The organism is Agaribacillus sp. DX54 (assembly GCF_056858335.1).
Genome location: NZ_JBXEQE010000003.1, coordinates 57,672 through 288,357, shown reverse-complemented (window position 1 = coordinate 288,357; position 230,686 = coordinate 57,672). Strand labels below are relative to the sequence as shown.

The following is a 230,686-nucleotide window of genomic DNA, read 5'->3' as shown; positions in this document are numbered from 1 at the left end:
ATTCCTCAAAATTCCGATTCATGGGATGATAATTATGCCATGATCCGCGCCACTTCCCGGCTTACGGAAAATTATGAAAATGCTGTGGATATACAGGGTGAAACGGCCCGCTATGCGGGAGAAGCGCGCTTTTTCAGAGCCAGGGCATACTTTAGTTTGATCAGTACTTTCGGTGATGTTCCACTCATTACCCGGGTATTGAACCTGGATGCGGAAGAATTGGATGCGCCAAGGTCTCCCAGGGCAGATGTGGTAGCTTACATCCTGGAAGACCTGGGCTGGGCAACGGACCGCCTGCCCCTGGAAAGCGAATTACCTGCCGAAGAAAAAGGTAGGGTAACCCGGGGAGCGGCATTGGCTTTGAAAGCAAGGGTAGCGCTTTTTGAAGGTACCTGGTCAAAGTATCATCTCGGTGGAGCCCAGGCCAACGAATACTTTGGAGAATCCATTGAAGCCGCCGAAGCATTGATCGCTTCAGGAGAGTATGGTCTGTATACGGATATGGGAACTGCGGAAAGCTATCGTAACCTTTTCCTGGAAGCCGGAGTGAACAGTAAAGAAAATATCCTGGGACGCAGGTATAATGAAAGTCTCAATATATTTCATAATACCACGAGATTTGTTGAAACCGCGTTCAATTCACCAACTAAACAGTTGGTAGATATGTATATATGTACCGATGGCTTGCCTATCGATAAATCGCCCTTGTTCCAGGGGTATGACCTGATGGCCTCTGAATTCCAGGAAAGAGATCCAAGGTTAGCCCAGACAGTATTTGTCCCGGGCACCGTTTTCAATTATCTGGGAACTGACGTTACAGTGATACCCTTAATCGGCGGAGGTAATAATGGCCCTACCAAAAGCGGTTATAGAGCACGTAAATTCTTGTCAGACAATCTGAATTCACAATTAGGGCAATGTTTTTATGATTACCTGGAATACCGGTACGGTGAGGTACTGTTAAACCTTGCAGAGGCCCTTTTTGAAAGGGATGGAAGCATTTCAGACGCAGATCTTGACAGGACTATTAACCTACTCAGGGACAGGGTAGGTTTGTCTCACCTAACCAATGCGCTTGTGACTGCGAATGGTTTGGATATGTTAACAGAAATTCGGCGTGAAAGAACCGTTGAACTGGCCTATGAAGGTTTTAGGTTAAGCGACCTCAGGAGATGGAAAGAAGCCGAAAACGCACTGCCGGTGAGTTTAAGAGGGGTAAAATATGTCGGGAGTGAGTTCGAAACAACTCCGCCCAACGCAGATCTCACACCAGGGATTGATATTCAAGTTGATCAAGATGGGTTCATCATTGCGGATCCTGTAAATGGCAGAACGTTTGATCCAAAGCAATATTTATTTCCGTTGCCATTGGATCAGATCCAACTTAATGATAATTTAAACCAAAACCCGGGTTGGTTGTAGAAAAGGCAATTTAAATTATTTGGCAAAAAATTAGATAAGGCTGCCTCAAAAACAATTGAGGCAGCCTTTATTATATTATGGAAATAAAAATCTATGAAAAGCCACTTCTTTCATCAAAAACACCTGCGACTGTGATGAAAGTTGCCCTTGCCTGGGCTTTTGGCGTTTTGTGCTGTCTTCTTTTTAGATTTATCAGCAGATTTTGTTAAATTGTAAAACAATTTAAGGAAGAGCTCTGCCTGTGTTCTTTATTTAATATAGTTGAATGATATACTTTGATGTATAAAGGAGGTTAATTTATTGTTTTTAGGAAAATAGGAAAGAAGTGATGGGCTTCTGTGGCATATTATGAAAGGTCCGCTCAAGGGACAAAATGAAAAAGAACTTTGGATCTCTTTCAAGAAAGGAGATAGACAGGCTATTTCAACCATCTATGAAAATTTCTACCCCAGGCTTTATAAGTACGGTATAAAGCTTTCTCTGGATCCGGATTTAACCAAGGATTGTATACACGAAATGTTCTGCAATCTTTGGGAAAAGAGATCTTTACTCTGTGACGTTACCCATGTAAATTCCTACCTTCACGAATACCTCAGAAGATCACTGTACACACAGCTCAAAAAGAAAAGCAGAAACGGGCAGGCTGCTACTCAAAGTGAGCGGCAGACAGCACTTATTTTTTCCTTTGAACAGGAGCTTATTCGTAGCGAGTCATTAAGAGAGGACCAAAGAAAGTTACGAGTCGCCATGCAAAAACTTACTAATAGGCAAAGGCAGATTCTGGAGCTAAAATATTATGAAGGATTGGGTTACGATGAAATCATAAAACTGACCTCACTAAAATATAAATCTGTTAGAAACATCGTGCATGAAGCCCTGAAAGTTTTGAAAGAGTCGATGGCAGCCATTGTTTTTTTTCTTTTTAACTAAAATCAAATCCCTTCCCACCTAATGTAATAATACATTCATTTCGTCAATAAAATACTTTTGAGTACTGACGCCTGCTCTTTAGAGGAGATTTTTTATCAGTACAAAAAAAATCAAAAAAATCCGGGACAAACCTCCTTCAAACTATACATACTATTAAATAGTTATTGTGAAGGAAGATTATTCAAAAATATTCGATCTTGTTAACAACGATTCTTTCAGAGAGTTTGTGTTAAACCCTGGGGCAGCAAACCGAATGTATTGGGAACACTGGATAAAAGATCACCCTGATAAATTGAAAGAGGTTCAGTTTGCCATTGATTTTATAAGATCCCGGCATGCAGAAAATATCGAATTAAAATCCGGAGAAATGCATGCCGAACTGGAAAGATTCATCGCTTATATTGATGAGAGCCCCAAATTAACAAATTCCAATGTAGATCACACTAAAAAATCAGGCGTACCCATGCGTGTGAAAAGGGCCATGGTTGCTGCCTCGGTCTTGCTGATATCAGTCTTATTTACTTACCTATATGTTTTTAAGGAGCCATATAGAGAACCATTCCCTGCTGAGCCGATAGTTACACAGATTGAAAAGGAAAGCCCCAAAGGGTTAAAAACGACTTTCAAATTACCTGATGGGTCTATCGCTAAGTTAAATGCAGACAGTAAGTTAACTTTTCCAAATGAGTTTTCTTCCGCGAGTCGTGAAGTTGTACTAGAAGGGGAGGCTTTTTTTGAAGTAAGAAAAGATACCTTAAAACCATTTATTGTAAAAACAAATGGATTAAGCATGCATGTGCTGGGCACTTCATTTAACGTAAAAGCTTACGTTGGCGAGGATATTGAAGTAGCGCTACTTACCGGAAAGGTCAGGGTATCGGGAAATTCGCCTGCCTCAGAAAGTATATTATTACTTCCGACAGAAATGGTCATATACAACAGCACAGATGGAAGTATTGAAAAGACCACATTTGATCCTGTGGAGAAACTCGCCTGGAGAGAGAATACACTCTATTTTAACAATAGCAATTTTGACGATATTATTAAGACCCTTGAAAGATGGTATGGGGTAAGTTTCGATGTGCAACGTCCCGGTCAAATTCAGGAACGCTTTACCGGGGTTTACAAAGACCCGTCGTTGAAAACGGTCTTAGAAGGAATAAGCTTTTCACTTGACTTCAAATTTGAGATACAGCATAAAACAGTAATTATTAAATAAAAGATAAATCATGAATGATACAAGTTGAAAAAATAAAGCCAGTTGACCAGGTCAACTAGCTTTAAGGTTCACTTTAGAAAATCGTATTCAACTGTTTGGCCACAGAAAAAGACTTTCTAAAGTATCAAAATCCGATGACAATAATTTATCACCAAACTATACAAAGATATGAAGTTAAGACTTTTACAACAAGCTTATATCGTGACCAAATATTCATTTTACGGTATCATACTGCAATGTTTATTTGCAAGCATGTTGATTGCAAGCAGTAGTTACAGTCAGCAGGCAAGCTGGGAAGATATTCATGTATCCGTAGCATTAAAAAATATCACCATAAAAGAAGCACTTCAAGAGATTGAAAAATTAACTGATTTTAGTTTTGCCTATCCGAATGGCATTATCAAAGATTCCAAACGGGTTTCCTTAAATGTTTCCAATGAATCATTGGCTAATCTGTTGAGACAAATGTCCGAAAAAGCCAGATTGGGTTTCAAAAGAGTGAACAACGTTATTCATATAGTAAAAAGAACCAAGAAAGATCCATTGGTTGAGGAGATAATCATTTTTGAGAAAGAGATTTCGGGTAAGGTGACCGATGAAAATGGGGAAGGACTGCCAGGGGTCAATGTGTTAGTCAAAAATACTAATGCGGGAACTATCACCGATACTGATGGAAATTATAAAATAAGTACTCCTGACGATGCAACAACATTGGTATTTTCTTATGTAGGGTATTTAATCGAAGAAGTTGAAATTGGAACCCAAACGGTGATAAACATAAGTTTAAACCCTGATATCTCCGCATTATCGGAAGTCGTAATAGTGGGATACGGGGAGCAGAAAAAGGCCAGTCTTACCTCGGCCGTAGCCTCTGTAGATGCCGAAGAGATCCAATCCATACCGACATCTCAGCTATCGAACAGCCTGGCGGGAAGGCTTCCCGGCGTTCAGATTATTCAAAATTCCGGTCTGGTGGGCGCTAATTCCTCCATTAACATTAGAGGTACAGGTGTTGACCCGCTTTATGTGATTGATAACGTGATCAGCGACAAAGCGCAATTCGATGTACTTGATCCCAACGAAGTGGAGACAGTAACTGTTTTGAAAGATGCCGCCGCTGCCGCCATTTATGGAGCCAGGGCGTCGGGGGGAGTAATTGTAATAACGACTAAAAGTGGAGAACCGGGCAAAGTTGTATTTAACTATAGTAATATTTTTACGACGAATTCTCTGACTAAACCACTGCAAGATTATTCCGCCGAAGAAGAAATTATCTTTATGAATAATGTGGCCACGCATAGAAACCTTGCCAGCCCAAATCCGGATCCCAACTTTACACCTCCTTTTGGCAATGATGTTCTGGACTTTGCCAGAACCATAGATTACCGTACAGTAAATGATGAGATTTGGCAAAGCCCCACCTCACAGCAACATAATTTGAGTGTAGGTGGGGGATCTGATAAAGTAACCTATTTTTTTTCGACAGGATTCAACCAAGCGCAAGGGTCGTACGAAAATACGAATTTTAACAGGTATAATATTCGGGCTAAGGTAGATGCCAAGATTACTGATAATGTCACTTTATCTACTAATATAAGCGGAAACAGACGGGAGACCGATCGGTTTTACTGGCCTTTTGATGGGGATAATGGAGAAGGGTTTGAAGTATCTGACTTTTACAGGGCTACTTTTAATTTGTCAAGATTGTATCCCTTTTACTCCAGGCTCGATGGGACTCCAAGCTCATCTGATGATCCGGAAGCTGTGTCTGTCATTCAGCCCGGGTGGGGATTTAATCCGGCAGAAATAGTAAACAATGACGCATATAGAAGGATTATTTACAATACCTTCAATGGTATTATAAACCTCAACATAGATATCCCTCAGGTTAAAGGACTATCTGCCAATATTCAGGGAAATTACCGTCAGGATACCAGAAACCAAAAGAATTTTGTGCTGTTCAACCGGAGCTTGCTTTTACAAACTGTGGGAAATACCGGGGTAGACCGTTTTAGATTAGCGCCGTTGGTTACCGATGGCAGCCAGGATGTGGTAAACAATCTCGGCAGGTCATTTGAAGGTATAGATGAATTTTTTAGCCTTACGGAAAGCTATCAAATAAATGGCTTTATAAGATACAATAATACTTTTGGTGATCATAGCATCAACTCATTACTGGGATTTGAGCAGGCGGAGTCTGATTTTAAAGGAGTTAACGGGACGGCAAGCGAGCTGCTGTCGACAAGTATAGATCAGATCCTCTCGGCCAGTAATAGTGCGGAACGCAGAACATTTAATGGAGGCGAAAGCATGACAGGGAGATTTTCTTATTTGGGACGCCTGAACTATGCTTATGCAGACAAGTACATAGCCGAGTTTTCCTTCAGGTACGATGGTTCATTTAAATTTCCGGAAGGTAACAGGTTTGGGTTTTTCCCCTCGGTATCAGCAGCCTGGAGAATTTCTGAAGAAGAATTTTTTAGTGTTCAAACCATTAGTAACTTAAAATTAAGAGGATCTTTTGGCCAGACCGGCTTTGACGGGGATGACAATCGTCCGATTGCGCCATTTCAGTTTCAAAATAATTTTGTGAGGGCGTCTTCTTATGTATTTGAGGGTGGTTTAAGGGATGGTATAGGCCCGCAGATTGCTACCCCAAACCCGAATATTACCTGGGAAACCCATACTACCTGGAATGCCGGACTTGATGTGGGTTTATTCGATAATAAGTTGGATTTTACTTTCGATATCTTTAGAAACAACATCACTGATATACTTGCCCCGCCGACACTGACAGTACCCGGAACTTTTGGCTCAAGTCTTCCTTCTACCAATGTTGCAGAGCGAAAAATCAATGGTTTTGAAATTGCTGTTAATTATCGAAAGAAAGCAGGAGATTTTGATTACTCCGTGGGCGCCAATATGGGGTATGCAAGGGATGAGTGGATAGCCTGGCCCGAAGCAGAGGGTATTGCTGATTTTCAAAGCAGAATCGGGAGGCCGGATGATAGGAATATTGGCTATTTGTCAAGAGGCATTATCAGGGACCAATCGGTAATTGAGGATCTTCCGGAGAATTTCACCCAGTTTGGAAGAGTACCTCAACCGGGCGAAATATTATTCGAAGATATAAGAGGACCCAACTTTTCGGAGGGCCCGGATGGTGTGGTCGATGAAAATGATCAAACTATACTTTCTGAAAATACTGCGCCCAGAATAAATTACGGGATAATTGGGAATGTTCGCTGGAAAGGCCTTAGTGTCGATGTTTTCTTCCAGGGTGTAGGCGCTTATGACAAATATGTTTCTACGCGGAACACGAGATCCGGAGGAGTTTTCCAGCAGGCCAGACCGTACTTTGAACTATGGACAGATTCGTGGTCGGCCGATAACCCCGATGGTCGATACCCCAGGGCAGAAAACAACTGGGGCCAAATTGAAAATGGACATGGACCTTCTACTTTCTGGGAAAGAAACGGAGCATACATCAGGTTGAAAAATGTTAATATCAGCTATGTAATTCCTAAATCCTTAACAACCAGAATAGGCATTGAACGATTCACAGTGTTTGTGAATGGTACCAATCTCTTTGTTATCTCCGGATTTGATGAATACGACCCGGAACAGGAAGCTTTGGATTCCTATCCCATCTTCAAGTCCTTCTCCGGAGGGATTAATTTCTCATTTTAAAACCCTGGTAAAATGAACAATATTTTAAGAATTATATTATTATCAATAACAATCGTGTTTTGGTCAGGTTGTTCTGATGTGTTAGATGTGCAAAATCTTGGAGCATTTGACCCTAACGCTACCTGGAATGATCCTCAGTTGGCCAATGCCTACCTGACCAATCTGTACAATGACGTTATGCCAGCCGCATGGCCTGCGGGCAGTAGCGCTATTGAAAGCGGACATCCTGCCGATGAAACTATTGGCGTTTTTGGCCCGAATGCAATAACAGAAATCGGTCATGCATGGAGTGGTGCATTCGACAATCAATACCAGGATATTAGAAGTATCAATATTTTGCTCAACGAAATTGATGGTGGCTCCCTGGAAAGCGATACAAGAAACACCATTGTTGGTCAGGCTTTGTTTTTGAGGGCCTGGAGTTATTTCAATCTGGTGAGGGTCTATGGCGGTGTCCCGTTGTTGCTTGAATATCAGGGATTAGATGATGATCTTTTAGTGCCAAGAGCCGCTACGCCTGAGGTATTCAATGCTATATTATCTGATCTCGATGAGGCAATAATATTGCTGGATGGACAAAAATTTGCTGAAAATGACAAGGGGCGAATTGGTTTGGCCAGCGCATTGGCTTTCAAAGGAAGAGTGGCCTTATATATGGCCAGCCCTCTTTTCAATCCGGTAGCGCCTTTTTCTAATCAATACTGGGCAGCGGCCTTGACCGCCACCGAGACAGCCAGGACACAATTGGAAAGTATGGGGTTTAGCCTGAACAATACTTATGCAGACATATGGTCGGTTGGTAATGAAGGAAATACGGAGGCAGTCCTGACTGTTAAGTTTACAGATCCCGACCGGTCTAACGGCAGAAGGGAAGATTTGGTACGCCCACTTAGCCAATCGAGGAATGCAACCGGAGGCGACCAGCCGGTATGGAAACACGTGGAGGCTTACCCGATGGCGGATGGTTACGCGCCCGGAAGCTCGCCAACCTATCCTTATGATCTACAAACCTACTGGCAGAACAGGGATCCGAGATTTTATACGAATGTAGTATACAATGGAGCCATTTTCGAGTTAAGTGGTATCAACGGCAGAAGGCAGTATACTGACGCTGTTCTAGCGGATCCGTTTGATGGATTTGATGAATCATTCGAATTTGCAAGAACAGGATTTTACACAAGAAAAGGACTTCAGGAAGAGCTTATTGTAGAGCAGGTAGCATTGAATGATGTCGATTGGGTTGAAATCCGGTATGCGGAAGTGCTCCTGAATTTTGCAGAAGCGGCCAATGAAATGGGAAGAGGCGCTGATGCCCTCGATGTGCTTAAACAAATCCGGGAAAGGGCTGGAATAGAACCGGGCGCCGGTAATGATTACGGGCTTGCCGGTGTCACCTCTCAGGAGGCTATCAGAGAGGCAATATACAATGAACGATACATTGAATTTGCTTATGAAGGAAAAAGATTTTGGGATTTGAAAAGGTGGAGAAGGTTGACAGATTTAAACGGGGAAACAGAAACCGGATTAAGATCGACTTTGAAATCCGGCATTGATCCGGCTACGGATCCCAGAGGTCCGTTTGATTACCTGCCCACCGATTTTGATTACGAAGTTGTACCAATCCTGAATGCTGCATTTGTCCGGCATGAAATTCCGGAAAGTTATTATTTCGCTCCGATCCCACTGAATCAGCTACAAAGAAATGGGAACCTGGAGCAAAATGTGGATTGGGGTGGTACGTTCGATCCAACGTTCTAGTTTTTCATTTTAAAGGTCGCCTTACGTGTAAGTGAAGGTGACCTTAATGGCATGACCAACCCTCGTGTGGATTTGGATAAATGTGAACCTTAGGACAATACCTTTCTTAAATTCGATATAGAAATTCAATTTTTTTATATTTAACCTATCGTTGCTCAAAGAATTAATGAAAGAAAATATGCAAGTTAAAAGTGAAAAAAGGTATACGAATTTTAATCTTCAGACAGCGCTGCTCCTGTTGGCGCTAACATTTTTCTACCGTCATTTGGCCGGCGCCCAAACCCATAGGGATAAGCTTCAGGCTTTGCCCGTGGTGGAAGGGCCTTATCTGGAAGGAATCCAAAAAGATTGGCTGGTAGACAAGCCAAATATCAAGGCAGGTGTTTTCAGGAACCGGGCAGGCAATGCATTGATCATTTCAAATGGCATCATCTCCAGAACTTTCAGACTGACCCCGAATGCAGCAACGGTCGGGCTGGACAATTTGACGACAGGCGAGTCCTTGCTCAGAGGAGTAAAGCCTGAAGCCATCGTGAAAATTAATGGTATTAATTATGAAGTAGGAGGGCTTAAAGGACAACCTAATTACGCATTTCTTAAACCTGAATGGCTCGATGAAATGCAAACGGACCCTTCGGCGATGCAATTTACAGGCTATGAGGTGAGTAACCCCAAGGCCCCTTTTGCGTGGAAACGGCTTAGAGCACATGCCAATGACGTAGTATGGCCACCTAAAGGCATACACCTGCGTATGGACTATAACATGCCCGATCCTTTGGCCCTGCTAAAGGGAGACGGCCTGTTGCCAAGCGACTACCGCAGAGAGATACTTTACAAGACCTCATTCAGTAGTTTAGACAAGGGTTGGAAAGTTACCTATTCCCGGGCCCATGAACGTTCCTCTTTTGAGAACGAAGGGAAGATAGGAGAAATTTATACCCCGGGAAATACCAGTGTTTATGTTGAAAGGCCCTTTAATGAAACCGCTAAAATTATAGAAGCCACTTTCGATGCAGGTACGGATAAAAGTAAAGCTTATGGCCCTGGTATAACCCTTGTATGGCCGGAAAAAACGGTAAAATTTTATGTAAGACCCGGAGGCAATGCATATGATGACGGGATACCCATGTTTGGCCTTTGGGATGGAAAAAAAGAAAACAAAGCTGCGGGTGGGAGACAGGAGCTGGATATGAGTACCCCCTGGACGCTCCGTTTTCGCATGACTAAAACAGAAGTTTTTTGTGAAGCCCGTCCACAAGGAGGCGATTGGATCACTGTAGAAAAACTTAAACCCTTTGAATCTTTGCCTGTTTCGGTCAGAGTTGGTAAAACCAACGCACGAGGGGAAGGAGTAGATGCTAAGGATGAAGTAGGCGAACTGATCCGGATGAATATATTGGATTATGCGGAGTACGGTAACCTCGATACCGAAAAAACAGAAGGATTGGATTTGAAGGGGATCATGGTTTCTGTGCATTATGAACTTTACGATGGAATACCGGTCATGGCTAAATGGATTACCATAGAAAATAATGGTGAAGCAGCGATTACGATAGATAAGTTTACAAGTGAAATCATAGCCGCTGTAGAATATGGCTCATCTGTGGAAGCCAGGGAGTTTAACGTGCCTAAACCCAATATTCATGTTGAAACAGATTATGCATTTGCGAGTTTTAATGTAGATGATGCCAATCATCATGTAGTACGCTGGGAACCCGACCCGGAGTACCATACCCAGGTCAATTATTTACGCCTGACTCCCTGCTTGTTACGGGTCGGGCCTGAGATAGGTCCTGCACAAACGCTGGAAAAGGGAGCATCTTTTAAATCTTTCAGGACTTTTTTATTGCCTTACGATAGTTATGACAGGGGGCGGCAGGGCTTGGCGCTGCGCAGGATGTACCGCACCCTTGCTCCCTGGACTACTGAAAACCCACTGATGATGCATGCCCGTTTTGCCGATTGGGAGCGTGTAAAAGCTGCGATCGATCAGGCTGCGGAAGTAGGATTCGAAATGGTCATCCTTACCTTTGGAAGTGGTTTCAATATTGAAAACGACAGTGAAGAATACATAGCCAAAATGAAGCAATATGCAGATTATGCAAAAAGTAAGGGAGTGGAGATCGGTGGATATTCATTGCTCGCATCCAGGAGAGTAGGAGGGGGAAATGACGTGGTTATGCCTCCGGGTCAGCGGCCTGCTTTTGGAAATTCTCCCTGTATCGAAAGTGTGTGGGGACAATCGTATTTTAAAAAACTCTATGACTTCTATGAAAAAACCGGTTTTACATTGCTGGAACACGATGGTTCATATCCCGGGGATGTGTGCACTGCAACGCATCATCCCGGTCACAACGGATTAGAGGACTCCAGATGGAATCAATACCAAACCATCTCACAGTTTTATCAGTGGTGCAGGGAGAAGGGTATATACCTCAATGTTCCTGATTACTATTATATGATTGGATCCAACAAATGTGGCATGGGTTATAGAGAGGTCAACTGGAGTTTGCCAAGAGCGCAGCAGGTGCTTCATACGAGGCAGAACATTTATGATGGTAGCTGGCAAAAAACCCCTGCCATGGGATGGATGTTTGTACCACTTACAGAATATCATGGAGGGGGGCCGGCAGCGACTGTGGAACCATTGCATGAACATCTTGATCATTATGAAATGATGATGGTCAGTAACCTCGGGGCTGGTGTACAGGCTTGCTACCGGGGCCCGCGATTATATGACTCCGACAAAACTAAAAAGATGGTAAAACGTGTGGTGGAATGGTACAAAAAACACCGGGAAGTACTGGAAGGTGATCTGATTCATCTGCGCAGGGCTGATGGAAAAGATCTGGATTACTGGCTTAGTGTAAATCCGAATGGCGAAGAAAAAGGATTGTTGATGGTATATAACCCATTGAAAAATGATGTTTCAAAGACTATTAAAATCCCCCTTTATTATACCGGGCTAAAAGACAAAGCCATGGTAAGTACGGAAAACGGCCTTCAAAAACCATATAAACTTGACAGGCATTATAACATAACACTTGAAATAAAAGTAGCTGGCGGTGGTTATACATGGGCTGTCATCCAATGAAAGATAAATGATTGTACTATGAATTAGTTAGTGAACGCGGTATTTGACAATCCAATCAGATTTATAGACCCGGACGGAATGATGCCGGAGGAAATAAACTGCTGCGATGAAGACCCATCAGAAGAGTTGGCAAATGTGATTGCAGCTACTGTAAGTGATGGATTAGCTGGTCTTTATAATTTAACCATTGGAAGAATAAATAATACTGTTTACTGTTGCGGATAACTCTGCTGATGGCATAACGATAATAATAAGGGAGCGTAAAGCTCCTGAAACCTTGGTTGAAGCAGTAACTGGGCCTTTAGTTGATGGGTTGAACACTAGTTCGCTGGTCACCGGGGGTAGCAGTGGTGCCACTGGAAACCTGCTTGCTAAAACGGGGGCGGGAGCAAAAAACGCAGCAGAAACGGCTCAACAAGCAGCTCAACAAATGAAGAAAGCTTTTCCACTTTTTAATTTCTATGGAGATTTATATGAATAATAAACTATAAACAGATAACGAATACAAAAAACTGATCAATGAATGGTCAGGTTTTTTTTACTGCAAGAGCGAGTCCATTTTATACTTAGCGAAGAAAGCGTCCATCAGGGCGTATATATGTTCTTTGTCTTCAGGGTTGAGCTTTTTCAACAGCTTTAACCTTTTAAGCGCATCCTTATCGATATTCTGATACTCTCCATCTTTTACCAGAAAATCAATCGTAACGTTCAGTGCATCGGCAATTTTAGCGCCCGTGTCGATAGAAGGTTTGATCTCGTCCCTTTTATACTTTCCAATAATGGAATAATAAGAGTCAATTTGCTTGGCAAGGTCGGCTTGAGAAAGATTTTTTTCTTTTCTTAGGTCACTGATTTTTTACCGATTCCCGCTAATAGAGAAGTTTAAAGAACAACTATTTAAATAAAGTCGTTGCACATTTTGAATTGGAAGGGCTTGCGTCCAGACCTGCCAGGCGTGGTAGAAGTGCGACAGGTGGAAACCGTCCGGCTATAGCTCAGGCAGCTGGAGAAGCAGCAGCCATTGCAAGAGGGCAATCTACATGTTCTGGAAGCCATACGTACTTTGCTGCAAAAGACCAGACTAAATCCTGTTCTTAAAGATAAACTTACCAGTAGAGCTATGAGATCAGATGAGGATATCAAAGCTGGGCGCATTCTTACCAAAGAGGAGGTAATCAGGCGCACTAACAAATGAAGTTGGTTTATACTGAAGAAGCTTTAGCAGGGTTGCAAGAAGCATTGGATTTTATCGCAGCTAAGGTTACTGATGAAAAGCTAGCGGAAATTAGAGATCGCATAGTCAATAAAGCAGATATTTTATTAGATAACCCATTTATTGGGCAAGAAGAAGAGTACCTGGATCACAATAATGGCTATGGATGTGCCTTATTTTTGTCATATTATTCCGGTATTTATTTTATTTTTATTAGTATATTAGAAGAACGCTTATATTTTTAAAACAGGAGTAAGCAGCTACCGAGACTACAGCTTTGGAGGGTAAGGTGAAAGTTTGAGAACAAAGGGCTTAAACAAACGAAAATTTTTATGAAAATGTCACGGATCAAGGTAATTTCCCTTTCCCTCGCCTTTCTGATGGGTTCACTGTCAATGAATCGATGCACTGAAAGCGAAGATCCGTCAATGCCTGAAACCGTGGATTTCAACTTCCATATACGACCGGTACTTGTAAAAAACTGTTACCTTTGCCACGGGCCTGACCCGAGTAGCCGAAAAAGTGAATTAAGGCTCGATACCTTTGAAGGAGCAACCGGTACCGGTGAAAGCGGACTTGCAGCGATAGTCCCCGGACGCCCTGGAAAGAGTGAGGTCATTCGTCGCATTATGCATCATAATCTTGATGAAGTAATGCCACCACCCGAATCGAAACTTACTTTAAGCGAAAGGGAAAAACGATTAATAGAAAAATGGATTGATGACGGCGCCGTCTGGAAGCCGCACTGGTCTTTCATCTCCCCTGTCGAACCGACAGTACCGGAAGTTTCCGGTACAAAGCAAATAAATAATGAAATCGATGCTTTTGTCCTCAAAAAAATAGAAGAAAACGGACTGGAACCTGTTGGTACCGCTGGAAAGAACACTTTGATCCGAAGACTCTCATACCTGCTTACGGGACTTCCCCCAAAGGTAGAGGAAGTAAAACGATTTGTGGCTGACAATACCCCTGATGTCTATGAAAAACTGGTGGATTATTACTTATCTTCTCCGCATTTCGGTGAACACTGGGCCCGGCATTGGATGGATATCGTCAGATACGCGGAAACCAAAGGTCATGAGTTTGACTATCAGATAACCGGTGCATGGAGATACCGTGACTATCTGATCAGGGCCCTGAATAGTGATGTGTCCTATGATCAGTTGGTCAGGGAACACCTGGCCGGTGATCTTTTAACGAATCCCCGATGGAACAAAGAAACCGGCATTAATGAATCGGTATTGGGAACGGCATTTTTCGCCTTAGGTGAAGGTACTCATAGCCCGGTCGATATCAGAAAGGATGAAGCCGATCGGATTGACAACATGATCGATGTTACCAGCAAAGCTTTTCAGGCACTCACCGTATCGTGTTCACGATGCCATGATCATAAGTTCGATCCAATACCTACGGCAGACTATTACGCGATGTATGGAGTGATGGAAAGCAGCCGGTTTTCCCCCCGCATGGCTAATCTTACTTTCCAACAGACAGAAGACATACGGGAATTTCAGAAAACAAAAGAATACATCCGGAAAAAGCTGGCTGCAAATTGGATAGGTAAAGAAACGGATCATACTGTTGAAACTCCGGCCACAGAACAAATCACCGCACATCATCACGGGGAAGAGAGCCGGGTGCTCGGTGATTTCAGGGGAAGCGGTTTAGACAGCTGGAAAAGTGATGGCTTGGCTTTTGGAAATCATTCTGCCCTGGGCGAGCCGATATTTGATCAGAAGGGAGAAAAAATAACCGGGTTATCTGAAGGCAAGGCCTCCAGTCTGATATTGGGGGCAGGGATACCCGGTGCGCTGAGGTCGCCTGATTTTGTGATTGATCATGATTTCATAGGTATCAGGGCGTTGGGTAAAAACGGAACCATCAGGATAATCATTGATAATTTTCAATTGATTCAGGATCCCATCTATGGTGCTCTGATGAAGGAGGTTAACAGTGACACATGGCATAACTACAAAATTGATGTTTCCAAATGGAAAGGCCGTAAGGCCTATGTGGAAATCCTTCCGGGGGTTTTCAAAAAGCATGAGTACAACCTGCCGGAAGGTGCTTTTATCGAAGCAGCTTATGTGCTGGTTTTTGACGGAGCTTGGCGGGAAATTCCGGAACCCGGCGAACCTGAAGTACCATCATTGTCGGGTGCCATAGCGGGCTGGGCCGCTAACAAGGGATCGACCGAACAGATTCGGCTGATTAATCAAAAAATCACACAAGGTACTTTAGACGCTCGTTTACCCGGGATAAAAGAACTGTTTACAAAGCGCGAGGCACTTGAAAAGAGCTTTGAAGGTGCTGCCTATTTCATAGGAATGACTGATGGTTTTGGAATTAACAGCCCCGTATTTATCAGGGGCAGTCACCAACATGTTTCGGAGCACCGCATTCCAAGGGCTTTTCTTTCAGCCCTGACATTCGGGGACACTACTTTTCAATCCTCGGGAAGTGGTAGGGAAGAGTTGACCGAGGCTATCCTGAATCCAAAAAACCCGCTGACTTCGCGGGTAATGGTCAATAGAATATGGCACCACCTGTTTGGAAGAGGCATTGTTGAAACAGTAGATAACTTTGGTGTACAGGGAAAAATTCCCACACATCCCGCGTTGTTGGATTACCTTGCTATCAAGTTGCAGCGGGAGCGATGGTCTATCAAAAACATGATAAAATACATCGTCATGTCCCGGACTTTCCAGCGCGGGTTAGTAGGTGATGATGACCTTCAAAAAAAAGATCCGCAAAATCTCTGGCTGGCACATTATCCTATCAGACGGCTCCAGGCCGAAAGTATCAGGGATGCTATACTTGCAATTTCCGGAAACCTCGATCCCCGGATGTATGGGGAGCCCGTTCCCATTCATCTTACCGACTTTATGACCGGCCCCGGGCGGCCTGCTGAGTCTGGCCCTCCGGATGGTCATGGCAGGCGCAGTATTTATATAGCTGTGCGCAGAAACTTTCTGTCACCCATGATGTTGGCCTTTGACCGGCCCATTCCTTTTTCGACTTTCGGGAAAAGGAATGTAACCAATGTGCCTGCACAATCCTTGTTTTTGATGAACGATCCTTTTGTGATGCACGAGGCCGGATCGATGGCTGCCGAAGTAGTCGAACAAGACCTGGGCTTTGAGGAGCGCATTCAATGGATTTATATGCGGGCGTTATCAAGGCCGGCCAGTGAAAAGGAGGTGATGCACGCCAGGAATTTTGTGAATCAGCAGGCAGCATCTTACAAGATTAGTCCTGATAAAGCGCTCAAAGAAATAAAAGTCTGGAATGATTACTGTCATGCGATATTTAACCTGAAAGAATTTATTTATTTAATTTAACATGGAAAAAGCAAATCACCATATTTATCGACCCATTAGCCGGAGAGAAATGCTGGGTATCTGTAAATCGGGGTTTGGCTCTTTGGCTTTCCTCAGTTTGTTTGGCAGCATGCCCCAGTCAAAAGCAGGGGAATTCAAAAGGTTGATGCAGCCAATCCGCCATCATATACCTAAAGTAAAGCATGTAATTTTCCTTTACATGGATGGCGGGGTATCACAGGTTGACTCCTTCGACCCAAAGTCCAGGCTCGATCAGGAAAACGGCGAAGATCCCAATAAAAAGTTCAAAGTGGATGACACGCAGTTTGGCAATGTCGGAAAAATATTAAAAAGCCCCTGGAAATTCAGACAATACGGAGAATGCGGTATGCCTGTCAGCGAATTGTTTCCACACATTGGCAGTTGTGCCGATGATATTGCTTTGATACGGTCCATGGTTTCAGATTTTCCCGAACATACCAATGCCAACTACTTTTTACACACCGGCAGCGGCATCCAGGGCAGGCCCAGTATGGGTGCCTGGGTAACGTATGGTTTGGGAAGTGAGAACCAAAACCTTCCGGGCTATGTAGTGCTGGACGGAGGCCTGGATAATTTTAACAGTGGCTTCCTGCCTGCCTCTTATCAAGCCTCTATCCTTAAAGCCAGTGCGTCACCGCTGGCCAACATTCAGCCACAGGAAGAAAGCCAGGCGCTGCAGGATCAGAAACTTGCCCTGATCAGCCGTATGGATAAGAGCCTGATAGGAAACCTGGGACACGCTGATGCGGTGGAATCTGCCATTTCCAATTATGAGCTTGCCTACCGCATGCAGTCTTCCGTGCCGGAATTAACCGAATTTTCAAGAGAAAGCAAAGAAACGCAAAAACTGTACGGGCTGATGTCCGATGATCCATATACGCGTAATTATGGTGCACAATGCCTTTTGGCCAGAAGACTTGTAGAAAGAGGGGTCAGATTTATAGAGTTAACCTGTCCGAAGGTGAAGGCCGACCGTTGGGATCAGCACAGCGGGCTAAAAGATGGCCATGAGCGAAATGCCTATGCAGTGGATCAACCGATTGCCGGTTTGATTAAAGATTTGAAAAGGCGGGGGCTGCTCGATGAAACACTGGTGGTATGGACAGGAGAATTCGGACGAACACCCTTTGCCCAGGGCACCGATGGACGGGACCACAACCCTTCCGCATTCAGCATGTGGATGGCTGGCGGCGGTATCAAAGGAGGCACCATTTATGGCCATACAGATGACTATGGCTACAGAGTTGTTGAGAATAAAACGACTATCCATGATATCCATGCAACCATGTTACACCTGCTAGGTGTTGACCACGAAAGACTTACCTTTCATTTTGGCGGAAGGGATGTCAGGTTGACAGATGTGCATGGCCATATCATTGAAGGAATTTTAACCTGATTGATTTTAATATATCTGGTAATAACAAACCTGAATCAGCAGGGGTTGACTGGCCCACCGTAAATTCAAAATGCCTGCTTTTGATTCCGACAATTTTTTTTACAGCAGAAAACCATGCCTTGGCCATCATTCCCGCACCGGCCCAACTGGAAATGTGTGTACCGTCCGGGATCTATGTGGATGAGGTGACCGTGTACCGATAGGCTAAGCCTACGGCAACCCTTTGGTCATAGCTTTTGGATCAAATTTTTTTTATCTTTATTCAAATCCTTATCTTATGCAAGACGCAATGCTATCCCTGTTAGGAGTGCAGGAAAGTACGCTAACGGCTTCTGAAAAAGCTTTTCTGGATGAAAATGGTTATCTGAATTTAGGCCAACTCCTGAATGATCGGCAGCTTGAAGCAATCAGAAACAGGTTGAACCGATTACTGGAGTCGGAAGGGGAACAGGCAGGGTCGGAATTGATGGATTCTCCCTACATACGACATCCCAAAGAGGCCGGTGCCGATCGTTTGGCTGACCTTGTAAATAAAGGCGTATTATTCGACATCTTTTATACCCATCCCCGTGTGCTTGCCGGTATGGCCCATGTACTGGGCCATGAAATTAAGCTTTCTTCACTCAATTACCGTGCTGCCAGGGCCGGACAAGGTCTTCAAAAATTACATGCAGATTGGCACGAGGCGGTTTCACCTCATGATTACAAAGTATGCAATTCCATCTGGCTCCTGGATGATTTTTCCAAAGAAAACGGGGCGACAAGGATCGTACCCGGAACCCACCGCAACAGCTCGTTGCCGCAAGATGTTTTACAGGACCCCTTTGCCACCCACCCCGACGAGGTGCTCATAGAAGCACCGGCAGGTTCGGTAGTAATTTTTAATTCACATGCCTGGCACGGGGGCACCGACAACACTACCAGTCATCCCCGAAGGGCTGTTCACAGCTATTTTTGCAGAAAAGACCAGCCTCAGCAGGTTGACCAAAAGAAATACATTCTGCAGGAAACCTTAAGCCGGCTTCCTTCTTCGGCTGTTGCTCTTCTTGGACTTACCTGAAAGTATCTGTGGTCGAACATTGGCCGAAAACGTTGTGCAACACCCGCGAGACGCTGGCGCCAGATTAAGAATTAAGTTATATAGTAGTTTCCCACAGCGTTGCTCCCATCCGCAAAAAATAACAGAACTTTAGTGATATGAAAGTGAATATAATAAAAAACGATTGTAACTTACCGCCCACCTCCAGGCCATCTGAAAAGTGCTTAAAGAGGTTTTTGAAGCAAAGCTACCGATTCACCAAGCAAACATGCTGAGATAAAAAAAAATAAAATGTAAAGTTTTAGGGGAATTGTCTGTATTTAACGGTTACATTACTACAAACCATTACGACTTAATACAAAAACCAACAATGAACTATCGAAAGTTAAAAATTTCTACCCTGGTTTTGACCATACTAACTATGAGTATTTTGTCATGCAGTGATGACGACATATCACCCAACCAGGTAAATAACAATGGGATTGATTCAAGCGGAACAGCAAACAACGGTTCAACGGCTATTTGCGCTGACTTTGAGTATTCAGATACCATATTCTACTTGAGAGAGCAAATCACGGACTATATCGAATCACCCCTTATTGCGCAAACAGGTACTTACGGGGCTTTCCCCGGAGGATTAGTTATCGACAGCGCCACCGGAGCGATCAATGTAAGTCAAAGTGAAACCGGGCTTGCCTATGAAGTCTTTTTTATTCCACAAGGCACAACAGATAGCTGTAAGATTTCCATTGTAATTTCAGGAATAGATTACGAAGATCATATTTACGAAATCAATACCGCCGATACGCTGGCCATTCCGTTTTACAACGCCCAAAAAGGCCTGCTTCCGCCATGTTCAGATGACGATGACGACGATGATGATGATCATGATGATGATCATGATGATGACGACGATGATGGATGCGAATTTGATGACGGTCCCGATGATGACGACGGAGATGGTACAGGAGACGAGCCTTTGCCAGGACAAGAAGTAATACCTCAGGGAGTAGACATTAATAAAGCTACCGGTGTTATTAACGTAAAAAATACCTTCGCCAATGGCGTATTTGGGCCTAATCCTGTGAATGGAACTGAAAAAGACTTCAGAATCAATTACCGCCTTAACGACGCCAGTAACCACACCCTCAACGGCATTGATGTTCGTTTCTTCTATTTTGAAACCCGCGGTGATATCCCTGCTTCCCTGCTTGATGAAATTAACGAAAGGAATAGCCTTTCAGCAGCGCCGGGAAGTGGCAGCAGGAGGTCAAACGTTTCGAGGACAGCGACCGATAGACCGGGTATGAGAAGACCCAGATACATCCTGATTGTCGGAAAAGTCCAATAGAGCTATTGAATACCCTTGCTTCCTCCTGCCTTTCGAGGTGGGCAAGGAGCATTGTGTTCTTCAAAAGGTTGGTGTCGGCCTGCTGTCTGTTGAGCACCTGGACCTCCGACCGGATTTGTTGAATTAATCCACTTAGCAAGACTTTTTCAAGGTACACCACCATAAGCAGGAGTCACCGATTCTTAAGTATTGCAGAAAAATATAATTCCTGACGGTAATAATGTAATTTTGTTTAAAATCATTCAACGCATGACTCGGATTTCCTTTTGCTTTACCCTGTTCCACCTCTTTTCTTTCTTCGACTGTGTTGCACAGGAAGAAAATGCCCGGCAACTTTATCACGAAGCCGAGGAATACTTTAATACCTATCCACCCACTGCTTATTCAGATTCTCTTGCTACCACAAGATATCTTCAGGTAGCCTCTATGTTGTCACATACACAAGAAAATGCGCTCATGCTTTTTGACTGTTATGAAAGGGCAGGAATTCTGAAACAAGACCATGGGCTAAACAATGAAGCATTGGAGCTGTTTAAAAAAGCGATAAGCCTTTGTCAGAAATTTGAATTAGCGGACTCATTGCTATATACCCCTTATGTTTACTCCGGTAATTCCCACTATTACCTCCATAACTTTGATTCCTCCAAATACTATCTCGAAAAGGCAGAAAAAAGTCTTTACAAAAATCAGGACCCTCATTTGTATAATTCATTTGGCGTACTGCACTTTGAGGCAGGTAATTATGCCCAAAGCATCAACTATTTCGGTAAAGCCCTGGAAATAGCCCGGCAGGAGAATTACATCGACAGAGGTCTTTACACTTTCAAAAGTAATATCGCTACCGCTTTGGGACGCCTGGAGCTTTATGATTCTGCGATAGTGTTATACAAGGAGATCCTGGACCTTAATGTTCGTAATGATGAGATTTATATTAATCTGGGCATGACTTTTCTTAAAAAATATGAGCCTGACAGTGCACTACTATACTTGACCAACGTGAAAGACAGTGTCAGAAGGCATAGTGTAGTCTATCATAATAAAATCGGCCACACCTATTTCCAGCAGGGCCGGTACGATTTAGCGGAAGAACATTTCCAAAAATCATTGTCAATGTGGAAAAGAGAGGGGAAATACGATAGAATAGGGTTTACCTACAAGCTGCTGGGCGATATCTATTATCAAAAAAAGGATTATCTGAAAGCACTTGACTATTATCAACAGTCTATTATCCAGTTGGATTATGATTTTGATGATAACAATATTTTATTGAACCCCAAAAACTTTGCCACCGGCTTTAGCAGTTTTTCATTGTTTGAAAGTCTTGTGGCCAAAGCTATCTGTTTGTATGGCTTGTACAATCAAGAAAAGGATGATCGCTATCTAAACGCGTCATTAAATACCTACAACGCTGCTTTCAGGATGGCTGATTTTATCAACAAATCATTTGATAATGAAGATGCACGGCTTTTTATCGGGCAAAAAGTATTTAAGGCGTATCAGCAAGGTGTGCAATTGCTTATAAATACTTATGAGACCACCCATGACAAGAAATATGTGGAACATGCCCTTTACTGGGCAGAAAAGAGTAAAGCCACCGCATTAGCAATAAGTTTAAAAGAGAATCAGATTAAACCCTACTCTGACTTGCCGGACTCATTGCTGGAAAAAGAACAAAACCTGAAATTTAATCTGTCCAGGCTTTTTCTTAAAATTGATAATACGGAAGATGAAGAAGCAATTGCTTCGTTGAAAACTGAAATCAGGGATATACAACTGGATTTGTCCAGACTCCAGGCTACACTGCATGAATACCCTGAATACTACCGGAAAAAGTTTAGTAATGATAGTGTGGAGTTGTCTTATATTCAACACAAAATACTCGATGACGGGTCCGCCCTGCTGTCGTATTTTTATTGTGACACTAGCATAGTCCTTTTCGTGCTGACCAATGCTGACCTGAAATATTATCAGATACCCATAGACGATGGCTATCGCCGGGCCTTGCAACAACTTGAAAAGGAACTGCGCCAATTTGTGCCCGGTAAAGTTTATGCTGGCAGTTCATTTGCAAAAACGCTCTATCAAAAACTGATACTTCCGGCAAAAGAAGATTTGAGAGGCAAAAGTTCAATGATAATCATTCCCCACCAAAGACTTAATAACCTGCCTTTTGAAGCGCTGGAAGATGAATCGGGCGAATATCTCATCAAAAATTATGGGGTGACTTACCAATATGCGGCCTCCTTTCTGAGCCATGCAGGTCAGGAGGCCCTGGATTTACAAAATGCCCTCATTGTTACCCCCTTTTCCGGACCGCCGGAACAATCCAAGGAAAGGGTAGCTGAGTTTTTGCCGCTTCATTACACAGAACAGGAGGCCAGCCAACTGGATGGTAAATGGCTCACCGGTGCCGAAGCCACCAAATCAAATTTCCTGAAATATAAAGACAGTGTGGCCATCATCCATCTGGCAACACACAGTATCGCTAATAGCGAAGATCCTTCCCGTTCGTTTATTGTTTTTTACCCGGATTTGGCCGGCGACAACAGCTATAAACTATTTGCCCATGAGTTGTACAACATTTCCCTGAACCAGACGCACCTGGCTTTTCTCAGCGCCTGTGAAACCGCCCATGGCAAACTGGTAAGCGGGGAAGGGATCATGAGTCTTTCAAGGGCTTTTGCCATCGCCGGCTGTCCGAATATGGTAACCTCCCTTTGGAAAGCCGAGGATCATGCCACTGCTTTTATAAGCCAGAAGTTTTATGAATATCTCAGAAAAGGGCTGGGATTCTCCCAGTCCCTGAAACTGGCTAAAATCGATTTGATGAAAAATCCGGATTACGCGCAATTCCATTCCCCCTCCTATTGGTCACACCTGATTTTTGTCGGAGACCCCCAGACCTCTGACGCTTCTGGAAATATATGGTACTATATGATGATCGCTCTTTTGATAACCGGCATTGCCGCACTGGCGTGGAGAAACTTTTTCAGGACCTCTGTGTAAGAAGAAAAGAAGTGAAAGTTTGCGGGTTGTGAGGTTACAGGTCACAGGTTTCTAGTTCCGGGTTCCGGGTTTTCAGTTTTCAGGTTTAAAAGTAGGGCGCATGCGGGACGTGGGTGTTGCACAACTCATTATAGGTGCTGCATTTATTTTCGTTTTAGTCATAGTATGACTTAGAGTCATACTATGACTGGTGATCTCCGGAGTGCCCTACACCCCCCTAAAAATCCCCAAAAAAGATCCTCCCCCAGATTACATATTAACCACCAGCATCGACTAAGCAGTACAACCTCGAATTCAACGCAAGTTTAACAACCAAATACGATAACCATGATTAAGACAAAAGCAGCCGCATCGATATTTAGTGTGATAATGATCATGGCCATATTATGGCCGGTACGGCAAAACTGGGTAGAAAACCCTCAGGATGAGTTTCCTTTTTCCTATTACCCCATGTTTTCACACAAGCGAAAAGCAACGCATTCGCTACCTTACTTTGTGGGTTATGACATTTCCGGGAAGCGACATTATATCCCCTACAAGTACGCAGGACCAGGTGGCTTCAACCAGGTAAGAAGGCAAATTAATAAGCGGGCGAGGCAGGGTGATGTAGAGGAACTCACTAAAAAGGTAGCCACAAGGTTAGCCCGGACTAACAAGGCTCCATACAATGAATTGGTAAGGGTTGAAATGGTAAGAGGCAGGTATAATCTGGATGATTTTTTTATGTCCGAAAACAAGCTTCCAATCAAAGAAACAGTTTACAGCTATCAAAATATTGAAAAGAAATGAAGACCTTATTGACAAAACTCAAGAACTTTTGGTTTAGCCCGGCACCGGCTGAACGACTGGCCATACTGCGCATAGCATCGGGTGGTTTTTCACTGTGGTATTTGCTCACCAGATTTGATATGATGCAAAGAATAGCACGCTCCGACAGCGCCATGTTCGAGGCCGTTGGGTTATCCAACCTACTTAACGGCCCTTTGCCTCCTGATTTGTTTACATTAATATTTTCATTAGGTATTGCACTGAACATTGCTTACATAATGGGATGGAAGTTCACGTGGACAGGCCCTCTTTTTGCCATTTTGCTTTTATTCCTGTTGAGCTACAGAAACTCATGGTCCATGATCTATCATGGCCGCATAGCTTTGGTACTGCATGTGCTGGTAATAGGTTTTGTGGCTGCCGCAGATGCTTACTCCTGGGATGCCTGGTGGAAAAAAAGAAAAGGAATGATCAGTAGTACCGTCAGCCATTGGCGTTATGGCTGGCCGATAAAACTGGTATGTGCCGCCACAGTATTTACCTACTTCCTGGCAGGCTTGGCAAAAGTGTTTGGTGAACTAGCCTGGGATTGGGTATCAGGAAGCGCCATGCGCTCGCAGGTGGCGATCGATACACTGAGAAAGATGGTGTTAGGTGAGAACTTTTCCCCGCTTTTCGAATGGATATATCCGCATACGGAATTATTCCTATTCATGGGTATTCTCACCTTTGTGCTTGAGCTGGGCGGACCGCTGGTGCTCGGTAATAAACGGGCAGGCATGATCTGGGCTTTCCTGACCTGGACTATGCATTGGGGAATCTTTTTTGTCATGGGTATCCGATTCCGGTACCAGATGAGCGGCTTGATTTTTTTGCCCTTTTTCGATACGGAAAAAGCTATACCCTATCTGAAAAGACTGTTTGGCAAAAAGCAAAAACCTGATACCCTTAATGTGGAATCCGGGCAAACCGAGTCGGTCGTTTTGTTTGATGGTGTCTGTAATTTTTGCGATAGAACAGTGCGATTCATTCTTGACCATGATCACCGTAAACATTTTCATTTTGCCTCACAACAGTCAGAGACAGGACAGAAGCTGTTAAAGAAGTATAAGGCCCCGGCTGACACTTCAACGATTGTATTGATAGAAAATAAAAAAGTATATACACGCAGTACAGCCATACTGCAGATAGCCGGAAAACTCAAAGCCCCCTGGAATTGGATGTACCTATTTATCCTGATCCCTAAACCCATCAGAGAGGCTGCTTACCGGTTATTTGCAAAGTATCGCTACCGATGGTTCGGAATGAAAAATGTGTGTGAAATCCCTGACCCGGGCATTCAGGCCAGGTTTTTATAGAGACTCAATATTTTTTTAAAAAGATGATTACATAGCGTCGACCTGCTTCGACTTATAGTAAATATCCGATACATCGAATGTCTGAAAATTGTAACAAGCCTGAAGTTTTTTTTTGGCTAAGTGTGATAGTAAAACCATTATGAAAAATAATAAAACTATATTAATTGCCTTCATCACTTTCTTTTTCCATAGCATAGCATTAGCACAGGATGGTATGAGAATTTGGTATGGACATGGTGCTGAAGCGAGGCTTACCAAGGAATGGCGCGTATCGGCAAGGCAACTATTCATGTTTAGCGGGAACCCCCGTGAACTAAGCCGCATTCAAAACAGTCTGAACGTCAGCTACCGGTACAACAAGCGGGTGAGACTGGGATTTGGTTATCAACTATCTGTCGATCCGCGTGATCTTGGTAAGCAGGCAAGAAACCGGCTTACGGGCCGCGTCAGCTACTACACCAAGTGGAAGGGTTTCAGGGTTATGAATACTTTCCGCGCCGAGTGGCATCTTCCGGAGAGAAGCAAATTCGAATACCGCCTCCGCTATGCAATGAGAATACATCCGAGAAATCTGGATTTACCATTGAGGGCAAGACCTTTCATGACCAATGAGTTTCACTATTACTTGTCAGGAGACCCGCTGTGGTACCGTGATGCCGAAGGGGAAAGGGTGGTGGAGCAATCACCCAATGGTCTTCATGCCCACAGATTCACGCTGGGGCTAAGGATCACCCCCTTAAAGCGAACCAATCTTACCATGCGATTTATGCGGCAAACCGAATTTAACCTCGGCAGCAAATACCGCAGAATCAATGTGGAAGACCCGAGGAACGGAAGGATAAGAAGGAGATTTAACAACTTTTCAGTCTTTATCGTGACCGTTTCGCATCGATTGAAATTGAAATAAATTTAAAATTACCTAAATAACATCATCTAATTGTCTATTGATATAACAAACCAGACAAAAAAAGTTTAAATATTATAACTATGAAAAGTATTAAAAAATCTATTATCTGTAAAAATATCAATGATTACCACATCGATGAATCTATCATCAAAAAACACCAACCTAAGGCGGGAGATGTGGCGATTTTTGAAGTACTGGAACTTGGTACGCTAACGGCTATACAGGATGAAGATGGTAGAAACTGCCATATTTTCCCAGGGGATAAAATCATGGCTACCTTTGGTAACAGATACGCCAGCAACCAATTTGAAGGTTATGTGCCGGTGGGATATCACGAAGTGTATGACCTCATGGGGAAAGGTGGCGTAGCTGGCGTTGTAAAATCTATGTACTATAAGCTGGCGTTGCGTGGTGCCACAAAGTTAAGGTTGGTGGGCTATGCAACCAATGGCAATGGAAAAGTAGTCAATTCCATTTACCACCATACCCAACCCGTTAAATTTGCCCCTGAAAAGGCCCGGAGCTACAAAACAGTTCTTTCCATCGGTTCCAGCATGGATAGTGGCAAAACCACTTCCGCCGCATATCTTTGTCGCGGGCTGAAGGCTGCCGGATACAGGGTAGCTTTTATGAAGCTCACCGGTACAGTCTTCAATAAGGACAGGATGCTGGCCTTTGATTGTGGCGCTGATGTAGCGGTTGATTTTTCAGAGCTGGGTTTCCCATCCACTTATCTGTGTTCACTGGACTGCATCATAGACCTTTATGAGGGCTTGTTGACCAGCGTAGCCCCTATTAATCCGGAGTACATCGTTATTGAGATTGCCGACGGTCTGTTGCAACGCGAAACGGAAATGTTGATCGACAATAAAGCGTTCATGTCCACCATTGATCATGTATTGTTTTCAAGTGGTGATAGTCTCAGCGCTTTGCAAGGTGTAGCGACGTTGCGCAGTAAAGGAATTGAACCTTTTGCCGTCAGTGGTATGATCAACACTTGTCCTTTGCTGGTAGATGAGGTCAATTGTAAATTGAAATTGCCTTTATTGAATCTGCAACACCTGGCTTCTTCAAACGTCGTTCATTCACTAATAAGAACCACTGTTAGCCCTGCAGTCAAATCACACATAGGTGCCGACAGGTTGGTACTGGATGTTGCATGAAATGTTGACAAAAAATAAAATTTTAGCGAATTTCTTTATTGGAAATAAGCTTATCATTTTGGTCACCTTTTTGGTAAGCTTACTTTCCAATATTTTTACGATCATCATCCCTGTAAGCATCGGCAGGTTTTACAACCTTGTTTTCGGTTTGAATACCCACAGGTCACAGGCGCTTGGTTTTCTTCCTGATTGGTTTTGGGACACTACACCGAGCTTCTTGACCTTTTTTATGGTGCTGGTGCTGTTAAAGATCATTTTTGATTTTTTACAGCGTTACCAGTTGGGTAGGGTAGGAGAGAAAATGTTGTTATTCATAAGGAACAAACTTTTCCTTTCCCAACTACAGATGCCGATGCAAATCTATGATGAAAAGGGCATAGGCAAATACCTCCTGCGTCATAGTGGTGATCTTAAAAGCACCCAAAACTATGTAACCAAGGGACTTATCGGCTTTATGGTGGATGCCCTTTTATTATCGCTGGTATTGGTGACTATTGGAATTTTAGACAAGGGGTTACTGCTTATTATTTTGGGGTTTTTACCGGTATTTGGCGGTTTGATGTTCATATTAAACCGGGCGTTACATGACCGGAGCCTGGTGCAACGGAATTATAAAGCGGGCCTGCTGTCATATGTCAACGCTACCTTACGGAGTATACTTTCACTCAAAGCATTTAACCGGCTTGGACCTGAAATGAACAGATATTGTAAAAGATCTGAAAAAGTATACAAGGCCGGTATCCGTTATCACCGGGTTAACGGCATTATTATGGCCATTATCCCCGGCCTGCTGTATGTCATGCTGTTTGCTATTTTATACTATACCTATTATCAATATGAATATGGCAACGCCAACATTGACGCCGGGGCTTTGCTGGCCTCTATTTTACTGCTCATAACAGGTATGCCTGTATTCCGCCGTACGCTCAGGGTCAATACAGTCTGGGAATTAGGAAATATATCTTTCAGAAAGCTGCTTATCGTACTAAATCATACACCGGTAAGTGAAGAACCTTTACCTCCATTTCGGTTTAAGCAGGGGAAAATAGTTTTTCAAAGCGTAACATTCCAGTATCCCGGTGCGGAAAAAAAATTCCTTTTCAGCGACTTCACAATTCCAGCGGGCCGGATCACCTGCATACAAGGCCGCACCGGATCAGGAAAAACCACCTTGCTGAAACTGCTGGCCGGACTTTACCTGCCAACAAAGGGAAAAATTCTTTTTGACGGCCAGCATACTAAACTGGTAGACAAAAAATCGCTGAGAAAGGCTATTACCATCGTTCCCGAAGACTGGCCATTTTTTGGGAGAACAGTCTTTGAAGCTATCAGCTATAGCCGGAAAGCAACAAAGAGAGCCAAAGCACAGGAAACTTTGGATTTCATTCAAAAAAATTGTCCAGGGAAGCTGAAACTTTCCCTGGATACTAAAATAGGGGATTTGGGATCTAATCTATCCAAAGGGCAAAAAAAGCTGTTGGCGTACACCCGCGCCTTGCTTACCGGCAAACCAGTTGTAGTCATTGATGAGCCGTTCAGTGGCCTCGACGAAGCCTCTCGCCGTCATATGGCTGACCTTATCAATAGTTTAAAAGGCGAGAAAACCGTCATAATTTTAGACCAGTGTGTGCCTGATGATTATATCGATGTTGATCATAGCTTTACCCTGGATAACACAATCGACCACTCACTAAGCATCAAATAATAAACTCACAAGTCATAGTATGACTCAAAGTCATACTATGACTAAAACAGTATCATAGCCTTACCATCCCATCCACCAACCAGTCAGCGCCAGCTTGCATGGCTGTTACACTACGTTTTTTTCAAAAATAATGAAATCTGGCACCCGTCACCTGCGCTGAACGCGCGCCAGCTTCTTTTGTTATACGTTGTGCAACAGCCACTTCTGCACGTGCCTCCCCACTATTGATGGCAGCCACCACACCCCGCAACCCTACTCCTTCTCAAGAATTTCCAGCATCCATATATCCTTACGGGTGACGTTTTTATGATAAAGGTGTTTTGGATTAGCTTTCATTTTGACGAATAGCTCTTTGCATTTTGAAAATTCACCTACTTTCAGGTAGGCAAGGGAAAGGTAAAAATCCGTTTCCTGCTCAAAAAACTTTTCACCCTCCGGGGCATTGTTTTTATCGACAATATGTTGAAACAAATCTATTGCCTCTTTGAATTTATCAATGTGCAAATAAGACATAGCGGTCAAAAAGTAATCCCTGATATTCCTTTGAGTTAATGAATTAAAATATTCAATGACCTTACCATAGCTGCCGGAAAGGTATAAAGAGTCAATTTTTGTCATCTCGTCACCATTGCTCCTGGTAACGGGCAACTCATAAGAAAGAAATTGTTGTGCATATAGTTTATCAGCACTAACGTTTGAATACTGATAAACGATAAAGCTGCCTGCCACAATGATAATGCTGGCGGCAACCCCCATAGCCAGTTTGATATATTTGTTTTTCTTGCTGATGGGGATTACCTTGGTTTTGTCAGCCCTTATTTCGGGCACGAGTGTTCGATGCAACTTTTTTACCTCTTCCTTCAGGGCTTTGGTCCTGATGGCATCCCTTGAAATCCGTAAAATTTCCAGATCATTTTTAAGCCTCTGATCTTCACTAATCCTGCGCTCCAAATCTCTCTGCTCAGCAGTATCCAGTTCTCCATCCAGATATCTGTCGAGGAGCTCGAGATCTTTGTAATTGTTTTCATTTTCCATTTTGTAAAGCAGTTTTTAGATTTTCCATAATTGCTGGTGAACTGTTAACCATATTAATTAACCCCTTGAGACATTTGTATTTTTTATTTCTGAGCACCTGCTCATTACCATAACTCACCTTTTCCAATATCTCCTTCATGGAATAATTATTGTAATAAAAGTAAGTAAGTATCTGGTTACATTTTTCACCTAACTTCTCAAATAATGTCATTATCAACTTTTGACTTTCGTGATACACAAGGTAATCCGAAATGTCCTTTTCTATCAGTTCCCTGGAATCCTCATAGGTGGTGTTCCTTTTTTGGGCGCTGCTACGTTTTCTTATTTCACTGATCCACAGGTTTCTCGTCAGTGTATACAAGAACGATTTTATACTTGCCTCGGCTCGATATTTATCTTTGGTAACCATTTCTATAAAAACTACCAACACTTCTTGAATGACATCTTCGGCGTCGGCTTTATTACCATTGTTGGAAAGCACAATGTTTTCCAGCAGACCGTAATAATTTTTATATATAAAACTTATCGCTTCATCGATGTTTTTTCCCGATTTGATGGCCAAAATCAAATCTTTGTTAGTTAATTTACCGGAAACCTGCATGCAGCATCAATTATAAGTCGTAATGAATTAAAGATTTGTAACCTTAAAGTTGAAGTAAAATTATCTTTTTTTGTTTTTTCGCGTGGCTATTTACTTAGAAAAATGACCTAAGAGTAGCTTCGCTGCAGGGATGACGCAACAAGGTGTATGTGCCTGAAAATCAATTAATTTTGATTAACCAGGCGATTTCTGATCCCCAATGGCCCCTTTACGCCTTACCAGGCAGATAATGATGGGGGAATTTTTACTTACTTACATTTAAAATTACCACAATTGCCTGAAAAATTGAATAGCCCTTAATTTTACCAAAAAATATCTGTTTATCCTAAATTTGTATATCCTTCAAAAGTCACCAAATATTTTAAACTGGGGGCTGGCTGAATAACTTTTTACAAAAGTAGCTTATAACAAGGGGGTATGGTCAAATACTGATGGCGCTTTGTCAGCAGTTTTTCAGGTATATCAAACGCTTTGCATAAAAAAGAGCAGATAAAACGGTTGTATCAAAAATTCCTGGATAATTCAATTACCCGGGAAGATTTTGATATTTTGCTCGACCTGGTTAAAAAAATGGGCGATAAAGATGAAAGATCACGTTTAACCTATGAGATATGGAAAATAGAACGTGCCAGGAGCGGCGCTCAAAAATCTTCGCTACCTAAACGCCGGGATAAAACATCCGGACAGTTAACAGACGAACCTGCCCGCGATAAACAGACCTATGTTTTTACTGGCAACAGGAGAAATTATTTGTGGAAAAAGGCAGTTGTGTTTTTACTCATAGTGGCAGCGGCCTTTTTGGTTTACCATTTCCAACACCCCGGATGGTGGAGAGGCGGGAATGTGACACTCCTGGAAAAAGTGACATTACCGGGTCAGAAAGCAACGATTTTACTTGCCGATGGTTCTACAGTACATCTTAATTCTGCCAGCAAACTGGTATTTCCTGAAAAATTTGAACCACGTACAAGAAAACTTACGCTGGAGGGAGAAGCCTTTTTCGAAGTCTCACAGCAAGCTCAAAAACCTTTTACGGTCTTTTCGGGAAAACTTAAGGCCACAGTACTTGGTACCTCTTTTAATATCAAGGCGTATCCTGAAGACCAAAAAATTGAAATTGCCGTCGCCGAAGGAAGGGTTGCCGTAAGCGGAACTCAAGACAGCGAGACCAGCCAACATATCCTGACCACCAATAAGCTTGCTATCTACCATCCGGTGGATGATGAAATTAAAATCGATTCAGCCAATGTTGAAGGGCTTATTGCCTGGAAAGAGGGGGTGGTAAAATTTGATGGAACCAGATTCGATGAAGTGGCCAGGACACTTGAAAAATGGTATGGGGTGAAGTTTATCATCGGGAATGAGCGAATTGGAAATTGTGTTTTATTCGGTGAATTTGAAAACGCGAGCTTAAATAGTGTGCTAAAATTGATTCAGGTGGCCATAAATATAGAATACGAATTCACAGTCAAGACAGTCAAAATAAGTGGCCATGGATGTGACCCGGCAAAGGACAAATTTTGATTTTTTCCGGACAAGTCATGCCTGCCTTTGGGCCATCTTCCAAAGACTATCAAAGCACGATGCCGGCTGACAAAGCAATTTTTTAGTTACTAAATAGCACTAAAATGATGTAAAATATAAAACAAACAAGAGCAAAAGAGACAGGTAAACCATACGAATTTTTATCCGTTAACTTACTTACAGGCTTTCAACCGGCCTCGCCCGCCGAAGCTTCAGCGCAGACGGGCCGAGTATGTCAAGAAGCTTTACTGAGGGCAGGCTGACAATACCTGGAAGCTACAGTGAAAGCGGGCTAACAATTCCAAAAAGCTATAGGGAAAAAAATCATACAACATTTACCAAAAATTACCAGGTCATGGAAAATGAAATTAACAACCCTTACGAAGGTGATCTTCAGAATTCATCCGGAAAAGTTCGTTTTTCGGATACAGAGCTCGCTATCATTCGTATGATATGTGAGGAAAAGACCACAGAAGAAATTGCCAGGCAACTCAATCTCAGTAAAAGGTCGGTAGTCAGTTACAGGCAAAAACTGCTGGTAAAAACAGGCAGCAGGGGCAGTATCGGTATATTGACGTATGCTGTAGCGCATGGAATTTATACGGATATTTGAATTCTCTTCTCATCGCCTAAAACGGCTGTGTCTCTTTGTGTCTTGGTGTCTTCGTGGTGAAAAATGGTTAACCACGAAGACACCAAGACACAAAGAGACACCAAGAATTTTGTCGAAAACGTTGTGCAACAGCCACAGGACGCAGCTTCGTTGGCCCTGTCAGACATCCACACTCATACTAAGCGGTGGTACGCAGATTCATGAGGCGTTGCGTGCCCTGAGATTCCCAATTTAATTCAAACAGTACGGACTCTTCTGTTATTAATTTCATTTAATTCATCAATCTTCATTATTTTGGAAAGACAGTTAACAAGATATTGTAAAAAGAGCCTTTTACTATTTGAAAAAGAAACAGTATCCATGATCATCAGAGAAATAGCCCTGAATGAAACCTGGTTTTTGAAGGAAATGCTCTACGAAGCATTATTTGTTCCGGAGGGCCACCCAAAATTGCCAAGAACCATTCTCGATGCCCCTGCTTTGTCTAAATACATTGAAAACTGGGGTAAAGATGACCTGGATGTGGGAATTGTGGCTAAACACCATGGCGATTTGATTGGTGCCATCTGGGGGAGGCTGTTCTCAACTGACAATAAGGGATACGGATTTATCGATGAAAAAACGCCCGAGCTGAGTATGGCAGTAAAGGAAAATCATAGGGGTAAAGGAATCGGTACAAAACTCCTTGATGCTGTCTCCGAAGCCTACAAACACAAAGGGGTTAAAGCGCTGTCTCTGAGTGTGGACAAACAAAACCTCGCCTTCAAGCTTTATAAACGAGCAGGCTTCGAGACTGTTTGGGAAAATGAAACGTCGGCGACCATGAAAAAGGCAGATAAATTAAGAAGTTGAATTGTAAAACCTATGTTGTCTGAAAACCGGCAATTACTGAAAAAACGTATTTTATGAATAAAATATACGATCAATTGCTATCACCTAAAATTAAGTTTCAAAGCGAAAGGCTTATCCTGGCAATTGCCATATCCAGCTATCTATTGCATTTAGTATTAATCCTTCTTACGGCCTGCGGCGTACTCCAAATAGAATCAAAATTCTTTAAAAACCCTATTGCCGCGATATATACGCCTTTTTCATTCATTTTAGTTTACGAGGTATTTTTACTTATCTTCTTCTTACCAAAATCAATTTCCTATTATATCGGGAAACAATATGAAATTATTACCCTCATTGTTATCAGAAGAATTTTTAAGGACATTGCCAACTTAGAACTTTCATCAGAATGGTTTCAAATTAAAAGCGACTTACAATTCACATACGATGTGCTGACATCGTTAATCCTCTTTATTTTGATCTATTTCTTTTACCAAAAAATTTTTAAAAGAGATGATCCCGATATGGAAAGATCAGGCGATAAGGACATAAGAATACAGAAATTCATCAATTTGAAAAAGGCTATTGCTACATTACTAGTGCCGGTATTAATTGTGCTTGCAGTATATACTTTTTTCAATTGGGCAAATGCAGCTATAAGTGATCATGAAAATGGGACAGCCGCTTTTGCAAATATTAATAAAATATTTTTTGATGAATTTTTTACAATTTTAATTATTGTAGACGTGCTGCTTTTACTGGCATCATTTTTTTACTCTGATAAATTTCATAAGATAATAAGAAATTCGGGTTTTGTAATTTCAACCATTCTGATCAAAATTTCTTTTTCAGTAGACGGCATAGTAAATAATGCACTAATTATCGGAGCTGTATTATTTGGGTTTCTCATCCTGTTAATTCACAACATGTTCGAGAAAAATGCTGAGCTTAGTGAAGGCTAAAGCACCAATAGCTTATATTCGGTGGCTAACGTGTTAATTATACCCGGGCCGCTTGAGGTTAATAGACTTTATTTCGATATACCGTCTTCTGTTCACATCGATTACTGAAATATGCTTTTTTAAATAAATTTATACCCTTAGAAACCAGATTACTTTTTAAAAACTCATTTTAAGGTTCTTTAAAGTTTATTAGAGAGGACAGTGGAAAATAATCCACTGACCTCCTATCTGAAAATTACTGTGAATACCCGGGATTTTGTTTCAAATTGGGATTGGCAGCGATTTGCGTGTGGGGAATAGGGTAGATCTCCCACGTAGCATCTTTACGCAGATCGTTTGAAGCATAAGCATCGAATGCAGATGGTATTGTAACAAAAGCATTCCAACCACTGTAGCTTACATCCAAGGCCTCACTCATATCCAGGATATCCCATAAAAAAACCGCCCCAGCCAAAGGTAAATCCTGCCTTTCTGCTAAAAGCAAACTGAAATAGGTTTTCTGCAGCATTTTTATTTGTGTTGGCAAATGTTTCCAACAGATCACCGGATAATACCGGTACTCCATTCAATTATTTTATGACTTACTTGAATGAGTGTTACGCGGCAGGATGGCAAAATCGGTTGAAAAGATGACTATCTTAATCTTTTACAAAAACTATTGATTCAATAGCTATTTACGCTTTTTTACAAGTTGAAAAAGCGGTGATGGCCATTCGAACCTAAATTTGATTTCCTATCCCTTCGCATATCATGTTATGATATTATTTCGATAAGAGGTATTCTATTCTTTCCTCATTGATCACCGGAATACCCCCAAATCTACCTTGCAAATATCCTTTCCGAATATCTGCATCATAACGTGGTTTAAACGCTTCCAATGAATAAAGGGATGACTCTTCATTTTTATTTTTGTCTACGAACCATATTTCGTCCCTTCTTAAAAGCTCGAAATCCAATAAATAATCTTCGTGGCTGGTAAATATAATTTGTGACCTGAATAAGTTTTCATTTGAAAGAATTAATTTGACGAGTTTATAAGACAACTCCGGATGAAGACTTCTTGCTATTTCATCTATAAAAATAGTGCTTGAACTATTTTTCATAATAAAAAGCGAAGGAACCAGGTCCATGAGGCGTTGTATGCCCTGAGATTCCCAATTTAATTCAAAAAGTACACACTCTTCCATGGTCTCAAATAATCCTTCTTTCGCCCTGATTCTCTTTTTGTGCTTAGTCATCAGTTTATAGCAAGAAATCTCGCCGGCTTTATTCTTTATTATGGCAAATCTTCTGTCGTCTGGCATGGGCAATAACACCTTGGATTGTGGTTCGATATCTTCTATTGTTTCACGCAAATCTGTTACATAGGGGTAGGCTTTTTGGTGTTAGTACGTTAATTGAACCAACCATTAAAAGTTTCGCCAAACCTTTCATTTTTTACGCTAAGATGGCTCTCTACATTGGGTTGAGTATTTCGGTAATTAGAATTATTAATATTGGCATTGAAAAAAGAGTAATTATTTATGCATCGATTAATCTTTTGGTGCTGATTGCTTTATATTTGTTTGAAAGAAGCTACTCGAAAAGAAAATTAAGCATCATCAAACCCTGAATATGTCAATTCTCAGCACCCTATATAATCAGTATAAGTCGCTCAAACTAAATGAGATCCAAAACTATGATCGCTATAATGAGTTATTACTGATTCATTCAAGTAGTGTGATGGAGGGTTCAACCCTCACATTGGATGAGACTGAAATGCTTATTGAGGAAGATACTACGCCAAAAGGTAAGCCCTTGGAACATTCATTAATGATCAAAGACCATTATGAAGCATTAAAGTATGTCATTGAACAGTCGAAAAAAATTAAACACATTTCGGAACCGGTAATAAAGAAAATCGGTGCCCTGGTTATGTGTTCTACCGGAGGTGCGTACAGTTCTGCTTTAGGAACGGTTGACTCCCGGTCCGGTGATTTCAGGCTATCAGCTTCGCGGGCTGCCGGAGGAAGCTATTATGTAAGTCATGATAAAATTTTGCCTATGATGAATGATCTCTATCGGAATGTCAATAAAAGTATTCATGAGGTTTCATCTGTAGATGATATAATGACCCTATCTTCTTATGCACACCTCCAACTATTGACTATTCACCCTTTTGTTGATGGGAATGGTAGATCGGCAAGGCTTCTTCAAAACCTAATATTGCTAAAACATAGCCTACCGCTATTGATCATACGCCATGAAAACAAATCAGACTACATAGCTGCTATTAAAAATGCCCGGGCTAAAGAGGATGTTCAACCATTTCAGAAGTTTCTAGAGCATGAATACACTTACCATCTAAAACTTGAAATTGATAAGGCACAAGCTATGAAAAAAGGTAAATCCGGGGGAATGTCTTTTACTATCAACTTGTAGGTTCAATCAGAACAAGAAAGTAAAACTATAAAGTATCCCAAGTGTGAGGGAACCTCTGATTATAAACTACACGAAAATTGAGTCTCACAAAACGCTGTAATTTTGTGGATGGTAGTGTTTGAAGCAAATTTGAATAATAGAAAACGATTAACATCATACGTTATTTAGTAATCATAGAAGAAACAGAAACAGGTTTTAGCGCTTATTTTCCCGATCTTCCAGGCTATGCCTCCGTAGGTGATACACGTGAAGAGATTGAAACAAATATCCATGAAGCTATTCTGTTTCACATAGAAGGAATGAAAGAAGACGGATTAGAAATTCCTTCGCAGAAAACTTATGGATTAAGCTTAATAGTGCCCAAAGTTGCATGAAGGTTAAAGAGATCATGAAGTTGATTGAAAAAGATGGATGGTGTTTGGTGGCACAAAGGGGATTTCCACCTTGGCTTTAGGGATTTTGATTTTCATAGCTTAATGATGTTTATTTTGATTCTTTTTAATTATATCCTATTTATTTGGTATTAAATCTCTATTCTGGGAAAGAGATCTCTCATCCAAAACCAAATACTCCAGCAACTTATAAACTGCCTTTAGATCGTTGATCAGTTCCCGGCTACAATCATCAACTTCAATATTCCTTAGTACTCCAAGGATTCCTTTTTTGTAGTTATGTAATTCCTGATAAATTTGTTTTGAACGCGTAATCGGCTTTTGGTGGTATTCGCTAAACTGGGTATCCCTTTCCTTTCAAGTTAGGAACTTTAAAGATTGTGGCAAGATTGCCTATTATTGGAAGGGATCCAAAAATTTTGTTTTTGTTTGGTACAATAAGGTTTACCTTCAGAATTTGTCCCAATTTTGTCCCACTAAAAATCAAAAATCCTTGATAACCAACTCGTTATCAAGGATTTCCGTACCCAGGGCCGGAATCGAACCGGCACGGCCTTGCGGCCATTGGTGTTTGAGACCAACGCGTCTACCAATTCCGCCACCTGGGCATATCTCTAAACGGGAGGTAAATATGTGTAATCATTTAATATTTTACAAATTTTTATTTTACCGGTGCACAGCAAATGCATCTGAAATTTTGGCAAAGTTTAGGTAAATGCTAACACACTTTTCCAAAAAGACCGGTGAAAAACCCGCTGCAATTTTTTTCGGGGCTAGAAGATCCCCGTGAGAACTATATTTTTGTAGATAAGCAGAAATGCTAAAGGATCATGTCGGCTAATGATCAGATATCCTCCCAAATCATAATTCTTGTTATTATGGAGTGACAGCAAATAAATAATATATAAGCTTCCGTTTCACCAATTTTTACCCGAACCGTTGATTTTGTAGTACCCCTTTCCCTATTCGCATAAGATTTAGGGAAAATCGGCTCAAGATTTTCTGCACGATCACCAACTTCGATTTCTCCATAATCAAATTGAAAGCTGTTATCTCTGATATCGAAGCTTGTAAATACACCATTAGATATGTAGAAACTGGAATTGAGGTATACATATTCATAAAACGTTGTACCTTCAAATTCATCGATATGAGAAATTATAGAATCAGGTTGTCCTAGCATACTTAAAAATGTATTCTTTTCCGTATCAATCGATAGGCCGGAAATACCTAGTTTCTCCGGTGATAGGACATCCGGTTCAACCTGCCCGAATGAATAATGACTACCTCTCAAATTCAGGCAAAGAAACAGGCACAGGTAAAGCAGGGCCCATAAGATTTTGCTCATTATTTAAATTATTTGTAAAGTTTCCCTCTATTTTTATGCTAAACTTGTCCCTTTGAAGTTTACAATGTTTCCATACTATATTTTTGAACCAAATTTTTTCTGATTTCGTATAAATCATTTCTGTAAACCGCACCCCAGGTAGCTATTATATATATATAATTTTTTTTCACTAGAACTACTTTAGGCGGTTTTTCATAGTATGTATCATATATTACTCCACTTATTGTTTTATGTATGTCAGCTAAAGATTTATTATCCCCGACCACCCATTTTTCAATTACGAAGTCATAAACCCGACCTTTACGCGCCCTTTTATTTGTTTTCACCAAGGTCATGTAGCTAACAATAATACCTTCTTCCTCAAGGATTCCATCCCTGACCAGTTCCTTAAATAAGGAATATGGTTTCGAATCTTCGGAAGTTTCGTTGCCTGCTAAAGCATTGCTTTCTTTCATATAGCTTATCATGTCCTCATCACCGTTTACTTGTGAATAAGTCAAAGAACAGCTAGCAATCGAAATATTTGCTATGCAAAATAGTAATTTACAATAACTCATAAATCATCCGGTGTTTTAGATTTTATCTTCTTAATTTCATTCCTGTAATAATACTGCCATATTGAATGAATTGTTTTGGTATCCACTTTAAAGCCCAACACATGTATGGTTGACTTCACCATAGATTGATGGGCTATTTTATAATTATACCAAAAAATCCGTTTTTACACCACCAGAAACCGCTTGAAAGAAAACGCCTGCGGTTTTTCTTCAAAAAATATTTTAGTGGCGGCCCAACTTTCCTTGAACAGGGTGGAGGAGCGGTAGTTGTTGAGCGCTTCTTCGTCTTCCCAGTAGCTGTAGGTGACAAAGATGTTTTCCTGGTTGTAATCGCGTAGGAGCTCCAGGTGATTACAACCTTTGAAACTGCGGATGTTGGGACTGATACGTTGGAACAATTTCAGAAAATCATCCATATGCTGCCTTTTAAAGGTCATCCTAACGATTCTTACTAACATAGTTGCTTTTTCAGGGTTTGTTTTATGGTTTTGTCATTAATGCTGATCTTCAAATATAATGTGTACCGGGCTGTCGTAGCCCAGGCCCAGCAGCTCCGAGCCGTTGCCCATGTTAATGCCGATTTCCAGCAGCCCAAGACTGTTAAATATATGGAAAGACTCGCCTTGCACCACGCTGGCGATGCTTGGGTGGATCTGGTCGGCAAATGTGCGGCCGTAGTTGATTTTATACTTTTTATCTTTACTCAAAATTTCAAAGTCCTTGTATTGAATGTTGGTAATCAGGTTGCCGTAGTGATCCACATGAATCACCGATCCGGATATTTTTTGCTTTGTAGCCCTTGCTTGTTTGTTGATCATCCTTTTCATTTGCCCGTAAGGTTCCCCGATTTCATCCAGGGATTTCCCGACAGCCAACTTTGCGGCAGCCTGCGCCAAGATGTCGCGCTCGGGAAAATACGAGATCCCGTTGGTGGCCGGCCTGGGTAATAATACCACTGCACCGGCTTCCTGGTCGCTTATGAGGCTCAACAATCCGTTGTCCGGCCCTACAAAGTAATGTTTTTCCACTTCCAGCCCAACAAACCTGGGCTGAATATCGTAGTTGGAATTGACAGCCACTAGGTGGACGGTCCCTTCAGGGAAGGATTTAAAAACTGATTTTAATACAAAAGACCCGTGTGCAATATTAAAACGGGCGATGCCATGGCTGATATCCAGCATCCGGGCGTCAGGATTAATACTGTAAATTTTAGCTTTTACGGCAGCTACATAATGATCGCAGTCCCCGAAATCCGACATAAATGTAATGAGGGCCATTTAAGCTATTAAATTTATTGTGTATTTTTGTGTAGTAAAATTAATTTTTTTAACCTTATAAAGTAAATTCGATTCAATAAAATAAAATTATAGCTTGGTAGAAAAAATAATTACCCTTGAAAATATATCCTTAATTGACTTTCTGGGGGTTCAAAACAAAAATATCAAAGAGGTTGCGCAGGCATTTCCCAAAAGTAAAATTGTGTCCAGGGGCAATGAAATAAAAATACAGGGAAGCAGTCCGGAAATCATTAAAATTAACGACATTCTCAATTCCCTGATCAACCATTACCACAAGTATGGCAAAGTATCGGAAGAGAACGTGCATTCTTATTTAAAGGATAATCGTGAAAGCGATAGCTTTGAGCAGGAAAAACAGCATGTATTGGTATATGGTACCAAGGGGTTTGTTATTAAGCCCAAAACCAATAATCAAAAAAAGCTGGTTCATGCAGCCACCAGTAACGATCTGGTATTTGCCCTGGGACCGGCAGGGACCGGCAAAACCTATATATCGGTGGCACTGGCTGTGAAGGCATTGAAAAATAAGGAGGTCAAGAAAATCATCATCACCAGGCCTGCTGTGGAGGCGGGTGAAAACCTGGGATTCCTGCCCGGTGACCTGAAAGAGAAGATCGATCCTTTTTTAAGGCCTATCTACGATGCGTTGGATGACATGGTGCCCTATGAAAAACTGAAATATTATCTTGAGAACAGGGTCATAGAAATTGCCCCATTGGCCTATATGCGTGGGAGAACGCTCAACAAGGCTTTTATCTTGCTGGATGAAGCACAGAATACCACGCCCATGCAAATCAAGATGTTCCTCACCAGGATGGGCCCCGAATCAAAAGTGATTATTACGGGAGATTTGTCACAAATCGACCTTCCTAAGAAACAGAAGTCAGGCCTGTCTGATGCGGTAAATACCCTGAAGGGTGTAGAAGGCATTGGCTTCGTGGAACTAGGGCCCGAAGATGTAATCCGCCATAAAATCGTGAAAAACATTATTGAAGCTTACGAAAAGGCGGCAACTGCTATGCAGACTTCAGAGACTGCACAGGATTAACCATCGCCGTTTTTAAAGCCTGATAACTTGCCGTCGGCAAGGCAATAACCGGAGCAGTGAAACCAGCGATAACAAATACCCGGAGAGAAAAATCTACGCTGTAGGCAAAGTTTTGGAGCCATAACCTTTCGCACGGCTACTTCCCTGGCCCTGTCTGCCGGTCTTGCAGTGGCCGGATTCATACAATTGATGCTGGCAATAACCAATATCACCGTTTTACCTTTCAGTACAGTGTTGTTCTTTCCAGTGTTTGGGCAAAAAGCTTAAATATGAAACTCTTCGTTAATATTTTCTGTAACAATCTGACCGTCAAACAGGTTGATGATGCGATGTGAGAACTTGGCGTCGTAGGGAGAGTGTGTCACCATTACGATGGTAGTTCCGCCCTGGTTCAGCTCTGTCAACAGTTTCATAACTTCTTCGCCATTGGCAGAGTCGAGGTTACCTGTGGGCTCATCCGCAAGGATTAATTTTGGTTCTGCCACTACTGCCCGGGCTATGGCTACACGTTGTTGTTGTCCTCCCGACAGTTGCTGAGGGAAATGATTGCGCCTGTGCATTATATTCATGTGCTCCAAAACCTTCTCAACCTTTTGTTTGCGTTCTGCGGAGTTTACCTTCAGGTACAAGAGTGGCAGCTCGACATTTTCAAACACGGTCAATTCGTCGATCAGGTTAAAGCTCTGGAAAATAAATCCGATGGAGCCTTTTCTGAGGCCGGCCCGTTGCCTTTCCGAATGGTTAGAAACTTCATGTTCGAGAAAATAATATTTGCCGCCGGTAGGATTATCGAGCAATCCCATGATATTTAACAAGGTTGACTTTCCACAGCCCGAAGGACCCATCACCGCTACAAATTCACCTTCCTTAATTTCAAGGTTTACAGCGTCGAGGGCGGTAGTTTCCACTTCGTCCGTAGTGTAAACTTTGCTAAGGTTTTCTGCTTTTATCATAAATAATGCATTTAAAGGTTAATGTATTTTTTCTTGCGTATTAGCTAATTTATAAAAATCTTTTTTAATCCTTCAGTATCAGCACCTCGTTGTCTCCAAAATTATCATAGCTTGATGTGATTACCCAGTCGCCGGGTATCAGACCTTCCAGTACTTCATAATTCTCCGAATTTTTGCGACCCACCCGAATGGATTGTTTTACAGCTCTTCCGCCTGATTCCTCCAAAACATAAACCCAGTTGCCGCCTGTAGACTGGAAAAAGCCGCCTGTAGGCAATAACAACGCTTGTCCCGGATTACCTAACTCAATTCTTATCCGTAGCGATTGCCCTCTTTTAACACCCGGAGGGGCGCCGCTTTCAAATTCCATATCCACCTCAAAATTACCATTGGTAATGGTAGGGTACACTTTTGTAACATCCAGCCTGTAGACTTTTCCGCCCGGATCGGTATAGGTAGCTATCTGTCCTACACTAATCCTGGGAAGATATATTTCATCGATATCCACCCTCAATTTGTAATCATCGATAATATCGATTTGCCCCAACCTTTCTCCGGAGGCAATGGATTGTCCGATTTCCAGTTGAGGAGAGGCAAACAGCCCATCCCTCGGTGCCTTTATAATCAGGTTATCCAAAATGTTTCCTACAGCATCCAGGCTTTTCCACATTCTTCGCTCAGAGTCGTTGAGCTGTTTTAACTGCACAAGTTTCAATACGGAATCCCTCTGATAGGCTTCATAAGTCAGTGCTTTTCTTCTTAGATTATACCTGTAATTCTCAATTACATCCTCATATTCCTGCTGTGAAATCGCCTTCTCTTTCAACAGATATTCCTGCCTTTGCTTTTGAGGGGTCAGTAATTTAATCTGATAATCGATTTCTGCAAGTTGCGTTTCTAAGTTTTGTGTATTTTGGTCCAGGAGTAGTCTTGAAGTTCTGAGATTGTTGATTTGTTCATATAGCTGGGCTTCGCGCTGGAGTACCTCTAATTGTAAATTTGAGTTGGTAAGTGTAACAAGGGAAGCGCCCTGAGTGACCATGGTTCCGGTTTCTACATTAAGGTTTTGAATGATTCCTCCCTCTATGGCATCGAGGTAAAAAGTCTTAATAGGTTGAACGGTGCCTGTTTCCGGAATCCACTCCTGAAAGTCGCCTTGTGTAATGGTTGAAATAGTTATTTTATTAGCGTCTACGTTTAGTTTTGATCGGTTGTCTGCAAATAATAGGGTATAGAGAATGACCGAGAATAAGGCTGTGGCCCCTCCAATGGTCATGATCCGCTTGACGGTCCACTTTTTCTTCTTTATTTTTCTATCCATTCCCATAAGTAAAAGTTTTGATCATTTAATACGGTTTAAGTGCATACCCTAAACTTGCCAACAAATGTGCCAAAATGTTTTTTCGGTTATTTGGCATTTTTCACACTATTTTTTAATAATAATTGATCGAATACGTACGATTCTGTTCATTTTTGAACATTACCATTTATGTTTGATTTTGCCCATCGATGGAGGATTTAAACCATTAAATTCGTTTTAGGCCCTCAATATCGCCAAAGGATTAGTATATTAACAGACTTAAAATATTTCGATGGCGGTCGACGCTATTGATTGCCGGACTTGGCATATTTATTGGCTTTCCTCAATCAAATTTTAACATTATGTTTAAACTCAGCGATATTGACAAATATGTGGATTCCAAATACCAGCGGGTGTTCATTCTAAAAGGAGTGGATTTAGAGGTGCAGCAGGGGGAGTTTTTAACGATCATGGGGCCCAGCGGAGCCGGTAAATCTACATTGCTAAATATTATCGGAATGCTGGATCAGCCTTCGGCCGGTGAGTATTTTTTTATGGATGAACCGGTACACAGGCTCAGGGAAAGAATGAAGACGGAGCTGCATAAACACCATATCGGGTTTATTTTTCAGGCTTATCATTTGATAGACGAACTAACCGTTTATGAAAACATCGAAACCCCATTGTTGTACAAAGGCATCAAATCTAAAGAAAGGAAAAGTATGGTGGCTGAAATGCTCGACCGCTTTAACATGGTTGCCAAAAAGGATCTGTTTCCCGAGCAGCTCTCGGGAGGGCAGCAACAACTGGTAGGGGTGGCCAGGGCTATTGTGGGCAGCCCAAAACTTTTGTTGGCTGATGAGCCGACAGGTAACCTTCACTCCGAACAAGGGGAAGAAATCATGGGTATATTTAAAAAACTCAATGAGGAGGGTATGACCATTATTCAGGTGACCCATTCACGGAAAAATGCCCGGTATGGTAAAAGAATTGTCAGGATTGAAGATGGTGCGATTGTAAAAGACGATCAGGTAATTCCTGCCTGACCATACAAAAAAAAGCCGCGGCAGAAGGATGCCACGGCTTGAATCAGCAATTGATCAGAAAGGATTCACGGCGTGGAGCCGTGATGAGAGATTTCCTTTTTCACAAAGAGAGTTGCAATTCAATGTTGCTTGGTTCACTTTCGTGAACCAAAATTATTTTTTCTTTCGTGGCCTCGGCGATGTTCCATTCCAGTGCAATCCTGCTGATCACTTCGCTATTTTCCGTATGGTTATTTTCCGCCTCGATATCGATTTTTTTACAATCGTCTTTTAGTGCCCAGGTGCCATTGGTTTTTACATTACCTTCATTGATAATCAATGAATTATCTTTGCTGAACAATATATTCACACCTGCCAGCCTTTCTATCAGATTTTCATTATTTACCATGTATGAAGTGACATGCCAGGTAAGATTATCTTCATACATGCGATCTAAAGATTCGCACAAACTCACAGCGCCCGGGTCTCTGACAAATTGGACTTCCTTTTTGCTGTTTTCGCCCTCTGCTGCTAATTTGATAAGCGCATTGGAAACAACCACCAACTGCCAGCTTCCGTTTATCTTATCCAAAACATAGTTCCCCTCAAGGGTCAATGGCATTTGCCTGCACCCGTCAACCAATGACCAGTTACCGGTATATTCTGCATCATTATTAAAAGCCAACAGTTTTCCTTCCTCTTTAAACTGGAAAAAGTAACCTGTAAAATCATTTTCATGGCTATCATTACCCGATATGAACTTTGAAATGGTCCAGCTTCCTCCCATCAGGGTAGATTCAGCCTCATCACAAAGGTTGTCAAAACCGCTGGGGCCGGTAATCAGGTGCATTTCCCAGTTTAACCCTTCCCGTTTCATGACCAGTCTGATGGTACTTTCAGTAAAATAAGATAGCTGCCATAACCCTGAAATTTCATTTAACTCTGTGTAATGGTAAAATCCAAGATGAAACTTATTGCACCTGATTCCGGCATGCCAACTGCCTTCCAGTCCAACATTTGCTGCCGTTGCGACAGCCCGCGCGGAGGAATCGAAGGTAAACTCAAATTTTTCATAATCAGTAGTTTTTATACTGTTGGCAACTACCAGATGTTGAATACGCCATTTTTTATCCATTATCAGATTCGTAATATCTGTGCATACATTAGGGACTTCCTCGTCAGCAGCCACATTGAATTCGAACTCTTCCGTACCTTTGGGATCCCTTTCCTGTATTCTGATGTTATCATCTTCTGCATTCAGGATAATCCATTCATTTTCAACCTCTTTATAGGGCTCGGGAATCTTGCCATCAGACCGGATCACCAGCAAATCTTTGGAAGAAGATAAAGCCCATTGTCCTGTGTAAACCTCCTTGTGCCTGTTGATCAGATCAAAGGTATTATTGGTGTTAAACGCCAGAAAGGCTCCGCTGAATGCTGCCACTCCGCTTCCCGGTTTTCTGTTAAAATATTCCATCTTCCAAATCTGTGATGTCAATAATGCTTCCTCTATAGTACTTCCGACGCGTACATCGTCAGAATCTTGCAGGATATCATTGCACGACGAAAAAAAACTTAAAAGCAGCAGTATAAAAAAAAGATTTTTCATTTTCCCGTGTCGAATCCCACCATTTGACCACATGACGTGCCCTTGGGAGATTGCGTTGCCTTATATTATCTTAAAGTTACTTTTATCATTTAAAACCATTAAATTTAATAGCTTGTTAGGGTAAATGGCAACTGTGGATGTAACATTTACGTCTTGTTTACACAAAAATTCCAGGATTGGATTTTGATAATAAAAATATCATCAATGCACTTATAACCGGGTGCAAAAAAGGGGATAGAAAAGCACAAAAAAAGCTTTACATACTTTTATATCCCTATACGATGAGCATTTGCCTGAGGTATTCAGGAGGAGAGGACGAGGCAAAAGAGATCCTCAACGACGGTTTCCTCAAGATTTTCACTAAAATCGAACAGCATTCGCCCAGCCAGTCTTTTAAAGCCTGGGTGCGAAGGATTATGGTAAACACCGCGATCGATCATTATAGAAAGAATAACCACTTCCGACATATGCTGGAAATAACCAAAGCTGATGAGGAGTACATCAATCCCGAAATTGTCGAGCAGTTTTCGGTTGATGAAATCCTTAAAATGGTGCAACAATTACCTCCGGCTTACCAGATGATATTCAATCTTTTTGTGGTGGAAGGATACAATCATCGGGAAATAAGTGAAAAGCTGGGCATTAGTGAGGGGACATCGAAGTCTAATCTTGCTAAAGCCAGGATGAAGTTGAAGAAGATGATGGAAGTAAACAATACAGAAGGGGTAAGCATTTATGGGTCATAAGGATTTTGATGATCGTATCAGGAAAAAGTTGTCCGGCCTAAGCCCTAAGTTTAATCCGGATCAATGGGATGATATGGTGGATATGCTGCGTTTTTCCACATTGAGGCCGTGGTATGTGCGGTGGGAGAAAGCGCTCTGGGGTTCCGGATTACTGTTGTTTTCGCTGCTTAATTTTTATTTACTGTGGCAGGTAAGGTCTGAAAAAGGTGCCAGGGAAGATCTAAACGCCACTTTACAGGAAAAAGTGGTAGTAATCGATACCATCGAGGTAGTTGATACCGTATTTGTAACCAAAACAATATATTCCGACAATTCCGTTGATCCGGCCGCTATTCACTCCCATAAGGCGAAAGTGGCCAAAACTTACTCATATCCACGCAGCTTGTCAGTTTCATCCGGTAAAAAATCTCCATTAAACCCTTCCCCGGCTAACCTGCGTGCCGCGTACCTTTCATTTCCTGCCTACAATCCGTATCCTGCCAACAATCAGTCGTTTCTGATTTACAATCAGTCCTTTTTCGATGATAACCGTTCATTGTCTGATGACAACAAAGGTGCGGGAACACAAACAGAAGCCGTTCCCTTCATCGTAGCAGAAACAACCGACCCGGAGAAATGGCTGGAAGATTACGCGGATGGTTTTAAGGTACAAGGAGTAGTTTTAACCGGGGAAAAACCCCGCAGAAAATACCGGGCCCACCCATTCGAAGCCAGGGTCGGATTAACCGCCGGTTTATTGATCCCCAACCCCGATATTGGTGAAAGATATATTAGCCAAAGCCTGGGGTTGATTGGAGAATTTTCTTTGAAAAGAAATCTCAGGTTTATAACGGGGGTGCATTTCAATGATATCACCTATAAACTGGATGAAGTAGACAACGACAACTTTGATGCCGTTGACCTGGCCCGTTACCCGGGCTACACAGAATTGACGACTATCCCTGACGAAATCATCATTGAGAATGAAATCATCCAGTTGCCTCTGCACCTCAGGTTGTACAAAAACCTTAATTACAACTGGTCAGTATTTATCTCAGGTGGACCAACCATTGATTTTTTACTAAATCAATCCTTTAAGTACAAATACATAGAAATTGAAAATGATCAGCTCATTGAGTTTAATGAAGTGACCTGGGAGAAGGATTTAAGAATTTATTTAGGTAACTTTACAGGGTCGGTGGGTATCGAGCATAATTTCAGCAGGAAACTGGCCGGCCAAATGAATGTAAATTATCAATACGGATTGAGCAGGCTGGGTGTGGAAAGAAGGTCTGTACATGCATTGAGTTTAAACCTGGCAGCTTTTTACAAATTAAATTAACCGGATGGATTTTTCTAAACAATTACCTAGGTTCCTCCTGGTAATCATTATGTGTATGGATGGTATATTAATGGGCGTTATCTATTCAAACTTTGCGCTGAATTTTGAGCCCACAGGAATGGGTTGGGATAAGTTAAGTAATTTCCTCGGTTATGTATTCATCGGATTCCTCGGCGGCCTTACCATTGGCGTTATTACCGCCCTTACCCTTAACCGCTCTCAACTCCGCAGCATTTTCAGCCTGTCGTTAGGTTTTATCGTAATAATGCTGATTGTGATCGGCGTGACCTATATGTAAATCATCAACTATTTAAAATTCACCATTTCTTTATCGGATCGAACTTATTGGACAGCCCCAGAGTTGTCTTTCTACTACTTTGAGGTGTCTTTCTGCTACTTTACCTCAGTTTTTTTACTGCCTGAGCAAAATCGCGGTTTATCTTGTCCATGGCCACATGTTGGTTCCTTTTAACAACCCATTGGCCGTTAATGATGGTTCCGAGATTGAAAGTGGCATCACCGGCGTAGAGGATAGTATCGATTAAATGATCAAAACCAGTGGATGCCAGGAGGGGATTGGCGGCATCGAGCACGAGGGCATTAAAGGAGGAACCTGCCTGGAAAAAGGCTTTTTGGTGATTACCCATAGCCTTTCTGCCATAACCGATGCACGGTTCCATGGCCGCTATCCCGCCACTTCTTTGTGCAGAAGACCGGTAGGTAATCCTGTTGTGCGTACTCAGGCGCTGACCATAATCCAGCCATCTCAACTCATCAAAAGGATTCAAACCAATATGACTGTCTGTACCTATGGACCATTTGCCTTTATGCTGCTGAAATTTTTCGAAAGCAAACAGGCCATCACCCAGGTTGCCTTCAGTGGAAGGGCATAGTATTACCTGGGCCCCGGCATCTGTTATGCTTTCTATCTCCCTGCTAGTCAGATGGGTGGCATGAACCAGGTGGAAGTTTTCATTGAGCCCTGCTTCTCCGGCCAGCCATTCCACTGGCCTTTGTCCAAGAAACTGCAGGGACTGTTCTACTTCCAGCCGTTGCTCTGCCACGTGGATGTGAATGGGCAGGTTTGGCCTGGCTTCATGTAGGGTCGCAAGAATTTCGTCAGGTTCTACGGCCCTCAGCGAATGAATCCCTAATGCAATGTTCGCATGGCTGTGTTGGTTACACAGTGCTTCTGTCGTTTGCCAAAGCTCGTAATAAGTAAACCTGTCGCGGCAGATAAATCTCTTTTGTCGGTCTCCGGGCGCGGTGCCGAATCCACCTTTTTGATAAAAAATGGGGATGATGGTAATATTAATTCCCGCAGTCCGGGCTGCTGAAAGTAGTTTTTCAGCTAATTCCGCTTTGTTATTGTAAGGCTTTCCATCCGGGGTATGGTGGAGGTAGTGAAATTCAGCGACGTGGCTATACCCAAGGCGCACCATTTCGGCATATAGTCTTGTGGCAATGGCTTCCAACTGGTCCGGTTCGATGGTTAGTGCCACCTGGTACATGGCTTCTCTCCATGACCAGAAGTTGTCTTTTGAGGCTGAAGTACCGGTATCGTTTTCGGCCAATCCGGCCATGGCATATTGAAAGGCGTGGGAATGAGCGTTCTGGAACCCGGGCAGGGCAAAGCCTTCTATGGATTCTACCGGGTTTTCCGCCGGCCGGGTATCACTAATGGTTGCTATGATTCCCTGGTCGTTACAACTGACGTAGGCAGGTTGCAGCCATCCTTCATTTTGTAGCAGTCCTTTAAATCCGAATGTCTTCATGTGAACTTAAATTAGGTCGATAAGTGCCTTAAAAACCTGCATTAATGTTTCTTTCATCTTCATAGCGCGTTGGGGATGATAGGAAGTTTCATCTTCATTCATGTAGTTTATTTTGGTCATTTCAAGCTGCAGGGCGTGGATGTTTTCTTTTGGTTGTCCGAAATTTCTTGTTATGTAGCCGCCTTTAAAGAGAAAATTATGTCTGATCCCATAGGGGCTTTGTTTTAATGGATGAAGCGCGGCCTTCGTAAATCTGTTGCCGGCACTCATCCCCTCATTATCTCCCAGGATCAGGTCGGGGAGCTTTTCCTTGGAGATGGTTGGCACATGTTGCCTGATCGAGTGGGCATCGAAAAGTAGTGCTGAACCGAATTCTTCCCTTAAACCCTGCAAAAGGTCCGCCAAAGCCTTATGATATGGGTTGTAGTATAATCGGGTCCTTCTGGTTATTTCCTTTTCATCGGGAGGAGCGTCCTGATATAGGTCATTGCCAAGAAAGTCGGTAGTGGGTACGAGGTCTGTAATGATGCGGCCGTCCTTGTAAAGGGGCTGATTACCAGGGGGGCGGTTTAAATCTATTACCCAACGGCTGTAAATAGCGTGGATCATGGTAATGCCCATTTCCGGTACAAAGTCATAAAGTCTGTTTACAAACCAGTCAGTATCGTCCATAAAAGCAATGGCGGCAGGTTTAAATGAGGATTTGATTTCAGGTGGTATAACAGTTCCGCAATGGGGGACACTTACGATGACGGGCACTTTATTTTTAGCTGCCGGAATGATCTGAAAGGAATCCATCATAGATGATTAAGGGATGAATTTCGGACTAAAATAGATAATCGTCTCATAAAAAGAAAAAATCTCATCCAAGGGCTTGGACAAGATTTTAACTAAACTATCACTTATGAAGAAGATTCTGTGTATTTCAATTAATTATGTAGTATCGTGTGTTGTTATTTTCCATTAAAAAATTACATTTCGAAAATAATTTTTTCAGGCTATCAGATTGTATGTCCCCAATACAGGCCACGTTATCTTCATAGACGAGAATATCGTTGGCATTGTAGATTTTTATCTTCGGTTCCGAATCAAAGTCAAAGTCCAAAGTGGCAGAAGAGAAAACCTGATCATAAGTTAATTCTTTGATTTCTTCCTTTTTTTCATCATCTGTCACTTCCGTATGGACAGTATCAGGTGTGAAGCTGACTAAAATGAGGAGACAAAATAAGGCTGAAGTGAACTTTAAGAAGGTTTTGACGCTTTTCATTGTTGTTGAGAGTTATTTGGAGTTTTTAAATTGAGTTTTGACCTTTGCCTGATGATAGCCAATCAGTGTGCCAGAATTTATAAATTATTAATAATCAGCTATTTACAAAGAAGTAATGGTTCAAATTTTTATAATATGTATTAAATTCGGACACCAATCCGCTCGAATTTGTACAGTTTTTGCAAAAAATATGTCATTAGCAATCAATCAAAATATCTTTAAATATTTTTGAACCCCTTATTCACTAATTTTAGGCTATTATAGTTATATAGTAAATACTTTACAAATGAAGTATCTATACATTTTATTATTAGCAACAGTTTATCATATTGGCGTTCTCGCCCAGGTGCCTAGAAAGGTACTTCCCAGAAGCGTTAATATTATGAATAAAGACAATTTTGCCCCTAGTTTGAGCGCTGATGGCAAAACCATGATCTACTTATCCACCTATTCGGCAAGTGGTGCACCCGAGTTGAAATATACCCGCAGAAGCGGTCCGGAAAAATGGGCGCAGCCAGAGGAGGTGGAAGAAGTCAACACTTTTCCGGAATTAAATTTCATTGGTGGGTTTTGTCTTAGTGCCGATGGAAACACGATCTATTTTACCTCTACCCGGGGACAGGGAATTGGTCAATATGACATCATGTATACTGAAAAGAAAGGGAATCGCTGGATGCCGGCAAAAAACCTGGGAAAACCGGTAAACTCTCCGGGCCATGACGCTGCCCCGTCGATTTCACCTGACGGCCAGTACCTGTATTTTATGCGCTGTGACCGGATGAACAGGGATGAAGCTTCGGGATGCGAAATATGGGTCAGCAAAAGGAGAAACAAGGAATTGTGGAATCCACCGGTCAAGTTGCCCGCACCGGTAAACCTGGGTGACGACCAGTTTCCCAAAATATTTCCGGATAACAGGACCCTGGTCTTTTCGTCTCGCCGGAGTGGTGGCAAAGGCGGACTGGATTTTTATTTTACCAAAAACCTCGGCGACCACTGGTCCAAACCGGAACCCATGTCTTTTTTGAATTCATCCAGGGATGAGATGTTTGCAAGCTTGACGGCCAAAGGGAATGAAATATATTTTTCAACAGATTACCGTGGAAAGGAAAATATTATACTTTCAAAGTTACCGGTGGCATATCAGGGTGATAAGGTGGTTTTGATGGATGGACAAGTCGTTGATGACCGCACCGAAGATCCGGTGAAAGCCTTTATCCAGGTATATGATACTGAAACGAAAAAAAGGGTTCTATATGCCCGGACAGATGACGCGAATGGCAAGTTTCACACTGTTTTCCCTGTGGGAAGGGCTTATGACTTTTCAATTCAATCATTGGACAAAAAGTATCTTTACAGCGCCAAATTGTATTTTGCGGATTCCCTGGCCGGTTCTGCGCGGGAAAATCACGTATTCAGGCTTCAGGAAGTCAGGGATGGCCTGTCGTTCATTGATGAAAACATCAGGTTCAGGCCCCGTTCTGCGGAATTAGAGGAGGCTTCACACTTTGAATTGAAAAGAATCATGAAGGTGCTCAAAGACCACCCGGATCTGAATATTGAAATTGGCATTCACACTGACCGGGTAATTACCGATTCCATCCAAAGTAGTGAAGATCTGACCGAAACCCGGATTGACACCATATACGCATTTGAGGAATATGACGCTCTATGGGCCGATAACTCGGGCCGGGAAGGCAAACAGGGAAGAATCGACGTCGAATACCTCGATAAGAATGTGGATCTGGACAGTCTGAACAACAGCATCCCCCAACCTGCTATCCGGGAAATCAGGTATACCTTTCATAATGACCGCACCATCAGACAGGCAGAAACGTTGCTGCATACCTTTTTGGAACTAGGTGTTCCCGCAGAGAGGATCGAGGTAGAAGGTCATGGCGACCGGTATCCTTTACCGGGCGGTACGGCTTCCCCGGGTAATCCTGGAAACAGAAGGGTGGAATTACAGTTTAGCCGGTATTAGAAATTATTTTGAAACCTTTTTAATGATTTCAACGAGTTTGTCCATATCGTTTTCGTCATTAAAGACATTAAAGGCTACCCGGATAGCGTTTCCACGGATTGAGATATATACTTCGTTTTTTTTGAACCGGTCGGCAAGGGCTTCCATATCCATGTTGGGTGGTGTTCTAAGACCAAACAGGTGAGCACCCCGGTAACGTTCATCCTCGATACTGATTCCAAGGGATTGCAATTCTCTGACAGGATCATCTGTCATACGGGCGCAATAATTTTGAATATTGGACACTCCCCATTCGTTCAGTTGCTCTATGGCCTTTTGTAGCATGGGTGTCAGGATGAAATTGCTTTGCTCACCCATGGCGTATCGCAGGGCTTTATCCCTGTATTCATGAACATAGCTGACCAATCCCGCAAAGTGCTCACTGTTGCGCCTGTTTATCCAATTTTCTTCGAGTGGATCACCTTCGTCAAAGCAAGGGCCCAGATAAGCCAAGGTGATCGCATAGGGGCCCAGTAACCATTTATACCCCGCACAGATCAGGGCGTCGGGTTGGATGTCTTCCATGTCAAAAGGCAACGCGCCTACCGATTGTGTTCCATCCACCACCAAAAGTGCCCCTGCTTCCCGCGTTTTAGTACGAATGGCCCTGAGATCAAACCTGGTGCCATCTGTCCAATGAACATTGCCGAGTGCCACTATCTTTGTTTTTTCATTGATGTTTTCCAGTATGCTCTCATTCCACCCTTGTCCTCTGTCATTGCCCTCGGGTGCCTTGACAATATTTAGCTGCGCTTGTTTTCTGACCGATAACTTATGCCAAGGGTAAAAATTACTCGGAAACTGCTCCGCTGCCACTAAAATCTGATCTCCGGGCTTCAAATCTACATTGTTGGTGACAATGCTTATCCCGTATGATACTGAAGGAATGATGGCAATCCGGTCCGGTTCGGCATTGTTAATGAGTTTTGAAAAAGTCCGGCGCAGCAATTCAGGCGTGTCAAAGAAATCCCGCGGGGCGATCTCGTAAGGCAAATTCTTCCTTCCCATGGCTTTTACTCCGGTCTCCATGACTACTTTTAGCTGGGGGGACATGTAGGCACAGTTTAAATAAGTAACATGGTCGGGAAGGTAAAATCGGTCTTTCTGACAGTGCATTTTTTCTACACCATCTATTGGCTTTGTTGTCATTCCGAATCCTTTTTTATTCCGTAAACGCATTTTATCGGATAATGATCCGAATAATTAGCTTTTCTGGAGGTTTTATATTTTAACACTTCCAGGCCACTGCTGAAAAATTGATTGTCAATGCGCAGGAAAGGGATTTTTCCATTATAACTAAATCCAAATCCCTTACCACCTTTTTCAAATGAATTGGCCAGTTTTTTTTTGATGTGACCATAGACATAGCTGTAGGGTAATTCATTCAGGTCACAGCATAATATGACATGATACGGTGAGTTTTCTATATGCCTCATCAGGTCATTCACCTGGTTGGCCCTGACGGTCATTCCTTCCCTCAACCTCTCCATCAGGTTGTCCAATTCATTGCTAAGCCCGGCTCTGCTGAGAATGCTGTTCTCATTGATGCTCATAGACTCGAGGTGTGCGTTGTATATTCTTATGGTGTCATGACCGTAGACCACGTCTGCATAAATAGCACTGTTATTACTATCCGATTGTTCAAATACCACCATGCCTTTGTTGATTACAGGATATTTGCTGAAAATAGCCAGGCCAAATTCGTCTCCTTTGTGATTGATAACCTGGGGTTTGACATAAGATTCATATTCTCCTCCATTGCTGATAATATCGACTGTATTGAATATGGGTGAATTTTTCTGATTATGAAATTCCTGAAAACACTTTATCGCCGAAGTATCCTGCCTCACCCAATCGATCATTTTTTTTGAAGACGCAAAGTTATTGTTTAAATGCTTATAAACATTAAATACCCGCACGTTATAGCTTAATACACTGATTCCCTGTGGGTTTTGCTCCTGAGGGTGCCATGAAACCGTCAATAGGAGATAGGGTATACTCATGATGAAGCCAATCGTAAGATAAATGCTGAATTTTCCCCTTATCAGTGTCCAGAAAATAAAAGAAACCACATGGATAAAGAGCAGCACCGGTATCAGAAAAGATGATAACCCCAAAAACCAAATCCAACCAGGTGAGAAAAAGGTGCTTAGGTAGATCAGGGCTGTTAAAAACAGAAATAGTTTATACAATAGTTTAAACATCCGGTGGCTATTTCAGGGGCTATGGACGTAAATTTATTAAGTGAGATAATAAAATAAAATAAGAGAAAGCCAATTTCCCTAAAACTCTCTCTTTAGCTTGATGGTAGCTGACAGACTTTTGGATTGATGCCCTGCTTCATCTTTAAAAGCCACAAAAAGGATTTTTATACCATCTTCCCCCGGAAGTTCAAAGCCTGGTAGCTCGGTTTGGTACTCCCGCCAGCCGGCCCCGTTAAATTCAGGATTGTCAGAGATGATCATCTGCGAAGCCCCTTCCGCACGGATGTTAAGGGTCACTTCCTTGTCGACCTGGTTGGTCCATTCTTCTCCATTGTTGATTTTGAAGGAAACCGGCCTCGGAGGATAACGGTCGAGGATAATCTTATCACTGGCTGCCGGTGATATGTTGCCTGCGTCGTCCCGGAACTTTATAAATAGCTCTTTTTCACCATCCTGTCCCGGCAGTGTGAATTTTCTTTGTTGATTATATCTTTCCCACTGGCTGTCTTTGAACCCGGGGTCGGTTGAAATCATCATATAAGTGGCATCCTCGGCGCTGATTTCCAGGTTTACCATTTTATCCATACGACTGGTGTAAAGTGAATCACCATTGATACTAATTGACGGATATAGCGGTGGCTGCGTATCAAGAATGATCCTGGCTGCAATAATTTCTGAAATATTTCCAGCCTTATCCCTGTAACGTGCAAAAATTCTTTTCTCACCGTCTTCCCCATCCAGTATCCAGTTGTCAATGCTGGCGCTGACCGTTTCCCATTTCACATTGTTAAAATTGGGATCGTCATTGACCTGCATTTCATAAGTGTCGCGATCATAGGTCATGGTTACCTTGACAGCCTTTGAGGCATCATTGGTATACCTGGCCCCCTTGTTGATACTGATTTTTCCGGCAGGTGACCGGGTATCTTTATGGATGAAATCAGAAATTGTCTCCGAAACATTGCCCGCTTTATCTTTAAATCTGGCATAAATGTTAATTTTGCCATCCCTGGCCGGCAACATCCAATTGCCACGGCCATTTTCATAGGCTTCCCATGCATTTGGCTGTGAAAATTTTGGGCTGTTGCTGATCTCCATGTAGTCTGCATCAGCGGCCTCGATGGTGAGGTTGGCGTAGTTTTTATTCACCCACTCATTGCCATGATCAATAACAATTTTTTTGGCCACCGGCGGCTGACGGTCCAGCATCACCCTCGCCATCGCAGTTTTAGATACGTTGCCCGCCTTGTCGATAAAACGCAGATACACATTTTTTAACCCATCCTCTGCGGTATCTAACGGCCAGTTGTCAATTTTGGGTGCATATGCCCTGGGTTTGGCATTGGTAAAAGCCTGATCATTACTGATATACATATCGAATGATGTTAAATCTTCACGCGTGCCAATTTTCAAAGTTACCTTGCCATTGGGGTTGGTACAATATTTTTCGCCCTGATTAATCCGGAACAGCCCTATTTCCGGCGCTTTCGTGTCCAGTACTATGTCGTCAACCGCAGGCTGTTTGTTGATGTTTCCCGCATTATCCCTGAAAAATACTTTGATAAACTTCTGCCCGTCCAAAGAATCCAGTTCCATTGTCCGGATCATGCTACCGTCTTCTTCAGTTGGCTGATATGGGATGTTTTTAATGCCGTGGCCAATGATCCTTACCACAGCCGCATCTTTTGAATGGATTTTTATCGTAACCTGGCGATTGTCGGTAAATGTGGCACCCCGGTTGATCTCTACGGTTCCCTGAGGTGGTGTCAGATCCACCAGAATAGAGGCCTGTATGGGTTCGCTGATATTGGTGGCCTTATCGGCAAAACGAACGTAAACGGTCTTTTTCCCTTCTTTTCTGGGCCCGATCATCCAGTTTTTTTCAGGCACATAATCTTCCCAGTCAGCATCGTTAAACTGCCCTGTATTACTTATTTGCATTTTATAGGCATCTGTAGCCAGGATAGACAGACGCACCTGCATTTCGGGGTTATTGGTAACCTCGGCGCCTTTATTGATAATAAGACTGGCGCCGGTGGGAGGGGTAGTATCCACAATGATCTTTGCCTTTTCAACCGGAGAAACATTTCCTGCCTTGTCTTGTAAAACCGCGTAAACCACTAACTCGCCCTCCGAATCGGGAATGTTGACAGATTTACTGTTTGCAAAAACTTCCCATTCTGCATCGCTCAGGTCGGGTTGAAAACCGATTTTCATTTTGGAAATGAGTGTGGCACTTAGCTTGATAGGTCTTATTTCAACCTCGATTTCTCCTTTATTGGTAAATTTCCTACCCCGGTTTATTCTTATTTTTAATTCTTTATCATTGTCAGTAGGGGAAAAATTATCCTGATGAAAATCTTTTTCAAAAACATTGTCCGATAGCCTGAAAGGTACTAAAGGGGGGCCGGCTTTCGGTGATTTAATTGAAAAAATTCCCTTGTTTTCCATTGCCAAAAGGTTTTGTGACACCAAAACCATCAAAACCATAAAAACTGCCCGCATCGATTTCATTGCTATTTTAACTTCTAGATTGTTACATACGGCCTTCTTCTGCCGGAATTAAACCTGTCTCAATTTAGCCAAATTGGTACTGAAAATAAACGATAAACAAGCTGTGATTGAATGATGTAATATTTCTATAAAAAATTGACTTTTGCAAGGGTTGAGGGAACCTGTGATAGTGGCTAACGGTATGAGGGAATTTTGAAAAATCAATTTTCTTGAGATAATTCCATTTTTTTGATTATTTGCGTCTACTTTAGAGAAAATTTTAGACGAAACCAAATCATACAAGATTTAATCTTTGCTTTATTCATGAAGATAACTACCATCGTTTTCATAGTATGTGGGCTGATTTCGCGCCCGCTGTTTGCCCAGGAACCACAATCTGATGATGCCAAGCCAACTTCCACTTCGACTTTAAGCCGTTTATTGCCCTATAGCGTGGAGGAAGATGAGCTATACCTGAAAGATGACTTGCTTCTAAACGCTAACTTTGGCCTTTCCCATGGTAAGGACGAAATAGATATCACACCCACGGTACAAGAAGAAGAAACCACGTTAGACCTATGGGGTACAGCTCAGGGGGGGTATTTTATCGCCGACCGGTTTGCTATTGGATTGGGAGTCACGGTGGATGTAAGCTTTGTACAAGAGGAAAATGGTAACGAAACTACGATCGGAGAGTTTTTTGGTGGCCCGTTCGTCCGTTGGTATTTTGTGGATCAACTGTTTTTACAAGTATTGGGAGGTTATGGGCTCAACAACAGGAAGGAGCAGACCGGGAATACCATCCGAAAGACCAACTTCAATGGTTTCTACGCTACAGGTGGGCTTGGATACGATATCTTTTTGAACGAATCAAGGGATGTAGCTCTGCAACTGGGCGCGGACTATGTCTATCGAAATCTCACCAATACAGATAACGAAGATATCAAATTTACCAGTGGAAAGTTTCGTTACAGGGTGGGTATTGTATTTTATTTCTTTTAATTTTAGGAAAGCTGGCACCATAGTTAGCCTTATTTTGTTAACTCCGTGAAATGAATTACATAATTCCTGAGACCGAAAAGTTTATGATGAAAAGAATAAAAATAGGATTATGTCTGGTCTTGTGTGTTATTATGAATAATTCATGCGGGCAAAAATCAAATACTTTGGAACAAACAGAAGAACATCTTTATACAAACAGGCTGGTTAATGAAAGCAGCCCCTATCTATTGCAACATGCCCATAATCCTGTAGACTGGTATCCCTGGGGTGAAGAGGCATTGAACAAGGCAAAAGAAGAAAACAAGTTAATGATCGTCAGTATTGGCTATGCGGCCTGTCACTGGTGTCATGTGATGGAAAAAGAGTCATTCGAGGATTCTGCCGTGGCAAGAATTATGAACAGGGATTTCGTGTCGATTAAGGTAGACCGTGAAGAGCGGCCCGATGTGGATCAGATTTATATGGATGCGGCCCAATTGCTGACCGGCAGGGGAGGCTGGCCGTTAAATGCCATAACCTTGCCGGATGGGAGACCCATTTTTGCAGGCACTTATTTTCCAAAAGATAACTGGCTGAATTTGCTAAGCAAAATTCAGGAGGTATACAAAAGTGAACCCGATAAGGCCTTCCGGCAAGCGGAGAAGATTACCGAAGGTATCAATGCCATTGGCCTGGTCCCCCTCATTGAAGAAGAAAAAACGCATACGCCGGAAGACCTGGAGCAGATTTTTTCAAATTGGGAACCGATTATTGATTATGAATTGGGGGGACAAAAAAAGGCGCCGAAATTTCCAATGCCCATAGGTCAGGAATTTTTGTTGAAATATGCCTTCTTAACCGGCAACGAGTCGGCTCAAAAGGCGGCCCTGCTTACGCTGGATAAAATGGCATATGGGGGAATCTATGACCAGCTTGGCGGAGGTTTTGCCCGGTATTCCACTGATATCTACTGGAAAGTTCCTCATTTTGAAAAAATGCTTTATGACAATGCGCAGTTGGTCAGCCTGTATTCCCACGCTTATCAGCTCAATAAAAAACCGCTGTATAAGCAGATAGTCTTTGAAACGCTGGAATTCGTAGAGCGCGAATTGTCTTCACCCTCCGGAGCATTCTATTCTTCGCTGGATGCTGACAGCGAAGGGGAAGAGGGGAAGTTTTATATCTGGGAAAAATCAGAAATAGACAGCCTGCTTGGGGAAGATGCCGGGGTTTTTAACCATTATTACGCCATTACCAGGGAAGGCAATTGGGAGGAAGGCCATAATATTTTATTGAGGGAAACCCCCGAAAGTGAAGTAGCTGAAAAGTTTGGTATCAGTACGGAAGAGTTAGCCAGGCAAATTTCCGGCTCAAAGGAAAAGCTGTTCAAGGCCAGGGAAGCAAGGGTGAGGCCAGGATTAGATGACAAGGCTTTAACCGGATGGAATGCCCTCATGCTCAAAGGATATGTGGATGCTTACAGGGCTTTTAATGAAAAGGCATTTCTGGATAGGGCCAGGTTAAACGCTTCCTTTATCCTTGAAAATGTTTTAAAAGAAGATTACCGGTTGACAAGAAATTTCAAAGACGGCAAGTCCGTCATCAACGCTTTTTTAGATGACTATGCGTTTACCATCGATGCCTTTATAAGCTTGTATCAGGCCACTTTTGAGGAAGAATGGCTTTTTAAAGCCGGGAAAATTCTGGATTATACCATGGCTCATTTTTACAACGAGGACAACGGCATGTTTTATTACACATCTGACCTCGATCCTGCCTTGCTGGCCAGGAAAACAGAGGTTCCGGACAATGTCATCCCCTCGTCCAACTCAGCCATGGCCAAAAACCTGTACGTGCTTGGCCAGTACTTGTACAAGCCAGCATGGGTAGACATGGCCACACAAATGCTTAATAACGTAAAGGAGAACCTGGCCGAAGGTGGCCCCTACTATGCCAATTGGGCTATTTTGATGAGCTGGATGATAAAACCACCTTATGAGGTGGCAATTGTCGGAAATGATTACGAAAGTATCAGAAAAGAGTTTGACCGGCACTATTTGCCTAACGTGTTTTTCATGGGAGGTGCCCGGGAAGGGCAATTGCCCTTGCTTGAAAACAAACTGGTAAATGGTAAAACCACCATCTACGTTTGTCAAAATAAGTCCTGCCGGCTGCCAGTCACTGAGACGGAACTGGCCCTGAAACAAATCCTGAAACCATAAAAACAAAAAACCGGGTAGGGGGTCCGGGGGAATTTTCCGTCTTAATTTTTAGGTAAATTGCAGCATGGAGATCGAATCGTTAAGGGAGAGGCAATAACCATCTGTTAACACAGATAAGAAAGAAAAACCAGAACCATAACATATGTCCTTAGATTTACAAGCCATGCTGGCAATTCTCCCCATTCTTGGCGTGGCAATAATGCTTGTTGGCTTCCGGTGGCCTGCGAGCCGTACCATGCCACTTGCCTACATAAGCACAGTAGTCATTGCCATTTTAGCGTGGGGTGTAAGTACAACCCGGGTCGTGGCCTCTACCATACAGGGTTTATTTATAACTTTTGATATTCTGTACATAATTTTTGGGGCCATATTATTGCTGAATGCACTGAAATACTCCGGGGCTATTCAGGTAATCCGCACAGGTTTTTCTATGATAAGTACCGACCGCCGTGTACAGGTTGTTATTGCCATATGGCTGTTTGGGGCCTTTATAGAAGGGGCTGCGGGATTCGGTACACCTGCTGCCATTACGGCACCACTGATGGTAGCACTGGGCTTCCCTGCCGTGGCGGCTGTCATGCTGGGTATGATGGTTCAAAGCACGCCTGTAACCTTTGGCGCAGTGGGTACACCGGTACTGGTAGGCATTAAAGGCGGACTGGAGCACCCGGAACTTAATACCCGGTTGGCCTCCGTGGGCCTGGAATTCAGTGATTACCTGCAATTGATTACCGTTCACGTAGTTGTGCTGCATGCCATCGCAGGTACGATCATGCCACTTTTCATGTGTGCGATGATGACCCGCTATTTTGGTAAAAATAAGTCTTGGAAAGAGGGACTGGCTATATTTCCATTTGCGCTCATCGGTGGGCTGGCATTTACAATCCCTTACCTGCTTACAGGCATCTTCCTCGGCCCGGAGTTTCCTTCATTACTGGGCGCTTTGGCCGGGATGATCCTGGTCACTTTTCTGGCCAGGAAAAAAATCTTTACCCCAAAAGAAAACTGGGATTTTGCACCGCAGGAAACCTGGGCAGATACCTGGATGGGAAAAATACAGATCAAAACAGATGAATTAACCACCAACACCGGCATGACCATAGCCAGGGCCTGGATACCCTATCTGCTGTTAGCACTGCTGCTTGTCATTTCCCGTCTGCCACAGCTACCCTTCAAGGCTTTTCTAACCAGTATAAAAGTTAGCTGGCCGGATATTTTGGATACAGGGGTGGATGGTGTAAGCACCCCCCTCTATCTGCCGGGAACTATCCTGATTTTGGTGGTGGCCATCACGTACTTTCTGCATCACATGGATTTAAATCAACTGGGAAGGGCCTTGCGTGATTCCTCAAAAATGGTTTTTGGAGCGGGCTATGTACTGATCTTTACAGTGCCGATGGTAAGGATATATATTAATTCGGGTGAAAATGAACTGGGTATATCGGGTATGCCCATTGCCATGGCAGCATGGGTGGCGGCACATGTGGGCGTGATCTGGCCTTTGTTTGCCCCGTCAATAGGCGCCCTGGGGGCATTCATAGCAGGAAGTAATACCGTGAGTAATTTAATGTTCAGCTTGTTTCAGTTTGGTGTGGCAAAAAACCTGACGATTCCCATGTCGATGGTGGTAGCCCTTCAGGCTGTTGGTGCTGCTGCCGGCAATATGATTGCCATTCATAATGTGGTGGCCGCATCGGCTACGGTCGGACTGTTGGGGCAGGAGGGGAGCACGCTTCGTAAAACGATCATTCCTACGGTGTATTATGTTTTAATTGTGGGGGTATTGGGGTTGATAGCTGTGAATTTTTTGGAGGTAAGCGATCCCCTGGTGGGGGATTGATGGGGATAGCTCGGTAATGGGGAAAGGATATTGCTCTGTAAGGTAGTGGCGTTGTGGAATTTTGGAATGATGGAATCTTGGAGTATTTGGTCGGAATGGTGGTGTGTTGGGATATTGGGGAAATTTTGAACGGAGTGTATTCTCGGGGGTCGATGAAAAAATAATAAAGGGATTTGGCAACTGGATAGGGCTTGAAATAGATAAAGTTTTTAATTTTGCCGGCACACCGAGAAATAAACTACAAAAATATATATGTCATACCGAGATCCTTTAAACACCAACACAAGAATCCTGATGGGCCCGGGGCCTTCCAATGTTCACCCCCGTGTATTAAAAGCCATGTCTACACCCCTGGTAGGGCACCTTGACCCCCAGTTTCTGGAGGTAATGGACGATATTAAGGTCATGCTTCAAAAAACGTTGCAAACCAAAAACCATCTGACCTTTGCAGTTTCGGCTCCGGGAAGCGCAGGGATGGAGACGTGCCTGGTAAATCTTCTGGAGCCGGGAGATGAAGCCTTGGTATGTGTAAATGGGGTGTTTGGGAACCGGATAAGTGATATTGTTGAACGCTGTGGGGCGAAAGTGGTAAGGGTGGATGCACCCTGGGGAGAGCCCGTTGATCCGGAGCAGGTGAAAGAAGCATTACGGAATCGTTCTCCCAAATTAGTGGCGGTGGTTCATGCGGAGACATCTACCGGGGTTTTGCAACCTTTGGAACCATTAAGCGAATTGGCGCACCGGGCCGGGGCACTTTTTGTGGTAGATGCGGTGACTTCATTCTGTGGTACGGAAATAAAAATGGATGAATGGCAAATCGATGCCCTTTACTCAGGAACGCAGAAATGCCTCAGCGCCCCTCCGGGCTTATCGCCTGTCTCATTTAGTGAAAGGGCTATCAAAGTGCTGGAAGAAAGAAAGACCAGGGTTCAAAGTTGGTTTCTGGATCTGACGATGGTCAAGAACTACTGGCAGGGTGCCAAAAGAGCCTATCATCACACTGCCCCGGTATCTGCCATGTTTGCCCTCAGGGAAGCACTGCAACTGGTGATGGAAGAAGGCCTTGAAAAGCGGTTTATGCGTCACAAGCAAAATCATGAGTTGTTACGGGATGGATTGCAGGCGCTCGGCTTTGGCTTCCTGGTTAAACCGGAATTCAGACTTCCTGTGTTAAACTCGGTGGTGCTTCCTTCATGGCTCGAAGAAGTGGAGGTTAGAAAGAGACTTTTGGAAGCGTATGATATTGAAATTGGCGGAGGTCTGGGTGACCTTGCAGGAAAAATCTGGCGAATCGGTCTTATGGGGGAAAGCAGTACCAAAAATCATGTAAACATGTTGTTATCTGCTTTGAAAACCATGATTGAGGATTCGCCTTCGGCGATTACAAAATCCCTAAAACATGCATGATAATTAATACAGCGACCACGATTACCAGTGAAATAAATACCTCGAAAGATGTAGTGTCACCGACATGACCGGATCGCTTTTTCCGGTACAGTTTGGCATGGCCCGGTTTGGATGATTTTGTTTTAACCCTCAAATCTATGCTTGTTCTTCCCGCGTCAAAGCATTTACAATGCCTTTTAACCCTTTATTAATGTTTTCCATTTGCAACAACACCTGGCCCACCTGGTTTTGTCCGCCTAGTGTGCTGAGCTTTTGCTTACGCAGGAAGGCCTCTTTGATGGCTTCCCATCTTTTTTTATCTTCTTTGCCCAACTTATTTTGAAGCTCCCTGTATTTCAACAAATTGGCTTCGGCGCCTGTGGTCAGGGTCTGGGCCTCATTTTCATAGTGGGTATTGATCAGGGTGGCCAGTTCTTTGTCATTCATGACTGGCATCACTTTTTCAGCGATTTTGTTCATGTCACGGTAAGAACCCTGTAACTTAAAAGGGGGCTCAGTCCTGTATTCATCTGCCTGTGCAGCCGAATAAATGTATGCCAGGTTTATTTTTAAGATAACATCCCGGACTTTAAACAGCTTTTTTAACACGTTGGTGTATTCATCGATCTCAGCCGCAGCATAGTCAAATTCAAAATCGAGCCCCTCCCTGTTACCGGTTTCGGCGATTTTGATCAGGGTGTACAGGTCTCGATGACTTTTACCTGCCAGCTTACTCATCACCGGATTGGAAGTGAGACTGTTTTCCTGGTAGCTTAGCTTAAAGACTGCGGCGTTATCACCAATAATATCGCCCAGGTTGTAGATGTCAGCCCGGTTGGCCAGCATGTCGGGGATCCTGAACTTCTCGCCGCTTTCAGTGTAGGGATTGCCTGCCATTACCACGCATACCTTTTTACCACGAAAGTCATAGGTCTTACTTTTTCCTTTATAAATACCCTCGATCTTCCTTTGCCCATCGCAAAGTGAAATGAATTTTTGCAGGAATTCCGGGTTACAATGCTGGATGTCATCCACATAGATCATCACATTATCGCCCATTTCGAACGCGAGGTTAAGCTTTTCCAACTCTTCCCTTGTGGCAGCATTGGTAGCTTCGGCCGGATCGACAGAGGTGATGTTATGACCGATGGCAGGACCGTTAACCTTCATAAACACCAGCCCCAGTCTGCTGGCCATGTACTCCATCAAAGTAGTTTTCCCGTAACCGGGAGGGGAGATCAGGAGCAACAGGCCCATTAGATCGGTTCTTTTGTTTTCTCCCACGGTCCCGATTTGCTTGGCGAGATTGGCGCCTATGAGGGGCAAATACACCTGGTCGATCAGTTGATTTCTGACAAAAGAAGACAAGATTTCCGGCTTAAACTCCCGCAACCTCAAAGTATCACCATATGCCTCGGTCATTTTTTTCTTCCATTGTACAAATTGATTGAATAGCGGCACAACATGGTTTTCAAAATGCCCTAGTTTGAGCATAAATGTATGGTAGTCCAGTGCATACTTTTTGTCCTGTATGACAGGGTGTGTGCCCAGCAAACCTTCGACCGGCTCTTTTAAGGCTACATGAACTATGTGAGCTGTTTTAAATGCGTCGGCTAAAATCAACGTCGCAGTTTCATTGATATATGCTTCCCCTGAAATACTGGCGTCAGCATTCAGGTAAGCCTGTAACCAATGTTTAATCAACCGGTATTTGGCCAAAGGACCGTTGGCAATTTGCCCGATGGAGTGATCAAATTCTTTTTTCGCCTTCTTTTTATCGAGATATGAAAAGAATTGCTCGTATATTTTGGCGGATTCCATATCAATCACAAAGTGGTCTCCCCGGTTGACCTCGTGAAAAAGGTATTCGGCTGCCTGCGCTGTAACAGACGGATCGAATAACCCCGTGTTGCTAACAAATGCCTCCAGCATGTTTCGCAATTCCATTTTAATATCATCGAATTCATGTGTTTTGGGGAATACTTTCAGAATAGTGCCCACCCCTTTCAACTGATGATTGAGATGGTTTTTGTTTTCTTCCGAAATGAAGATTTTCCAGAACAACATGGCACAAGCCCTCGCTTCCGATGAATACCTCAAGAGATCCGCAGTATTCAGAAATTTTAGCAAAACACTTAAAATCCTGGTAGCGTCGTGATCATGTACGCCTTTAATATAGCCTTCATTGTACCTCACGGCCATAAACTGCCTCATATAATTGCCCAGCTTTTTGTCATCTGATTTTATGAGATCTCCAAGGGAAAGCACCGCCATTTCGCTGTTGTTGTGGGCATTGACAGAAGCAGATTGTATAATTTTATAGGCCAGGTATTCAGCTTTGTAGACCGAGGCGTTTTCTGAAACATAGGTTTGATCCCACACCAACCGGCAATTATGAAAGTCCTGATCCCGGATTTTTTCAAAAAAACCGGTCCCTGTAAGGTGGGAATACATGTCATCCTGTTTAGGTACAATGGTGGGATCCAGGGGTTGCGTATTGACCGAAAACCGGTAATTTCCCAATTGAATGACATTTTCTCCGGCAACATACAGTTCCTGCTTGTCTTTGAGTTGTCTCATAGCTTCTTCCCGGTTCTTCTTTTTCAACCCCTTCACTTCATACCTGTGCATTTCTTCTTCAAACTTACTGATAGGGTCTTTCATGTTAATTTTTGTGATTGAGCTTTCTAAATACATTTTCTATTAAATTCAGGTAAACGATATTCAGTGCAACCAAACCCAGGATAGCCATAAAAAAAGCAATCCAGGTCGAAACGCTATAATGGTCTGCATTGGTCAATAGTATCAACAGCATGCCCGTGATAAAAATGCTGATGATCAGGCCACTTATTTTACAAGCTAGTTTTTCGTTTGAACTATTCATTGAGTCGAGCGTTAAGTATGACAACGCATACCTCTTCCATACAAATCCGACAAGACTGTCTTTCTATTTTTAGTTATCAGTGTTAGGTGATGGCCATGATGGAATTCAGGCTAAAACCCGGATTTTCCGGGAGAGCGAACGGTACGGCTACACACCAATGCTCAGTGCGGGCTTGTCGGCAATTCCCAGTGCTTCTGAAACGCCGGACAATTGGCTGATTATGCCTTTGGTGCTATCATCTTCGGCCTTGTTCATCATTTTCAACAGCAGGGCGGAAAGGCTCAGGTTTTTGACGTCTTCGGTGCTGATGCCAAATTGGTCTATGAAATGTCTGAGCCTGGTTTTGAAGTTGCCGCTTGTGTCGGAATTAAAGAAGGTGTCTTTAATGCTTCCAATCACCTGACTGTTATTCACCATTCTGTCGAGGGATTTACCCTTTGTTACGGCGTTTACTATCTGGTTAAAGAACATGGTTTCACCACCTACAATATCGATATTTGCTGCTTTCAGGGCTTCGGAAATCACTTTGGCCTGGGCTTCGGCGATGTCTTTCTGGATATGAATAGTCGCTAGTTCGACTTCCTTCTCTTTCCCCAGTTTTAACTTAAATTCTTCATGCTCTTTTCCAACGCCATCCAGTTGCTTCATGGCACCGGCTTTTTGCTCAATGCCTTTGGCGTCTACCGCAAATTTTTCAGCCATGACGGTTGCTTCAGCCAAACCTTTCTTTTCTTCAGCTTCGGCGGTTGCCTCAATGACCCTGGCCCTGGCCAGACCGATCTTTTGATTGGCCAATGCCTGTGCCTCAGATTTGGCCCGAATGCCTTTGGCTTCTGCCAGGGCCTGATCTTCGATGACACTGGCCTCCGCTTCTCCCTGCTTAATACGGGCATCTGCCTTGGCTTCCATTACCTTTGCTTCAGACATACCCAAGGCTGCTGCCTCGGCGGCTTTGGCCTCGGCCAGGATTTTGATGGCATCTGCCCGCTGCCCTGCTGAAGCCTGCTCTGCCTCGGCATCGATCAGCTTTTGTTTGGCCAGGTGCTCCGCAGCCTGTTTCCTGGCTTCTGCACTCTTTATTTCCTTTACAAGCGCTTCCTCAGCGTCTTTTTCAGCTTGTGTAATAGCGACCTTTTTCAACCGGTCTGCTTCCGCATAGGCCTTTGTATCCTTGATTTTTTCCTCTTCCTCTACCACCGCCTTTTCTACTGCGACCCTTTCACGAATAACATCCTGTATATTTTTTCGCTCTTCTTCTACGGCTTTTTCCTTTTCAATCTGCGCTAGTGTCACTATCCTTTCCCTTTCCGTAGCTTCCAGCGACCGTGCCTGTGCGACTCTTTCATGCTCCACAGCCTCCGTTTTTTCCTTGTTTTTTTGTGCCACAATTATTTCGCGCATTTTGTTTTCTTCGGCCACCTGTACCTCTTCGTCAGTGGCAATACGGGCTTTTTCTGATTTCAGCCTTTCCTGCTCTTGTATTGTTTTGGTTTCGGCTTCTTCACAGGCTTTTATGGTAGCTATTTCCTTTCGTTGTTTTTCTTCAGATGCTGCTAATTGTTTTTCCAGCTCTAATACTGTCTCCCTCGCTTCCACATTTTGTTTTGTAATTGTTTTCTCCTTCTCTTTTTCAATTAAATTGGCCTTTATTTTTTCCCGTGAAGTGATATCTATGATCTTTTTGATACCTTCCGCATCCAGAATATTATTTTCGTTCAAGGACTCCAGGGGTGTCTGCTCCAGGTAATCGATGGCGCAGTCGTCGAGGATATAGCCGTTTAGATTGGTCCCTATTTCTTCAATGATTTTATCCCTGAAATCTGCCCGGGAATTATAAAGCGCTACAAAGTCAAACTGCTTACCAACAGTTTTCAAGGCTTCTGAAAACTTGGCATCAAAGAGCAGCTCAAGTTGCTCCTCGTCGGAAGCCCGCTGACAACCTATCGATTGGGCTACATGTTTTACGTCGTCCCCGGTTTTGTTCACCCTTATGAAAAAGGTAATCTGGATATCAGCCCTCATGTTATCTTTACAAATCAGGCCGTCTTTTCCCGTTCTTGACACCACCATGGTTTTTAGCGTGATATCCATAATCTCCAGTTTGTGGATTACCGGAAAAGAAAGTATCCCGTTAAACGATATTTTAGTGCCTCCCGCCCCTGTCCTCACCAGAGCTTCTCCCTGCACCGCCTTGCGATACATTCTCGCAATGAGTATCGCGACGGCCATTAAAATAAATGCTGTAATTAAAGCTACAGTCCAAAGCAATGATGTTCCCATGTGTTATTATTTATAATTGACAATTTAGTATTGATATTTGGGTTTTGTATGTGGTGATAGGTGCAGGTTTTAAGGTGTCGGTTATAGGGTTAAACTCAATTGTTATCTCCACCTGACTGCCAATTACCTATTACAGGCTTTCCGCTATTAATTTTGCGTTCACCAATTATCAATTGTCAATTGTCCATTTTAACTAAAAGGTTCTACAAGGTACAGATGTCTGTCCTTTAAATACTCGACGACAAGTGCCGAGTCACCACTTTTAAGTGCATGTCCCGTGCTGGTAATTACATTGAGTAAAAGCGGTGAGCCACTGGTTGCTACCTGTGCCTGGCCGATTTTTGTATCCGTAATTAAGGTAGATGCAACGCAGATTTTTCCGATAGCCGTTTTTGATTCACTGTCCTCCTTTTGCATGTGTGCAAACAGCTTTACAAAGGGCAAGGTCAGCAATTTTGCAAAAAACAGGCTTAGCATAAATGCCGGGACCAATACGATTAATCCGCCCAGAAACGAGTCAATGCCCAGGTAATGGTTTGTCATGATAGCAATCACCCACAGAGGCAAAACCAGCGAGGTTAAAAACAGCATGAACGGGACTTTGCTCATATTAAAGAATACAAGGATTGAATTGAACCAGGACAACGATACGCCACCATCCGCATTTACATCCGCCACATTTACCTCAGCATCTGTTACCGGACCCACCTCCGCATTCACCTCAGTATCGATATCCGTATCGACATCAAAATCCAGTGCATCAAAGTCCAACGCCCCTATTACTACGGTTAACCAATATAGCAGCGCCAGCCCCAACAAGGCAGTTGGTATAATGTTGGGCGATGAAATCGCGCAGCATTAAAAAGTTCTTTCATGGACGTTGTTACCTATTAATTCTTCACCTCGTCACTATCGTCATCTTCGTTATTACTCATTCCTAATTTTTTCTTAAGCGCTTGCAGATCTTCCCCGGCTTTGTTCTGGCCGGTACCGGTCAGGGCTTTATCGATTTCCTCATCAATCGAACGGCTTTCATTGGCTATTTCACCGTATGATTCTGCCAGGGCCTCTTCCTGCGAGACTTTGTCTTTCATTTTTTCCAGCATTGACAAGGTACCGGATGAGTCGATTCGAGCTAATTGCTTGTTCAGGGTTTTAGTCGCAGCACTTACTTTTACCCTGGCTTTCAGGGTTTTCAGATCATTTTCCCATTTACTGATGTTACCTCTGATAGTTTTGATATTCGCATCCAGACTGGCCAAGTTGTTTTCAAACCTTTGCTGTTCTGCCCGGGCCCTTGTCACTTGTTGCTGGCACTGTTCCTTTTTTTCCAATGCCTGGGTAGCCAGCCTGTCAGCTTCGGCCATTTCCATCTCGCCTGATTGTGCCCTTTTTAAAAGTAGCACGGCTTTGTTTTCGTAATCTTTGGCCTTGTTTTTATTGGTTTCCACTTCATCCCGTGCCCTGATGGCTAAAGCTTTTACTTCTGCCAGGGCTTTCAGGCTTTTATCCAGGTTTTGTCTCATATCCCTGATGCCCTGCTCCGTCATCTTGATGGGATCCTCCAGGGTGTCGACGGCAGCGTGTACCTCAGCCTGGCCGATTTTAAAGATTCTCTTGAAAATGTTCATAATTGTACGGACTTTTAGTTTTTGGAAAATTTTATTAATTCTTCGGAATACTCGCTCAGTAACAGCCCCAAAGCATTTAATGTGCCCTCTATTTCATTTAAATTGAGGTTTTCTAATTCGTGTGTATTTCTGAAAATGATCTTTTTGCCGCTTTCGTCCAATACAAAGGCACCGTGTATGATATCGCGGTTTTTTTGTAAAAGACGCTTATAAATTTCAAAGCGTGTGTTGCTGATTTGCAAAATGAATTGCTCCACGATCAGCAAAGGGTCGGCTATTCCTAATACCAAATTTTTAATACCTTCCGTTTCTTTTTCGATGACAATCAGGCCGTCTTCTTCATTTTCTATGGTTATCAAATAATTTAGCTCTAGAATGTAATTTTTTACTTTCTGAAAATTGTTGTCCATGGTTTAAGTTTTAGTGAGTTCTGTTCGAAATAAAATTGGTTTAAATTGATTTATCCGATTAATTTGAACCGGGTTGGCTTCAGGTCATGGACATTTAATATCGATCCAGGCTTTTTTTCATGCGTGTGTAAGTTGGTTTTAGATTTTATGACAATGATTCAATATTGCTAATTTTATTTACTTTGATAATAAAATTAGATACTATTTGATTAAATTAGACTGAATATATTTTCTTTTACGAAATAAATATACTAAAATTTTTAGATAAGCTCAAAAAATTAGCATAAAAATTTTTATCAATATGTCGTTTATAGGGAAGAATATTAAGAAGATCAGAACGGTAAAAAAGCTTAGTCAGGCCAGTTTTGCTGAATTATTTAATCTTGCCCGGCCAAGTGTCGGGGCCTATGAAGAGGGTAGGGCAGAGCCAAAAATTGATACAATTGTTCAAATTGCTCACTATTTTGGACTTTCGATTGACTTGCTATTAAATAAAGAGTTGACTATAAACGATCTTTATAAATTTGACGTAATTGTAGGAGACCGGGCCGGTACCAAATTGGCTGATAAGGATGAGGAAGCCAATCCCATGCCACCGGGAGGCATTGCCTTGGTGTTACTGGATAAATACCTGGAGTATATTGTCAATTACCAAAACAAGGATTTTATTTCCAAGTTGAGAAAAATCTACCTACCGGTAACGCGGAAGGAAAAATCACGGGCTTTTCAGCTCAGTGGCAGTGAAATGGAATATAATCATAACGGACTTCATCATGGTGACATTTTGCTTTGTTATAAGATCGAAAGCCTGACCAAAAAAAACATTAAAAAGGGAAAGGTTTTTGTTGTGGTTAAAAGGGAAAATATCATTATCCGGAGGGTTACGGCCGTTAGCAAGCAGATTGAATTTTCTTCCGATGATCCTAATTATTCATCCATGTACCTCGATACTGACGAAATCCTTGAATTATGGGAGGTTTATGGCGTTTACAGTACTTATTTAAACCCGCCCTCTACGGTAGAAGCAAAGATCCTGGAGATTGAAAATGATATAAGAGAAATTAAAAAGAAGCTAAAATAAGCAGAAAGGGCAATTTTGAGCCTATTTGGGCGTATTATAGAGATGGAATTAAGAGCATTGCCGGAGATATTTTATGCATGTGAGGTATTACCCATATTTAAGCCGTTTTAAAGCACTATGATGGTTATATTTGGATTTGGTTAAAGATGTAAACAAACATAGCAGACTATGGGAGCTAAAATACCTAGAAAAGTCGTAGCCTTCAAAACCTGGCAAGAGGGGATCACTATTCCTTCAGGGTATTCTGTATTTGTGCATTACAAAGAGGGTTTATGGAATATAAATCCACGGAAGCACGGACCCGATAAATATGGCCCCGAAGGAGGGCCTGTGATAGCGGAAAAGCCTGAATACCCTGTGCCGGGTAGAAACGAAGGTTGCCTCATAGGCAGGGTGTTGTACTCCAGTGAAATCAGATCAAACGGGCATTTTGTGATGGAGTTTCCCGAGCTGGAAAATGGCGGGGAAAAAAATAAGGAAACGGTGTTTGCTATCGGCAGGGATGGTATCTTAATCCCTAAAACCGACTATCCTAAATTGTTACAGTTAAGGTGCAATGATATCGATAGCGGTATTTTTGACAATGAAGGTGAACTCTATCTGGAGTTGGAAATATGGTAATTTAGTCTATCGAAAATCTGGAAACTGATCCACTATATCAACAATTAACAGAAATTATTGCGGTTGATTTTGTGTTGTTACCATCAGATGAGCACATGGAAGATATTGTCCGTTTAAACAGGTGTCTGTTTCAACCTGAAGACCGGCAAATTATTCTTTCCCAAACCGGTAATCTGCCGCATTTATCGTTATTGATGTGCGGGTTGCCGGTCAAAAGGCTTGAGACGGTGAAGGCGAAACTACGGGCGTTAGCAGCGTCTTTCTGCCAGTTTTATCTGAACATCGATAAAATTGTTTATCGAAACGAATGTACAAGTCTGAATATTGAAAATATGAAGGATCTGCGGCACCTTCATGAAACCCTCATCTATGCATATGGTGACTATATGGAGATGACAGTAACCGGTGGCATGTTTAATCATGACACCGTAATTAGCGAGGCAAGTATTAATTATGTCAATTCATATGGGGATCAGGGCACAAGGGAACATTATTGGCCGCATATTACGCTTGGATACGGAAAACTGCCTGTCGATACCCGGTTTCCCCAGGTGATAGGTTTTGATAAGATCGGCCTGTACCATCTCGGAAATCACTGCACATGCAGTAAAAATATTTTTACAACAACCCTTTTATCCGGATAAATTCGGATTATTTTTTGTTTTAAGGTACTATATTACCATACGTAGTTGGCACTTGAAATTCCGGCGATGCTGTGATTATTTAGACTGATTGTCTTATTTTTACTAATAAGTCCTGTTTTTTGAGTAATAAAAAAACAAATATTAAACAAAAAAAAGCCATAAGGCCTGGCAGGACCAGGAGAAGACTTTTAAGAGTATCGCTGTCCCTTTTTGGTATTCTGGTGATATTTCAAGTGATCCTTTTTTACTTTTCCGATCCTTTCATCAGGCAGCTATTGCAACGGCAACTGATGGAACAAAGTGGTGGCATATACAAAATCAAGTTTGAAAAAATCCATATCAACCTCGCTGGACGCGGCTTTAAAGTGAAGGATTTAACCATCAGGCCCAACCGAGCCTTCAGGGATAAAATCAAATCCGATACGATTAATACCTACTATCACATTCATTTTCCTGAACTCAAGGTGGGTGGCATAGGTTTGCTCAAGCTTTATTACAGCCGCGTTTTGGATATAGCCAATGTGGAAATCCGGGAACCTAAGATTGATTTTTTAGGAACGACCCATTTCAGCAACGGGGGTAACAGGCATAATAAGATATACAACGACATATATCCGTTTCTCAGAAAATATGTTAAATCACTCACGATTGAAACGCTGAAATTCTCCAATGGCTCTATGATCCTGGACAACAGCCAGTATGGGAAAACCGCGCTGTCGACAGCAGGGGATATATTTATCACTTTAAACGGATTTTGCATTGACTCCACTTTTTCACGCGAAAACCACAGGCTTTTATTTGCTGACCACATTGATCTCGATATTGAAGATTACCGGCTCAAATTAAGTGACGGTGTGCATGTTCTTGAGGCTGAGGAAGTGAAGGTTTCGACTTCGGAATCTTTAATTACCGGCAGGAAATTGTGGTTGTTGCCAAGTATGGCTCCGGATAGCATTAAAAATGATAAAAATGAGGAATTCTATGATATTTATATTCCTGAGATGGAAATCCGGGGTGCGGATATTTACGAAGCTTATTTCGAAAAGATTTTCAATATAGAGGAGGTCAGCCTGGAGAAACCGGAAATCCGGTTTATTACCAGAAAAAAATTTACAGACATCGACTCGGACTCTGTTTCCAGAAACCTGTATTCTCTGAGTTCAGCTTACCTGGACAGGATCAGCGTGGATTCATTTAAAATCAAAGAGGGGAAGTTTGTCATTACCCAAAGGATAGATCAGCGTAAACCTCACATCCTTGCCAACGATATTTCTGTGGCCATAGGAAAGTTTTTGGTGGACTCTACTTCTTCGAGGGACGCGGATAAAATATTTTATGCCGATGATCTGGATGTAAATATCGGAAATTATACTATGGAACTGGCCGATAGCATTCACTTGTTAACCGCCGAAAAAGTCGAGTTTTCGACCCTTGACAAAACAGCAATTGCCGCATCGGTTTCATTAAAACCTATTCCGGGTAAGCAGGCCTTAGCGAGGCAACAAGAGCAGGAATTATATGATATCTCGGTTCCGCAACTGGATTTGCAGGGCGTTGAATTCCGGAAAGTTTACAATCGCAGGGAACTGGAATTTTCAAGACTATTGGTTGAGAATCCTATTGTAAAGCTTTCTGACTACAGCCGCCGAAAGCCCGGCAACAGCTATATGGATGAAGCTTCGCTATACCGGCTTATCAAAAACTATATAAAGTCTGTAAATGTAAAGCAGATAGAGCTCAGTGACGGAAGCCTTGAATACGCCCATTACAAAGGAGCCAAAAAGGACACACTGAGAGCCGGTAAAATTGCCTTTACCCTGGATAACTTCAAACTCGACTCAGTGGGGCAATATACCTCAAACCGTATTTTCTTTGCTGACAATATCACTTTTACCCTTGATAATTACCTGATGAAATTATCAGATGACCTGCACGTATTGAAAGCCAGAAAAATTGGCATATCCACCGACCGGTCAAGAATTTACGCCCATGGTATCGAGTTGTTTCCTATTCCTGTCAGAAATATAGATGTGTTTTTACGAAGGTCAAACAAGTCGGTACTGTACAACATCGATATTCCCTCTCTGGTTATTAACGGTGCTGATATCCGTAAAGCTTATTTCAGGCGTCTTCTGAATATCAACACCATTACCATCGACAGGCCCAGTGTAGAACTGAACCGGTATTCTTACATGGCGAGGCAAAGGAGAAATGCTACTTTTAAAAAGGATGATCTGTACGCGTTATTCGAAGACTATTTAAAGTCCGTCAATATTACCAAAATGCGTCTGAATAATGGTTTTTTTAACGTTGTCACCAATACGTCCAAAGATGCCAATACGTTATCGCAGAATAACGTATCGATAGAAGCCACTAATTTTATACTCGACAGCCGATCGAGCCGGAATAAAGACAGAATATTTTATTCTGATGACATAGAAGTAAAACTCAACAACTATCTTATCAACCTGCCGGACAGTGTACATGTTTTAAAGACCCGGGAAGTGGGCATTTCCACGGCAAAATCCGAAATCTACCTAAAATCATCGCGGTTATACCCTAAAAGCAACCGGCTCGATACTGTCGACCTGCCGGCTTTTTACAATGTTGCCGTACCTGACATTGTGATGCAGGGTGTGGATATCAATAAATTATACTATCGTAATATGCTCGAAATCAATGATATAGAGTTGAGTAAGCCTACTTTCGAGATCATCAACCAAGTTGATATAAAAGGGAAAAACAAATTTATTACCCGCACACACCAGGCCAGAATGCCGGCGTTGCTGAAAGGTGTTAAAATTAAAGATGTAAAATTAACTGATGGGAAAATGGTGTTAGGTAATCTGCTGGGCAACAAAAAGCAGATCTTTTCTACCACCGGATTTTCCATGAAGCTGGATGATTTTTTGCTGGATTCTGTCATTTTGAACAACAATAAAAAAATTCTGTTTGCAGATGACATTGACGTCGATATGACAGATTATGAGATTAGGTTGCCAGACAGTATCCATAATATAACAGCTAAAAACATTCATATTTCCTCCGGCAAAAAACTTTTATCGGCCGAAAACTTTATGTTAAAGCCAAGGAAAAACAGGAATTACAATAAATTGCTCAGGAATCAGAAAAACAAACTTTTATTTGACATCACCTTTCCATCGATCGAGCTTACGGGCATCGATCTTGAAAGGGCTTATTTGCAAAAGAATTATACAGTCAAAAATGCTTTCATCCAAAACCCGGATGTCAGCCTGATCAGCTATAAGGAGCCTGTCAGAGAGGAAAAAAGGATTGATCCGAAAGATATCCTGGATCAGTTGATATCCAAGAACCTGAAATTTCTGAATGTTCAAAGGCTTGACTTCAGCAATGCTACCTTTTCCCTGAAAAAAGTAAATAATCCCAACAGTAAAGACATGGTGCTGGAGAGGATTTCAGGAAAAGTTAAAAACTTTAATTTGAATCGGAAATCCAGAAAAATAGACTCCAGGTTGTTTTATGCCGATGATATTGACCTGAGGATTAAAGATTATACTTATCTGTTACCGGATAGTTTATACGCTATCAAGGCAGATGAAATCGGGGTCAGTCTTGCCAAATCCGGGATATTTCTGGACTCTGTAAGGTTGATTCCGAAGTATGGAAAATACCAGTTTGCCAACCGTCTGGGCCATGAAAAAGACAGGGTGGAATTTAATGCGAGGTCGATAGAGTTCAATAATTTTAATTTTGAGGATTATTTGCTTTTGGGAAAGGTGAAGGCGCAAGTGGTGAACGTGAACGATTTCCGGGCAAGAAATTTCAGGGATAAACGGCTGCCGTTTCCTGAAAGTCAAATGCCTGTTATGCCACAGCAGTGGATAAGGGATTTTGGCCACTACTTAAAACTGGATTTGGTGAAATTAAAAAATGGCTATGTGTCATACGAAGAGTTTACCGAAGATGGCCAAAGGCCTGGCAAAATCGAATTTACCCATCTGAATGCGGAAATAAGAAATATAACCAATTCTCCCCAGGCCTGGAAAAGAAATGATGTGCTGACCATCAATGCGCAGGCGAGGTTAATGGGCGAGGGCAAAATTGAGGCTTATTTTAAAGGTAATATATCCAACATTCAAAACAAATTCAGTCTTTCCGGAACTATCGATAAAATGGATTTGAGAAACATTAATCCAATGCTGGAAAATGTGGCTAATGTTTCGGTTAAAAGCGGTCAGAATGATAGGCTGGATTTTTCTTTTGATGGTAACAATAATTTTTCCGTCGGTAAAATGCACTTCAGGTATAATGATTTGAAGATCACAGTAATGAAAAAGAAAACGGGTGATAAGGGAGGTTTTGCCTCATTTCTGGCCAATACTTTTGTGATCAACAACAAAAATCCCAACGGCAAAAACATGAGGGTAGGGGAAATCTATTTTGAAAGGGATAAACAGAAATCGATTTTTAACTTTTTATGGAAATCGTTGCTGAGTGGCATCAAACCCTCTTTAGGAATTAACGAAAAAAATAAAAAAGATAAGGATGAAAAGGCCTCCATCCATTAAGGGCTTGACACAGAAACATCACCACACAAAAAAGTTCCGGCAACCATTTTATGAGCGTAGTTTTTACCGCTTTTCTGCTTTTAACTGAAATCTTTTATCTTAGGGAATTGTTTTTACTCGTCAACGTTAATCTCGGGTCTATTGAAAATTCTTGAAACGCTTATTGTAGATTTCAGCAATTGGCTATGGGGAACACCCCTGTTGTTTTTATTATTAGGTGGAGGTGTTTATTTTGTGGTTTATTCAAATTTTATTCCTTTCAAATATTTTCGTCATGCCATCGATGTTTTAAGGGGTAAATATGATGACCCTAATGACCCCGGACAGATCAATCACTACGAAGCCTTGTCAACTGCGCTGGCTGCTACAGTTGGGATGGGTAACATAAGTGGTGTCGCGGTAGCTATTACCACCGGTGGACCGGGGGCCATATTCTGGATGTGGGTCAGCGCTGTTGTAGGCATTGCTACCAAATTTTTCACATGTACGTTGGCTATCATGTACCGGGGTAAAGATAGCTATGGGGAGGTGCAGGGTGGCCCGATGTATGTGATTACCGAGGGCCTGGGCAACCAATGGAGACCTTTGGCTGTTTTTTTTTCAGTAGCCGGGTTGATTGGCATGTTGCCTATATTTCAGGCCAATCAGTTTACGCAGATTTTAAGGGATGTATTGTTGGTACCCCATGGCATTGAAGGCAGTTTTAAAACCAATCTAATCACCGGCCTGATCATTACATTCGTAGTATCATTAGTTATATTCGGAGGAATTAAAAGAATCGGCAAGGTGGCCGGAAGGATGGTGCCGATGATGGTTGTGCTGTATTTTGCCTCTGTGATCTATATTATTATGACGAATTTTGGCGCAGTACCGGAGGCATTTTTACTCATTTTAAAAGATGCTTTCACCGGTGATGCCGTACTCGGAGGCGCTCTGGGGGCAGTGATCATTGCCGGTGCCCGCCGGGCGGCTTTTTCCAACGAAGCAGGAATCGGTACAGCGCCAATGGCCCACGGGGCAGCAAAAACAACGGAACCGGTAAGGGAAGGGCTGGTAGCTATGTTAGGCCCTTTTATTGACACCATTGTGGTGTGTACTTTAACAGCCTTGTCCATTCTGATCACCGGTTCATGGCAAGACAGTGAGAGTAATGGTGTAACGGTTACTGTCAATGCTTTTGATAAGGCTATTCCTGGCATCGGCATTTATATACTGGTGCTTTGCGTGACTATATTTGCCACTACCTCGTTATTTTCCTATTCCTATTACGGCACCAAATGTTTGTCATTTATCGCGGGAGCGAAATACAAAAAGCTCTATAATTATTTTTATGTAGGCACGATAGTTTTTGGGTCCACGGCTTCTCTGGCCGCTATCATCAGTCTTATCGATGCCTCTTATGCGTTGATGTCAATTCCCACCATGATTTCTGCCATCCTGCTGTCACCGAACGTTAAAAAAGAGGCGAAGAAATATTTTATGAGGTTGGAGGAGGAAAAAAAGCAACGTGTTTAAAGCACAACCGTACAGGATTAGGTTAGCGGGGTGTTCTTTTGGGTATTCGGAGCCAGTGGAATGAATGGGCTGATGATCAAACCGGCCGGTTATGATGGTGGTCAAAAGACTTGATTTCGTGATCGTAAGACAGATTGATCAGGGGAGAGCTAAACATAAAATCTGCCGAGGAGCGGTTGCAGGCGATGGGTATATTCCATACTGCGCATATCCGCAGCAATGCCTTCACATCCGGATCATGCGGTTGGGATTCCAGCGGATCCCAGAAAAAAACGAGAAGATCAATCTTTCCTTCAGTGATAAGTGCCCCTATCTGCAGATCACCCCCTAACGGACCACTTTGAAGTTTTCTGATCTTCAAATCACATTTATCCTGCAGCAGTTTGCCGGTAGTTCCTGTAGCGTAGAGGGAGTGTTTTTGTAGTTTTTCTTTGTTTTCAAGGGCCCAAGACAACAAGGCTTCTTTTTCATTGTCATGGGCCACCAATGCAATAGTTTTTTTTGCCTTCATCGACTAACTTTATTAAGGGTTGATGTTGATACAGTTTAAGTCGTCAAAGGCCTGTTTCAATCTTTCAACAAGACTTTTTTCGCCTTCTCTCAACCAGGTCCTGGGGTCGTAATATTTTTTGTTAGGGCTGTCGTCACCTAAAGGACTACCTATCTGACTTTGCAGGAAATCTTTCTTTTCCCCATAGTATTTTTTCACACCTGCCCAGAATGCCCATTGCATATCTGTGTCGATATTCATTTTAATGGCTCCGTATTCGATGGCCTCTTTAATCTGGTGTTTCGGTGAGCCAGAACCACCGTGGAAAACAAAATTCACAGGGTTTTCTCCGGTGTGGAATTTTTCCTTGATATACTGCTGGGTGTTTTTCAGGATGATAGGCTTGAGTTCAACATTCCCGGGTTTATACACACCATGGACATTTCCAAAGGCTGCTGCTACCGTAAACCGGTCACTTACCTTACCCAACTCTTCATAGGCATAGGCTACCTCTTCGGGCTGTGTGTACAGTCTGGAACTGTCGATATCCGTATTGTCCACACCATCTTCTTCACCTCCCGTAACCCCTAGTTCGATCTCCAAAGTCATTTCCAGCTTGTTCATTCGTTCCAGATATCTTTTACAGATTTCTATATTTTCTTCCAAGGGTTCTTCTGACAGGTCCAGCATGTGTGAACTAAAGAGAGGCCGGCCGTTTTGCTGATAATATTTTTCCCCTGCGTCCAGCAGACCGTCTATCCAGGGTAAAAGTTTTTTAGCGGCATGATCAGTGTGAAGAATTACCGGCACTTCATATTGTTCTGCCAGAATGTGTACATGGTTGGCCCCGGCAATAGCCCCGGCAATGGATGCCCGTTGGTCGGTATTGTCAAGACCTTTTCCCGCTATAAAAGCAGCCCCTCCATTTGAAAATTGAATGATGACCGGTGAGTTCACTGATTTTGCCGTTTCCAGGGTGGCATTGATGGAATTGCTGCCGATAGCGTTTACGGCTGGCAAAGCAAAGTTATTTTCATTGGCATAATTCAATAAATTTCGAACGTCATCTCCGGATAAAACACCGGGCTTAAAACTTGATTTAATTTCAGTTATGGTCATAACAATACGCCTAATTATAAGTGATTAAGATTTCTGTACTAAACTCATACGTGAATTTAATTTGTTTTTAACTGTTTTAAAATTATTCATCTTAAATTGTTAATAAAAAGTCAGGATGTGTCGTGGAAATGTAAGGCTGACACAAATTTTGTTGCATAATGGTTTTCTTTGGAACTTCGAAAGCCCGGATTTAAGCTAGTGACTGTCTCTTGAGAGGATGAATTAAACCGAATTTAGGCGACGCTGACTTTCGACCATAATTTACTGAGAAAATAGCCGGAGAGCAGCGCTACCAGGGTCAATATCGAGGCACTGGCGATCTGGCCATAGAGCCAATAGCCCGTAGCGAACAGGGTACTGTATACAAAAAAACAACCGGCAAACATCGCAGCTATGCCATTAGGCACGTTCCATTTGCCGATTTCACCCTCATTCAGGTCCAGCCCCTCTTTCTGGGCATCTTTGATAACCTTTTTCCACCCGGGCCCACCCGGTTTGGTTTTCCGGTAAAAATCCCGCAGTTTTTCTTCATTATCAGGTGCGGTAAGGAAGGTTGCAATCAGCCAGATGGCAGTTGTGATGCCCACGCCTAATGGTAACTTTAGCCATGCATAGCTTTCCATGGAAGCAGTAATCGTATCGAGACTTAATATCCATGCCACGATCCCCGAAGATGTCATGGCCGCGATCTCACTCCAGGCATTGATTCGCCACCAGAACCATCGCAGGATGAATATTAACCCGGTACCTGCCCCAAAAAGCAGGATGAAGTCGAATAATACTTTCGCATTGGTCAGGAACAGGGCAATTATTGCCGCCATTGCCATCATGAGCACCGTGGAGACCCGGCCTATATTGACCAGCTCCTTTTCAGAAGCCTCCGGGTTGACAAATCTTTTATAAAAGTCATAAACCACGTAGGAAGATCCCCAATTCAGATGGGTAGATATGGTGGACATATAGGCAGCGATGAGCGATGCCAGTACCAGACCTAATAACCCGGCGGGTAAATACGTTAACATGGCGGGGTAGGCGAGGTCATGTCCCAGCTTATCAGGAGAAATATTTGGAAAGGCGGCTTTGATGCTTTCCAGATCCGGAAAAACGATCATCGATGCCAGTGCAACGATAATCCACGGCCAGGGCCTGACCGCGTAGTGGGCCACGTTAAAAAACAGGGTGGCACCAATGGCGTGTTTCTCATTTTTTGCCGCCAGCATTCTTTGGGCGACATAACCCCCGCCTCCCGGTTCTGATCCCGGGTACCAGGAGCTCCACCATTGTATGGCTATCGGAATGATCAGGATAGAGATAAATGTTTCCTTATCCTCAAAATCAGGGATCATTGATAATTTGTCTGAAACTATCTCATGCGACAATAATCCTTTTAACCCGCCTACTTCCGGCAGGCTGACCGAATAAAAGGCAGCCGCAATGGCCCCGATCAAAGCCGTGAAAAATAAAATAAAATCTGTCAGGATAACTCCCCTGAATCCACCCAGTGTGCTGAATATAACTGTAACCAATGATGCAATCCCTATGGTTTCAATGGGGGTCAAATCCAGCATAATTTCACCGATTTTAATGGCTGCCAGTGTGACACCCGACATACTTAACACATTAAAAGCAATACCCAGATATAATGATCTGAAACCCCTGAGAAAGGAAGCCGATTTTCCGCTATACCTTAACTCATAGAATTCAATGTCTGTAGATACTTCCGATTTTCTCCACAACCTTGCATAAACAAAAACGGTGAGCATCCCCGTGATCAAAAAGGCCCACCAGGCCCAGTTTCCGGAAACGCCGTTTTGTCTGACTATATCTGTAACCAGGTTAGGGGTGTCTGTCGAAAAGGTAGTTGCAACCATGGACATACCCAATAACCACCATGGCATGGTCCTGCCTGAAAGAAAGAATTCCGATGAGTTTTTTCCGGCCCTTTTACTGACCGCCAGACCGATAATTAACGAAAGCAGCAGGAATCCGGATATGATAACCCAATCAATAGTTTGTAATAACATAGAAGGGAATTTAAAAAATCTGACGGCAATAAATGAAGAATTTATCTGAATTAAAAATTTTTATCCCTAAAAAAATCTCTCCAAACCCCAACAAGTTCTCGAGCACAAACGGGGGGAAGTGAAAATAAAAATGAAAATGATGGTTGGCAGTCCCATTTAATCCCCTTTTAATTTTTATTTCCATTTTCGTTATCTCATAATTTGTACCCATCCGTTGCAGGGTGTGCCGTCGGGGAATAGGGTTTCGTAGTAGTATACACCGGCTGAGATGTCTTTGGAGGGCCAATCGTTCTGATAGTTGCCGGACTCAAAAAGTTTTCTTCCCCAGCGATTAAATATTGTGACAGACATTGGCTCTCCGGTTGATATTTGGAATTTTTCATTCTTGCCATCATCATTTAAAGTAACAATATTGGGGATAAAAAGATTTGATAGCGACACAACTGTTTTTTCCCGGTGCAAACATCCTTGGGAGAAGGCGGTGAGTGTCACTTCAAAATCACCAAAACCCTGGAATTCGTAATGGGGACTATCCTCATCGGAAGTATTGCCATCACCGAAGTCCCAGAGAAAAGTATCGGCGTTAACAGAGGTATTTTCAAAGCTTACCAGGGGAATGGACTCACAATTAAATAGTTTATTCACGTCAAAATTGGCAGTAATCCGGGGAACTACCGAAACTGTTAAGGAATCTTCAAAGATGCAGCCGTTGCTGTCAATGACGTTAACCTTGTACACACTTGTGGTATCGGGGCTTACGACAGGATTGGGTATATCACTGACGAAGGCATTCCGGTCATCGGTCCAAATGTAACCGACGCCCCCTGAAGCAGACAATTGTGCGCTTTCACCACCGCAAATTTCCACATCCTCTGAAATGGTAAAGTCGTCATCATATACGGTAATAATGGTAGAAGCGATGTCTTCCACGGTGCAGGTATTGACATCCCTGATTTTCAGGGTCACAAAATAAGAGCCGGGATTTTGAAACACATTGATAACACTGTCTTCCTGAGTGGAAGTATTACCATCACCAAAATTCCAGAAAAATTCCACACCACCGACACTTTGGTTTAAGAACATTATTTCAAGTGGGGCGCAACCATCCTTCACGCCTAAATCATTGCCGATAAGATTATTGGTTTCCAGATGGGCTTCCAGAGAGGCCAGATCAAACTTAAAGGCGGCGTTGTTGCACCTTTCCTGACCGCCACGTACACCGCGGTTGATGTTGGACCAGGCGCCGGGTGTAGTAGGAAAATTGTCAGTACTTCCACCGCAGGTACAGACTGATTGATAAATAATACCCCTTTTGTCAAACCTGCTGGTGCCGCCGTCTACATGATCGCCGGAGGAGTTGGTGGAGCCGAAAAACGTTCCATATAACAAATCTTTTCCGTCTGCCGAGAGGGCCATTAAATAAAAATCCGATCCGTCGGTGGTGGGAAAGATGGCATCATCCGTGACGGGTAAGCCACTGGTAGAACCTCTGTTAGGGCTGAAAAGGAAATTTGTATTGCCTCCCCAGCCGCTGAGGAATATGTTTTCGCATTCATTGACAAGGAATGCAGTGGGTGAAATATTTGGTTCCCGGGTGCCTGCCCCAAAAACAAGGGAAAACAACGTTGAGTCCATTTCGTTGGTAAGTTTGTGAATGAACTGGCCGCTGTTAGGATTGTGGTAAACCCCGGAGGTTACAGGGTAATTGCCCTTGGTTTGGCCCATTGCGTAAATGTTTTCCGATCCATCGAGGTCAATGAAATAAACCTGGTCATAGGCATCTGTGCCCAGGTAAGTACTGTAAACAATGGAGTCATTGTCAACGTCGATTTTGGTAATGAAACCATCGATATTTCCGGGAGGACTTTCGTTAATAGCGCCGGCGGTGGTGTAAAAATCACTGCTGGTGGTGCCTCCGCCAACGTAGACAAAGTTGGAGGAGTCAATTTTGATTGAATAAGCCGCGTCATCAGCCACTCCCCCCAGGTAAGTGCTCCATAGCAGGTTGCCCAGGTCGCTGCTCATCTTGAAAACCACGGCATCGGAATTACCCCCTGAATAGACAGGTTGAATGGCACTGGTTACCGGAAATCCATCGACGTCTGTACTGCTTGCAACATAAACATTGTCGTCTTTGTCTACAATGATATCTCCACGAATGTAATCACCATAATTACGTATTAAGGCGTTCTCATACGCACCAACGGTATTCATTTTCAGGATCCCGTCATTTCCATTACTGCCGATAAAAGTAGATGCTATCAGTTCACCGTTGGTGTTTAATTTAGTCAGTACGATATCGGAACCGACTTTCAGGGAATCAAAAATAACAAAAGGAGTTCCACCGTTGAAGGTTTGGTCATAAGGGTTGCCCGCGACCGGATAGTCGGATGATCCTGTAGTGCCGAGGATCAGCAGTTCGTTCCGGTTATTCACAATCAGACTGTGTGGGTTTTCCTGCGAAGCTCCCCCAATATACGTGGCGTATAACAACTGTCGTCCTGAGGAGTCATATTTAAGGATTCCGATATCGTACGAACCGCCCTGGAAATCGGAATGGTCTGTGGAAGGGAAACCATTGCCAAAAACAATACCACCACTGTAAAGGTTTCCCGCATCATCAAAACAGGCAGTATAACCGAAGTTATCAGCAACAGAGCCAGAAAAGGTGGAAAAAATTAATTGAGGATCGATAACCAGGCTTTTTTGGGGATCATAGCCGTCGGGAAAATGAAAAGAAACTTCATTGTCTTTTAACCGGAACTCACAACTCAGCTCCTGTTTTTTTCCTTTCGCGTCTATCTGGTACGCGTAAGGGATGTTTTCTATGATGGTATTTATTTTAGTTTCACAATAAAGCTGCCTGTTCCTTACAGATATTTTTTCCAACCCCTGATAACTGAATTTGATTTGTTCCGGATCTGCCCCTTTTTGTAACACCAGATCGTATTTTAGAAAATCATGTTGCGAGTACAACCGCAGGTCAATGCCGGGATACAATTCCGAATAAATTACTTCTTCGTAGGCCCTGCAACCTGAAGCCCATGTATCAGGGTCTTTGGTCAGGTAATAATTGTAAATTTCCCCACCGTGTTTTTTTACCTTAAAACCGGGATAGTCGTTTGCGCCTTTGAATTCAACCTGTATCTGCTCCATCGGGATTTCTTCAAAACCGACACCTCCCGATGATCTCGCGTTGTCGCCTGCTCCGGTGTGAGGATGGTGTTGCCTGGCCAGGGCCCTGGTATCATAGAATGTGTAGTGAAGTCGATCCCTTTTTAAACTAAGTTTTCCCCCCGGGATATCGGCTGCATATTTGATGGAAGCATCCCACTGGCCTTTGTTTTCGATAAATTTTAATCCTGTAAAGGCCGGGGCCGGATGCTGACCGTAAACCCAGCAGGCATGGCCTATAGAGATAAGGGTAAAAAATAAGGTAAAAATCCGGATCATGTACAGCAATTAGGCATTTCTTAAAAGGTCACATTTTTTTATAATTTATGCTTTTCACCAGTAAATTCCCGACTTTCTCTTCCCACTTAGCCTGTTCCTCAGGAATACTGCCATGTCGTGTATCCTCGTCATAGGCAGTCTGGTAGCTTTGATATTCTGTGAAGTTTTTGTTGAAAATAGCCTTGGATTTGCTTTGATAATCGGCTATTGTGAAGGTATTTTTTTTGAATTCCTTTCTTAACTTTCTTGCAAAATACTCAGCAATATCAAAGTGTATTTGCTCATGCTTTAGAAGGGCGTCGGTTTTTTTATCGGGCTTCACCCAACTGTCCTTCTTTTCAAAATAACAGTCTACTGTAAATGAGTAATTTGTAACTCCCCCTTCTTGGCTGATCTTCAGTCCATAGGAGATTTGTAGGCTTGATTCGGCACTGAATTGACTGCTCTCCCGTGGGTTGCCCTTAAAATCCTGCCATGACAACTTACGGCTGTTATTCCAGTGAATCTTATCCTCCGCAGGAGCCTTTTGTCCAATACTGGCAAGGAATAAGGAAAGTGCAACCGGAAGATAGATTAAGTAATTGTACACCATAATTCAACTATTATTTTTAATTAACGGCTTTTACAGGCAAAATTGTTCATCAGCCCCCTGTAAATCCATAATTTATTGTAAAGACGCTTTAAATTTAGTATTCGTTGTAAGTAACTTTTGTGAAAATCCGGCATATTTAAGACACCAGACTTTTTTGGAAGAATAATGCAAAAAATTGATCTATATTGTAATATCCGGCACCTTGTAATACAAGTAACCCCGATTAAGTTGCAGGTTGCCTGTATTCTCATCTCCCCAGCAAAAACGGCTGTGTCTCTTGGTGTCTTTGTGGTTCACCATTTTTCACCACGGAGGCACAAAGACACCAAGAGACACAAAGGATTTTGTCAAAAACGTAGTGCAACACCCTTGTCCCGCTTGTGCCTTCAGACGCCGTAGGAGCACAAGCGAGCCGCTCACCCTATCCGATAGCCTTAATCATCAGAGGCTGCAATGATTCCATAATCGCAGCCCCAAGGGTGCTACCCTAAAATAATTGCCCATTATCCATTGTCAATTTCACCGCATTGCTGAACGCTTATTAATCAAACTTTCTTCTGATGAACCATACGTCCCTGATAACAACGTCAAAGTTAATCTGGCTAGCAGTTTCTTCTATAAGGCCGTTTTCAGTAGTTCCCCGTTGGTGATAAGTGTAGTTAAGATTTATACTCGTCTTATTACCTTGTACCGGAATGCCAACACCGATATTGAATCCCCATTCGCTAAAGGTGCCGTTGCTGAGATCCAGGTAATTGTCCTTATAAAATACACCTGATCTGAGGTTGACCAGATTAAAGTTGTGGTCGCTATTGAAGTTTGTTTTATACTCATAACCCAGCGCATAGTGAAAGGTATCGCGGAAGCCGTGGTCATCGCTAAAAGAAGCAGAAGACCAGTTTTGATATTTTACGTCGGCGGAAATGGTAGATCGGGAAGTGTTAAAGGACATGCCAAATCCTGCGGATAAGGGAAGTAAATAATTATCTTCGGTGGTTGTTTCACCACTAATGGTATTTAGTCTGGATTCGAACAAGGTTGTTTCGTTGGTAACACTAAACTCGCTTTCATAAGCAAATGTAGCTCCTAAGGTGAGGGTGGACTTTGCCAGAAATATGCTGTATTGGGTACCGAAATCAAAGTAGATCTTATTCATGTACAGTTGATTTTCCACCCAAAAGTTGTTGGCCAGCTCCAGTGACTCGATGAGCTCGGTCTTGAGGATAGACCCAAAAATCAAAGTGCTGTTAACACCTACAGACCAGTTTTTCGTGACCTGAAATGCATTACCGAGGTATACCTGGTTGAATCCGCCACTGCCCTGGTAGTTGATGATGCTCTGGTTTGTCAGTGCCCCCAGGTTCCGTTGCGTGGTAATATCATAATCCACCTTACTGTAAGGCGCAAAGCCAACGGTTGTGGCCCATTTGGATGAAAGTCTGAACCAAAGGTTGATATTGCCGATACCACCGCTTGCGCTTGATTCTTCCGAACTTGTGGTTCTGAACCGATCAAATTCCACCAGGGCCCCCATTTCAAACAATTGGGTGACCGGACTGCTGATCGCTGTGTAAGAAGCCGGATTTTGTAAATTGATAAAAAAATCGCTTCTCAACCCTATGCCACTCCCTCCCAGACCTTTGTTTACGGCCGATTGCCGCGGTAATAAATCGCCTATCCCAAATACCGTGTAGGCAGATCCGGCGATGCTCTGCGCCCCGCAACGCCTGTGGCCGAAAATGATCAATGGCATAGATACCAGGATCAGTAGCCTGAAGAACCTGAAATATTTCATTGTATGACCAGATGTTGATCATGCTAATGTAGGAGCTATTCGATGGCTCACAATTATATTAGATGAACACGCTGGTTTTCGGGTTCAAACCGGAAAGTTTACCTGCCAAAACGGTTTCACCTGCCAAGACCTGGGTTTTCTATAAAGTCCGTATCCAGGTAGATAAACCAGTTAATCTGGTATATAATATTTTAAGGGTTAAACCGTCAATAACTAGTTTCGGATATGGATAAACCCCGGATTTTGGTAAAAAGCTTATTGCTATCGATCATCATGGCCCTGGTATTAATGGCTTGCATTGAAGATCCGAATACGATAAATACTGATTTTTTTAATGATGAGTCATTTGAGATTACCTATGTAGACACGATGGAACTGGTAACCTCGACCATTCAGTTCGACTGTTTACAAACCAGCCGCACAGGCAGAATACTATTTGGCTATGCCGAAGATGAAACACTGGGAAAACTGAAATCAACCGGCTTTTTCGAGGTGGGGCTGGACGCTACCTATGCGCTGGATGAGGACGTGGCTGTATATGATTCAATCACCTTGTACCTGGAGTTCGACGGCTATTATTATTACGATACTTTACAGGAACAGGTATACACACTTTATAGTTTAACTGACGAATTGGAGTATGATGATGAAACAGAGTTTCTTTACAACACCACTTTCCGCGAGTTGTCTCCTGATCGTTATCTTGAAAGTGAGCCACTGGGTAGTTATAACATCTCTCCGAGACCCTTCAGGGATGAAGAAGTCGAGTTTAGAATTTCTGATGCATTAGGGCGGGAGTTGATCCAACTGGCTTATGACGGTAGTGAAATTCTGTCCAATGCCATTGAGTTTTCAGAGTATCTTAAAGGCTTTGCCCTGGTTCCGGATTCCCTTCAAAGCAACAGCATCATTGGTTTTTCTACAAATTCCCAGTTGAGAATATATTACCAGGACAAATCTGTTATCCCTACCGATCAAAAATACCTGACTTTTTCCATTGGTGACGAGCCCTATTTCAGTCAGATAATTTATGACCGGTCCGATACCAGGCTATCGGAATTGTTGACCCTTGAAGAAGATTTGAATTCAACAGTCACAGACAACGAGGTATACATGCAGGCCGGCGCCGGGTTGGGCATCAAGATACGGATTCCGCATATCAGCGCATTGATTTTTGCCGGTGATGATTTTTTTATCAACGATGCGGTGCTTACCCTGAGACCAATCGATAATTCTTACGGTACAGGCACCCCTTTGCCTGAAAATCTCATTGTTTATGTAATCGATGAGGAAAACGAGATCATCGGGGGACTGGAAAACCCGGTTAGGCTTTTGGAAGATATCGTACTGGACAGGGAAACCCGCTACGAAATCAATGTTACATCATTTATTAACAGTCAATTAGATATTGATGAATTCAACGAAAATGCCTTGTTAATCATGCCGCCTGACAGTCTTTTTAACAGCACCGTTAACAGGCTTTTTATTGGGGATTCAAGCCATGAATACGTGATGGAACTCACGGTTTTATATATATCACTTGTGGAAGATTGATGTTTTTGAAATGAACCTTAATTTAATTACAAAAATGAAATTTATTGTACGTTGGCCGGTTTACTTTTTGTTGATTGTTACTTCAGTTTTCAGCTTCACAGCTTGTGAAGATTCCGATGAAGATGAAGATGACGGAAACTGGATAGAAACCCTTCCCTTCAGAGGAAGACCCCGGGGCGGCGCCATGGCTTTTGTGGCCAATGAAAGGGCCTATGTGGGATTAGGTTACGATGGAGATGATTACCTGGCGGACTTTTATGAGTTCGACCTGGAAAGCGGTATCTGGCAGCAAAAAGATTCTTTCCCCGGAGTTTTGCGTGAAAGGTCAGTAGCTTTTAGTATCGACGGTATCGGCTATGTGGGGTTAGGCTATAACCGCGATGAGGATATCGAGGAGCTGAGGGATTTCTGGAAATATGACCCTGCCAAAGACCAATGGACCCAGTTGAGGGATTTTGCAGGAACCAGAAGATACAACGCAGTGGGGTTTGCCATAAACGGTAGGGGGTATGTCGGAACAGGTTTTGATGGGGATAATTTTAATAACGACTTTTGGGAATATAATCCCGGAACTGACAGTTGGACAGAAATCAGAAGTTTGCCTGGCCCAAAAAGGGAAGAAGCTGTGTCTTTTATTGTGAATGACCTGGTATATGTAGGCACCGGAAGAAACAATGGCTTATATGAAAGTGACCTGTGGGAGTTCAATCCTGCTGACAATACATGGATTGACCGTTCTTTGGATGATGAAGACGATTATTATGATGAATTCCTGCTTGCAGTAAACCGTCATGATGCTATTGCTTTTGGTTTAGATGGCAGGGGATACATTGTTGGAGGATCAAACGGCACCGTTCAAAGTTCAGTCTGGGAGTTTAATCCTGGCAACGATGTGTGGGAAGATAAAACTGACTTTGAAGGGGCCTCCAGGATAGTGGCGGTGCACTATATGCTGCAGGGCAGGGTGTTTGTCACAACAGGCCAAAATGGTACGAGAAGGTTTGACGATACTTATGAATTCAGGCCGGATGAGGTCTATGAAGAAGATGACTAGAATCTGATCACCAATCACCATGGAAAACAGCATGGCTAAAGTGCACATTAAAAAATACCGCTTAGCATTCCATATTTTGGTTTTGGTGGTAATGATGTCATTACCCTGGCTCGTGCTACCCTTGCGTTCAAATTCCGAGTTTGCCAAATTGTTTACCATCCGGGGTTCGCTGTTTGTCCCATTTTATTTACTTAATGTTTTTGTTTTTATCCCAAAGTTTCTCAATGGCCAGCGTTATGTGTGGTATATCGGTGCTATTGTCCTGTCTTTTTTGGTGATTTTATTGATAAATACCCAAATCGAAACCCTTTCTCTCTTTGCAGAGATTCTGGAGGCAAAAGCCGTCGGGTTGGAAGGGGTCAGGCCAAGATCTTTTACCATTCCCCTGCAGTTGATTTTTCCTTTCATCCTTACCTTTTCTATTGGAACCAGTTTTGAAATGATCTTAAAATCCGAAGAGCAGCGCCGTGAGAAGGAAGAGATAAAAAAAGAAAAACTATACTCGGAGCTTTCTTTTTTAAAGTCACAGATCAACCCTCACTTTCTCTTTAATTCATTGAATAATATTTATTCCCTTACCCAAAGAAACTCCAAAAATGCCAGCCAGGCCATACTGTTGCTTTCCGACCTGATGCGGTATATTCTGTATGATTCCGTTCAAAAAAAGATTAAACTAACACAAGAGATTCAATGCCTGAAAAACTACATCGCACTTCAGCGTTTAAGAATATCACGAAAGGAGTCTGTAAAGATAGATTTTACCGAAAGTGGCAATTTTTCCACCATATACATCGAGCCTTTAATCCTGATCCCTTTTTTAGAAAATGCTTTTAAACATGGGGTCTCCTACAACCGGGTCTCGCTGGTTTCTATTAACCTGAAGGTGGAGGCAAGTGTCATCAAATTTGACGTATATAATACTAAAAAACAAGCCAATACCTCTACACTGGATTCCGCCAACGGACATTCCGGAATTGGACTTTCCAATACAATCAGACGATTAAACCTGTGTTATCCTGACCGCTATGAGCTCAGGATTAATGAGTCACCCGATTATTACGAAACCAAGTTAACCATTTTAGTATGATCATTCACTGCATTATCATCGACGATGAACCCCTGGCGATTGAATTATTGGAGGAATATGTAGCAAAAATACCTTATTTGAAATTGCTGGCAAGTTTTGAGAATTCGTTTAAAGCCCTTAATTTTTTAAAGGAGCATGAGGTAGATCTGGTTTTTCTCGACATCCATATGCCGGATTTTTCCGGTATTGATTTTTTTAAAAGCCTGCAGCGTCCGCCAAGGGTTATTATGACCACGGCCTATGCCCAATATGCGGTTGAAGGTTTTGAACTAAACGCCGTAGATTATTTGTTAAAGCCCTTCTCGTTTAACAGGCTCCTGAGGGCTACCGACAAGTTATACGACATGATGCACAAAGGCCCTGTAACCATTACAGAAAAAGACACCCCTCAGGTGGATGATTACATTTTCCTGAAATCAACCCACAACATTATCAAGGTGAATTTAAGCGATATTGAATACATCGAAGGGTATAAAGATTATTTGAAAGTGTATATTGGGGAACAGCAACCGATTTTGACGATTAAAAGCTTAAAAGCCCTGGAAACTGCGTTGCCACAGAATGCTTTTGTAAGAATTCACAAGTCCTATATTGTGTCAATTAATAAGATAAAATCCTACCGGAAAGGCAAAGTAAAAATCAAAGACAAATATCTGCCTATCGGGGACTCCTACAAATCGATATTCAATAAAATGGTGCTGGAGGGGAGGATGTAAAAATTAATGCCCATAGTTGTACCATACTTTGTTATATTTATCATAACAGAAACAAGAAATATGGTCAGCTTAGATGAAATATAATTTTTATATCGATCCTGACATTACCAAAGCTGAAACGCTTCCCGGCATTTTTTACAGGGACAGGAATATTTTTGAGCGGTTGAAAGAAAAAGTATTTATGCAAACCTGGCAATGGGCAGGCGATGAAGACCGTATTCCGCATGGCGCCTTTGCGTATCCGTTTACCCTGTTAGAGGGCTTTCTGGAGGAGCCCATGGTTTTAGTCCGGGATGAGGCCGGTCATTTAAGATGTTTGAGCAACGTATGTACCCACCGGGCTAATCTGGTTGTGCAGCGCCCCGGGAAGCTTCAAAAGCTTGTCTGTATGTATCATGGCAGGCGGTTTGATCTGGCGGGGCGGTTTGAGTTTATGCCGGAATTCGGCGAGGCTATGGATTTTCCACGGCCTTGCGAGGATTTGCATGAATTTATGCTTGCACAATGGGGGCCGTTTATTTTTACCGGGCCTGAACCTGCATTTCGATTAGATAAAATTATCGCCAAAATAAACGAAAGAGTTGGGTTTCTGCCCCTGGGAACATTCAGGTATGATGCTGAAAGATCAAAGGATTACACGGTCGATGCCCATTGGGCATTGTATTGTGACAATTACCTTGAAGGATTTCATATTCCTTATGTACACAAGCGTTTAAATGATGTACTGCACTATGGCAACTATGCGACACTAATTGACGATTACTTCGTTCTGCAAATTGGCTATTCAGATGGTCATGACGAAGTGTTCGACCTGCCGGAGGGACACGTGGACATCGGCCAAAAGGTGGCTGCATATTACTATTGGATTTTTCCTAATTTGATGTTCAATTTTTATCCTTGGGGATTATCGGTTAACATTGTAAAGCCGCAATCCATCGACCGAACCAGGGTTTCCTTCCTTACCTATGTCTACGACCAGTCAAAGCTGGACAAGGGTGCCGGTGCATCGCTTGACCGTGTTGAACAGGAAGATGAATTAGTTGTAGAAAGTGTTCAGACCGGTGTTGGCTCCAGGTATTATGGCACAGGAAGGTTTTCGCCTGAAAGAGAACAGGGGGTACACCATTTTCACCGGTTGCTGGCCCGTTTTTTAACAGCAGATCAAGTCCCACGTCACTGATGGCTTAGGGCAGGTAATCGTATCGATGCATTTTCATCTACTTGCCATACCAAAGTTTGCAAGTTGGTGTGCAATGAAACTTGTCATTCAGGTTTAGCGGTTTAGTTACAGGCTCATTAGGTTAGCTGACGAATCTTTAAAAATTTGTTCGCTTCAAAAAATCGTCCGGCTTAGTCTTTCTGCAACCAAACCGGTTTCGTTTCCGATTGATGTGCCCCGCCGATTATATCCCTGTAGAGTTCCGGTCTTCGCGCGTTTTTGTAGCGAAACCCGCCTGCCAGGCTTAACTTATCATGCGTAATAGTAGCGATGGTCAGGGCGTTGTCAAAATCCCTGATCTCAGTTAAAATTTCCCCGTAGGGATCAAGTATTAACGAATTCCCGTTTTTTAAATGTTCACCGTCATATCCGACAGGGTTGGAGAAAACGTAATATACCCCATTGTCGTAGGCCCTGGCAGGGAGCCATCTCAGGAGCCACTCCCGGCCTTTGGGGCCGTCAAATTCCATTCTAAGTGGAACAGGGTCTTTTTTTCTGTTCTGCCAGAGCCTGTCATCTACATAACCTCTTCCGGGCATCGATGATGGGGTGCAGCCTGTAACATGCGGGGCAAAAATAATTTCCGCGCCCAGCAACGCGGTCGCCCGGACATTTTCAATGACATTGTTGTCATAACAAATCAATATGCCACACTGCCATCCCTTCAGGTCAAATACTACATACTCATCACCCGCTGACATGTATGGACTGATAAAAGGGTGGAGTTTACGATATCTGGCGATTACTTCGCCTTCATTTACGCAAATATAGGTATTAAAAATCCGGTCCCCATCCACTTCGACCAGCCCTGCTAAAATGGCTATTTCATGTTCCTCGGAAATGCTGATCAATTGCCGGCAACTTTCCCCTGCCGGCACTTCCTCTGCCAAATCCAGCACCTGATTCCTGTCCAGGTTTTTAAAAAATGTATAAGCGGTTATCGACATCTCATGGAAACTAATGACATCCGCGCCTTTCCGGCTGGCCTGCCGGGCAAGTTCATGAATTACCGATAAATTATAGGCTTTGTTTCCGTTCTTTGGTTCAAATTGAGCGACGGCAATAGTAAGGTCTTCCATGTTTTGTCAAAAGCTTTGCGAGCTCCTTTGCGGAGTAAAAATAACAGTATTCTTTTAATTTAAGAAATACATTAAGACGATTATTTTAAACCTCTCCGGTACGGAGTCGAAGGGATATTATAGTTTTTTATTAAATTTCCGCGGCCTTTGGTTGGAAACTACATTGGGTAAAGGGTATTTAGTCAAATGTTATGTAGTCAGGCCAGTGCTTTGCCAATGTATGTTTGTTGTGAACGTTAAACTAACAATGAAATATCAAAAGATAATACTGGTAACTTTATTACTTCCTCATTTAGGATGCTCAGTGACCAAATTACAGGAAAGAGGAAATGTCAAACCCAAATATTTTTATTCTAAAATTGAGTTTGAAACCTATCAATCAGTAATAGCCTTTGATGTCGATATCGATGGACAAACTAAAAAATTCCTTTTAGATACCGGTGCGGATTTAAGTTTGGTGCAAAGAGATACAGTGAAAGGGCGGGCATCAAAATATTCAGGCGCTTCAAAAAGGAAAATGAAGTTAGGGCGGGAGGTAGTGCCATTGATCCGGATTGGAAACACAAAATTCACCGACACTTACGCACTCAACGGTGATTTGGTTGGACTCAAAGAACAAATCCCCAACTTTGGAGGATTAATTGGGCAACCCATTATTAAAAAATCGAATTGGCTTATTAATTACCCCGGCAAAAAAATTGAAATATCAAATGCAAACCTGGTGGGTGAATCTTTTAAAGAGATCGAAATAATAAGGAAAGATGGATCACCCTTTACTTTTATTGAGATGAGTGGCGAGAAATATCAGGTGATGATTGATTTTGGAAGTTCATCGACCCTCAATTTACCGGAAGGCTCGAAGTTTGCGGAAGATGTGGCTAAAATCGTTGAACTTTCTGAAAATACAAGGGACAGATACACCCTGGGCGGATTGCAAAAAACGCAAGAAAAAGTTGGGGTAATACCCGAAATTCGATTGGGGGAATTTGTATTTGAAAATGTCGATGTGAATATTAACCCTTCAAGTCAACCGCGAATTGGAATAAGTTTTTTTAAGGATTATTTTATATATATCGATAATGCCAATGGCGGCGTCTTCAAATTAAAGAAAAGTGCTGCTCAATAGTGAGGTTAGGGATACCGGCTGTAGCTATATCACAATTCGCAATATAATGAAAATCAGCGATATAATTATCATTTAAGGAAAACCTGGATCATTTTTGCCTTAAATTTTAGCCCGGAATCCACCCTTGCTTTTTAATCGAAGTATTTGAAATGTAATGGGCGTTTTCTTTGAAATCTAAAAAAGAGAACATGTGCCTTTTAACGCCATCTGATGGTAACAGCAGGAACCAAGGCAGGTATACAGTTGTGTTTGTCCGTTTATATTTGTAAGTTGTCATATGCCGTTAAACATAAGGTAGCGCCACTATGAAACCAGTAATCATTCGTTTTTGTGTTTCCCTGCTTTTTTCTTTTCTTTTTTATGCCTGCAAGGTTACAACCAATGTCAAAGTAGATGAACTCTTTGCCGCCTGGAATAGTAACAAAACACCAGGAGCAGCAATAGCGGTGGTAAAAGACGGATCGATTGTATACAAAAAAGGATATGGCAGCGCTAACCTGGAATACAATATTCCTGTCACACCGTCCACCATATTTCATATCGCTTCGGTTTCAAAACAGTTTACTGCTTTTTCAATCCTGTTGTTAGAGAAAGAAGGTAAACTTTCTTTAGAAGATGATGTCAGAAAATATATCCCGGAAGTACCCGACTTTGGAAAGGTCATCACGCTAAAACACCTCGCTTCCCATACAAGCGGCCTTAGGGATCAATGGAATTTGCTGGCTTTGGCCGGCTGGCGGCTCGACGATGTAATCACCAAAGAACATATCCTGAAACTTGTGAGCCGGCAAAAGGAGTTGAATTTTGACCCTGGCGATGAATTTTTATATTGCAATACAGGATTTACCTTACTGGCAGAAGTAGTATCGAGGGTATCCGGTCAATCCTTTTCAGCATTCACTGATCAAAACATTTTCAAACCTTTGAAAATGTCCAATACGCTTTTTTACGATGATCATGAAAAAATTGTAAAAAACAGGGCTTATTCCTATTATTCAGATAATAATGGATACAAAAAAAGAGTGCTGAGCTATGCCAACGTCGGGGCCACCAGCCTGTTTACCACCGTGGAGGACCTAAGCCTTTGGGCCATGAATTTTTCTTCCTTAAAAGTCGGAGACGCTAAAATGATAGATAAAATGAATGCCATGGCTGTATTAAACAATGGGGAAACATTTGGCGGAGCACTGGGCCAGTTTGTCGGTAAGTACAAAGGTCTGAATGAAATACAGCATGGTGGTGCAGATGCGGGTTATCGCAGCTATCTGGGACGTTTCCCCGATCAGAATTTTGCCGTAATTGTTTTTAGCAATGATGCCTCTTTCAGGGCAGGCATCCTGGCCCATAAACTTGCTGATATTTATCTTGAAACCGAATTTGTCTCCGAGCCAACCGATGATGCAAAAACCGGTGAGACTTCCAATGAAAACGTTTCCGTTGATCCGGAGACGTTAAATACCTATGTTGGAGCATATGAATTACAGCCCGGTTTTACCATTAATATTACAGCAAATAATGGTGAATTATTTGGCCAGGCTACCAATCAACAAAAGGTTTTGCTAAAACCTTTATCCACCACTAGATTCTCTGTTGAAGGCATCGGGGCAATCATCGCATTTTTTCCGGATAGCAGTGGAAAAGTTACCTCACTAAAACTTCATCAAAACGGACAGATCATGGATGCGACAAGAGCCATACCATTTGATAAGTCTACCGTAAATTTAGCTGAATTCACCGGCCAGTTTTATAGCCCGGAGCTGTCCACAACGTACAGCTTTACTCATGTCGGTGATAAACTGATGGCACAACATGATCGTTTGAGCAATATCCAATTAAACCCCATCAAAAAAGACATGTTTTCCGGAAGCGTGTGGTTTTTCGGCCAAGCTGAATTTACAAGAGATTCGGCTGGTATCATTAACGGTTGCCAAGTTTCTTCAGGCCGGGTTAGAAACCTGTGGTTTCAAAAGGTGGATTCTCTGAACACACCATCCCGGATCACAGACTGACAATTACAACCGGTCAAACCAGTATACCTTTTGAGTTCAGGGAAAACGGCCGGTGGCCATACACATTATACCGGATAGCTTGGTGAAGGCTCATTGAAAAAGTAAAACAACTCTGGCCCAAAAACTACCCTATCCCATTGCATCTTTACCACCCACGGTCAGGAGTATTCCGTTATCACAACGATTGAATCCGTTGTGCCTATGGGTATAGGTCGCTCACGCATGATTAGCAACAAACAGGATGTTAATCTTGAGGAATTCACCACGGAACGAAAAGCTGGAACAGACACGGAACAGGGCCGGGTCAAAAGGCGGAATTTGAAAATTGACAACATTGAAGAAACCAAAATGCTTAATTTTTTCAGTGCCACTGGTATTAATTTCCAAAATGTGGCATCTAATGATGCTATAATTTCATCCAAACTCAGTCAAATGGCTGCTAATGGCTGGGAGTTGGTGTTTGTGGTGAGTGGCGTAGAAAGTGACGGAGGAGAGACCGACCTCCAGGGGATTTTTATTACCCGGTATATTTTTAGGCGTTAAGTTTTGTTCTGACTACTGCTTTTTAGATAGCTCCCTGCCGCTCGTCTGGTAATGACCGGTTGACTTGGTAATCCATCCTGGCGACTGGGGATTAAAGTTTTTCATGATTTTATTATCCGGAGAAGGCCAATTTAGTTGAGCAAAACTAACTAAAGAAACTGCAAAGCTGCTTAAGTTATCAGGTAAGCAGAAACAAGAAATCGATTGGCAGGGAGATGGAGGGGAGGAACCAAAAGGTGGTTAAGGAAGAATACCTTTTAACTCAACCTACTTGATAATCTTAATTTTATTCATGTTAATAACCGCTTCTTCGATACCATGCGGAGTAAGGGGATACATAGGAATGATTGCAGCCAGCACACCGACTGTGTATGAGTAGCCCCAGCTTCCAATAGGATCGGGATTGAGCCAGGCGACCTTTTTGAACTTTTCCCGGAGGTCATGCCAATGGCGTAGTGATGCATCACTCAATTCGTAGGGGGCCATCGCGGCATCGCCTATAATAAAAACCGAATACTCCGGGTCTTTGGCCAAAAGCCGGTCAATGGGGAGACGCTCGGTCCTTCTTTCGTTGCCGTAGACGTAATTATAAATGGTGTTGTGATAGTAAAACACTTCCAGATCGTGGGCAAAGCGGGTCTTCATTTTTTTGAATAGTCCGGTCACCTTTTTAATGTGTATATCCATGGAAAACCCGCCGTTATCGATCATCAGGATGATACGCATTTTTTCGGAAATGACATCCTTTTCTTCGGGCAGGAACAAGCCACCCCGCTTTAACCCGTTTTTTATGGTATTTGGAATGTCCAGCGTTTTTGTAGCACTTTCCTCCACCACACCTTTTAAAGCTGCCAATGCAGCATCCACATTGTTGTCACTCAGTGGCTGATCCATAGCTACAGGGAAATACCTCGGATCATCCATCACCATCCGGGCCATCCTGCCTCCACCTTGTCCACCTACCCTTACCCCCCCAACACCTGCACCGCTATGACCATAGGGAGAAATGCCACCTGTTCCAATCCAATGGCTGCCTCCGGTGTGGCGGTCCCGCTGCTGCCGTGCTACTTTATCCATCCTTTTCAAAAGCTCTTCCAGGCTGATATTTCTGTAATCGGCGGCCCGGTCCAACGCACGTGATCCTTCGTTGCCCGACTGTGAAGCCCTATCGGCCATGTTAGGATTATCATTGGCCAAAATGTCCTGACCATCTATAATTTCTTTGATAGCATAACCGGTAAGATGTACCTCATCCAAAAACCGGTTTACCAATCCCCTGATGTCGTTTGCATCTGCCTGCTTTTCTACCTTTAAAAACTCGTCTTTCCATTCCTCAAAGGCCCTGGACCTGGCTACCGCTTCTTCCGGACGCTCCCCGGGCCGGAAATCAACGCTTAGGAAATAGTCATAATAAGCTATGGTAAATGGGCCAATCATACTGGGATCTTTTACGACAATCCCTTTCAACACCAGATAAATGTCACCGAGGGTATGCACAAGCCCGTTTTCCATGCTTTTCCGCAGCAGGAGCAAGGTATTTACATCGGCTGGCACCCGGTGCGATTTAAAAATATGGGGCAGACTGGGAAACAATTCAGTTGAAGTTTGATAAACGGCCGCGGTCAGTGATAAAGTTCCTTTCTACACGCGCCATGTCTTCCTGGGTTTTAACCAGCGCACCAATGCCGGATAGTTTTTTAATCATTTTCAAAGACTCACCTTTGGCAAATGTTTGTAAATACCTGAGCCAATTTAATAACTCCCGGGTGGATGGCGCTCTTTCCAGTTTAAGCCTTCTTAACTGGTAAAACAAGTCGATGGCCAATTGTACCAGTTCTTTATTGGCCCCGGGGTAATGTTTATTGACAATAGCCTGCATGGTTTCGGGGTCGGGGAATTGGATATAATGATAAATGCACCTTCCCTTGAAAGCAGTAGGCAGTTCCTGTTCCCGGTTACTGGTAATCACAATGGCGGGCATGTCCTCCTCGTTCACCTCGATTACCTTGCCTGACTCAGGCATCACAAACTTTCTGTGGCTCAACGCATACAACAGATCGTTAGGGAATTCCCTGGGGGCTTTGTCGATCTCATCGATCAGCAACACAGAATCGGGCGATGTATAAGCCCTGGCGGCTGGTCCGGTCAGCACATAATCATCCAGGTTTTCTGTGCTCCGGTTGCCGGTACTTAGCTTGCTTTTGAGACCTTTTTCCTCCCTTTGGCTGTTGAGCACTTCAATTTGCGAATCCCTGAGGTATTTGACATGATCAAATTTGGCTACAAATTGTTCTACATTACTTTTTGAGCCTACAGGATACACAAAAAGATCCAATTTCTGGCTTGCGGCATATTGCAGTGGTAGCTCGGTTTTACCGGTACCGGGTTCACCCTCTACCAGCAAAGGCATTCCCAGTGTACGCGCCATATGAAAAGCCTGTGCCAATTCCGGATCACAAATGTATTTATCCGATCCTTTCCAATAAGATTTTTCCGCCATTGCAGTATTGTTTTGATGATTTGCAGGAGATGGAACGTTGTTCCCGAATTGCAATTATACAAATCAATTGGGAATTTTTGGTTGGAATCGGGCTCTTGTTTCGGGTTGCGCCAGCTCACCTTTATTTCACCACCAATTCCACATACACCGGTAAATGATCCGAAGCATATCTCAGATTTTTAGAATCGCTCAGAACCGCATACTTTTGGACTTCGATACCGGATTTACTGGTAAAAATGTAATCGATTCGTCTGGTCACCGGTTTATTGAATTGAAAGCCATTAAAAGTCCCTTCCGGTCCGAAAACCACTTCTTTGCTGACCTTTTTGGTGTCATCGAGGTGTTGAGACAGGTACTGAATTGGCTCAGTGCCGGGCTCCAGGTTAAGATCCCCCATTAAAATGTATGGGTGATTATCTTTGTTGAGGCTGCCGATGCGATCATAAATCAGTGTGACGCTGTTTTTTCTGGCCTCTTTACCAACATGGTCAAAGTGTGTGTTAAAAACCCATATTTTTTGTCCGGTTTCCAAATGTTCAAACAGGGCGTAGGTACAAATTCTTTCCAGGGCTGCATCCCAGCCCACTGATATCTTTTCCGGGGTATCCGATAGCCAAAATGTAGAGGATTCAATGGTTTTGAACTTGCTGGCGTTGAAGAATATAGCGCTGAATTCTCCCTTCTTCTTGCCGTCATCACGCCCTACACCTACATATTTGTAACCTGCGAGTTCTTTGTTTATGTAATTCACCTGGTGTGCCAAACCTTCCTGAATTCCAAAAATATCCGGGGCATGGAATTTGATCTGTGCGATCAAAAAATCTTTTCTGGCTTCCCAGCGGTTTTCACCGTCGTTGGGGTTGTCATAGCGGATGTTGTACGTCATCACACTTAGGTGTTGGCTTAGTGCCGGAGTCGAAATATTCAGTATCATAAATACAATGAGCCGATGCATTTTCATTCTATCGATATATTTATTTGATGATCGATTATTTGTAACTGTTTCCCTATCTCAATACCTGCTGATCCCCTTCAAATGATGGATTATTGGTAATATTTTTGGCCTGCTTCGATTTCAGGTCGTACTTATAGATTTCCCAATTTCCATCTTGATTGCTGCTGTAATAAATGTATTTTCCTTTTTTACTCCAGGTGGATAAAAGCTCCCATTTATGACTTTGAGTGATGTTTTCCAAGTCCCCTGATTGCAAATTGTGCAGGTAGATTTCCCGGTTTCCATTGCCGTCCCTGTCGCTGCTATACAGAATTTTCCGGCCGTCAGGAGAAACCTTGGGCGCCGCTTCATTGTGGGGTGAATGGCTGATATTTTTCAGGCCGGTTCCGTCTGTATTGATGGTATAGATTTCAAGGTTTCCGTCGCGGTTGCTGGTAAAAGCAATTTGCTGGCTATCAGGAAACCAATCCGGGCTGAAGTCTCTTGAACTAATGTTTTGTGTTAAATTCCTGGTGTTTTCAAAGGTCATATCTGACAAATAGATATCTCCGTTGCAAACATAGGCCTGCCATTTTCCATTGGGCGAAAGGATACTGTTTTTATCTTTAAGCGTGCATGCCTGTGGCTGCCGGATTTCCTGTCGCTCCCTGGTTTTTAAATGAAGTTTGTAACGCTTAAACTTCCCATTTTCCAGCGCAAGAAAGCTGATTTCATGTTTGTTCATTACCTGTGGTGACCATTGTTTCCATTCGTCACCAGTCAGTTGCTCAATGGTGCTTCCATCATTTTTCATTTTATAAATATTCGAATTGCCATCCCGGTCAGATGAAAAAATGAGGTATTCGGGTCTGGTACATCCTGTTAAGGCTAACAACATGATGATCCGGGAGTACAGTTTTTTCATGGGGTGAGCTTCATTTATTTATCAGGTTACAAAGTCAACGAGGTCTTTCAGCTTTTCTTGTCGTCACAAGATTTGTACCCAAAACCTACTGATCGTTAAAGTTATTGATTTTTAGTCAGGGTCAAAATGATAACAATTGCCAGATGAACTGAAAATAGTACCTTACCTTGTGCCGAACATACTAAATCAATGCAAAACGTTTTTGACAAAATTCTTGGTGTCTTGGTGCCTTTGTGGTTCACCATTTTTCACCAGGGAGGCATCAAGACACGAAGAGGCGCAGAGGTTTTGCCCGATAGAATGAAAATACAACTAAATTCTCAAGTAGTGCAATAGCCACGTCCCGCTTGTGCTCCCTCGTTGTTGAAAGGCATAAGCGTCCCTTGGCTGTAGTGCAACGTTTTTGAAAAATTCTTGGTGTCTTGGTGCCTTTGTGGTTCACCATTTTTCACCAGGGAGGCATCAAGACACGAAGAGGCACAGCCGTTTTCGCCTGTAAAATAAATTATCTTCTCAGGTAAAATGGACACTGGCGAATTTTCGGACGGTAAATGTTGTCAAGATAAGAAAGTAAATAAAGGCAATAAATGCATTGAAAAAAAACGCCTCACCTTCAATAACGTTGTTTAAACCCTGAAAAGCCCAGTGCGTGGGAAGCATCCCGAATAAATGAGAAAAACTGTCAGGCACAAAAAAGGCGATCACCGGTAATACCACCGATATGTTGAAAATCTTGATCCAAACCATGCCGGACATTTTATTGGCCGACAGTGTGGAAATGCCCAGGCAATAAACAGGGACGATGAGTCCGGATAATATTGAAAACAGTAAAGTTAAAAATACAGATAAATCATAAAATGGCTGTAACAGCAATATGCCCCAGGTCAGAACGACCGTAATCAGAAATGGAATCATAAGCCTGAACAGCACAAACCAGATTTTTGATACAGGCAAAACGCCATATACCCTTGCTACCTCCGTTTCCTTTTCCTCAATTAAAACCATACTGTAAATAAACCCGAACATTTGTGTATTTTCAATAGTGGCTACAATCAATACGTAAGGCACATATTCATTGACTGCCTCATATTTGTCGGTTAAGTATGGAAGAAAAACATTGATAACCACAAAAATCAAAGCGGGCAATAACAGGAAAACCCTCAACGACGGATCCCTGAATATCAGTTTGAAATCGGCCATGGATATTTTAATTAATTGTTTCATAGCATCAGACGTTGACAATTTTGGACATAAAGGTGCGGTAAGCCAACCAGTACAGCAACGGGATCCAAAAAACAATGGACGCGTACCCGTAAATGATGGCAGACAGAGACAGGCTGGTATCATGTGAGGCCGCAATCAGGTTCAGGCTGCCTTGCGCAGGCATAATTTTAAAAAGACCGATATCGGTGACTCCGAAGTAGTTGAGAAGTGGTAGGTTGACAAAGATCAACAGAATCGGAATTGATTTCAGCATAAAACGCATAAACGCTGCTGTATAACATACCAGCCAGGCGCCGGCCAGGCAGGAGAGTATGCAAATACCCAAAACGCCGGCAGAAAAATGAATGAAATGAAACGAGGTGCCAACGGCTGCGAAGCCCATTCCCAGTGCGCATACCCAGCCTATAATGGAAAGTGACAACACCCTGGATATCAGATAAAAGTGATAACTGATAGGAGTGACAAACAATGCTGCTACTACCTGCTGGTCTTTTTCCATGATAACAGAAAGGCCGATAAAAAAAAGACCGATGATGGCAGGGTCGTTAAGGATTAACAGGGTCAGTATTTTGTCAGTATTGCCAAGGTCTTTTATCACAAAAAAGAGTAGCGCATAAATGGCGGTTACAACGATACTTATGGTAATGACATTATTTCTTTGCAGAAGGATAAACTGCCATTTAATCTGTTGGATAAGTTCATTCATACTTTTAGTGTTTTACCGGTTACCTGTATAAATACCTGTTCCAGCGTGGCCTCCATGGTGTTAATCCTCAGCAATTGGTTTTCCTGTATGAATTCCAGAAATTGGAGGTTTTTTCCCAGGTTTTCCAGAGAAAATTCGGCTGATTTTCCATCCTTTGATTCAACGCTGACTTTGTTTTCGCCGTGTTGATGTTTTAGTGTGGAGGGGGTCTCGGTAACCCGCAGCCTGCCGTCGACGATAAAAGAGACCCGGTCGCAAATTTCGTCGGCGGTCGCCATGTCATGGGTCGTGATAAAAATGGTCTTTCCCTGGTTTTTTAGGTCGACGATATGTTCCTTTATTTTATGCCCGTTTACCGGATCCAGGCCGGCAGTCGGTTCGTCAAAAAAAAGAATATCCGGATTGTTCATGATCGCACGGATAAAATTCAGTCTCATTTTCATACCCTTTGAATATGCCTCCACTTTCTTGTTCATGCTGTCCTGGAGTCCTACCATTTCAAAAAGATCGGGAATTTTCAGCAGGCGTTCCTTTTTGTAAAAGGAAGAGAATAACTCCAGGTTTTCCTTGCCGCTGAGTTTCAGGTAATGATTGGGAAGCTCAAACCCGACCCCTATGCGCTCAAAATACCCTTTTCCCCATTGATCCAGGGGTTTGTCCTGAATGAAAACTTCCCCACTGAAATTATGCAGTATCTTATAAAGGATTTTTTGTGTGGTGCTCTTACCAGCACCCGATGGTCCCAGAAAGCCGAAGATTTCCCCCTCGCTAATCTCAAAATTTAGCGCCTGTAGTACAGGTTGGGTGCTGCCTGGGTAAGTAAATGAAAGGTTTTTTACTTGTATCATTGGTATTTATTTTTCAAAGGTTTTGCGAAGCAGGTTAATGTAGTCGTCAACAGCACGCATCAGGATTCTGCCTCGCTGTTCTCCGTAGACTGGCTTTCCACTTTTGATATTTTCCTCCAGATTCAGCCCATACATGGTACGCATGTAGTCGCCGATACTGATGCTGACCGTATATAAAAAAAATGCCATGGATTTGACTGGCAAATCATTCCTGAAATGGCCTGTATCCACTTCGTACTGAATCCATGTGCACATGATTTCAATGACCTGATCAAACCATTGCTTTGTCAGTTCTTTCAGCGAAGGCGCATGAATATGCCTGGCGAGGTTGTGCAAAAAATTGCTTTCAAGCGGATGTTCCAGGTCAAACCTGAGGCCCTCCAGGTAAAGGGCCCTGAAATAGGCCCAGAAATCGGGGTAATCATCCCTTTTTATGTGTCCGATATATTTTGCTTTGATAGCGGCACATTCTGATTGCAAAAACAGAAACAAGTCGAGTTTTCCCGCGAAGTACTGGTAAATACTGCCTTTGGCTATGCCCAGGGATTTCACGACTGTGGTAAGGGAAGCATCATCGTAGCTGTTGGTGCTGAATTCCCGAAGGAAGCGGTCTATGATTTTTTTCTTTTTGTCCGGACTGAGTTTGTGAAAGGTTTCTTTTGGCATAGTTTCCATAAAATGACCACCAGGTCACAAATATAAAAAATTTTTAATAAAAGTGACTGGGTGGTCATATTTTGTGAATTAATTATGTTCTTTTTGCGTTTTCGAACCATCACTTCAACGCGTCTAATCAGGTGCTGTCATTTTTTTCCATTTTTCATAGGTTACAATGCCAATCCCTCTATCCATTTATAAACATTTAATTTACATTTGTAAATGGTAACAAATGTTTATTGTACGGTTGGTTGCCTTATTTTTTCTATCTTTAAAGCCATGACCGATATTTTAACCAGATCCCAGCCTGGCCCTCAGGACATACTTAAAAAAGTTTTTGGTTATACCCAATTCCGGGGTCACCAGGAAGCGATTATTGAGAGTATCCATCACAAAAAGGATACATTGGTGTTAATGCCAACAGGCGGGGGCAAATCACTTTGTTACCAAATACCCGCACTGATGGCTTCCGGGATAACCCTGGTCATTTCACCACTCATTGCGCTTATGAAGGACCAGGTGGAGGCACTTAAGCAACATGGCATTGGGGCTGCATTCATCAACTCCACCCAGGACTACCGGGAGCAGGAGGCCATTTTGAGGCAAATTGAACTGGGTGAAATTAAGCTGTTGTACGTCGCTCCGGAGCGGCTATTTTCCGATAACACTTCATTTGTGAGTTTTTTAAAAAGGCAATCTATCTCGTTGGTTGCTATCGATGAAGCCCATTGCATCTCCCAATGGGGCCATGATTTCAGGCCGGAATACCTGAAACTGGGTGAGATGAAAGCATTGTTTCAGCAGGAATTTCCTGTAATGGCCCTTACAGCTACCGCCGATCAGCTTACCAGGCAGGATATTGTGGAAAAATTGCACCTGTCCGATCCAAATGTTTTTGTTTCCAGTTTTAACAGGGAAAATATCCAATACCACATTCTGCCTAAAAACCAACAATATGAACAGCTCCTGCAGTTTCTGAACCAACATAAGGAAGAATCCGGTATCATCTATTGTTTGAGCCGGAAATCCACAGAACAGTTGGCTGAAAGACTGGCTTATGAAGGTTTTTCCGCCAAGCCCTATCATGCTGGTTTGGAAATAAGTGTTAAAAACAAACACCAGGAGGACTTTATAAAGGATGATGTTAAAATCATTGTAGCGACCATTGCCTTTGGTATGGGCATTGATAAATCCAATGTCAGGTATGTTGTTCACATGGATCTGCCCAAAAATATTGAAAGCTATTACCAGGAAACCGGCCGGGCGGGTAGGGACGGATTGTCTAGTCAGGCGGTGTTATTCTACGGTTATGGCGATGTAGCACGTTTACAATATTTTATCTCCATAGAGGGGAACGAGGACCAAACCAGGATCATGACCGAAAAGCTGGAAACCATGGCAAGATTCTGTGAAATAAACACCTGCCGCCGCCAGTTTCTGCTACGGTATTTTGGTGAGGATTTTCCCGATCACTGTGGTGGGTGTGATATCTGTTTGAATACAGTTGAAACTTTCGATGGCACGGTGATTGCCCAAATGGCCCTGTCTGCTGTGGCCCGGCTCAACCAAAGGTATGGTATTAGCTATGTGATTGATTTTTTAAGAGGTTCGCGGTCACAAAAGATCAAAGAAGACGACAGAAAATTAAAAACCTTTGGGAAGGGGGCGCATTTGTCTAAAAACGAATGGAAAAACTATATCGGGGAGTTGGTAAGACAGCATTACCTGGAATTGGAAAAGGGGATGTATCCGGTTTTGAAGCTAAACGATGCCAGTTGGAGGGTATTGAAAAAGGGAGAAAAAGTGAGGCTGGGCCAGATTCAAAACAACTGGTTGGCCGAATCGGTCCCGGAAACTCAGAACTATGAAAAACCCTTATATGATCAGTTATTACAATTAAGGAAAGACTGGGCAAAGGCCCAGGATCTTCCGCCTTACATGATTTTTTCCGATGCTACCCTCAAGGATCTGGCTACTTACCTTCCACTTCATGAATGGCAACTTTATAAAATTAATGGGTTTGGACAGGTGAAGGTAAACAGGTATGGACGGCCTGTAATGGCACTGATTAAAAAGTATTGTGAAGAAAACGGTATTTCAGGGAGTTGGCATCAGCCACCTGTATCGAAACAACCCGGAAAATACACCGGTGGACCATCTGATACACACAGGGATACCTTACAGTGTTTTAGAAATGGGATGAGCATCGCGCGTATTGCGGCGCATCGAATGTTAACAATCAGCACGATCGAGTCGCATATGGCCAGGTTAATTCAGTTTGGTGAAATTAAAATTAACGAGGTCATGGATCAGAAACGGGTTGACATCATTCAACAGAAACTTGCCAATAATCAAAACTTTGGATTAAAGCCCATTAAGGAGAGTCTGCCCAGGGAGATCACCTACGGCCAAATTAGAATGGTCATCGGTTTTGTAGAATATCAGAAAAAACAAAATTCAGTATGATCGTGCCGTAAAACAGGTAAATTACCCTTAAAACCAATCTTTCCAGGGAATGACAAATGGTAACACCGCCACCCAGATCACAAAAAATACAGCCATACCTCTGGGAAAGGGCGAGCCGTTAACAATAGCTGGGGTCGCCACAAATAGTAACCAACCGCCCTTGTAGATCAGTTGAATGAATAAAACCGGAGAAAATATCATGGGTTTCCACAGTCCAAAAGCCGACAACAATGCAATGGCTAACCACAGGCAGCCTACAAGCCTGACGACCTCTGTGGGTTCGTAAGCATTGCTGAAAACGGTGATTATAGCTGTTTTTGGGAGAAACAAGGAATAAATTCCGATCCACCCGGCCACCAGCAGGTTAGCGGCATAAGTTAACTTCAATGCAACCATCATGTTTTCATTTGTTTTAAGAATTCAATCTCAGGTAACAAACAATTCACCTGATTGTTTGAGATCAGAACGCCGTGTTTAGCTTCTTTAGGAGATTGAGGCTGTTTCATTGATTTTCTCCTGATTTATAACGAACTTAATAATAATAAATAATGATAAACCTAGCTTTAGTAATTATGGGAAATACAAAACTGGATTCCAAAGCGCAGCCAGGTAATGCCACAGTATCGTATACTTCCAAATATCATTTCAACACAAGACCGCATCATGAACCGCTGCGTGTGCTTTCAGAGGAGGACTGGAAGTTTTGGAAAAACAATGGTTATGTGGTGGTGAAGCAGGCGGTACCAACCGGGAATATTGAAGCCCTAGTAAATCTTATCTGGGAGTTTGAGGAAAAAGATCCGAAAGACCGTACGACCTGGTACCGGACCACCAACACCAAACGGGCGATAAAAATGACTGAGCTCAGGGGCACCGGTATGGTAGAGGTATACAACCATCAGACCCTCTGGAACAACCGCCAGCATCAAAGGGTATATGACGCCTTTGTGGATATATGGGGAACAGAGTCCCTTTGGGTGTCAATAGACAGAGCCAATTTGAACCTGCCACACCCCCGGCGGCAGGGAACGCCCAGCTTTATACACTGGGATATCGATACTTCACTCGACCCCAAACCGGTGAATGTGCAGGGTGTTTTAGCCCTTAACCAACAGACTGACCCCCAAATGGGTGGTTTTCAGTGTATCCCGGCTTTATACAGGGAATTTGACGCATGGGTAAAAACCCAGCCTGCTGACCGGGATCCTTTTAAACCTGATATCAGTGGGTTTGAAATTGAAAAAGTTGCCCTCGAGGCAGGAGATTTATTGATTTGGGACAGTATGTTGGCTCATGGCATCAGATCTAATTTATCCGATCAGCCCAGATTAGCGCAATACATTGCTATGACACCTGCCCGGCAAGACAATGAAGAACTAAGACAATGGCGTGTCAGATCGTGGCGAGATCGAATCATCCCCGAAGGTTACCCTTTTCCGGGAGATCCGAGAAACTGGGAGCAAACCAGGTATCGACGGGCAAAGCTTAGCGAATTGGGGGAAAAACTGCTAGGTTTACAATTATGGTAAAGCCTGCAAAGGTTTTGCTACGATGGCTGAATGTTTTTATGCAGCAATGCTTAGCAGTACAATCATCGGCACCACCCCGCGCAAAATACGGATTCCCGATATCCGGGCAGAATATACCCTGACGTAAGTAGACACATTGTCGGGAACTTACGAAATCCGGATCTTAAAAGAGCGTTGGCCGTTTTATGAAAAAATTAAGACAGACACGGCTCACCGGACCATTCCGGAAGCCCTGGCCGGAGCCCTTGTAGTAAAACAACTAAGCTGGGACCGGGCTATGGAAAAACTTTACCAGTATTATCACCAAAAAAACGACTTTCAAAATACACTGCGAGTCGCAGAGGCCGTGATTATGGAACACCCGTATGAGGCGTCGTTCTATGCTAAGGCAGGAAGCATTTGTTTACGTCTGAAGGACTTTGAAAAGGGAGCTGTTTACTTTCGGAAGGCCTACAAATACGAACCATCCCCTGCATATGCCCGTTTTGCAGCATTGTGCCTTATTCATCGAAACCGGTTAGTACAATCCCTGGAGTTTTTGAGGGATGCCGCAAAAGACAATCGGGCTGATCGGACCACTTTAAGGTTATTGGCTGTCATTCAAAACATTATGGCATTGGAAGACACCTTAAAAGTGGAAAACGCCAACATTCATCTGCTTAATCAATTAGCCGGAAGTTATTACTTTATTGGGTTAGAAGATAAAGCCAGAACCCTTGTCGACAGGATTCCGGCCATAGAGCCTTCAAACAAAAGGTCGCTAAAACTGCTACAGCAAATGGATCGAAGCAGCAAATAAACCCATCGCCTCTCCCCAAATCATTTTAATCTTTCGAGCATATCCAGGATATCGCCCGGCTCTGCCCGGTTGCGATATTCCGCATCTAAGAAAGCATACCGGATCACCCCCTCATTGTCGATTACGTAAGTTGCTGCCAGCGGAAGTTCATGGCTGTCATCACCATTATAACTTTCCAGATCAAATGCCTCTTTGTATAGGTTGGCCACCGCTTCATTAAGCTTGAAAACAATGCCATATTTTTTGGCCACCTTATTACCTGTATCACTCAATACTTCAAACTGCAACTCGTGCTTTTCACGGGTCGACAGTGAGTTGTCTGCCAATTCAGGTGTCAGGGCAATGAGACTGGCTCCGGCATTTCTAAATTCCTGCAAATGTTGCTGCAGATGCCTCAAAGTTATGTTACAATAAGGACACCAACCACCCCTGTACCAGGTAAGTATCACCGGTCCTTTTTCAAGTACTTCACTTAATCCTACCTCCTTGCCCGTAGCATTGGTTAACCTGAAATCCGGTGCTTTACTCCCCACCTGAAGTGCATGTTCTAAAATACCACTTTCCCGAACTTCCGAAACGCCTTCATTGTAAATGACCTTCGTCGCCTCCGGAGCTGTTGCCTCCCACTCCAAACGTTTCCCCTCAAGCGCTACTCTCAGTACCGATGAGCTATCTTTCATCAAATAATCATTCATTTTTCACATTTAATAATTACAACCCAAACCCAATAACCAAAAATAAAAAGAAGCGTGAGCCCCCCAAACCCACACTCACACTCACACTCACACTCAATTTGGTTACTCAACTATCAAAGTATATTGTGGTGTCGGATTCAAAGGACAGAAATATACATACTCACCTTTTTCCAACGTCACTTCTTTCGATGATGCGGTTTCTCCCGCTTTGATTGTCTTTGACAGATAGGCCTGTTTTATATGGTCATCCATTTCAATATTCGCCTTTTTGGGAGCCAGCACAAAGCCAACTTCGTGGTCTACATCATTGTTGGTAACTTCGAAAACGTAAGTTCCCGGTTTTACTTTTAAGGTTTTAGTTTTAAACTCACCCGGCGTTTGTTCCAGTTTTACTGTTTTAACCTGATCCTGGGCTAAAGTTGCAAAGTTCACCAAGAGCCCTGCAACAGCAAATAAAATTTTAATTCTTTTCATGATTTCAGAGATATTAAATTTAAATAGTTTGTGTTTTTAATTCAGGTGCCACTGGAAAGTCAATAGGAATTTTTGTGGCACCGTGCAGAAAATTGCTGATGATCTTGTCTCCGATTACTACAATGACATCCACCAGATTTTCCTTGGTATAACCGGCATTCAAAAAGCTTTCTAAAACTTCTCCGTCCGGTTTGCCCCGGTTAACTGTAATGTTTTTTACAAACCTGGCCAAGGCATCCAATTTCACGTCGAACGAGGCTTCTCCCGAGCGAATTTCAAGAATTTCATCATCGGTAAAACCATTCATTTTACCAAGGGCTGTGTGAGCGCTTTGGCAGTATCTACAATCATTAACCTGGCTGACCACCAGATTTATTACCTCCCGCTCCTTGGCTTTGAGCGAGCTTTTCCGGTTTTGCAAAGCCAGATAATCACCTAAGGCAGTATCTGAGTAAGCATAAGTGGCATAGAGGTTTGGAACAAAGCCAAGACCTTTTTGCAGATTGTCAAAGATGGCCTGATTATTAGCTGAGACCTCTTGTTTTGTAGGAACTGAAAATTGTGTCATTTTTGTATCTGTTAAAGTTTTAAAATTGTTTATTTAACTTTTGATACAATTTTACGGCACATAGCAGTCCGGGTAATAGGTCACATTTCCCTAAGCATTGTCAATTTTTCCCTAATTCACTACTTTTTGAGATCTTTTAAAATCAGATGGGGTGAAAGCCATGATTTTTTTAAACATTTTGTTGAAAAGTGTCACATCCTCGAAGCCTAGCTCATAGGCAATTTCCTTGGATGTCATGTCAGTGTATACCAGTAAACGCCTGGCTTCCAATACAATTCTTTCATGGATGATTTGCAATGGTGATTTTTTATTGTACAGTAAAAAGTAATTGGAAAGTGTTTTCGGTGATTTGTTCAGCATTTCAGCGTAGTCACTCACCTGTTTTTTGGTTTTATAGTGAATATCCACCAATACATTAAATTGACGGACGATTTCAACCTTTGAATTATGCAGCTCTTTGGTAATTAATTGCTTCTTGGCCATGCGGGTGCACTTGATTATCAAACGCTTCAATAACATTCTCAACATTTCTCCCTGAATGTTGTCCCTCGTTCCGAACTCATCCAGGAAAACCTGGTATAGCGTCTCGAATTTTTCGACTTCGGAGCTCTCCAGCGTAATAATAGGAATATCCTGAGTGCCGAAAAATATGATGCCATTGCAGGAAACTTCATCGTCATGATCCTGAATACAATAGAATTCACGGTTGAACATGAATACCACCAAACCATCGGCCGTACCCTTAAAGGATACTTTTTGCAGGTAGGTACTGGTGGTGATCTGCTGAGGTTTCAGGGTGATTGGGATGTTATCAATGTGGAACGTTATGTCTCCGTTACTCCTGTTCCAAAGGATGTTAATCAGTCCGTTTTGTGAAAAGTAATTATTGTTGACGTGCTCCAATTCATCGGTTAGGTGAAAAATTGCGTCCAGTTTGTTTTCTTTAAATTCCAAATGCATGGGAGTCGAATTCCATGTTGTTTAAAACATATTCGTTATAGCATGATGCAAAGTCAAACTATAACTGAAATAGAATTTCCGAATAACCTTAGGTTAAACAGTGATACTAACACCAAAATTACACCAATAATTCCCTGGGGTTTAAATTAGTAATTTCATTCCGCTGTTGATAAGGCTTCCATCGGTTTTCTGCTTTTTTGAAAACGAATCCAAACGGCTCAACAGCCGTATGCCTCCCAAACGGTTTCTCTTTTGATAGCGCTTTTGATCTTTCCCGTTCCTTTGGCATAGCAGGCCCCCAATACCGCATCATATTTTCCTGTTGGTTTGGCCAGTTGTATCGGTTCCTCCCGCTTCTGTAGCTCGATAGCAAAAACCCGGATATAATCATAGTTTCCTGCTTTTTTTGGGTCGACCTGCTCATCGAACCGGTTGGGGACCAGTGAGGATTTACAGAAGTCCGTCGCGTTTAAAATGAGATTTTTGGCCAAAGGAATGAACCGTAGCTTTTTATGGGTTTTTTCTCTATCCATCTTGTAAAAGCTTTGAATACAATAGGGCTAATGGCATGCTAGCTCATGCACCGGGTTTTCCTTTGAGAAATTCGTCACTGAAATGTTGCCGTTTTTTCTCTTTACTGAATTTTTCAATATTGTAAGCCTGTGATTCACCCTTTGGAATGGATAAACTTTGCCATTCCTTCCGCTTTATCATCTTTCCTATAAAAACTATTTGCCCCACATGATAAGCGTAATGTGCCAGTTGACGGTTAATGGCTTCGAAAACCGTATATCCCATATTCCGGATATAGACGATTTTTTCCAGGTCCTTCTCTTTCAGGTTTTTGATGGCCATAAACAGGCAATCCCAACCTTTGTCCCACTTTTCCTGGAGTTCCGCTCTCGTCCTGATCAGGTCTTCAAATTCCTGGTCTCTTTTGCGCCATGGCTTCTCTCCGTCACTGATGAGAAAGTCAGTCCACCGCGACAACATGTTGCCACTCAGGTGATTGACAATGATGGCAATACTGTTGGCTTCCTCTACCTGTTTAAAAAGCGCCTCTTCATCCAACTGATCGAAGGTTTTTTGACCCAACAGCCGGTAGTAGGCCAATTGTTTGATGATACTGGGTAAATAAGAATTACGCATTTTCTCTCTTTTATACAAAAGCGTTGGGCTGAAATAGTTATTTCCGCCCATGCCTGCAGGATTATGTATTAAAATTAATCGAAATATTCGACAGTGAAAACAATTTATTGATTTATATCGCTTCTTCTGTTAACAGTAACTTAAGGTATTCTTTTTAAATGCTGTGGAGCCACTTTTTTGTATGGCAGTGACTCAAGTTAAATGAGTCATAGTATGACTCCAAGTCATACTATGACTAGTCGCGTTAAAACCACCTTGCTATTTTAAGAACTTCTTCCTACCCATGATCAACGATTACAGGTGTTTTTTAGCCATTGATCTTTAAAATAATGGGATTGAAAGCTTTGGAAATGATCAAAACCCTGTCACCTGTTTTCAAGCCTTTTCTTTCTGCTTCGGAAGCAATTACTTTAATAATTTGATGGCCTATCAGTACGCTTACCACATATACGATGTCATTGGGTTCGATATGCAGTACGGTACCAGTGATTTTATATTTACCACTTATTTCCTGATAAGCAAAAACCTCCTGAGGGGAGCCTTGTCTGACAAATTGGCCCTGATCCAGGATGAATATTTTGCCGGCCAGCTTAAAAATCTCGGCCATATCGTGTGTAACCAGGATGGTGGTAAGGTTGAATTGATGGTGAAGCATTAGGAGGTAATCCTGCATTTTAACCCGCATGCCTTCATCCAGGGCTGAAAGCGGTTCATCGAGCAACAGGATTTCGGGTTGTCTGACCAAGGCCCTGGCAAGTGCCACCCTTTGCTGTTGACCACCGGATAATGTATCTGGTTTCCGGTGCTGCAGTTGGGTTAAGCCGGTAACATCCATGAGCTCGGCTATTATTTTTTCCGGTTGGCCCTTGTCCAGGGCATATCGCAAGTTTTGCCTGACTGTCATATTCGGGAAAAGCGCGTAATCCTGAGACACAAAACCAACTTTCCTGTGCCTGGGTTTGACATCGATGCGTTTTTCACTGTCAAACCAGCAGCTATTATTCACCTCAATTTTGCCACTATCGGGTTTAAACAAACCTGCAAGCATTCGTAAAATCGAAGTTTTTCCCGCTCCTGATACGCCATAAATCACTGTAAGGTCTCCGGGGTGAATCTGGCTATCGACTTCGAGTGTCATTTTGCCATGAGCGCCCTGAAGCTCCTTTTTCAAACGAATATCGATCATATTCTCCTTTTTAAGGCGTAACCATTATTGAGCAGGAAGACCGTAAAAAGAATGACAAAAGTCACAATAAACAATACCAGTGAATAAGTATTGGCAGTAGGATAATCCAGGGCCTCTACCCGGTCATATATGGCGATAGAGGCCACCCTGGTCTCTTCCGACAGGTTTCCTCCGATCATTAAAACCACCCCAAATTCCCCAATGGTATGTGCAAAGCTGAGCACTACCCCTGTCAGCAAAGCCGGTTTCATGTTTGGCAGCAATACACGATATAAGGTGGTCATCCGGGATTTTCCGAGCAGGTGTGAGGCCTCTTTCAGGCTTATCGGCACATTGCGGAATCCGGACTGAACCGGATGAACCATAAACGGTAAACTGTAAATGACCGAAGCCACCACCAGACCTTCGAAGGAAAAAACCAAACTGAAGCCAAACCACTCATCCAACCAACGGCCCAATGCGTTGTTAGGGCTGAAAGCTATGAGCAGGTAGAACCCCAAAACCGTAGGAGGCAGTACCAGTGGCATGCTTACCAGGGCCTCGATGACCGGTTTTAGCCGGAACCTGGAGAATGCCAGCCCATAGGCCATAGGAATGCCGATAACCACCAGGACCAAAGTCGTGGTCAACGCCAGCTTAAAAGTTAATGATATCGGACTCCAGTCCATGAATTTTCAATTTTTTCATTAAATATTTGTCCTTAATAGTTGCTTATCGGGTTTTGGAATGACCCAAACTCTTTCAGTCCATTCCATCCATTTGGCAGATAGTTCCTTTACTTTTTCCGGATATTGACCGGCCAGATGATCGATTTCCGTACGATCTTCTTCCGTGTTATACCGTTCCTATTCTTCTAATAGTAACTGCTCGACACGGTCAATTTTTCTCGTTTCTTTGTAAGGTTTGGCAACCGGTTTCCCTTTGCCGACCCCGATAGTTCTGTTGCTTTCATGCGCTCTGTACAAAGCCTGCCTGTTGAAAGGTTCATTGGCGAATAAGGGAACCAGGCAACATGAAAAATAAATTTTTGGCGACTGTTTTTTTTGAAACGGCGCTTCATGATTAATACGTTTTAAAACGTTCATCACATGACATGTGAAACTACTGATTCTTTTGTGCAAATCAAACAGGTCCATATCCCAGACCCTATGCCAAAATAAAATACCAGCGATTAATAGTTGTTTGTTCTCAAAATAGCTTTCTGTTTCTTTTAAATTTTGTTACTTTAGGCGCTAAATTTATTCAGTTTGAGTACAAGTTCTAATTTCAGGGGTCCTTTTATCACCATTACCTTTTTGTTTTTCATGTGGGGATTCATCACCGTGATGAATGACGTGCTGATACCTCATTTGAAATCAGCGTTTGAACTAAACTACGTTCAGGCCTCATTGGTTCAATCCGCTTTTTTTGGTGCTTTTTTTATCATATCCCTCCTTTACTTCCTGATTTCGGTGTTTAGGGGTGACCCTATTGCCAAATTTGGTTATAAAAACGGGATTATCATAGGCCTGATACTATGCGGTTTAGGGTGTTGTTTGTTTTATCCCGCCGCCGAATTTCAGAAATACGGATTTTTTCTGAGTGCCCTTTTCATTCTGGCTTCCGGGGTTACCATTCTGCAAATTGCTGCCAACCCCTATGCGGCGATTTTGGGAAAACCCGAGACGGCATCCAGCAGATTAAATCTTGCACAAGGATTCAATTCGTTCGGAACCACCCTGGCACCGATTATCGGGGCCATACTGATTTACAGGGTTTTCTCCGATGGTACTATTACAGTGGACTCCCTTAAGGCGCCTTACGTGATTTATGGTTGTCTTTTCTTTTTCCTGGCTATATTGATCAGGTTTGTGAATCTCCCTTCTTTTGTTAATGAAGAAGTGATCGAAAAAGGGGCCCCCGTTTTTAAGTTTCGCCATCTCATGCTGGGTATGATAGCTATTTTTACTTATGTGGGTGGTGAAGTGTCGATAGGCAGCTTTCTCATTAATTTTTTTGCCATGGATAATATAATGGGACTGGAGGAAGTGGAAGGAGGAAGATACCTTTCCTATTATTGGGGAGGCGCTATGATCGGTAGGTTCCTGGGGTCTGTATCCATGGGTAGCCTTACAGATACGGCAAGAAAATATTTTATTATGGCAGGTTTGTCTGTTATCGGTTTTTTGGTAGTGTATTTTGTCACCAGTATCAATAATGATGGCGGAGAGTTTTACATTAGTTTCATCCCCTTCGGTGAAATTTACTTGTTTGTTTTCTTTTTGGTACTGAATTATCTGGCGTTTTTTATTAGTGGATCGAACCCGGCCAAAACATTGTCCTTATTTGCCTTAATTGTGATCAGTTTACTGGTGATGGTCATTTTTACCAACGGTAAGATCGCTTTCTGGAGTGCCATTGCCATCGGGGCATTCAACTCTATTTTATGGTCAAATATTTTTACCCTGGCTATCAAAGATTTAGGCAGGTATACAAGTCAGGCTTCCTCACTCCTTGTCATGATGATTGTAGGAGGCGCCCTTGTACCGCCATTGCAAGGGGCCCTGGCTGATGCGTTAAATAGTATACAGTTATCTTTTTTGGTGCCGCTGTTTTGTTATGTTTATGTGTTATCCTATGGGTTATGGGGACATAGCGTTGTTGAAACAGAAGAATCCATACAACAATTATCGGAACGAGTGACCTAATTTTTTAAAAAAATGTGGAATACCCTTAACTTTTACAATACAATAGCTTTTTGCCTTTTGCTGGCCTGCATGCTTTCCTGCGCACATCAAAACAGACAATCTGCCAGGGTGGAAGAATCGCTCGTACAGTTTGTGGACCCTTTCATCGGTACCGGCGCCCATGGACATACTTATCCAGGGGCGACTGTTCCGTTTGGCATGGTTCAACTCAGCCCGGATAATGGGATTTCAGGCTGGGATTGGTGTTCGGGGTATCATTACTCGGACAGTGTCATCGTTGGATTCAGCCATACCCATTTAAGTGGTACCGGAATTGGCGATCTGGCCGATGTTTTGATCATGCCCGCCACCGGCGACATCGATCTGACTAAGGTGATCAATGACCGCAATGACTATGATTTTAAGTCTCGTTTTGATCATAAATCGGAAAAAGCTTCTCCGGGATATTATGAAGTATATTTAAAAGATCAAGGCATTCATGTTGCGCTTACCGCCACCAAAAGAACGGGAATGCATCGCTATGAATATCCTGAAAACGCAAAAAGGCAAGTCGTGCTTGACCTTTCTTACCATGTGAATTGGGATAAACCTACCATGACACATCTGCAATTTGTCAACGATACATTAATTACCGGCTACAGGTACTCTCAGGGATGGGCCAAAGATCAAAGGGTTTATTTTGCTATGGCCTTTTCACAACCGGTAGTCAGCTACGAAACAGCCGATAGTACCGAGAGGCAACCTATTCATACTGCTTATACCGGAAAAAAATTGAAAACATTATTAAATTTTGAAAAAACACAGGGAGATAAATTCCTGATGGTCAAAACCGGCCTGTCTTCCGCTTCTATCGATGGAGCACTCAAAAGCCTGGATGAGGTAAGCGGGTGGCGTTTTGAGGAAACCAGCGCAGCAGCAGCAAAGCAATGGGAGAAAGCGCTGTCCAAAATCCGTATAACATCAGACGACCTGGCGCTTAAACGCACTTTTTACACAGCCATGTATCATAGTAAGCTGGCCCCTGTTATCTTTTCAGATCACAACCAGGAGTATAAAGGCGCAAATGGACAGGTCATGCGTACTAAAGGCTATACCCGTTATGATATTTTTTCTTTGTGGGATACCTACCGGGCAGCCCATCCCTTATTTACCATTTTACAGCCAGACCTCGTGAATGATATGATTAACTCTATGCTGGCCCATTATGAAGCATATGGATTACTGCCCGTTTGGTCACTTTTAGGTAATGAAACCAATACGATGACCGGGTACCACGCAATTCCTGTGATTACTGATGCGTATCTGAAAGGATTCCGCGGATTTGATATTGAACTGGCTTACAAAGCTATGAAAGCCAGTGCTATGCAGGATATCAGGGGTGTAAAGTACTACAAAGAATACGGTTACATTCCTGCCGACCTTAACGAAGAGTCGGTTACTAAAACATTGGAATATGCCTATGATGACTGGTGCATCGCTCAGGTTGCCAGTGCATTAGGTTATCAGGACGATTACAACTATTATATCGAAAGATCCCAGGGCTTCCGCCATCTGTATGACAGTGTTTCGGGTTTTATGCGGGGCAAGTTGAGTGATGGCAGTTGGAGAGAGCCCTTTGACCCTAAAAGATCGAATCATAGGGTGAATACCGATTATACTGAAGGCAATGCCTGGCAACACACCTGGTATGTTCCTCATGATGTGTCCGGGATGATCGGGATCATGGGGGGTAATGATCGGTTTATAGCCAAACTGGACTCCCTCTTTACCATCAGTTCAGAAATAACAGGTGAAAATGTATCCGTAGACATTTCGGGACTTATCGGCCAATATGCTCATGGCAATGAACCCAGCCATCATGTAGCATATCTGTACAATTATGCCGGGGCCCCCTGGAAAACGCAGGAAAGAGTTACAGAAATATTGAATTCTCAATATTCAGACCGCCCCGACGGCCTGTGCGGAAATGATGACTGTGGTCAAATGTCAGCCTGGTATGTGTTCAGCGCACTCGGGTTTTATCCGGTTAACCCAGCCAATGGCCGTTACATCATCGGCAGGCCCCTGCATGAGCAAGCGGTCATACATCTTCAGGATGGTAAGACTTTTACCGTAAAAGCCGAAAACCTGAGCAAGGACAATAGCTACATTCAGTCAGTCACTTTAAATGGTTTAGACTGGGACAAACCTTATCTTTCACATCAACAAATAACTGATGGTGGCGAAATAGTCTTTGTTATGGGAAATAAGCCCAATAAAGCATGGGGTATTACCACTTCAGAAGACATTTAGCCATTCTGCTTCCTACAAAACCATGACAAAAACACTAACGATAAAAACAGAATCCGGCTATCGGCTTATCAGACTTTATAAGTCTGAAACGGTCATCACCCTGAAACTTTCCAAAATCTGTCCAATTTTCAAACACTAACTGTAAATTGTCAATTCCATAACATTTTTTTATCATGAAACGAAAAATAACCATCTGCCTGCTATTGCTGATTATCTGTCTGACAAGTTTTAATTGTGGCAATCAAACAGACAGGCCTGCTCAAAAACAACCGGGTTTTTCAGTAATTGATGGTCATCTCACTGATTGGGTTAACCCTCTCATGGGAACGGACTCAGAGTTTTTACTATCCAATGGCAATACCTATCCAGCCATCGCTTTGCCCTGGGGCATGAATTTCTGGACACCCCAGACAGCAAAAATGGGAGATGGATGGGCTTACAAGTATGATGATTATACGATAAGGGGTATCAAACAAACCCACCAGCCCAGTCCATGGATCAATGATTATGCTGCTTTTGCATTCATGCCAGTTACGGGCAGGTTAAAATACCAGGAGGACGAAAGGGCTTCGTGGTTTTCTCATAAAACCGAAGTGGTGAAACCGCACTATTACAAAGTCTATCTTGCCGATTACGACGTGGAGGTTGAAGTTACACCGACAGAACGGGCCGCGCAATTCAGGTTTACTTTTCCCGAAAGCGATTCCTCTTACATTTTGTTAGATGCGTTTTTTAAAGGATCAAAGGTGCGGATTATCCCTGAGGAAAGAAAAATAGTGGGTTATTGCCGCAACAATAGTGGTGGGGTCCCTGATAACTTTCATAACTATTTTGTGGCTGAATTTGACAAACCCTTTGTAGCGCAACATACCTGGGGTGATGGTTGGAAGTTACAGAAAAACACTACGGATAATGAAGGTGATCATGTCGGGGCCATTGTAGGTTTTAAAACAAAGGCCGGTGAGCAGATAAATGTGAAGGTAGCTTCTTCATTCATCAGCTATGAACAGGCAGCGTTGAATCTGAAAAATGAGATTGGCAATGACTCCTTTGATGAAACAAAGGCAAAAGGCCTGCAGGTGTGGGAAAATGAATTGGGCAGAATTCAGGTGGAGGCTTTTGATACAGATCACATCAAAACATTTTATTCGTGCCTGTACAGATTGCTGTTATTTCCCCGCCGGTTTTACGAATTTGATGAAAACGGCAAAATGATGCATTACAGCCCTTACAACGGAAAAGTGTTGCCCGGTTACATGTTTACTGACAACGGCTTTTGGGATACTTTCCGGGCCGTATTTCCTTTTTTTACACTGATGTACCCGGAGTTAAACGGGCAAATCATGCAGGGTTTGGTTAATACCTACAAAGAGTCAGGCTGGTTACCTGAGTGGGCCAGTCCCGGACACAGAAATTCCATGATTGGCTCCAATTCCGCCTCGTTGATATCAGATGCCTACTTAAAAGGGATCAGAGGTTTTGATGTGGAGGTATTATTTGAAGCCATGCTTAAAAATGCTACGGTAAATGAAGGGAGGCCGGTTAACTCCGTAGGCAGGGCAGGGGTTGATCATTACAACGAATTAGGTTATGTTCCTTATGATGTGGGTATCAACGAGAATGCCGCCCGTACCCTTGAATACGCCTATGCCGATTTCACCATTGCCAAATTGGCAGATGCGCTGGGTAAAAGTGAAGAAGCGGAACGTTTTTTTCAAAAATCCAAAAATTACGCTAATCTGTTTGACCCCACTACGAAGTTGATGCGGGGAAAAAAACAAAACGGGCAATTCCAATCACCTTTCAACCCTTTTAAGTGGGGCGATGCCTTCACCGAAGGAAACAGTTGGCATTATTCCTGGTCCGTTTTTCATGACATACAGGGTTTAATCAATCTGATGGGAGGAAAAAGGGATTTTATCAGTATGTTAGACTCGGTGTTTAGCCTGCCGCCTGTGTTTGATGAGTCCTACTATGGTTTTGTTATTCACGAAATCAGGGAAATGCAAATTGTGAATATGGGACAGTATGCACATGGTAATCAGCCGATTCAACATATGATTTATTTGTATAACTATGCCAATCAGCCATGGAAGACACAACAGAGGGCTAGGGAAGTGATGGAGAAATTGTATAGCTATGCGCCTGACGGTTACTGCGGCGATGAAGATAACGGCCAGACTTCCGCATGGTATGTTTTTAGCGCATTAGGGTTTTATCCGGTATGCCCGGGCACAGATCAATATGTGTTCGGGAGTCCGCTTTTTAATAAAGTGACACTTACTTTGGAAAACGGAAATAAATTTACCATCAATGCTACCGATAATGGCCCTGACAGTTATTACATCCAATCGGCCCAATTGAATGGGAAAAAATATGATCGCACCTGGATTGATCATGAAACGATTCAGCAAGGTGGTATGTTGAATTTGACGATGGGAAAATCACCCCATGAAAATTGGGCGATATCCGGGGATGCGGTACCTTATTCATTAACTCCGCAAGCGGAACAACCATGAATTGAACGGTCTGCTTTTTGCACCTGAATTTCGAACAATAAGGTAACTGGATATTGGATATTACAGGAATAATCAGGGAAGCCTGCGTGGAGACGGTAGCCCAGGCTTTAAAAGCACAACAGCTTGGCGCAGACAGAGTAGAACTTTGCAGCAGGCTGGATTTGGACGGGCTCACGCCTTCTGAGAAAACAATCACTGAGGCCGTAAATTCGTTACAGATACCGGTAAAAGTCATGATAAGGCCCCGGGAAGGAGATTTTGTCTATAACTCCGATGAAATTGCCACTATGCTTCGAAGTATCGATTATTGTAAAATCAATAAGGTAAGCGGGATAGTGGTAGGGGCGCTGGACCACTCAGGTAACCTGGATTTGGGGGCTATTCGCCGACTGGCTGAGAAGGCAGCGCCCCTGCCTGTTACTATCCACAAAGCCATAGATCAAACCAATGATCCCGTGCAAGCCATCGAGCAATTGAAGTCCTTAAACAACGTCGATGCAGTGCTGACTTCAGGAAAAGCATTAACAGCGGAGGAAGGAAAGGAAATGATTAAAGAGATGATCCGGGCCGCAGGAGATGATTTGAAAGTGGTCGTGGCAGGAAAAGTCAAATATGATAACCTTGCGCATCTGCACAGGGAAATCAATGCCACGGAATATCATGGCAGAAAAATAGTGGGATAGCCCGATAATTGCAATCAATCCGGTGATAACATGACCTCATTGGTTTTTACAAATGCCGACACTTCATGGCCAGGCTGTAGGTGAAGCTGGTCCACAGCATGACTGGTGATAATAGCCGTTACCTCATGGATGCCAAAGGATAATTGTAATTCGCTCAGCAGCTTTCCTTTGTTGATGGCAAGAATTTTGCACAACATCCTGTTTTGAAGGCTGATAGGGTGGGTGGTGCTATGACCGATGATCACTTCTGTTTCTTTAAAGAGGATTTTAACCCGATGACCCATTTTTAAATAAGTGGTGGTTTGAGGGGTTTCCACTACAATTGATTTGAATTCGATATGCGCCACATCAATTTTTACCAAAGAAATGTTGCCTTCGGAAGTGACCTCTTTTATATTTCCCGGCAAAGAATTCATTTTTTAACCGCTGTTTCGTACCCAAAGCCAGCCAGAATCTTACGGCCTTGCGCCGAAAGTAAATATTCGAAAAACTTTTGTGATTTTTCCCTGTCACCTTTCGGATTTTTTAAAACTACCACTCCCTGCCGGATAGGCGGATAACTCATGGGATCAATCTCTACCCACCGGCCTTTTTCCTTTAATTCCGGGGCTAAAACTACTGATTTGGCCGTGAATCCCAGTTGGGCAGCGCCGGTTAACACAAACTGGTTGGTCTGGGCAATGCTTTCGCCGGAAACGATTTTTTCCCTGATCGATTCAAACAGGTTGAAATACTTCAAGGCCGCCACCGCTGCCTGCCCGTAAGGGGCGATTTCGGGATTGGCTACCGCCAAATGCGTAACATTTTCCGAGGATAGTGAATCCAGGCTCAGGGAAACATCATTTCCCAGCGTCCACAACACCAACTTTCCATAAGCGTATACCACCGGCTCAGTTACCGCAAAGTTTTTTTCATAAAGTTTTGCAGGGTATTTCATATCGGCTGATACAAAAATGTCAAAAGGTGCCCCCTGCTGAATTTGTGCAGTAAGTTTGCCCGAAGAGCCTACAATGACTTCTGTTTCAATACCCGTTTTTTCTTCGAAATCCTGTGATAGCGCCTTCATGGCATACTGTACATTGGCAGCAGTGGCAACCCGTAAGGGGGGTGAGCCGCCAGGGCCACAAGCCTGTAAACTTAACAGGGCCAACAGTAACAGAAAGCAGGAATAAAATTTCATGACTTCAATCATTCAGGATCATTCAAGGTTGATAAAAAACCATTGGCAATCATGCTATGAGCATAGGGCTCATACAATTATACCCAAATTTCCTGACAGATAAACTTATCCTACTCAAATTGTCAGGGCTTATTTCTAAATTTGCCAAATGAAACTTATCGAATGTCCGCGGGATGCCATGCAAGGATTACATGGATTTATTCCAACAGATGTAAAGGCCAATTACATCAACCAGCTATTGCAAGTGGGTTTTGATACCATTGATTTCGGGAGTTTTGTCTCGCCTAAAGCCATTCCTCAGCTTCGCGACACCTCAGAAGTGCTGGAAAAGCTTGATTTATCAGTTGGCCGGACCAAACTTTTGGCCATCGTAGCCAACCTCCGGGGTGCCCGTGATGCTGTGCAGTTTGAAAAAATCACCTATCTGGGGTATCCCTTGTCGTTGTCAGAGACATTTCAGCAACTGAACACTAACCGTTCTATCGCCACTGCCATGGCCGATTTGCAGGAAATTCAAAACCTTTGTCAAAACCACAATAGACAGTTGGTTACCTATTTATCTATGGGTTTCGGTAACCCTTATGGTGATCCGTATAATACCTCCTATATCCGGAACTTCGTAGAAAAGCTTGCTAATATGGGCATTGGTACCATCTCCCTGGCCGATACAGTGGGCGTGTCCAATACTGAAAGTATTGACTACATTTTTCAAAACACCATTCCTCAGTTTCCCCATATTGAGTTCGGGGCCCATCTGCATGCCAGTCCAGGGGATATCCGGTCGAAGGTAAAGGCAGCATGGGAAGCAGGTTGCAGACGATTTGACGGGGCGATCAAAGGCTTTGGAGGATGCCCGATGGCTGAAGATGAACTGGTGGGAAATATGGCTACAGAGGAAATGCTGTCATTTTTTGATGAAATCAGTGTCGAAACCGGCCTCGACAAAACTGCTTTTGAGCAGGCCCTTCAAATGGCTCCGTCAGTATTTGGCTAATCAGGTCAAAATGACCATTTTCATTGAAAAGATTGAATATTTTTGAAAACCATACACCCATATGAGGCATTGATTTTTTAAGTGGTTTAAATAGGTGGTTTATCCTTTATTTGGCAAAAAAAACTGTTAAAAATGTGTTTTAAACAATTAATCTGGATGTTTTTTTTGGTGATGACCTTCATGGAGGTCAATGCCCAGGAGGGTCAGCTTTTAGCCAGCGGGATGCAGCATTTTGAAAAAGAGGATTATAAAAATGCACTCTTAAAATTCAATAAGGTCATTGAAGCCGATAAGGCCAATGCAGATGCTTTTTATATGAGGGGACGGGTGAAACAAGTGCTGGAAGACTTTCACGGGGCTATGAAAGATTTTAACCATGCGATCAGTATTGATCAGAAAGTTGCCCACTACTATTTCGACAGGGGAAATATCAAATACGAATTACAGGATTATTACGGGGCTATTTCCGATTATTCACAAGCCATTGCACTGGATGTAACGCATGTAGATGCTTACTTCAAAAGGGGGAAGGCCAAACACCAACTCGAAGCTTACCAGGATGCTATCAACGATTGCACTAAAATACTGGAAATTAATTCCAATAATGTGGATGCTTACTACTTACGTGGTATTTTAAGAATTGAACACGGGCAGTTGGAACAAGGCTGCCTGGATCTCAGCAAGGCAGGTGAGCTGGGCGATTTGAAAGCTTATGAGGTGATTAAGGAAAGGTGCAATTCCAAGCGGTGAAGCCAATAGGGGGGAGTGAAAAATAAAAATAATTATTTGACCGGTGATGTCGGGAATTTAAGTGAAAGTTTGTTTCTTTAAGTATTGATTTAAGGAATACAAATTTTTTACTATGAGTGAAGGAAACGTTCTATTCCCCGCCTTTTTTAAACTTCATCAACTAAGGTTATTGATTGTAGGCGGGGGTTTTGTTGGCCTGGAAAAACTGGAAGCAGTTTTAAAAAACAGCCCGGAAGCGAATGTCACACTGGTGGCAAAAGAGATTTTACAGCCAAAGATCAGACAGTTGGCTGAGGAACACCCTACGGTGAAGCTGGTGGAACGAAAGTTTAAAAAGAAGGATCTGGACAAAATGGACCTGGTTATTCTGGCTACCAACCGAAGGGAACTGCATGAGAAAATTAAAAAAATAACAGCCAAACGCCATCTTCTGACCAATGTGGCCGATACCCCCGACTTATGCGACTTTTATCTGAGCTCTGTTGTGAAAAAAGGGGATCTTAAAATTGCCGTTTCAAGCAATGGTAAATCACCGACACTAACGAAAAGGATCCGGCAATACCTGGAAGAGGCCCTGCCGGATGATGTTCAGCAATTATTGGATAATCTTGAAGAGCTCAGGTCCCGCTTGAAAGGTGATTTTGAATACAAAGTGAAAAAACTGAATGAAGTGACGCAGGACTGGTTGGATAAACCTGAAAAAAATGATTGACGATCAGGATCGTTTTGAAGCGACCATCAAAGCCATTGACAAAGCCAATAGTGATGACCCTCATGTAGTTTTACACCATGGCAAAAATATCAGCCATGAACTGTTGTACAGTCAACGTATGACCGAAATCCTGTTCAAATACGATCAGAATCCGGAAGAAGCCCTTCAACTGGCTGCCAGGGGCCAGCATATCAAACGCTGGGTCATTCCGAGAAACGAATATCCGATGGATCGAAAAGGTTATCTGCAATGGAGAACTAAGTTAAAACTCATGCATGCCAACCTGATGGAAGAAATAATGACCGAAAACGGATATGGAACGGACATCATCAATCAGGTAAAGCTACTGATCAACAAAAACAAACTAAAAACAGACCCTCCTTCACAGCAGTTGGAAGATGTGGTTTGCCTGGTTTTTTTGCAATACTATTTTTCTGATTTTCTTCAAAAGCATGCGGATGAAAAGGTTATTTCCATCCTGCAAAAAACCTGGGGAAAAATGACGGAAAAGGGGAGAAGCATGGCGCTGGAGATAGCATTTGAAGGGAAAGGAAAGGAGTTGATACAAAAGGCTTTGGTAATTGACAATTGACAATGGGATAAAAAATGAACTTTCATCAACTATTTAATGTCCACAGTTAATTGTCAATTGTCAATTACCAATGATGTAATTCACAAATTCTTCATGTTCCTTTGAAGCTCGGAGAACTCTTCCCTTGAGCCGCGTTTCGCTGCCCATTTGGCTATGGCTCCCAGGGCGTACTTGATATCGAAAATCTCCTTGATCTCATCGATCGTCATGGAGTAGACGGTCTATTCTTCCGCTTTTAGCCTATATCGGCTCCTCTGATCCGGATTGGATGATGGCGTTGAAGGAGGAATGAAGCAGTACCAACTTTTTCCTGAGATACAGTGTCCTAGGAGCAGGGACTTAAAAATGTAACCATGAAAAACATTTCATTGATGATCATGTTATTGGCGCTTATGTGGGCCTGCTCACAAAGCGAGGACGCTAACCTGGAACGCGAGAGCAGCATTGACAATAGCTTATCCGGTAAATGGCAATTGACAGAGCAGTTGATGGATCCGGGCGATGGCAGTGGCACTTTCCAGCCTGTCAACAGCGATCATACCATTGAATTTTTTGAAAACGGCACCTTTACGTCAAGCGAATCCTTGTGTTATGCAGATGGTGTAGCCAATCCGGGAACCACAGGCACTGTTGATCAGGAAAGGAAGGCTTTGATGCCGGAAGATTGCCGGGATGATAAAAGCCTGCCTGCGTTTGAACTGGGATACGATCTACAGCCACCTCATCTGATCATTAATTTATTTTGTATCGAGCCTTGTGCTTTGAAATTTAAAAAGGTTAAATAATCGCATCGTAGCAATCCTCGACCACCTCTTTTCCCCAATGGTTGGAGATGACCTGTTTTGTCTTTTTGAATCCAAATCGCTGGTAAAGGTGGGCGGCAGTATCCAGTTCGCTGGCTGTCCATAAATATACCGATCCGTATCCTGCAGATCTGCAAAAATCCATCGCCAGTTGCATCATCCTTTTGCCCAGTCCCATGCCCCTGTAATCAGGATGCAGAATGAAATACCGTAACTGGGCCACATTGCCCGACCGGCCTATAATCAGAATCGACCCCACGATGGTATTTTCATCCTCCACAATCCATAAACGGTCTTTACCGGGGTCGTAATTCTCCATAAATTCGCTGAAGCTGATCGCTGCATAACGTTCAAAATGATAATTATAACTGTATTCCCTATTGTACAATACCCCATGCAGATTGATAGCGGCATCAATGATCCTGTCTTTGGTTTTCATGGGATTTAGTTTTGAATCATACCGTCCGTTTTAGTCCGCATGGACTAATCGACCAAATAAATTTAAATTTTTCATGCGGCAGACCGGAAATACCGGGCTGCTATCGTCTGTATATTGAAAGACTGTCTGGACACTGAGTTGACAAAATGAGTATCTGTTTAAGTCCCTGACTCGCAAAAAGTAATGAATATTTGGTTAACTCACTATTTTGAGCTTAAAAAATAGTCATTTTTGGTGATTGAAATTCCAGTAATATTTTCTGAAATTTCAACCTGTTCAACTATTTTCCTCAACTTGAACCTATGATTAACAAAAGTACGGAAACCGAAATTCTTGAATGCCAGAATCTGAACCTTTTTATTATCGATAAGCTACTGAGCACAGGGGAGTTTGAACTGGAAGAGATTGGGGAATACCTACCGACCTTCTTTCACTTGAACAATGAGGAAGACCTGAGCATTGAATACATAAACCAGTCCGGTTGTGATTGGCTGGCGCTTACCTTAACGGAGATCAATGCAATGGGATATAAGTTTTTGGAAAAGTATATTCATCCTGAAAGCCTGAAATATGTTGCTCCTAAAATCCTGGATTTTTACCGAAGGGGGGATCGCTCAAAGGTGTACTGCGATTTTCAAAAAGTACTGGACAGCCGGAGTCAGGAGTACAGGTTGTTATTTACTGTTACCAAGATATTCAACAAACGTCCGGGATTGCTCACTATTTCTCATCCTGTTGAGCACTCCGAGTCTTTGGTTAAAAAGCTGGAAAGAATGCTGGGCGAGCAGATATTTGCCCGCAAGCATTTCAAACAATTCGCTACCCTGACTAAAAGAGAAGTTGAGATACTTAGCTTATTGGCCAGCGGCCATAGTAATCCCCAGATTGCCGACCAGCTTTTCCTCAGCCGCAGAACGATAGAACAACACAGAAAAAACATCAACCGCAAGTTGGAGATCAAACATTTTGCGGATGTGATGAAATATGCGCTAGCATTCGATCTTGTTTAGTAATTGACAATTTACAGTTGACAATTGACAATGTTTGGTTGGGGATGGATAAAATTGTGGGGTGGGGTAAATGTTAGGTTGCCAGGTGTTTATTTTTAAAATGGGGTAATTATAAGGACTGTACTCAGTTTATTGACTATTTTTAAGATAGTATTTTACCCAATAGCCGTAAAACCTCAGACCTACCACCCAAATAATTGTCAACTGTCAATTATCAATTGTCAATTAATAATCCGTTGTTTGGGGGTTTTGGGGATTTCGCTTCTTATTTTAACCAGCTTGCTAAGTAAATCAAACCAAAAGGGGGCGCCCAGAGAGATGGCCAGGGCCGTGATAAAATAACCCCAGAAATCTGCCCATACTTGTCTGATGAAATAAGCGGTGCGGCGAAACTTAACGCTTATGACTGCTGTTTGGGCCTCTTTTTGTCGATTAAGTTTTACCTTGTAGCATTTTTTTGCCAGTTCAAAATCGAGGTTTTCAGGAAAGTATATAACAATAGCATGATGGGGGGCCACTAGTTGTTGTTTTGATATGGAGGAGTCCCTTTTGGCATTTGAATGGGTAAAATATAAACTTTCTGGCATTTCCCAGCCGTTGCCAAGTAAAGAACCGGCATCATCAATGTCCTGTTGCAGGTTTTTATGAATATCCGGCATCGTATCAATCATCTTTAGTTCACGGGGGTTTTTGAATGATGAATCGGCCTGGATTTTTGTAATGTTGGCCATCAATGAGTCGTTTTCTTTTATATAAGAAGAAGCCATTTGCACCAATTGATTGCGGGCGTCTTTATCTTTGGAAAGCTTTTTGACGATGTCAAAAGTACTCGCGTTAAACAAGGCTGCGAGGCAAAAACCCGTTGCGAGCAATACGACCTGCATGTTTCTTTTATACCATCCGGTAGATTGATCCATCGTATCGTCAAACCACTGCTCGAGGCGGAGCCTAAATTCTTCCGGATTATTTTTAGCTTCTTCCAGAAGAGATAAAATGTGCCTGGCCGTATCTTTCCCCAAAGGACTTTGAAAAACCCTTTTTATTTCTTTGATCTTTTCATCCTCCGACCCGTGGTTGTTTAAAATTTTCCGAATAGCTTCTTCCTTGTTTTCCTGCTGCTGATCAACATTCAGCGCATTTTTTATCTTTTCTACCTCGCCCACACCTTCTCCATCCCTTTTGAGTAGGTCAATGATAGCTTTGGCGAAATTTTCGGGGCTGATGTAGGATGGTTTCGAAAAAAAACTGTTGCTCGAAAGATATTTTATCACAGGCTCATCATAAAACTTTTTAACCAGGCCCTGACGGTTTTTGAAAAAGAAACCTTTCACCATTTGAAAAAGACTTTCAAAAAATGCTACTATCTTATTCCTGTCATCATCATCTTTAGTATGATCATCCAGCATCCTTTTAATGGCCCTCTCCAAATTGCGGGCCCTGAGGCCAAGGCCTGTGGCAATTATTTCGCCAATGATCGTGGCTAGCAGACTGTACAACAAATAAATAAGGATCAATCCAATTACAATATTCAATGCGGTTGAGCCAAACATGACGATTTTTTAATAATGAAAGAAAAAAATAATCTTAAAAACCTAATGGCCTGAATATAATCAGAATGTGTACGTAATCCAATAGCCGGTATGTAGTATCCGCATTATGAGTCTGTTGGTCAAATTTACAATTTACAATTGACAATGGACAATTTGGAATGGACGAAATGTGAAAAAATTGTCAACTGTTAATTGTCAATTGCTAGCTCCTAAAAATGATTTCCTTTCCTGAAAACCTCCGTGGCTCTTTGTGTCTTTGTGTCTTGGTGGTTCACCATTTTTCACCACGGAGGCACCAAGACACAAAGAGACACAAAGCGTTTTGTCGAAAATGTTGTGCAACAGCCTCATTTCGCTTGTGCCATAACATATAGGGCTCACGCCGTTAGTGTATTTTTTGTTTTGAATGTGATATTGTATCCAAAAGTTTTAAACATTAGATTGATACATCTGATTTTTCCTGAATAAGTTTATGATTGATAAATGCTCCGGTTTTGGTACCTGCTGCTACCGCTACTGAAACCGCCCTGAATGGACCCGTATTATCCCCTGCGGCAAATATCCCGGGAATGGTGGTTTGTTGAAAGTCGTTGATTTCAATATAACCCTCCCCGGTCAATTTACATCCTAAACGTTGGGGTATTTCACAATGTTGTACGAAGGAAGGCCTTGCATATAGTGCCTCCAGCTCCACCTTGGTATCATCTTTAAATGTCAGGTTGCTGATCTTTCCCTTTTGGTGCTGTATGGCTGCGATTTCTTTTTCTGAAATCTCAATACCCATATGGCTTATTTTCTGCCTCGATTCTTCGTCTAATGTAGCCTTCCCGTTAGTAAAGAATGTCAATCTCTTTGTCCAATGATTAATAAGTTTGCCAAATTCGAGGGTAGCATCACCATTGGTAAGAATACCGGTGTTCGCACCTTTGACCTCATAGCCATGGCAATAAGGACAATGGATGACAGAAATTCCCCAGCAATCGGCAAATCCGGGGATGCCGGGCATAATGTCTTTTATACCGGTGGCAAATAATATTTTTCGGGCTCCCAACACTTTTCCTGAGTCGGTTTTCGTAATAAAATCATGGTTGGTTCCGGTGATTTCTACCACTGTGTCATGGAGAAAGGTTACCGTTGGGTAGTCGAGGACTTGTTTTTTTGCAATTTTAGCTATGGAGGCGGGTTTTTGTCCGTCCTGTGTGATGAAGTTATGTGAATGAGGCGTTTGCCTGTTGCATGGTTTTCCACTGTCGACGATCGACACGCTCCTGGCAGCCCTTCCTAATGCCATTGCTGCAGATAAGCCTTCATAACTCCCACCTATGATAATTATTTCAAAGTCTTGTTTGGCAAAATTCATAGTATATTTTGTTTTATTTTTATAATAAGAAGTCCGGCAGTTGGCGCGGTATAGAAAGCCCTGGCAACCCCAGCCCACAAGTTTTGACAAATTGCTTCCTGTCGATGGTACAGTTTTACATTTAGCCATACACCCCCATTCCACTTCCCAACCCGCTGAACCATCCATTGTCCACTGTCCATTCAGGCTGTGTAAAAACGAAACGCTGAAAACTTTTCTCAAAATATTATTTTGAGAAAAGTCGATAAAATGAGCTTATGTTACTTGTTTTTCCCTTCAATTAACTAAACCAGAATTTAATTTGGTCATTTTTTGCAACATTGTTGTTTTTACACAACCGCCATTGTCCACTGTTCATTGTTAATTTCAAACAACGATTCTCCTCATGAACATTTTATCAAATGCATGTACCCTATTCTTTCCAAAACTGGCATCATTCAGATTTCTTTTGTAATTTACTATTTCACCAAACTAATCTAAAACGTCATGCCAAAGATGCACATCGAGAAATCAACCGTGATCAACGCCCCGGTTGAAAAAATCTACAATACACTCAATAACTTTAATCATTGGACTCCCTGGTCGCCATGGTTAATTCAGGAACCCGAGGCAAAGGTAGAAGTGGCAGGCGATGCGAAATATTATTCCTGGGAAGGTAGCCGGATCGGTACGGGTAATATGAAAGTGACCGCTGAAAAGTCCAATGAGTCTATTGACTATGACCTGAACTTTGTCAAGCCCTGGAAGTCATCAGCCAAGGTGCGATTTGAAATGAAGTCCCAGGGTGAAGGAACTGAGGTTACGTGGCTGATGGACAGTAGCCTCCCGGTTTTTATGTTTTGGATGAAAAAGATGATGGAAGCCTATGTAGGAATGGATTATGAAAGGGGATTGTCTATGTTAAAAGAGTATGTTGAAGATGGAACCGTGCACTCCAAACTGGATTTTAACGGTTCTTCGACCTATCCGGGATGCACCTATGTTGGGGTCAAAACAGACTGCACCAAGGAAACCATTGGTACACAGATGGAGAAGGATTTTGGAGAAATATGGGCATTCATGTCCGGTCACAAAGATTTGATTAGCGGTCATCCATTTTCCATTTACCACAAATGGGATTTGGTTAAAAACAAAATTTCTTACACCTCCGGGGTTCCGGTTAGCCGTATTCCGGATAATTTACCCGATGGCTTTATTACGGGTAAAATACCTAAAACCCCGATCTATACAGTAAAACATACCGGTCCCTACGGGCACCTTGGGAATGCCTGGAGTACTTTGTATAGCATGGAACGCAATAAGTCTTTTAAAGCAAACAAAAAGATAGACCCTTTTGAAACATACGCCAATGATCCTGGCGAGGTGCCTCATAATGAACTCATTACGGAGGTTCATTTTGCGACCAAATAAAACAAAAGGGGCTGTCCGATAAGTATTCTGTTTCGACTTTTATCAAATTTTATTTGCTTTTGGCGATAGACACACTCCCCTGCCCCTCAAGGGGGGAGCCACGCTCCGGTGCATGGAAACTCCCCCTTGAGGGCATAACCATCAGTTTAAGAAAAAACATCTTATGGCGCGAGCGTCTTTGGGTGTTGCGCAACGTTTTCGCCGATAAAATAAAAATAACAGCCACGTCCCGCTTGTGTTCCCCCTTCGTTGAAAGGCACAAGCGGGACGCTTTCACCATTTTCTGGCCTGAATAAACTTATTGGGCAGCCCCTTTATCGCTTTAAGCTCACAGGGAATGTGCCTAATTTTCATTAGGGTGATCAGGGTTAGGGGGTCTAACGTCAAATATCAGCACACCAAAACCTGGCAAATTTGTGTAGAACTGGGCGTATTTACCGGTAAAACGTCCATCCAGTGATGGATTGTAGGCATAGTACTGGCCAAATTGCGAGAATTCCAAGCCTTCAGTAGTGGTGATTTTATAGGTAAACTGAAATTCATCCTTTCCGCTGCCGTCATCATCAAAGTCGGTGAGGCTTTCATTGAAATATGCATAGGCCTCACTGGCGGTTATGGTAATCCTGGCTGGAAATGTGCTGTAGGTTCCAACAGTAGCTTTTCCGGTACCGTTGCTAATGTAGAGTTCTATTGTTTCGGCAGTGTGCGTGTCAAAGCCATTATAATCCAGGTCAAACTCAATTTCTGCCTGATCCAGTGTACTGGCGTCGAACCAATATTTTCCGGCAGCGATGTCGGCGCTGGCTACCATGCCTACCTCGAAGTCCGGCATCCTGATAGATTCTTCTTCTTCGCAGGCAGTGTTGTTCATCAGTAGTATAAGCAAATTGAACATGACGAAATGATATTTTAATGATAGTATTTTCATGATTGTCAGAGTTTTATTTGTCCCAAAATACAGCTTCAAAAGCATTAGGTGTGTAGTTGGCCAGTTTAGGGTTGGTTTCCAGTTCCGAAACCGGGATGATAAACCGTAAGGGGAAGGGGGGATTACCCATCACCGGGGCGGTTTCTGCAAAATCCGGGTAACCAGTGCGGCGGTAATTGTTGTATGCCTCGATCCCATTGCCCCACAACGCCAACTGGTATTCAGTCATGATGATATTCAAACGTTCGGCATCATCACCGGCGGCATTATATGCGGCTTCTACATTGGCGATATAGGCATCTACGTCTGACTGATTAATCTCAAACACGGAGCCTGCCACTGAGGCGTCCTGCGCTGCGCCAAAAGCTTTCACCTTGTCCATAGACAGTTGGATACCCTCTTTCATCAAGGTCAGGGGATCACCGTCAACACTTGTAGTGAGAACCATCTCAGCATGCAGAAATTTCACCATAAATGTGGTGAGCATGGGAAAAATTCCTTTTCCCGTACCATCTGAGGCGTCTACGGTTTTGGCATTGCCTTTATCGACCAGTCCCCCTACCGGGTAAACACCGAAAGTGGCGATGAGGGCCCCTTCATTGGAAAAAGCAGAAGGGTCACCGGCATCCCTGCCCAGATAGCCGTTACCGAGGAGACCTATGGGGCAGCCTCCCCCCTGGCAGGTGGCCACTGCGCCTCCCGCATCATCGGGGACCTGCCGGAAAATATAATAAGGCAGGCGCGGGTCTTCTACGCTGCGGTAGGAAACCGGTTGGCCGGTGGTGGCGCTTATCATCCCATTATTTAGCAGATTGGCCATGGTCCAATTGTCCATCCAATATTCTGTAGCCTCATTATAATGATTAACATGCAACGGGTGACGGTTTTGAAAGGGGGTTTGCCGGGATCCGTATTGTAGTTGAAAATCATCTTGCAGGCTGGCAATAATATCGGCATTTATCATACTGTTGAAGCCACTTTCCGAATCAATGCCTCCGTCCAGCCGGGTTTGGGCGTAGAGTTTTAGTTTCAGGGTGTTGCCCATTTTTTTCCACCGGGCAAGATTTCCCCCATATATCAAATCACCCTGGATAGTACCTGATGACGCATCGATTTCACCCAGGGCCTGGTCAATTTGTGTTATTAAATCCGTATAGATTTCATGGCCACTATCCAGTCCGGGAAAAGGGATTTCTGCATTCAAAGCCTCAAAATATGGAATATCCCCAAACATATCCACCAACAGGCTAAAAGTGTAGGCTCTAAGAAGACGAGCGATACCCGCATAACCGGATTCGGCTTCTTCTGCGCCATCGATAATCGTTTGCAGATCTGCCAGTGGCCCGGCGTAGACGCTGGTCCAGACTGTGCTATAGGTTCCCTGGTTCTGGTCATAATCCCTGATATCTGTGGTGTACCACATGCGGGTAAATGAGCCCGCATTGGTGTTGAGCTCCTCCATCAGGTTTGATACCAGTGATACCTGGGCAAAACCGAGGGTATTGGAAAGGGTTAAATCGGTGGATGCGTTAGGGTCGTCATTGATATCCAGGAATTCATCCTCACAGGCAGCGGTCGAAAGCAGCAGAAAGATCGCGGCTATAATTGCTTTGAAAGGTAATATATTTATTTTTTTCATGATGATTTTTCTTTTAAAATTCCTTAAAAAGTAACTGACAGGTTCACACTGTAACGGCGGGTAGAAGGCACCCCGATGAAGTCAATGCCGCGTAATCCCGGAAACGAGCTGGTTTCCGGATCCAGGTTCAGTCCCTCGTGAAAGTTGGGGGCGTTGAACCAAAGGTTGCGCCCCGAAAGACCGATGGTAGCTGAGCCGAAGGGTGTTTTTTCCAACATGGCTTTGGAAAATGTATAGTTGAGAGCAACTTCCCTGACCCGGACTACCGTTGCATCAAAAGTATGAAACTCTTCCGCTGCATTCCAGCCGAATCCACCCCGGTTATACCACCAGTTAAAGTTCGAAATGTTAATGGTATTTCTGATTTTATTCCCGTTTTGGTCGGTAGCGGCGAGGTAATTCCCACTTTCATCCCGTGCCAGGCTGCCATCGGGATTTCTGGCGGCTATATAACCGGGCATGATCCGTGACACCATTCTGTCCCCTGCATCATGGGTAAGCCCCCTGCCTACAATTTCCCGGTTCGATTTGGAATAAAGATCCCCTCCCTGTACCCAGTCGAGCAATACGCTCAATTGCCATCCTTTAAAACTGAGGGTATTGGTTAACCCCAGGGTGAAATCCGGATTTGGATCGCCTATGATCTGAAGGTCCGGGTCATCGAGGTATTTACCGAATGTTTGCCCGGGCAGGCCATCGATCAGCAAATCACCATCTGCATCGCGTATGGCTTTTCTTCCGACCAGCACTCCGAAGGGTTGGCCATTGCGATGTACCAATTGCACGATCTCACTACCTGCCGCCCTTTGTGTCAGAACGATCTGGTCTACGCCTTCGCTTAGTTCCAATACTTCGTTGCGGTTTCGGGTAAAGGCGGCATACATGTTCCACATGAATCCACTGCGGGTTTTAACCGGCGTAAAATCCATGCCTAACTCGATGCCCTGGTTTCGTACTTTACCGATATTAACAACCTGAGTGGCTGAACCTGAGGAAGGGGGTACATTGATGGCTGTGATACCATTTTCGGTTTCTCTGTTATAGAAGGTAAAGTCAATGCCTACCCTGTTGTTCAGAAGTCTTAATTCGGTGCCCAACTCCCACTCGGTGGTTTGTTCAGGCTTTAGCAAGGGGTTTCCCCGGTTGTCGTTTAAAGTGGAGCCATTGATGGTTCCGAGATCGCTGGTAAACGGGAATTGGGTGGCATCTGTGTTGGTATTTACCGCCTGGTTGATCAGAAAGTTGTTGGCAGTGAGATATGGATCGGCATCATTTCCAACCTGGGCAATGCCTGCACGGATTTTACCGAAACTTAAAAAATCGGAGGTTATCTCGAGGGCATCGGTAAAGATGACGGAAGTGCTAACGCCCGGATAAAAGTAACTTCGGTTGTCTTTTGGCAGTGTAGAAGACCAGTCGTTGCGGGCGGTCAGATTCAGGAAGGCCCAATCCCTGTATGACAAGGAAACATCGGCAAAAACTCCGGTAAACCGCCTTCTCACAAACCGGTCGTCGACCACAAACTGGGAGGAAGTATTGTTAAGTGTATTGACACCCCGGTCGATGATGCCGTTGCCTTCGACGGTATAAAAATCGGTAGTACGTTGGTTCAGGTTCCACCCAAGTACCGTACGCAGGTGAAAATCACCACCAAGTTCATTGTCGGTCGAAACCAGGAGGTTGCCGTCCAGCTCGGATCGGTAAAATGTACTGTTGCGCATAATGCCCGATTGGCTGATAGCGCTGCCAAAACCCCCGGGCTGCAACACAAAAAACCGCCTGTCGGTATAGCCGTTAAATCCTATCTGATAGGCTACATTCAGCCAGTCTGTGATGTCGTATGATAGTTTCATATGGCCATAAAACCGGTCTACCTCACTGTTATTTTCAGTATTGTTGGCGACCCACAGGGGGTTGTTGACAGTGCGATAGTACATGACACCACCATCTTCATCACGTTGATAGGGGAAGCCAAACAAGTCAAAGCTGGTGGGCATCCACAAGACCAGTTGGGAGGCCGAGTTGTTGAAACCTCCAAAGTTAGCGCTGCCCAGAGCGGGGTTGTCCTGTCGGGTCTTTACGTAATTGATACTTCCGGTGAGAAAAAGTCCGTTATCAAGTAGTGCATTTCCGCCAAAATTGGCACTTATCCTGTCTACCTCCGAGTTGGGAATAATGCCTGAGTTCCTCATCCATGACAAACCTGCTGAGAGGTTGGTTTTATCTCCACCTGACCTGACAGAAAATGCGTGTTCCATCAAAGTACCGGTATCGTAAAAGTCTTCATACTTATCAGTGTGAGGTTCGTACAAGACATTATCACCGCGGGTAGCTACTGCCTGGTAGGAGGGACTGTTAAGCAGCGGCCCCAGGCCCGGATTGGTGTAAGGATGTGGCACGGAGTCATAGGCGCTGTAGGGCGCGCCGAATGATCCGAAGTATTGCTCGATGTAAATATTTCCATTTCCCCCTTGTCCGTACTCATTCTGGTAATCGGGTAACGCAGCCACCTCCTCAATTCCAAAAGAGGCGTTATAGGTAACTTCCAATCCTTTTTTTGAGGCTTTGCCCCTGGATTTGGTGGTGATGATAATCGCACCGTTCTGTGCACGGGAACCATAAAGCGCCGCCGCTGCCGCACCTTTCAATACCGTGACCGATTCTACATTATTCGGGTCAATATCAAAGGCCCTGTTGGTGACTGTGTTGCCTGCCGCAGCATCGAAGCCCAGGGTGGAGTTATCAAAAGGCACCCCATCCACCACATACAAAGGCTGATTATTGCCGGTCAGTGAAGAATTACCCCTGATGGTGATGCTGGTGTTGCCACCCGTTACCCCACCGGCACCTTGTACCACTACGCCAGCCACTTTGCCATTGAGCGCACGGGCAATGTCGGGTTCGGATTTCTGGGAAAGCGCCTGTCCTTCCAGCTCAGTAACCGCATAGCCGAGGGCTTTCTTTTCTCTTTCAATACCCACTGCCGTAACCACCACCTCTTTCAACTGCTGCAAATCGGGTATCAGTGATACATTTATCACTGACCGGCCGTTAATCTCAATCTCCATGGTATTGTAACCGATAAAAGAGTACATCAGTATCTGCGTATCTCCTGGCACGCTGATGCTGTAGGTGCCGTTTATATCGGTCACCACACCCGCGTTGGAACCTTTAATAAGGATATTTACCCCGGGGAGGGGAGCGTTGTTTTCGGATGCTATTACCGTACCTGTCACAGTTCGGTCCTGTGCACTTGCCTCCGTTACAATGGCGAGGTAAAAAACAGTAACAATTGTAATGACTGTAGTCTGTAAAGTTTTATTCATAATAAAAAGAGGAAGTAAGGGTTAAAAATTATTCAATAACAACCTCAATTTATTAAAAAATTCGCTATAAATAAATAGTAAAAATGTAAATATATTAATTTATTATGACTTTTTGTTAAAAAAAGGTTTTTAATGACCGTTTTTTTATCATAATTATAATATAGGATTATTTGAAGAATGATGTTGGGTCATACTCCCCATCACCACACGCATCACTCTCACTTTACCCCAGCGTGGCAACAGCCGCAGGGAGCCTACGAGAAATTTGGTCAGGAACCCCGGAAGTACCGTTGATTGACGGCCCAATGCCTTGAGAATGGGTATACCGACATCTGAAGTTTTCAGGGTCATACCCATTCGCATATTTGCCCTGTCTGCGAAACCACTCTGCACAGGGCCTGGGGCAGCGGCCAGCACGTCTACCCCGTACTTGCGAAGTTCTACGGATAACGCCTCTCCCAACGACTGCACATAAGCCTTGGTAGCTGCGTAATGAGCAGCAAATGGCGCCCCATGAAAACCCAGCATGGAGCTCATCAGAATAATTCCACCACGTTGACGGTCAGCAAATTTTTTTGCGAAATAATGTGTAAGGGTTAACAGTGCTGCGCAATTCACCTGAAGCATATCCAGCTCTTCCTGCAAAGGTGACTTCATCAACAAGCCTGAGGTTCCGAATCCGGCGGCTGCCACCAGCAGGCCGACGTCTTTGTTTTCAACCGCCTTGATAAGGGCATAAATACTTTCTTGTTTGGTTAAATCGGTTTCAATGACAAAGGTTTCAACCTCATAACGTGCCTGCAAATCCCCGGCGAGGTCTTTTAGCAGTGAAACACGCCTGGCCGTTAGTACTAAATTTATGCCTGCTTCTGCCAGCCGTCCGGCCAGCTCCCGGCCGATCCCCGATGACGCGCCTGTTACCAATGCCCAGGAACCGTATTTGTTTTTTAAACGCTGTTTTTCTCCTTTTGAAAAGCCCATAGTAATAAATTATTAAATGTTGCATCCTTGTGTCAGTAACAAATTGCTACTTCGTATCCGATTTAACCATAAATCAGTAGAGACGTTTGATTTACGCTTAAAAATGTGGCGAATGGGAAGCATTTTGGTGAGAACGGGAAGATGTACCGGCCGGCAACAGTTATGCAACCGCTTCACTGTAAATTTTCTTTGGGAAAACTTCGGGACACTGGTATGGCACCTTCGTGTCTTGGTGTCTTTATGGTTTACCATTTTTCACCACGGAGGCACAAAGGCACAAATATTCTCATAGGGCGGGCGTCTGTGACTGTTGCGTGACATTTTCGACAAAATTCTTGGTGTATCTTCGTGCCTTGGTGTCTTGGTGGTTCACCATTTTTCACCACGAAGGCACAAAGACACCAAGATCCTCATAGCGCGGGCGTCTGTGACTTCCGACGAAACTGGTTATATGGAAATGAGGAGTCTATCCCCTTTCTAAAGAGGAGTCTTTTATCTTACGCTCATGTTCCAAAAGCCAATGTTTCCTGGGAAGCCCTCCGGCATAACCTGTAAGCGTACCATCGGAACCAATCACACGATGGCAGGGAATGACGATCGAAATACGGTTATGCCCGTTAGCACTGGCTACGGCCCTCACCGCGCTGGGTTGACCGATAGCAACTGCCTGTTGCTTGTAAGAACGGGTCGATCCAAAAGGGATTTCTTTGAGATGATGCCATACTTTTTGTTGAAATGCAGTGCCAGGGGTATCCAAAGGCACATCAAAAACATAACGCTTGCCGTCAAAGTATTCCCGGATTTGCTTTTCAACATTTGTGAGGTGCTCATTTTTACCGGCTATGATCATGGCCTTCAATCGCCTGCCCAAGTCCTTCAACTCAGACTCAAGCATGCTGTGATCGGTAAATTCAAGCAGGCACAATCCTTTCGCTGTCGCACAGGCAAACATGGGCCCCAGGGGTGTTGTAAACCTGTGTAAATAGATGATGTTAATCAGGCCGGCATTTTCAGGAGCGGTTTTCAGCAGGTTTTTAAAAGTATACCCAAAACCACTTAAGGATTGGTAACCGGATTTAAAGGCTGAAGTTGTTACCGAATTCCCCTTCTTTAGATTTTGATAGGCCATATTGATACGAATCATGCGCTGGTAGGCCTGGAATGTCATGTTATGATGTTTTTTAAACCACCTTCTTATTTTTTCGGGACTGTACCCTAATTCCTTGAGATGATCGTCCGGGATTTTCTTGTCAGGGTTCTTAGTCACCAACTCAATGGCACGTTTTACCTCTACCGGTGGTTCATCCACATTTTCAGTAGGACGGCAGACTTTGCAGGGCCTGAAGCCATTCGATAGCGCTTCTTTGGCGGTGGTATAAAAAACAACATTTTCCAACTTGGGCTTTCTGGCGCGGCATGTGGCTATGCAAAAAATATTTGTGGTTTTTACCGCTACATAAAATACACCCAAATACTGACTGTCTCTGTCCAGCAGGGCCTGGTAGTATCGACGGATGATTTTTCTGTTTTCTACCAACATCTCATAAAAATAACGATTGAAATGACTCCTCACTTTGTATACGTTTCACAGCATTTTTAGTGGCACGGACAAGGTGATTGTATAGAAAGCTCCCTGCACTGATCCTTTTGACACCTTCCTCCTTCAAAATCTCAAATGACGGGAGGTTTGGCATACACAAGACATTGACCGGCAGCCGGGTAGATTGTGTAACCTCGCGGATGTCGTTCCTGTCTACGATACAAGGCACAAAGATACCATCTGCACCACTTTCTTCATAAGCCCTGACTCTTTTAAGAGTCTCTTTTAACGGAGATGGTAATTCCAGCAGATAGGTGTCCGTTCTGATATTCAGGAAAAGGTCCATCTCTTTTTCTTTCAGGGCAGTCTTTATGGTTTTCAGCATTTCTGCAAAATCATCGATGGGTAATATCTCTCTCTGATCATGTACCACCGAGTCTTCCAGGTTTATACCTACGGCACCGAGGTCATGGATTTTTTCGATATGGCCGATAATTTCATCTACATTTCTGCTATATCCTCCCTCCATGTCCACAGATACAGGAATACTCACACGATTAATAATCCTCTTAACGACAAACAACAATTCCTCAAAGGACATATTTTCGCCGTCTTCGTATCCCAGGGTTTTGGCTACCGCGGCACTGGAGGTACCCAGCGCTTCATAACCCGCTGCCTCCATGATTCCGGCGCTTTGGGCATCCCAGACGTTCCCAAGCAGGAGAGGGGTGTCTTTCTCATACAGGGTTAGAAATTTTTTATAGTTGCTCATATTTTTTTCTGCAAAAAGAGTAAAGGAAAGTTTCAATGGCAACCGAAAAATTGACAAGTATTTCAAATCCCTGGTTTTTTTGAGGACCATACCTGTCCGAAGGGTTTGAATTTAGCCTGGCCCATAAGGCAATCCATAAAATTATAGAAAAAGCCCATCGGTTGTAAAAAATAGTGCGCCTTATCCATTCAATACCATTGAGAAGGAGGGAATTGAAGATACATGGTGACCTGCTCAAAAACTGATTGACTCTATTTGAGCCGGGAAATTGAAAGCAATTAAAATTTGTAATTTTAAATCTGAAATTTCAAACATTTCTGAAACTAATGAGTTTTATAATAAATTAAAAACTTGTCCAATGAAAGATTTATTATTAATAGATGTGGTATCTATACCCAAAGATGATCCTGTAGCCTTCACCTTCTTTACAGGTTACATGGCAATGTTTGCTGCTTCAATCTTCTTCTTTTTCGAAAGGGGAAATGTTTCAGGCAAATGGAAGACTTCACTGCTTGTATCCGGTTTAATTACCATGATTGCTGCCGTACATTATTATTACATGCGCGATTACTATGCAGCAACTGGTTCAAATCCGACTGCTTTACGATACATAGACTGGACGCTGACAGTGCCTTTGATGTGTGTGGAATTTTACCTGCTTACCAAGGCAGCCGGCGCAAGAATCGGTTTATTGTGGAAACTGATCATTGCTTCGGCCTGGATGCTGGTCATGGGTTACATAGGCGAAGCCTTTGTCCCGCTAAATGAAGATGGTACTGCGGCGGCCGGAGCCACTGCACATAGTGTGACTTATGGGGTGCTATCTACATTAGGATACATCTATATACTTTACACTACTTGGTTGGGTGAAGTAAAAAAACTGGGAGATGCTTCGGGTAATCCGACTGTGGTGAAAGGAATAAGGATTCTTGCGTGGTTTGTGCTGGCAGGCTGGGCGATTTATCCCATCGGATACATGTGTATGCCGGGTGGTTGGCTGAATATAGCCCTGGGTTGGACCGCTTCCAGTGTAGATTTGTTTTACAACATTGCTGATGCGGTAAACAAAATCGGATTTGGGTTAGTGGTGTACTCTGTGGCAAAATCTGATAGGGTTGGTGTGACGGCAGCCGCGGAGTAGTTGGTAGACAGCTTAAGGAGATTCATACACTTGGATCTCCTTGCTTTAATTTTTAAGCTATGATTCTCAAAGTGGTAGACAAGTGGTTGTTGGTTTTTACAGTACTACTGTTGCTGTTAATCCTCATCTTACCACAAATACTGGCATATAGCAACATCCTGTTTTTGATTATCATCGGGTTAGTCGGTATCCCCCATGGTGCGTTGGATCATGTTATTCATTTTCGTAACAAATCCGTTTCGAAAATGCATACTTTTAACTTCTATGCACGCTACATAGCACTGATTTTGGCGGTTTGTTGCTGCTGGTATTTCTTTCCGTTGACCACTTTTGGCCTTTTTATGGCCATTTCTGCTTATCATTTCGGGCAGTCTCAATTATTTTATGTCAAGGGGCCTGGTGTGGTAAGGCATGTAATTTTCACACTTTGGGGTGTTTTTGTGTTATCCTCCATTATTGCTTTGAATTATCACGAAGTCCTGGCTATCATCGCCAGTCTGGAATGGCTCAATGCTGACGAATGGATGTCAGTTGGGTTATGGACAATCATTACATCCGCCAGCGGGCTGATACTGATGGCAGGTTTTCTGTATTTATGGGTGCATCGATATCTCACGAAGCAAAAGTTGTTGTTTGAGCTTTTTTTGCTTGCTTGTCTGGTATTGTTTTCCACGTTCAGCAATGCGGTGTTTACTTTTTCTGTTTACTTTGGCTTATGGCATTCGCTACGATCGCTTTTTATTGAATATCAAAGCCTGAATTTTGCCATAAAAGACTATTCACTGCGTGATTTTCTGTTAAACATTTTTCCTTTTTCATTTCTTGCCATTATTTTTCTTGTAATAAGTTATTATCTTGCCCCTTATTTATGGAATGATTTATCGCCCTATATGCTATTTATCATGTTTATTTCGGCATTAACTGTCCCCCATTTATTTATTATGCATGATTTGTATGAAAATGATCAGATCAAATTGCAAAAATCTTAATTTGTTCGGATAATCAATGGATTATGATTCAGCCAAAGAAGCGTTTATACAGGCCTGGGGTACTTTAGGTACTTCTTGGGGTATTAACAAAACAATGGCCCAGATTTTCGCATTGCTGCTTATTACACCTGAAAAGCTATCGGTTGAGGATATCATGTCGGAGCTTTCCATTTCAAGGGGTAATGCCAGTATGAATCTGAGGGCCTTGATGGAATGGAATCTGGTTGAAAAAACCACAAAGAAAGGTGAGAGAAAAGAATTCTTTCACTGTGAAAGGGATGTATGGGCACTTTGCCGCAGGGTAGCGGAGGAAAGGAAGGACCGGGAAATAAAGCCGATCCTGAAAGTACTTAACAGGGTCAATATGCTGGAGGACGACAAATCGGCGAATACGAAGGAATTCAAAAGGGTTACCAGGGAATTGATGGAAGTAGTTAACAAAACCGACCAGGCCCTTACCCATTTTATAAACTCTGACAGAGGGGTATTCAGGATGATTTTATCATTGGTGAAGCATAAAAAATGATTCGCTTTAGTCGCATCCGGCCAGTATTCTTAAACCGCGAAAATCGTTACGGTATCGGGGGGTCAGCAAGTAATGCGGTAAACAAAAACTTCATTTTGTAGTTTTAGACTATAGGAAAGATAAACTGGCAGATGTCAAGGGTTAAAAGCTGACGATCTGCCGGGGTATCGAATTTTATTAACCATGCCTGTTTCAATAGTTTTCTTGTCCGCCATGTTTGTTTTGTTGTCCATGAAAGTCCATGCTCAGGATTTAACCCAACATCAATGGGAAAACCGTTTGATCATCCTCTTGTGCTCTGATCCGGGTGATGTGGATGTGAAGAAACAGTTAAATGAATTCAGGCACTTTGCTGCCGGGTTGCAAGAAAGAAAAGTCCTGGTTTACCAGGTAACCCCGGAAAGATTCAAGCAGGGCTGGGATAATCCGAACAAATGGAAGAAATCTGATCATTTGTTTTCAAAATATAAAAGTGATGGCAGTGACTTTGAACTTTTGCTCATCGGCCTTGACGGAGGGATTAAACTACGGGAAAAAGAACCCATAAGCTGTGAAAAAATATTTCGTCTGATCGATTCAATGCCGATGCGAAGAAGGGAAATGGAGCAGAATCAAGGTAATTAGAGGCATGTTCTTATCTCTTTCAGGGCGTCAGATTTTTGATAGCTACTTTTATAAAAAACTGATCGGTATTCACACGGAAATCAACTTTTTCTGAATCAGAAGGCTCCATTTTCTTCCAGTCATTTGTCGGGTATAAAAAGTGCGTCCTTGCTCCGCCTTTGGTATACCTGACGGGCATTTTAAAGCCTTCAACATTGGTTACCCAACGATATTTCAGATAGTTTTTTTCTTTCTTGCCATCAAAGATCAATTCCAGTTGAGGAATATCTGTGTTTCGTAAGTACTGGTTAAAAAACCAGTTATAATCGATTCCTGTTTTTTGATTAATGTATAAAACAATGTCTTCCGTGGTAACCATCTGGTATTTAAACTCAGATGGCAGGCCTTTGAGCAGCGAAAACCAGAGGCTGTCATTATCGATGGTGTGGCGCAGGGTGTTTAGCATGAGAGCGCCTTTGTAATACATGTCGCTGATGTCATAATGAATATGGTTTACATCGAATTTACCAATGACCGGCACCTCGTTTTTGACCCACTTTTTCATGGCATTAAGGTATGCCTGCGAGTTTTCATAGCCATAGTGGTCTTCGATGTATAGTGCTTCTGCGTAAGTAGCAAAGGTTTCATGGATCCATAGTTCGGCGTTGTCTGTGCAGCTTACGGAGTTGCCCCACCATTCATGGGCTGTTTCATGCAAAACTATCTGATAATCCACTACACCTTGATCGAAGTCCGGCGCTGTCGTTTCAGGATCGTGGTTGTCAGCCTCGCTAAAATATTCATGTCCTATAGCGACACAGCTCTGGTGTTCCATAGCATGTGGTGTTTCCACAAGTTTAAATCCATCCCTTGGAAAGGGATATGCCCCGAAAAACTTTTCATAGGTCGCAAGCATGGGTTTTACTATTTCGATCTTTTTCCTGGCATTTTCCAGGTTGTAGGACAACACATAGTAATCCAGGTCAAGGATATCCTTACCGTTGACATGCTTGTCTTCAAAATGCGTATACTTTCCTGCATTCAGTGTAATATTGTAATTGTTAATAGGATAGGAAACAAACCAGTCGAATCGGGTTTTACCGTTGTCAAGTGGTGTTTTGTTGCTCAGTCTGCCGTTGGCTACCACCTCAAGATCAGCGGGAACAGTTACACTGATGGCGGCACTGTCAGGCTCATCGGAAAGGTGGTCTTTGTTAGGCCACCACCCGCTGGCGCCGTATCCCTGGCAAATAGCCTGTAACCATGGATTTCCGTTTAGATCCTCTACCCATAGAAAAGAGCCGTATAATGGAATTTCCGGATTAAAATCAACAGGGCGTCCTGAAAAATAAACTTTGATTTCCTCCACCGCGTCCTTTCGCAGTATCTCCGGGAAATCCACATAGATAGCATTAAATTCCCGTTCGAAGCTTAACGCATTGCCATGGTACATGATGCTATCGACTGACATACCGGAGTAAAGATCGACCTGTACCCTGTCGGTGGGGTCCACCACATTGAACCGTATAAGGCTGCTTCCTTTGATAATCTCCTGTTGGGGCAGGAGTTCCACATCCAGGTGATAGAACCCAACGTCAAAACATGTACGGAGCGGCGTCAGTGATCCCTGCAATGTATCGAGCCGTGTAAAAACGTAGACTTGCTTTTTTCGGGTAACAGAATCCTCCTTTCCAAGATACACATCATCCGATACAACACCTCTTTGCTTATCGAACCACTTCCAGAATGAAGCGCTATACTTGCCGGCCATGTATTTTTCCTCGACCCACCAGGCTTTCTTTGGATTAAAAAAATCTACTGTGCCGGAAAAGGCTGTATGGCTGGTGACGGAGTCTGTGCTGTAATGAAGGCTAACATCTACAGGTACTTTCTCCATTTTTCTTTTTTTGCCGGAGATCAGGAAATGCTTGCTGGAATTAACTTCTTTGAAATACCATTTGTCTCCAAGTAACTGAAAGTTAATCGATTCTTTCCACTCCCCCCGGTCATAATTTACTTTATAAAGCTTGGAGGCAATGATGTAGGTGATAGCGCTTTTCAACTGCTTAAACACTTTACCGGTTTGTAGCCCAGGCAGGATATCTCCAGCCTGGCGTCCTTGTATTGCTTTGGATAGCTGAGGATAAAATTACCATATAAATCAGAAATAGTGCCTATTCCTGTATTTTCAACCAGTAAATGTGCGAAAGGAATAGCTTCTGAAGTTTCTATATCAACTATTTTTCCTTTTATGGTGATGTTTTGTCCCTGGGCTTTCGATACCCAGCTAAACATGATTAAAATAAGCAATTTCAGGGCTAGGTGTTTATGCATAATTTTCGCGGCATTTTATGTTGGTCTGGCTTTAAACTCCTCACAAAAAAGCCCTGTAAAAAGCAGATAATCTTCTCAAATCAGGATTTGAGACAAATTTTATTGGTGTCGAAACCGCTTACCGCGAAGGAAGCAAGGCAGGATATGGCTGTTGTGCAACTCCCGCGTCCACTCGTGCCACGAGACACTCTGGTTTTTTGCCAGCTAATAGCACAACCGGCATTAAATAACCGGGAGATAATAAATTAACAGTGCGATTCCTTTTTTGTCCGTTCCTTCAGGTATTCTCGGGGTGACTTGCCTGTAACATTCTTAAAAGCGCGTTGGAAGGTAGCTTGGGAATTGAAACCAGCCTCCAGGGCGATACTGGAAATTGTCAGGTGTTGGTTTTCATCCAGTAACAGCCTTTCACAGACTTCGTTCACGCGGTAATTATTGACGAAGTCATTAAAATTTTGTTGCAAATGTTGATTCAGTGTTGCTGAAATGGTTTTGGCATTGATGCCGGTATATGCCGCCAGTTTATCCCGGTTGAGCGCAGGGTTAAGATAGAGTTTATCATTTTTCATGGCATCGAGTAATTGTACCATGAATCGCTCCACTTCTATGGTTGAGATGGAATTTGTTGAAATCTTTGGTGTCTGTTTGAAGATTATTTTCATTCTGAGAAATCCAACAAAGGCGATCCAGTAAATGAAAGCTACCAGCCCCAGTTCTATCGGGTAGTAATGAACATCGTACGATAAATCAAATATATAAGGCGCCAGCACTGTCAGTGGCCAGGCTACACCTATGATGATCATGAATAGCAACAATGCCCTTACCCATTTATAAATCTCCTGCTGCATTTCCTTCGAAACGGATGGTATTTTGTTCGTGGTGCGCACTTTCATGAACATTTTGAGCGACAGGTATAAGTAAACTATAAAAACGATGACACTCAGAGGTTCTGAGTAAAGATAATACAGGCGGACCATGGATTCGAGCAGTGCCTTATCATTGATAACATGATTGATGATTAAAAGATAAACAATGACGATACTGAATCTGAAAGTAAATTGAAATGCTGCCGGAGCGTAATGAGGGAGAATGTTTTTCCAGGACCATTTTTCCTCAGGATAAAATAACGACCGTATATACAAATAAAGACTGGGCCCCGGTGCATAAATCAAGACAAAAGGAAACAGGTCAAAAAAAATAAAGTATTTACCCAGTTGAGAGCTCCAGTTAAAGGTTTCAAAGCCATTGTATGCCAGCACAAACATGAAAATACTCAAGAATTTTGCACCTGGATGTTTTTTGTTGAATAGCAGAATGATGCCGAATAGCAATCCCTGCAGTGCGCCGAAAAGAATGAGAAGGTTTATCCAGTTGAAATCAAGATTCATGATATCCAAAAATCTACAATTTTCAAGCCACAAAAAACAAAATATCAAAAGAATTGACTACTAAAAAAAGGAATTATTTACCAGGGGCATCATGCTTTTTTGTCTTTCTCCGATAATATCTTTTGGATTTATCCTGACTACCACAATATCTCATATCACACCACTTTCTTGAGTTGTTCTTGGAGGTATCCGGAAACAGCCACCCGCATCCCTCACAGGATTTTACCCGGTGAAGATTTTCTGACAAAAGCAATTCATAGAGGGATTTGAAGACAGGGTACCGGTAATTCATCGGATTAGATGGATCAAATGACCATTGCGATAAGATTTTATCGTTGACATTTGTCAAAACCACTTTGCTCAATGCTTCCTGCATTCCCGCATTAATACGTGCCCATAAACTTGCCTGTATCGGGCGGGAGTTTATAACTGATGTGATCAAATGGTATATATTTTCCCGGTTTTTGAGTAATGCGGGGATTTGAATTTTTTCAGCTTTCAATGCTGCGGGCAAGCTGATCAAATTAACCCTTACCAACCAGGCTATCCAGTCTTCCGGTGAGTCGAGGTAGTTTACCAACGGATCTTTTGTGCGGTTTTGCACGGTGTTTACAAAATCCAGGCAAAGTACCCCGCCATAAAGGTCAATCTTAGAAAGATGGCTGTTAGGGTATGAGTTCGTTATTTTCATGCAGACTTTGCTCCTCCTTGTCAATGGGCTGTGACCATTAAAGATAATTTAACCGGTAGTAACTTCAAAGCGAAAATCTTTACAAATGAGCGTTTAGAGTTCTTTTCGCAGAAATAGCCCCACATTGGTTGAATTGCTAAACGAATTGCCTGTCTGGGTAAGGTTTATCCCAACGCCAAACTGAAACAGTGTTTGGTAATTTAATCCCAGCCGTATCTGCTGAAAACCTGAGACGTGTCCGTCCTTGCTAAAAAGGGGTTCAAAAAGCAACTGGCTGAATGCTGACCATTTGTCATTGATTTTAGGTTGGTAAAATAGTAATCCAAACATTGCATATCCCAGTGTCTGTTCAGAAGGTAAATACTGAACGGAAGGAAAAAGGTTAACATACAAATCATTGCTTTCTACCTGGTATGAAAGGGCAATTTGCGGCGAAAATTCGCCGTTGGAAAAAGCACCTCCTGCGGCGATTCCCCAGGTTTTGTTAACATTATAGGTAATAACCTGCCAGATATTTGAAAAGTTTTCCTGCTTTTCGTTGTAGTCAGCGATAAAGAGGGTATAATTGAATAAGTTAAATTTTCCCTGTTGATCAATGTCCTTTGACCAAAGGAATTCAAATTCGGCGGCCTCATGCCCGCCAAAAAATAACACTGGAATTTGTGCTTCTGCCAGCAGTGCGTTGAAAGTCAAAAGCAATAAAAGGAGATATCTTTTCATACAACACCGATTTTTCTTCAAAAGTCGGTGCGTATATTAACAATGCACCTTTGAAATTGCCGGAGGAACCTTTAAATATGCCGGAATTGGCTGGGAGTTAAGCCGGTGGATTTTTTAAAGAAGGTAAAAAAATAGTCAGGACTATCGAAATTAAGCTCGCGGGCAATCTGTGTGGAGGTCAATGAGGTCTGTAGCAAAAGGGCCTTGGCATTGGTGAGCCGGTAGCCGTTAAGGATATCCAGTGCCTTTTGGCCGGTCACTTTTTTGACAGTTTCGGAAAGGTGTTTGGGTGATACGTTCATTGTTTGGGCGATCTCCTTCACCGTAAAATGGGTTAGAAAGTCTTGTTGGCAATGTGATTCGAACTGATGGGTCAGTTCTATATCCCGGCTTGAAACGGCACAATATGCCTGCCCTGATTGATAATTTCGCTTCCCTTTTAACAGGAGAATCTGAAGGTAGGATTTGATAATATCCCGGCTCTTGTTGCCATACTCCGTGTATTCGTATTGGATTCTCCGGAAAATATCCGTTATCTCTTCACTCAGTTTGTGATCGAGGTACATGACAGGTGAACGGGTGTGCCTGAAATACGGATAATCACGGAGCCATCTGAAATTATCAAAATGGGTGTTGATAAAATCGTGGCTAAAGAACAAGGTAAAACCTTTGCTGTACAGGTTATAGTCCTGATGCAATTGCACCGATTGTAGCCTGCGGGGACTGATGAAAGAAATTCTGTTACTTTCATTCGGGAAATGAAAATTGTCTACCTGAAAGCTGCATCCCTTGGTGATTTCAAAGGTGATTTCAAAAAAGTTATGCCGGTAGGCTGACTGGTCGAACATCGCGTCGGCATTGATTTCGTCAAAACTGTAAATGATGAAATCAGGTAACTTTTGATCTATTTTCAGATTTGCGGTTTGAAGATAGTTTTGTATTTCCGGGAAATTCTGGATCTTTTCCATACCAAAACAGAGAAATATTCGATCGTTACTGACACAACAATTTTTATTTGTTTCGGTTGTGTTCGGCTGCTGGTTTTTGATGAAAAAATAATTCGCCCCTACTGATGCCACCTCCTTACATAAATAATGGTCTTCGTGCCTCTTCGTGTCTTTGTGCCTTCTAAACATGATCCCATCAACTTCGGAAGGCCTGAATTTTAATTGAGGTTAATAAAAACTCCGGTATTGATAAACAAAAAATCCTCTGTGGAGCCGGTAAAGTTTTCAAGCCGGTACGTAAAACTCATTTCGAGCTTTAGGTCGGGGTTAAAAAGATAACCGATGCTTGCACTGGTTCTGCTTTCCCAGGTATCCTCCTCCACATCTACCGCTTCAAACAATATTTCATTTGATCCGACCAGGTAAAACTCCCTGGCATCCAGTGTTTCGCCTGACAAAGGAAGGTCAGCCGACAGCCGGTATCGATAGCGCATGGCAAATGATTCATTCCGGATACGTTGTTCGAGCCTCAGACGGCTTACCAACCTGATAATTTCCTTGAAATGCGTATAGGCAAGCTGTTGGGTGATGCGGTGCTCGTATTCACCGAATCCTTCAGATGGGTCGCGCCAGCGGTATTTGTAGCCCAAAGAGCCCCTGATGGAAGGGTTAAACCGGTAGGTGGCAAAATGGTCGAATTCCAGAAATGCCAGCTCTCCTTCAAATTCTTCATTGCTATTGGTTGCAACCGTTGACCATACACTTCGTTTTCCTATTGAAGTATTGAAAGACCAGTTATCAGTCACCTTATAATTCAGTGCAGTACCCCCTTCCCAAACAAATCTGGTTTTGATGGTTTCTGTCTGGGACAAGGCTTCCTGAGCTATGCACAGGCATAGTATCAGTGTGATGAAAAAACGCATCAATACAATATATTATCTTCAAGCCGGCCTATGACCTCTTTTTGAGAGATGAAATTACCCTGGTCATCAAACAACATTTCATAGGTTGTCCAGGTACTGCCGGCTTTGGTTTCCACAATCATTTCGTAACGTACGGTCTCTGCAGGTAAATCTTCCAGTGCCATTTTTATCACTTCTTCTGCAGTTTGCAATTGGGAAGAAAACTGCTTCTGTGTTTTTTTTACCTTAAAATTATCGTACTGTCCCAGATGGTCCGTTACATTTTTTCTGATGTCTTTGTTCAATTTTCCGAAGCTTATCAACACCTCCACATCCTCTAGTCGACCCTCGCTGTCAAACTCTACGCTATACTGGTTTCTGTGAAGCAAAAACTTGATTTCGAAGCTCTTATTGTCACCATCTGTTTCCAGGAAGTACTTTACCTTTCTCGCTTTACCGAGCGGGTTATTCAGCAGGGTAAGCGCCACAGCGGGTATCTCTTCTTTCCTGATTCGCTTTTCACGCTCCATTTTCTTTCCCTGGGCCAGCAGGGAAAAAGAAAAACAAATCGATACCAGCCATAATAAGGTTGTCTTGATTATCATTGTTTATACGTCTGTGTTTTAGTCTGTCAGATTACAGGGATACAACAAACATACATAGCTAATGGTAAATTCTTTGAAAAATAAATGAAAATTTATTTTCCCTGAAGAGCCACACAGAAACAGATGCCAAAACGGCCGGAAGCCGTAAATGGGGAGGTATCATCAGTTTTTGAAACTGACATATTTTGAGGCAAAAGTTGCTTGAAGACAGATTGTTTGGATCAACGATTATTTGTACATTGGAATAAATTTTGGTGTGCAACCTTGGGAAAAAATATGACACCGGACGATAAATATCTGTTAGAAGCTGTAAAGCGTGGGCATAAAGAAGCTTTTAATAGGCTGTTCGACCGATATGCGTCGCAACTTTACCATGTTGCGCTTAAATATGTAGGCAGACCGGAAGAGGCCGAGGAAATTGTGCAGGAAGTATTTGTGAAGGTCTGGATTTACCGGTCCGGGCTCCAGCCTCATCTGCCTTTTGTGCCTTACCTTATTAAAATCTCCAAAAACCTTGTCATCAATAAATCCAAAAAGCGGCTTTATGAGGAGGCTTATATAAAGTATAAGACACTGAGCGGCGTGAATTATAATCATGTTACTGACAACCAGGTAGTTCTTAAAGAACTTCAGGATTTGCTGGAAATTAAAATCTCGCAACTGCCCGAAAAGAGAAAGCAAATCTATAAGCTGAGCCGGGAACAAGGCTTGAGCAACAGGGAAATAGCTGAAAAGCTGGTGGTTTCGGAAAGTACCGTAGAAAATCATATCAACAAAGCCCTGAAAGACTTGAAAAGTTACCTGAAGGAATATAAGTATCTGAGCCTCATACCGCATCTGACACTGCTCAGCCTGACATTTATCTACTGAGCCGGAACCCATCCCCTTCAATTCCTATTGTTTTACTTTTTGCCGTTATAACATTTTTCTTCCTTACAGACTAGGTGTCAGGCGGAAGTCGATTGTTTATTATTTAGTAAACAAAAACGAATACTGTGGACAGAAAGCTAATTGAAAAGTTTATTCGGGGAAAGTGCAGTCCGGAAGAAGCATTAAAGATCATCAAATGGCTGGGAGAAGAAAACTATGAAGCAGCGCTGGAAAAGATGGTTTCCGATGATCTGGAGAAGGCTTATGACATGGCGCCATTTAAATACCGGGATCTTTCGCATATCCGGAAAAAAATTCTTAAACAACACACAATTGGAAAGCCCCGTAAAAAACCCTCACACACCCGCTCCCGGGTGTCATTGAGGGCGGCAGCCGTTATGGCTTTTTTTGTAGTAACCGGACTACTGGCGTATTACTTCGATCATCGATCACCAAAAGTGATGGAAGATCAGTATGGTATGACGGAAGTGATAAAATCAAATCCCAGAGGCCGTAAATCCACCATAACACTAGCAGATGGAACCACCGTATACCTGAATTCCGAAAGTAAAATTATTTACCCGGATCGTTTCTCAGACTCCATACGTATTATTCAATTGGAAGGAGAAGCATTTTTTGAAGTAGCACCGGACAAAAACAAACCTTTTATTGTCAGGATAAATTATCTGGCTCTCAGGGTCTTGGGGACATCATTTAATGTAAAAACCTTTAATGATTCTGATGAGGTTACCATTGCCCTGGCTACCGGAAAGGTAGAGATTACAGATACGGGAACCAGTAAAAAAGCCTCCGAAACAGTGACGCTCAACCCGGGGCAAGCGGTGATATTCAACAAAACAGCGGAAGCCTTCGGGCAGATTTCTGACTTCGATCCGAACTATGCCTATGGATGGAAAGATGGATTGATTTATTTCGATAAGGCATCCCTGCGGGAAGTGATAGAAAAGTTGGAGCGATGGTATGATGTAAAAATCATTGTAGAAAACAAGCCTTCAAACAAGTGGGTATATAAGGCCTACCATAAAAATGAAAGCCTTGAGCTGGTTCTTGAAAGCATGGCCCATAACGAAGCTTTTGATTTTGAGATCAAAGACAAACTGGTAACCATAAAATTTAAATAACTGCCTATGATACAACAAGACTAAACGATCAAATTCAAGTTAAAAAACTCTCCTGTCGCAAATTGGCCGTTTGGAAAGGAGAGTTCTCGACTGCTAAATAATTGTATAAACTTAGCCTTTTAAAATTATGAAATTTAAACGTTTACTGCTAGTACTGATGAAGTATTTATTGGTTGGATTTATCCTTCAAACGTTTTTCCTCGCTATTTTGATAGCTGGTGAAACACATGCTCAAAAGAGTCTGAGTGTGAAAGAAGTGTCGATCTCAGTTAATTTCAATAACATTTCAATTCAGGAAGCCTTTGCGTACATAGAGTCCAGAACTGACTATGTATTCAATTATGATAATTACACCATTGAAAGTAACACCCGGAAAATCAGCTATGTAAAGCATAATTCCACTGTTGAAAAAGTTTTGCTCCATATTTCCAGGCATGCCAGGCTACATTTTAAACAGATAAACAATAATATTAATGTCAACAGCATCAAACAGGACGACCATACGAGGGATTACCCAATCGATATTCTGCTCAGGAATATCACAGTGACGGGGCAGGTCACTGATGAAAATGGAGAGAAGCTGCCTGGGGTAAATGTTGTTTTAAAAGGTACTTCGATGGGTACTGTAACCGATGTATCGGGGAATTATGCGATTCAGGTGCCTGATGAGAACGCGGTGCTTGTATTTAGTTATGTCGGTTATGATGACCAGGAGATTACCGTAGGAAGCAAAACCGTTATCGATGTTGCCATGAAAAGTGACGTGACGATGTTCAATGAGGTGGTGATCATCGGTTATGGTTATCAAAAGCGGTCTGATCTCACCGGAGCTGTCGGGTCTGTAAGTGAGGAAAAGCTGAAGGAACGCCCTGCCACCTCTCTTAACCAGGGCTTGTCGGGTAAAATACCGGGTGTGCAGGTAAACACTAACTCCGGCCGTCCGGGGGGTAGAACCAACGTGAGGATACGTGGATTCAGTTCTATTAATTCTTCCAACAATCCGCTGTATGTGGTGGATGGTGTACAACTGCCCCAGGGTAATCAGGACCAGTTTAGCCAGGCTATAGATTACATAAACCCTAATGATGTTGTCTCTATCGAGGTATTGAAAGATGCCTCTTCCACAGCCATTTATGGTGCGAGAGGTGCCAATGGTGTTATTCTTATTACCACCAGACGTGGAAAATCCGGTGAGGGCAGAATAACTTATGATATGGATTTTAGCGTCCCGACTGTTGGGCCAAACAAGCGTGAAGTGCTGAATGCCGAGGAATACCTGGCGGTAGAAGACCTTGCCTGGGCTAATATGGAGAAATTTGATCCGGAAGGGTGGAATGCCGGTAAATGGGCTTATTTGAATCCGGCCCTGCGCAGGACCGATCCTAGAATTTTTGACAGTGAAGGTAACCCTAAATACGATACCGACTGGCTTGAAGAGACTACTCAGCATAAAATATCCCAAAATCATCAACTGGGTTTCACTGGCGGAAATGACCGTACTACCTATTCACTTTCCCTCGGATACAGGGATGATCAGGGTCTTTTAAAGACCTCCTACCTCACACGGTATTCAGGCAGGTTTACCCTGGATGACCAGGTTAAAGACTGGCTGAAAATCGGCGGTACCCTTTCCTACAATTATCAAACTGAGAACCTTGTGGACGTCAGCGACGCCGTGGCGCGGCAAATTGTGGAAGATTTTCCTTTCCTGCCGGTAAGATATGAAGATGGTACTTTTGCCGATAACCGGGACTACCCTTTTGCAGAAGGCACCAGAAGCTCGATGCACCGGTTGTTTGGAAGGGATTACATGCTCAATACACAAACAACTTTAGGAAGTGCCTACGCCAATGTTAAACTTGCAGAAGGACTGGAATTACGGACTGTTTTGGGTATTAATATCATTACACAGGAAAACAACGAATTCAGTGCCAGCACCTTAAGTAATGCCGGTATCGCCTCTGCTTCCACCAGTAATGAGAAACAAACCTTCTGGTCATGGGAAAACTACCTGACCTACAACAAAACTTTCAGCAAGATTCACGCTTTTACCGGGCTTTTGGGAGTATCCTGGCAGGAATCCAATACCTTTTTGATTAACCAGGGTTCGCGGAATTTTCCCACCGATTATTTTACTTTTAATAATTTAGGGGCAGGTAGTGATAACCTGTTTGTTTCCTCCAATGACTCCAGGCACGCGTTGAACTCCTACTTTGGCAGAATTAACTACAGCTTAATGGGTAAATATCTGTTAACAGTCACAGGACGTGTGGATGGTTCATCGAAGTTTGGTGATAACAACAAGTATTCATTTTTCCCCTCCGCGGCTTTGGCATGGCGGATTTCAGATGAAGATTTTATGGCCAATCAACGTTTGATTTCCAACCTGAAATTGCGTTCGAGCTATGGCCGCACCGGTAACTCTGAAATACCACCTTACTCTTCATTGTCGCTGCTGAGTTCAAATTACCGTGCAGTCTGGAATGATAACCCTGTAGGTGGTACTGGTCTTAACCGGTTAGCTAACCCCGATCTGAAATGGGAAAAAACGGTGCAAACCGATATAGGTCTGGAATTGGGCTTACTCAATAACAGGATCAGTCTTGAAGTGGATTATTACTATAGAAAGACGACAGATATGCTACTGGATGCCCCCGTTCCCCAAACCAGTGGATATGCTGTCATCAGAAAAAATGTGGGTTCTTTGGAAAACAGAGGGATTGAGCTTTCCCTTAACACCGTGAACATTGAGACCAATAATTTAACCTGGACTACTGCTTTCAATATCTCCATGAATCGCAACAAAGTGCTTTCATTAGCCACCCCTTCCGACATTTTCGGTGTAGGCGGTCCTAATTTTACCAATCCTACCAACATTATCCGGGTAGGTGAACCTGTAGGCTCATTCTGGGGTCTGGTGAGGCTAGGGGTATGGGGTACCGCAGAAGCAGATGAAGCGGCAAAATTTGTGAGCTATCGCAATGGCTTGACCATTTTACCGGGTGATGTAAAATACCTTGATGTGAACGGCGATTATGCCATTACCGATGCCGACAGGATGATTATCGGCAATGGCAATCCCAATGCCTGGGGAGCCTTCACTAACTATTTAACCTACAAGAACTGGGATTTTACCCTCGAGCTTCAGTATTCATATGGCAATGATATCATGGATATGAACCTCCACCCCAGCGAAGACCGGCAGGCGCTGGCTAATAGTTACAGAACCGTCCTAAATGCATGGACTCCGGAAAATCAGCATACCATGGTGGCACAAATTCGCGATACCCGCGCAGGTTATGTGACCAATGTGGACTCCCACTGGATCAAAGACGGGTCCTTTATACGGGGTAGAAATGTATTGTTGGGTTACACCTTTTCAAATGACGTTCTCGAAAGGCTTCACCTGAGCAAGTTGAGACTTTATACTTCTGTACAAAATTTCTTTTTAATTGTCGATGACGAACTGATCGGTGACCCCGAGGTAACGCCCATTCGCGGAAATGATAACAATAATGCCTTCTCTCAGGGCATGATGTGGCATGAGTATCCTAAATCCACCACTTACATGATAGGTCTGCAACTGGCCCTTTAATTAATTTAAAAAGACATTTACCATGAAGAAAAATATATTGAGATTTTCAGGCAAGGTGTTTAACTGTGTAACCTTACTGTTTGTTATCGCAGGCTGTTCGGATTTTCTGGATGAAGAAGATCCGTCGAACCTCACCCCGGAAAGTTTTTATACTACTGCCGCGCATGCCGAGTCAGCGATAGCAGCGGTTTATGCCGATACAAGGTTTTATGGTTTTGGCGCGGGTATTTTTTCCTCAAACTGGCAGTTGCTGGAGGCCCCTACGGGAACTTCAACCACAGAGACCGCTCAAAACTCAGATCTGAACAATCTTTATTCTTTGACCTACGATCCCAACACCGGCCATATACAAAATTGGTGGCGCCGGATTTACCGGGTCGTTTCCAATGCCAACCTCGTCCTTGAAAATGTCCCGGGAATCAATATGGATGAAAGTCACAAGCGCCGTGTGTTGGGTGAAGCCCGCTTTCTACGGGCATGGGCCTATTTTTATGCCGTTAGAATTTGGGGCGATGTACCCCTCATATTGCTACCACAATCCTTCACCTCAGAAGACTTTTCCCCAGGCCGTACTCCCCGGGAAGAAGTCTACAACCGGATTGTGGAAGACCTGAAAGTTGCGGAGGCGGCAGGATTGCCCCGGATGGATGAATCCGGTCGTGTTTCACAGGCTGCGGCGAAAGCTTTGTTGTCCAAGGTTTATCTCACCATGGCTGGTTTTCCCCTTGGCTTGGGTACCCGATATTACGAACTGGCCGCCACAAAAGCGAAAGAAATCATTGATAACCCAGGGTCGATCGACCTGTTTGAAACCTATGGTGAAGTGCATGACGAACGTTTGAAAAATACGGTAGAACACATTTTTAGCCTGCAATATAATGCGGAAGTGGCTCAAAATCCGATGGGTAACATGTTTCCCAATTTTAAACCAGTTACCTATCGTGGCCCTTCCGGCACGGGAAGTACTATACCGACTATTCAGTTTTATAACTCTTATGAACCCGGTGACCTTCGCGCGAAGGATCAGGAAGGATATTTTTATACGACCTATTATACCAATGGCAGCGGGGAGCCCTTTGATCTGGGAGCGCCTTACATTTTTAAGCATTTTAATGTAATAGCCAATGGTACCTTTGGGGTAGAAGGTACTGCCAGGGATAATCTCAACGTGCCAATGATTCGTTTCGCAGAGGTGCTGTTGATTTATGCTGAAGCCGAAAATGAAGTGAACGGCCCCGGCCAGGAGGCTTATGAGGCTTTTAAAAGAATCAGGGACAGAGCGCAACTGGTTACACCTGATGTCGGCACTTATGATCAGGTGACTTTCCGGGAAGCCATCTGGCGGGAACGGTGGCATGAGCTTTGTTATGAGGGGATTACCTGGTTTGACATGGTCCGGCTCAGAAAGGTTTACAACAGTCTTACCAATGGGTTCGACGACTTTGTGGGCCATGTTAACCTGAGCTCCAACCAGCCCTTGCAGGAAAAACATCTTTTATTCCCGCTTACTATGACCGAGATGATTAATAATCCCAATCTCCGTCCGCAAAACCCCGGATACGCCGGTCTGCAATAACTGGCTGAATACGGGTAATGCAAAGAAAAACGTGCGAAGCACAAAATTCCCATCCAATCAAGTTAACCCTTCAACGCGATCCGAAGGGTTAACTTTCTTTTTGGAAATGACCCATCAACCTGTTGCTTTTAAAAATGGTGTCAGTAAACCATTTAGAAAATGCATGATTACTATTGATATGCTTGAGGACATCCAACCCATTGGATGAATAAAATACCTGTATCGTCAAAGAAATTACCTGAAACATTGTCGTTATGTTATTTTTATTATATTTGATCTAAATTTTTAATTTGTGGAACTTCAAATCACTTTACAATCCAGCAATTTGGTGATTCTTGCAGATAGTCATAATCCATCATTATTAACCGATTCATTTTTGATGAAATCTGAAATAATTGGTGAAAATGATGAGATAGACCGGGATTCCTATGTTTTGACACCTGCTCTTACAAATGTTGTGCTCAAAAAGGATAATGATTTAGTAAATATTACTCTTGATCCAGGTATGCTAAAAATTTCAGGTGCTGGCTCATCTACTGCCCCCTTTCAAGTTGGTAAATTATATTGCAGAAATTTACCGCATATTGTTGGGAAAGCATTTGGTATAAACCTTGATTTTCTTGTAAAAGGATTAAACGCAAATAAATGGTTTGATTCAAAGAATCATATTCATTTTAAGGATTCAAGATTAACGCAGTTAATCTATCAATTTTTAATTGATAAAGGAATTGCGAATGTTACGATTGCCAATCATGACTCAAATTCAATTAGCGTAAAGTTCAATTTCCATTATGATTTAAATAAGCAGGTCCTAGGTGATCTTAATGATTTTGTGTCATTACGTAATTCTAATCAAAATACAGCGTCAGAGTTTCTAAATAAAACCTTTAACGAATGAAATTTTTGAATACTATTATAGATGACGGTTTTGGAAAAAATATGGCGGAACCTTATCCATTAAGTACAAAAGATGATGCTATGCAATCGCATTTTATCTGTTATTTATTAGAAAACTATTTAAACAATAACAGTGCAGTTGAAAGGAGGGACAAAATTTCAAATATCGCATTGGGAACCAGAATATTAAAAAGTAATGCGTTACTGAAAGAGTTTGATCATGAAATTTCTAAGCATCCTGAGTTAGTTAAAGATTTAGTTAAAGCACGTATTTTGTTTTTTAAGGTCCTAAGCCAAATTAGTAAATATAATATTAAAAATACCAGCGTAAATTTATCACTTTCTGAAAGCTTGATTATTCGATTTAAATCAAATGAAAGCGTATTTGATTTGGAATTTTTTTTTGATGATGACGAGGATTTAGAGGCAATTTTATTTTTTAAGTCCTGGGATCAGGAACCAGTAAAGGAATATGGCAAACTTCATGAGATACTTGAAAGCCTGGATCAAAAGATCATTGGTCAAAACAATGGATTGGATACATTTCAATTTTCCTTTGAGTTACCCGAGTCGACTTTTGCCCAAACCGCATGATGAAATAATTACAGATCCAAATCCAAAAGATGTTCTTATTCATTGGGTCACCAATAAATATCCCCTCAAAATAAACGGTATTTTAAATGCTGAAAAGTTAATAGAAATTAAAAGAATTCCAGGACTTTCTCACAATAAACTACCTCCGGCAAAAGTAAATGATATTTTTATCAAATTTAAAAGCAAAAAGCAATATGAAGAACTTTGGAATATTGGTGAAAACTGTCAGAAAGTGAATCGATCGGATTTTTTCTATGATTATAAAAATCGAAATTATTTTTTTATTTCGGTAATGGATATAAGTTATCAAGATAAATACAAAAAGCCATATAATGCTCCCCAGGCGGAGTTTTGTTTTAATGTAAAACCTATACATAAACCAACAAGGTCGAATTACAGCCATTTTGAGTTAGAAATAACTAATGAAGATGGCGTAATTAAAAATTTCAGTTCTTCGTGGAGAAAACTAATCGGACATTCCATTAGAACTAAATACGAAGAAATCTCATTTTTTGAGTTGCCTAATAAAAATCAATAAAGTTTACATTCAGAGACCTTCCAATTGATTTAAAAAAGTAATTCTGTAACCCCGATTAGTTGCTCAGGCTAACATATTATTCTTAGGGAATAGGGTGGCTATCTTCATTAAAGATACTGTTATAACGGATGATTTGTTCAGTACCTTTGGATTCTACTGCGTATATTTTAAGTTGTGATGGAGCTATATGATCACACAACTCCCTAATAATATCCCCCTCTTTTCCTGAAAAGCCCCGGTGATGTCTTTTTGATTTTACCAAAGACTTTGGTAAGATGATAACGGTCAGTAAAACCACATTGCTCAGCAATGATATCCATACTGGTATTGGTATGAAGAAGCAGGTTACAGGCTTTGTCAATTCGGATTTGTGTCAGGTATTTGCTGGGGCTTTTGCCGATATTCTTTTTAAATAAGCGTGAAAAGGCACTGGATGAGATATACAGGTTTTTGGCCAGTGTTTCACTGGTCATCCTGTTTTTGATATTCCTTTCCATAAAATCCAGGGCATCGGTAATGCGGTGGTCTACCTTCCTGGATAGCCATACAGTTCCGGGCAGACTGCTGATAGAAGAAAGCACCAAATTGTAAATGCTTAAACTTTCTTTTAGTGAAAAATTGGAAGAGCCTGCCCTGAGCATATTTAAAATACCGGTCAAATCATTTTTCCTTTCTTGTGACAGGTCTACGACATACACACCCGGTTTTACATAGTCATAAGGAAACCCCAATGTGAAATGCGTGAAGAAATGGAGTACATTACTCCGACTCAGATGCCATTCTTCCGAGGTTTTCGACTTGATCCTTCCGCATTTGAAGAAATACGCTGATTCTCCGGTCAATTGCTGGTGGTGGATGCCTGTGGCAAAAGGTGTGTGCGGAGGAATCAGATATATTTTATCGGGGAATAGATCTGTCTTTTTTTCGTAATATACATATGCGCCTTTGTTCCTGTTCCAGTATAACTGCCAGTAAGGGAATGACATCCGATGGCCTTTCCAGATTTCAAACCACCAATACCTGCAACATAAAATATTGAATTTCAAATTTTTAAATATTTGACTACTGTTGGAGGGATCCCCGGTTACAGATATTTCCCGTGTGATAAGCATTTGATAGAAGTATCAGAATATACACAAACTTAGCAGAAGTTGACATTTTACAAAAGGGGTTATGTCATTAGTTTTAATGATTAATGGATAGATAACCATGTTCCGGATGGAAGACCTTTAAACCCTGCGATGTATTTTCGGGAAATGCTACAGGCAACTGGCCTGGTAAATATTGGTAAATATATCAAATCACTAAAAAAAGATGTCAGCAATAAGATTAGATCAGGGTATTAATGCAGGTTCCGGCCTTCCTGTGATAGGGGTATTTGCCACCGGTGACCCGAGAATTGACCAGTAGTCGAGAATCAGGGCTGGTAACATCGTGCAAATGGCTGCCAACCAGATCGCGGGTAAGGTGATCACACCTGGCAAAACCCAGGTACCGGTCGTATACGCCGATGTGCTGGTAGACGGAGAACAACAAGCCGATATGGTGGCCACACACTTTTGTGATGCCCAAATATGCTACGATGACGGAGTACAAACATTACGCGCCCGCCAATCACTTTCATATGACCTGGGGCCTGAAACGGGCCCGGATGCAATACTGGATGGATATGGCCAATGTGTTGTCGGTAACGCCCTGGGCCGCCAGGCCTGAGTTTGAAGAAGGGGCAGACAGACCATTACCGTTACTTTACCTGATCAACGGCGGGGAAACCCAGGCTAAAATATGGAGAAAAAATTGACCGATATGACTATTGAAGGACATATTTAATGGAATGCGTAGTACAAATGCTGCTGAAGTGCGTATTAACTGATAGGATTTAGGTTTAACAGAAGGTTCTAATTCACCTAGTAATAGCATCATGAATGTAACACCATGATAGATGTAGCCAGAAAACCGCAAGGGCAAACTGCCGCGGAATTTTTAAAAAACCTTAATGAGGCTTCAGCCCGGTTCAAAAAGGCCACCAAGGACAAGTTCGTGCAAAAAGGGGAGTGGTAAATATGTTTCAGACTTTTGATGTCATTGTATTAGTGCTTTATATCCTGGCGGTGCTGGGGATAGGTTTTTATTTTTCCAAAAAGGCCAAAACCCCGGAAGGCTTCATGGTAGGTGGGAGGTCTATGTCAGGATTTTCGGTAGGTTTATCGATCGTAGGCACCTTGTTGAGCAGCGTTTCCTTCATCGCCTATGCGGGCAAGGCCTATGACAGTAACTGGAATGCCTATGTTTTCAGTATTACCGTGGTTATGGTTGCCTTTGTGGCAGTTGGTGTATTTCTGCCTTTTTACCGAAAGCTCGGTATTATTTCAGCCTATGAGTTTCTTGAAGACCGTTTTGGCTATTGGGGCAGGTTGTATGGAGGAGTTAGTTTTATTATGTATCAGATCGGCAGGGTGGGGGTGATACTTTACCTGCTTTGCCTGCCACTTCACCATCTGCTGGGTTGGGACATGGTAACACTTATCGTGGTCACCGGTATTTTTACTACCGGCTACACATTTGTCGGCGGCATCGAGGCGGTCATCTGGACTGACGTCACCCAGGTATTCGTGCTTTTTGGAGGGGCTGTTTTATGTGGAATGATATTGCTGACTTCAGTGCCGGAAGGGCCTTCGCAGTTATTCAGTATTGCGGGTCAGTATGACAAGATGAGCCTGGGAACATTTGCGTTTGACTTTACAAATTCCTCATTTTGGCTGGTGATGGTTTTCGGAATTACCGAGAACCTCAGAAACTTTGGCGTAGACCAAACCTACATTCAGCGCTATGTGGCCACAAAGTCAGACAAGGAGGCGGCTAAATCGGTATGGCTGGGTGCGTTGGCCTATGTCCCTTTAACCCTGTTATTCTTTATGATTGGCACAGGCCTGTTTGTGTTTTACCAGGTTTACCCTGATCCCGCTCTGCCCGAAAAGGCCGATGCGGTCTTTCCGTATTTCATCGTGACTGAACTTCCCGATGGTGTCCGGGGATTGTTGATTGCCGCCCTTTTTGCGGCAGCTATGAGCAGTCTGAGTTCCAGCATTAACTGTGTGGCAACAATAACGGTCGAAGATTTTACCAAACGTTTTTCAAAAAGCCGTTTGACGGATAAACAGATCGTCATGTATCTCAGAATCGTCACCATTATATTTGGTATCACAGGCACTATGACAGCCATTTCCATGATGTCTGTGAAAACGGCTTTGGATATTTCATGGCAGATATCCGGCATATTCGGTGGAGGAATTTTGGGGTTGTTCCTGTTGGGAATTTTCTCAAAAAAAATTGGTAATGCCGCAGCAGTACCGGCCGTAATTTTAAGCATGATAGCCATATCCTGGATTACTTTTAATGAAAGCTTAACGCAACCTCAAAAAATACTGGCCGGATTTTTCGGAACCCTGACGCTACTGATATCCGCATTGCTGATCCATTGGTCATCCGGATTATTTAATTCAAACAATCATGAAAATGAACATACCTAGAGGCGTCGTAAATGCAATTCTTACACCCTTCAAAAGTGATGGAAGAATAGATATTTCATTATTGGAAAAGCAAACGTTATTTCTGATGAATGGAGGGCTGGACGGGCTGTTTGTCAACGGTTCGACCGGAGAAGGCCTGCTATTGACTATTGAGGAAAAATGTGAAACCCTGAGTTGTATCAAGGAGATTACAAAAGGAGCGGTGGACCTTTATGCGTGTTGTATCCGGCCCACCACTCACCAGGTGATAAAAGATCTTGAAAGGATGCAGATCCTCGGGCCCGACTATGTCGTGGCAGTCCCTCCATTGTATTACCCGGGGGATCAGGATATGATCTATATTCATTTTAAAGAAATTGCCGCTGCCAGTTCCATCCCTTTGGTGTTATACAATTTCCCTCAGATGACTAATAATCCGCTACATCTTGAGACTTTGATAAAACTTGCGGAGCTGGAGAATATTATTGGTGTAAAAGACAGTTCGGGTGATTTTTTATCATTTGTGCAGGGAACCGAAAGCCATTCGTCAGATGAATTTTGCTGGATGCAGGGTGATGACCTGCTGCATGCCTCTTCCTTGCTGGCTGGCTCGGCATCAGTTGTGACCGGGCTTGGGAATGTCAGCATCGAGGATCACGTGGCGCTTTATAAGGCCTTTCTGCAAAAAGATTATGAGACTATGTGGTTTCATCAGAAAGAACTCAACCGATTGTATCGAATTATCACCGAAACCGGAAAAGGCGTTCCCGCTATTAAAGCGGCCACGGCCATCCTCGGCAGAAGTACCTTTCCCATGAAAGACTCCTGGCTAAACCTCACAAAAGCCGAAATCAAAAAAATTGCGTCCATCTTATTAGAAATCGGGATTAATCAATGATCTTATACCGATGTTCATATCGTTAGCGAAAAGGTACCCTGATTTAATCCGTGGTCATTGACCGGTTGCTATATGCCATTTTGTAGTGATCGAAGCCCCGCATTTCATCAAAAGTATTAAACATAAACATAGTCTCAAATCACATTTTCGAGTGATTTCAGTCATCCTGTTTTTTTCCCAAAAGTGTCATATTTAAACCAAAAAGATACGGACATGCGTGAAAACAAATCGATAACACAACTAAGTATGCATCAGGATCATACGGTATGGGAATCGGAGATCAGGATGTGGCAGGAAGATCTGAAGTTCTGGAAGAAGGAGTTGAACTAGCTCAAAGAGGACCTAATCGTCATTGCGAGTGCGGCTGAGAAACACCTCGAAGCCACAGACCATCATGAAAAATCGATTGCGGAACATCATTCGTTTTTGCAAAAACATGAGACAGATTTGAGTATCTTACTGGAAAATACCGGGCTGGACAGGGAGCTTGCAGCAAGGCATCTGAATGAACAACAAAAGCATAACCTTCAAAAAGATGCACATGAGCGGATTAAGAAGTACCATCATACTATCGTTGCTCTGTGCAAAGCCCTGAGAAAGGCCATAGAACATGCGCTTTAGCTTCACCCCAAAACATTTCCAGTCTTAACAATTACTTAATACAGCATTTTGTTAAATTTCAGTACATTAGCGACGGTTATTACAAGCGAATTATGTTGAAAATTCCGTGCTATGCTCTGGCACAAGCATTTCGTGGGTATTGCACAACGTTTTCGACAAAATTCTTGGTGTCTTGGTGCCTCTCATATAACTAAAGTTCTGTTATTTTCTGCAGATGGGAGCAACGCTGTTGGGAAACTACTATATAAGTAATTTGTAAATTGTTGAATATCATATATTTATGAATTAGTTGTTTTTGTTAGATGTTTGGTCAATTGTCTGACCTTGGGGAACTTTGTGGTTAACCCTTGTTCACCACGGAGGCACTAAGGCACAAAGAGACACAGCCGTTTTTGCCTGTAAATAAAAATAGAGGCACATGTTTAAGTTGTGCAACACCCACGAGAGGATTGTGCCAGGGGATAACAAGAAACTTAGTGACTCTTTGTGCCTCCGTGCCTTCGTGGTTAAAAAAGCGCACCACCGAGGCACCAAGACACGAAGAGTTTGTGCGGGAACCATTGCGAAAAAGCTGCAAGACGCTTAGGCAAGATGTTTTTGGATACATCATTTATCGATATTGGCAGCCATAGCATGGCTTTGAGCCATACTATACACTCCAAGAAATTTATTATATGAAATCGTGGACTCATTTTTTTTCACTCCTGATTATTTTTTCTTCAGTCGAATGCACCACCGGTTCCCATGAAAAAATGCATGGCAAACCATTGTTCGAGCTTCGTTCTCCGGAAACGACAGGCATACATTTTTCCAATAAACTATATGAAACAACCGACCTCAACATTATTACCTATGAATACATGTACAACGGTGCCGGGGTGGCGGTTGGTGATATCAATCAGGATGGTTTGCCGGATATTTATTTCTCAGGCAACATGGTGCCTGGTAAGTTATATTTAAACAAGGGAAATTTTAGTTTTGAAGATATTACTGACCAGGCGGGCATCCACACTTCGGGCCAATGGGGAACAGGCGTTTCTATGGTAGACATCAACAACGACGGCCTGCTGGATTTATACCTGTGTTTCTCAGGGCCATATGAGGCAGCCAGGAGAAAAAACAGGTTATACATTAACAACGGCGACCTGACTTTTACCGAGCAGGCAAATTTTTATGGCCTGGATGATGATGCGCATACAACCCACGTAGCGTTTCTCGATTATGACATGGACGGTGACCTGGATGTCTATCTGCTCAATAACACAACCGATGACTTGGGCCCCAACATTATCCGCCCCAAAAGAGTCAACGGTGAAATGGTCAACACCGACCGGCTCTACAGAAACGACCACGGAAAATTCACCGATGTTTCCGCCGAAGCCGGAATCCTTAAGGAAGGTTACGGACTGGGGGTGGCCGTAGGGGATATTAATCAGGATAACTGGCCGGACATTTACGTTTCCAATGACTACCTTTCAAACGACCTGCTCTATATCAACAACGGTGACGGGACATTCACCGATCAGGCCGAGGCATATTTCAAACATACCAGTTATTCTTCTATGGGCTGTGACATGGCAGATTTTAACAATGACGGCCTGCTCGACATTGTGGCTTTGGATATGCTACCCCCCGATCACACACGCCGTAAGCTAATGATTGGTTCATACAACTATAACAGGTTTCGCTCCGAGCTGTTAAATGGATACTTTCCGCAATATATGCGGAATACCCTTCAGCTTAACCGGGGTAAAGTGCCCGGTGGTTTGACAGTTTTCAGTGAAATAGGTCTGCTGGCAGGTATGCACAGCACGGACTGGAGCTGGAGCCCTTTGCTTATGGATATGGATAATGACGGCCTGAAAGATCTGATCATTACCAACGGCTACCCAAGGGATATCACAAACATGGATTTTGCCTCCTATAAGGCGGATAAAATGATGAAAGCCGGGTATAATGAGCGTGTGTTGATGCAACTGATCAAGGAGGTAAACACCATTAAAGGCGCCTACCTGCCCAACTTTATTTTTCAGAATCAGGGAGATCTTACCTTCAAGGACCGGTCAACCGCCTGGGGATTTACACAGCCTTCGTTCTCACATGGTGCGGCAGTGGCTGATTTGGATAATGACGGGGATTTGGATTATATCACCAACAATTCTTATGACAAGGTATTTATTTATGAAAACCACTCACAGCAGCATCCGGAAAATCACTACCTGAGAATAGATTTGAAAGGAACACCTGAAAACCTGGGGGCAATCGGCACGAAAGTATGGTTATTCTGTGATTCGACACGACAATATTACGAACACTATCCCTCCCGAGGATATCGGTCAAGTGTCGAGCCTGTCGTCCATTTTGGTCTGGGCAGCAAAGAGCCAATAGATTCGATAGTAATTCAATGGCCTGACAGCCGTTTGCAAACCATTCATAACCCTGCCCGGGATCAGTTGCTTACGGTCTATCAGGAATCCGGCAAAGCGTCGCCCCTCCCCAACCTTCGATATACTCAGATTTTTCAACCGGGAAAAGGGGTTACCTATGTCCATCAAGAAGCCCATCATGCTGACTTTAATGAGATGCCTCTGCTACCCCATAAACATTCCCAGGAGGGTCCTGGCATGAGCGCAGGAGATGTAAACGGGGACGGATTAGATGACTTTTATATTGGAGGAGCTTCCGGGCAAAAAGGTCGGGTTTTTATTCAAATGCCTGATGGAAATTTTAAGTCCGAAAATATTGCCGGCGTTACCGACTCGCAGGAAAATACCGGATGCCTGCTATTTGATGCCGATATGGATGGTGACCTGGATCTGTATATATGCCATGGTGGAAGCGAATTTGCGTCGGGTGCTGAAAGTTACCGGGACAAACTTTTCCGGAACAATGGGAAGGGCGATTTTATTTATGATCCCTGCGCGCTACCGGTAATTAATGTCAGCACTTCGTGTGTTACGGCGGAAGATTATGATAAAGATGGAGATCCCGATCTGTTTGTAGGAGGTCGCATTGTACCCGGCCGGTATCCGGAGGCACCTCAGAGTTTTTTGCTGGAAAACCAGGCCGGAAACTTTGTGGACGTTACCACCCAAAAAGCCCCTGGACTTGTCAGATATGGCATGATTACAGCAGCCACATGGACAGACGTAGATCAGGATGGTTGGCCTGATCTTTTTGTAGCGGGTGAATGGCTGCCATTATCCTTATTTAAGAATGAAAAAGGCAGGTTGGTCAACAAAACCAGGGAGACCGGCTTATCGCAAACCATTGGATGGTGGAATGACCTGGCTGTCGGTGATCTTGACAAAGATGGAGACCCCGACCTCATTGCCGGAAACCTGGGTTTGAATACCCACTACAAAACAAGCGCTGATAAACCTGTATCCCTTTTTGTCTCTGACTATGACAAAAATGAAAAACCGGATCCTATTATGGTTCATTACCTTCAGGACAGGCAGGTGCCTGTACATTTCAGAGATGATATGCTTACCTGGATATTTCCTTTAAGAAAAAGATTTCCGGATTATGAAAGTTATGCTAATGCAAATTGGGAGGATTTTTTTCCTGATTTGCCGGTCAATCCCATAGATGTTCACCTGTTTACCAGCAGTTGGATTGAAAACCTGGGCGGTGGTAAGTTCAGGGTGCATCCATTGCCATTGGCTGCACAAATGGCCCCGGTATATGCTATATTGGCCGGTGATTTCAACTTTGATCAACGCCCCGATATATTGTTAACCGGTAATTCGTCAGCCTCCAATCCTTTTGACGGCCAATACGATGCTTTTAACGGCCTTTTACTTTTGGGAGACGGGCTGGGGAATTTTGATCCGGTATCGTTGCAGCAATCCGGTTTTTTTGTGCCTGGTGAGGGGCGGACTTTGATCAGGCTTATGGGGGTCGATGGAAAACCTTTAATAATGGCAGCACAGAGCAACGGGCCGTTGAAATGTTTCCGGTATTAATAACCACTTTACTATACGCCATAGTATGACCGGCACTGTCAACCGGGTGGCGCAAGCATCCCGTGGCTGTTGCACAACGTTTCCGACAAAATTCTTTGTGTCTCTTTGTGCCTTGGTGCCTCCGTGGTGAAAAATGGTTAACCACCAAGGCACCAAGGCACAAAGAGACACAGAGGGCACCTACTTTGTAAGCGAGATACTTAATCGCGAGGATCGGCGAAAAGTGTAAGGCTGTCTGCCGGCAGGGGAATTCTGGAAAAATACCTTATTTCGTAACGTTCCTGTTTGCCACCCGGGAATACAGGTTTTCTTGATTTTTTCAGGGTCATTTGATGCTCGTCGATGTGCAGAATATTGAATTTGGCATTTTCACCCCCTTGGGCAGCGCTGACAACGAGTGTGTCTTTTGAAGGCAGCTCAAAAAAGTATTGCCGGAAATGGCCCGTTTTTAATTCCTTCATCATGCCATCTTTTTCATACACGTAGGTAGCCCAATTGCGGTCCGATGCCCTTCGGGTGAAGTCAAAACCGTTGTAATAAGTATAAGTAGAGTCTATTTTCCAGGCCCCGACAATCAGGTTATGAGGCTTTTTGCTTTCACAAGCCAACAAGCCAAATGCCGTCAAACAAAGCAGTATTAAAGTTCTCATCATTATGTTTCCTTTAATAACGAAGGGCTGTTCAATAAGTATTGTGTTTCGACTTGCCACCCAATTTTATTTGCTTTTAGCGATGAGAACACCCCCTGCCCCTCAAGGGAGAAGTTCCCTCGCATCGGAGCATAACGCCCCCTTTGAGGAGCATTCAAAACTTACTCCTTCCTTGAGGGAGGCAGGGGGTATCATGAACGTTGAGCCAAACAAAACTCTTCATTTCATAGCCAAATCAAACTTATTGGACAGCCCCGAAGCATTAAATCTACAGTCTTCTGTTGCAGGCGTACATAGCGCGTACGCCATCAATAACCTGGATTTTGTTCAAGGACACCATTGCTGACGTCAATTTCCCTCTGAGGAATGGCGAAATAATAGTGTTTGTTTCTGTCAAAGCTTCTCGGCGGGTCAAATTGTCCCCTGTCTTCCCCATAAATCGAAACAATATCCACAATGCCTGCCTTATCCCATCGCATCAGGTCAAAGTGGCGTTGATTTTCCCCGGCGAGTTCCACCCTTCTTTCATGAATGATATCATCCATTGTAGCATTAGTCACAGGCGCCAGGCCAGCCCTGGTTCGGACTGCGTTGAGTTCAGTATCACCATTTTGCCCGGATCTTATTTTTGCCTCGGCTACCAGCAGATAGACATCGGCGGCCCGCAAAATGGGAACGTTTTGTCCTTCGTCAAGACCACCTGCCGAACGCCATGAGGCAAATTTCTGAAAATGATAGCCTGTTTGCGAAAGTTCTGTAGTGTATTCGGTAAGGCCGCGGTCACCACCCAGATCGACCATTTCTCCGGGCAGAAACAACGTGGCATCTCTACGCGGGTCATCCTGCTCAAATTCGTCGACGAGGTTTTGGGTAGGTGCGTGGAAATCCCACCCACCCCAGGGCCTGGGCGTGGTATAAATCCGGTGTGCTGTGCCTGCCCAGGCATCCAGCCCTTGCACGGCAAATAGCATTTCAGGGTTATTTTCTGTTTCGATCCTGAAGTTATCTGCATAGTTTTCCGCTAATGGGTACGGACCGTTAATAACGTTATCACCTGCTGTGATGGCGTCATTTAACCTATCCATATACATGTAGAGTTTGCATAACAGGCCCCAGGCCGTACCGCTGTGAACCCTGCCAAGATCGGCAGCGGAATGACTTTGCGGCAATAGTTGTGTGGCCATTTGCAGATCGGACTCAATCTGACGTTGCATCTCCTCAATGGTAGCTTTGGGCTTGTTATATTCTCCTGCTAAAACGTCTTCTTCCAGGATGATGGCAGTACTTCCATAGATAAGATGCAGCCGCCAGTAGGAAAAACCTCGCAGAAAATAGGCCTCACCCAAGGACCTGTCTTTCAGTGAAGCGTCCATTTCGACCTCAGGCGCATTGAGCAGCACCGCGTTGGCACGGGAGATAACCTCATATTTCTCGCGCCATCCGGCAGCAAGCTGGGCGTTGGATGGATCGAACGTGAGTTCTTCTATCGCCTGGTCTTCACCATGGTCGCCTGCACGCCATTGGTCGTCTTCGACGATAGAAAAGGTGTGTTCTGCATGGCCGTAGAAGTCGTGGTCTCTGAGAGGCTCGTAGATGGCATTGGTGGCAGCCACTACATCTTCTCCCGATTGCCAGAAGGTAGCCGAGGTGAACTGGCCGAAGGGAGGGGACTCCAGTAAATCATCTTTGCATGAAATAATCGAAAATGTTACCAGGCAAATGGTAGATGCGGTTAAAATTAGTTTCTTCATTTTTATGGTCATTATTATTTCGAAGTCTTGTGTTGGTGTAAATGATGCTTAAAAATCAATGGTCGTTCCCAATGTCCAGGTACGTGCCTGAGGGTATTGTGCATAATCGACGTTTAACTGCAGGTTATTATCCACGTAGCCTAATTCGGGGTCCATGCCGGAGTAGTCGGTGATGGTGAATACATTCTGTCCGGTTACATAGAATCTGGCTCTTGAAATCCCAATGCGACTCGTTAGCTCAGATGGGATGGTATAACCTAACGTCACATTTTTCAATCTGAAAAACCCGCCGTTTTCAATAAACAGGGTAGAGCTGCGGTGGTTCAGGTTATCGCGACGCGTGGTCATCCTGGGTATGGTGTTACTGGTACCTTCACCTGTCCACCGCCCGGTTGTTTCGGCATACATGTTGAAAGGATAGGAAGGGTCGATGCCCTGCATACGGTCGGCGTTAAAAATTTCGTGGCCGGCAGATCCAAGAAAAAACAGATTGAGATCAAAACCTTTGTAGTTGACTCCTGCATTGAGGCCATACACTAATTCCGGATTGGGATCGCCAATGATGGTGCGGTCATTTTCATCAATCAAGCCGTCGCCATTCAGATCTACAAAACGTACGTCACCTGGTTGTATCAACCCTGCTTCATTTCGGGGATCATTCGCGATAGATGGGTCGGCGCTTATCTCATTGGTGTTTTGGTAAATGCCATCGGCTACCCATCCGTAAAATGGCGAAAGTGGTTCATTGGGAAAAACCCGCGCAATTTCCTCATTAGGGCGGCCATATCGCCTGGTTTCCAGGAAAGGGGCATTAAGTCGGGTTACCTCATTCCTGATTATCGAAGCATTGCCACTGATTCGATAGCTAAGATCCCCCTTGTTACCCCGGTAACTAAGCTCCATCTCCAGGCCCTGGTTCCGCATCTCGCCAAAATTCCTGTCCGGCACCGAAGCCTGACCTTGTGAACCGATAACGGGCACAGGCAGCAACATGTCTTTGGTGTCCTTGATAAAATAGTTAATATCAGCCAGTACCTGGTTTTGCAGGAATCCTATCTCTACGCCGAAGTTGGTCATTTGCACGGTTTCCCAGGTGATGTTAGGGTTAGGGATACGGGATTGCGCAGCGCCAACTGTCTGTTCCCCGCCGAAAGAATATCTTTCTCCGGTAGCAATCAAAGCCAGAAACTGGTTGCGGTCGACATTCTGGTTACCCAGTTCGCCCCAGCCGCCGACCAGCTTCAGGTCGCTGATTAACCCTACGTTCCAGAACGACTCTTCGGAAATCCTCCAGCCGGCAGAAAATGAGGGAAAGTAACCCCACTTGTTACCATCATCGAAACGTGATGAGCCATCGGCCCGGAAAGTAAGGGTAAGCAGGTAGCGATTGTCATATTCGTAATTGGCTCTTGCAAACCAGGATTCCAGCCCGTCGTAAGTACGGTTTCCTTCGGCATTATCGATGGTATTCCCGGCATCCAGGTATCTTTGCAAAGCAGCCTCATCGGGAAAGTCCCGGCGCCTGGCTAAAAAAGACTCTTCATCAAAAGTTTGTGCGGCATAACCGCCAACAATTCCTGCCGTATGCTTTTCAGCAAAGGTCTTTTGATAAGAAAGAAAATATTCGGCAAGCAATGAATAAGTCTCCCTGTAAGAACGGATTAGGGAATTGCGGTCCCTTGCCCTTATCTGGTCATTAATGATGATTTCGAAGTTATCACGGTCGAAGATTTCACCGTCTATTCCAAAATTTGCACGAAGTTTTAAGTCTTTGATTATTTCCAGCTCCGCATACAAAGTCCCCAGAATGCGGTGTCTTGTTTCCTGATCATCTTCTGTATCTACGGTAAAAATCGGGTTGTTAATATCTCCAAACTCACCGCTCACCTGTGCAGAACCGTAATTACCATCGGCATCAATAACCGGGAGGCCGGGATGAAAACGGATGGCACTCCACAGCAAACCGGTTTGCGCAGAGTTGGTATTCAAAAAATTTCCCTTTCTGCTGGTAAGTTGTAAACTCTGGCCAATATTGAGACGTTTGTTTATTTTGTGATCTGAATTTAGCCTGAGGCTGAAGCGTTCGAAAAATGAGTTTTTCATCATTCCTTCTTCATTAAAATAGCCCAGCGACATATTAAATGAGGAACTTTCTCCGCCACCTCGCAGGTTGAGATCAATATTTTGGGTGATTCCCTGATCGAGCAATTCGTCCTGCCAGTCGGTTCTTTGCACCTGATACTGGGGGTCTTCCCAAATGGGGTCGATAGGAAGACCATCGTTTACATATCTCTCACGTTTTAGCTGTGCCAGGGTTGGGGCATCCAACACATCCACGGTTTTGATGGCGTTGGAAACGCCGGTATAGGCATTTAAACTCAGTTTAAGATTTTCATTGGTCTTACCCCTTTTGGTCGTGACAATAATCACACCGTTGGCCGCTCTTGTCCCATAGATAGCAGATGCCGAGGCATCTTTCAGTACCTCCATAGACTCGATGTCATTGGGGTTAACATCGTCGAGACTGCTACCGGGAAAACCGTCTATGATGATGAGGGGCTCTGCATTATTAATAGTTCCGGTACCCCTGATCCGGATTGAACCCGTATTCCCCGGAGCACCTCCGTTTCTTATAACCTGCACCCCGGCAGCCCGCCCCTGCAGGGCTTGCGAAGAGGATGCAACCGGAAGGTTTTCAAAGTCCTGGCCCTTGACCTGTGAAATGGCCCCGGTGACGTCACGCTTTTGTTGGGTGCCGTAACCTACCACTACCAGTTCCTCCAACTGGCTTATATCTTCTATTAAACTAATGTTGATTTCCGATTGATTACCAACAACAATTCTTTCAGTTGTATAGCCAACAAAGGAAAATATAAGCGTACTTTCGGTGTCAGGCACGGCCAGACTGTAATTTCCATCGGCATCACTGGTGGTTCCCCGGGAAGTACCTTCTATCAGGATACTTACACCGGGCAAAGGCCCACCATTTGAATCAGTAACTGTACCGGAAACTGTGCGTTCCTGTGCGTAGGAAAAAGGAGTGATGAAGTAGAAAATCAATACCAATGCCTGCATTCGGTTAGTAAATAGGTTTTTCATAAAAATTCAAAAGTTATTAACAGGATGTTTTTGTTTTATTGAGAATTATGTATACCAATCGGTAATTTGAAGTACAAAAATATGAATTCGGGTGATTATCAAGCTGTAAATAAAGTACAATTTTCCCGACTTTCCGCCGCTTTAATGTCAACTTTGTGTTAAGTTAGTCCTGATCTCAGGTTAATAAAGTTTCGCGTACCCAACACGACTTTATGCCTGTCAACCACCCTGCCTGTAGTCTTTTGGGGACTGGTTCATCACCTTTTTAAATAAACGTGAGAAGTAAAACTGGTCTTCAATACCTACTGCCCTTGCAATTTCAGAAATGCGCATGGTAGTCAGGTTGAGCAATTTACACGAATGTTGCACTTTAAGGTGCAGGAAGTAATTGATGGGGGAGTATCTGGTACGTTGCTTAAACTTTTTAGAAAAATGGGAGGCTGAAAGGTTAAAGTGCCTGGCCATATCTTCCAGCTTCAGGTTTTGGTCAATGTTAGCTTTCAGATATTTGATGACATTTTTTATCAAATCATTATCGGAATAGGTATTGAGCGTCCGGAATTGATGGATATAGCGAAAAGAAGCCATCAGGTGACAAAAACATAAATTGGCATATTCCAAATCCTCACGATTATGGCCAGCGGACAAAGTGGCGATAATTTCGTTGAATAGTTGTATTCGGTCTTCAATTCTTGAATTTTGAGTTGGCGGGATATGGTGGACCATGTCAGGCTTGTTGTACAACTTGGAATTTTTGCCTTTATAATGTGCCCAATAGATGGTCCATGGTTCATCCTCATCGGCAGCATATTGATGTGGCATCAGGGGAGGGATGATAAAATAAGAGTTAGCCCCTATGTTGTGTTTCAGCCCACCCACTTTTATCCATCCTTTTCCTTCAATATTGTAAATGAGAATGTGTTGATCTACGCCCTTTTTTCTGATTCTGTGGTGATACCTGGCATCCGGATAATACCCTATGTCTGTGATATATAAGGAGTTGATCAGGTTATTTGATTTTATTTCCTGTATGGTATTACGAGGCAAAACAACATGAACCTGACCTTCAAAACCTTCCTTTTTTTTTAACATAGAGCTAAGATAGTGCCTGTAAAAATACAAGTTTTTTAGTTTGCATCAATACAAAGCAGTACAATTAAAGGTAATGAAGCCGGCTTTGAATTTGTTGGGCCAATGACTTATGTAAAACAGCACCTGTATGATAACGGTCTGTGTGAAGTACTTCTTCAAATTTTTGTATGGCCATTTCAAAATTTCCCAATCCTAATTCTCCCAACGCTATCAGGTAATGACAGTGCATCCTGTTTTTCAGATGGAGATCCTCTTCCCATATTCGTAAATCCGGAAGGGAAACAGTGAAGTAGTCGATTTTGAATTCGTCGTACATGTGTTCTTTTCCGTATTGGATCAGCTTATGGAATATGGCTTCTGCTTCCCGCTTCTTTTTAATTTTCAGCAGGGCCAGTCCCTGATACAGGATTTTATCGGGCTGGTGATCGTTATAGTAGATTGGAGGAGAGACCGTGTCTGATCCCCGGGCTGCTTTTTTCCAGCAGGCGATAGACGCTTCCGGGCGCCCCAACCCTTCATAAGTACAGCCCATCCAGTAATATATATCGTTCTCCTGCACTCCATGCAATTTACCTTCGCCCTCACCTCCTTCCCACGGATGAAATTGGCGCTGCATCAACAGCTTCAGCGCCTTTTCAGGTTTACCGACATCATAGGTTGGGATGATAACCTTTTCCTTCCAGGCTTTTACCGGTTTATGATCCGTTTTAGTGGGTGTGTTTTCCATTTTAATTTTCGCAGGCATTTACCAATTCACTGTTAATTTTATTTTGGGTAAGCTCCTTTTCTATTTCCTCCAGGCTTCTGTTTTTGGTTTCCGGAAGTTTTTTATGCATGAATAAAAAGCCACCCAAACAAATAATGCTATAAATCCAAAAGCTTCCGTGCGTTCCTAACAAATCATTTAGCAGTGGGAATGTAAATGTCAGAATAAAGGAGGCCACCCATAAGGATAATGTCGCCAGCGACATGGCTACACCTCTCACACGATTTGGGAAAATCTCTGACAAAACCACCCAGGTAACAGGTGCGAGGGACATGGCATAAATAGCGATGGCTATTACCACGATCAGCAGAACCGGCCAACCGCTGAAGGCGAAATAATACAGGGAACCAAGAATCAGGTAAATCAGTGCAAGTCCTATGGAACCGAACAACATCAGGGTTCTTCGGCCCACCCGGTCTACCAAACGCATGGCTACAAGGGTGAAGATTAGATTGATCCCACCTGTGATAATGATATTCAGGTACATGTCATTGATATTGTAATCAGCGGCCTGAAAAACCTCCTGGGCGTAATTGAAAATTACATTGATACCACACCATTGCTGAAAAACCGCCAGCACAAAGCCTGTAAGAACAATCGGTGCAATTTCTGGCGAAAATAGTGCTTTGTAGCTTACTCTATCATCAAAATTGTTGCTCAAAGACGCCTTTATATGGTTGATTTCGTTGTCGGCGTAAATTTTTCCTCCTACTTTTGACAGGGTTTTAACGGCACCGCGATGATCACCCAACTTTACCAGAAACCGTGGACTTTCGGGCACCATAAACATCATGATAAAAAACAAAACCGCCGGAACCAGCTCTGCCCAAAACATCCACCGCCACCCGGATTGCCCGTTCCAGGACCCGGTTATATCCGCAGGAGTAGCATTCCCGGGGACAGGTTCGGCTATCAGGATGTTTACTATCTGGGCGGCCAGAATGCCTATCACAATGGTCAATTGATTAATGGAAACGAAACGCCCCCGGAATTCAGAAGGGGAAATTTCGGCAATATACATGGGTGACAGGGTGGATGCAAGCCCTATGCCTGCACCACCAATCATTCTGTATATGATAAACCATATAAAATCATTCGTATCACCTGTGCCAAAAGCAGAAATCACGAATAAACCTGCCGCGACGATAAGCAGATTTTTACGGCCGTATTTATCGGATAAGGCGCCTGCCACCAGCGCTCCGAAGATGCACCCTATAAGTGCACTGCTCATGGCCCATCCCTGCAAGGAAGGCTGGCCGGCTATATCAAAATATACTTCATAAAACGGTTTGGCGCCTCCTATAACCACCCAGTCATATCCAAAAAGGAGGCCCCCCAAGGCTGATACCATGGCCAGTGAAAATACATAAGATAAGTTGTATTTGTTTTCCTTCATTTTATTCGTTTATTCCATCCGTGTTTTTTACAACGGGCCCAGGTAAAGAAGCCTGGCCGGCCAGAAGTTTCAAAACCTGATTCGACCTCTGAATAAATCCCGGTTAACCAGGCTTAAAAAGTCAATAAACAATTCTAAACATAGCAGGTTGTGGTCTTTTAAGCCATAGACAAATTGATGAAAATATGGATATTACCATGTCGATCGCCTTTCGGACCCTTTCATCTCAGCATACTTTTTAACTCGTCGGCTGACACCCTCGCTTCCGGATTAAAATCTTCACTTTCCATATGCTGCGATAAACTGTAAAAAAGCTGGCTGGATTCAGGTATCCGGTCCATTCGGCTGGTAAGGTCGACGCCAGCGACAATCACCTTGCCGTTACCGACTTTTGGCTCAAAAATTAACACCAGGCTATATATATTGCCTGTCAAAAGTGTTTTTGCCGGTTGATGTTGTTGACCCCAGGGGTCGTTTTTAGGGTGATGACGCGCGATCATCCGGACTTTTACGTGTCATATCACTTCAAGAGCTTTCCCCCTGATAATTGAAAAATATCACTTGCTTTTCACGCCCTGTGAGCTGTAATGTCCGTGTTGATTGGGAAAGGTACGATGAGCCGAAGTAAAACTCATGTACGCGTTCGGTGCCGTCGGTGTAGGTGATTTTTGCTTTCATGGCTCCATCCGGTACCTCCATAAAAGTGTTGTTTTCATTCATTTCCCCGAAAATGTAGGCTTTCATGGTTCCTGAATTTCTTGTAAACACCTGTATCAGTCCCGGACCGGTTTTTATCGTAGCTGCCCCTTTGACATCACCATTGATCATCAGGCCACTTTCCTGCGGGGTGATCGGCTGAAAGTTACCACGTCCGTCGCCACGCAGGAAGGCACCCCGGGAAGCACCATATCTCCCCGTTATCACCTCTGTAGCAAAGCTATTTCCGGAGAGCAGAACATCTAAAAACCCGTCTTTATCAAAATCCTGCACCAAAATGCCATATACCGGTGCCCGTTGTGCCAGCACCGGTAAAGTATGGAGCTTGAAGCGGCCGTTGCCTTCATTTTCAAGATAGCTGGAGGCAAAATGAAATGCTTTAGCAATGTATGCCTTGCTTTTTTCTTCAGGAGACAATATATCGGAAATGGTTGCCCTGGCATAACTGGCATAATCGGGAAACTTTTTCTTCATGGACGGTATCTGACTGATAAGATCATCGCGTGTATGTACCGGGTACTCTGTGTGATCGATATAATAAGTCATAATTGGATCGACAGCCCCATTTCTGTCATAATCACTGCCATATACCGTAACCGGCTTTTGCGGAGAAACTTTATACCTGGAATTTAATCCTAAATTTCCCAGGATATAGTCCGTGTCGCCGTCATTGTCAAAATCACCACCGGCCATGCTGTTCCACCACCCTGCGGTATAGGTAAGTCCTGTTTTTCCTGAAACATTTTCAAATTTGCCTCCTGTGTTTTTAAAAAACTGTATAGGCATAAACTCACCCACCACAATAAGGTCTGCATCGAGGTCATTGTCATAATCTGTCCACAGGGCATCTGTTACCATACCGACACGCCTTAAAGAGGGAGCAAGTATATGGGTCAGGTCTTTAAACTTTCCTGCCTCATTGACAAGCAGGTAGCTGTCGGGAGGCAATGGATAGGCCAGCGGACTCAGCCTTCCCCCTACAAACAGATCGAGGTCTCCATCCTGATCGAAATCGGCAGCTTTTACGCATGATCCGCTGACGCGGAGGTCCGGTAGCGCTTCCGGGTCCAGGGTGAAGTTACCATGTCCGTCGTTGTTGTACAGCCGGTCGCGGTAATAGTCCGATCCGGGAAAAAACTCATTACTTCCACTGACCACGTACAGGTCGAGATCGCCGTCATTGTCATAATCGAACAACAACACGCCGGTATCTTCTTCATATTTTTCCTTTTCATTACCAGGCAGGGCGACCTTTTTAAACCTGCCGTTGGCTGTCTGGTAAAAAAGATGACCGGCCTGGTTATAGCTACCTCCCACAAAAAAATCATCGAGGCCGTCACCATTGACATCTCCTACGGCAATACCCGGCCCTTGTTTCGAATGTTTGTGAGGCAGCAGAAATTGCCTGCTAAAGTCATTGTATTCGGGATCCCGGTGCTCATGTGCGAGTTGATATTTTTCGGTGACCTCCTGAAACAATTGGGTGACCGGTTTGCCGGGTTGGCCATAAGGGATTTCAGTGGCCTGGTTTTTATGGATTGTCAGCACCTGATTGACAGGCGGGGCATAATGGACTGTCGTTTTTCCATCGGGCCATTTCACGTAAACACTGTCAGTCCGGTCGGCCTCTCCAAGGCCAAAATGTATGGTGTAATCGACTGAAGACTGGTAGCCACGGGTTACAGCCTGCTGTGCTGACTGCCGGCCTCCCTGGTAGAAAAGGTAAATCTTAGCACCGATGGCAAAGGGATTCAAACTGTCACCTGCCAGATGAACTTTTAAAAAGTTATTCCGGCCTAGTGTATTGGAAAGGTTTTCATAAACGAAAGCCTGAGCATTAATGTTGTTCACCACAATGTCCTGGTCGCCGTCATTGTCCAGGTCGGCAAAGGCGGTGCCGTTGGAGAGTGACGGTTGATCTACCCCCCATTTTTCAACAGCGTTTTGAAAGGAAACCCCTTTCCGGTTTTGAAAAATAAAATTAGATAAACGGATGGAGGGCATGGCCTTGGCCTTTTGTCTGAGGATATTGTCCAGGCTATCGGGCGGAATGGTGCTGCCCAGTGATACGGTGTAGTTGATAAAGTCAAGATCGGTGATATCTCTGAGGTAACCATTGGTCACAAAAAGATCCTTCCAGCCATCGTTGTCAAAATCAGCAAACAAAGGCGCCCAGCTCCAGTCCGTGGCGTGAACGCCCATCAACTGACCCACTTCCGAAAATGAAAAGTGCTTATTGCCGGGAGCGCCCGGATTGACCTGCAATGTATTGCGCATGTACTGGGGCATATAACCCGCTGCCAATGTGTACCCGAATAGGTTGTAATTCATAGGCCCCGACATTTTCTTCAGGTGAAAGTTGTCCAGCGGTAACATATCCAGGGTAATCAGGTCTATCAGGCCATCATTGTTGATATCTGCCATGTCATTGCCCATACTAAAGTGACTCACATAATCGAAATATACGCGGGCCATTTCTGAAAAAGTACCATCCTGGTTATTGATGTACAGATAATCATTGGCGATGAAATCATTGGTCACAAAAATATCATCCCAACCGTCGTCATTGACATCACCAATCCCAATGCCCAGGCCAAATCCGTCATACAGGATCCCTGCCTGCCTGGTTACCTCCGTGAATACGGGATGGCCCTGAGACAGATCCATCCGGTTTTCATAGAGCCTGTCGTTGGCAGGGCCGCTTCCATCTTTGACCAATGGCCGTACTTTATTCGGGTTTTTGATGACATTGGTATGGTTGAGCAGGTACATGTCCAGGTCACCGTCCTTGTCGTAATCCAGAAATGCAGCCTGTGTAGCGTAGCTGGTATCGGCGATACCATAGGCCGTGGCTTTTTCCATGAATGTGAGGTCGCCATTGTTGACGTATAACAAGTTGGTTCTCCTGCCGGCCGGATAGTTCCCTGAACGGCAAACATAGATGTCGAGAAGACCGTCATGGTTGATGTCAACCATCGTCACCCCGGTCGCCCATCCGGCATGCCGGATACCACTTTTTTCGGTGATGTCCTCAAATTGCAAATTCCCCTTGTTCAGATAGAGTTTATCGTCTGCCATATTTCCGGTGAAATAGATATCGGCAAGTCCGTCATTATTAATGTCACCCAGCGCAACACCTCCGCCATTGTAGACATAGATGTAATCCAGCATATTAAAAGTATCGTTTTCAACGATGGTATTGTTAAAATCCACTCCGGTAATATCCGGAGACAAGAGCCGGAATAACCTGGACGGTGTGTCTGTTTCATTCTGTACCTGCCCTCCACAGGCATAAAGGAAAAAAAGCAATACCGGGAAAGTCGCCCGAAGCAAGCCTTGGAAATCCGGATTTTTGTTAGACATGGGACAGATGGAGTAAGTTTTAAAAATGTCGAAGATACAGTATAAATTAAAGACCTGTGATTGGCAGGTCTTTAATTTTTTACAAATTTAATGAAGTCTTTATAACAAAGTTCCCATGATTGATGGGATCGAACCTCAAATTCAGATAACCTCACCCCTCATAGCGCGGGCGTCCGTGGCTGTTGCACAACGCAGGCATGCACCTATATTCTCATCTCCTCCGCGAAAGCCTCTGTGTCCCTTTGTGTCTTGGTGCCTTTGTGGTTAACCATTTTTTACCACGGAGGCACCAAGACACAAAGGGACACAAAGAATTTTGTCCAAAACGTTTTGCAACAGCCATTGGCGCTTGCGTCAGGTTTGGAATTAAGTTATCGCGGCACAAATACTTTTACCGGTAAGGTTCATTTTGCGTCACGTTCGGGTTACCCAGGATTTCATTCAATGGAATGGGCAGTACATAATCTTTTGGCGAAAGCTGCCTGTCGACGTTGTATGTGGAGATAAAATTGTTGATGAAATCTCCCAGGTAATCCTGAGCGCCACCGAAAGTACTCTTCCGTTTAAGCTCGGGATAGGTCTCCTGCTCAAAAGCAAATTCCCAGACCCTTTCCTGTACGATAGCATCCCGCAGTTCTGACCGGCTCAATCCGGAAAGCGGATCGAGCCCTGCTCTTTCCCTTACCATGTTAATGCCCAGATAAGGGTCTCCGGAGCCACTTTCATTGGCCGCTTCAGAATGGCCCAGCAATACGTCCGCAAGTCTCAGGTATACCACATTTCTCTCTGTATTGTTAAAGTTATCAACCGGTTCTACCCACTTGGAAACCCATGCAGAACTAAAGACGAGGTTACCGGTGTCGTTGGGATCTACGTCGGCGCGCACCATACCTCCAAACCTGCTTAGGTCATAGGAAGCATCAGGGCTCCAACGCACTTTAGGCATTTCTCCTGCCGAATTCTTTCCCAGACGCGTGGTGGTATACTCGTTGATAAAGGTGGCTGGGATGCGTTGGTCGTTTTCATCATAACTTTTTCTGAATTCCTGGGTGCCGTTCAGCCAATGCCAGCCCACACCGCCTTCCTCATTCGGTAAATCGCCGGGCACGAAATGGGCGTGATGGTTGGTGAATTCTTCAGCATTGGCACTGGCAGAAACCTGCGCTTCGAATATCCGCTCACCGGAGTTTTCACTTTCAACAGCATAATTATCACCGAAATTATCGAAAAGCGCTATATTACTATTGTTCATAATGTCCTCCGCAACAGTACGGGCCTCAATCCATTTTTCATCCTGCAGGTAGGCCTTGACCAAAAGCGCCTTGGCAGCCCAACTGGTGGCACTTCCAACATTCGCATCGGTATATTCCTCAGGTAACACACCGGCAGCAGCTACGAGATCACTTTCAATCAGATCAAGGGCATTGCGAAAGCCATTTTCGTTCGATAGCAGATCCTGGTCACTGATGGTTTTTTCCGCAGTAACAGGAATGTTATCGAAGTATCTGACCAGATGAAAGTAGTAAAATGCCCTCAGAAACATAGCTTCTGCTTTCACACGGTCCAAAAGCCCTGTGTTGGGCTCGCCCGCTTCCTTTAGCTCATCGGCTCTTTCTATAACAGCATTGGCCCGGTTAATGTTTTCGTAAGAAATCCTCCAGTAGGTGGCGATGTAAACATCTGCAGGGTCGACATTTCCATTCTGGAAATCCAAAGGTCCTTTTTCCCATCCTACCTGGTACCCGACCCGGCACTCGAACACATATCTGTTGTAAAAGTGATTGGACCAATCCCGGCCTTCTCCTAAGCCGTCATACACGGCATTCACACCCAGTACCAACTGTTCGGCAGTACTGAAAAAGTTATCCTGGGTCAAAAAATCAGGATTTTCGTCCAGTTCCTCACATCCCAATGGTATCATTAAACCGATTACCGACAGAAGCTTTGAAAATTTATAAATGATCGTTTTCATATCGAACTTATATTTTATTATAAACCTAAATTAACCCCTAGTGTAAAGATCCTGGCCCTTGGATAGGCATCATAGTCATCGGCCCGGTTAAGGTTATTTTGTCCCTGGTTGTTTACTTCAGGATCAAAACCGGTATAGTCAGTAATTACAAAAGGGTTTTGAGCGCTGACATACACTCTGGCATTGCGAATAAATGGCTTGGAGACCGGCAGGTTATAACCGATCATAACATTCTGCAACCTGATAAACGAACCATCTTCTATGAAAAAGTCCGAGTCACGGTAAGAGTTGGCAAAATCGCGGTTGGCGTCTATAACAGGGCGTGAAGCTCCGGTGTTGGCAGGTGACCATGAATCAGTAAGAATGGTCGAGATCTGATTGATCTTTTGAATGCCGTCACCTATTTCGGATTGCTGCAGATTCCTTACATCATTGCCATGTACACCCCGGAAAAAGAAGGTGAAATCAAAGTTTTTGTAATTGATAGTTGAGTTGAGTGCCCAGGTGAAGTCGGGGTTGGGATCGCCAATGATCACAAAATCATCCGGGGTGATTTCCCCGTTGCCGTCAGTATCCTGGTATCTTGGGTAGCCAGGCCTGTCTCCCGATCTGGAGGGGTTGGTATCGACCTCTTCCTGGCTTTGGAATATGCCCGTAAACTTATAACCCCGCCATACACCAATCGGATTGCCCGATTCGACCCAGCTTCCATCCACACCCAGGTGCCCGCTGGTGGAGGTAGAGAAAAAGGGGGCACTGCCACCCAGGTCGGTAATCTCATTGCGCAGCACTGAAACATTGCCTGAAAGCTCCCACTTGAAATCCTTGCTGTCCATCACTACATAGTTCAAACCCAGTTCAAAGCCCTTGTTTTCAAGTGTTCCCGAGTTTTTCAGGATATTTTCAAAGCCAAGGCTGGGAGGAATAGAAACGAACAACAACAGATTCTCGGTTTCATTGAAGAAGTAATCTGCTGTGAGGTTCAACCTGTTCTGCAGGAAGGAAATATCCAGGCCAATATTGAACATGGTCGTCGATTCCCATTTCAAGTCAGGGTTGGGGAGCCGTTCATCGGCCAATCCAAGCACCAGTTCATCGTTCAGTACATAATTTCTTTCACGCAGGTTGGCCAGGGAATTATACACCGGGATTTCTGAGTTTCCGGTGATCCCCCAACTTGTTCTCAGTTTTATATCTGATATGGCTGATGAAAGGCCTGAGTTCCGGAAAAAGTTCTCTTCCGCAATCCTCCAACCCAGGGCAACGGAGGGGAAGTTGGCCCACTTGTTTTCTTCACCGAACCTGGATGATCCGTCCCGGCGGAATGTGAAAGTGAATAAATACCTTTCTTTAAAATTGTAATTAACCCTTCCTAAATAGGATTTCAGGATCCATTCTATTCTTTCCGAAAAGGGAATCTGGATGTTGGTGCCACCTTGTAATTGGGCCTGGTCCACCGTAGCAGCCGGTAACCCCCAGGTGTTGGCCCTGGAAAAACGGTTTACCTCTTTCTGGAAAGTATAACCTGCCACCACATCGATAAAATGATCCTGGCCAATCTGCTTGTTAAATGAAAGGATGTTTTCATTCAACAGGTTGGCGGAATTTCTATTGGCATTGGTGAGGTCACCGCCTCTTTCACGGCCGAGCCTTGTAATATCTACCGGTAAAAATGATACCCTGTTACCACTGATAATGTCTGCGCCGATACTGGTTTTAAAATTAAGCCCTTCCAGTATTTTGAAAGTAAAGGCCGTATTACCCAACACCCGGTTGTTAAAATCCTGGTCTGAGGCGAATTCCAGCTCTTGCAGGGGATTGGTGAAAAAGCGCCCGTCATACGAGGCCAGTTCAAAGTCACCATTCGCATCACGTACGGGAACGGTTGGATCCAGGCCAAGCGCGGTAATGATAATTCCGCCCGGGCCGCCACGATCGGTGGGAGCATTGTTGGAAACGGTCCGGTTATAAGTCCAGCTTGAACTGATGTTTAAACGGTCATTTAAAACATCATTGTCGAGGTTTAGCCGTATACCAAACCGACGAAAATCCGTTTCCTTGATAATACCTTTATTTTCATGATAGTTGCCGATTAATGCGAAGCGGGATTTTGCATTTCCTCCGGTAAAACTGAGCTGATGATTATGAATCATTCCTGTCTGCAATACCTCGTCCAGCCAATCGGTTCCTTCACCGATTTCCCTGATCTCATCGGGTGAAAAGATCGGGGCGCCACCCTGGCTTTCTTCCAGGGTATTCAGATAGGTAGCAAACTCGGCGCCATTCAGCCTGTCAATTTTTTTGGCGATCCTTTGAACAGAAACCGAACCGTCGTAGTCAATTTTGGTCTCTCCGGATTTGCCCCTTTTTGTGGTGATCAATACGACACCATTGGAACCCCTCGACCCGTAAATGGATGTGGCGGAGGCATCTTTCAGGATTTCAATGGATTCGATATCATTGGGATTGATTGAAGCCAGTACATTAGACGATCTCCTGTTACCCCCAAGGCCATAGACATTGTTGTCAGGATAAATGGGAAATCCATCGATGACATATAAGGGCTCACTGCCACTGTTAATGGAGTTGGAGCCCCTGATCCTTACTGAAACCCCGCCGCCCGGTGCGGCAGAGGCCTGGGTTACCTGTACACCCGGTGCCCTGGATTGTATGGCCTGGTCTACGGAGGTAACAGGAAACTCCTTAACCGACTCGCCTTTGATAGAGGCAACGGAACCGGTAAGGTCACTCTTTTTGACGGTTCCGTACCCAATCACTACCACTTCTGAAAGTGACTGGAGATCAGATGCCATGGCCACATCGATGACACTGCGTCCATTTATTTCAATTTCCGTGGTTTCATAGCCGACCGAAGAAAATACCAGTACTTTACCTTCTTCCGGTACCTGGAGGCTGTACTTTCCGTTAACATCGGTAACAGTGCCATTAACCATACCTTTTACGATCACATTTACACCGGGCATGCCCGAATTGGTTTCAGCATCTGTGACCGTGCCGGATACAGTAGTTTGAGCGTTGGTTGCCGTGCCATAACAACAAAGTAAGAGGGCCAAAAACCAATATACAGTGCGCTTTGGTCTTGGTAATAAGTTTTCCATATAAAGATAGTTTAGTCGTTAAAAATTTGTTAACTAAAGCGTATTTGGATCCTGTAGAATGATGGATAATACACTTTTATTCTCATATTAAATTCTTAAATTTAAGGAATGCCCGACCGCTCATCCATGGATAATCTTATTTAAAAATGGACTTTCTGATGCTGATTGGCCGATCTGAAAAACCAGTCTGAAAAATATTGTAACGGTCTGTCTAAATCTTGTCCCGCTGTCCCGGTTGCCTATTCAATAAAAAATACAGTTAAAGATAGTTTTATTGCAAAATTAAGGTTACTTTCTACTTGATTTTTCATAAAGCATATACCGGTTTAGGAATTCGTAAATATTTTTCGGGTAAAATCTATTTCAATACTATGAATAATCAGATTGATAAGATTAAAGACGTAACCGTTTATTTACTGAATTTCCGTCAGGGCAAGTACCTGTATGTAAGCCCATCCATCTTTGACTTACTGGGCTATCTGCCAGAAAGATTTTTAGATAAAGGGTTAGAACATCTGTATTCCCTCATTCATCCTGCCGATTATCCGAGGATACTGAAAGAGCATGCCGGCTTTGTCAATCAGATAACCAGAAAGGGAAATGACAGCATCAACATCATACATCATAAATACCGTTTGCAACATGACCGGCAGCAATGGGTTTGGGTAGAAAACACAGGAATCATCTTAACCTACGGAGCAGACAATAAACCTGAGAACTGCATAGGTTTTTTAAAAAAACTCAGTTATTCTCTATCTGAAATCCGGCAAAAAACATGGATTAACTTTTCCAATAACCTGGCAAAAGCCCTTCATGGGGCACCACCCAATGGCCTCGCAGCGCTTACGAACAAAAGGAGCGCCTTTTTTAGCGAAATTTCCAGTGATACTTCATTTCCCCAACTCATGGAAATTATGCTTGATCAGAAATCGGATCTCAATATTTCCAGGCGTGAGAAAGAGGTATTGCAACTCATTGCCACGGGGCTTTCTACCAAGGAAATTGCCGATCAGCTTTTTATTAGTAATACCACCGTAATTTCCCATCGGAAAAACCTGCTGCAAAAGTTTACCGCCAAAAATACCGCAGAGCTTATCAACAAAGCCTCCAAGCATTTCTGGCTGGGCTAAACTAATGGTATCGATCCCTGAGTTTTTTTGTAAATCATTGTTAACCAATACCCTGTTGGTTGTTCCAGCGTTGATTTCTGTATCTTTTTCTGTAAAATCCTCATTTTTTAGGATTGTGGTAAGCCGGTGTACTTATTACCTTCACACTGATGATATTTTAATTTGATTTGGTTTCCCCTCATGCCAAAAGAAATATCCTGAACCAGTTTTAACTTTTAAAATATTGACACATATGTACTTCGATACATTTGAACCAGATGATTACCCGTTCGATGCATGGACTGACCACGAGGAGGCAATTCCCGATGAATGGATCGGTGAACTTATTGATGATGTTTATGACACCACCGACTCCCATCTGGAAATGGAAGGGAGGGAAATGGACTGGGAAGACCACGTAAGCCCCGAATTCAAAGCCGAAATGGCCAGTTTGGCAGAAAAAATAAACCATGATACGGCCGGAATGCATCCGGTAGACGCTGAGGCATACATGGAAATCGCCTGGGGAGCTTTGGTCGGGCCCCTGGTATCGGCATTGGCCCCGGTAGCTATCAAGGCTGTGGGCGGATTGTTGAATCGAAGAAGGGCGCCTTCACGCGCCATCCAGGCCGGCACGGCGGCCGGCAGCTCCTGCCAAACGCGCGGTACGGTCTGTGGGTTCGCGTTCTGCACAGCCTGCCCGTCGTAACCGCAATACAGGCGTCCCCTCAGCAGGCAGGACCGGAGGAAGGCAGATTGGTCAGGCCGGGCAAACGGCCTTACAGGTGCTTTCATCGATATTACAGGATCCGAACATCATCAATATGATAACCAACCTCGCCGGCACCGGAGTCAGCAGAGCGACCAGGATCGGTGAAAGCGATACCGAGGTCAGGGAAGGTGCAGTACTGAACGCCATTGCCGAATATGCCAAGATGGCGAAGATGGAATTTATCCGGGATCATCACGAAGACGATGCTGATTACCTTCTGGATGAATCAGGAGAATATGTGGCAGACCCTTCGTCCCCCGAATCGAGGGCCCGCCAATTTGCGGATGTGTTTTTAGAAAACTAACAGAAAGCAAGCAAACAAAATAACCATGAACAACAACGTGCAAGATCCAATCGCTGCCATGATCAATCAAATGGCGGGAAGAATCCCAAAGCTCAAATGATTGCGCAGTTGATGGCGCAACAGGCCCGGCAGGGAACCGGAGATCCGGGAAGCATTCAGAATGATAAAACCAAAGGACAAACAAAAAAGCTCCTTAACATCAATCTGGAACTAAAGAAAAAAATTCAAAAGCTGATCAAAGAAAAGAAGCAGATTCTTAAGTATCTCGATTTTTTTATTGATGTAAACGCGGCTTTTTCAGGAGCAGTGGGTGCGTGTGAATGCTGGGGAGGTGATCCTGATTGTGAAAAATGCAACGGTAAGGGAGAGCCGGGATATTTTGAATTGGATCAGGAGCAATTTGATTATTACATAAAACCTTCATTAAAAAAGCACCCCTCACTATACCATCTCGAGACAGATGGGGAAAAAGTGGCTGATACAACCAGCGCCTGAATAAAAAAATTTGTTAAACTAAATTGTTAAAATTATGTATGCAATGAATGGAGAAGCTTATGGTGGCGACACCGAAGCTTTGACCGAAGATTACACAGAATCAGCAGAATTTGACATGGACGACTATGATTCTGCCGAATTTGACATCGATGATGATGATGACGCTGCCGAATTTGACATTGATGACGATGATTCCGCAGAATTTGATGTCGACGATGACGACGATGCAGCGGAATTTTTGCCTGCGTTAGGCATCGCCGCGCCCTTTATTGCGAAAGGAATCGGTGGAGCAATAGGTGGCATCAATAGAATTCTGAACCGCAGGCGGTCACGTCGCCGGAGGTCTGTCAGGCCATTTGTCCCCAGACCTTCTATTCCCAGTACGGCCGTTTCAGGGAAGTCCCGTCTGTTAGGACGTCTTCGAACCAGGTCAGGGCGAAGTATACCTTTCAGGTTGCCAAAATCCATTGCTACCCAAAAAGATATTGCCACACTCAGAAAGGCGATCCGTACCAATACCAAAAATGCCCTGAATAATTCCAAAGGTGTAAAACGAAATTTCTCCGGAATAGTCCAGGCTACCAGGCAAATTAAAAGTGTGGATCGAAAGCACACAGCGGCTTCCAAGACGCAAAACCGCGTTATGGGTGCGCTGAACCGCCGGGTCAGGAAGCTAAAAAAAGACCTTTTTACCAAGATGCGCAATGCCACAAAGCTTTTAAACAAATATCTGAAACAGATTGCCAAGGACTGTGAAATTGAGAAGAACCTCTCAAACCATATAGCGCGCCATTCCTTCGGAAACATAGCCGGTGATAATATCCACCCCTTGATGCTGCAAAAGCTTTACCGGCATACTGACTTGAAAACCACAATCAACTATCAGGCAAATTTCATACATAAGGAAGCCGATGAGGCATTGGAAAGTGTTTTAAATAGTTAGATATTTTTGTTTTTTATTCTACATAATTGTACATTTGTACATTTATGTAATTGTACGTTATAATATTAAAAGAAAGAGAAGAATTATGAGCCGTTTAGTAATAGACGTATCCGGTGAGCAGCACCAAAAAATAAAAGTTCTGGCCGCTTTACAGGGCAAGAGCGTTAAGGATTATGTGTTGGGGAAGCTCTTTCCCGAAGCCGGAACGGATGAAGATCAGGCTTGGGAAGAGCTTTATTCTATTTTGTCGGATCGTATAGAGGCGGCAGAAAACAACCCGCCGTCCGAAAAGACTTTTGAGCAGTTAACCAAAGACATTATTCAAAACCGGAAAGGCCGCTAAATGGCGTTGTATGAAAGAAGTCATGCGGCGCTAAATGATTGGCAGGAGATTGTTGAATATACCCTTGAGCGTCACGGCGTGACACAAACTGAAAAATATATGGCAGGCCTGATAGGCTGCATTGAATCCATGGCCAAGCACGAGGGCCATTTTAAAGAGATCGCGGTAAAGGATCGCACTGTCCGTATTAAGCATTGCCAAAAGCATTACATTTTTGGCCTTGTCCGGGACAATGGCCCCTTAATGATTATAGCGATGTTTCATGAGCGAATGGATTTAATGACGCGCCTGAAAAACAGATTAAAATAGAGCCGTCCCGGTTATCTGTTCTTGTTTAAATCATTGGTTTTTTCATGTCTTCTGACTAAACTCTACTATCGCAAAATTTTTTTTCTCCTTGCTCCATGTTTTTCCTGCTTTAAATACAACGGTTTCAATCTTGTATTTATTAGCCCTTCTGCCGGTTTTCAGGGTTGTGAAATGATCGGGCATAATGCGGGGCCTAAGTACTTTGGATTTGGTCTTGCTTAACTCCATATCCTTGCTAATGCTCAACTTTTGATCATCAGCATAATGTTGTCCAATCATCTGAGAAGCCCAGCTATTCGTTTCAAAGCAAGCATTGCTGGCAAAGTATTTTAGGTTCAAATTGCCGAGTAAGCTTTTGGCTCTAGCTTCTGGCTGATTGCCCCCCATAACAAAGAACAGGTTTTGTAGGTTTTGGGTAATATATACTGATGCTACCCATGAACTCCGCGCAGTGCTTTGGAACTGTGGATCAGTCATAGGTGAGCAATAGGTCTGGTACTCATCAATCCATAAGCACACTGGTTTTGGGTCAGTTTCTTCTTCGATTTTTCGCCGTTCCATAGCTGATTGAAAAGATGTTTTGTAAATCGTGGCAGCAAAAACAGCTGACAGACCGTATTTTTTAATTGGAAAATCAATAATTACAATTTTTTTCTGCTTAACAATATTTTCAGGGCATAACGCCTCGCTTAGTCCATGAGAAAACTGATTTTTCAATATGCCCCTGTTCATGAATGGCTCTATTATGCCCAAAATACCCTCGGTGATGGAGCTTTTTGTTTTGTCAGGAACTTCCGGGAATTCCTTAATCCAGTATTCGGTGTTTGTTTTAGCTTCTTCTTCAAGTTCCATTGCGCCAAATTGTTTTTTGAAAATTCTCTCCAGCAATGTCAGAAAATAGTTGGACTCGATCCAATTTTTTAGTTCTTTAGCCGCACCTTTTCGTTCTTCATGATCAATTTCCTCTTCTGTTGTTACCAGGTTTTTCAGGTGGAAATATATCTTTGGTTCATTCTTCTTAAAGCCATCTATTATAACTTTGCGTATGTTGACAATGGTGACTTCTTCACCGACAAGCATGAGAAATAAGATAACGCGGCTTATAACACGCCTCTGCGCACTATTCCAAAATGGCTCTTCCTTTCCATCCCCACCGGCCAAATGAATTCTTATTTGCTCATTAAGGCTCATGAGTAAATTCACGACGTTATTAACCTCATCCGCACCATCCCCAGCGCGCTCTACTTCATATTTTAGAAAATTAAATTTCAGGTCTTTTTCTTTATTGAAAATCACAAGATCGTTCTCACGCCCTGTTTCTTTTGCATATTTTACCCAACGATCTTTTTCATCAGATTTGGCACACAATACGCAAAATCCTAGCCCGCTTTTAAGCATGGCTAATGCGGCGTGTCGGCCTGGGCCGGATGACTTGCCGCTTCCTGTTGCTCCTGTTATTAATGTACCTTCAACAGCGTCGGCCCATGTGATTTTCGTGCCTGTTCCGGGTACAGTTCCTGGTCTAAAAGGTCTTCATAGCTATTTATTGCCTTGTTTGGTTTTGTTCTTTTAAAAAAGTTCATAACTAAATTTTTTGATGGTTTATTATTTTTCTTTTTCTTTTTCGATATCCTTGTCTTGGCCCTTGTACTGGTCAGCTAGAATAGATGCATATTTTTCGCGCAGGTTTTCGCGGGAAAAACTCTTAATAATCTGCCGTTCTTTTTCAAATTGCTTAATACGATCCTGAAAACCTTTTGTGTATTCACCCGGTTCTTTTTCCGGTATTTTCATGTCCTTTAGTAAATGAGGCATGAAGCGGCAGATCATATCAGCGTGGTTATACGCTTTTTTGTATTCTTCAGAGACCTTTAAATCTTCCATATCTTAAAATGTGTCTTTGGCATTATTTTCTATAAATTCTTCAATCGAAAACCTGTCATAGAGAATGACCTTCTTGCTTGGCTGGGAAAATCTGATTTTCCCCTCATCTCTATAGTTTTGCAATGTTGTTTTAGATTTTAATTTCAGCATTTTCATGGCTTCTTCTCCATCAATCCAGCGCTCGGCCGGTGCGTTATGCTCTGCGCTTAAACGCTCCACCACCTGTTCTATGAGCTTGTAAAAAGCCTCTTCTTCCATCATTATTATGTTCATTTTTCTCCTATTGTTATGCGTTAAAAAATGTTCTTTTTTACATCCAATTTGTTTGATCTGCCCAGATGCCCCCGGCCATAAAATGCCTCTACCTTTCCCTATCGATCCCTTTATCTTTCATTTTCTCAAAAGTTTGTCTCAATTCTTCCCTGGGGGGCTGATGTTCGCGGAAATACTTACTCAGGCTGTTATTCTCGCTGTAATAGGATTTAGCCTTGCTTGCAACATCATCCCGAAGCAGTTGATCTGATCGCTCGCGCGTATCTTTTATTATGTCATGGTGGGTGTGGGGTAGTCCGGCTCTGATACCCTGTCCGTAATAAATGTCAGCTTTCGACCGGTTGGCTTCAATCTCTTTAATTTGCTCCCGGTATCTTTCAATTATGGTCTGAACTTTAAAATATTGATCCATGTTTTCGCCAATGCGGCTATATAGATCGAGGCGGTTTTGTAGCCCTCCATGCGTTAAATTTGCGCCTTTGCTCTGGTCTTTATCCGGCTTGTTATCCTGTTCAATACTGGTAGGAGCCAAATGATCTTCTTTGTCCTGATTATGCTCATGTGATTTTCCTTTTGCAGATGATTTCATATTTCATAAGTTTAATTTTCTTAAGCATTGCCCAAAGCCTTTCCTCCTATAGAAATGTTCGAAATGAACACATTTGCCTGACCGTCATCTTTTCCAGACGGGGATTCCTTCATCCATATAAGTGTTCGTTTTTTCAGGTGATCGCGTACCTGACGAAGATTTCTGCCTTCGACGCTAATGAACAGCTCATGGGCTATAATTGTGATTAGACTGTTGTCCGTTAATATGAAGTAAGGCAGTAGAGGATAGGGAATACTGTATTCCCTGCCAGATCGCTTGATTAGGTCAAAATGTAATTCACCCTCTGCGCCAATGGCATAATACTGCATTTGTGCTGTACGGGCTTCCTCGGAGTGTTCATTATTATCTGTCCGGTCATATTCCATGTTTCCGGAAACTGGCCCCGGAGTGGATTTGTCGAGTTGTCTAATTCTTTCATTGTTTTTCGATTTTTTGGTTAAAGAGTAGTAATGTGCGCGCTGTTTACGCTGCAATAATTGCCGTTCATGATCATCGGCAACTTCGCGCGCAGTTAATCTTTCACCGCTTTTCACGATGGCACTTTTTAGCTCTTTCTTATCCGATGTATAAATGGATACGGAATGCGTGCCCCTGGATGCTGCCACGTAGAAAGCCTGTTCATTCGTTGCGGCAAAAGACAAATCGGACATTGAAACAAAAACATCCTGAACTGTCTTACTTTGGCTGCTATGGCTTGTTTCCGCATAGCCGTGCTTGAAATGGTAAATATCCTTGGGAAGCGTTTTGCCATTGCTCAGTTTGATATCACCGGTTTTTGTGAAGCCCTTGATCTGATAGGTTGTGCCATTATTGGCTTTGGTGTTTTCAATTGTCTTTGAATTATTGGTCAGCCTGATTAAATCGCCTTTGGCAATAGAAAGCTGCCCTCTTTGATAGACCTGATAATGTTCGGGATTGTCATGGGGGAGCTTTAATATCTCCCCTGATTTTAAATCCCGAACCGATATATTTTTCTGATTTTCAGTTGGTAGAACTTCGTAATGTGAGCCGGCCTTAAAGCCTTTCTTCTGGGCTTTAACAAATCGGATCACCTGACCTTCCGAGTAGTTTACCAAGTCCTTCTTTTGGCTTTCGGTGAAAGACAGGTTTTTAAGCGTATCAAAGCTGCGCTCGTTTCCCTGAATGCGCCCCTTTGCTCTTAATTTTTCGCGTACGACTTCGTTGATTTTTTCCCCCTCTAAGTGGGTAGGGCTTACAATTAAAGCCGATCTGTTTTTGGTGATTGAGCTTACATAGTCATCTGCTATTTGATTTAGACGCTCTTCATGATCCGGGATTTCCTTGACGGCCCCCATCCTGTTGAAAGCCTGATAGCCTTCTAACGTCTGGCCAGCAGCCAGTTTTTCAACAGCTTTGCGATATTTCTGTGGCTTTTGCCTCATTATTTTGTGAACCGTGGCGGTTTTCAGTTTTGCTTTATCCTGTAAAATGCGCATGGCATCACCGTATTGGCCTGGAGGGCCGTGCTGGCGTGTATCGGCGCTAAGCACAAGCATTGCGTTGTGTTTTTTCGTTAAAGCCAAAATCTCCGACATGGTTTTAACCCCGCACATACCGGCCTCATCAACCAGTAGAACATTGTTACGAAGCTTTTCCTGAAGTTTTGGATTGTGAAGCAGCCCGGCAATTGTATCGGCCTCAAATCCTTTGTGCTTTAAAACCTTGCTGGCTTGTGAAGACGGAGCAACGGAAAATAGAGATTTTCCTGTCTCTGCAATGCCGCTCTGCACTTCCGTAAGTAGTGATGTTTTGCCGACACCGGCGGAGCCTCTTAATATCGTTACCTGATCATTTGAGGTCAGAATGTCCTTAATGGCCTTGCGCTGCTGCTCATTTAGAAAATCCTGTTTGGGTTTATAATCAGGGTTAAGGGCAGGGAACTTGCCCTTTCCCTGCGTAGCAGACAAAATCATTTTATCCTCGGTGCGCACCATCTCGCGCGTGGTTATGTGGGTGATTGTTTCAATATCTGAGCGCAGAATATTATCGCGGCTGTTAAGCTCGCGGCTCACATCCTGGGGCAGGAGATGCCCATAGCTGAGCGTTAAAGCATGGGCTAGAACTCTTTTTTCCTGAACCACCGAGTTTCTTTCCAGAAAATGTTCAAGCGATTTATCTATAGCCTCTTTTGGTGAAATTGGTTTGGATTGTTGTTTTGTGTTTCCTTTGATGTTTTGAAGGGCTTCAAACTCCGCCTTGGTGAGCCTTTCTTTCCACAACTCATACATTTCAGCTTTACTCACCGATTTATTCTTGGCGTTTCTGGTTTTTTTTGCCAGCTCCGCCTTTTTTTTAGGATCGGTGATGTTGTGTTTTCTGGCATATTCGTCGATCTCGCGGCTTCGATTTGAATAGCGCTCAATGATGGATCGTGAGACGCCTGCAATCTCAAAAAAGCCATCGTGGGTGCGTGCTATTTGGTATCCTGCCTTTTGCAAACGGTGGCTTAAATGGGAGTGCAGGTAGGCTTGAAAGTAGTAAGCCTGCCTATGAATATTTCTCATTTCCAGGGCCTGAAAGCGGTTTTTTTCCTGACTAAAGGTTGTCGGAGCAATAAAATTGTGAAAATGGGGTAACATATCAGGCAGGTGAAGCGTCCGGCCGTCTTTTTCGATTTTTACAGGCCTTCCAACCTCATGCCGAAAAGTAGACCAACAGATGCTTTGTGTATCTTCGTAAAATCGTTCATCCTGTGTATTAGCTTGGGTTTGCGCATATCTTTGGATCTCCTGCATCAGTTCATGATTGGCGTCTTTCATAGCCTTCCCGATTTCCGGGTCGTTTGTGAACGTATCCAGTATGCCTAGGCTCTTCGGAGGAAGCACGGTTACGTCATAGCCTGCAACCGCATTTTCGACCTTGTTAACGGCTAAAGATTCTTTTGTTTCAGGATGAGTCCTGCCAGCAAGATCGCCAATATTTTCCCGCGTTACTTGCTTTTTATGAAGACCTAACCGTTTTGAAAGCTCGCCATCCCATTGGGCCGGGACGTTTTCTTCCATATAGTAATCTCTTATTTTAGATTCACGCTCTGTGGCGTAACCATCGTCATAATAATTGACGACAGCAGCAATGGAGTCGAATTTGTTGAAATTGACCATATCGTGTTCGGCTTGTTGATTTTTTGGGGAAAGGAAGAGGGCGGCATTATTGTGATTGACAATAAATATGCCGCTTAATCGTCCTAATTTATATATCTGTTAGTGACCTGAATGTCAATATATTCCTATTTTAAATGCCCTTATCCCTTTAGAAAAGTTTGAACCCGCACCCTATGAGAATGCTCAATTAATTGAAACACGATCTCGTTTGTGCCCATTAGGATAAGAAAACTGCCAAAGGTTGCATCTATACCGGAACGCCAAAGATATATCCCTGCACCAATGGCCAGAACAGGCTCCACAAAACAGCAGATGAAAAATTCAGAAACAGGGATGTACCTGGATAGTAATTTATCAAAGAGCAGATATAGCCAGCTTACCCCTCGCGTTGTATGGCTTTTGTTTTGAAATCCCAGCCAGTTCATGACGGTGTTGGTAAGGGAAACCAAAGCAAATACGCCTCCGTAAATCAGCAGATTCTGACTACGGATATTAATAAAGAGCAGGTTGACAAGATCATCAAGGCTATTGAAGATCGGCAGAAACGGTATTGAAAAAATAGCAACAGGCGTTAACGGCCAGAGTTTTGCAGAGTTATAAATCAGGAGCGTACTTAGGAAAAAAACTGTTAATCCAAGACAAGAGCCATGTTTGTACCGGGTTAATCCGATTAAACCGTAAGACAGGATAACACCATTGGCCGACATATACTGCCTGAGCATTTGCCAGAGGCTTTCTTTAAATTTGAAAAATAGCAGGTGGAATATCTTACTTTCCGTTATTCCGACGATCAGAGCATCATCTTGCAATTTTCGTATTTTTTTTGGTTTGAAGTCGCCTTGGTTTGAATGAGAAGTAATCATAGTCGTGATTTTTGTGTTGGGTTCAAAAAATTGATTTAGAAAATTTTAGTGCTTAACTATCGTTATAAGGAGCTAAGACATGCCTCACTAATCTCTGTTGTGTGGAGTGTAGGCTTATCTATATGCGATAGCTTGAGCTTCGGCTCGCAACTCGGCAGGCATCAAAGCCGGCATCCGCTGTATTTACACCATGACCGTTATAAATTTGAGGTAAGTTTGTACGGAATTATGCGGACTCTAACGCGTCTGTTTATCGCTTTTTCTTGTTCAGTACGGTTTTTGGTTAATGGCCTGAATGGCCCAAAGAACCGTGTTTTTATTCGTGCGCTGTTTATTCCTTGCTGAACCGGAAGAGTTTTTATGGCCTCTACACGTTGCTGGGAAAGTTTCATATTTTTCTTCCACGATCCGGTATTGTCGGTGTGTCCAGTAATTTGCACGCTCCAATTGGGGAAAGTTGAAAGAAGCTTTGCAATTCTCACGGCTTCTAAACTGTCTTCTTCTGTCAAAAATTTATGGTCACTTCGGACAAACATTATATTGTTGAAAATGCTGTCAGATTGCCGGAAAAACCCCGTCTTTTCCATGAGTTCAGTTTTCTTTTCGTCGGTATAGGCGGATTTACGTCTAACTTTGATTTCTGAGGCTGAACCACCGTTGTAAGGTTCATCTAGGAGCTCCTCTTTCGTTTCAAAAATCACAGTTGAAGCGCCAGATCTGCGAACGCCTCTAAAGAATTTGTTTTCCTTGCTGACATACTTAATTTGCAGATAATCGTACCCATCTTTTTGAATGGCTTTTCCTGAGAGGTTGAATGCATAATCGGTGGTTGAACCGACTGCCGCATAATGATTGAGCAGGTCTTGATAGTCCAAAAGGATTATCCCGTTGTCATATGTCCCTTTAAGTGCGATCTCTCGCATGACCATTTTTTTGGTCTTGGCACTGTCTTCAAAAACATTGGTTAGAAAAGTACCTTCTACCTTGCCCCCCATTGATACCAGGCTCAATTCAAAATCTACATATCCCGTAAAGGGTTGTTCAATTTTCTTCTGAACCTTTTTCATTTTAGGTTTGCCATCACTGCCAAATATGTTTTTCAGTAACTTGTCCCAAAATTTCTTTTCCTGCTTCGTTGTATCTGCAATGATTTCACTTCTGGAAAAGGTGTGTACCCAACTTTCCTTAGCCTCTGCAATCCATACACCGGATATATCAGGATAGGATTTAACCGTGTCGCTTTGTACTGGTTTATTGGAGGCGTGTACCTGGTTAATATCAAGTACCAACAGGGAAAAAAGGCCAATTGCAGTGATAAGGAAAGCTTTGTGTAATAGCAGCTCATTGATTTCAACTCTGTTGAAATATTCAACCTGTTCATTTTTTGATTTCTCTTTGTCTGGTTCTGGGGTTTGTTTTCCCCCGGACTGTACAAAAGAGAAAAGCGTTGTGCCGGTTCTAAGAAACCAGCTCTTAGGATTTTCCATCTTCTTCATTTTTCAATTTTTTTAAGTGAAACATGCAATAAAAATTTCAATATGAAGCGGAAACCTAGACATAAGTATCTGTAGATCAATAGAATAAACCAGAAACATTTTTATCTGGATTAGTCGGCTTGACCAATGGATTTGGGTCTTTGGGAGGTATTTGTTATATTCCCGACAATTCCAGAATTTTTCAGACAATTCCAGAATTTTCTAGCAAAATTGAACCAGAACTTCACTACCAAATGATTCAGGAACGAAAGGAACGTATCCTAAAGCTTGAACAAGATTTACGCACAGCTCTCAAAAAATTGGATAAGGCTAAATTCAGCAAATTTTTAGATGAAAATCCGCACCTGAAAAAGGGGGTGAGTGGAATGAAGAAAGACGCTATTTATCTTCTGAAGGAGGAATTAAATGAGTTGGCCAAGGTCATAGAGGAAGGTGGCAAAATTTTTAAGAGCAGAGAGGACATATTTGATTTAATAGATACCGTAGAAAGGTTGTGTCTTTGTATTGCAATATTCAGACGAGAAAAAGAAGATCCATTCAAAGATAAAAGTGAAGACAAAGAAAGTGAAGTGGTCAATATTGAGAAAATGCCTCCTGATGAGAAAGCGCTTCGGCATGAATGGTTTTTATATTTTTTATACGCTACAGATCGTACTGATAGGAGATTAAAACTTGCAAGGACAATCCTTAAGGTCTTTACAAACTTATCTGTTGAGATGACAAATTTGGTTGAGGCACAGAGTGAAGACTATTATGGCAAATGTTGGCAGATTCAGAAAAGTTCAGTTTGGTGCTTTGATCTGACCAACAAACCAAGGCCACAGGCTACGCGAGAACTTCATTTTAAAGTTGACTATCCTAACAAGAAATATGAGATATTATTTGGTGCTTATACCACTTACGACCAAAAGAACATATATTCAGGATCGCTTGTTTTAGAAAAGATAACCGAAAAAGTTCTTGAACGCGTGAAATCGAAAGAAAAAACGGATACGTTAGCGCCACTTAAATTTTTTTTTGCTGATGAGTCCAGAGAGAAATTTGATGCTCTTCCAGAAGCTATTCAGAATTTTTTGGCGGTCAAAAGTGAAAATTTTTATAGGGTGCCTGCTCCATATTAGAACCTTAAGCAATTTGGTAATTCTATCTATGGGAATTTTCAGGAGAGAATTAAAAAATTTGTGGGTAATAGAGAACGAAGGTTTTTGGAATTAAAAAACCCAAAATTATTTATAGCTAGTCCGCAAACTTCTCTAATTGAGGAAGTTTCTGGTTATCGGAATAAGCAGAATCGGTTGCTAAATGATTTAATCAAAGACTTAAAACTCGCAATTCCTCAAATTGACTGTTCACAGATAGAGAAAACAATCGAAAGTAAAGAAGATTTTGATTCTTTTAATAATATTTTTGAATTAAGGCGGAACGATACTTTGTTCTAATTTTGGGGGATGTTAACATGGCTACTTTTAGCATGGCTCAGCTAGGAATTGCCTTAGGATTTTGCAAATATATTATGATTTTTTATAAAGAACAGAACATTTCTAGTAGGATGAGAGCGCTAGGTGAGCTGGGGGTAGAGCTTGAACCCTATAAGAATCTTGCAATAGACGGAACAGCTATTAAGGATAAAATTGTGCATTATGTTAATAAAACTCTTGACATAAAGTCCCATAATGATTTAAAAATGGGCTAAATTCTCAACGTGAAAGCATGGAGAGACTGGATGGTTTTAAGGGGAATATTTAAGAAATTTGTGCAGCTTTACGAATTAAAAAATCCCGAAGATAAGATATGGTTTTCCGATGAATTTGAGGGTGCAATGGGTTCATTGCAAAAGTTTAACTGGAATGTAGAGCTATTGAACATTGACATAAAGATCACTTTTGGCGATGTGGATTTAGACCGCAATGAGTCGTCACGATTGACACAAGTTTTAAGGGACGCTGCAAATTCTCAACCAAAGCGCGAACTTAATGACGAGGAAAGAATACTGACATTTATTGAATACGCTGAAATGTCTGGCGGGTACAATGTTGGGAAGCTAAAAGAAGCCTACTATGACTTGAAATGCGCAAATTTCAAAAGTTCCACCGATCCTGATACAGGAATGAATATTAAGTAAAATGTTTAAAGAAATCATGTTTTCTGTGCCCGGATTGAAGGCAGTTTTTACTATTTGTTTTTCCTAATTGTATGATGCAAATTCCGCCTACTTAAGAAATTAAGGGTTAAATTGGTATCTATCAGAAAAATCATTCATTTCCTGGTGCAGCTGAGGGGAGGCAATCCTTCGTATGAATCATATCTTGTCTTTGCGAAGCAATCTCTATCATTTTATATGCCTTTTTGAGAGGAGCTAAGCCGTTCTTGGGGGCATCAGGCACATCAACTTCATAAATTTTGACGGTACGCGCAGGTATATTAGGCATATTGCCCGCACTACGAGCATCAAAAATCATTTTCTTACGTTTTTCTATGTTATTTAAATCAAATTCAGGATCGGTATTGTGAGTTAAATCTGAAGATAGAGGTAGGCCTATTTGGGCTTCTGCAGCCTTGAAAAACTCTTTAGCTTTTTCGGTTTTAATATGATCCACATATCTATCCAGAGAATGCTTGTTTTGGTAGTAGAACATCTGGAAGACTTCCGGTCGAAGGTCAAATGAATGTTGTTCATCCATCCACTTTCGTTCAATAAAGTCAAAAATCTTTTCTATTATATCCATTTTATTTGAAATTTCGCCCAGTTTTGGCTTGTTACTATAATCTTTGCCATATGCCCCCTCTACTAGCGTTTTTAGAACAAAATGAGCCCTGTAGAGATTACCTAAATAATATTCTGGATTTTTATTCAAGTTTCCAGACCAGTATTTGCCAATATTTCCAACTTTGGTGAAAATTTCGTGAGCAACAACTTGTTTAAGGTTTGTTAGGTTCTTTTGCTGTTGAGCGATCGCATCGGGATCGGCAATTGGATATTTAATGACTAACATCGGGTGGTCGGCGTCTAACTGGGGCAGTATTCGGCGATGAGAATACATGTAAGGTGTAGGGGAGCTGTGTATACCGTTCAAGCTAGGATGAGGCTCCAGATATTCTTTAGCTTCATGGTAATAATTAAGTTTTAATTGTCTGGAACCATTTCCTACGTCAAAGCGTGTATAATAGCTGCTTGTAATTGTTTTTGCGAGTACTGAGCGAATGCCGATGCCCGTCCATTCCGCCAATGCCATAAACTTTGAATCAGAAAGACTTTCTAATTTTTTAGTTATTTGTTCTCTATTAATGCGGTCGTCTTTGAAAAAGATGTCATTTTTCGTATAAACTTTTAGCCATCCGGCTTCTTCACTGTATATAACTCTTTTATTACCAGCAGATGTGTAATCATATTCGAATCTCGTACCGTCGCTATATCTTTGGGAAGATTGAAAATCCAACACGGATTCTGGGCTTTTTTCAATATAATGGTCGTGATAAATGAGGTTGTTATCGAAAGCTTCTCTGTAGATATAGTCAAAGTGCGCATCTTCGAGCTTTTTCAGTTCGTACTCAAAAACGGCAAAGGCCAGAGGTATATGTTGGCGCATGGCGTCAATGGTTTTTTCAATCTGCTTTAAATCTTCACAGAATTCTATGGCGTTTTTGTCTTGTTGAACATTGCCTTCGTTGTCGTGATCCAACCAACGATATTTAACAATATCCATATATTCAGATAAAGATTGCGCAAATACTTGCGGGTTAATAATGTGGCCTTTTAATTTCTCTAGGGTTTTTCCATTATACCTTAGTGAATTATGAGATGAATAGCCAATAGACCCATTCTCAATATATTGGTTTAGCCAGGAGCCTATACTAGGCAAAAGCCCCCAGTCCCAGTAAATATTTGTTGAGTCAAGACGGTCTTTTAGTTTGTTGAGGTTAAAACCTTCAATGTTCGCTTTATCTAAATATGCGGTATTTATTTTATCATTTTCTAGAATATCGGTTGCAAAAGCAGCTATGCTGTTTAAATGGCTTCTAATTTTAGAAAATGTATCACCAGGATCTTCTAAATTGTCTAAGCTCACGCCATTGTAGGATTCTTGTAATGCGCTCCAAAGGTCTTCATCAATATCATTGCCAGCAGCGTTATAAAATTCGCCTAATAGCGCTCCTTTGTCCTTTAAAACACGTATCATTTCTTCATTATGGCTAACAACTTTTATTAAATCCTGAGTATCAAAAACTTCCCGTTCTATATCTTCAAGTCGTTTTTCAATATATTTGAGTTCGTCTATGATTTCATTTTGGTTAAGTTCAATAATGCGCGATAGTCGGTTTAAGCTATACTGAATCTGCCAAACATCACTTCTTAACTCCCGTATTTCTTTCATCATCTCTTGTTGATTTTTGAGAATTGCCTGAAGCATTTCAATCTGCACTTCATCCGGAGATTGTCCATTACTGCCTTGCATTAAATTAACAAGAGCTCCAAAGCCTGACACCACATTTCCAAAAGCGGTAAAATCAAAACTTTCGTTATATTCACTGGCGATTTTTAAGGCGTCCATACCTTTGTAGATGCTTGTAAGAGCGTTATTGGTTTGAGCAACCACATGTGCCTTTTTAGGATCAAATAGTGCCAATGTTGAAGAAAGTGCAAATCCATAAGAGCTAAATTGTTTTACATTTTGATGATGCTATTTTATGGCAGTATTATAGTTATTTGCCGAAGATCGAGAATTATTAATTTTTATGATGAAATTATTCTCAATAAATGTTTTATATTCCTTATCGGTCATTTTTGATAAGGATTGGAGCTCTTCTCTTTTTATCTTGCCCGTTAAAACATCGCTTATCTGGTTATCGTTCAAGCGTTTCGATTTTAAGTCATAATAGAATTTTGAGGTCTCAAGCACGTAGTCACTTCCATATTCTATCTCAAGTGCATCCAACTCTGTAGATCGCGGCAATTTATTGGTGCCTTCAATTTCTTTGACTTTGTCGTAAAGCTTGGAGAGCGCGGGGGGCATAGTCCCATTGGCTTTCATATCGTACAAATCATGTGCGAGTTCGTTAACTATTTCTGGAGTCTCCAGCATTTTTTTGAGTAAATCTTCTTTGTTTTCCCAGACCCTTTTTTCCCATTCATATTTTGCTGGTGCATTTAGATCCAAAATTGGCGTGTTGACGGCCTCAATCCAAACAGGATTTGTTTGCAGTTCTTCTATCCTTTTGATTTCTGCCAGGGCATTTTTTTCATTAATACGACCGTTCCATAATGACTGAAAAATTTCCGGATTTTCTCTCATTGCACTTACAGTTTTGGTTCCAAAAATGTAATTGGCAAGCACACTTTCAGGCGTTGGGTCTGGTCGATTATCATTCGCCATTTGCGTTGTGGTTTGAGGCTGTTTCTCAGCAACTTGGTTTTGTCCAATCAAAGGTGAAACACTCAAAGATAGGGCAAGAAAATAGGGGGATAGTTTCGAAAGTTTTAGCTGGTTGGGCATAGTTTTCAGTCCATTTATTTATTCAAAGTCACGAAAAGGCTTATTCTGGTCATTTGTGCTGGGAGAAGTTTCATTTTTTCGATCAACAGGGGTGCGTGGAGGGTTAGTTACCTTTACTGGATCGGGAACCCAAATTCGGGACAAGGGTCTATTTTGAAAACGACGTGCAAATTTTCCCAACATTTTGAGGCGTGTGGTTACAGGTCTTTGTGAAAATTGCTCATAAGAGAGCGTGTACTTAGATGATCCAAGTCTTCGCATACTACGTCTGGGATTCAGGAAATCTTGCGTTATTTGAGCGTTCAAATTTCTAGTTACACGTTGCATTTCTTTGATTAGGTATCTGGTATCCAATGACTTGCGATCAAGGTAATCGTCTTTGTCTATTCTCCAATCCGGAGGCACCTCACAACCACTATGTCTTCTGTCTCCTTCGTATAGTGGTCTTTTGTATTTATCCTTATCCCTTTGTTCCTGTTCTCTTTGTTCCTGTTCTCTTTGTTCCTGTTCTCTTTGTTCCTGTCGCTTATTGTCTTCTTCTTTCTGTTTTGCTACAGAACCACTACCACTATTACTTCCAGTGTCATTTTTCTGTTTTGCTACAGAACCATTACCACTATTACTTCCAGTGTTATTTCCTATATTATCAAATTTCCAGCGCCGACCCTGATCCGGGTTAATTTTGTTAAGGTTTGATTGAAATTCAGTGGTCGCGTCATGGAGATTATTTGCCACTATTCCAACACCAACCAAACCTCCACCTATTGCGCCAGCGGTTGCTCCACTAGGGCCAATAACGCTACCTATTGCTGCACCTGTTGCAACTGATCTGCCTATTATACCAACGCCGGCAAGAGACGTTTCCACTACTTCAGATGTAAAGAGTGTAATTGCACCGAATGTTGCAGTACTAAGCTCGGCTTGAGATGGAATAGCGCTTGCGCCAAATTCAGGATTTATGGCTCCACCAACTTTGCTCAGTTCAAAGTTTATTGCTTCCTGAAGAGCTGATCCCAAATTCGACCTAGCTTTTTTAAACCCTGCTTCAGATAAGCCATTATCTGATGTCATAAAGGCTGCTCTTGCTTTGTTGTTTCCTGGGTCAAATTGACCGAATCCGGCGCTCATTCCAATTCGAAGCATGTAGGCATCTTCCCTGGCGTCAATGCTGCTTGTTGAGCTTTTGTCTTCTAGTGAAGAGCCGTCTTTGAAGTTTTCTGAGGAATCGAAAAAATCAAAATAATTATTTTGCAGATTGTCATACGACATATTCATTTTGCCAGATGAAAAATCTAGCCCGAGGGGTTGATCCATCACACCGAAAGCTTGCTCCATATAGTTTCCTACTTCGGGATGAATTTTCGAGAACATAGGTGACATAGAACGTACAATGTCATATTGGCCGAAAACGGAGGCATCATTTAGCATCGTGGACATGTAGGAGAACATACCCATTGTTTTTGATAGATCTTCGGCGAGCACTTCTCCTGTATTTTTATCGGTGAATCTGTATAGGTCTATGGCGGAGTTAAGCTGTATTTCATATCCTTCATCTGTAAGATCAGGATTGACAAATAAAACAAGGTTTTTGACTTCCTCATATAACTCCAAATAATTTTCTGGTGATAAAGCTGGTATTGCCGGATTTTGATTGATTATTTCTGATATCTGTAGCAACGGCCCTTCTGCTTTTTTAAGCTGAGGTAGATTGTTTATGCCTTTATCTTTTAGGTAGAGAGAATAGGCTAATAAGTTATTAAATCGGAGTTCTTCTGTATTAGGATAAAGCTCATGCAATTTACTCCAGTTTACTTTTGCAGTATCTTGCGGATCACGCGCTATGGATAGAAATTCTTTTATAGATATTAATGAATCGTACATTTCAGGATGATCGGGTGTGAAAGGTTTTTTTTCGATCCATTTCCATGGGGGAGCGTCACCGTCACCTTTTGTTTTTAAATCTGGTACCCAACGTCCTTTTGCTTCTTTTCCCTTATCTGCACCTGAGGCTATGAGTTCTTTTTCTTTTGCATTTGCGTTTGCCAGCTCTGTTTCAATTCTTAAAAATCTTTTAATGATTATTGTGTCCATATGAGCATTAAAAAAATTAGACATGCTGATTGTGTCATTTGCCGAAAGCACAAATTTGGTGGTGTCTTGCTCAATAGATAAAGATTTTTTATTGTTTTGGTTAGCAACTTGTATTGTTTCCTTGAGTTCATTGCCTTCGGTTTGCGCAAAGCTAGCCAGGGATGCTGTGCTGAGCGAAAGGGCTAGAAAATATGGGGAAAGTTTTGAAAGCTTTAGCTGGTTGGTCATAGTTTCAGTCCATTTAACTATTAGGTCATTAACGTAACTATTTATAAATCAACGCATAGTCAATCAAATAGTTATGGTTGTGATGTCGTTTCTATATCAATCAGATTTTCGATATCTTTCAGGCAGCCTTATAACCATAACGAAGCTCTCTTCTAGGTGGCAGGTTGCCCCTACTGCTATTAGCATTTATGAAAGTAAAAAATGTACTACAAATTGTACTACATTTTTGAGGTCGAAAATATCTGTATCAAAAATTTTAATTTAATATCAATATTTTATATGGAGTATTTGTGAGGTTTCAATCCTCCCGAGCGCGCCATTTCCCTAAAATTATTGAACTTGTTTTATTCTCATTAACATGCTGTTTTTAAATATATTTTATTCAAGATGAGGGCGCATAAAGATTTGCCCTAGGTTCAAAGAGGCTTGATTTTGTACTACAAAATGTACTACAATTTGTCCTACACGCGATCAATTTTGTGAGGCTTAAGTGGCCAATTATTTAAAAAAGCGCGGTCAAAAATTTCATTTTCAGAAGAGAGTACCGACAGCTTTTCACTCATTATTTCCCAAAAGGTTTGTCCAGGTACCGCTTGGAACTGATAGTGAGGCTGTAGCTTTACAGCGCGCTCATAACTTTAATTTGATATTGGAAGATTTCTGGCAAACTCTTGTTGGCCTGACCGTTGATGAGGCAAGGGCAAAATTTCAGGCTGCTGTCTTAAATGCTAAGATTTGCGGCTTTCAATATAAATCTAAGCAAGCTTTGGTAGAGCACGCCCCCTTAGCAGAGTTTATCAACCGGATTAATACCGCTGATATTACTACAGATGACTTAGCAAAAAGCGCTTTTCTGGGTGGAGTTAAATTGCCTGAAATTACAATATCAAAAGCCAGAGATGAGTTTTTCTCTTATGAAGAAGGTAATTTAAGAGGGCTATCAGAAAACCAGATTAGAAAGTGGAGAAACCCAAGAAAAAAAGCCATTAAAAATTTTATCAAAGTGATTGGAAATAAATGCTTAGAGAGTTTGGAACGAAAAGACATTTTAGATTTTCGTACATGGTGGATCAATAGAATTAAGACATATGATCTCGCGGCAAACACCGCCAATAAAGAGTTTGGGTTTATTAAAAAGATTATTGATACTGCCGTTGATAATCATGCCTTGGATGTTTCGGTAGATTCATTATTTAAAAAGGTTGCATTAAAAAAAGTCGAGAAAAGTAGACGTTACCCGTTTTCAAAAACTTTTATCAAGGATACCTTGTTTAAGCTTGAAGCAGACGGTCTTAACCTTGAGGCCCAGCTTTTAATATTTGCAATGTCTGATACTGGCGCGCGAATAGCTGAGTTAGTGGGTCTGGATGATTCTGATATTTTTTTGGATACAAAAATTCCGTATATCAGCATTAGGCCCAATCATACACGAACGCTCAAAACTGTTCAAAGTGAACGGGATTTACCTTTGGTTGGAGCGTCCCTTTATGCCTTTCAAATGCTTGGTGGGAGTTTCAAGATATACCACGGTAAGCCCGATTTAATATCAACAACTATAAACAAGTATTGCCGAGAAAATAATATATTTCCTTCTAAAAATCACAGCCTCTATTCCTTGCGTCACAGTTTTGAAGATCGGTTAACAGCAGTAGAGCCTCCCGATAAAGTGCAAGCTGCTCTGATGGGGCATAAATATGTACGACCGCGTTACGGAGATGGGCCAAGCCTGGAACAAAAAAAATTATGGCTTGATAAGATTGCTTTCAAAATCTGAATGCTCTGACCTATGAGCGATTTGGCGAATACGTTCCAAGGTATTCATGTCTCGTTTTGCCTTTTCAAGTTCACGTTCAGCCCTTTCAAATATGACAATGTAATCTGGCCCAAGTTGGTCTACAAGCCTAGCGGTTTTGATGACAATGCTTTCCAGTTCGGAGATAGGTATATGATCCCCTTCTTTGTAAAAATAAATGGGATTCAAATTATCAGTTGGAAGATTATTAACAGGTGAACGGAGGCTTCTTGCAACCCATTTTTCTAATGCTGCTTTTGCATCCCAGTTCCGGGTCATTTTTATTCTCTTACTGTTGGGATAATTATATAGGAAAATATACCTAATTCGACCTCTTGTCAAGCATATGTTCTTTTTTTGTTCTATTTTGAGAGGTGCAATTGAAGTTCGTATTTGGGTCAGTGAACCCTAGAAATTTCAGGGGGTGATCTCCCCTGACCTGGTGTCTGATGTAGGGGCTTATGGGGCAACAGCGCTGAAAACGCCTAATATAGATAAACTGGCGAACGGAGGGGTGCGTTTTACCCATGGTTATGCCTCATCTGCCACCTGTTCGCCCAGCAGGTATGCCCTTTTAACCGGTATATACCCCTGGCGAAATGAGCGAGCTAAAATTCTTTCGGGTACCGCCCCCTTACTGTTAGATACGGCTCAAATGACCCTTCCGAAAATGCTCAAACAGCAAGGTTATCATACCGGCATTGTCGGAAAGTGGCATCTGGGCCTCGGCAGTGGAAATGTTGACTGGAACGAACAGATTGCCCCCGGACCTAATGAGGTGGGCTTTGATTATTCCTACATTATGGCGGCTACGCAGGACCGGGTGCCGGCGGTATACATTGAAAATGGTCAGGTGGTTGGATTAGACCCCAACGATCCGATAGAAGTGAATTACAGGGAGAATTTTCCCGGTGAGCCTACCGGCAAAGATAATCCCGAGATGCTGAAAATGAAATGGTATCACGGGCACAACAGCAGTATTGTCAACGGTATTTCGCGTATTGGTTATATGAAAGGGGGGGAAGCTGCCAGATGGGTAGACGAAAATATGGCGGATACCTTTCTTGTCCGCAGCCAGGAATACATTTTAACGCATAAAGATGCACCTTTTTTCCTTTATTATGCTTTACAACAACCACACGTACCACGAACACCTCACCCCCGGTTTGTAGGAAAATCGGGAATGGGCCTGCGCGGTGATGTTATTGTGGAGGCTGACCGGTGTATTGGTGAATTGATGAAAACATTGGAAACGGCAGGATTGCTGGAAAATACATTGATTGTGTTGTCAAGTGACAACGGTCCGGTGCTCAACGATGGCTACTACGACGATGCTGTCGAAAAACTAGGCGATCACAAACCGGCCGGACCACTCAGAGGTGGTAAATACAGCTTGTTTGAAGCAGGAACCAGGGTGCCTTTTATTACTTATTGGGAAGGACGTATTCAACCCGGCACTTCCGATGCTATGGTTTCGCAGATTGATCTGCTTTCTTCGCTGGCTTCGCTGGTTCATAGTGAGGTACGCGGCCAGGATAGTGAAGACCTGATGCCTGTATTTTTGGGAGAAAAAAATGAGGGCCGTGATGCGTTGATTTTGGAGGCAACCACCAGAACTGCTTTTCGAAAGGGTGACTGGGCCATGATTCCACCCTATGAGGGGCCGGCAAAAAACAAGATGGTTAATATCGAGTTGGGAAACTCCGCTGAGTATGCCCTGTATAATCTTAAAGAAGATATCGGTCAACTGGAAAACCTCGCTGAAAGCAACCCTGAGAAGCTACGTGAAATGATCTCTGCCTTCGAACAGATCCGTGGTAAGGAATACAACAAGACGAAAAAATTAGAACTCAAATAATGACCAAAAACTTAACGGAAAGCCGTCAACACTATTTTTTCTTTTGAAAAAGTAACCTTAAATCCGGCTCGATGATCCCGAAGCGAGCACCTTCACACGGCCAGTCGCGCAAAGGATAGTTGTAGCATGGAGCTATATCCAGTTGCCACTGGTTCGACAACCTGTTTCATAACCCGGCAGAAATGAGTAGGGATCACCTTATCCTTTTTGGTTTAACCCCCGGCATTTTATAATAAATAAGGGGGACATCGATCGCGATTACAGTACATCCCTAGCAGGCCCCTAGTAAGGTCATTCGACTGTTACACAACGATGTCCCCACCCAGAAAAATTACCTATTGGGTATAAAAGGTAAAAACGTAATGTTAAGGGTTTAATGGCAGTAAGATGATGAGCCGCAGGTAGGTATCCTAATGTTGGGCATGGACAATTTGATGGACATTCATATAAATGGCTTTTAAGTTGCCTCTGGCGAGAAAAGCGTTTTCATAGAGACATGGTAAAATGCTTTTTGCATTATTCATTTATTTAAACTAACTCAACCGGGATAACAGGCCATTCTCAAAATCAGTCATCAATCCCTGAAAGCTTACAGGTCCTTCAGGTATGTCTCGAGTTTTTCCTCTTTGAGAAGGTTTAGCTTTTTTCGTAACCTGTAACGGGATTTGTTGACACTTTCATGAGAAATACCTAACATTCCGGAGATCTCCTTACTCGTAAGATTAAGTTTTACAAGTGCGGCCATTCTTATTTCCGAAGTCGACAGATCAGGGTACTTCGTTCGCAGGTTGATGAAGAAACCAGGGTGCACCTTCTCAAACAAGATTTTGAATTCATCCCATTCCTTCCCGGTTAAAATAGTGGATTGCATCAATTTATCCAGATGAATGGTGTACTGCGGGCAGTCGCCAGGAATTCCTTCTCTCATTTTTTCAAGTTCCTCGTTAAGCAGTTCTATGTGTTGGTTTTTTTCCAGGGCATGCTGTGTGAACCGGTTTAACTCAGTTTCATAGGCGCGAAACTTTTCTGTGACCAGGAGATTTTCATGTTCCCTGATTTTTTTAGACTTTTTGACCGTGGCATTAAGCCAGGCAATGATCAGGCCTGCCATGATAAATGTACTGAAAAGCCCCAGGGCATAAGCATTTCTTTTAAACGCTTCATTGCTTGCTTCTACCTGCAGGTTGGCAATTTCTTGTTCTTTCTGTTCAGTTTCATATTTTATTTGCATCTCTGCAATCTGTGCTGTCTTTGTTTTATTGAAAACGGAATCTTTAAGGGAGGAATAGACCGTGTAATTGGTATAGGCCTTCTTATACTCATTCATAGCGGCATAGCTTTTGGCAAGATTGAGATGGGATGAATAAATTTGTTCTCTAAAGCCTTGTTTCATAGCCGAATCGAATGCTCTCTGCGCATATGCCAGAGAGGTCTGTATCTGGCCTTCCTTCCGGTAAAGACGGGAAAGGTTGTTGCAATTCATAGCTACTGACCGGGCTGCGCCTATGCTATCGGCTATGGCCAGGGAGGCCTTGAAACTTTCGATAGCTTTCAGGTTTTCTCCCATAGATTCATACATGATGCCTATGCTGGTGAGTGACAGCGCCTGTCCGTCGAGGTTTTGCTGTTTTTGTTCGATTTCCAGCGACTTAAGATGAAATTTCAGCGCTTTCCCGTAGTCTCCTTTGTTGGAATAAACATCGGCTATGTTGTGTACAAAACTTGCCATGTAAACCTCAAATCCCAGCGCTTCGGCAAGGACAAGGCCCTGTTGGAAATATTCAAGCGCATTATCATAATCCTTTTGTTTAATAGCAATCAGGCCCAGGCCATTTAGCAGACCGGCTTTTCTCGGGATATCATCCAGTGCTTCGGCGATTTTTAAGCCTCGCAAATAATACTCCAGTGCTGTCGGGTAATCTCCAAGATAACGATAAACATCTCCAATGCTTGAAAGAATTGCGCAAACGCCTATCGTATATTCCAGGTTTTGGTAAGATGACAATGCTTTTTTATAAATAACCAGGGCGTCCGAATATTCTCCTTTCCTGAAGTGTAATATACCTTTTTCCTGATTTATCCTGGCCAGGTTGAGCGCACCTCCTTTGGTTTCATAAAAGGTAACAGCATGATTGTAGGCATCGATGGCGCTATCATAATGCCCCGCCGACAAATAAAACGCCCCAAGATTCTGGTAAGAGACGGCCATAATTTCATCCCATTTTTCGTTTTGGGCCATATCCAATGCCTTGTCCAGGTACTCTTTGGATTTTTGGAGATCGATATAAAGATATTCCCTGCCCAGGTGATTCAATAGTACCGCTTTGTCACTTCCGACAGCAGTACCGAGCTTATGGACAAGGCTATCGATTTTATCAGGGTTTTGTCCAAATGAGGAATAGAGAAAAATGCCATTGGTCAAAATAAAAGAATAAAAAAATTTACCCATTGTAAAAGTTATATTATGAGTCCGGATTGCTAGATTAATTTATGTATAAAATAAATCCGAAACTCCTAAAAATATAGCATGCAGGGTATGGACAGAACAATGGACAATTGAGGAAAATCTTTACTATTCTCCGGAAAAAGCTATGAAAGTTTCATTTGGGAAATGGTATGGGCCTACTATCGACACAGGAGACTATTTTAAAATCCGGAAACAAACGTTTCCATTTCTCCTGATGAAACCCCCAGTTTTTTTCTCATGCGGTACCGGGATTTATTTACACTATCTACTGAAATACCCACCATAGAGGCTATTTCCTTTGTTTTAAGTTTTAGTCTGGTCAGGGCGATCAGTCTTTCCTCGGTTTGTGTAATGTCGGGGAATTTTTGCCTCAGGTTATTAAAAAAGCCGGGATGAGCCTGAAGGAAAAGCTTTTTAAACCGCATCCAGTCCTCATCGGTCAGAATAGGGGACTGCATGAGGTTATCCATGGTGTTGGTGTAAGAGGGGCAGGTATTGGAAATTTCATCCCTTGCTTTTGCCAAATCTGTGTTTAATTTTTCGATGCGTTGATTTTTTTCTAACAGATTTTGGGTAAAATTTTCCAGGGCCAGCTCATAAGATTTGATTTTGGCATCTGAGAGCTGTTTGTTTTTTTTGTTTCGAAAATGCATGCCCAATCCAAAAACCATCAGCAGACCGAGTAAGGCCGTTAAAATGGTTACATACCAGGTACGTTTTAAAGTCTCTTCCTGCCTGGCAACGGTCAGTTGGATGATTTGTTTTTCTTTTTTGCCGCTTTCATAGATTGCCTCCATTTCGGCAATTTGTCGTGCCCGGGTCTCATTAAACATGCTGTCTTCGTACATCTTGAAGCTTTTGTAATAGCTCAGAGCTTTGCCGATATCTCCTTTAGCTTCAGAAAGTGTAGATAAGACCTGAAACGCTTTGCTGGTCTGATCCTTTGCCCCTGACTGACCGCTTATTTCCAGGGCCTCCCTGCTTAACGCGAGTGCGGGCGAAAAGTCTCCGTTTTTTACGTAAACTTCTGCCAGGTAGTTGGCAGTAATGGCAATCTCACTTTTCATCTTCAGTTCCCGTTTGATGACCAGTGCCTCTTCCAGGTATTCGATAGCTTGCCGGAAATCACGTTCCTCAGCAGCCACAAGCCCCAGATTGTTATATACGATGGCTTTTTGAAACGCATCATTAAGTTGTTGGGCCAGTGCCAAGGATCGAAAGAAATTCTCCTTGGCCGCTTCATATTTTTGCGCCTTCTTTAAAGTAATGCCCAGGTGATTGTAATCGAGGGAAAGCCCGAATGTATCATTCAACTGTTTGTTGATCGCTAACGATTCTTTAAAGGCCTCTTCGGCCTTATCATATTCCCTCATGTCCTTGTAAACCAGTCCGATGTTGTTCAGCGGAATACTGGTATGGCCATGATTACCGGTTTGCCTGTATATGTTTAAGGAGCTGTGTAAATAGTCCAGGGCGCTGGGAAAATTTCCCAGTTTATGTTGTACGTTGCCCAGCATGTTCAATGACCTGCCAAGCAGTATGCTGTCCGACAGCTTTTCGGCTACCTTCAATGCTTTTACCCCATAATCTTTTGAAGCTGCGTAATCTCCTGTGCTAAAGAAATATTTGCAATGGTCGTATACAAGTTGCCAGCCGGCTTTGGTATGGTCATGCTTACCTATCAAGGCTTTACGCAAATTCAGGTAGTAGAAGACGCTATCATGATTTTTTTCCAAATGTTCATAAAATTTGGATTTATACCACTCCAGTTTGGTTGGAACCCGGGGTGGAACAGCCTGGTCTTTGATCTGACATGAGCCACCAAAAATAACCAGTAAAAAATAGTAGCAACCAATGATGTTTAGGTTCATATTTGATTTTTCCGCGATCGTTTTGGTTAGGGTAGAAAAAACTTAATATGCCTAACTATAATTGTTATCCTTAACCATAAAAAATTATAATGCAAAGTAAAAATACAAATCTCCCGGGTTAACCAAAATCTGTAGCGTATTTTCTTTTTTACCCGGCTATTTGGCTGCCAAATATTTGACTCCTGCAGTAGCGTTTACGCACGATTTATGCCTTGACGGCCAATATTTTATTGATCTGTCATGGGTTGCTTTGGGTTTGCCGCGAGTATGCTATTCAAATTGTTTAACCTGATTAAAGCGGGCCACCCGACCTTTTACCAATGGCATCTATTCTGTAATTAAGCCCGTCCAAAAAGGTTTGTCTGGCCAGGGTCTGCGGACAGCGCATCACAAATCCGGCCGGATCCGCATCGCTGTCCGACCACCGTGCTAAACCTTCATATCCCAACCGGGTTCATACGATCTGCTCCAGTGCTGCATAGCCTCCTGATCATTGAGAATATGCCCATTGGAAACATCCAGTTGCAACTTCCTGCCTACCTGTTGGGAAATGTTGCCCAGATGGCACATCAGGGTGCTGATGTGTCCCTCCCGGATAGGAGAATGTTGCTTCTCACCGGTTTTTATAGCGTTGATGAAATTTTTAACATGCAATACGTCCAGTATACCTTCACCCCTGGTATCGAGGGTAGCACTTTTCTCCTTTTCGGACATTTCCTTGATGATCTTTCCCCCTTTATCATAGGCCATGTACTTGTTGCGGTCCAGCATGATGGTACCTTTAGTTCCGTGAATGGTGGCGCCTCTGCCACGGTTATAGTGCTTGAGACCATTACAGCTTCTTCCTTCCCAGGTGATCATCTTCCCGTCTTCGTATTCAAAACTTGCCACCTGTGTGTCATAAAACTCCCAATCATCTTTGAAATGATACCTTCCTCCGGAAGAAACCACCGTCTCTGGATAACCGACACCCAATGCCCACCGGCAGACATCGATTTCGTGGGTTCCATTGTTACAGATTTCACCGGTACCCCAGTTCCGGAACCAGTGCCAGTTGTAGTGAACATAGTTATCTTTGTAGGCCATCCTTGGGGCGGGGCCCTGCCATAATTCCCAGTCCAGCCACGATGGCACCTCGATGACCTTACCGGTACCGATGGAATCCCTGTTTGAGGCGTACCATGCTTTGCCATAATAAACTTCGCCGATCATTCCCTCCCGGATATCCTTTACAGCCTGAATAGAAATCGGAGCTGATCGCTGTTGGTTGCCCATCTGTACCACTTTTCCGTATTTTTCCTGTGCTTCAACCAGCAGTTCTCCTTCCTTGGGGTTGTGGCTGCAGGGCTTTTCTACATAAACGTGTTTATCAGCCTGCAATCCCATTAATGACATGGGTGCATGCCAATGGTCGGGGGCCGCGATCATAATAGCATCGATGCTTTTATCTTCCAGGAGCTTTCTGATGTCGGTGTAGAATTTTGGTTTTTTCCCAAATCGTTCCTGTACCAGATTCCCGGTGATAGCCGATTCACGACTATCTACATCGCAGATTGCACGCATAGCCGTGTTGTCTTGTACCCCTGCGGCCGATACCAGGGCCTTTCCCCGTCCCCGGACGCCTATTACCGCCAGATTTACCCGGTCATTTGCCCCGAGTATATTCGCGTAACTTCCGGCAGTAGTGGCCACAGATAACCCCAGGGCTCCGGCCGATGATTTCACAATAAATTCCCTTCGATTAAATTTGTTAGTTTTCATGACAATTAAAGTTCTTGTATTTTGATACTTCTGAAATGGACCGTATTTCCGTGATCCTGGAGTAGGATGTGACCTTGAGGCCATCGACCGAATTCAGGCCAGTTTTTGTATTTGCTGTAATTTACCAGTGCCTTGAATGTTTGCGACCACCGGTCATACGCTACCACTTTTTCATTGTTAAGCCAGTGTTCTACCTTTCCTTTGTGCGATACAATTCTCGCTTTGTTCCATTTCCCTATTCCTTTAAATATCCTGGATTTGGGGACTTGCGGCACGTTCAGGTTTTCGGCAGCGATTAAATCATATAATGAGGCCAGTGTTCTGTTACCCTTGACACCTTTTTTAGCATCAGGGTGCTTGTTGTCATCGAGTATTTGAAATTCGCAACCTATGGCCGAACCCGGCCCTTTGTTTATTTCCGGGTCGACAAAGTACTTAATGCCGCTGTTGGCACCTTCAGTCATCATAAATTCAAGCTCCAGCACAAAATTGCTGAATTGGTCCTCGGTAATAATATCTCCGGGGCCGGTAGATTCACCTCCGTCAGTAGCAAGTACACTCAGTATCCCATCTTTCATTGCCCAGCCTGATCGGGGGAACCCGTCTAACTTCGCACCTTTCCATCCATGAGCGGTTTTTCCATCCCAAAGCAAGCGCCAACCCTGTCTCTTTTCTTTCGCCGATAATTCGTTGACCAGGTAGCTTACCTCCGTTACTTCCGGGTCTACCGGCCAGGCTTCTTCCTCCAGGTTTTCGGTTTTTATTCGAATATTCCGCCATTTTACCTGTGTTCCTTCCTGCTCCTTTTTTCCAATACTATGCACCTGGAATGCAATAAAACCTTCCGCGGTTTTGTCATCTACCAGATTGGTACACATGATGCCATTGACCCATGTCCGAATATGGTTGCCAATGGCCTCGATCCTGTATTGGTTCCAGCCACCGGGCCTGAATGCTTTTCTTCCCTTGGGGTTAATGCCCAGTGGATACAGCCAACCTCTTCTGGCTTCGTCGTACAAGCCGCCACTGTAGGCCCTGGGACTCGGATCTATTTCTACCTGGTAACCATGCACCCTTCCATCCCGGTAATCCTTCAGACTATTGCTCCTGATTTGTATGCCGGAGTTTAACTGATTATCCACTTTGACTTCTACTTCAAAGATAAAATCCCGGTAGTTTTTTTCAGTAGCTAAAAAAGTATTGGGGGTATTCAGTTTGGAGTAACCGGTGATGGTATTTCCCTCTATCTTGTATTCGGCGTCTCCGTTTAGTTTTTTCCAACCGTTCAGGTTTTTACCGTTAAAAAGTCGAACCCATCCCTCTCCACCATTTTGAGCCATGGCGGTTTGCCACATAAAAGTGCCTGTCACTAAAATTACAAAAGCTTTTTTCATAAAAATCATATAAAATTATTTATCAATGTTTTATACCTGTTCAATTCACTATACTATCCCTGACCTATTCAGGACTCAAAAACCCGTATTTACCCCTACAACTATTTTTTAATTTCTTTTCATTGACCACCAATCCCAGGCCAGGTGTATCGGCCAGTGTTCCGGGATGTATACCCCCGATACCCGCTTCGAGGCCTTTCATGTAACATTCTTGCCATATTCACTCGCTGTCAATAGGGTTTTTACCCACAATCAAATCTTTAAAAGCCTTGTCCAGATAAGTGGCGCTGAAATTCCGGTTAGCGCCATCACTCTCACCCCAACCTGAGACACCCTGGTTGGTTTCGATTTTAACAAAGTGGGCCTTTTTAAATCGATAACCTTTTAGGTTAGTTATTTTAATATCATCCGGTAGTGAAATATCGGTGGTATTATTATTTGCCATTCCAGCCCTGCCTGAAAAGGGTAATGCCACACCGGCCAGCCCAAGGGCCGAATTTTTTAAAAATGATTTTCTATCCATTACTTTGATTATTTTAATAAGGATTATACCTCTGATAAGACTAATTAGTAGACGATAGAAGTTGGTTTTGCCCTTACTTTTTTGTCAGATCATCTGATAATGTGGGCGCCCCTTGGCTGTTGCACAACGCTTTGAACAAACCTCTTTGTGTCTCTTTGTGTCTTGGTGGTTAACCATTTTTCACCACGGAGGCACCAAGACACAAAGAGACACAAAGAGGTATGAAGGTTTTGGTTTAGGAATGGAATGAAAATACCCGGGTGATGATCAGCCGCAGACACTTACGCCAGGCCAGCGACTCCTTTTTTCAGCACGGTGGTAAAGGTATCAGTTTTTAAAAGAAGACGCCCGGATGATCAGATCACTTTTGATTACCCGCTTTTGTGTGGGTAATTTCGCGTTATCGATGTGTTGCAGCAGCAGTTCAGCCGCTGCTTTGCCCATTTCGAAGGCCGGATGGTCTACACTCGACAGAGGAGGGTCAAAAAAGGCTGCAAACCTTTCATTGTTAAAGCCTACCACAGCAATGTCTTCCGGCACTTTCAGTTGTCTTTGCTTGATCAGGTGGATTATTTCAATGGCTGTGCGATCATTAATGGCAAAAATGGCATCGACAGGTGGTTTCAGTGCCAGCAGGGACTCGGTATAAGTTTTTACATTTTCACCCTCGTAGTTGGAATAAATAATCAACCGCTCATCAACCGTTAAGTTATATTTTTTCAGGGCTTCCCGATAACCTTCGAGGCGCTTGCGGCTGTTGTAAAGGTTTTGAGGACCGGCGACAAAGACAATTCTTTTCCGTCCCGTAGTAATCAGATGCTCAGTAGTTTTAAAGGCGATGGTAAAATTATCGGCCACTACTTTAGTGGCATGGAGCGACTCACATACCCTGTCGAAAAACACCGTGGGTACCCTTTTATCCAGGATTTTTGCCAGGTGTTCAACATTTCTGGTTTCTTTGGAAACCGAAATGATCAGGCCGTCGACACGGCTGTTTAATAAGGTCTGCACGTTTTGCTTTTCTATTTCCACAGATTCGTGTGACGAACAGATCATTACCTGGTATCCGGCGCTGGCAGCTATTTCCTGGACACCACTGATGGCTTTTGAAAAAAAAGAAATACTGGTTTCCGGAATAATCACGCCGAGGATATGTGTGCGGTTTTGTTTCAGACTCAGTGCAATGGGATTAGGCTGATAGTCCAGCTTGCGCGCGAGCTGCAATACCAGGGCTTTGGTTTCCTTTTTGATATCAGGATGGTCTGTCAAAGCACGGGAAACCGTAGAGGTAGAAAGATTCAGCCTCCGGGCAATGTCTTTTATGGTCGTATTCATCCCCATAAAGATAGTTTTAATGGGCAATGTTCAAAGTTAAAAAATCTTAACGAATACTGGGAACGATCCCGGGATCGTTCCCCTAGAAACTTTTCAATAAAAAGCAAATATTTTAAAGTTTTTTTGAGAAAAAATCATTAGACTCGTAGATGATTGAGAAGTCAATGAACTAAACCACTACAAACTTATGCTCCTTTCTACTACTACCTTATCCCTCGATTGGTCTACGCATAGTACGGAAATGGAAACCCTTTCACCCAGCCAGCAGACTGTTGACCAGCAAAAAGAACTTCCTGCCGAAAGCATAGATGCCGACCGATTGTTTAAAAAAGTAACTCATGAAAACAGCTACCGCGATTTTGAGACCCTTTACAAACACTATTATGACTACTTGTGTTATTACGCCTGGAAGTTTGTAAATGAGAAGGAGTTGGCAGAAGAGGTGGTATCCGAAGTTTTTTTTAAATTATGGAAAAACAAAAAAAAGATTAATGTAAAAACCTCTTTCCGCTCGTATCTTTTTATTGCAGTAAGGAATCAGGCATTCGACTATCTGAGAAAGGTTCGAAGGGTCAACTACATCGATGACACCGAAGCCATTAAATCAAAAATTGCGGATAGACACTCCCCGTTGGAAGAGGCAATTTTTAATGAAATCTATTTCAATCTGGAGAAGGCCATAGAAAATTTACCCCAGCAATGCCGTATGATTTTCAGGATGAGCCGTGATGAAGGATTAAGGTACAGGGAAATTGCCAATCAGTTGAACATTTCTATTAAAACGGTTGAAACCCAGATGGGTAGGGCGCTGAAAAAACTTCGTAAGGTGGTCTCTTAATTGACCGGTAACCTTTTTTGATCCCATCGATAACCCCTTCCAACCCGGGCCCCCGGTGTTCGGTATTTTCGATTGGGAAGTAGGGGCATTTTAAAAACCAGCCGTCCCTATAACAAATATTGATCTTTAAAGTAATGAAAGACCAAGTAAATTGGAATTTGCTTGCTGCTTACATCGCAGGTGAATTGGAAGGTTCACAGGCCCATGAGGTAGAAGCGTGGATCCGCAAGGATAGAGACAATTTACGTCTTTATCAGGACATGAAACATCTTTACGATTTTCCCTCAAAAAGTGGAGCGCCCGGGGGTTTTGATAAAGATGGTAGCTTCCTGCAACTTACGGATCGTCTGCGGCGGGATTATGAAAGTGGTTCAAAAACCAATCCGGTTCCTATCGCTAACGTGGTCAAATTTCCCTATCATCGTTTGCTATACAGGGTTGCGGCAGTTCTGATCCTTGGTCTAATCAGCTATGTAGCCCTCGACTGGTTAGGGCAGGAAAAGCAAAGCGTTACAGCACCCACCATCAGTAAGGAAAATCCGCCGGGCCGGAAATCCAGAATCCGGTTACCTGACGGCACAGTGGTATGGCTTAATGCTGAAAGCAAACTGCAATATCCGGAGGTTTTCGACGATCCGCTAAGGAAAGTATATCTTGAAGGTGAGGCATTTTTTGATGTTATGCATAACGCGGCCCGGCCCTTTGTTATCCATGTGAACGGAGGCCGGATCAAAGTATTGGGAACTTCATTCAACGTCCGGGTGTATCCCGGGGATCAGGACATTGAAACTTCTGTGTTGACAGGTAAGGTGGCTTTTCAATCTGAAGATGCCGGGGCATCGGCTATTTTACCCGGAGAAAAGGTCATTTACCGTAAATCCAGCAAGGTATTGATTAAGCAGCCGATCGATACCGGCGATATAACTGCCTGGACCAGAGGGGAATTGATATTCAAAGACGCGTCAATCAGGGCGGTAGCCAAAGAGCTGGAACGTTGGTTCAATGTCAGGATTAATGTGCGTGACAAGAAAGTTCTGAAATGCAGGATCACGGCAAATTTCAACAACAAGTCTCTGGAGGAAATACTGAAGAATATCAAAGTGATTCTTCCCATCGATTATGCGTTGAAAGATCACAAAGTAACATTAACAGGGAAAGGCTGCGATTGACATAATCAAAGACTAAACAAAACATGAGAAATTATTTACAGGGATTTTGGCTTTGTGCCATGGTGGCAGTGCTGTCTATATGCCATTCGTGTGCAAATGACGCCGGAAGCTTGAAATATGAAAACCGCAAAAGCATCAAAAAGGTAAGACTTTCGATGAGGTTGATTTTATGATATTTTTTTTAAAAAAAACTGCCCTCCGAAAGAGGGCAGTAAACTGCTAGAATTACAAAAATTTATGGAAAATAAAACATTTACAATGTTGATCAGGGCCTGGCAAAAGTGAGTAACTCGTCATCATTGTCATCATCAGCCAGCCGGATGATAGTGCTATTGAATTCAACCACTTTCCAATCTTCCTCAATATCATCGAATGCCGGGCTGTTCCATGAGAACAGTTCCAGTTCCACTGTCCCATCATCCCCATCACTTTCCCATCGGCCTGTGATTTCATTGGTGCCGTTAGTGGCAGAAGCTGAACCATCAGCCTTAAAAGTAAATACATAACCGGTGAAATTCGCTGTCTTATCCTCATCGTCGATCAGCCTGCTGATGATCCAATCGCCGTCAGTCAGTACATTAACGAATTCGGAGATGTCTGCATCGTCATCATTATAGTCATTATCATCATCTTCGTCACAGTCGTCCATAGAGTCTTCAATAATATCTTCTAAATCATTATTATCATTGGCTATCACCTCGCTCCCATCCCAAAGGATCAATGTGATGGGAAAATTAATCTCTACGAGGTCTCCGTCTTCAAGGTCGTCCAGAAATACATATAGTTCTTTATCGTTTTCAAATGTAATGACGTCAGCCACCTGGTTATCAGTGTTAAATAGGGACACAGAAAAAGGATACCTGAAGTCAACACATTCTATGTCATCGTCATCTCCATTTTCAGCGCAGTCTTCTCTCAGGTCTTCCAATTGATCTTCATTGTTGATAATCACCTCAGCGTGATCGGCCAGGATGACTGTAATCGGAAACAAAAATGACAGGTCGTCTTCATCATCATCGAATTCATCAAATATCTCTTCGATAAGTTCCAGATCTTCTTCCGACTCCACGATTACTTCAAGTCCCGAAAGCATCACGGTTACAGGCAGCACAATCTGTGTACAACTCGACCGGTCAAGAATGTTATCAACGGAACCGTCATTTTGCACAGTATTTCGCATGAGGGAAACTACGGTATTACCGGGAGTCAGTACTTCGTCCCGGGGTGGTTCGATGATTTCCATTCTCTCCTCCTGACATCCGCTTATCGTGAGTAGAAGCAGTAATGCCGGTAATATCAAAAGGTGAAGCTCTATCTTATTCATTTTTGTTTTTTGCTTATTAAACCGGTGAACCTTGCAAATTCCTACCTTGGATCAAAAAAAAATTAAAACCGGCATTTAAATGCTTCAAGATAACAAATTTCAGATGAATTCTATTCCTGCTTTAGCTGGCTATTCCTACCTGGGTACCTCGATTGGATTTAGTTTGGCAGTCAGCATGTTCACGGCAGGAAACATTTTACTTTGTAAAACTCAATGGGAATGGGACCTGCTTCAATGAGCCGGATCAAGCAGGCGGATGATAAAAGCAGATGAGATGGGGTTGAGGACCAAATTTCATGGGTGCCATATGATTGTGCGATCATGTTATTTTGGCGGATATGTTACATTAAAATACCTGCCTGCCTGCTTTACTTTGGTCTTCAAAACCTTATTTGTTATATTCAGGGCTTTCAACTGAAAAGCCAATTATATTATGATAACATCTGTTTTCAGAGTTTTGACTCTCATTCTTGGTCTCGGGTTATTTGCATGCTCGTCCTCCAGATTTAGTTACCAGGATGCCTATAAATTCAGCAATTACAGCTACCAAAAAAACCAGCCTGCCGATATCAATCAGGAGGAAGAACTTTATTTTGAGCCACTTGCCAGTACTAACCCAAAC

Annotated in this window: 194 protein-coding genes and 1 tRNA gene (2 of these 195 only partly in view); 95 read left to right on the top strand and 100 right to left on the bottom strand. The window is 43.0% G+C overall.

The window, feature by feature from the left end; genetic code table 11:
• The 8 genes from AC04NP_RS05645 to AC04NP_RS05610 all read left to right on the top strand — a co-directional run.
• On the top strand, positions 1-1,422 hold the 3' portion of the coding sequence (locus AC04NP_RS05645) for a RagB/SusD family nutrient uptake outer membrane protein (protein ID WP_482858536.1). Its footprint begins 255 nt before the window's first position; the window shows 1,422 of its 1,677 coding nt (coding positions 256-1,677); its start codon lies off the left edge, out of view; its stop codon occupies positions 1,420-1,422.
• 348 nt (positions 1,423-1,770) lie between these two features.
• Positions 1,771-2,352 carry an RNA polymerase sigma factor gene (locus tag AC04NP_RS05640; protein ID WP_482858535.1) on the top strand — a complete coding sequence of 194 codons (582 nt, stop codon included), beginning with the start codon at positions 1,771-1,773 and terminating at the stop codon, positions 2,350-2,352.
• Between the two features lie 166 nt (positions 2,353-2,518).
• Positions 2,519-3,571: a FecR family protein gene (locus AC04NP_RS05635; RefSeq protein WP_482858534.1), complete on the top strand. Its 1,053-nt coding sequence runs from the start codon at positions 2,519-2,521 to the stop codon at positions 3,569-3,571.
• Positions 3,572-3,739: 168 nt separating this feature from the next.
• Positions 3,740-7,261, top strand: a complete 3,522-nt coding sequence (locus tag AC04NP_RS05630) for a TonB-dependent receptor (protein WP_482858533.1) — start codon at positions 3,740-3,742, stop codon at positions 7,259-7,261.
• A 12-nt stretch (positions 7,262-7,273) separates the two neighbouring features.
• A complete protein-coding gene (locus tag AC04NP_RS05625; RefSeq protein WP_482858532.1) occupies positions 7,274-9,019 on the top strand; it encodes a RagB/SusD family nutrient uptake outer membrane protein in 1,746 nt (581 codons plus the stop codon).
• Between the two features lie 178 nt (positions 9,020-9,197).
• Positions 9,198-12,113, top strand: a complete 2,916-nt coding sequence (locus tag AC04NP_RS05620) for a hypothetical protein (protein ID WP_482858531.1) — start codon at positions 9,198-9,200, stop codon at positions 12,111-12,113.
• A gap of 78 nt (positions 12,114-12,191) precedes the next feature.
• Positions 12,192-12,338 carry a hypothetical protein gene (locus AC04NP_RS05615; RefSeq protein ID WP_482858530.1) on the top strand — a complete coding sequence of 49 codons (147 nt, stop codon included), beginning with the start codon at positions 12,192-12,194 and terminating at the stop codon, positions 12,336-12,338.
• A gap of 52 nt (positions 12,339-12,390) precedes the next feature.
• A complete protein-coding gene (locus AC04NP_RS05610; protein ID WP_482858529.1) occupies positions 12,391-12,594 on the top strand; it encodes a hypothetical protein in 204 nt (67 codons plus the stop codon).
• A 57-nt stretch (positions 12,595-12,651) separates the two neighbouring features.
• Here AC04NP_RS05610 and AC04NP_RS05605 read toward each other — a convergent pair whose 3' ends face one another.
• The gene (locus tag AC04NP_RS05605) at positions 12,652-12,966 is read right to left on the bottom strand and encodes a helix-turn-helix domain-containing protein (RefSeq protein ID WP_482858607.1); all 315 of its coding nucleotides are present in this window, start codon (positions 12,964-12,966) and stop codon (positions 12,652-12,654) included.
• Between the two features lie 338 nt (positions 12,967-13,304).
• Here AC04NP_RS05605 and AC04NP_RS05600 point away from each other — a divergent pair, with 338 nt between their 5' ends.
• The 12 genes from AC04NP_RS05600 (at position 13,305) to AC04NP_RS05545 (ending at position 29,381) form a co-directional block, all read left to right on the top strand.
• Positions 13,305-13,571, top strand: coding sequence for a hypothetical protein (locus AC04NP_RS05600; protein WP_482858528.1), 267 nt, complete (start codon positions 13,305-13,307; stop codon positions 13,569-13,571).
• A gap of 93 nt (positions 13,572-13,664) precedes the next feature.
• Complete coding sequence (locus AC04NP_RS05595) at positions 13,665-16,667, top strand: PSD1 and planctomycete cytochrome C domain-containing protein (protein WP_482858527.1); 3,003 nt, start codon at positions 13,665-13,667, stop codon at positions 16,665-16,667.
• A gap of 1 nt (position 16,668) precedes the next feature.
• Positions 16,669-18,084, top strand: a complete 1,416-nt coding sequence (locus tag AC04NP_RS05590; protein WP_482858526.1) for a DUF1501 domain-containing protein — start codon at positions 16,669-16,671, stop codon at positions 18,082-18,084.
• An 80-nt stretch (positions 18,085-18,164) separates the two neighbouring features.
• Complete coding sequence (locus AC04NP_RS05585) at positions 18,165-18,287, top strand: hypothetical protein (protein ID WP_482858525.1); 123 nt, start codon at positions 18,165-18,167, stop codon at positions 18,285-18,287.
• 74 nt (positions 18,288-18,361) lie between these two features.
• Positions 18,362-19,144, top strand: coding sequence for a phytanoyl-CoA dioxygenase family protein (locus AC04NP_RS05580; RefSeq protein ID WP_482858524.1), 783 nt, complete (start codon positions 18,362-18,364; stop codon positions 19,142-19,144).
• A 349-nt stretch (positions 19,145-19,493) separates the two neighbouring features.
• Positions 19,494-20,474 (top strand): hypothetical protein, encoded by a 981-nt coding sequence (locus AC04NP_RS05575; RefSeq protein WP_482858523.1) that lies wholly within the window; start codon positions 19,494-19,496, stop codon positions 20,472-20,474.
• Positions 20,475-20,723: 249 nt separating this feature from the next.
• Positions 20,724-23,480: a CHAT domain-containing protein gene (locus AC04NP_RS05570; RefSeq protein ID WP_482858522.1), complete on the top strand. Its 2,757-nt coding sequence runs from the start codon at positions 20,724-20,726 to the stop codon at positions 23,478-23,480.
• A gap of 327 nt (positions 23,481-23,807) precedes the next feature.
• On the top strand, positions 23,808-24,269 hold the full coding sequence (locus AC04NP_RS05565; protein ID WP_482858521.1) for a hypothetical protein: 462 nt from the start codon (positions 23,808-23,810) through the stop codon (positions 24,267-24,269).
• Entirely contained in the window at positions 24,266-25,606 is a 1,341-nt protein-coding gene (locus AC04NP_RS05560; RefSeq protein ID WP_482858520.1) for a DCC1-like thiol-disulfide oxidoreductase family protein, read from the top strand. Before AC04NP_RS05565 ends, AC04NP_RS05560 begins: the two co-directional genes overlap by 4 nt.
• Positions 25,607-25,745: 139 nt before the next feature.
• Positions 25,746-26,513, top strand: a complete 768-nt coding sequence (locus AC04NP_RS05555) for a DUF2490 domain-containing protein (protein WP_482858519.1) — start codon at positions 25,746-25,748, stop codon at positions 26,511-26,513.
• An 80-nt stretch (positions 26,514-26,593) separates the two neighbouring features.
• Entirely contained in the window at positions 26,594-27,676 is a 1,083-nt protein-coding gene (locus tag AC04NP_RS05550; protein ID WP_482858518.1) for a P-loop NTPase family protein, read from the top strand.
• 58 nt (positions 27,677-27,734) lie between these two features.
• Positions 27,735-29,381, top strand: coding sequence for an ABC transporter transmembrane domain-containing protein (locus AC04NP_RS05545; RefSeq protein ID WP_482858517.1), 1,647 nt, complete (start codon positions 27,735-27,737; stop codon positions 29,379-29,381).
• A 252-nt stretch (positions 29,382-29,633) separates the two neighbouring features.
• On the opposite strand, the gene AC04NP_RS05540 is transcribed toward AC04NP_RS05545, so the two are convergent.
• Together AC04NP_RS05540 and AC04NP_RS05535 are read right to left on the bottom strand one after the other, a co-directional pair.
• Positions 29,634-30,416: a hypothetical protein gene (locus AC04NP_RS05540; RefSeq protein ID WP_482858516.1), complete on the bottom strand. Its 783-nt coding sequence runs from the start codon at positions 30,414-30,416 to the stop codon at positions 29,634-29,636.
• A complete protein-coding gene (locus AC04NP_RS05535) occupies positions 30,406-31,017 on the bottom strand; it encodes an RNA polymerase sigma factor (protein ID WP_482858515.1) in 612 nt (203 codons plus the stop codon). Before AC04NP_RS05535 ends, AC04NP_RS05540 begins: the two co-directional genes overlap by 11 nt.
• A 471-nt stretch (positions 31,018-31,488) precedes the next feature.
• Here AC04NP_RS05535 and AC04NP_RS05530 point away from each other — a divergent pair, with 471 nt between their 5' ends.
• The 4 genes from AC04NP_RS05530 (at position 31,489) to AC04NP_RS05515 (ending at position 34,947) form a co-directional block, all read left to right on the top strand.
• A complete protein-coding gene (locus AC04NP_RS05530; RefSeq protein ID WP_482858514.1) occupies positions 31,489-32,541 on the top strand; it encodes a FecR family protein in 1,053 nt (350 codons plus the stop codon).
• 355 nt (positions 32,542-32,896) lie between these two features.
• On the top strand, positions 32,897-33,154 hold the full coding sequence (locus AC04NP_RS05525) for a response regulator transcription factor (protein ID WP_482858513.1): 258 nt from the start codon (positions 32,897-32,899) through the stop codon (positions 33,152-33,154).
• A 294-nt stretch (positions 33,155-33,448) separates the two neighbouring features.
• Entirely contained in the window at positions 33,449-34,006 is a 558-nt protein-coding gene (locus AC04NP_RS05520; protein WP_482858512.1) for a GNAT family N-acetyltransferase, read from the top strand.
• Between the two features lie 53 nt (positions 34,007-34,059).
• A complete protein-coding gene (locus AC04NP_RS05515; RefSeq protein ID WP_482858511.1) occupies positions 34,060-34,947 on the top strand; it encodes a hypothetical protein in 888 nt (295 codons plus the stop codon).
• Between the two features lie 235 nt (positions 34,948-35,182).
• Here AC04NP_RS05515 and AC04NP_RS05510 read toward each other — a convergent pair whose 3' ends face one another.
• Together AC04NP_RS05510 and AC04NP_RS05505 are read right to left on the bottom strand one after the other, a co-directional pair.
• Entirely contained in the window at positions 35,183-35,455 is a 273-nt protein-coding gene (locus tag AC04NP_RS05510; RefSeq protein ID WP_482858510.1) for a RagB/SusD family nutrient uptake outer membrane protein, read from the bottom strand.
• 253 nt (positions 35,456-35,708) lie between these two features.
• Positions 35,709-36,185 carry an AAA family ATPase gene (locus AC04NP_RS05505; RefSeq protein ID WP_482858509.1) on the bottom strand — a complete coding sequence of 159 codons (477 nt, stop codon included), beginning with the start codon at positions 36,183-36,185 and terminating at the stop codon, positions 35,709-35,711.
• Between the two features lie 376 nt (positions 36,186-36,561).
• Here AC04NP_RS05505 and AC04NP_RS05500 point away from each other — a divergent pair, with 376 nt between their 5' ends.
• Together AC04NP_RS05500 and AC04NP_RS05495 are read left to right on the top strand one after the other, a co-directional pair.
• Positions 36,562-37,368 (top strand): Fic family protein, encoded by an 807-nt coding sequence (locus tag AC04NP_RS05500; protein WP_482858508.1) that lies wholly within the window; start codon positions 36,562-36,564, stop codon positions 37,366-37,368.
• A 146-nt stretch (positions 37,369-37,514) separates the two neighbouring features.
• A complete protein-coding gene (locus AC04NP_RS05495; protein WP_482858606.1) occupies positions 37,515-37,742 on the top strand; it encodes a type II toxin-antitoxin system HicB family antitoxin in 228 nt (75 codons plus the stop codon).
• A 542-nt stretch (positions 37,743-38,284) separates the two neighbouring features.
• Here the strand turns inward: AC04NP_RS05495 and AC04NP_RS05490 are convergent.
• The 5 genes from AC04NP_RS05490 to AC04NP_RS05470 all read right to left on the bottom strand — a co-directional run bounded on the left by AC04NP_RS05490 (position 38,285) and on the right by AC04NP_RS05470 (position 40,942).
• Positions 38,285-38,368 (bottom strand) — tRNA-Leu (locus AC04NP_RS05490).
• A 236-nt stretch (positions 38,369-38,604) separates the two neighbouring features.
• Positions 38,605-39,108 (bottom strand): hypothetical protein, encoded by a 504-nt coding sequence (locus AC04NP_RS05485; protein ID WP_482858507.1) that lies wholly within the window; start codon positions 39,106-39,108, stop codon positions 38,605-38,607.
• Positions 39,109-39,167: 59 nt separating this feature from the next.
• Complete coding sequence (locus AC04NP_RS05480; RefSeq protein WP_482858506.1) at positions 39,168-39,563, bottom strand: hypothetical protein; 396 nt, start codon at positions 39,561-39,563, stop codon at positions 39,168-39,170.
• Positions 39,564-39,829: 266 nt separating this feature from the next.
• Positions 39,830-40,123 carry a putative quinol monooxygenase gene (locus AC04NP_RS05475; protein WP_482858505.1) on the bottom strand — a complete coding sequence of 98 codons (294 nt, stop codon included), beginning with the start codon at positions 40,121-40,123 and terminating at the stop codon, positions 39,830-39,832.
• Positions 40,124-40,159: 36 nt separating this feature from the next.
• Positions 40,160-40,942 carry an SAM hydrolase/SAM-dependent halogenase family protein gene (locus AC04NP_RS05470; RefSeq protein WP_482858504.1) on the bottom strand — a complete coding sequence of 261 codons (783 nt, stop codon included), beginning with the start codon at positions 40,940-40,942 and terminating at the stop codon, positions 40,160-40,162.
• 94 nt (positions 40,943-41,036) lie between these two features.
• Here AC04NP_RS05470 and AC04NP_RS05465 point away from each other — a divergent pair, with 94 nt between their 5' ends.
• Entirely contained in the window at positions 41,037-42,011 is a 975-nt protein-coding gene (locus AC04NP_RS05465; RefSeq protein ID WP_482858503.1) for a PhoH family protein, read from the top strand.
• Here the strand turns inward: AC04NP_RS05465 and AC04NP_RS05460 are convergent.
• From AC04NP_RS05460 to AC04NP_RS05450, 3 genes are all read right to left on the bottom strand, one after another.
• A complete protein-coding gene (locus tag AC04NP_RS05460; RefSeq protein WP_482858502.1) occupies positions 42,008-42,223 on the bottom strand; it encodes a hypothetical protein in 216 nt (71 codons plus the stop codon). The genes AC04NP_RS05465 and AC04NP_RS05460 overlap by 4 nt on opposite strands.
• A 51-nt stretch (positions 42,224-42,274) precedes the next feature.
• Positions 42,275-42,964, bottom strand: a complete 690-nt coding sequence (locus AC04NP_RS05455) for an ABC transporter ATP-binding protein (protein ID WP_482858501.1) — start codon at positions 42,962-42,964, stop codon at positions 42,275-42,277.
• A gap of 64 nt (positions 42,965-43,028) precedes the next feature.
• Entirely contained in the window at positions 43,029-44,285 is a 1,257-nt protein-coding gene (locus AC04NP_RS05450; protein ID WP_482858500.1) for an efflux RND transporter periplasmic adaptor subunit, read from the bottom strand.
• A gap of 341 nt (positions 44,286-44,626) precedes the next feature.
• Between AC04NP_RS05450 and AC04NP_RS05445 the strand changes: the two genes are divergently transcribed.
• A complete protein-coding gene (locus AC04NP_RS05445; protein WP_482858499.1) occupies positions 44,627-45,310 on the top strand; it encodes an ABC transporter ATP-binding protein in 684 nt (227 codons plus the stop codon).
• A gap of 100 nt (positions 45,311-45,410) precedes the next feature.
• Here AC04NP_RS05445 and AC04NP_RS05440 read toward each other — a convergent pair whose 3' ends face one another.
• Positions 45,411-46,898 (bottom strand): hypothetical protein, encoded by a 1,488-nt coding sequence (locus AC04NP_RS05440; RefSeq protein WP_482858498.1) that lies wholly within the window; start codon positions 46,896-46,898, stop codon positions 45,411-45,413.
• A gap of 176 nt (positions 46,899-47,074) precedes the next feature.
• Between AC04NP_RS05440 and AC04NP_RS05435 the strand changes: the two genes are divergently transcribed.
• Genes AC04NP_RS05435 through AC04NP_RS05425 form a run of 3 tightly spaced genes read left to right on the top strand, consistent with a single transcriptional unit; the run spans position 47,075 to position 49,263 of the window.
• A complete protein-coding gene (locus AC04NP_RS05435) occupies positions 47,075-47,644 on the top strand; it encodes an RNA polymerase sigma factor (RefSeq protein WP_482858497.1) in 570 nt (189 codons plus the stop codon).
• Complete coding sequence (locus AC04NP_RS05430) at positions 47,634-48,965, top strand: outer membrane beta-barrel protein (RefSeq protein ID WP_482858496.1); 1,332 nt, start codon at positions 47,634-47,636, stop codon at positions 48,963-48,965. Before AC04NP_RS05435 ends, AC04NP_RS05430 begins: the two co-directional genes overlap by 11 nt.
• Before the next feature lie 55 nt (positions 48,966-49,020).
• Positions 49,021-49,263 carry a hypothetical protein gene (locus AC04NP_RS05425; RefSeq protein WP_482858495.1) on the top strand — a complete coding sequence of 81 codons (243 nt, stop codon included), beginning with the start codon at positions 49,021-49,023 and terminating at the stop codon, positions 49,261-49,263.
• 100 nt (positions 49,264-49,363) lie between these two features.
• Here the strand turns inward: AC04NP_RS05425 and hutF are convergent, their stop codons facing one another.
• The 3 genes from hutF to AC04NP_RS05410 all read right to left on the bottom strand — a co-directional run bounded on the left by hutF (position 49,364) and on the right by AC04NP_RS05410 (position 52,007).
• A complete protein-coding gene (gene hutF / locus AC04NP_RS05420) occupies positions 49,364-50,740 on the bottom strand; it encodes a formimidoylglutamate deiminase (protein WP_482858494.1) in 1,377 nt (458 codons plus the stop codon).
• Positions 50,741-50,746: 6 nt separating this feature from the next.
• Positions 50,747-51,541 (bottom strand): N-formylglutamate amidohydrolase, encoded by a 795-nt coding sequence (locus AC04NP_RS05415; RefSeq protein WP_482858493.1) that lies wholly within the window; start codon positions 51,539-51,541, stop codon positions 50,747-50,749.
• A gap of 124 nt (positions 51,542-51,665) precedes the next feature.
• Positions 51,666-52,007: a hypothetical protein gene (locus AC04NP_RS05410; RefSeq protein ID WP_482858492.1), complete on the bottom strand. Its 342-nt coding sequence runs from the start codon at positions 52,005-52,007 to the stop codon at positions 51,666-51,668.
• Between the two features lie 286 nt (positions 52,008-52,293).
• Between AC04NP_RS05410 and AC04NP_RS05405 the strand changes: the two genes are divergently transcribed.
• Positions 52,294-53,991 (top strand): OmpA family protein, encoded by a 1,698-nt coding sequence (locus AC04NP_RS05405; RefSeq protein ID WP_482858491.1) that lies wholly within the window; start codon positions 52,294-52,296, stop codon positions 53,989-53,991.
• Positions 53,992-53,994: 3 nt separating this feature from the next.
• Here the strand turns inward: AC04NP_RS05405 and AC04NP_RS05400 are convergent, their stop codons facing one another.
• The 3 genes from AC04NP_RS05400 to AC04NP_RS05390 form a co-directional block, all read right to left on the bottom strand.
• A complete protein-coding gene (locus AC04NP_RS05400) occupies positions 53,995-55,179 on the bottom strand; it encodes an aminotransferase class V-fold PLP-dependent enzyme (RefSeq protein WP_482858490.1) in 1,185 nt (394 codons plus the stop codon).
• On the bottom strand, positions 55,176-56,234 hold the full coding sequence (locus AC04NP_RS05395) for an endonuclease/exonuclease/phosphatase family protein (protein WP_482858489.1): 1,059 nt from the start codon (positions 56,232-56,234) through the stop codon (positions 55,176-55,178). The genes AC04NP_RS05400 and AC04NP_RS05395 overlap by 4 nt, the downstream gene beginning before the upstream one ends.
• A 78-nt stretch (positions 56,235-56,312) precedes the next feature.
• The gene (locus AC04NP_RS05390) at positions 56,313-58,685 is read right to left on the bottom strand and encodes an Ig-like domain repeat protein (RefSeq protein ID WP_482858488.1); all 2,373 of its coding nucleotides are present in this window, start codon (positions 58,683-58,685) and stop codon (positions 56,313-56,315) included.
• A gap of 366 nt (positions 58,686-59,051) precedes the next feature.
• On the opposite strand from AC04NP_RS05390, the gene AC04NP_RS05385 reads away from it, so the two are divergent.
• The 4 genes from AC04NP_RS05385 to AC04NP_RS05370 all read left to right on the top strand — a co-directional run bounded on the left by AC04NP_RS05385 (position 59,052) and on the right by AC04NP_RS05370 (position 65,177).
• Positions 59,052-59,729, top strand: a complete 678-nt coding sequence (locus AC04NP_RS05385) for an autotransporter outer membrane beta-barrel domain-containing protein (protein ID WP_482858487.1) — start codon at positions 59,052-59,054, stop codon at positions 59,727-59,729.
• A gap of 50 nt (positions 59,730-59,779) precedes the next feature.
• Positions 59,780-61,930 carry a thioredoxin domain-containing protein gene (locus tag AC04NP_RS05380; RefSeq protein WP_482858486.1) on the top strand — a complete coding sequence of 717 codons (2,151 nt, stop codon included), beginning with the start codon at positions 59,780-59,782 and terminating at the stop codon, positions 61,928-61,930.
• Between the two features lie 142 nt (positions 61,931-62,072).
• The gene (locus AC04NP_RS05375; RefSeq protein WP_482858485.1) at positions 62,073-63,770 is read left to right on the top strand and encodes an L-lactate permease; all 1,698 of its coding nucleotides are present in this window, start codon (positions 62,073-62,075) and stop codon (positions 63,768-63,770) included.
• A gap of 252 nt (positions 63,771-64,022) precedes the next feature.
• Entirely contained in the window at positions 64,023-65,177 is a 1,155-nt protein-coding gene (locus AC04NP_RS05370) for a pyridoxal-phosphate-dependent aminotransferase family protein (RefSeq protein ID WP_482858484.1), read from the top strand.
• 135 nt (positions 65,178-65,312) lie between these two features.
• Here AC04NP_RS05370 and AC04NP_RS05365 read toward each other — a convergent pair whose 3' ends face one another.
• From AC04NP_RS05365 to AC04NP_RS05340, 6 genes are all read right to left on the bottom strand, one after another.
• A complete protein-coding gene (locus tag AC04NP_RS05365) occupies positions 65,313-67,820 on the bottom strand; it encodes an ATP-binding protein (RefSeq protein WP_482858483.1) in 2,508 nt (835 codons plus the stop codon).
• 1 nt (position 67,821) lies between these two features.
• The gene (locus AC04NP_RS05360) at positions 67,822-68,040 is read right to left on the bottom strand and encodes a hypothetical protein (protein WP_482858482.1); all 219 of its coding nucleotides are present in this window, start codon (positions 68,038-68,040) and stop codon (positions 67,822-67,824) included.
• A gap of 147 nt (positions 68,041-68,187) precedes the next feature.
• The gene (locus AC04NP_RS05355; protein WP_482858481.1) at positions 68,188-70,320 is read right to left on the bottom strand and encodes a flotillin family protein; all 2,133 of its coding nucleotides are present in this window, start codon (positions 70,318-70,320) and stop codon (positions 68,188-68,190) included.
• Positions 70,321-70,509: 189 nt separating this feature from the next.
• Positions 70,510-71,136, bottom strand: a complete 627-nt coding sequence (locus tag AC04NP_RS05350; protein WP_482858480.1) for a hypothetical protein — start codon at positions 71,134-71,136, stop codon at positions 70,510-70,512.
• A 74-nt stretch (positions 71,137-71,210) separates the two neighbouring features.
• Entirely contained in the window at positions 71,211-71,951 is a 741-nt protein-coding gene (locus AC04NP_RS05345) for a PspA/IM30 family protein (RefSeq protein WP_482858479.1), read from the bottom strand.
• 14 nt (positions 71,952-71,965) lie between these two features.
• Positions 71,966-72,361 (bottom strand): CesT family type III secretion system chaperone, encoded by a 396-nt coding sequence (locus tag AC04NP_RS05340; RefSeq protein ID WP_482858478.1) that lies wholly within the window; start codon positions 72,359-72,361, stop codon positions 71,966-71,968.
• A gap of 301 nt (positions 72,362-72,662) precedes the next feature.
• Between AC04NP_RS05340 and AC04NP_RS05335 the strand changes: the two genes are divergently transcribed.
• The 5 genes from AC04NP_RS05335 (at position 72,663) to AC04NP_RS05315 (ending at position 80,772) form a co-directional block, all read left to right on the top strand.
• A complete protein-coding gene (locus tag AC04NP_RS05335) occupies positions 72,663-73,442 on the top strand; it encodes a helix-turn-helix domain-containing protein (protein WP_482858477.1) in 780 nt (259 codons plus the stop codon).
• A gap of 168 nt (positions 73,443-73,610) precedes the next feature.
• Positions 73,611-74,063 carry a hypothetical protein gene (locus AC04NP_RS05330; protein WP_482858476.1) on the top strand — a complete coding sequence of 151 codons (453 nt, stop codon included), beginning with the start codon at positions 73,611-73,613 and terminating at the stop codon, positions 74,061-74,063.
• A 95-nt stretch (positions 74,064-74,158) separates the two neighbouring features.
• A complete protein-coding gene (locus tag AC04NP_RS05325; protein ID WP_482858475.1) occupies positions 74,159-74,707 on the top strand; it encodes a 2'-5' RNA ligase family protein in 549 nt (182 codons plus the stop codon).
• A gap of 119 nt (positions 74,708-74,826) precedes the next feature.
• Positions 74,827-79,257, top strand: coding sequence for a hypothetical protein (locus AC04NP_RS05320; protein WP_482858474.1), 4,431 nt, complete (start codon positions 74,827-74,829; stop codon positions 79,255-79,257).
• 141 nt (positions 79,258-79,398) lie between these two features.
• On the top strand, positions 79,399-80,772 hold the full coding sequence (locus AC04NP_RS05315) for an alanine/glycine:cation symporter family protein (RefSeq protein WP_482858473.1): 1,374 nt from the start codon (positions 79,399-79,401) through the stop codon (positions 80,770-80,772).
• Between the two features lie 76 nt (positions 80,773-80,848).
• On the opposite strand, the gene AC04NP_RS05310 is transcribed toward AC04NP_RS05315, so the two are convergent.
• The 6 genes from AC04NP_RS05310 to bamG form a co-directional block, all read right to left on the bottom strand.
• The gene (locus AC04NP_RS05310; protein ID WP_482858472.1) at positions 80,849-81,283 is read right to left on the bottom strand and encodes a methylglyoxal synthase; all 435 of its coding nucleotides are present in this window, start codon (positions 81,281-81,283) and stop codon (positions 80,849-80,851) included.
• A gap of 12 nt (positions 81,284-81,295) precedes the next feature.
• Positions 81,296-82,381 (bottom strand): class II fructose-bisphosphate aldolase, encoded by a 1,086-nt coding sequence (gene fbaA / locus AC04NP_RS05305; RefSeq protein WP_482858471.1) that lies wholly within the window; start codon positions 82,379-82,381, stop codon positions 81,296-81,298.
• A 233-nt stretch (positions 82,382-82,614) separates the two neighbouring features.
• The gene (locus tag AC04NP_RS05300) at positions 82,615-84,405 is read right to left on the bottom strand and encodes a sodium:solute symporter family protein (protein ID WP_482858470.1); all 1,791 of its coding nucleotides are present in this window, start codon (positions 84,403-84,405) and stop codon (positions 82,615-82,617) included.
• A 189-nt stretch (positions 84,406-84,594) separates the two neighbouring features.
• Positions 84,595-87,858 (bottom strand): DUF7948 domain-containing protein, encoded by a 3,264-nt coding sequence (locus AC04NP_RS05295; RefSeq protein ID WP_482858469.1) that lies wholly within the window; start codon positions 87,856-87,858, stop codon positions 84,595-84,597.
• A 28-nt stretch (positions 87,859-87,886) separates the two neighbouring features.
• Positions 87,887-88,450, bottom strand: a complete 564-nt coding sequence (locus AC04NP_RS05290; protein ID WP_482858468.1) for a DUF922 domain-containing protein — start codon at positions 88,448-88,450, stop codon at positions 87,887-87,889.
• A 541-nt stretch (positions 88,451-88,991) separates the two neighbouring features.
• A complete protein-coding gene (gene bamG, locus AC04NP_RS05285; protein ID WP_482858467.1) occupies positions 88,992-90,245 on the bottom strand; it encodes a BamG family beta-barrel-assembly machinery protein in 1,254 nt (417 codons plus the stop codon).
• A 225-nt stretch (positions 90,246-90,470) separates the two neighbouring features.
• Here bamG and AC04NP_RS05280 point away from each other — a divergent pair, with 225 nt between their 5' ends.
• The 5 genes from AC04NP_RS05280 (at position 90,471) to AC04NP_RS05260 (ending at position 95,836) form a co-directional block, all read left to right on the top strand.
• A complete protein-coding gene (locus tag AC04NP_RS05280; protein WP_482858466.1) occupies positions 90,471-91,799 on the top strand; it encodes a DUF4270 family protein in 1,329 nt (442 codons plus the stop codon).
• A 34-nt stretch (positions 91,800-91,833) separates the two neighbouring features.
• Positions 91,834-92,853: a Kelch repeat-containing protein gene (locus tag AC04NP_RS05275; RefSeq protein WP_482858465.1), complete on the top strand. Its 1,020-nt coding sequence runs from the start codon at positions 91,834-91,836 to the stop codon at positions 92,851-92,853.
• Between the two features lie 31 nt (positions 92,854-92,884).
• Positions 92,885-93,940, top strand: coding sequence for a sensor histidine kinase (locus AC04NP_RS05270; protein ID WP_482858464.1), 1,056 nt, complete (start codon positions 92,885-92,887; stop codon positions 93,938-93,940).
• Positions 93,937-94,656 carry a LytR/AlgR family response regulator transcription factor gene (locus AC04NP_RS05265; RefSeq protein ID WP_482858463.1) on the top strand — a complete coding sequence of 240 codons (720 nt, stop codon included), beginning with the start codon at positions 93,937-93,939 and terminating at the stop codon, positions 94,654-94,656. The genes AC04NP_RS05270 and AC04NP_RS05265 overlap by 4 nt, the downstream gene beginning before the upstream one ends.
• 73 nt (positions 94,657-94,729) lie before the next feature.
• The gene (locus tag AC04NP_RS05260) at positions 94,730-95,836 is read left to right on the top strand and encodes an aromatic ring-hydroxylating oxygenase subunit alpha (protein WP_482858462.1); all 1,107 of its coding nucleotides are present in this window, start codon (positions 94,730-94,732) and stop codon (positions 95,834-95,836) included.
• A 170-nt stretch (positions 95,837-96,006) separates the two neighbouring features.
• On the opposite strand, the gene AC04NP_RS05255 is transcribed toward AC04NP_RS05260, so the two are convergent.
• Positions 96,007-96,954: a nitrilase family protein gene (locus tag AC04NP_RS05255; RefSeq protein ID WP_482858461.1), complete on the bottom strand. Its 948-nt coding sequence runs from the start codon at positions 96,952-96,954 to the stop codon at positions 96,007-96,009.
• A gap of 247 nt (positions 96,955-97,201) precedes the next feature.
• On the opposite strand from AC04NP_RS05255, the gene AC04NP_RS05250 reads away from it, so the two are divergent.
• From AC04NP_RS05250 to AC04NP_RS05240, 3 genes are all read left to right on the top strand, one after another.
• Positions 97,202-98,080, top strand: coding sequence for a hypothetical protein (locus AC04NP_RS05250; protein ID WP_482858460.1), 879 nt, complete (start codon positions 97,202-97,204; stop codon positions 98,078-98,080).
• A gap of 305 nt (positions 98,081-98,385) precedes the next feature.
• On the top strand, positions 98,386-100,089 hold the full coding sequence (locus AC04NP_RS05245) for a serine hydrolase (RefSeq protein WP_482858459.1): 1,704 nt from the start codon (positions 98,386-98,388) through the stop codon (positions 100,087-100,089).
• A 222-nt stretch (positions 100,090-100,311) separates the two neighbouring features.
• Positions 100,312-100,632, top strand: coding sequence for a hypothetical protein (locus tag AC04NP_RS05240; RefSeq protein WP_482858458.1), 321 nt, complete (start codon positions 100,312-100,314; stop codon positions 100,630-100,632).
• Positions 100,633-100,899: 267 nt separating this feature from the next.
• On the opposite strand, the gene AC04NP_RS05235 is transcribed toward AC04NP_RS05240, so the two are convergent.
• The 8 genes from AC04NP_RS05235 to AC04NP_RS05200 all read right to left on the bottom strand — a co-directional run bounded on the left by AC04NP_RS05235 (position 100,900) and on the right by AC04NP_RS05200 (position 108,435).
• Entirely contained in the window at positions 100,900-102,186 is a 1,287-nt protein-coding gene (locus tag AC04NP_RS05235; protein ID WP_482858457.1) for a hypothetical protein, read from the bottom strand.
• 40 nt (positions 102,187-102,226) lie between these two features.
• On the bottom strand, positions 102,227-103,132 hold the full coding sequence (locus AC04NP_RS05230; protein ID WP_482858456.1) for an AAA family ATPase: 906 nt from the start codon (positions 103,130-103,132) through the stop codon (positions 102,227-102,229).
• 121 nt (positions 103,133-103,253) lie between these two features.
• Positions 103,254-104,093, bottom strand: coding sequence for an endonuclease/exonuclease/phosphatase family protein (locus AC04NP_RS05225; RefSeq protein WP_482858455.1), 840 nt, complete (start codon positions 104,091-104,093; stop codon positions 103,254-103,256).
• A gap of 46 nt (positions 104,094-104,139) precedes the next feature.
• A complete protein-coding gene (locus AC04NP_RS05220; RefSeq protein ID WP_482858454.1) occupies positions 104,140-104,991 on the bottom strand; it encodes a TolB family protein in 852 nt (283 codons plus the stop codon).
• A 513-nt stretch (positions 104,992-105,504) separates the two neighbouring features.
• Entirely contained in the window at positions 105,505-106,215 is a 711-nt protein-coding gene (locus AC04NP_RS05215) for an ABC transporter permease (RefSeq protein ID WP_482858453.1), read from the bottom strand.
• A gap of 4 nt (positions 106,216-106,219) precedes the next feature.
• Positions 106,220-106,921, bottom strand: coding sequence for a fluoroquinolone export ABC transporter permease subunit (locus tag AC04NP_RS05210; protein ID WP_482858452.1), 702 nt, complete (start codon positions 106,919-106,921; stop codon positions 106,220-106,222).
• Entirely contained in the window at positions 106,918-107,769 is an 852-nt protein-coding gene (locus tag AC04NP_RS05205) for an ABC transporter ATP-binding protein (protein ID WP_482858451.1), read from the bottom strand. The genes AC04NP_RS05210 and AC04NP_RS05205 overlap by 4 nt, the downstream gene beginning before the upstream one ends.
• Before the next feature lie 6 nt (positions 107,770-107,775).
• Entirely contained in the window at positions 107,776-108,435 is a 660-nt protein-coding gene (locus tag AC04NP_RS05200; protein WP_482858450.1) for a TetR/AcrR family transcriptional regulator, read from the bottom strand.
• Between the two features lie 270 nt (positions 108,436-108,705).
• Here AC04NP_RS05200 and recQ point away from each other — a divergent pair, with 270 nt between their 5' ends.
• Entirely contained in the window at positions 108,706-110,892 is a 2,187-nt protein-coding gene (gene recQ / locus AC04NP_RS05195) for a DNA helicase RecQ (RefSeq protein WP_482858449.1), read from the top strand.
• Positions 110,893-110,919: 27 nt separating this feature from the next.
• On the opposite strand, the gene AC04NP_RS05190 is transcribed toward recQ, so the two are convergent.
• Positions 110,920-111,291 (bottom strand): hypothetical protein, encoded by a 372-nt coding sequence (locus AC04NP_RS05190; RefSeq protein WP_482858448.1) that lies wholly within the window; start codon positions 111,289-111,291, stop codon positions 110,920-110,922.
• 173 nt (positions 111,292-111,464) lie between these two features.
• On the opposite strand from AC04NP_RS05190, the gene AC04NP_RS05185 reads away from it, so the two are divergent.
• Together AC04NP_RS05185 and AC04NP_RS05180 are read left to right on the top strand one after the other, a co-directional pair.
• Complete coding sequence (locus AC04NP_RS05185) at positions 111,465-112,421, top strand: phytanoyl-CoA dioxygenase family protein (protein ID WP_482858447.1); 957 nt, start codon at positions 111,465-111,467, stop codon at positions 112,419-112,421.
• Between the two features lie 136 nt (positions 112,422-112,557).
• Complete coding sequence (locus AC04NP_RS05180) at positions 112,558-113,220, top strand: tetratricopeptide repeat protein (RefSeq protein ID WP_482858446.1); 663 nt, start codon at positions 112,558-112,560, stop codon at positions 113,218-113,220.
• A gap of 20 nt (positions 113,221-113,240) precedes the next feature.
• Here AC04NP_RS05180 and AC04NP_RS05175 read toward each other — a convergent pair whose 3' ends face one another.
• From AC04NP_RS05175 to AC04NP_RS05135, 9 genes are all read right to left on the bottom strand, one after another.
• Positions 113,241-113,915: a peroxiredoxin-like family protein gene (locus tag AC04NP_RS05175; RefSeq protein ID WP_482858445.1), complete on the bottom strand. Its 675-nt coding sequence runs from the start codon at positions 113,913-113,915 to the stop codon at positions 113,241-113,243.
• Between the two features lie 102 nt (positions 113,916-114,017).
• Entirely contained in the window at positions 114,018-114,389 is a 372-nt protein-coding gene (locus tag AC04NP_RS05170) for a cupredoxin domain-containing protein (RefSeq protein ID WP_482858444.1), read from the bottom strand.
• A gap of 19 nt (positions 114,390-114,408) precedes the next feature.
• Complete coding sequence (locus AC04NP_RS05165) at positions 114,409-114,957, bottom strand: carboxymuconolactone decarboxylase family protein (protein WP_482858443.1); 549 nt, start codon at positions 114,955-114,957, stop codon at positions 114,409-114,411.
• Positions 114,958-115,068: 111 nt separating this feature from the next.
• Entirely contained in the window at positions 115,069-115,917 is an 849-nt protein-coding gene (locus AC04NP_RS05160) for a helix-turn-helix domain-containing protein (RefSeq protein WP_482858442.1), read from the bottom strand.
• A 218-nt stretch (positions 115,918-116,135) separates the two neighbouring features.
• On the bottom strand, positions 116,136-116,450 hold the full coding sequence (locus AC04NP_RS05155; RefSeq protein ID WP_482858441.1) for a hypothetical protein: 315 nt from the start codon (positions 116,448-116,450) through the stop codon (positions 116,136-116,138).
• A gap of 43 nt (positions 116,451-116,493) precedes the next feature.
• Positions 116,494-117,066: a DUF1572 family protein gene (locus AC04NP_RS05150; RefSeq protein WP_482858440.1), complete on the bottom strand. Its 573-nt coding sequence runs from the start codon at positions 117,064-117,066 to the stop codon at positions 116,494-116,496.
• Positions 117,067-117,373: 307 nt separating this feature from the next.
• Positions 117,374-118,252, bottom strand: a complete 879-nt coding sequence (locus AC04NP_RS05145) for an ATP-binding cassette domain-containing protein (protein ID WP_482858439.1) — start codon at positions 118,250-118,252, stop codon at positions 117,374-117,376.
• Positions 118,249-118,920, bottom strand: a complete 672-nt coding sequence (modB, locus tag AC04NP_RS05140; protein ID WP_482858438.1) for a molybdate ABC transporter permease subunit — start codon at positions 118,918-118,920, stop codon at positions 118,249-118,251. The genes AC04NP_RS05145 and modB overlap by 4 nt, the downstream gene beginning before the upstream one ends.
• Before the next feature lie 177 nt (positions 118,921-119,097).
• Complete coding sequence (locus AC04NP_RS05135) at positions 119,098-119,337, bottom strand: hypothetical protein (protein WP_482858437.1); 240 nt, start codon at positions 119,335-119,337, stop codon at positions 119,098-119,100.
• A gap of 162 nt (positions 119,338-119,499) precedes the next feature.
• Between AC04NP_RS05135 and AC04NP_RS05130 the strand changes: the two genes are divergently transcribed.
• The 4 genes from AC04NP_RS05130 (at position 119,500) to AC04NP_RS05115 (ending at position 126,433) form a co-directional block, all read left to right on the top strand.
• The gene (locus AC04NP_RS05130) at positions 119,500-120,939 is read left to right on the top strand and encodes a sugar MFS transporter (RefSeq protein ID WP_482858436.1); all 1,440 of its coding nucleotides are present in this window, start codon (positions 119,500-119,502) and stop codon (positions 120,937-120,939) included.
• A 12-nt stretch (positions 120,940-120,951) separates the two neighbouring features.
• Positions 120,952-123,231, top strand: coding sequence for a GH92 family glycosyl hydrolase (locus tag AC04NP_RS05125; protein ID WP_482858435.1), 2,280 nt, complete (start codon positions 120,952-120,954; stop codon positions 123,229-123,231).
• 173 nt (positions 123,232-123,404) lie between these two features.
• Positions 123,405-125,750, top strand: a complete 2,346-nt coding sequence (locus AC04NP_RS05120; RefSeq protein ID WP_482858434.1) for a GH92 family glycosyl hydrolase — start codon at positions 123,405-123,407, stop codon at positions 125,748-125,750.
• A gap of 53 nt (positions 125,751-125,803) precedes the next feature.
• Positions 125,804-126,433 carry a copper homeostasis protein CutC gene (locus AC04NP_RS05115; RefSeq protein ID WP_482858433.1) on the top strand — a complete coding sequence of 210 codons (630 nt, stop codon included), beginning with the start codon at positions 125,804-125,806 and terminating at the stop codon, positions 126,431-126,433.
• 14 nt (positions 126,434-126,447) lie between these two features.
• Here AC04NP_RS05115 and AC04NP_RS05110 read toward each other — a convergent pair whose 3' ends face one another.
• Both AC04NP_RS05110 and modA read right to left on the bottom strand, forming a co-directional pair.
• Complete coding sequence (locus tag AC04NP_RS05110; protein WP_482858432.1) at positions 126,448-126,849, bottom strand: TOBE domain-containing protein; 402 nt, start codon at positions 126,847-126,849, stop codon at positions 126,448-126,450.
• Complete coding sequence (modA, locus tag AC04NP_RS05105; RefSeq protein ID WP_482858431.1) at positions 126,846-127,613, bottom strand: molybdate ABC transporter substrate-binding protein; 768 nt, start codon at positions 127,611-127,613, stop codon at positions 126,846-126,848. The genes AC04NP_RS05110 and modA overlap by 4 nt, the downstream gene beginning before the upstream one ends.
• 148 nt (positions 127,614-127,761) lie before the next feature.
• Here modA and AC04NP_RS05100 point away from each other — a divergent pair, with 148 nt between their 5' ends.
• From AC04NP_RS05100 to AC04NP_RS05080, 5 genes are all read left to right on the top strand, one after another.
• Entirely contained in the window at positions 127,762-128,607 is an 846-nt protein-coding gene (locus tag AC04NP_RS05100) for a hydroxymethylglutaryl-CoA lyase (RefSeq protein WP_482858430.1), read from the top strand.
• Positions 128,608-128,739: 132 nt separating this feature from the next.
• Positions 128,740-129,357, top strand: coding sequence for a tetratricopeptide repeat protein (locus AC04NP_RS05095; protein ID WP_482858429.1), 618 nt, complete (start codon positions 128,740-128,742; stop codon positions 129,355-129,357).
• Positions 129,358-129,469: 112 nt separating this feature from the next.
• Positions 129,470-130,069: a precorrin-2 dehydrogenase/sirohydrochlorin ferrochelatase family protein gene (locus tag AC04NP_RS05090; protein WP_482858428.1), complete on the top strand. Its 600-nt coding sequence runs from the start codon at positions 129,470-129,472 to the stop codon at positions 130,067-130,069.
• A complete protein-coding gene (locus AC04NP_RS05085) occupies positions 130,062-130,661 on the top strand; it encodes a DUF4202 domain-containing protein (RefSeq protein ID WP_482858427.1) in 600 nt (199 codons plus the stop codon). Before AC04NP_RS05090 ends, AC04NP_RS05085 begins: the two co-directional genes overlap by 8 nt.
• A gap of 353 nt (positions 130,662-131,014) precedes the next feature.
• Entirely contained in the window at positions 131,015-131,446 is a 432-nt protein-coding gene (locus AC04NP_RS05080; RefSeq protein ID WP_482858426.1) for a hypothetical protein, read from the top strand.
• On the opposite strand, the gene AC04NP_RS05075 is transcribed toward AC04NP_RS05080, so the two are convergent.
• Entirely contained in the window at positions 131,439-131,903 is a 465-nt protein-coding gene (locus AC04NP_RS05075; RefSeq protein ID WP_482858425.1) for a GNAT family N-acetyltransferase, read from the bottom strand. The two genes, AC04NP_RS05080 and AC04NP_RS05075, sit on opposite strands and share 8 nt — an antisense overlap.
• A gap of 302 nt (positions 131,904-132,205) precedes the next feature.
• On the opposite strand from AC04NP_RS05075, the gene AC04NP_RS05070 reads away from it, so the two are divergent.
• Positions 132,206-132,913, top strand: a complete 708-nt coding sequence (locus AC04NP_RS05070; protein WP_482858424.1) for a response regulator transcription factor — start codon at positions 132,206-132,208, stop codon at positions 132,911-132,913.
• A gap of 221 nt (positions 132,914-133,134) precedes the next feature.
• On the opposite strand, the gene AC04NP_RS05065 is transcribed toward AC04NP_RS05070, so the two are convergent.
• Both AC04NP_RS05065 and AC04NP_RS05060 read right to left on the bottom strand, forming a co-directional pair.
• A complete protein-coding gene (locus AC04NP_RS05065; protein ID WP_482858423.1) occupies positions 133,135-134,463 on the bottom strand; it encodes a hypothetical protein in 1,329 nt (442 codons plus the stop codon).
• 436 nt (positions 134,464-134,899) lie between these two features.
• Positions 134,900-136,045 (bottom strand): NAD(P)/FAD-dependent oxidoreductase, encoded by a 1,146-nt coding sequence (locus AC04NP_RS05060; RefSeq protein WP_482858422.1) that lies wholly within the window; start codon positions 136,043-136,045, stop codon positions 134,900-134,902.
• A gap of 264 nt (positions 136,046-136,309) precedes the next feature.
• Between AC04NP_RS05060 and AC04NP_RS05055 the strand changes: the two genes are divergently transcribed.
• Positions 136,310-137,233, top strand: a complete 924-nt coding sequence (locus tag AC04NP_RS05055; RefSeq protein ID WP_482858421.1) for an SRPBCC family protein — start codon at positions 136,310-136,312, stop codon at positions 137,231-137,233.
• 343 nt (positions 137,234-137,576) lie between these two features.
• Here the strand turns inward: AC04NP_RS05055 and AC04NP_RS05050 are convergent, their stop codons facing one another.
• The 6 genes from AC04NP_RS05050 to AC04NP_RS05025 form a co-directional block, all read right to left on the bottom strand.
• The gene (locus AC04NP_RS05050; protein ID WP_482858420.1) at positions 137,577-138,161 is read right to left on the bottom strand and encodes a hypothetical protein; all 585 of its coding nucleotides are present in this window, start codon (positions 138,159-138,161) and stop codon (positions 137,577-137,579) included.
• A 13-nt stretch (positions 138,162-138,174) separates the two neighbouring features.
• Positions 138,175-139,800 carry a SusD/RagB family nutrient-binding outer membrane lipoprotein gene (locus tag AC04NP_RS05045; RefSeq protein ID WP_482858419.1) on the bottom strand — a complete coding sequence of 542 codons (1,626 nt, stop codon included), beginning with the start codon at positions 139,798-139,800 and terminating at the stop codon, positions 138,175-138,177.
• Between the two features lie 23 nt (positions 139,801-139,823).
• Positions 139,824-143,126 carry a SusC/RagA family TonB-linked outer membrane protein gene (locus AC04NP_RS05040; RefSeq protein WP_482858418.1) on the bottom strand — a complete coding sequence of 1,101 codons (3,303 nt, stop codon included), beginning with the start codon at positions 143,124-143,126 and terminating at the stop codon, positions 139,824-139,826.
• A 153-nt stretch (positions 143,127-143,279) separates the two neighbouring features.
• On the bottom strand, positions 143,280-144,107 hold the full coding sequence (locus tag AC04NP_RS05035; RefSeq protein ID WP_482858417.1) for an SDR family NAD(P)-dependent oxidoreductase: 828 nt from the start codon (positions 144,105-144,107) through the stop codon (positions 143,280-143,282).
• A 466-nt stretch (positions 144,108-144,573) separates the two neighbouring features.
• Positions 144,574-145,680, bottom strand: a complete 1,107-nt coding sequence (locus AC04NP_RS05030) for a bifunctional transcriptional activator/DNA repair enzyme AdaA (protein WP_482858416.1) — start codon at positions 145,678-145,680, stop codon at positions 144,574-144,576.
• On the bottom strand, positions 145,649-146,419 hold the full coding sequence (locus tag AC04NP_RS05025) for an isocitrate lyase/PEP mutase family protein (protein WP_482858415.1): 771 nt from the start codon (positions 146,417-146,419) through the stop codon (positions 145,649-145,651). The genes AC04NP_RS05030 and AC04NP_RS05025 overlap by 32 nt, the downstream gene beginning before the upstream one ends.
• A 358-nt stretch (positions 146,420-146,777) precedes the next feature.
• On the opposite strand from AC04NP_RS05025, the gene AC04NP_RS05020 reads away from it, so the two are divergent.
• The 4 genes from AC04NP_RS05020 (at position 146,778) to AC04NP_RS05005 (ending at position 149,699) form a co-directional block, all read left to right on the top strand.
• Positions 146,778-147,560 carry a bacteriorhodopsin gene (locus tag AC04NP_RS05020; protein WP_482858414.1) on the top strand — a complete coding sequence of 261 codons (783 nt, stop codon included), beginning with the start codon at positions 146,778-146,780 and terminating at the stop codon, positions 147,558-147,560.
• A 59-nt stretch (positions 147,561-147,619) separates the two neighbouring features.
• Complete coding sequence (locus tag AC04NP_RS05015; protein WP_482858413.1) at positions 147,620-148,549, top strand: Brp/Blh family beta-carotene 15,15'-dioxygenase; 930 nt, start codon at positions 147,620-147,622, stop codon at positions 148,547-148,549.
• Between the two features lie 16 nt (positions 148,550-148,565).
• Complete coding sequence (locus AC04NP_RS05010; protein WP_482858412.1) at positions 148,566-149,075, top strand: GbsR/MarR family transcriptional regulator; 510 nt, start codon at positions 148,566-148,568, stop codon at positions 149,073-149,075.
• 183 nt (positions 149,076-149,258) lie between these two features.
• A complete protein-coding gene (locus AC04NP_RS05005; protein WP_482858411.1) occupies positions 149,259-149,699 on the top strand; it encodes a DUF4174 domain-containing protein in 441 nt (146 codons plus the stop codon).
• A 19-nt stretch (positions 149,700-149,718) separates the two neighbouring features.
• Here AC04NP_RS05005 and AC04NP_RS05000 read toward each other — a convergent pair whose 3' ends face one another.
• The 8 genes from AC04NP_RS05000 to AC04NP_RS04965 all read right to left on the bottom strand — a co-directional run bounded on the left by AC04NP_RS05000 (position 149,719) and on the right by AC04NP_RS04965 (position 157,265).
• Positions 149,719-151,740, bottom strand: coding sequence for a M1 family metallopeptidase (locus tag AC04NP_RS05000; RefSeq protein ID WP_482858410.1), 2,022 nt, complete (start codon positions 151,738-151,740; stop codon positions 149,719-149,721).
• The gene (locus AC04NP_RS04995; protein ID WP_482858409.1) at positions 151,737-152,012 is read right to left on the bottom strand and encodes a carboxypeptidase-like regulatory domain-containing protein; all 276 of its coding nucleotides are present in this window, start codon (positions 152,010-152,012) and stop codon (positions 151,737-151,739) included. The genes AC04NP_RS05000 and AC04NP_RS04995 overlap by 4 nt, the downstream gene beginning before the upstream one ends.
• Before the next feature lie 245 nt (positions 152,013-152,257).
• Positions 152,258-153,400: an AraC family transcriptional regulator gene (locus AC04NP_RS04990; protein ID WP_482858605.1), complete on the bottom strand. Its 1,143-nt coding sequence runs from the start codon at positions 153,398-153,400 to the stop codon at positions 152,258-152,260.
• Positions 153,401-153,473: 73 nt separating this feature from the next.
• A complete protein-coding gene (locus tag AC04NP_RS04985) occupies positions 153,474-154,091 on the bottom strand; it encodes a CGNR zinc finger domain-containing protein (protein ID WP_482858408.1) in 618 nt (205 codons plus the stop codon).
• 93 nt (positions 154,092-154,184) lie between these two features.
• Positions 154,185-154,811, bottom strand: coding sequence for a hypothetical protein (locus AC04NP_RS04980; RefSeq protein WP_482858407.1), 627 nt, complete (start codon positions 154,809-154,811; stop codon positions 154,185-154,187).
• Between the two features lie 71 nt (positions 154,812-154,882).
• Positions 154,883-155,779: a helix-turn-helix transcriptional regulator gene (locus AC04NP_RS04975; RefSeq protein ID WP_482858406.1), complete on the bottom strand. Its 897-nt coding sequence runs from the start codon at positions 155,777-155,779 to the stop codon at positions 154,883-154,885.
• A gap of 197 nt (positions 155,780-155,976) precedes the next feature.
• Positions 155,977-156,681 carry a DUF2490 domain-containing protein gene (locus tag AC04NP_RS04970; RefSeq protein WP_482858405.1) on the bottom strand — a complete coding sequence of 235 codons (705 nt, stop codon included), beginning with the start codon at positions 156,679-156,681 and terminating at the stop codon, positions 155,977-155,979.
• A complete protein-coding gene (locus AC04NP_RS04965) occupies positions 156,681-157,265 on the bottom strand; it encodes a hypothetical protein (RefSeq protein WP_482858404.1) in 585 nt (194 codons plus the stop codon). Before AC04NP_RS04965 ends, AC04NP_RS04970 begins: the two co-directional genes overlap by 1 nt.
• Before the next feature lie 276 nt (positions 157,266-157,541).
• Here AC04NP_RS04965 and AC04NP_RS04960 point away from each other — a divergent pair, with 276 nt between their 5' ends.
• From AC04NP_RS04960 to AC04NP_RS04930, 7 genes are all read left to right on the top strand, one after another.
• On the top strand, positions 157,542-158,135 hold the full coding sequence (locus tag AC04NP_RS04960; RefSeq protein WP_482858403.1) for an RNA polymerase sigma factor: 594 nt from the start codon (positions 157,542-157,544) through the stop codon (positions 158,133-158,135).
• Between the two features lie 125 nt (positions 158,136-158,260).
• Positions 158,261-159,277 (top strand): FecR family protein, encoded by a 1,017-nt coding sequence (locus AC04NP_RS04955; protein ID WP_482858402.1) that lies wholly within the window; start codon positions 158,261-158,263, stop codon positions 159,275-159,277.
• Between the two features lie 127 nt (positions 159,278-159,404).
• Complete coding sequence (locus AC04NP_RS04950; protein WP_482858401.1) at positions 159,405-162,872, top strand: SusC/RagA family TonB-linked outer membrane protein; 3,468 nt, start codon at positions 159,405-159,407, stop codon at positions 162,870-162,872.
• A gap of 22 nt (positions 162,873-162,894) precedes the next feature.
• The gene (locus AC04NP_RS04945) at positions 162,895-164,448 is read left to right on the top strand and encodes a RagB/SusD family nutrient uptake outer membrane protein (RefSeq protein ID WP_482858400.1); all 1,554 of its coding nucleotides are present in this window, start codon (positions 162,895-162,897) and stop codon (positions 164,446-164,448) included.
• Between the two features lie 292 nt (positions 164,449-164,740).
• Positions 164,741-165,346 (top strand): hypothetical protein, encoded by a 606-nt coding sequence (locus AC04NP_RS04940; protein WP_482858399.1) that lies wholly within the window; start codon positions 164,741-164,743, stop codon positions 165,344-165,346.
• On the top strand, positions 165,343-165,939 hold the full coding sequence (locus AC04NP_RS04935) for a hypothetical protein (protein ID WP_482858398.1): 597 nt from the start codon (positions 165,343-165,345) through the stop codon (positions 165,937-165,939). The genes AC04NP_RS04940 and AC04NP_RS04935 overlap by 4 nt, the downstream gene beginning before the upstream one ends.
• On the top strand, positions 165,923-166,477 hold the full coding sequence (locus AC04NP_RS04930; protein ID WP_482858397.1) for a hypothetical protein: 555 nt from the start codon (positions 165,923-165,925) through the stop codon (positions 166,475-166,477). The genes AC04NP_RS04935 and AC04NP_RS04930 overlap by 17 nt, the downstream gene beginning before the upstream one ends.
• 203 nt (positions 166,478-166,680) lie before the next feature.
• Here AC04NP_RS04930 and AC04NP_RS04925 read toward each other — a convergent pair whose 3' ends face one another.
• Positions 166,681-167,523, bottom strand: coding sequence for a helix-turn-helix domain-containing protein (locus tag AC04NP_RS04925; protein WP_482858396.1), 843 nt, complete (start codon positions 167,521-167,523; stop codon positions 166,681-166,683).
• 394 nt (positions 167,524-167,917) lie between these two features.
• Between AC04NP_RS04925 and AC04NP_RS04920 the strand changes: the two genes are divergently transcribed.
• The 5 genes from AC04NP_RS04920 (at position 167,918) to AC04NP_RS04900 (ending at position 175,473) form a co-directional block, all read left to right on the top strand.
• Positions 167,918-168,190, top strand: a complete 273-nt coding sequence (locus AC04NP_RS04920; RefSeq protein ID WP_482858395.1) for a hypothetical protein — start codon at positions 167,918-167,920, stop codon at positions 168,188-168,190.
• Positions 168,191-168,540: 350 nt separating this feature from the next.
• Complete coding sequence (locus AC04NP_RS04915; RefSeq protein ID WP_482858394.1) at positions 168,541-170,007, top strand: sodium:solute symporter family transporter; 1,467 nt, start codon at positions 168,541-168,543, stop codon at positions 170,005-170,007.
• Positions 169,994-170,884 (top strand): dihydrodipicolinate synthase family protein, encoded by an 891-nt coding sequence (locus AC04NP_RS04910; protein WP_482858393.1) that lies wholly within the window; start codon positions 169,994-169,996, stop codon positions 170,882-170,884. Before AC04NP_RS04915 ends, AC04NP_RS04910 begins: the two co-directional genes overlap by 14 nt.
• A gap of 447 nt (positions 170,885-171,331) precedes the next feature.
• Positions 171,332-171,505, top strand: a complete 174-nt coding sequence (locus AC04NP_RS04905) for a hypothetical protein (protein WP_482858392.1) — start codon at positions 171,332-171,334, stop codon at positions 171,503-171,505.
• Between the two features lie 674 nt (positions 171,506-172,179).
• Positions 172,180-175,473 carry a VCBS repeat-containing protein gene (locus AC04NP_RS04900; RefSeq protein WP_482858391.1) on the top strand — a complete coding sequence of 1,098 codons (3,294 nt, stop codon included), beginning with the start codon at positions 172,180-172,182 and terminating at the stop codon, positions 175,471-175,473.
• A 200-nt stretch (positions 175,474-175,673) separates the two neighbouring features.
• Here AC04NP_RS04900 and AC04NP_RS04895 read toward each other — a convergent pair whose 3' ends face one another.
• Positions 175,674-176,126, bottom strand: a complete 453-nt coding sequence (locus AC04NP_RS04895) for a hypothetical protein (RefSeq protein WP_482858390.1) — start codon at positions 176,124-176,126, stop codon at positions 175,674-175,676.
• A 1-nt stretch (position 176,127) separates the two neighbouring features.
• On the opposite strand from AC04NP_RS04895, the gene AC04NP_RS04890 reads away from it, so the two are divergent.
• Positions 176,128-176,469 (top strand): hypothetical protein, encoded by a 342-nt coding sequence (locus AC04NP_RS04890; RefSeq protein ID WP_482858389.1) that lies wholly within the window; start codon positions 176,128-176,130, stop codon positions 176,467-176,469.
• Here AC04NP_RS04890 and AC04NP_RS04885 read toward each other — a convergent pair.
• The 9 genes from AC04NP_RS04885 to AC04NP_RS04845 form a co-directional block, all read right to left on the bottom strand.
• Entirely contained in the window at positions 176,432-177,874 is a 1,443-nt protein-coding gene (locus AC04NP_RS04885) for a RagB/SusD family nutrient uptake outer membrane protein (protein WP_482858388.1), read from the bottom strand. The two genes, AC04NP_RS04890 and AC04NP_RS04885, sit on opposite strands and share 38 nt — an antisense overlap.
• Before the next feature lie 48 nt (positions 177,875-177,922).
• On the bottom strand, positions 177,923-180,973 hold the full coding sequence (locus AC04NP_RS04880; protein ID WP_482858387.1) for a SusC/RagA family TonB-linked outer membrane protein: 3,051 nt from the start codon (positions 180,971-180,973) through the stop codon (positions 177,923-177,925).
• Between the two features lie 219 nt (positions 180,974-181,192).
• The gene (locus AC04NP_RS04875; RefSeq protein WP_482858386.1) at positions 181,193-182,065 is read right to left on the bottom strand and encodes an AraC family transcriptional regulator; all 873 of its coding nucleotides are present in this window, start codon (positions 182,063-182,065) and stop codon (positions 181,193-181,195) included.
• A gap of 64 nt (positions 182,066-182,129) precedes the next feature.
• Positions 182,130-182,810, bottom strand: a complete 681-nt coding sequence (locus tag AC04NP_RS04870; protein WP_482858385.1) for a tetratricopeptide repeat protein — start codon at positions 182,808-182,810, stop codon at positions 182,130-182,132.
• On the bottom strand, positions 182,794-184,227 hold the full coding sequence (locus tag AC04NP_RS04865; protein ID WP_482858384.1) for a sugar porter family MFS transporter: 1,434 nt from the start codon (positions 184,225-184,227) through the stop codon (positions 182,794-182,796). The genes AC04NP_RS04870 and AC04NP_RS04865 overlap by 17 nt, the downstream gene beginning before the upstream one ends.
• Positions 184,228-184,448: 221 nt before the next feature.
• Positions 184,449-184,727 (bottom strand): hypothetical protein, encoded by a 279-nt coding sequence (locus AC04NP_RS04860; protein WP_482858383.1) that lies wholly within the window; start codon positions 184,725-184,727, stop codon positions 184,449-184,451.
• 25 nt (positions 184,728-184,752) lie between these two features.
• Positions 184,753-188,307: a VCBS repeat-containing protein gene (locus AC04NP_RS04855; RefSeq protein WP_482858382.1), complete on the bottom strand. Its 3,555-nt coding sequence runs from the start codon at positions 188,305-188,307 to the stop codon at positions 184,753-184,755.
• 391 nt (positions 188,308-188,698) lie between these two features.
• Positions 188,699-190,279 (bottom strand): RagB/SusD family nutrient uptake outer membrane protein, encoded by a 1,581-nt coding sequence (locus AC04NP_RS04850; protein WP_482858381.1) that lies wholly within the window; start codon positions 190,277-190,279, stop codon positions 188,699-188,701.
• A 17-nt stretch (positions 190,280-190,296) separates the two neighbouring features.
• Positions 190,297-193,398, bottom strand: a complete 3,102-nt coding sequence (locus AC04NP_RS04845; protein ID WP_482858380.1) for a SusC/RagA family TonB-linked outer membrane protein — start codon at positions 193,396-193,398, stop codon at positions 190,297-190,299.
• A 371-nt stretch (positions 193,399-193,769) separates the two neighbouring features.
• Here AC04NP_RS04845 and AC04NP_RS04840 point away from each other — a divergent pair, with 371 nt between their 5' ends.
• The 7 genes from AC04NP_RS04840 to AC04NP_RS04810 all read left to right on the top strand — a co-directional run bounded on the left by AC04NP_RS04840 (position 193,770) and on the right by AC04NP_RS04810 (position 197,673).
• A complete protein-coding gene (locus AC04NP_RS04840; protein WP_482858379.1) occupies positions 193,770-194,528 on the top strand; it encodes a LuxR C-terminal-related transcriptional regulator in 759 nt (252 codons plus the stop codon).
• Between the two features lie 223 nt (positions 194,529-194,751).
• On the top strand, positions 194,752-195,216 hold the full coding sequence (locus AC04NP_RS04835; RefSeq protein WP_482858378.1) for a hypothetical protein: 465 nt from the start codon (positions 194,752-194,754) through the stop codon (positions 195,214-195,216).
• Positions 195,182-195,583, top strand: coding sequence for a hypothetical protein (locus AC04NP_RS04830; RefSeq protein ID WP_482858377.1), 402 nt, complete (start codon positions 195,182-195,184; stop codon positions 195,581-195,583). Before AC04NP_RS04835 ends, AC04NP_RS04830 begins: the two co-directional genes overlap by 35 nt.
• A gap of 96 nt (positions 195,584-195,679) precedes the next feature.
• Positions 195,680-196,078 (top strand): hypothetical protein, encoded by a 399-nt coding sequence (locus tag AC04NP_RS04825; RefSeq protein WP_482858376.1) that lies wholly within the window; start codon positions 195,680-195,682, stop codon positions 196,076-196,078.
• 43 nt (positions 196,079-196,121) lie between these two features.
• On the top strand, positions 196,122-197,021 hold the full coding sequence (locus tag AC04NP_RS04820) for a site-specific integrase (RefSeq protein ID WP_482858375.1): 900 nt from the start codon (positions 196,122-196,124) through the stop codon (positions 197,019-197,021).
• Positions 197,022-197,106: 85 nt separating this feature from the next.
• Positions 197,107-197,364, top strand: coding sequence for a hypothetical protein (locus tag AC04NP_RS04815; RefSeq protein ID WP_482858374.1), 258 nt, complete (start codon positions 197,107-197,109; stop codon positions 197,362-197,364).
• Positions 197,365-197,673: a type II toxin-antitoxin system RelE/ParE family toxin gene (locus AC04NP_RS04810; RefSeq protein ID WP_482858373.1), complete on the top strand. Its 309-nt coding sequence runs from the start codon at positions 197,365-197,367 to the stop codon at positions 197,671-197,673.
• 42 nt (positions 197,674-197,715) lie between these two features.
• On the opposite strand, the gene AC04NP_RS04805 is transcribed toward AC04NP_RS04810, so the two are convergent.
• From AC04NP_RS04805 to AC04NP_RS04775, 7 genes are all read right to left on the bottom strand, one after another.
• Positions 197,716-199,071 carry a type IV secretory system conjugative DNA transfer family protein gene (locus AC04NP_RS04805; protein WP_482858372.1) on the bottom strand — a complete coding sequence of 452 codons (1,356 nt, stop codon included), beginning with the start codon at positions 199,069-199,071 and terminating at the stop codon, positions 197,716-197,718.
• 207 nt (positions 199,072-199,278) lie between these two features.
• Positions 199,279-199,557, bottom strand: coding sequence for a hypothetical protein (locus AC04NP_RS04800; RefSeq protein ID WP_482858371.1), 279 nt, complete (start codon positions 199,555-199,557; stop codon positions 199,279-199,281).
• 3 nt (positions 199,558-199,560) lie between these two features.
• Positions 199,561-199,830 carry a helix-turn-helix domain-containing protein gene (locus AC04NP_RS04795; protein ID WP_482858370.1) on the bottom strand — a complete coding sequence of 90 codons (270 nt, stop codon included), beginning with the start codon at positions 199,828-199,830 and terminating at the stop codon, positions 199,561-199,563.
• Positions 199,831-199,918: 88 nt separating this feature from the next.
• Entirely contained in the window at positions 199,919-200,419 is a 501-nt protein-coding gene (locus tag AC04NP_RS04790; protein WP_482858369.1) for a hypothetical protein, read from the bottom strand.
• A 20-nt stretch (positions 200,420-200,439) separates the two neighbouring features.
• Positions 200,440-203,562 carry a MobF family relaxase gene (mobF, locus tag AC04NP_RS04785; protein WP_482858368.1) on the bottom strand — a complete coding sequence of 1,041 codons (3,123 nt, stop codon included), beginning with the start codon at positions 203,560-203,562 and terminating at the stop codon, positions 200,440-200,442.
• Between the two features lie 140 nt (positions 203,563-203,702).
• Positions 203,703-204,371 (bottom strand): hypothetical protein, encoded by a 669-nt coding sequence (locus tag AC04NP_RS04780; protein WP_482858367.1) that lies wholly within the window; start codon positions 204,369-204,371, stop codon positions 203,703-203,705.
• 251 nt (positions 204,372-204,622) lie between these two features.
• On the bottom strand, positions 204,623-205,921 hold the full coding sequence (locus AC04NP_RS04775; RefSeq protein WP_482858366.1) for an OmpA family protein: 1,299 nt from the start codon (positions 205,919-205,921) through the stop codon (positions 204,623-204,625).
• A 119-nt stretch (positions 205,922-206,040) separates the two neighbouring features.
• Between AC04NP_RS04775 and AC04NP_RS04770 the strand changes: the two genes are divergently transcribed.
• The 3 genes from AC04NP_RS04770 to AC04NP_RS04760 all read left to right on the top strand — a co-directional run bounded on the left by AC04NP_RS04770 (position 206,041) and on the right by AC04NP_RS04760 (position 208,043).
• Positions 206,041-207,042: a hypothetical protein gene (locus AC04NP_RS04770; RefSeq protein WP_482858365.1), complete on the top strand. Its 1,002-nt coding sequence runs from the start codon at positions 206,041-206,043 to the stop codon at positions 207,040-207,042.
• 350 nt (positions 207,043-207,392) lie between these two features.
• On the top strand, positions 207,393-207,614 hold the full coding sequence (locus AC04NP_RS04765) for a hypothetical protein (protein ID WP_482858364.1): 222 nt from the start codon (positions 207,393-207,395) through the stop codon (positions 207,612-207,614).
• 9 nt (positions 207,615-207,623) lie between these two features.
• A complete protein-coding gene (locus AC04NP_RS04760) occupies positions 207,624-208,043 on the top strand; it encodes a hypothetical protein (protein ID WP_482858363.1) in 420 nt (139 codons plus the stop codon).
• A 130-nt stretch (positions 208,044-208,173) separates the two neighbouring features.
• On the opposite strand, the gene AC04NP_RS04755 is transcribed toward AC04NP_RS04760, so the two are convergent.
• The 3 genes from AC04NP_RS04755 to AC04NP_RS04745 are packed head-to-tail and all read right to left on the bottom strand — an operon-like array spanning position 208,174 to position 213,732.
• Positions 208,174-210,546: a hypothetical protein gene (locus AC04NP_RS04755; RefSeq protein WP_482858362.1), complete on the bottom strand. Its 2,373-nt coding sequence runs from the start codon at positions 210,544-210,546 to the stop codon at positions 208,174-208,176.
• Positions 210,547-210,600: 54 nt separating this feature from the next.
• Entirely contained in the window at positions 210,601-211,413 is an 813-nt protein-coding gene (locus tag AC04NP_RS04750; protein ID WP_482858361.1) for a hypothetical protein, read from the bottom strand.
• A gap of 18 nt (positions 211,414-211,431) precedes the next feature.
• Positions 211,432-213,732, bottom strand: coding sequence for a hypothetical protein (locus AC04NP_RS04745; RefSeq protein ID WP_482858360.1), 2,301 nt, complete (start codon positions 213,730-213,732; stop codon positions 211,432-211,434).
• Positions 213,733-214,222: 490 nt separating this feature from the next.
• On the opposite strand from AC04NP_RS04745, the gene AC04NP_RS04740 reads away from it, so the two are divergent.
• Complete coding sequence (locus AC04NP_RS04740; protein WP_482858359.1) at positions 214,223-215,506, top strand: DUF6538 domain-containing protein; 1,284 nt, start codon at positions 214,223-214,225, stop codon at positions 215,504-215,506.
• On the opposite strand, the gene AC04NP_RS04735 is transcribed toward AC04NP_RS04740, so the two are convergent.
• Positions 215,474-215,803: a hypothetical protein gene (locus tag AC04NP_RS04735; RefSeq protein ID WP_482858358.1), complete on the bottom strand. Its 330-nt coding sequence runs from the start codon at positions 215,801-215,803 to the stop codon at positions 215,474-215,476. The two genes, AC04NP_RS04740 and AC04NP_RS04735, sit on opposite strands and share 33 nt — an antisense overlap.
• A 145-nt stretch (positions 215,804-215,948) precedes the next feature.
• On the opposite strand from AC04NP_RS04735, the gene AC04NP_RS04730 reads away from it, so the two are divergent.
• Positions 215,949-217,382, top strand: coding sequence for a sulfatase-like hydrolase/transferase (locus AC04NP_RS04730; RefSeq protein ID WP_482858357.1), 1,434 nt, complete (start codon positions 215,949-215,951; stop codon positions 217,380-217,382).
• Between the two features lie 589 nt (positions 217,383-217,971).
• On the opposite strand, the gene AC04NP_RS04725 is transcribed toward AC04NP_RS04730, so the two are convergent.
• The 7 genes from AC04NP_RS04725 to AC04NP_RS04695 form a co-directional block, all read right to left on the bottom strand.
• Positions 217,972-219,831, bottom strand: a complete 1,860-nt coding sequence (locus AC04NP_RS04725; protein ID WP_482858356.1) for a tetratricopeptide repeat protein — start codon at positions 219,829-219,831, stop codon at positions 217,972-217,974.
• A gap of 197 nt (positions 219,832-220,028) precedes the next feature.
• A complete protein-coding gene (locus AC04NP_RS04720; RefSeq protein ID WP_482858355.1) occupies positions 220,029-221,720 on the bottom strand; it encodes a tetratricopeptide repeat protein in 1,692 nt (563 codons plus the stop codon).
• 429 nt (positions 221,721-222,149) lie between these two features.
• Positions 222,150-223,481 (bottom strand): Gfo/Idh/MocA family protein, encoded by a 1,332-nt coding sequence (locus AC04NP_RS04715; protein ID WP_482858354.1) that lies wholly within the window; start codon positions 223,479-223,481, stop codon positions 222,150-222,152.
• Between the two features lie 5 nt (positions 223,482-223,486).
• Positions 223,487-224,875, bottom strand: coding sequence for a 3-keto-disaccharide hydrolase (locus AC04NP_RS04710; protein ID WP_482858353.1), 1,389 nt, complete (start codon positions 224,873-224,875; stop codon positions 223,487-223,489).
• Between the two features lie 64 nt (positions 224,876-224,939).
• On the bottom strand, positions 224,940-225,077 hold the full coding sequence (locus tag AC04NP_RS04705) for a hypothetical protein (RefSeq protein ID WP_482858352.1): 138 nt from the start codon (positions 225,075-225,077) through the stop codon (positions 224,940-224,942).
• Positions 225,078-225,095: 18 nt separating this feature from the next.
• Positions 225,096-225,398 carry a hypothetical protein gene (locus AC04NP_RS04700; RefSeq protein WP_482858351.1) on the bottom strand — a complete coding sequence of 101 codons (303 nt, stop codon included), beginning with the start codon at positions 225,396-225,398 and terminating at the stop codon, positions 225,096-225,098.
• Between the two features lie 327 nt (positions 225,399-225,725).
• Positions 225,726-226,733, bottom strand: a complete 1,008-nt coding sequence (locus AC04NP_RS04695; RefSeq protein WP_482858350.1) for a LacI family DNA-binding transcriptional regulator — start codon at positions 226,731-226,733, stop codon at positions 225,726-225,728.
• A 187-nt stretch (positions 226,734-226,920) separates the two neighbouring features.
• On the opposite strand from AC04NP_RS04695, the gene AC04NP_RS04690 reads away from it, so the two are divergent.
• Together AC04NP_RS04690 and AC04NP_RS04685 are read left to right on the top strand one after the other, a co-directional pair.
• Positions 226,921-227,571, top strand: coding sequence for an RNA polymerase sigma-70 factor (locus tag AC04NP_RS04690; protein WP_482858349.1), 651 nt, complete (start codon positions 226,921-226,923; stop codon positions 227,569-227,571).
• Between the two features lie 134 nt (positions 227,572-227,705).
• Complete coding sequence (locus AC04NP_RS04685; protein WP_482858348.1) at positions 227,706-228,740, top strand: FecR family protein; 1,035 nt, start codon at positions 227,706-227,708, stop codon at positions 228,738-228,740.
• Between the two features lie 265 nt (positions 228,741-229,005).
• On the opposite strand, the gene AC04NP_RS04680 is transcribed toward AC04NP_RS04685, so the two are convergent.
• Complete coding sequence (locus AC04NP_RS04680) at positions 229,006-230,064, bottom strand: hypothetical protein (protein WP_482858347.1); 1,059 nt, start codon at positions 230,062-230,064, stop codon at positions 229,006-229,008.
• 433 nt (positions 230,065-230,497) lie between these two features.
• Here AC04NP_RS04680 and AC04NP_RS04675 point away from each other — a divergent pair, with 433 nt between their 5' ends.
• Positions 230,498-230,686 carry the 5' end (the start) of a hypothetical protein gene (locus AC04NP_RS04675; RefSeq protein ID WP_482858346.1) on the top strand. The gene runs 327 nt beyond the window's last position, so only the first 189 of its 516 coding nucleotides appear in the window; the start codon lies at positions 230,498-230,500; its stop codon lies beyond the right edge, outside the window.

Coding starts and splice junctions, on each gene's coding strand:
- AC04NP_RS05640 (WP_482858535.1), top strand. CDS start 1,771: ATGAAAGGTCCGCTCAAGGGACAAAATGAAAAAGAACTTTGGATCTCT.
- AC04NP_RS05630 (WP_482858533.1), top strand. CDS start 3,740: ATGAAGTTAAGACTTTTACAACAAGCTTATATCGTGACCAAATATTCA.
- AC04NP_RS05625 (WP_482858532.1), top strand. CDS start 7,274: ATGAACAATATTTTAAGAATTATATTATTATCAATAACAATCGTGTTT.
- AC04NP_RS05620 (WP_482858531.1), top strand. CDS start 9,198: ATGCAAGTTAAAAGTGAAAAAAGGTATACGAATTTTAATCTTCAGACA.
- AC04NP_RS05615 (WP_482858530.1), top strand. CDS start 12,192: ATGATGCCGGAGGAAATAAACTGCTGCGATGAAGACCCATCAGAAGAG.
- AC04NP_RS05600 (WP_482858528.1), top strand. CDS start 13,305: ATGAAGTTGGTTTATACTGAAGAAGCTTTAGCAGGGTTGCAAGAAGCA.
- AC04NP_RS05595 (WP_482858527.1), top strand. CDS start 13,665: ATGTCACGGATCAAGGTAATTTCCCTTTCCCTCGCCTTTCTGATGGGT.
- AC04NP_RS05590 (WP_482858526.1), top strand. CDS start 16,669: ATGGAAAAAGCAAATCACCATATTTATCGACCCATTAGCCGGAGAGAA.
- AC04NP_RS05580 (WP_482858524.1), top strand. CDS start 18,362: ATGCAAGACGCAATGCTATCCCTGTTAGGAGTGCAGGAAAGTACGCTA.
- AC04NP_RS05575 (WP_482858523.1), top strand. CDS start 19,494: ATGAACTATCGAAAGTTAAAAATTTCTACCCTGGTTTTGACCATACTA.
- AC04NP_RS05570 (WP_482858522.1), top strand. CDS start 20,724: ATGACTCGGATTTCCTTTTGCTTTACCCTGTTCCACCTCTTTTCTTTC.
- AC04NP_RS05565 (WP_482858521.1), top strand. CDS start 23,808: ATGATTAAGACAAAAGCAGCCGCATCGATATTTAGTGTGATAATGATC.
- AC04NP_RS05560 (WP_482858520.1), top strand. CDS start 24,266: ATGAAGACCTTATTGACAAAACTCAAGAACTTTTGGTTTAGCCCGGCA.
- AC04NP_RS05555 (WP_482858519.1), top strand. CDS start 25,746: ATGAAAAATAATAAAACTATATTAATTGCCTTCATCACTTTCTTTTTC.
- AC04NP_RS05550 (WP_482858518.1), top strand. CDS start 26,594: ATGAAAAGTATTAAAAAATCTATTATCTGTAAAAATATCAATGATTAC.
- AC04NP_RS05540 (WP_482858516.1), bottom strand. CDS start 30,416: ATGGAAAATGAAAACAATTACAAAGATCTCGAGCTCCTCGACAGATAT.
- AC04NP_RS05535 (WP_482858515.1), bottom strand. CDS start 31,017: ATGCAGGTTTCCGGTAAATTAACTAACAAAGATTTGATTTTGGCCATC.
- AC04NP_RS05525 (WP_482858513.1), top strand. CDS start 32,897: ATGGAAAATGAAATTAACAACCCTTACGAAGGTGATCTTCAGAATTCA.
- AC04NP_RS05515 (WP_482858511.1), top strand. CDS start 34,060: ATGAATAAAATATACGATCAATTGCTATCACCTAAAATTAAGTTTCAA.
- AC04NP_RS05510 (WP_482858510.1), bottom strand. CDS start 35,455: ATGCTGCAGAAAACCTATTTCAGTTTGCTTTTAGCAGAAAGGCAGGAT.
- AC04NP_RS05505 (WP_482858509.1), bottom strand. CDS start 36,185: ATGACTAAGCACAAAAAGAGAATCAGGGCGAAAGAAGGATTATTTGAG.
- AC04NP_RS05500 (WP_482858508.1), top strand. CDS start 36,562: ATGTCAATTCTCAGCACCCTATATAATCAGTATAAGTCGCTCAAACTA.
- AC04NP_RS05485 (WP_482858507.1), bottom strand. CDS start 39,108: ATGAGCAAAATCTTATGGGCCCTGCTTTACCTGTGCCTGTTTCTTTGC.
- AC04NP_RS05480 (WP_482858506.1), bottom strand. CDS start 39,563: ATGAAAGAAAGCAATGCTTTAGCAGGCAACGAAACTTCCGAAGATTCG.
- AC04NP_RS05475 (WP_482858505.1), bottom strand. CDS start 40,123: ATGTTAGTAAGAATCGTTAGGATGACCTTTAAAAGGCAGCATATGGAT.
- AC04NP_RS05470 (WP_482858504.1), bottom strand. CDS start 40,942: ATGGCCCTCATTACATTTATGTCGGATTTCGGGGACTGCGATCATTAT.
- AC04NP_RS05455 (WP_482858501.1), bottom strand. CDS start 42,964: ATGATAAAAGCAGAAAACCTTAGCAAAGTTTACACTACGGACGAAGTG.
- AC04NP_RS05450 (WP_482858500.1), bottom strand. CDS start 44,285: ATGGATAGAAAAATAAAGAAGAAAAAGTGGACCGTCAAGCGGATCATG.
- AC04NP_RS05445 (WP_482858499.1), top strand. CDS start 44,627: ATGTTTAAACTCAGCGATATTGACAAATATGTGGATTCCAAATACCAG.
- AC04NP_RS05440 (WP_482858498.1), bottom strand. CDS start 46,898: ATGAAAAATCTTTTTTTTATACTGCTGCTTTTAAGTTTTTTTTCGTCG.
- AC04NP_RS05430 (WP_482858496.1), top strand. CDS start 47,634: ATGGGTCATAAGGATTTTGATGATCGTATCAGGAAAAAGTTGTCCGGC.
- AC04NP_RS05425 (WP_482858495.1), top strand. CDS start 49,021: ATGGATGGTATATTAATGGGCGTTATCTATTCAAACTTTGCGCTGAAT.
- hutF (WP_482858494.1), bottom strand. CDS start 50,740: ATGAAGACATTCGGATTTAAAGGACTGCTACAAAATGAAGGATGGCTG.
- AC04NP_RS05415 (WP_482858493.1), bottom strand. CDS start 51,541: ATGATGGATTCCTTTCAGATCATTCCGGCAGCTAAAAATAAAGTGCCC.
- AC04NP_RS05410 (WP_482858492.1), bottom strand. CDS start 52,007: ATGAAAAGCGTCAAAACCTTCTTAAAGTTCACTTCAGCCTTATTTTGT.
- AC04NP_RS05405 (WP_482858491.1), top strand. CDS start 52,294: ATGAAGTATCTATACATTTTATTATTAGCAACAGTTTATCATATTGGC.
- AC04NP_RS05400 (WP_482858490.1), bottom strand. CDS start 55,179: ATGACAACAAAGCCAATAGATGGTGTAGAAAAAATGCACTGTCAGAAA.
- AC04NP_RS05395 (WP_482858489.1), bottom strand. CDS start 56,234: ATGTTTAAACTATTGTATAAACTATTTCTGTTTTTAACAGCCCTGATC.
- AC04NP_RS05390 (WP_482858488.1), bottom strand. CDS start 58,685: ATGGAAAACAAGGGAATTTTTTCAATTAAATCACCGAAAGCCGGCCCC.
- AC04NP_RS05385 (WP_482858487.1), top strand. CDS start 59,052: ATGAAGATAACTACCATCGTTTTCATAGTATGTGGGCTGATTTCGCGC.
- AC04NP_RS05380 (WP_482858486.1), top strand. CDS start 59,780: ATGAATTACATAATTCCTGAGACCGAAAAGTTTATGATGAAAAGAATA.
- AC04NP_RS05375 (WP_482858485.1), top strand. CDS start 62,073: ATGTCCTTAGATTTACAAGCCATGCTGGCAATTCTCCCCATTCTTGGC.
- AC04NP_RS05370 (WP_482858484.1), top strand. CDS start 64,023: ATGTCATACCGAGATCCTTTAAACACCAACACAAGAATCCTGATGGGC.
- AC04NP_RS05365 (WP_482858483.1), bottom strand. CDS start 67,820: ATGAAAGACCCTATCAGTAAGTTTGAAGAAGAAATGCACAGGTATGAA.
- AC04NP_RS05360 (WP_482858482.1), bottom strand. CDS start 68,040: ATGAATAGTTCAAACGAAAAACTAGCTTGTAAAATAAGTGGCCTGATC.
- AC04NP_RS05355 (WP_482858481.1), bottom strand. CDS start 70,320: ATGGGAACATCATTGCTTTGGACTGTAGCTTTAATTACAGCATTTATT.
- AC04NP_RS05345 (WP_482858479.1), bottom strand. CDS start 71,951: ATGAACATTTTCAAGAGAATCTTTAAAATCGGCCAGGCTGAGGTACAC.
- AC04NP_RS05340 (WP_482858478.1), bottom strand. CDS start 72,361: ATGGACAACAATTTTCAGAAAGTAAAAAATTACATTCTAGAGCTAAAT.
- AC04NP_RS05335 (WP_482858477.1), top strand. CDS start 72,663: ATGTCGTTTATAGGGAAGAATATTAAGAAGATCAGAACGGTAAAAAAG.
- AC04NP_RS05330 (WP_482858476.1), top strand. CDS start 73,611: ATGGGAGCTAAAATACCTAGAAAAGTCGTAGCCTTCAAAACCTGGCAA.
- AC04NP_RS05325 (WP_482858475.1), top strand. CDS start 74,159: ATGGAAGATATTGTCCGTTTAAACAGGTGTCTGTTTCAACCTGAAGAC.
- AC04NP_RS05310 (WP_482858472.1), bottom strand. CDS start 81,283: ATGAAGGCAAAAAAAACTATTGCATTGGTGGCCCATGACAATGAAAAA.
- fbaA (WP_482858471.1), bottom strand. CDS start 82,381: ATGACCATAACTGAAATTAAATCAAGTTTTAAGCCCGGTGTTTTATCC.
- AC04NP_RS05300 (WP_482858470.1), bottom strand. CDS start 84,405: ATGTTATTACAAACTATTGATTGGGTTATCATATCCGGATTCCTGCTG.
- AC04NP_RS05295 (WP_482858469.1), bottom strand. CDS start 87,858: ATGATCCGGATTTTTACCTTATTTTTTACCCTTATCTCTATAGGCCAT.
- AC04NP_RS05290 (WP_482858468.1), bottom strand. CDS start 88,450: ATGGTGTACAATTACTTAATCTATCTTCCGGTTGCACTTTCCTTATTC.
- bamG (WP_482858467.1), bottom strand. CDS start 90,245: ATGAAATATTTCAGGTTCTTCAGGCTACTGATCCTGGTATCTATGCCA.
- AC04NP_RS05280 (WP_482858466.1), top strand. CDS start 90,471: ATGGATAAACCCCGGATTTTGGTAAAAAGCTTATTGCTATCGATCATC.
- AC04NP_RS05275 (WP_482858465.1), top strand. CDS start 91,834: ATGAAATTTATTGTACGTTGGCCGGTTTACTTTTTGTTGATTGTTACT.
- AC04NP_RS05270 (WP_482858464.1), top strand. CDS start 92,885: ATGGCTAAAGTGCACATTAAAAAATACCGCTTAGCATTCCATATTTTG.
- AC04NP_RS05265 (WP_482858463.1), top strand. CDS start 93,937: ATGATCATTCACTGCATTATCATCGACGATGAACCCCTGGCGATTGAA.
- AC04NP_RS05260 (WP_482858462.1), top strand. CDS start 94,730: ATGAAATATAATTTTTATATCGATCCTGACATTACCAAAGCTGAAACG.
- AC04NP_RS05255 (WP_482858461.1), bottom strand. CDS start 96,954: ATGGAAGACCTTACTATTGCCGTCGCTCAATTTGAACCAAAGAACGGA.
- AC04NP_RS05250 (WP_482858460.1), top strand. CDS start 97,202: ATGAAATATCAAAAGATAATACTGGTAACTTTATTACTTCCTCATTTA.
- AC04NP_RS05245 (WP_482858459.1), top strand. CDS start 98,386: ATGAAACCAGTAATCATTCGTTTTTGTGTTTCCCTGCTTTTTTCTTTT.
- AC04NP_RS05240 (WP_482858458.1), top strand. CDS start 100,312: ATGATTAGCAACAAACAGGATGTTAATCTTGAGGAATTCACCACGGAA.
- AC04NP_RS05230 (WP_482858456.1), bottom strand. CDS start 103,132: ATGGCGGAAAAATCTTATTGGAAAGGATCGGATAAATACATTTGTGAT.
- AC04NP_RS05225 (WP_482858455.1), bottom strand. CDS start 104,093: ATGAAAATGCATCGGCTCATTGTATTTATGATACTGAATATTTCGACT.
- AC04NP_RS05220 (WP_482858454.1), bottom strand. CDS start 104,991: ATGAAAAAACTGTACTCCCGGATCATCATGTTGTTAGCCTTAACAGGA.
- AC04NP_RS05215 (WP_482858453.1), bottom strand. CDS start 106,215: ATGAAACAATTAATTAAAATATCCATGGCCGATTTCAAACTGATATTC.
- AC04NP_RS05210 (WP_482858452.1), bottom strand. CDS start 106,921: ATGAATGAACTTATCCAACAGATTAAATGGCAGTTTATCCTTCTGCAA.
- AC04NP_RS05205 (WP_482858451.1), bottom strand. CDS start 107,769: ATGATACAAGTAAAAAACCTTTCATTTACTTACCCAGGCAGCACCCAA.
- AC04NP_RS05200 (WP_482858450.1), bottom strand. CDS start 108,435: ATGCCAAAAGAAACCTTTCACAAACTCAGTCCGGACAAAAAGAAAAAA.
- recQ (WP_482858449.1), top strand. CDS start 108,706: ATGACCGATATTTTAACCAGATCCCAGCCTGGCCCTCAGGACATACTT.
- AC04NP_RS05190 (WP_482858448.1), bottom strand. CDS start 111,291: ATGATGGTTGCATTGAAGTTAACTTATGCCGCTAACCTGCTGGTGGCC.
- AC04NP_RS05185 (WP_482858447.1), top strand. CDS start 111,465: ATGGGAAATACAAAACTGGATTCCAAAGCGCAGCCAGGTAATGCCACA.
- AC04NP_RS05175 (WP_482858445.1), bottom strand. CDS start 113,915: ATGAATGATTATTTGATGAAAGATAGCTCATCGGTACTGAGAGTAGCG.
- AC04NP_RS05170 (WP_482858444.1), bottom strand. CDS start 114,389: ATGAAAAGAATTAAAATTTTATTTGCTGTTGCAGGGCTCTTGGTGAAC.
- AC04NP_RS05165 (WP_482858443.1), bottom strand. CDS start 114,957: ATGACACAATTTTCAGTTCCTACAAAACAAGAGGTCTCAGCTAATAAT.
- AC04NP_RS05160 (WP_482858442.1), bottom strand. CDS start 115,917: ATGCATTTGGAATTTAAAGAAAACAAACTGGACGCAATTTTTCACCTA.
- AC04NP_RS05155 (WP_482858441.1), bottom strand. CDS start 116,450: ATGGATAGAGAAAAAACCCATAAAAAGCTACGGTTCATTCCTTTGGCC.
- AC04NP_RS05150 (WP_482858440.1), bottom strand. CDS start 117,066: ATGCGTAATTCTTATTTACCCAGTATCATCAAACAATTGGCCTACTAC.
- AC04NP_RS05145 (WP_482858439.1), bottom strand. CDS start 118,252: ATGATCGATATTCGTTTGAAAAAGGAGCTTCAGGGCGCTCATGGCAAA.
- modB (WP_482858438.1), bottom strand. CDS start 118,920: ATGGACTGGAGTCCGATATCATTAACTTTTAAGCTGGCGTTGACCACG.
- AC04NP_RS05135 (WP_482858437.1), bottom strand. CDS start 119,337: ATGAACGTTTTAAAACGTATTAATCATGAAGCGCCGTTTCAAAAAAAA.
- AC04NP_RS05125 (WP_482858435.1), top strand. CDS start 120,952: ATGTGGAATACCCTTAACTTTTACAATACAATAGCTTTTTGCCTTTTG.
- AC04NP_RS05120 (WP_482858434.1), top strand. CDS start 123,405: ATGAAACGAAAAATAACCATCTGCCTGCTATTGCTGATTATCTGTCTG.
- AC04NP_RS05110 (WP_482858432.1), bottom strand. CDS start 126,849: ATGAATTCTTTGCCGGGAAATATAAAAGAGGTCACTTCCGAAGGCAAC.
- modA (WP_482858431.1), bottom strand. CDS start 127,613: ATGAAATTTTATTCCTGCTTTCTGTTACTGTTGGCCCTGTTAAGTTTA.
- AC04NP_RS05100 (WP_482858430.1), top strand. CDS start 127,762: ATGAAACTTATCGAATGTCCGCGGGATGCCATGCAAGGATTACATGGA.
- AC04NP_RS05095 (WP_482858429.1), top strand. CDS start 128,740: ATGTGTTTTAAACAATTAATCTGGATGTTTTTTTTGGTGATGACCTTC.
- AC04NP_RS05090 (WP_482858428.1), top strand. CDS start 129,470: ATGAGTGAAGGAAACGTTCTATTCCCCGCCTTTTTTAAACTTCATCAA.
- AC04NP_RS05085 (WP_482858427.1), top strand. CDS start 130,062: ATGATTGACGATCAGGATCGTTTTGAAGCGACCATCAAAGCCATTGAC.
- AC04NP_RS05080 (WP_482858426.1), top strand. CDS start 131,015: ATGAAAAACATTTCATTGATGATCATGTTATTGGCGCTTATGTGGGCC.
- AC04NP_RS05075 (WP_482858425.1), bottom strand. CDS start 131,903: ATGAAAACCAAAGACAGGATCATTGATGCCGCTATCAATCTGCATGGG.
- AC04NP_RS05070 (WP_482858424.1), top strand. CDS start 132,206: ATGATTAACAAAAGTACGGAAACCGAAATTCTTGAATGCCAGAATCTG.
- AC04NP_RS05065 (WP_482858423.1), bottom strand. CDS start 134,463: ATGTTTGGCTCAACCGCATTGAATATTGTAATTGGATTGATCCTTATT.
- AC04NP_RS05055 (WP_482858421.1), top strand. CDS start 136,310: ATGCCAAAGATGCACATCGAGAAATCAACCGTGATCAACGCCCCGGTT.
- AC04NP_RS05050 (WP_482858420.1), bottom strand. CDS start 138,161: ATGAAAATACTATCATTAAAATATCATTTCGTCATGTTCAATTTGCTT.
- AC04NP_RS05045 (WP_482858419.1), bottom strand. CDS start 139,800: ATGAAAAAAATAAATATATTACCTTTCAAAGCAATTATAGCCGCGATC.
- AC04NP_RS05040 (WP_482858418.1), bottom strand. CDS start 143,126: ATGAATAAAACTTTACAGACTACAGTCATTACAATTGTTACTGTTTTT.
- AC04NP_RS05035 (WP_482858417.1), bottom strand. CDS start 144,107: ATGGGCTTTTCAAAAGGAGAAAAACAGCGTTTAAAAAACAAATACGGT.
- AC04NP_RS05025 (WP_482858415.1), bottom strand. CDS start 146,419: ATGAGCAACTATAAAAAATTTCTAACCCTGTATGAGAAAGACACCCCT.
- AC04NP_RS05020 (WP_482858414.1), top strand. CDS start 146,778: ATGAAAGATTTATTATTAATAGATGTGGTATCTATACCCAAAGATGAT.
- AC04NP_RS05015 (WP_482858413.1), top strand. CDS start 147,620: ATGATTCTCAAAGTGGTAGACAAGTGGTTGTTGGTTTTTACAGTACTA.
- AC04NP_RS05010 (WP_482858412.1), top strand. CDS start 148,566: ATGGATTATGATTCAGCCAAAGAAGCGTTTATACAGGCCTGGGGTACT.
- AC04NP_RS05005 (WP_482858411.1), top strand. CDS start 149,259: ATGCCTGTTTCAATAGTTTTCTTGTCCGCCATGTTTGTTTTGTTGTCC.
- AC04NP_RS04995 (WP_482858409.1), bottom strand. CDS start 152,012: ATGCATAAACACCTAGCCCTGAAATTGCTTATTTTAATCATGTTTAGC.
- AC04NP_RS04990 (WP_482858605.1), bottom strand. CDS start 153,400: ATGAATCTTGATTTCAACTGGATAAACCTTCTCATTCTTTTCGGCGCA.
- AC04NP_RS04985 (WP_482858408.1), bottom strand. CDS start 154,091: ATGAAAATAACGAACTCATACCCTAACAGCCATCTTTCTAAGATTGAC.
- AC04NP_RS04980 (WP_482858407.1), bottom strand. CDS start 154,811: ATGAAAAGATATCTCCTTTTATTGCTTTTGACTTTCAACGCACTGCTG.
- AC04NP_RS04975 (WP_482858406.1), bottom strand. CDS start 155,779: ATGGAAAAGATCCAGAATTTCCCGGAAATACAAAACTATCTTCAAACC.
- AC04NP_RS04970 (WP_482858405.1), bottom strand. CDS start 156,681: ATGCGTTTTTTCATCACACTGATACTATGCCTGTGCATAGCTCAGGAA.
- AC04NP_RS04965 (WP_482858404.1), bottom strand. CDS start 157,265: ATGATAATCAAGACAACCTTATTATGGCTGGTATCGATTTGTTTTTCT.
- AC04NP_RS04960 (WP_482858403.1), top strand. CDS start 157,542: ATGACACCGGACGATAAATATCTGTTAGAAGCTGTAAAGCGTGGGCAT.
- AC04NP_RS04950 (WP_482858401.1), top strand. CDS start 159,405: ATGAAATTTAAACGTTTACTGCTAGTACTGATGAAGTATTTATTGGTT.
- AC04NP_RS04945 (WP_482858400.1), top strand. CDS start 162,895: ATGAAGAAAAATATATTGAGATTTTCAGGCAAGGTGTTTAACTGTGTA.
- AC04NP_RS04935 (WP_482858398.1), top strand. CDS start 165,343: ATGAAATTTTTGAATACTATTATAGATGACGGTTTTGGAAAAAATATG.
- AC04NP_RS04920 (WP_482858395.1), top strand. CDS start 167,918: ATGGCTGCCAACCAGATCGCGGGTAAGGTGATCACACCTGGCAAAACC.
- AC04NP_RS04915 (WP_482858394.1), top strand. CDS start 168,541: ATGTTTCAGACTTTTGATGTCATTGTATTAGTGCTTTATATCCTGGCG.
- AC04NP_RS04910 (WP_482858393.1), top strand. CDS start 169,994: ATGAACATACCTAGAGGCGTCGTAAATGCAATTCTTACACCCTTCAAA.
- AC04NP_RS04900 (WP_482858391.1), top strand. CDS start 172,180: ATGAAATCGTGGACTCATTTTTTTTCACTCCTGATTATTTTTTCTTCA.
- AC04NP_RS04895 (WP_482858390.1), bottom strand. CDS start 176,126: ATGATGAGAACTTTAATACTGCTTTGTTTGACGGCATTTGGCTTGTTG.
- AC04NP_RS04890 (WP_482858389.1), top strand. CDS start 176,128: ATGTTTCCTTTAATAACGAAGGGCTGTTCAATAAGTATTGTGTTTCGA.
- AC04NP_RS04885 (WP_482858388.1), bottom strand. CDS start 177,874: ATGAAGAAACTAATTTTAACCGCATCTACCATTTGCCTGGTAACATTT.
- AC04NP_RS04880 (WP_482858387.1), bottom strand. CDS start 180,973: ATGAAAAACCTATTTACTAACCGAATGCAGGCATTGGTATTGATTTTC.
- AC04NP_RS04875 (WP_482858386.1), bottom strand. CDS start 182,065: ATGTTAAAAAAAAAGGAAGGTTTTGAAGGTCAGGTTCATGTTGTTTTG.
- AC04NP_RS04870 (WP_482858385.1), bottom strand. CDS start 182,810: ATGCCTGCGAAAATTAAAATGGAAAACACACCCACTAAAACGGATCAT.
- AC04NP_RS04865 (WP_482858384.1), bottom strand. CDS start 184,227: ATGAAGGAAAACAAATACAACTTATCTTATGTATTTTCACTGGCCATG.
- AC04NP_RS04860 (WP_482858383.1), bottom strand. CDS start 184,727: ATGATCGCGCGTCATCACCCTAAAAACGACCCCTGGGGTCAACAACAT.
- AC04NP_RS04855 (WP_482858382.1), bottom strand. CDS start 188,307: ATGTCTAACAAAAATCCGGATTTCCAAGGCTTGCTTCGGGCGACTTTC.
- AC04NP_RS04850 (WP_482858381.1), bottom strand. CDS start 190,279: ATGAAAACGATCATTTATAAATTTTCAAAGCTTCTGTCGGTAATCGGT.
- AC04NP_RS04845 (WP_482858380.1), bottom strand. CDS start 193,398: ATGGAAAACTTATTACCAAGACCAAAGCGCACTGTATATTGGTTTTTG.
- AC04NP_RS04840 (WP_482858379.1), top strand. CDS start 193,770: ATGAATAATCAGATTGATAAGATTAAAGACGTAACCGTTTATTTACTG.
- AC04NP_RS04825 (WP_482858376.1), top strand. CDS start 195,680: ATGATTGCGCAGTTGATGGCGCAACAGGCCCGGCAGGGAACCGGAGAT.
- AC04NP_RS04820 (WP_482858375.1), top strand. CDS start 196,122: ATGAATGGAGAAGCTTATGGTGGCGACACCGAAGCTTTGACCGAAGAT.
- AC04NP_RS04815 (WP_482858374.1), top strand. CDS start 197,107: ATGAGCCGTTTAGTAATAGACGTATCCGGTGAGCAGCACCAAAAAATA.
- AC04NP_RS04810 (WP_482858373.1), top strand. CDS start 197,365: ATGGCGTTGTATGAAAGAAGTCATGCGGCGCTAAATGATTGGCAGGAG.
- AC04NP_RS04805 (WP_482858372.1), bottom strand. CDS start 199,071: ATGCTTAAAAGCGGGCTAGGATTTTGCGTATTGTGTGCCAAATCTGAT.
- AC04NP_RS04800 (WP_482858371.1), bottom strand. CDS start 199,557: ATGGAAGATTTAAAGGTCTCTGAAGAATACAAAAAAGCGTATAACCAC.
- AC04NP_RS04795 (WP_482858370.1), bottom strand. CDS start 199,830: ATGAACATAATAATGATGGAAGAAGAGGCTTTTTACAAGCTCATAGAA.
- AC04NP_RS04790 (WP_482858369.1), bottom strand. CDS start 200,419: ATGAAATCATCTGCAAAAGGAAAATCACATGAGCATAATCAGGACAAA.
- mobF (WP_482858368.1), bottom strand. CDS start 203,562: ATGGTCAATTTCAACAAATTCGACTCCATTGCTGCTGTCGTCAATTAT.
- AC04NP_RS04775 (WP_482858366.1), bottom strand. CDS start 205,921: ATGAAGAAGATGGAAAATCCTAAGAGCTGGTTTCTTAGAACCGGCACA.
- AC04NP_RS04765 (WP_482858364.1), top strand. CDS start 207,393: ATGGCTCAGCTAGGAATTGCCTTAGGATTTTGCAAATATATTATGATT.
- AC04NP_RS04750 (WP_482858361.1), bottom strand. CDS start 211,413: ATGCCCAACCAGCTAAAACTTTCGAAACTATCCCCCTATTTTCTTGCC.
- AC04NP_RS04745 (WP_482858360.1), bottom strand. CDS start 213,732: ATGACCAACCAGCTAAAGCTTTCAAAACTTTCCCCATATTTTCTAGCC.
- AC04NP_RS04735 (WP_482858358.1), bottom strand. CDS start 215,803: ATGACCCGGAACTGGGATGCAAAAGCAGCATTAGAAAAATGGGTTGCA.
- AC04NP_RS04725 (WP_482858356.1), bottom strand. CDS start 219,831: ATGGGTAAATTTTTTTATTCTTTTATTTTGACCAATGGCATTTTTCTC.
- AC04NP_RS04720 (WP_482858355.1), bottom strand. CDS start 221,720: ATGAACCTAAACATCATTGGTTGCTACTATTTTTTACTGGTTATTTTT.
- AC04NP_RS04715 (WP_482858354.1), bottom strand. CDS start 223,481: ATGAAAACTAACAAATTTAATCGAAGGGAATTTATTGTGAAATCATCG.
- AC04NP_RS04710 (WP_482858353.1), bottom strand. CDS start 224,875: ATGAAAAAAGCTTTTGTAATTTTAGTGACAGGCACTTTTATGTGGCAA.
- AC04NP_RS04705 (WP_482858352.1), bottom strand. CDS start 225,077: ATGAAAGGCCTCGAAGCGGGTATCGGGGGTATACATCCCGGAACACTG.
- AC04NP_RS04700 (WP_482858351.1), bottom strand. CDS start 225,398: ATGGATAGAAAATCATTTTTAAAAAATTCGGCCCTTGGGCTGGCCGGT.
- AC04NP_RS04695 (WP_482858350.1), bottom strand. CDS start 226,733: ATGAATACGACCATAAAAGACATTGCCCGGAGGCTGAATCTTTCTACC.
- AC04NP_RS04690 (WP_482858349.1), top strand. CDS start 226,921: ATGCTCCTTTCTACTACTACCTTATCCCTCGATTGGTCTACGCATAGT.
- AC04NP_RS04685 (WP_482858348.1), top strand. CDS start 227,706: ATGAAAGACCAAGTAAATTGGAATTTGCTTGCTGCTTACATCGCAGGT.
- AC04NP_RS04680 (WP_482858347.1), bottom strand. CDS start 230,064: ATGAATAAGATAGAGCTTCACCTTTTGATATTACCGGCATTACTGCTT.